This window comes from Bradyrhizobium sp. IC3123, from assembly GCF_020193625.1.
GTDB classification, from domain to species: Bacteria; Pseudomonadota; Alphaproteobacteria; order Rhizobiales; family Xanthobacteraceae; genus Bradyrhizobium; species Bradyrhizobium yuanmingense.
Window position 1 is genome coordinate 672,566 of the sequence record NZ_JADYVF010000001.1, and the last position, 227,834, is coordinate 900,399.

A 227,834-nucleotide genomic window follows, 5' to 3' on the forward strand; every position below is an offset into this window, starting at 1 on the left:
GGCGGCGACGGCGGTGCTGCAAGCGCTGGCGGCCGAGACCAAGGGGCTGCCGGGGGCGGGCGAGGCGGCCAGCTTCATCGGCAAGACGTTTCGGCGCGCCGACGGCGAGCGCGTCGCGCGGCTTGCGGTCGAGAAGCTGGCATTGCTGGCCGCGACGGCCGCGCTCAATGGCGTGTCGCCGCGCCAGGCCGAATTGTTTGCCGCGACCCGCCTCGCGACGAACCATGCCGGTATGTACGGCGCGGTCGAGCTCGACAGCGCCGCCGTGCGCGCGCTGCTGGAGCGGGCGCTGCCGTGAATCTCCAAAACGAAAGCCAGCTGATGGACTCCCTCAATCCCGATCATCCGACGCTGACCGCGACGCCGGCGGCGCCGCGTGTCTGGAAGTTCTGGGGCACGGCGGTGTGGGGCCTCTTCATCTTCGTTGCGATGTTCGTCGGGCAGATCGGCGCCGTCCTTCTGCTGGCGGCGCAGCGTGGTCTACCCATGGACCTCGCTTCGCTGCAGGTCGTCGGCCGCGAGCCCCAGACGCTTGCGCTCTCGGTCATCATGGGCTTGCCGGCGACACTGGCCGCGGTCTGGCTCGCCATTCGCATCAAGAAAGCTTCGTTCATCGATTATCTCGCGCTGCATTGGCCGTCCTGGAAGCAGCTGCTGTTCGGCGCCGTCGGCCTCATCCTGATCGTGCTGCTCTGGGAGACGATGTCGCGCGCCCTCGGCCGCGAGGCGACGCCGGGCTTCATGACCGATCTGTTGAAAACGGGCCGCGACAAGGGCGCCGCGCTGCTGCTGCTGGCCGCATTCGCGGTGGCGGCGCCGATGTCGGAAGAGGTTCTGGCGCGAGGCTTCCTCTATCGTGGCTGGTCGGCGAGCTTCCTGCGCGCACCCGGCGCGATCCTGATGTCGTCGCTGGTGTGGACAATCGTCCATCTGCAGTACGACATGTACTTCCTCGCCGAAGTCTTTGCCATCGGCCTGTGGTTCGGCTACATGCGCTACCGCTCCGGCTCGCTGTGGCTCACCATCGTGCTGCACGCGCTGAACAATCTCACCGCGGTGGTGCTGACGATGTGGCTGGGGAGCTAGGCCGCAACTTCGTCATTGCGAGCGCAGCGAAGCAATCCAGAATCTCTCCGCCGCGGCAGTCTGGATTGCTTCGTCGCAAGAGCTCCTCGCAATGACGAGGTCAGAGAGGTGCGCTCGAATTGACGAGTGCTAGGCCGCCAGCCCGATCGCGATCGGCATTGTAATGGCTGCAAAGATCGTCTGCAGCGTGATGATCTGCGCCAGCAGCGGGGCGTCGCCGCCCATCTGGCGGGCGAGGACATAGGCGCTGGACGATGTCGGCACAGCCGAACAGATCGCCACGATCGCCAGGCTGTTGCCGGAAAGCCCGAACCAGAGACCGAGCCCCATCGCGAGCGCGGGCATCAGCAAGAGCTTGAACACGACGCCGACAGCTGCGCCGAGGCTTGGACGGAAGAGCCCTTCGAGATGCAATCCCGCGCCTGTGACGAGCAGGCCGATGGCGAGGGAGGAACTGCCGAGCGCGTCTGCAACCTCATGCCAGAGCCTTGGCAACGGCACGTGGGTGACATTGACAGTAAGGCCGATGACGCAGGCCCAGATCAAGGGATTGCGCACCAACGTCATGAAGATGGCGCGGCCGGATTGCTTTTCCGGCGATGCGTAACGAGCGAGCACCGACACGCTGAACACGTTGACGAGCGGGATGATCGCCACCATCGCAACGGAGGCGAGCGCCAGCCCGACATCGCCGAACAGATTGGCGGCGATCGACAGCGCAACGAAGGTCTGCCAGCGCGTCGCCCCCTGGAAGATCGAGGTGAAGGCGGGGCCGTCGATGCCGAGCCGCGACAGGGCGGGGCGCAGCGCGAGGCACAACAGCGACATCGCCAGTGCTGACAGCAGCAGCGCGCCGCCGACGCCGGCGACCGGCACCTTGGAGAGGTCGGCTTTTACCAGGGTCTGGATCAGCAGCATCGGAAACAACACGAAATAGGTCAGCTGCTCCAACCCGTGCCATTGCGTGTCGAGTCGCATCAGGCTGCGCTTCAGCACGATGCCGAGCACGATCAGGATGAAGACCGGCAGCAGCGCCGCGATGACGACGGCCATGGATCAGTCCGGTCCCGGGCTCGTGCGAAGATTGGCAAGGCGATCGAGTGCGCCTTGCAGGATGAAGATCGCGGCGTGCTCGTCGATCACCTCGGCCCGCTTGGCGCGGCTGACGTCCATGCCAATCAGCTCGCGCTCGACCGCCGCGGTCGAAAGACGTTCGTCCCAGAGACCGATGGGCAGCGCGGTCAATCCGGCCAGATTGCGCGCGAAGGCGCGGGTCGATTGCGCGCGCGGCCCTTCGCTGCCGTCCATGTTGATGGGCAGGCCCAGCACGAAGCCGACCACCTTGCGCTCGGTGGCGATGGCCAGCAGCCTGGCGGCATCCTGCTTGAACTGCTTGCGCTGGATCGTCTCGACTCCGGTCGCCAGCCGCCGGTCCGGGTCGGATACGGCAACACCGATGGTCTTGGTGCCCAAATCGAGTCCGACCAGCGCGCCGCGCGCGGGCCAGTGGGTTGCAGCATCGATGAGAGGCAGGATAGGAGCCGGCATGGCTTTAGCGCATATCATGCGTCGCGCTGCGGGGTGAACTGATAACCATGGATGCACTGACACTATTCGGCCTGTTTGCCGTGACGGCGATGCTGGTCTGCTATGCCCTGGAGGATCGCAGCCACTGGTTCGTGCTGCTGTTCGCGGCGTCCTGCGCGCTGGGGTCGGCCTATGGCTTCCTGCAAGGCGCCTGGCCGCTCGGCCTGGTCGAGGCGATCTGGGCCATCGTGGCATTGCGGCGGTGGCAGGTGAGGCCGCGGTGACGGAGGGGTGGGCGAGGGGCCTGCCGCGCGGCAAGCGGCTCCTCGCCCGGTTTTCAGCTCAGCGGATCGCGATCGGGTTGATCATGGCCTGCACGGCGCCGGTCCAGCGCGGCTGGCCCAGCACGAACAGGAATTCGTAGCCCTTGTCCCGGGCGAGCGCGGCGGTGTCCATGTTCTCGAGGATATAGGTCCCGTTCATCGCGAGCAGAATCTGGTGGACCTCGAACACGGTCTTGCCTTCGAACGGCAACACCTCGAGCCCCCAGGTGTCGGCGCCGACCGCGACGACGCCCTTGCCGGCGAGGTACTTCGCGCCTTCGACGCCGAGGCCGGGCTCGCCGGCCGAGTAGCGCTTGTCGTCCTTGCCGATCAGGCTGAGCCAGCCGGTGTGGAAGATGACGACATCGCCCTGGCGGATCTCGACGTTCTGCTGCTTGGCGGCTTCCTCGATCTCCTTGACGTTGAAGGCGGTGCCTTCCTTCACCACGTCGGTCTTGAAATAGGCGGCCATGTCGAGCAGCACGCCGCGGGCGACCATCGGCGGCACCTTCTCGATGCCGAGCTTCTTCAAGCCATTGGGATCGGCGAAATCGGCCAGCTTGTTGCCGTTGTAGTAGACGTGCTCGACGCCGAGATGGCCGAGCCCGTCGAGCTGGCTGCCGATGCCGACCCAGCTGTCGAGGATGTCGTCGTTGTAAGTGGCCTTGTTCGGACCGAGACCCGGGGTGCCGGCCTGTCCGGGCTGCACAATGGTGAGCTTGAAGGTGCGCGGCGGGTAGGCGGGCGTCTGCGGCGTGACGGGGATGCCGAGGGCGTAGGTCTTGCCGGTCTTCACCAGCGATGCCGCCTTCACCACGAGCTCGGGCGTCATGTAGTTGGCGGCGCCGATCTCGTCGTTCGGCCCCCATTTCGATTTGGTCCAGTCCTGTGCGCTTGAAGTTCCTGAAATCGCCGACAACGCGGCGACGCAGCACAACACGAGCGTATTGCGCATCAATAGTCCTCCCGATGTTTTCTGCCGATGTTTTGGCTTCGTTTATGGTTTCGCGCTGGCCAGTCACTTATCCTAACGTAGAAGAAGCGCGGGCTTCAAAGCTTTTCGAAGTGCTGCGCTGCGATGGCAGCACGCAGCGCGGATCGATTCAAACGCGATGGATTTGTGACGAATTTCGTGGCGTGGAACGTTGGCGCTCCGTCATGCCGCGATGACGTCCTCGTCCTTCTTCAGGCAATCGGCAAAACCGCTCAGCGCGCTGTATTGATGTCCGGCGCGGCGCTGGATGAAGAGTGTTTCGACACGTGCATGTGACGGGCTCAGCGTGTGGACGGCGACGGCGCCGTTCATCGCGCTGCGTTCCACGACGGCGCGCGGCAGCAGGGTCACGCCCATGTCGGCGGCGACGCAGCCGATCATGCCGTCGAGCGTGCCGAGCTCGAAGCGCGCCGCCGATGGCCAGCCGAATTCGACGAAGATCTGTTCGAGCCGCTGGCGATAGGTGCAGCCGGTGCGGAACACCAGCGCGGTCGGACCCGACTCCGGCGTGCCGGCGCGCAGCTCGGCGAGCGAGGCCCAGCGGCGCGCGCTGACCAGCACCAGCTCTTCGCGGAACGCGCTCGTCGCGGTGAGGTCGTCATGCGTGATGGGTCCAGCGACGAAGGCGCCGTCAAGCGTGCCGTCGAGCACGAGGGCGACGAGGTCGGCGGTCGGCGCGGTGCGCAAGGAAAGACGCACGGCCGGGAAGCGGCGGTGGAAATCGGCGAGCAGCGGCGGCAATCGCACGGCTGCCGTGGTCTCCATCGAGCCGATCGCGAGCGGTCCTTTCGGCTCGCCATCGTCGCGCGCGGCGAGCAAGGCTTCGCGCGACAGCGCCGCCATCTTTTGCGCATAGGGGAGGAGGCGCTTGCCGGCACCGGTCAGCGTCATGCCGCGCGAGTGCCGCTCGAACAGCGGCGTGCCGATCTCCGCCTCCAGCGCCTTCACGCGCTGGGTGACGTTCGACTGCACGGTGTTGAGCTCCTCGGCGGCGCGGGTGATGCCGCCGGTGCGGGCGACCGCGGCGAAGGTCTTGATATCGCTGAGTTCCATGGTGTCGTTTTGCTTTTGAGATGGCAGCGTTCGCAACAATTCAATTTTCGAGAATGCTAGTCGCGCCTAGTCTCGCTGTCCAGATCGGGGAGGAGCCGTATGCCGATGACGACGTCGCTGACCACGCTGCTGGGGATCGAGCATCCGATCCTGCTGGCGCCGATGGATGTCATTGCCGGCAGCCGCCTGGTCGCGGCGGTGAGCCGCGCCGGCGGGTTCGGCATTCTTGGCGGCGGCTATGGCGAACGGATCTGGCTGGAGCAGGAGACGGCGAAGCTCGCCGACCTCAGTGCACCGTTCGGGATCGGCTTCATCACCTGGAGCCTCGCCAAGCGGCCCGAGCTTCTCGATGTCGCGCTCGCTGCAAAACCAGTTGCGATCATGTTGTCGTTCGGCGATCCCGCGCCGTTCGCGCCCAAGATCAAGTCCGCCGGCGCGCGCCTGATTTGCCAGGTGCAGGACGAAGCGATGGCGCGGCAGGCGCTCGATGCCGGTGCTGACATCCTGATTGCGCAAGGCACGGAGGCGGGCGGTCATGGCGCTTCGCGCACCACTGTCGATCTCGTGCCCGCCATCGTCGATCTCGTCGCGGGGCGCGTTCCAGTGGTAGCGGCTGGCGGCATCGCGGATGGGCGCGGCCTCGCGGCCATGATGATGCTGGGCGCGAGCGGCGTGCTGCTCGGCACGCGCTTCTATGCCAGCCAGGAGGCCGACGGTGCGGAGGAGGCCAAGCGCCGCATCTGCGCGGCGAACTCCGGTTCGACCGTGCGCGGCATCCTCTTCGATCTCTCCCGCAACAATGTCTGGCCGGCGCCGTTTACCGGGCGGTGCCTGGTCAACGATCATGCCAAGCGCTGGATCGGCCGCGAGGTCGAGCTGATGCAGAATGTTGCCGCAGTCGCTTCCGAGTATGCGGCAGCAAGGGCGGCGGGCAATTTCGATGTCGCGGCCGTGATCGCCGGCGAGGCGGTTGGGTTGATTCATGATATCCCACCGGCGGCGGAGATCGTCGAGCGGATTGCGGCGGAGGCGGAGCAGTTGCTGGCAGGACGCCGGAATTCAGCGAGAGGTGTTCTTCCTTCTCCCCTTGTGGGAGAAGGTGGCGCGCAGCGCCGGATGAGGGGTTCTTTCCGCGGAGAGTGAAGTCAAATCTGAGAGGTCTGCTTCCGCGGATGCAAACCCCTCACCCGTCTCGCCGCTATCGCGGCGATCCACCCTCTCCCACAAGGGGAGAGGGAAGAGCGAATGCGAGGCAAGCATCATGTGGCCTGACCGTCGACTGATCGATCTTTTCAAGACCGAATTTCCGATCGTGCTGGCGCCGATGGCTGGCGTGATGGATGCGGACCTGGTGATTGCGGCTGCGCAGGGCGGGGCGCTGGGGTCGCTGCCGTGTGCGATGATCTCGCCGGAGAAGGCGCGCGAGCAGGTTGGTCTCATCCGCCAGCGCGTCAAGGCGCCGGTCAACATGAACTTCTTCTGCCACACGCCGGTCGAGTTGACGCGCGAAGCCGAGGCGCGGTGGAAGCAGCGGCTCGCGGGGTACTATTCCGAGCACAGTCTCGATCCCTCCGCGCCGATCGCGGCTGCGAACCGCGCGCCGTTCGATGCAGCGTTCTGCGAAGTGGTCGAGGAGCTGAAGCCGGAGGTCGTCAGCTTCCATTTCGGCCTGCCGGAGCAAGCGCTGCTGCGGCGCGTCAAGGCGGCGGGTTGCCTCGTCATCTCGTCCGCGACGACGGTGAAGGAGGCGGTCTGGCTGGAAGAACACGGCGTCGATGCCGTGATTGCGCAAGGTGCCGAGGCGGGCGGCCATCGCGGCATGTTCCTGACCGACAAGATCGCCGAGCAGCCCGGCACCTTCGCGCTGGTGCCGCAGGTCGTCGATGCCGTGAAGGTGCCGGTGATCGCGGCGGGCGGCATCGCCGACGGACGCGGCATTGCCGCGGCCTTCGCGCTCGGTGCCGCCGGCGTGCAGATCGGCAGCGCCTATCTGCGCTGCCCGGAATCCAAGCTCAGCGCGGGCGGCCGCAAGGCGCTGGCCGAGGCGCGGGACGATTCCACCGTCATCACCAATGTCATGACCGGCCGGCCTGCGCGCGGGGTGCAGAACCGGCTGATGCGCGAGGCCGGTCCGATCTCGCCGGATGCGCCGCCGTTTCCCCACGCCGCGACGGCGCTGGGGCCGCTGAAAGCGGCTGCCGAAAAGCAGGGCAGGGTGGATTTCACCAATCTCTGGGCAGGGCAGGCCGTTGCGCTGGGCCGCGAGCTTCCCGCCGCCGAATTGACCCGGGATCTCGCCAAATCGGCGCTGGGGCGCATGAAGACCCTCGCCGGATAGGGGGAAGCGCCGGTTGCGGCGCAAAACCGGCCTCTGCTATACGGCACATAGGTTTTGCCGTAAGAGGCCTTATATAATGTCCGTCGACGCCGCTACCGTCCGCCGCATCGCGCATCTGGCGCGCATTGCGGTTTCCGAGGACGAGGTTCCGCATCTGCAGGGCGAGCTCAACGCCATGCTCGCTTTCGTCGAGCAGCTCTCGGAGGTCAATGTCGAGGGCGTGGAGCCGATGACCTCGGTCACCCCGATGCAGATGAAGAAGCGGCAGGACGTGGTCGACGACGGCGGGATCGCCGACGATATCGTTGCCAACGCGCCCGCGACCGAAGGTCACTTCTTCCTGGTGCCGAAGGTCGTTGAATAACAGGTTAGGTCCGATGTGCCTGCTTTGCGACGATGAGAAGGCCTATCAGGCCTACATGAACTACCTCGACAAGATGGAGCGGCAGGGCAAGGCTGCCGACCCCAATGTCGCCGTCAATGCCGTGCTCGACGAGATCGAGGCGGCGGCGAAAGCCGCCGCCAAAAAGGACGACCCGGCCAACGACAAGACCCTGTCTCCGTTCTTCTGCAGCCCGATCAATAAATGACCGATTTGACATCGCTGACGCTCGCCGAGGCCCGCAAGGGCCTCGCGGCAAAAAATTTCACGTCGCTCGAGCTGACCGATGCGCATCTTTCCGCGATCGAGAAAGCGCGCGTGCTCAACGCCTTCGTGATAGAGACGCCGGACCAGGCGCGCGCCATGGCGCGCGAGGCGGACAGCAAGATCGCCAAGGGCGATGCGGGCCCGCTCGCCGGCATCCCGCTCGGCATCAAGGACCTGTTCGCGACCAGGGGCGTGCGCACCACGGCGTGCTCGAAGATCCTCGGCAATTTCGTGCCGACCTACGAGTCCACCGTCACCTCGCAGCTCTGGCGCGACGGCGCGGTGATGCTCGGCAAGCTCAACAATGACGAGTTCGCGATGGGCTCGGCGAACGAGACCTCGTGCTTCGGCCCCGTCGGCAATCCCTGGCGGCGCGAGGGCAGCAACACCACGCTGGTGCCGGGCGGCTCGTCCGGCGGCTCGGCCTCGGCCGTGGCGGCGCTGCTCTGCATGGGCGCGACCGCGACTGATACCGGCGGCTCGATCCGCCAGCCGGCCGCGTTCACCGCGACCGTCGGCATCAAGCCGACCTATGGCCGCTGCTCGCGTTGGGGCATCGTCGCCTTTGCCTCCTCGCTCGACCAGGCGGGCCCTATCGCGCGCAGCGTACGCGATGCCGCGATGCTGCTGCGCTCGATGGCCGGCCACGATCCCAAGGACACGACGTCGGTCGATATCCCCGTGCCGGACTACGAGGCGGCGATCGGCAAGTCCGTGAAGGGCATGAAGATCGGCATCCCCCGGGAGTATCGCCTCGACGGCATGCCGGCCGAGATCGAGAAACTGTGGAGTGAGGGCGCGGCGTGGCTGAAGGCGGCCGGTGCCGAGCTGGTCGAGGTGTCGCTGCCGCACACCAAATACGCGCTGCCGGCCTATTACATCGTGGCGCCGGCAGAGGCCTCGTCCAACCTGGCGCGCTATGACGGCGTGCGCTACGGCCTGCGCGAGCAGGGTAAGAACATCATCGAGCTCTACGAGAACACCCGTGCGGAGGGATTTGGCGCCGAGGTGCGCCGCCGCGTCATGATCGGCACTTACGTGCTCTCGGCCGGCTATTACGATGCCTATTACCTGCGCGCGCAGAAGGTGCGCACGCTGATCAAGAAGGATTTTGAGGACTGCTTCGCCAAAGGCGTCGACGCCATCCTCACCCCGGCGACGCCGTCGGCGGCCTTCGGCATCGGCGAGAAGGGCGGCGCCGACCCGGTCGAGATGTATCTCAACGACATCTTCACGGTGACCGTGAACATGGCGGGCCTGCCCGGCATCGCGGTGCCCGCCGGCAAGGACGTGCAGGGCCTGCCGCTCGGGCTGCAATTGATCGGCCGTCCGTTCGATGAGGAGACGCTGTTCTCGCTCGGCGAGGTGATCGAGCAGGCCGCCGGCCGCTTCACGCCCGCGAGGTGGTGGTGAATGTCGCCGATTTCATCGCGAGCATCAGTGGCGCGGCGCCCGCGCCGGACCTGAACGCGCCGCTCGCCGGCCTGTGGTGGGCGGCGAAGGGCGACTGGGACCGCGCGCACACGATCGTTCAGGACGAGAGCAGCCGCGAGGCCGCCTGGGTGCATGCCTATTTGCACCGCGTCGAAGGCGATCTCGGCAATGCCGGCTATTGGTACCGCCAGGCCGGCCAGCCGGCGGCAAAGGATTCATTGGAAGCGGAGTGGGAGCGGATCGCTGCCACGCTGCTCGGGAGCAGGACATGAGCACGGCCACGCACAAGCTTCTCAAGGGCTCAACGGGTGACTGGGAGATGGTCATCGGCATGGAGATCCATGCCCAGGTGACCTCGAACGCCAAACTGTTCTCGGGCGCGTCTACCGCTTTCGGCGGCGAGCCGAACAGCCACGTCTCGCTGGTCGACGTCGCGATGCCGGGCATGCTGCCGGTCATCAACGAGGAATGCGTCAGACAGGCTGTCCGGACCGGGCTCGGCCTCAACGCGCAGATCAACCTGCGCTCGGTGTTCGACCGCAAAAACTATTTCTATCCGGACCTGCCGCAGGGCTACCAGATCAGCCAGTACAAATCGCCCATCGTGGGCGAGGGTGAGGTGATCATCGATCTCGACGGCGGCAAGACGGCCACCATTGGTATCGAGCGGCTGCATCTGGAGCAGGATCCCGGCAAGATGCTGCACGACCGGTCGCCTTCGCTGTCCTACATCGATTTCAACCGCTCTGGCGTGGCGCTGATGGAGATCGTCTCGAAGCCTGATATCCGCGACGCCGAGCAGGCCAAGGCCTATGTGACCAAGCTGCGCTCGATCATGCGCTACCTCGGCACCTGCGACGGTGACATGGAGAAGGGATCCCTGCGCGCCGACGTCAACGTCTCCGTGCGCAGGCCCGGCGCGCCGCTCGGCACCCGCTGCGAGATCAAGAACATGAACTCGATCGCCTTCATCGGCCAGGCGATCGAGTATGAAGCGCGGCGCCAGATTGAGATCCTGGAGGACGGGGGCGAGATCGAGCAGGAGACGCGCCGGTTCGATCCCAACAAGGGTGAGACGCGCTCGATGCGGTCGAAGGAGGAGGCGCACGACTATCGCTACTTCCCCGACCCCGACCTGTTGCCGCTGGAGTTCAGCCAGGACTTCGTCGACGCGCTGAAGGCGAAGCTGCCGGAGCTGCCGGACCAGAAGAAGGCGCGCTTCGTCGCCGATTTCGGCCTCTCGGCCTATGATGCGAGCGTGCTGGTCGCCGAGCGCGAGAGCGCGCTGTTCTACGAGACGGTGCTCGACAAGCTCGCCAACCGCGCCCGCGACGGCAAGATGGCGGCGAACTGGGTGATCAACGAGCTGTTCGGCCGTCTCAACAAAGAAGGCCGGGATATTACGGCCTCGCCCGTCAATGCCGGGCAACTGGCTGCGATCATCGACCTGATCGGCGAGGGTACGATCTCGGGCAAGATCGCCAAGGATCTGTTCGAAATCGTCTGGCAGGAGGGTGGCGATCCCCGCGCGCTGGTCGAAAGCCGTGGCATGAAGCAGGTCACGGATCTCTCTGCGATCGAAAAGGTGGTCGACGACATCATCGCGGCCAATCCCGACAAGGCGGCGCAGGTGAAGGACAAGCCGCAATCGCTCGGCTGGTTCGTCGGCCAGGTCATGAAGGCATCCGGCGGCAAGGCCAACCCGCAGAGCGTCAACGACCTGCTCAAGTCCAAGCTCGGCGTCTAAGCCTGACGCATTCGAACGAGGTGACGGACGCGTTTCGTCACCTCGCTTTTGGTTCTCGCTGCGACGCTCGCGCGCATCCTCGACGGCAAACTTCATCCTGATCGACGGCGATGCGGCGGCCGAATCGCCGCCGCGCGATTCGCCCGAAACGGCGGCTTGAACGCGCTCCGGCGAGCGCCCGCGCCGTTAAGCATGAAAATATTTTCGTTGCCAAAAATCGCGACTCAGAGTCCGCGAAACGCCTTTGCGAGGCGACCGCACGATTGTCGATGCGCATCGCTGCGTTGGTCGCGCGCGATACGCGCGTGCGAAAAAATACTTGCTGCATAGTGTTTTCGTGCAATCGCATCGTTCGCGAACGTCGGCGATGCGAGCGCTCTGCATGATCGCAAGTGCACGTCGTACGAAGCGCCTGCGTCGCGCCCGCCAAGCGCAGGCGCCTTGCTGCGTCAACACTTCTTTAAGCGAGAAGCTGTTTTTTTCTTCGTGTTGGTGTATTCGGGATGAAGTGCATTCGATCCCCGAGTGCACGCAGCGATTAAAGCCATCTCACACATCGGAGGGCAACATGGCCAAGAAAGCGAAGAAGGCGAAGAAGGCGAAGAGCGCAGTGAAGAAGACTGCGAAGAAGACCCGCAAGGTCGCGAAGAAGAAGAAGTAACTTCGCTTCTGAAGTTGCCGGCTCCAGATAGCCGGCACGTCATCAGCGCCTCCTAGAGGTTCTGGTCGACGATAGAGGGTGTCGGCGAGACATCAGGTCAACGGTCGGACCGTTCTCTTTCGCGGTCCGGCAGAAGAAACGAGTTTTCTTCGTTCGGTGCGGTTCTCCTCAAACGGGCTCCGCAATTTCACGAAAGGCCTTCGGGCCAAAGTGGAATCTGGTCCTGACGTGTTCGCCGACGCCCTCGTTCCCTTGAAGCCGGGGCATTGCCGGCATTCCTCTCCCTCACATCGTTGATTTGACCGCGTCGCGTCCGAGCGCGCTTCTGTCATGCCGGCTTGATCGCTTGGCTTGGAGAGGCAAGGCGGCCCGTGGCGTGATCGCGCGCCGTTTCGCCCGGCGGTGTCGCCGCCCGGCTCCGACGGGCCGATCCAGCACGCGCGGCTTGTCGTGGAACGATTGCGGCCGCTGGAATACTGGGTCACCCGCTTGCCACCTTCGCCGCTTCGGCGGCCCAAGACCGCATGCCGCGGAAGCCTTGGCGCAGCGGGGCGCCGGTGACGCCAGTTGAAGGAAAGCAGTCACATGACCTGCGCCACTGCGCGCGATGGTTATTGATGTCCTGAAATCCCAGGGTAAACCGAATCTGACGAATGACAGAGGCGCCTGCGAATCAAGGGCTTCTTGAATCCTCGGCAGAGGAGGCGCGCGCCCGCGTTTACCTCTGCTTCATCGCGATGCTTAAACTGCCATTCAAATTTGCCCGCCATCATCGCCTCCAACAAGCCGGCAAACGGCGATGGGGAAGAGTTGAACAGTGCACGATCCCGGGACGGGTCATGCACGTCAGAGGTTGGACGGGAGCCGCGCTCGGGGGACGAGGCGGCATAAGAACAAAGGGGATGCGTGATGTTTCAGGGTACTTTCGATCTGGAGGCGGCGACGCCGGTCGATGCGAGCGCGCTGTCGGACGTGCTGTTCGAGCGCGGGATCTATTGGGCGAGCGGCCGCTCCGGCATCGTCGATCTCGTCGCCGCGCACAAATGGTTCAATCTCGCCGCGCTGAAGGGCCGCAAGGACGCCGTAGCGCTGCGCCAGGAAGTCGCCGGGCAGATGTCGGATGTCGAGATCTCCGCCGCGCAGCGTGAGGCGAGAGCCTGGGTCTGTGCGCACTGAGCGGTCACTCCGCTTGGGAACCGGACCTTGACCGCGCGGCACCATCGCGCCGGGGCGGCCTCAGGTCGAGGTTTGCACGGCAAACGAGGCCGGCGCTTCGCCGGCGCAATGCCTGCGCCAGATTTCGTCGAATGCCTTTTCGATATCCCGCGTCATGCGGACAGTATCGAAAAGCGGCCAAGTGGTCCGGCGCGCCGCCAGCTTGCTCCTGAGCGCGACGCGAAGTTCGGAATCGTGCGCGATTCGAAGTGCCAAAGCCTCATATTCCTCCAGCGATCGCGTCACCAGCTCGGGAAGGCCTACGGCGTTCAGGAGACTGGCTGCAACGCGTCCGGCAAAAGTGGTCCCAAGGCACGTCAGGACCGGCAAGCCGGCCCAGAGGGCGTCGCTGGCCCCGGTGTGGGCGTTGTAGGGCAATGTGTCCAGGAACAGATCGGCGACCTGGTGGCGCGCCAAATGCTCCTCAGCAGGGACGCGCGGAGCGAACACGATTCTCTCGGCGACAATCCCCCGCGCAACGGCTTCGCGCTTGAGATTCTCCGTGGCGACCGGGTCACCATCTAGCAGCCAAAGGACGCTTCCGGGGGTCTTGTCGAGCAGCCGCATCCAGACGCCGAACAGCGGGGGCGTGATCTTGGGGCTTCTGTTGAACGCGCAGTAGACGAACGCATCGTCCGCCAGTCCGAGCTGGCTCCGGCTCGGTGGATTTGACGGGAGCGGTCGCTTCGCGTCGGTCGCCTGGTAGCTATTGGGAAGATAGATCACCTTCTCGGCGTAATAAGTCTGCTCTGCTTCGGGGATGACGATCCGGTCGGCCATGAGATAGTCGAAATAGGGGGCGCCCATCGTGCCGGGAAAGCCGAGATAGCTGACCTGGATAGGAGCCGGCCGGCGCGCAATGATTTTCGGCCGTGCACCGGCGGTGAAGCCGCCGAGATCGACGAGAACCTCGATCTCGAGCTGGCCGATCAGCTTGACGACGTCCTCGTCGGTAAGATCGCTGACATCTTCAAAACGTTCGAATGCGGCCCTCAGGCGGTTGCGCATCTGGCTGTCGTCGTCGGGCCCGTAGGAGATGGCGGTGACGTCGAAGCGCTCGCGGTCGTGCGCCTCGAAGATTCCGGCCATCAAATACGCGGTGGCATGACTGCGAAAATCGGCCGACATGTACGCGACCCGGAGCCGGGACGCCGGTCTCGGCGTTCCGGGCCTGGCGGCACCCCCGTCGGGGGTCACCTTGGCGACATAGGCCTTCGCGCAGGTCAATTGGCGTGCAGGCGATGAGGAGACATGAAAGAAGGTGAAGGGGTCGACCGGCACGCCTGCCTCGGCAGCGTCTTCCATGGTGGCCTGTTCACGTTCGAAGCTGCTCCAGTCCGCGCGCTTCCGCTTGCAAGCAACGAGGTTGCTCAGCGCAAACGGGAACGTCTTATCAAGTGCGACCGTTCGTTCCAGAGCCACGATCGCTTCGTCGTCTCGCCCCAGCTGGCCAAGAACCTCAGACAACGCGAAATGGTTCTGTGGGTCGGCCGGTGCAAGCTCGATGGCGCGGGCGTAGCTGTCACGCGCTTCCTCGAGTCGACCAAGCTGCTGCAACGCGCTGCCTCGGTTGGCGAACGCGGCGCTCGACGGTGCGATCGCAATGGCGCGATCAAACTCGGCTATGGCGTCGCGAAGCTGCTGCCGTGCAATGAGGATCGCTCCGCGATTGAGATGCGCGTCCGCGAAGTTCGGAGCCAGGGCGATTACTTTCGCAAGCCAGACGAGCGCATCGTCCGGCTTGTCCAGCGCGCGCAGCACGTTGGCATAGTTGAAAAGAACGTCGGGATTGCCGGGGTCGACGCGTGCAGCCTTCTTCAGCAAAGGCTCGGCATCCGCAAAATGGCCGCGCTGGGCGTGCAACAGCCCCAGCATATGGAGCGCGACGGCATGCGTTCTGCTTCCCTTCAGAATGGTCGTGTAGGCCCGTTCCGCTTCCGACAGATTGCCCGAACGGTGCGCCGCAATGGCCTGGTCCAGAATAGCTGACGGATGGAGTGAGGAGGGGGCCGAGGCTCCCTTGTTGCGGCCTTGTTGCGACATGCAATGGGTTCTCGACCCGACGTAGGGGGGTCTGTGCTCGGGCGAAATGGTGCAAAAACTCTAGTCACCTTTGCCGGCGAGAACAACGGCCGCGCCGCCTGCGCTCATTCGCAGGGGCGGACGCGCTTGCGCTGGAGCAAGTTTCTTCTTCATGGCGTCGCCTAGAATCCGACGGCATGAGCAACCAGGCTACGAATGGACGATGGCTGCCGATTCAGATCGCTCCCGACGAGTGCGACCTGGAACTCGGGCGTCTGCACAAAACAGGTATTGTGCCATGGTCCTTTCCATGCCGGCGTAAGGGCGGCATCTGGTTCAATGTTTGGGCCGATGAGGCCGTGCTGATAGCGCCCTCGCATTGGCGGGTCTGGCGATCCGGCATTTAGGTGGGGGCTCACATATATAAGGAGCGCGCGAATCGCGCGGGCTCGCCGCCCTCATCCTTGTGCGGAACTTTCGTACCGGCGTCGCCCATCGCCTTCCGCTGGACGCGCGCAGCGACCTTGATTCTGCTTCCGGGATTCTGGGGTGGCGGAGAGGGAGGGATTCGAACCCTCGATACAGCTTGAGACCGTATGACGCTTTAGCAAAGCGTTGCCTTCAGCCACTCGGCCACCTCTCCGGTGCGAGCCTTATGCATCTATTTGCTCGGGCTGGTCAATTTGGAAGCGCGTGTTTTCGCTCGAATATTCCCAGTGATTTGCGAAACGAGACGGGTTTGCGCTCGGATCAGGGCGTGGCGCTGAATTTTCGAGGAAATTCAAAGGTGCAAAGAAGGACTAGCACCTCTGCGTCCTCGCTCGCCGAGCTGTCCGGCCCCGATTATCCCGCCAGCGTGACTTCCATATAGAGAGTGACGGCGAGCCCCGGACGCGGAGGTATTTGCAGGATGCCTGCGTCAGATTGCGCGGCGGGGAGGCGGTCGATGCCTGCCCATTGAGTCTCTTCTGATTCCACGATTCGAGCGCCTCAAAGCTGGCTCAAGCCGAGCTCTCGCGCGCGGCGCCTCATGTGCGGAACTTTGATGGCATTTGGAACCGCTCCGAAAACATCAATGTAAACAATATGTTGCGAGGGCGGTTTGATCACATCTGCGTGTTATTTGTGCAACACCCGTTGGAAAACACGCTGCACCGGCCCGTTTCGGAGCGTTCTCTTGTTGTGTGTGCAAGGACGTTCGGTAATTGTGACTGAGCGACGGAGGGGGGCATCCCGAGGTCGTCCCGTTTAGGTCATTCGCTTAAGTCCCTCGCGTTCATGCGGGTGTGTCCGAAGACGCGAAGGGGCCGAAAGCGGTGATTTAGAGGGGGTTGGGGAATTGGCCGTCCGGTCAGTGACCTTCCCTGAAGAGCAACTTGGAGGTTTAACATGAAGTTGGTTAAGAGCCTTTTGCTCGGCTCAGCGGCGGGTCTGATCGCCGTGGGCGGAGCTCAGGCAGCCGATCTCCCCGTGAAGGCCAAGGCGGTCGAGTACGTGAAGATCTGCTCCCTGTACGGTGCTGGATTCTACTACATCCCGGGCACCGACACCTGCATCAAGTTCGGCGGCTACCTGCGTGCCGACTTGCTGTTCAACACGAACAGCGACTACGGCATTGGCCAGGGCACTCCCGGCGGTGCCAACAACCGTCTGGACAACTACTACCACACCCGCGCTCGTTTGGACTTCACCATCGATACCCGCACGGCGACCGAGTACGGCGTGGTCCGCACCTACGCTGATACGGTCTTCAGCTGGGATACGCAGAGCGTCACCGGCAGCAACCCGTCGACCCTCATTGGCACGCCCAACACTTCGGCGACGCTCGGTCTGTACCACGCGTTCATCCAGTTCGCTGGTTTCACCTTCGGCCGCACGGTCTCGATCTTCGACGCACCGTGGCAGAGCTACCCGGCTGGCGGTCCCGACTTCCTTCCGGGCGGCAGCAACAACGTCACCGGTGTGAACCAGGTTGCCTACACGGCTGATTTCGGCCAGGGCATCACGGGTTCGGTCGCGTTGCAGGATATGACCACCGCTGCTGGTGGCCAGACGAACCTCTGGAACGTGTCGTCGGGTACGGCCGCTGGCTTCATCACCGGCGTCTACGGTGCCAACGATTGGGGTGGCACGCGTTCGCCCGACATCGTCGGTCAGGTTCGTGTCGACCAGGCTTGGGGTCTGTTCCAGATCTCGGCGGCGGCGCACAACATGCACACGGCCTACTACGGCGCGACGGAGCTGACCGGACATCCCGACGACAAGTGGGGCTGGGCCGTGCAGGGCGCCTTGTCGATCAAGAACATCCCGACCGGCGCGGGTGACTCGATCAACTTGCAGGCGGTCTACACCGACGGCGCCTCGCGCTATAACTTCCAGAGCCTGTTCCCGCAGACCATCTTCATCTACGGCGGCAGCGGCATCGCCTATCAGAGCATCGGCTTTGCCGGTATCGCTGATGGCGTGTTCGGGCTTGGCACCGGCATCGAGTCGGTCAAGACCTGGGGCTTCCGTGGTGGTTATACCCACAACTGGTCCCCGAACTGGTCGTCGGGCATCTACGGTGCTTATGCATCGCTCCGCTACGGCAACACGGGTAAGGCTCTGATCTGCGCGAACTTCGTGGCTGGTCTTGCTCCGTCGGCTGGCGCTGCAGGCTGTAACCCCGACTTCAACCTCGCGGTTATCGGCGGTAACGTGGTCTGGACTCCGGTCAAGGGTCTCGCCTTCACTGCTGACGTGAGCTACGTCTGGCTCGACCAGAAGTACTCGGGCACGATCGTGGCTCCGGCGAACCTCGCTGTTGCCAAGCCCGCAACCACGTACGAGCTGAAGGATCAGGGCAACCTCCAGATGCTCCTGCGCGCTCAGCGCAACTTCTAAGCTCAGTCCTGAACTGACGCCAAAGGACCCCCAGCGATTTCGCTGGGGGTCTATTTTTTGCTTGTTACGTTGCTATCCTGCCGCGCGAAAAAATCGAAAGCCACGCGAATTGGCATTGCGCGCGAATCGGCAGACGCAGGTCATTTCGTGCCTTGCAGCGAGGCGGCGCAGCCGTTGTTCTCTCCAGCAAAGGCGCCTAGAGTTTTTCACCAGTTCACGAAAAGGCCGGGCCTCGTCGGGGTGCAGAACCCAATCCTATGTCGCAGCAAAGCCAAAATAGCGTCCACTTGGCCTCTGTTCGACACTGTCGGCATGACGCGACCTTGGGAAAGACCTTTGTTGAGAAGTGGCGCCGGCATTGCGCCGGCAAAGCGCCGACCTCGTTTGCCGTTTAGACATTTCGTTATGAGGCCGCCTTGGCGCGACACCTCATGTCATTCCATCCATGGTCTTCACTACATATGACTGACAACGAACCGGACCTTCTGAACAATCTTCTCCAGCCGGCACGGCTGACGTCGGTGATCGATGTCGGGGCCAATCCGATCGACGGCGAGCCGCCTTACCGGGCGATGCTGCAACGAAGACTTTGCACGGTCGTTGGCTTTGAACCGCAGGAGGAGGCTCTCGTAGAGCTCAACGCCCGCAAGAGCGACCTCGAGAGCTATTATCACTATGTCATCGGAAATGGGCACAAGGCAAAGCTGCGTCTCTGCCGGCTGCCAGGAATGACAAGCTTGCTGCTCCCGGATCAAAATGCGCTGTCGCATTTCGCGAAATTTTCCGAATGGGGCAGTGTGGTCAGCGAACATCCGGTCCACACCCGCCGGCTCGACGATATTGCCGAAATCGGGCATCTGGATTTTCTAAAAATCGACGTTCAAGGATCGGAACTCGCTGTGTTCGGAGGCGCACGGCAAAAGCTGAAGCAGGCAGTCGTCATCGAAACGGAGGTTTCGTTTCTTTGCCTCTACAAAGATCAGCCGACGTTCGGAGACATCGATGCCGAATTGCGCAAGCAGGGGTTCGTTCCCCACGCCTTTACCGCAGTCAAGCAGCGCATGATCGCTCCATTGAGCGACCCGTCCAATCCTCATGCAGCTATGAACCAGCTACTCGAGGCCGATATCGTCTATGTACGAAATTTCATGCGGCCGGCTGACATGACTGTCGAGCAACTCAAGCATCTGGCAATGATCTCTCATCATTGCTACCGCTCATTCGATCTTGCTGCGAACTGTATTCACCACCTGATTGCGCGCAAGTCGATCCCTGATCAGTCGATCCACGACTACATGGCGTCCATCCGGTTTCCGCAACGCTGACCTGAGCTGGTCGTTCGCGGTTCGAGGCTTTCGGACACGAACGCTGCTCCGGCCGTCGCTATCGCTGCCAAGCCGCTGCGGTGCATGGGCCAGAGGGGACTCTACTCCACGCTCCCGGCGCCGCGGCGCAGATCGGCTTCGATCTGCAAGCGGGTGCCGCCGCCGAAACGGGCGCGGTAGACTTGAAGGTTTTCCATGATCCGCTGCACATAGTTGCGCGTCTCGGAGAACGGAATCAGCTCGACCCAGTCGACCGCGTCGACCTTGGGGTCGCGCGGATCGCCGTAACGCTCGACCCACTTCTTCACGCTGCCGCGGCCGGCATTGTAGGCGGCGAACGTCATGATGTAGGAGCCGCGATAATCCTCGAGCAGTCCGCCGAGCTCGGCCGAGCCGAGCGTGGCGTTGTAGACGGAGTCGTTCTTCAGCCGCCCCAGGTCGTAGGTTGCGCCGTGGCGCTTGCAGACGTAGCGGGCGGCATCCGGCGTCACCTGCATCAGCCCGTAGGCCTGCGCCGGCGAGACCACCGACGGGTTGAACGCGCTCTCCTGCCGCGCAATCGCATAGATGATGCTGCGTTCGACCTCGGGGCCGATCGGCGTGAACTGAGGGATGCCGTTGACGGGGTAGGCGTAGAAGTCGAACGGGAGGCCGCGGTTGAGCGCGGCCTTGCCGAGCAGCAGCATGCCGCGCGCGTCGCTGTAGCGCTGGGTGAGCTCGCCGAGGCCCGCGAGCGCCTCGGGATCGCCGTTCTCGCCCATGTCGGCGAGCAGCGGTATCGCGAACTCGCGCTCGTCCAGCTCGTAGAGCAGTTGCGCGGCGCGCACGATCTCGAGCCGCTCGGCGCCGCGACCGCGCGGCTGGCTGTTGAGCTCGATCTGCGGCAGGCCGAGCTTTGCGCGCGCGAGCTGGCCGTAATAGCTGGTCGATTGCTCGGCCGCCCGCGCATAGGCATTGCGTGCCTCCTGCTGGCGGCCCATCGCCTCGGCAGCGCGGCCCTGCCAATAGCCGGCACGCGCCAGCGCGGTGGGATTGACGCTGCCGACGCCGATGCGAGCAAAATGCTGGGCGGCGGTCGCGGGATCGTTGAGGAAGCGCAGCGCGATCCAGCCGGCGGTGAACTCCTGCTCGGTCTTGTAGATGTCGCGCGAGGGCAGGGCGGCGTCGCGCGCGATCAGATAGGCGCTGCGGAATTCCTCGGTGTCGATCATCTTGCGGGCCAGGAGGCGCCGCTCGATCCACCATTCATCGAGATTGTGGAGGCGACCCGGATCCTTCGGCGCCGACAGCATCAGCTGGGCGGCTTCAGTGAACTTCTCCTCGCGGCGCAGCAGCTGGATCTTGCTGAAGATGAAGCCGGGATCGCCGTGCAGCTCGCGCGGCACGGCATCGAGCAGCGCCCGCGCGTTCGGCGCTTTCTTGACCGCGGCGATGCGGGCCTTGGCGAGCGCGACATAGCCGGCGCCGAGACGCTTGGCGGCGCGTAGCGCCGCCTCGTTCTCGCTGCCGTAGAGCAGGTTGTCCATCCGCGCTTTCTGGTCGCCTGGCGTGAGCAGGGCGCCGAACTGGTCGAGCGCGTTGTTCTCGGTGTCCTCCGACATCGGATCGGCGCGCCAGGCGTCGCGCACCAGCCGCTCGGCATTGGCGCGGTCGCCGCGCGCCAGCATCGCCCTGGCCAGCGTGAAGCGTCCCTTGGCGGAGATCGGCGATTCGTTCTCGAACCACGACCACGCGACCGACTCGTCGCGCCTGTCGTCCCACATCGCGGCCTCGAGGCGCCGGCGCAGGAAGGTCTGCGATGGCCAGCTCGGATTGGCTGAGAGGAAGGCGCGATAGCGTTCCACGGTCGCGCCGTTGTCCTCGCTGCGCAGGATGATCCATTCGGCGAGCTTTCGCGCGACCGGATCGGAGATGCCGGCCGCGGCATTGGTGGCGTCGCCGGCCTTGCGCTTGCGCACGAGCTCGATGACGCTCTCCAGGGTGTCCTTGTCAGCCTGCGACGTCGACGACGTCGCAGCCACGGCGGCCGGGATGACCGGCTTGCGCGGCGCTGCATGCTGGCGCGTTGCAGGCGCCAGTATGGGAGCTGCGGCCGGTCTGGCCGGGGCCGGCGCAGTCGGTTTGACGGTGGCAGTCACGGCCGGGGCGGGGGCTGCCTTGGGCGGCGAGCCGCTCGCAGTCGGCGCAGCCTTAGGTGCAGCTGCAGGGGTCGTGGCAGCAGGAGCGGTAGCCGCAGGCTTGGATTTGTCTTTGGGCTTGTCCTTCGCCGGTTCCTTGCTGGCGTTCTTGCCGGCATCCGGCTTCTTCGCGGCGTCCTTGGCGGGGGTGCCGAGCGTACCCTTTGCGGCCTTCGCGGCGTCCTTGCCGGTTCCCTTGGCTGTATCCTTCGCCGTTTCCTTGGTTGATCCTTTGGCCGGGCCATTCGAGGCGTCCTTGGCTGCTGGCTTGGCGGGATCCTTGGTCTCCGCGGCCGTCTCGTTGGACTTGGCGAACGCGGCGCAGTCCATCGACAGCCCGGCCATCAGGCACAATGCCATACTCAGGGATCGCCACGCGGCAGATGCAAAGGAGGTCACGGCGTTTCGTCGCCCCGAATCAGTGAAGTGGCTCAAGACCTAGCTGAATTTGCTTGAATATGCGGAGAAAATACCAACAGCCGCTTACCTCGGGCCGATTTGCACCAGCACCGCGGCAAAATCGCGGCCTAAACCCAGCCTGGCACCGACCCCGGGTCTTTTACCGGCCGGATAGACCCGATATGAAGGGGGCTTGCTCAAGAGATCGCCGCGTACGGAGGAAGTCCATGGCAGCCAAGACGAAATTCCGAGGGTCGTTCACCGCCTTGGTCACCCCGTTCAAGAACGGCTCGCTCGACGAGGCGGCATTCCGCTCCCTGGTCAATTGGCAGATCTCCGAGGGCACCAATGGCCTCGTTCCGGTCGGCACCACCGGCGAGAGCCCGACGCTCAGCCATGACGAGCACAAGAAGGTCGTGGAATGGTGCATCGCTGAAGCCAAGGGCCGCGTGCCCGTCATCGCCGGCGCCGGCTCCAACTCGACCAAGGAGGCGATCGAGCTCTCCCAGCACGCCGAAAAGGCGGGCGCGGACGCCGTGCTGATCGTCACGCCCTATTACAACAAGCCGACGCAAGAAGGCATGTACCAGCACTTCAAGGCGATCAACGATGCGATCGGCATTCCGATCATCATCTACAACATCCCACCGCGCTCGGTGATCGACATGTCGGTCGACACCATGAAGCGGCTGTGGGAGCTGAAGAACATCGCCGGGGTCAAGGACGCCACCGCCAGCATGGTCCGCGTGTCGCAGCAGCGCGCGGCGATGGGCGAGGACTTCAACCAGCTCTCGGGCGAGGACGCCACCATCATCGGCTACATGGCCCATGGCGGCCATGGCTGCATCTCGGTGACCTCGAACGTCGCGCCGCGCCTGTGCTCGGAGTTCCACGCCGCCTGGCAGAAGGGCGACACCAAGGCGGCGCTCGCGATCCACGACAAGCTGATGCCGCTGCACAACAACCTCTTCATCGAGAGCAATCCGGCGCCGATCAAGTACGCGATGTCGCTGCTCGGCAAGCTGGACGAGACGCTGCGGCTGCCGATGGTTCCGGTGTCCGAGCCGACGCGGGTTGCCGTGCGCAGCGCGATGGTTCACGCCGGTCTGGTCAACTGACGCATTAGCCGTTCGGGGGAGCCTTTCATGAGCGTGGAGGAAAAGGGCGCGCGGATGCTCAAGGAGTTCCGCGAGTTCGCCATGAAGGGCAACGTCGTCGATCTCGCGGTCGGCGTCATCATCGGCGCGGCCTTCGGCGGCATCGTCACCTCGCTGGTCGGTGACGTCATCATGCCGATCATCGGCGCGGTCACCGGTGGCCTCGACTTCTCGAACTACTTCATCCCCTTGTCGAAGGCGGTCACCGCCACCAACTTGGCGGATGCCAAAAAGCAAGGCGCCGTCCTTGCTTACGGCAGCTTCCTGACGCTGACGATCAACTTCATCATCGTCGCCTTCGTGCTGTTCCTGGTGATCCGCGCCATGAACACGCTGAAGCGCAGGGAGGAGGCGGCACCCGCTGCTCCGCCCAAGCCGACGGCCGAGGTCGAGTTGCTGACCGAGATCCGCGATCTCCTGAAGAAGTGACGCGCCCACTTCATCCGAACTGTTAGAATCCAAGCGCATCTCGATCAGGTTTGCCCGTCATGGCCGATAAGAACGAACGTCCGATCAAGGTGATGGCGGAAAATCGCAAGGCGCGTTTCAACTACGCCATCGAGGACACGATCGAGGCGGGCATTGCGCTGACCGGCACCGAGGTCAAGTCGATCCGCAACGGCAAGAGCACGATCGCGGAATCATATGCCGATTCGAAGAACGGCGAGATCTGGCTGATCAACGCCACCATTCCCGAATACCTGCAAGGCAACCGCTTCAACCACGAGCCCAAGCGGCCGCGAAAGCTGCTGCTCCACCGCCGCCAGATCAACAAGCTGATCGGCGCGGTCGACCGCGAGGGCATGACGCTGATCCCGCTCAAGCTTTACTTCAACGAGCGCGGCCGGGCCAAGCTGCAGCTGGCGGTTGCGAAGGGCAAGAAGCTGCACGACAAGCGCGAGTCCGAGAAGAAGCGCGACTGGAGCCGGGAGAAGGGCCGGCTGCTGCGGGCGAGGGGATGACGAGATGAATCAACGGAACCTGCTCGAGGTCGACTGGAGCCAGATTCCCGCGCCTTCCGACGATGGCGCCGCCGCGCATCTCGAAGGCATGACGTTGCCGCCGATTGGCCTGCTCGCGACCGACGACACATCGGTCACCCTGTCGGCTTTGCGCGGCCGCACCGTGGTGTTCGCCTATCCCCGCACCGGCGAGCCCGGCAAGATCGCGCTGGTCGACGATTGGGACATGATCCCCGGAGCGCGCGGCTGCACGCCCCAGACCTGCGCCTTTCGCGATCTCTACGCCGAGCTGAAGGCCGCCGGCGCCGCGCATGTGTTCGGCCTCTCGACCCAGAGCAACGACTATCAGATCGAGATGGCGTCGCGCCTGCATCTGCCGTTCCCGGTGCTTTCGGACGAGAAGCTGGCGCTGACGCGCGCCTTGAACTTGCCGACCATGGAGGTCGCGGGCCTGTCGCTGATCAAGCGCCTCGCGCTTGTTATCGACGACGCCAGGATCACGCACGTGTTCTATCCGGTGTTTCCGCCCGACCGGAACGCCGGCGACGTGCTGGCCTGGCTCAAGGCAAATCCCGTCAATAAAGCGCGATGCGATTAGGATGAATCGTCATCGCGCTTTAGCTTATTGTTTGAGCATGATCTTTTCGGAAAACCGCTACGCACTTTTCCGGATCATGCTCTAGCTAATCGAGATCCGCCTTCACCTTCGCGAACACGGATCTGAACATGTCTGGCGTCAGCACGCCGGTGTTCGTGTTGTAGCGGGAGCAGTGATAGCTGTCGTAGAGCCTGAACGCGCCGGCCTGATGCACCGCGCCGTGGCCGAAGGGGGCTTGCGAGGCCTTCAAATTCAGCGGCTTGAGCACGCTGTCGTGCGCAATTCGCCCGAGCGCGACGATAGCGCGCAGCTTCGGCATCGTCGCCAGATTGGCCACGAGAAACTGGCGGCAGGTGTTGATCTCGATCGGCAGCGGCTTGTTCTGCGGCGGCACGCAATGCACGGCATTGGCGATCCGGCAGTCGACGAGTTTCAGGCCGTCGTCGGGACGCGCCTGATAGGTGCCCCTCGCAAAGCCGTATTCGATCAGCGTGGCATAGAGCAGGTCGCCGGCATAATCGCCCGTGAACGGCCGCCCCGTGCGGTTGGCGCCCTGCATTCCCGGGGCGAGGCCCACGATCAGGAGGCGGGCCTTGATGTCGCCGAAGGGCGCAACCGGCGCATTGTGCCACGAGGGCTCGCGCGCGCGGTTCGCCTCGCGGAAGGCGACCAGGCGCGGGCAGAGCGGGCAGTCACGGTCGGGAACGATTGTGAGAGGCTGGCGGCTTGACCGGGCCGCCTCACTCCTCGAAGTCGTCATCGCCCCTCGGCGCCGTCGTGGTCGCGCGCTGGAGGAATTGCGGGGCGTGGTGGCGTTCACCACGCTCGCCGCGGTCACGCGGGGCGGGGCGCTCGGACGGATCGCGGCCGAGCTTGGATTGCAGCTCGACGAGGTCGGTGAAGACGTCGGCCTGGCGGCGCAGCTCGTCGGCGATCATCGGCGGCTGGCTGGCGATGGTGGAGACCACCGTGACCCGCACGCCGCGGCGCTGGACGGCCTCGACCAGGGAGCGGAAGTCGCCGTCACCCGAGAACAGCACCATCTGGTCGATGTGCTCGGCGAGCTCCATGGCGTCGACGGCGAGCTCGATGTCCATGTTGCCCTTCACCTTGCGGCGCCCGGAGGCGTCGATGAATTCCTTGGTCGCCTTGGTGACGACCGTGTAGCCGTTGTAGTCCAGCCAGTCGATCAGCGGGCGGATCGAGGAGTATTCCTGGTCCTCGATGATGGCGGTGTAATAGAACGCCCGCAATAACGTCCCGCGGCTCTGAAACTCCTTCAGTAGGCGCTTGTAGTCGATGTCGAAGCCGAGGGTTTTCGCCGTCGCGTAGAGATTGGCCCCGTCGATGAAGAGCGCGATCTTGTTGGTAGGAGAAGGTGACATTCAGTTTGCTCGCGTAGCGTTCGTGATTGATCGTTTTTTGTTGGCGCGGCGACAACAGGCCGCGCAGTTCTAGAGTGCCGCAGAAACCCGTCGAAACCGCAAATCCGGAGAAGTCGGGGCAATCAAGGTATAGTTATGGCGGACTTGCATACACCCCGGGGCCGCCCCCAACGGCAGCCCGGAAAACCACCCGTCCCAGCCCCAATGTGGGGGTAGCAGAGCGGTTTGGCGAGGCCAAATCACAAAATGGTCTTGCGAAACCGTCCCGGCCCCTATAACTAGCCCCAATCATCCACATATTTCGTCCCACCCACAACGGAGCGACAGTCCATGGCTCGCGTCACCGTAGAAGATTGTATCGACAAGGTCGACAACCGGTTTGACTTGGTCCTGCTGGCCGCCCACCGTGCCCGCATGATTTCATCCGGTTCACAACTAACGGTTGACCGCGATAACGACAAGAACCCTGTTGTGTCTTTGCGTGAAATTGCCGAGACGACGATCTCGCCGGAGGACCTCCGCGAGGAGCTGGTCCACTCGTTGCAGAAGTTCGTCGAGGTGGACGAGCCCGAGCCGGATACAGTGCCGCTGATCGGTTCCGCGGGGGCAAGCGTCGATGCCGACGACACCGAGGTCGCCGTGGAGCGCATGACCGAGGAGGAGCTGCTGAAGGGCCTGGAAGGCCTCGCGCCTCCCGAGGAGCAGCCCGAGGAAGACGAGTAATTCCTCCATCGCGATCATCTTCTTCTTGTGATCATATCAAAGGCCCGAACGATCGTTCGGGCCTTTGCTTTTGTTGGCCTTTTCGTGGTTACCATAGCGCTGCGGTCGGTGCTTGGCCCTGTCACTGAATTGATCGGACACGAGCGCGATCGGAGTTAGGATGTATGCAGCGGGCCGGCTCAAGCCCGTTTGAAGGCAGGACGGCATGGTATATCGGCGCCGCAGATCCACGCAGATGCAGGCCGCAACCGAATCGGTTGCCGTGGCCCCGACTGCGCCGGTCGCGCGCCCCGCCAGGCCTCGCGCCCGGATGATGCGTCAATATGACCTCGTCGAGCGCGTCAGGTCCTACAATCCCAACACCAACGAAGACCTGCTGAACCGTGCCTACGTCTACGCCATGAAGGCCCACGGCTCGCAGACCCGCGCCTCGGGCGATCCGTATTTCTCGCATCCGCTCGAGGTGGCTGCGATTCTCACCGACCTCAAGCTCGACGACGCCACCATCGTGGCCGCGCTGCTGCACGACACGATCGAGGACACCGAGGCAACGCGGGCCGAGATCGATCAGATCTTCGGCTCGGAGATCGGCGCGCTGGTCGATGGCCTGACCAAGCTGAAGCGGCTGGAGCTGGTGTCGCGGGAGGCTAAGCAGGCCGAGAATCTGCGCAAATTGTTGCTGGCCATTGCCGACGATGTCCGCGTGCTTTTGGTCAAGCTCGCCGACCGTCTGCACAACATGCGCACGCTGGACTTCGTCCCGACGGAATCGCGCCGGCGCATCGCCGAGGAGACGCTCGACATCTATGCGCCGCTGGCGGGGCGCATGGGCATGCAGGAAATGCGCGAGGAGCTGGAGGATCTGTCCTTCCGCACCCTCGATCCCGAAGCCTATTCGGTGGTGATGCAGCGGCTCGACGCGCTGGCTGAGCGCAATCGCAACCTGATCGGCGAGATCGAGGACCAGCTCTCCAACAATCTGCGCCACCGGGGCTTGGGGGCGCGGGTCTATGGCCGGCGCAAGAAGCCGTTCTCGATCTGGACCAAGATGGAGCGCAAGTCGGTCGGCTTCGAGCAATTGTCCGACATCTTCGGCTTCCGCCTCGTCGTCAGCGACGTCGAGGCCTGCTATCGCGCGCTCGGGATCGTCCACACCACCTGGCCGGTCGTGCCCGGACGTTTCAAGGACTATATCTCGACGCCGAAGCAGAACGACTACCGCTCGATCCACACCACGGTGATCGGCCCCGGCAACCAGCGCGTCGAGCTGCAGATCCGCACCGAGGCGATGGACCAGATCGCCGAGCGCGGCATCGCCGCGCACGTTTTCTACAAGGAGGGCGTGGGTTCGCCGACCGAATTCCTCAAGCGCGAGTCCAACGCGTTCGCCTGGCTGCGCCACACCATCGGCATCCTCTCGGAAAGCGCGAACCCGGAGGAATTCCTCGAGCACACCAAGCTCGAGCTGTTCCACGACCAGGTGTTCTGCTTCACCCCGAAGGGCAAGCTGATCGCGCTGCCGCGCCATGCCAACGTGATCGACTTCGCCTATGCGGTGCATACCGACGTCGGCAACAGCGCGGTGGGCTGCAAGATCAACGGCAAATTCGCGCCGCTGTCCTCGGAGCTTCAGAACGGCGACGAGGTCGAGGTGCTGACCTCGGAGGCGCAGTCCGCGCCGCCCTCGGCCTGGGAAACGCTCGCCGTCACCGGCAAGGCGCGTGCCGCGATCCGCCGCGCCACGCGCACCGCGGTGCGCGACCAATATGTCGGGCTCGGCCGGCGCATCGTCGAGCGCCTGTTCGAGCGCGCCAAGATTGAATACGCCGACGACAAGCTCAAGGGCGCGCTGCCGCGGCTCGCGCGCACATCGATCGAGGACGTCATGGCGGCGGTCGGGCGCGGCGAGATCAAGGCCTCCCATGTCGCGCGTGCGATGTACCCGGATTACAAGGAGGAGCGCATCGCGCGCTACGGCGTCAAGAAGGGCCTTGCCGCCAAGCTCAAGGAGAAGGGGGTCTCCGAACAGTCGCGCAGCCCGGTCGCGATCCCGATCCGCGGCATCAATTCCGACCTTCCGGTGAAGTTCGCGCCGAACGGCGGCGCCGTCCCCGGCGATCGCATTGTCGGCATCGTCACGCCGGGCGAGGGCATCACGATCTATCCGATCCAGGCGCCGGCCCTGAAGGATTTCGAGGAGGAGCCGGAGCGCTGGCTCGACGTCCGCTGGGACATCGAGGATTCCGCGCCGCAGCGCTTCCCGGCCCGCATCAAGGTCGAGAACGTCAATGAGCCCGGCGCGCTGGCGCAGATCGCGACCGTGATCGCCGAGCACGACGGCAACATCGACAACATCAGCATGCAGCGCCGCTCGCCCGATTTCACGGAGACGACGATCGATCTCGAAGTCTACGACTTGAAGCACCTCAGCGCGATCCTGGCCCAGCTGCGCGCGAAGGCGGTCGTCGCCAAAGTCGAACGTGTTAATGGATAGGCGCATCTCGCATGCGCCGTTCCCTCTGATTTCGCGAGTTCTGAAATGCCCGCACCTCCGCTCCGCCTCGGCGTCAATATCGATCACGTCGCAACCGTGCGTAACGCGCGCGGCGGCCGCCATCCCGATCCGGTGCGCGCCGCGCTGCTCGCGATCGAGGCCGGCGCCGACGGCATCACCGCACATTTGCGCGAGGACCGCCGGCACATCCGCGACGAGGACATGGCGCGCCTGAAGGCGGAGATCTCCAAGCCGCTCAATTTCGAGATGGCCGCGACGGACGACATGATGCGGATCTCGCTCGCCACCAAGCCGCACGCGGTGTGCCTGGTGCCGGAGCGGCGCCAGGAGGTAACGACCGAAGGCGGGTTGGACGTGGTCGGCCAGCGCAGCGCGCTCGCGCCCTATATCGCGCGGCTGAGCGAGGCCGGCATCCGCGTCTCGCTGTTCATTGCGGCCGATCCCGCCCAGATCGAGATGGCGGCACGGCTGCGCGCCCCTGTGATCGAGATCCACACCGGTGCCTGGTGCGATGTCGTCGTCGATGGCCACACCGACAAGGCCGAGGCTGAATGGCAGCGGATCGTGGCCGGGGTGAAGCTGGCGAAGGACGCGGGACTCGAGGTTCACGCCGGCCACGGGCTGGACTATGCGACGGCGGAGAAGATCGCGAGCTTGCCCGAAATCATGGAGCTGAACATCGGCTATTACATGATCGGCGAGGCGCTGTTCGTGGGGCTGGCCGAGACCGTGCGCAGCATGCGCGCGGCGATGGATCGTGGCCGGAGCCGGGCATGATCATCGGCATCGGCTCCGACCTGATCGACATCACCCGCGTCGCCAAGGTGATCGAGCGCCACGGCGAGCGTTTTCTCGACCGCATCTTCACCGCGGCCGAGCGGGCCAAGGCGGAACGGCGCGCCAAGAACGAGAAGATGGTGGTGGCGACCTACGCCAAGCGCTTCGCCGCCAAGGAGGCCTGCTCCAAGGCACTCGGCACCGGCATCAGGCGCGGCGTCTGGTGGCGCGACATGGGGGTGGTCAACCTGCCGGGCGGGCGGCCGACCATGCAGCTGACCGGCGGCGCGCTGGCCCGGCTCCAGGCCCTGACACCGGAGGGGTTCGAGGCGCGGATCGACCTTTCGATCACCGACGACTGGCCGCTGGCGCAGGCTTTTGTCGTCATTTCCGCCGTCCCGCTGCCGAAACCTTGATCGCGGCTCGGGCGTTTTGTGATTTTCTTTATAAATCAATATCTTAATCAGTTTTGATGCGATCCTTGATTGCGTGGCCTCCGACAACCGTCTAAAAGTCCGCGAACGCAAATCAGCCTGGGCGAATTCGGCTTTACGCCGGAATTGGCCCTCACTATCAGAATCAGGACAATCTCCTTGCGCCGCGAACCGGTGGGCCGTTCGCGGGAGGAGGGCGCTCTATGATCGCCGGCCGGAATTGAGAGAGCAATGAGCGTGACTTCGGGAACGAAAACTGAGAGCGGCGTCGGCGAAACGATCCGAGTCGTCATTCATGCTCTCCTGATCGCGCTCGTGATCCGCACCTTCCTGTTTCAGCCCTTCAACATCCCGTCCGGCTCGATGAAGGCGACGCTGCTGGTCGGCGACTATCTGTTCGTCTCGAAATATTCCTACGGCTACAGCCATTACTCGATTCCATTCTCGCCGCCGCTGTTCTCGGGACGGATCTGGGGCTCGGACCCCGCTCGTGGCGACATCGTCGTGTTTCGCCTGCCGAAGGACGATTCCACCGACTACATCAAGCGCGTGATCGGCCTTCCCGGCGACCGTGTCCAGATGCGGGACGGGCTGCTCTACATCAACGATACGCCCGTCGAGCGGCAGCGCATGAGCGAATATGTCGGCGAGGACCCTTGCGGCTCGGAAGGCGGCGGCATCTCCCGGGTGAAGCGCTGGAAGGAGACGCTGCCGAACGGCGTGTCCTATGAGACGCTGGACTGCGCCGACAACGGCTACATGGACAACACCAACGTCTACACCGTCCCGGCCGGCCACTTCTTCATGATGGGTGACAACCGCGACAACTCCACCGATAGCCGCTTTCTCGGCCAGGTCGGCTACGTCCCGCAGGAGCACTTGATCGGCCGCGCCCAGATGATCTTCTTCTCCATCGCTGAAGGCGAGCACGCCTGGATGCTCTGGCGCTGGCCGTGGGCGGTGCGCTGGAATCGGTTCTTCAAAATCGTCCGATGAAAGACGAAGCCAAGGACATCGCGATCCAACCGACCGAGGTGCAAGCCGCTCCCGAGGGCGATGCTGCGGCGAAGGCGCCTGCCAAGAAGAAACGGCCGCGGAGCAGCAAGGCCAAGGGCACGAATGCCAACGCGGCGCTCGAGGCGCGGATCGGCCACAGCTTCGCCGATCCAAATATGCTGATGCAGGCGATCACGCATGTCTCGGCCCTGAAGTCGGGGCGCAAGCGAGGCGACAGCTATCAGCGGCTGGAATTCCTCGGCGACCACGTGCTCGGGCTCGTCGTCTCCGACATGCTCTATCACGCCTTCCCGAACGCCGATGAGGGCGAGCTGTCCAAGCGGCTTGCCGAGCTCGTGCGCAAGGAGAGCTGCGCGGACGTCGCCAAGTCGCTCGGTCTCGTCGACGACATCAAGCTGGGCTCGGTCGGCTCCAGTGCCGATGCCCGCCTGCGCAAATCCATCCTCGGCGACATCTGCGAGGCCGTGATCGGCGCCATCTACCTCGACGGCGGCCATGCGGCGGCAGCCGAATTCGTCAAGCGCAACTGGACCGAGCGGATGCACAAGCCGCGCCGGCCCTTGCGCGATCCCAAGACCGTGCTGCAGGAATGGGCGCAAGGCAAGGGACTGCCGACGCCTGTCTATCGCGAGGTCGAGCGCACCGGCCCGCATCACGATCCGCAGTTCCGTGTCGCCGTCGATCTGCCGGGCCTGGCCCCGGCCGAGGGTATCGGCGGCAGCAAGCGCGCGGCAGAGAAAGTGGCAGCGTCAGTGATGATCGAACGCGAAGGCGTCGGCGGCAGCAATGACGGTTGAAGCAAGCGGCGGGGCACCCGGCGCGACGCGCTGCGGCTTCGTCGCGCTGATCGGCGCGCCGAATGTCGGCAAGTCGACGCTGGTCAACGCGCTGGTCGGCGCCAAGGTCACGATCGTCTCGCGCAAGGTGCAAACCACGCGCGCGCTGATCCGCGGTATCGTCATCGAGAACAGCGCGCAAATTATCCTTGTCGACACGCCCGGCATCTTCTCGCCCAAGCGCCGGCTCGACCGCGCCATGGTCTCGACCGCCTGGAGCGGGGCGCATGATGCCGATCTGGTCTGCGTGCTGCTCGATGCCAAAACGGGCATCGACGAGGAGGCGGAGGCGATCCTCGCCAAGGCCGCCAGCGTCAATCACGACAAGATCCTCGTCATCAACAAGGTCGACCTGGTCCAACGCGAGAAGCTGCTGGCGCTGGCGCAGGCGGCCAACGAGCGCATGACTTTCGTGCGGACGTTCATGATTTCGGCGATCTCGGGCGATGGCGTCGACGACATCCGCAAGACGCTCGCGGACATGGTGCCGCCGGGTCCGTTCCTCTACCCCGAGGACCAGATGTCGGACGCGCCGATGCGGCAGCTGGCGGCCGAGATCACCCGCGAGAAGATCTATCAGAAGCTGCACCAGGAATTGCCCTACCAGTCCACGGTCGAGACCGACAAGTGGGAGGAACGCAAGGACAAGTCTGTGCGGATCGAGCAGACGATCTACGTCGAGCGCGAAAGCCAGCGCAAGATCGTGCTCGGCAAGGGCGGCGCCACCATCAAGTCGATCGGCGCCGACTCGCGGAAAGAGCTGATGCAGATTCTGGACGTCCCGGTGCACCTGTTCCTGTTCGTCAAGGTGCGCGAGAACTGGGGCGACGATCCCGATCGCTATCGCGAGATGGGCCTGGACTTCCCAAAAGAATAACGAAGAAAAGATCGGCATTCGATGAGCCTACCCACCAACGTCCAGCGCTTCGAAGCGCTGCTCTATGCATCGTTGATGCTGGACGCCGTCTCGATCGCCGTGCAGGACCGCACGCCCAATGCCGCGGTGACCGAGCAGATGATCATGACCGGGACGCTGCTCGCCGGCGGCATGATCCTCCTGCTGCTCTATTTCGTCCGGCTGGCCGCGCATCATCGCAAGAACTGGCCACGCTGGGTGCTGGCGGCGGCCCTCGTGTTGTCGGTGATCTCGCTCGGCCAGATCATCGGCGAGAAGGGCCTGGAGCTCGACAGCGCCATCGAGATCGTCTCCTGCGCGCTGACGACGATGGGCCTGTATTTCTCCTTCAGCGGCGACGCGCGGGACTGGTTCAACGCGTGAGGCGCCGTAGGGTGGATTAGCGAAGCGTAATCCACCTTTGACGTGCACGGGCGATTCGCGGGTTACGCCTTCGGCTAATCCGCCCTACGATTGAACGCCGGAATCCGCTACACTTCCCCTATGGAATGGTCCGACGAAGGCATCGTGCTGGGGGTGCGGCGGCATGGCGAGTCCAGCGCCATTGTCGAGCTGTTGACGCGCGCGCATGGCCGGCATCTCGGGCTCGTCCGCGGTGGCGCCGGCTCGCGGATGCGGCCGCTGCTGCAGCCGGGGAACAGCGTCAGTGCGGTGTGGCGGGCGCGGCTCGACGAGCATCTGGGCACCTACGCAATCGAGGGATTGAAGCTGCGCGCGGCAACGCTGCTGGCATCGTCCCACGGCGTCTATGGCGTCACCCATCTCGCCTCCGTCGCGCGGCTGCTGCCGGAGCGCGATCCGCACGAAGAGATCTTTGCGCTGCTCGAGCATTCGCTCGACGATTTCGACGACATCGGCAGCGCGGCCGTGCACCTGATCCATTTCGAGCTGGCGATGCTCGCCGAGCTGGGTTTTGGCCTGGCGCTGGACAATTGTGCCGTGACCGGCGAGACCACGGACCTGATCTATGTCTCGCCGAAATCAGGCGGCGCGGTATCGCGCGGCGCGGGCGAGCCGTGGCGCGACCGGCTGTTGCGGCTGCCGCCGTTCCTGCGCCACGGCGAAACCGCGGGCGATCTCACCGAGCAGGATCTCCAGGACGGTTTTCGGCTCACCGGCCTGTTCCTGCTCCGCCACGTGCTGGAGCCGCGCGGCCAAGGCCATTCCGATGCGCGGGCCGGCTTCATCAACGCCCTGATGCGGCAGCAGGCGAGGGGGGCGATCCCGGCGCCATGACGTAATAGCTGCCCAGCCTTGCCCAGCAGCATGCAGTTCCCTGGAACGAAATCGGCCCGCGCGGACTTGGGGCTTGAGGTTCCACACCGGGGGACGGCCCAAATGTTGATCAGGGGATTCGCCTTGTCCGCGACGCTGCTTGCGTTCGCGCCCGACGCCATGGCTGGCGAGCCGCAGCCCGGGGCGTTTCGCCGGGCCTCGTGCACGGTGGTGCGGTACTATGTGGCGAAATATTCCGCTGCCGCTGCAGAGACATGGGCGCGGTCGCGGGGCGCGACCGACGCCGAGATCGAGGCCGCCCGCCGTTGCCTGACCAATGCGCCGGCGCCTGCGCAAACACCTGGTCCAGCCCCAACCCAGACCGTCACAGCCGGCTGGGCAGGTTAGTACGTCGCCCACAGGGAACCATTCGATCCTTGCCCGATTCGCTTCCACGGTTTAACCGGGCGGCATGGGAAAACGAATCGTTCCGCCGGAAGAACCGGCTGAAATCCACGAGGTGCCGCTGCGTGAGGCGCTGGAAGAGCGCTATCTCGCTTATGCCCTCTCCACCATCATGCACCGTGCGCTGCCGGACGCGCGCGACGGCCTGAAGCCGGTGCACCGGCGCATCCTCTACGGCATGCGCCTGCTCAGGCTCGACCCCGGCACGGCCTTCAAGAAGTCGGCCAAGATCGTCGGCGACGTGATGGGCTCGTTCCATCCGCACGGCGACCAGGCGATCTACGACGCCATGGTCCGCCTCGCGCAGGATTTCTCCTCGCGATATCCGCTGGTCGACGGCCAAGGCAATTTCGGCAATATCGACGGCGATAACCCCGCCGCCTACCGCTACACCGAAGCGCGCATGACCGACGTCGCGCGGCTTCTGCTCGAGGGCATCGACGAGGACGGGGTCGAATTCCGCGCCAACTACGACGGCCAATCGAAAGAGCCCATCGTGCTGCCGGGCGGCTTCCCGAACCTGCTCGCCAACGGCGCGCAGGGCATCGCGGTCGGCATGGCGACCTCGATCCCGCCGCACAACGCCGCCGAGCTGTGCGATGCCGCGCTGCACCTGATCGAGAAGCCCGACGCAAAGTCGAAGGCACTGCTCAAGTGGGTCAAGGGCCCGGATTTCCCGACCGGCGGCATCATCGTCGATTCCAAGCAGGCGATTGCGGAAGCCTACACCACCGGCCGCGGCTCGTTCCGCGTCCGAGCGCGGTGGACGCAGGAGGAGGGCGCACGCGGCACCTGGGCCGTCGTCGTCACAGAGATTCCGTTCCTGGTGCAGAAGTCGCGTCTGATCGAGAAGGTCGCCGAGCTGCTGGACCAGAAGAAGCTGCCGCTGGTCGGCGACATCAGGGACGAGTCGGCCGAAGACGTCCGCATCGTGATCGAGCCGAAGTCGAAGAACGTCGATCCGGCGCTGATGATGGAGTCGCTGTTCCGCCTCACCGAGCTCGAAAACAAGATTCCGCTGAACCTCAACGTCCTGATCAAGGGGCGCATCCCCAAGGTCGTGGGGCTCGCGGAGTGCTTGCGCGAATGGCTCGACCATCTGCGCGACGTGCTGATCCGCCGCAGCAACTACCGCAAGGCGCAGATCGAGCACCGGCTGGAAGTGCTCGGCGGCTTCCTGATCGCATACCTGAACATCGACAAGGTGATCAGGATCATCCGCACCGAGGACGAGCCGAAGCCTGAGCTGATGAAGGCGTTCAAGCTCACCGAGGTGCAGGCGGAAGCCATCCTCAACATGCGCCTGCGCTCCTTGCGCAAGCTCGAGGAGATGGAGATCCGCACCGAGGACAAGAACCTCCGCGCCGAGCTCAAGGGCATCAATGCGGTGCTCGCCTCCGAAGCCGAGCAGTGGAAGAAGGTCGGCGAGCAGGTCGGCAAGGTCCGCGACATGTTCGGACCGAAGACACCGCTCGGCAAGCGTCGCACCACCTTCGCGGATGCGCCCGAGCACGACCTCGCCGCGATCGAGGAGGCCTTCGTCGAGCGCGAGCCGGTGACGGTTGTCGTCTCCGACAAGGGCTGGATCCGCACCATGAAGGGGCATGTCGAGGATCTCTCCGGCCTCGCCTTCAAGCAGGACGACAAGCTCGGCTTCGCCTTCTTCGCCGAGACGACCTCGAAGCTGCTGCTGTTCGCCACCAACGGCAAGTTCTACTCGCTCGACGTCGCCAAGCTGCCGGGCGGCCGCGGCCATGGCGAGCCGATCCGATTGTTCATCGACCTCGAGCAGGAGGCCGCGCCCGTCGCGCTGTTCGTCAACAAGGGCGGCCGCAAATTCCTGGTCGCCAGCCACGAGGGCCAGGGTTTTGTGGTCAACGAGGACGATTGCGTTGGCACCACCAAGAAGGGCAAGCAGGTCCTCAACGTGGACATGCCGAACGAGGCCCGCGCGATCACCGAGGTGACGGGCGACACCGTCGCCGTCATCGGCGAGAACCGCAAGATGCTGGTCTTCCCGCTCGACCAGGTGCCGGAAATGGCCCGCGGCCGCGGCGTGCGCCTGCAGAAATACAAGGACGGCGGCCTGTCCGACGTTGCGGTGTTCGACGCCAAGGCGGGCCTGACCTGGAAGGATTCCGCAGGACGCGAATTCTCCGCGACCATGAAGGAGCTGGCGGAATGGCAGGGCACCCGCGCCGACGCCGGCCGCCTGCCGCCGAAGGGTTTCCCGAAGTCGAACAAGTTCGGTCGGGTGATCGGGTAGGGCACTGGCCCCAACTGTCGCCACAACGACGCTGTCATCCCCCGCCTAGTGCGCAATTGCGCACGGGGGCGGGGCATCCAGTACGCCGCGGCTTCTCCGTATCCATCAGCTGTCTCTGGAATACTGGGTCGCCCGGTCAAGCCGGGCGGCGACAGCGCGTGTTGTGCTCTCTGCTCCACCGTCATTGCGAGCGCAGCGAAGCAATCCAGAATCCCACCGCGGAAAGACTCTGGATTGCTTCGCTGCGCTCGCACTGACGAGCTGCGCCAGCCTCGCTCTCCAACTCTAAGTATGTGCATCCTGCAAACGCGTGGCAGCTAGCTATGAGCGCATACGTATGGGCACGAACATTGCTTTTTCCTGCTGAACGCAAACGGCTGGTCAAAAGGCAAAAACACCCCAATGCTCAAACTGAAGACTTTCATTCCCGCGCTGTTCGGCCTTGCGCTGGCGGCGGCGCCCGCGCATGCGGCGGGCAATCTCGTCGCGGTGCTCGAGGCGGAGATTGTCACGCTCGATCCGCATTTCTCCACGGCCTATATTTCGCGCACGTTCGGCTACATGGTGTTCGACACGCTGTTTGCGAAGGATGCCAAGGGCGACATCAAGCCGCAAATGGTGCAGGACTGGAAAGTCTCGCCCGATGGCTTGACCTATACGTTCACGCTGCGCGACGGCCTGAAATGGCACGACGGCCAGCCCGTCACGGCAGCCGATTGCGTGGCCTCGCTGCGTCGCTGGGGCACCCGCAGCGCACTCGGCCGCCGCATTTTCGCGATCACGGCTTCGCTCGAGCCGGTCGATGCGAAAACCTTCGTGCTGACGCTGAAGGAGCCGTCCGGCCTCGTCATCGACGCGCTCGGCAATCCCGTCAGCCCGGTCGCTTTCATGATGCCCGAGCGCATCGCGAAGACGCCCGGCGACCAGCGCATCACCGAGATCGTCGGCTCCGGCCCGTTCGTCTACAGCAAGGCCGACCACCGCACCGGCGACCGCATGATCCTGAAGAAGTTCGGCGACTATGTGCCGCGTCCCGAGCCCGCGGACTTCCTGGCCGGCGGCAAGCGCGTCAATGTCGACACGCTCGAGGTCCGCGTCATTCCCGATGGTGCGACTGCCGCCTCTGCGCTGCAGGCCGGCGAAATCGATTTCATGCAGTACGCGCCGTTCGATCTGCTGCCGCAGCTGGAGAAGAACACGCGCGTCAAGCTCGTCAACTTCACCGGCGGCAACATGTTCGCCGGCGCCTACCGTCTCAACGCGGCCTCGAAGCCGTTCGATGATCCAGAAATCCGCCGCGTGCTGTGGAAGCTGGTCGACCAGCGCGAAGTGCTGGATGCGCTCGGGCTCGACGCCAAATACGCCACCCCTTGCGCGACCTACTTCACCTGCGGCACCACATACGAGAGCAAGGCCGGCACGGAAGCCGCCGCAAAGCCTTCGATCGAAGCGGCGAAGGCTGCACTGAAGGCGACCAAATATGCCGGCGAGCCCGTCATCGTGATGCAGGCCAACGATCTCGAAGCCCCGCGCGTTTCGGCGCAGGTGCTCGCCGAGCGGCTGAAGGCGGCCGGCTTCAATGTCGATCTGCAGGTGATGGACTGGGCGAGCGTGCTGGCGCGCCGCGCCAAGAGGGAGGGCTGGAGCGTCTATGGCGTTCACGCCGGCGGCTTTGATCTCGGCTCGCCGCTGACCAATGTCATGGTCGCCTTCAACTGTGCCGACTTCACCGGCTGGCAATGCGATGCGCGTATCACCCCTCTGATGGAAGCCTTCGCCAAGGCGCCGGCCGAGGCGGACCGGAAGAAGATCGCGGGCGAGATCCAGGCGGTCATGTACGATCAGGCGCCCGGAATCCCGTGGGGCCAGTTCGCGCAGCCGGCCGCCTATCGCGCGACTTTGCGCGGTCTGATACCGTCCGCCATCCCGGTGTTCTGGAACGTTGAGAAGTAGCGCGATGCACGATGTCATTGTTGTCGGCGGCGGCTCCGCCGGCGCCGCAGTAGCCGCACGGCTCTCCGAAGATCCCGCACGGCGGGTCCTGCTGCTCGAAGCGGGGCTCGATTGGCGCGCCGACGAGGCGCCCTGGGAGGTGAGGACGCCGAATCCAATCCCGATCATCCACAAGCGCGAGTACCAGGAGAAATGGCAATGGCCCGATCTTCTGACGCGCCGCGTCGCTGGGCAGGAGCCGCGCTTCTACTGGCGCGGCAAGGGGCTCGGCGGCTCGTCGATGATGAACGGCCAGATCGCGATCCGCGGCGTTGCCGATGCGTTCGACGAATGGGCGGCCAATGGCTGCACCGGCTGGTCGGCGAAAGAGGTGATGCCGCTGTTTTCGGTGATCGAGGACGATCTGGAATTCGGCGATGTCGAGGACCACGGCCGCGGCGGGCCACTGCCGGTCTACCGCGCGCCTTTGCAAAAGTGGGGTCCGATCGACCGCGGCTTGCGCGATGCGGCACTTGCGAGCGGCTATCCCTGGTGCGCCGACGTCAATGGTCCGGACGGCGAGGGCGTTGCGTGCTACCCCATCAACAGCCGCGACTTGCGCCGCATCACCACCAATGAGGGCTATCTCGAGCCCGCACGCGGGCGCGCCAACCTGGAGATCCGCGGGCATGCGCTGGTCGATCGCGTGCTGATCAGCGACGGACGGGCGACCGGTGTCCGCGTTCATGTCGAGGGGCAGGGCACCCAGGAGATCAGCGCCCGCCAGATCGTGCTGTGCGCCGGCGCCATCCACAGTCCGGCGATCCTGCTGCGCTCGGGCATCGGGCCGGCCGAGGAGTTGAAGGCAATGGGGATTGCTGTCACGCGCGATCTGCCGGTCGGCCGCCATTTCTTCGACCATCCGCTGTTTCGCGCCACGATCCAGCTCCGGGACGAGCTTCGTCCCACCGATCCGGATACGCGCCACACCAATTGCTGCGTGACCTATTCCTCCGGCCTCGCCAATGGCGGCAAGCGCGACATGATCCTGATCGCCTTCAATCATCGCGGCATCGGGAACCCCGGAGCGATCGGCGCGGGGCTGTTCAACGCCTATTCGCGCGGGACGCTCAAGCTGGCCTCGACCGATCCTGCAATCGATCCGGTCGTCGAGGAGAACATGCTGGCCGATCCGCGCGACATGCTGCGCATGATCGATGCGGTGAAACGCCTCGCGGTCATCACGTCGCAGCCGGCGCTGTCAGGCATCGCCGACTGGATCAGGCTCGCTGACACGGATTTGACGCTGCCGCAGGCCGCCAGCCTGCCCGATCACGAGCTCGACGCGGTGCTGCGCCGCGAGACCGGCGACATCCAGCATGCCGCCGGCAGCTGCCGCATGAGCGGCGGGAACGACCCCGATGGCGTGGTCAACCCCGATGGTACCGTGAAAGGGATCAGCGGCCTTCGCGTCGCCGACGCCTCGATCATGCCGTCCGATTGCCGCGCCAACACGCACTTCACGACGGTGGTGATCGGGGAAGCGATCGCGCGGATGATGATGCGATAGCCAGCGGCCAGGATCTGCCATGTGATGAGTCGTGCGCGCTACGCGGAAGGGTACGTCGAGTGGCCGCGGGACTGGAATCAATTGAACGTTGCGCAACATCGTTCCTAGCGATGTTGAAGGCCTCCGACGAATATCATCAGGAACGTTTGCGCGCGGCTTCGATTGGCATGTCATCGTCAATCGGAGTTTGAACCATGCGAAAGACAATCTTCTCAGTAGCCATGTGTGCGTTGCTTGCCGGCGCCTCGATCGGGTTCGCCCATGCGCAGGCGGGCGGAGGTGCCGGAGGCGGGGCCGGCGCAGGCGGAGCGGGCGGCGCGGGTGCGGGCGCTAGCGCCGGGGCCGGAGGAACCAGCGGCGGAACGAGCGGCGCGGCGGGTGGAACGGGAGCGGGCGATGCAGGTACCGGCAGTTCGACGGGATCCAGCGTAGGCGCCGGCGGCGGCAGTGGCGCGGGTTCCGGCCAGGGCGGTCCTCAGACCATCCGTCCGGGCGGCACAAACGATCCAACCCGACGCTAACAAAGGTCGGCGCTTATTGACGTGAATAAGGGAAGGCTGCGGGATTCAACTCAGCAGCTTTCACACGCCCTCGCCGCGACAGCGCAAGGCCTAGGGGTGGCACGGGCCCTACGGACTGAACAAACTGCGAAGAAACCGCTCCTTTTCGCCGGGCGCATAACCTTGAGAAGCGCCGAAATAAGGTTCAGTGGCGCCAGGATAAGCTGAGGTTTCCGGCGGCGGCGCGTAGGCGAAGCCCGAAGCTGGACCGGACGGGGCCATACCCTGACCGGAATGGACAATCGCGTGCCGCCGGTGTGGATGACGCGCCTGTGCGGCGTCGGCAGCGCCGACCAAGGTGATCAGAAAACTGAAAACCAGAAGGAAACGCATCGCTGTTTCTCCAAACGCCCCCTGCCTAGGTGGCGTTCGGCCGCGGCGTTCCAACTCATCCTGGACTCACGATTAGTCACGTCCCTGGCATCAGATCACCCCGGCCATCCGCAACGCCACGCCCGCCGCGGAGCTGCCCGCCAGCACCGTCAGCATGCCGAGCTTGAACCGGAAGATCGCGGTGGCCGCCGCGATCGCCAGCACCAGCGCCGGCACGTCGACGCTCCTCAGCACCGGCATGTCGAAGTTCAGCGGAAACGCATGCACCGGCACGGTCTCGCGGAACAGGATGTGCAGCGCGAACCAAATCGACAGGTTGAGGATCACGCCGACCACGGCGGCGGTGATCGCGCTGAGCGCGCCGGCGAGGCCCGCGTTGCCGCGCAGCCGCTCGATGTAGGGCGCGCCGACGAAGATCCAGAGGAAGCAGGGCGTGAAGGTGACCCAGGTCGCGAGCAGGCCGCCGAGCGTGGCCGCGAGCATCGGCGACAGGCCGCTAGGGTCGCGATAGGCCGCCATGAAGCCCACGAATTGCAGCACCATGATCAGCGGGCCCGGCGTGGTCTCGGCCATGCCGAGACCGTCGAGCATCTCATGCGGCTTGAGCCAATGATAATGCTCGACCGCCTGCTGGGCGACATAGGCCAGCACCGCATAGGCGCCGCCGAACGTAACCAGCGCCATCTTCGAGAAGAACAGCGCGATCTGGCTGAACACATTGGCCTGACCCAGGGCCATCAGCAGTGCGATCACCGGCACCAGCCAAAGCGCCAGCCACAGTGCACCGACGCGGATCGCGCGCGCCGTGTTGGGCCGGACGTGATCGGGCACGGCCTCGCCGAGCATGCTGTCGATCGCGGCGCCGCCGCCATGGGCGTGACCGGCCGGCGCGAATTCCGGACGGCCGCTTCGGGCGCCGGCATAACCGATGAGGCCGGCGGCGATGATGATGATCGGGAAGGGGACCGCGAAGAAGAAGATCGCGACGAAGGCCGCGGCCGCGAGCGCGATCATGATGCGGTTCTTCAGCGCGCGCTTGCCGACGCGCACTACCGCCTCGACGACGATGGCGAGCACGGCCGCCTTGAGCCCGAAGAACAGCGCCTCGACGAAGCTGACATTGCCGAAGGCGGCATAGATGTAGCTGAGGCCCATGATGGCGATGATGCCGGGCAGGATGAACAGCCCGCCCGCCATCAGCCCGCCGGCGGTGCGATGCATAAGCCAGCCGACATAGGTCGCGAGCTGCTGCGCCTCAGGTCCCGGCAGCAGCATGCAATAGTTCAGTGCGTGCAGGAAACGGCCTTCGGAGATCCACTTCTTCTCCTCGACCAGGATGCGGTGCATCACCGCGATCTGGCCCGCGGGCCCGCCAAAGCTCAGGCAGGCGACACGGAGCCAGACGCGGAAAGCTTCGTTGAAGCTGATGCCGTGACCGGCACCAGCTCCCGCTTGATCGGCGCGAACGTCCATTACGCCTTCACCTTGTTGGTCGGCCAGTTGTGAGTCTCGGTGGTGGCGTCGCGGCACCAGCGGTAGAAGGCATCATAGAGCAGCATGCCGGCCTCGAGCTGCTCGAGGTCGTCGTCATACATGCGCGACAGCCCGAGCGAGGCCGCGAGCAGGCCGGGCGCCTCCGGCGCGAGGTCGGGTCGCGCGGTGTCGGCGCCGCGCACCAGCGTCGCGAGGCGCAGCAGGGGCGGAGTCGCGATGCCGAACTCCTCGATCATCACGTCGAAGGTGCAGAGCTCGCCGCGGTGGCTCCAGAACACGTTCTCGATGTCGAAGGGCGCTGCGCCGAACCGCTCGCCGACGGCGACCACCTCGGACGGCGCGACATAGAGGAACACTGCGCCCGGATCGACGAAGCGGCGGATCAGCCACGGGCAGGCGATGCGGTCGACCTTCGGCCGCGCCCGCGTCACCCAGACGGTGCGACCCTTGGCATCGCGCGGCGGCAGCTTGCGGGCGTCGACCAGCGGCAGCTGGGCCGCCTTCCAGCCCTCGAAGCCGCCCTCCAGCGTTTCGGCCTGCGCGCCGAGCTGGCGTAACCAGGCCGCGGTGCCTTGCGCGAGCTTCTCGCCGCGGAGGCAGGAGACTACGGCGCGGCGGCCGGCGAAGGCGCCGCCCCAGTCCGCCACGTTGTCGTGGCCGAGCTTGATGGAGCCGGGAATCAGCCGCCGGTCGGCGGCGAAATCCTGCTCGGTGCGCACATCGATCAGAACAGGCGCATTCGCCGTGCCGATCAGCCGTGCCATTTTGTCGGATGAGATGGTCGTGAATGTAGACATGATGCGTCCTCGAGAACCAAACGGGACGCGATGCTTGGGCCTGTCGCCTCGTGGGGAGATCGCTCAAATCCCCATGGCGCAGATTACAGCGAAACTAAGAAGCACTGTCAATCCGCGGGACGATTGGTCCTTAGAAAATTGGTGCCTGCCGTCTATATTGGAGGCCAACAGAGCTGAATCTTCTGGAGAATTCGATGCATTCCCATTCCATCGAACAATGGACCCATGACCACGCCTTCCTGGGCGAGAAGCACGACGACAACGAGCGCCGCACCTGGTTCGTGGTCGTGCTGACGCTGGTCATGATGGTCGGCGAGATCGTCGCCGGCTCGCTGTTCGGTTCGATGGCGCTGCTCGCCGACGGCTGGCACATGGGCACCCATGCGGCGGCGCTCGGCATTGCCGCCTTCGCCTATCGCTTCGCGCGGCGGCATCTGGGGAATGCGCATTTCACCTTCGGCACCGGCAAGTTCGGCGATCTTGCCGCCTTCGCCAGCGCGATCATCCTCGGCCTGATCGCGGTCGAGATCGCCTATGAGAGCGTGCTGCGCTTGATCAATCCGGTGCCGATCGTCTACGGCGAGGCCATGGCCGTGGCTGCTCTCGGCTTGGGCGTCAATCTCGCCAGCGTGTGGCTGCTGCGCGACAGCCACGATCATCACCACGGCCATGGCCATGCGCATGATGACCACGCCGAGCATGACCACGAGCGCGATCGTCACCACCATCAGCACGACAACAACCTCCGCGCGGCCTATGTCCATGTCATGACCGATGCCGCAACCTCGGTGCTGGCGATCGCAGCGCTCGGCCTTGCCATGTATTCCGGCTGGGTCTGGGCCGACCCGGCGGTGGGTCTGATCGGCAGCGCCGTGATCGCGAGCTGGGCATTCGGCCTGATCAAATCATCGGGTGCGGTGCTGCTCGACGTGCGCGCCGACGAGAAGCTGGAGCGGGTGATCCGCGCCCGCATGGAGGTCGGTGAGGATCGCGTCACCGACCTGCATCTCTGGCAGGTCGGCCCCGGCCATTGTGCCGTGCTGCTCTCGGTGGTGTCGGACAAGCCGAAGCAGCCGGCCGTCTACAAGCGGCGGCTCGCCGGGCTGAAGGGCCTCAGCCACGTCACGGTCGAGGTCGAGACCTGCCCGCATTAGCGGTGAGTGAACGTGACTTCGCGCATGACGAGAAGAAGTTTGCGTTTTCATTTTGAGTTGTCGCGATTGCGACCCACCCGGGCGTTTCGCAAATCGTGATCTGGTTCATAACCGAGCGGCCAGCTGCGCAGTATGGATTGACGTGCGCTCGATGAGGACGTGCGTGCGCTGAGTTCGCAACTGCCGGGCAAGGTCCGGTCAACATCAAGGTAGTGAAGCAGTACCGGCCTTAAGGGCCATTCACCTGAGAGCCCGGTCAGCGGAGGCCGGGCTTCGGAGAGACGAGCAATGGGCCTCGTGCAGCAGGACACCGTGGTCCTCTTGGTCGACCTCGTCGAGTCCGTGCGTCTGATGCGGGAGCATGAGGCGTCCGCGGTGCGTCGATGGACCGACTTCGTCCAACTTGCCACCGGCCAAATTCTGCCGCGTTATCGCGGCGGCCTCGTGAAGAGCCTCGGAGACGGGCTCATGGCCCGCTTCGAATCCGTGCGTGATGCCGTCAATGCCGCCGCCGAAATGCACCGGAGTATCGCCGTTCAGAACACCGGGCGGCCTGAAGATCAACACTTCCAGCTTCGTGCGGGGATCAACTCCTCCACCGCCTGGAGTGACGGCACTGACATCTATGGCACCGGCATCAACCTCGCAGCCCGGCTCGCAACTCTTGCCGGTCCCGGTGAAACCATCGCCAGCGAGGCCGCGCATGAGCAACTGGCGACAGCTCTTGCCAGCCTGGCCAGTCCGGGGGAGACGATTGGCAGCGCTGCGGCGCGCGACGAGCTGACGCACGGAGTGGATGCGCTGTGCGAAGATTTGGGCGACTGTATCCTCAAGCACTTTGACAAGCCGGTTCGCGCCTACCGCGTTGGTCCGGCCAGTCCACACCCAAGCCTCGCAGCTCGGCGAGACTATGGAACTCCCATGGAGCCGACGATCGCCGTCATCCCCTTCGACGCGCGCAAGGACGCGGAGGAGCATCTCGACGTTGGTAACCTGATCGCGGACAGCGTGATCTGGTGCCTCTCCAGATCGGCGAACCTCAAGGTGATCTCGCGTCTGTCGACCAACATATTTCGCGGCAGGGTCAGCGATGTGGCGGAAGTATCGGCGCATCTCGGTGCCACCTACATTCTCAGCGGCAGCTATGTGGTCGATGCGGACCGGATTCTGGTGACGGCGGAGCTGTCCGCGGCGCGAACCAATCAAGTCGTCTGGACCGACCGCCTGAGCGGCAATATCGGCGATCTGCTGCAGCCGGAGAGCGAACTGGCTCACCGCATCGCCGCTGCAGTGCATCTGTCGGTCTTCGATGCCGAGGTCGAGCATATCCTGACCCAGCCGTTACCGACGCTAGAAAGCTACTCGCTGCTGCTTGGCAGCATCCGCCTGATGCACCGGTCGAGCAGGGAGGAGTTTCTCCAGACCCGGACGGTGCTGGAGGAACTGATCAATCGCCACGGCCGAATAGCTGCCCCGCGCGCCTGGCTCGCCAACTGGTACATCCTGCGCATGACGCGCGGCTGGTCCGAGGACCGCAAACGCGAGGCCGCCGAGGCCTTGAGCGCCACTCGCGCGGCGCTCGACCGTGACCCGTCCGACGCGCTTGCGCTTGCGACCGAAGGCTTCGTCTATTGTCACATGTTGAAGGACCTGGACGCTGCCCGAAAGCGGTGCGAGCAGGCCGTCGATGCCAACCCCAGCCACGCGTTGGGCTGGCTCTACCGGGGCACCGTCGACGCCTTCAAAGGCGACGGCGAGGCAGCCGTGGACGCAACGCGGCGCGCTCTGAAACTCTCCCCGCTCGATCCGCAGCGGTATTATTTCGAGTCCCTGGGCGCCACGGCGCTTCTATCGGCGCATCGATACGACGAGGCGGAAGAGCTCGCGCGCTCATCTCTCATTCTCAATCGCATGCATCCGTCTACGTGGCGGGTCCTCGCTATCGCACTCGTTTCGCAAGGACGGGTCGCGGAGGCCCGCGAAGCCTTGGGCAAGATGCGCGAGCTCGAGCCGCATTTGACCCTAGATCGATACATCGGGCGCCTCCCCAATGCGAATCTCGAAACAGGCAGGCACTGGGCTCGCTGCCTCGAAGTGGCAGGACTACCGACGACAGGCTGACTAACCTCATACCGACTTGTTTTCATAAGGAGGCAGGCAATGGCTCAACTAGGCGGGGCGGGAGGAGCAGGCGGTGCAGGTGGTGCTGGCGGAGCCGGCGGCGCAGGGGGGGCAGGAGGTGCAGGCGGAGCGGGCGGCGCTGGAGGGGCCGGTGGGGCGATAATTGGCACGCTCGGCGACGTCTGGGCCAATCCCATCATGGTGGATGCACTCATCCACGCTCGCGAAGGGACAATCGTTGTTCCGGAGCGACCGACCTCTCCGTATTTTTACTACTACGCGCCGGCCTTGCCGGCGATCGAAGACCCAGCCCAATTGGATCGCTGGGAGCCGTGGGTGCGCGCCTACACAGCGGTCGGGGAGATGCTGCAGGGCATCACCCTTCAGGTGTCGGGCGTCGATCCGAACGCATTCCTGGTTCGCTCGCCCGCATACGTGATTGCGGAGTTAGGGCGTCCGGTCCAATCGACGTTTCAAGACCAGATTGAGATGGTCGTGAGCTGGGCCGAGCTGCGCAACGAACGCGCCACAGAAATCATGGCGCAGATCGATCCCCAGTATGCCTTCTGGTCCTCGATCGTCTACCTGCATCCCGAGAGGACCAGGCGGACATTCGAGCTCATCAACATGGTCCTGCAATTCTGCGTTTACGTGGAAATGCGCTTCAAGCATGCGCTGGGGTGCTCGCGTCCCGTGGAATACAACGCCCAGGTTCAGCCGATGATCACGACGCCGGGACACGGAAGTTTCCCGAGCGGACATGCGACGCAGGCTTACGCGGTAGCCTACGTGCTGAAACGGCTATTGAGCCTGCACAAGACGACATCCGGATTCCCGGAGATCGTCGAGCAGCTCGACCGGCAGGCCGCACGAATCGCAACCAATCGGGTCGTGGCCGGAGTCCATTTTCCAGTCGACAGCATGGCAGGGCGGATGCTGGGTATCGCCTTGGGCGAGTACTTCGTCGGCCGTTGTCTCGGGAGCACGGCAACCAAGAGCCGCAAATTCAACGCCAGCCACGCCGACAGTAACTCTCGCACGGATTTCAATCCCTTCCATGCTGACCAGGCGCTCAATGCCAACAAGTTCTATTCGGAAACCACAGGAGGGACTGTTACGCAGTCCCTCCTGATGAAGGAACTATGGGACAAGGCCTACTACGAAGTTTCGACAAGATTTCCGTAGGAAACACGTCCCTGCAACCGAAGTGGAGAGCATTCCATGGCCGAGGAATTGCCGAGATGCTTCGACCCGTACCTCCGGTACGCAATCGCGAGCGAATTTAAGAACTTCGATTTTTTCGACAAGCAGGAGTCCAAGCTATTCCTGTTCGTGGAGCTTAAGCACGCCGGGCTGGCCGATAATTTTGTGAGAGCCATGAGTCCTAGTGACTTCGGCGCCGAATTCGGGCTGACCAGCCCGAACTCGCGATATCTGACCATGCGGGCTTACATAAGGGCTGTCGAGAAGGACAGTTTCCGGGCGTGGGACGACAACGTATCCCGGGTCGAGCTGTCCCTCCCGTTGAAGCCGACGGCCATACAAAAGGGTGCGCAGCGCAACAGGTCCGCGAGCGAACAACCACCGACACCTCTCCTCATCGGTGTGATCGACGATGGCTGTCCGTTCGCGGCCGCTCAGTTTGTCAAAAGGATCGCGGGTGTCGCATCCGGGACACGCGTGCGCGGTGTCTGGGATCAGAACGAGCACGCAGGCCGAGTCCCGATCCCGGTAGGTGCCGACGTCTTTGGCGAGAAGCCGTTCGATTTCAACTACGGCCTCGAGTTCCTTCGAGACTCCATATCCGGCGTGGTTGGGCTCAACGACTGGATCCAGTTGCACAAGAGGGCAAACACGATCGACGAGGATGGCTGCTACGCGCGTGGAGGTTTCAAGACCCTCAACCATCAGGCCTCGCATGGTGCACATGTAATGGATGTCCTCGCCGGACGCATTCCGCTCTCGGCACGCATCGCGCGCCGCGATCCGCCAAGTTGGCAGCCCGGAGATCCCCTGACCGATCCCGCTTGCGAAGCAGATATCGTGTTCGTGCAGTTTCCCGAGAGCTGCCTTCGTGACGCGACCGGCGTCTGGCTGAAGGGTTACGTCGCCGATGCAGTCGATTACATCATGTCATTTGTCGATTCTGGCACAACGAACGTGGTGATCAATGTCAGCTACGGGCCGACAACCGGACCTCACAACGGCACGTCGGAGCTCGAGGGCAAGCTGAGGGAGCTTGTCACCCACTATGACGGCGTTTCCGTAAGTCCAAAGCTCGACGTCTTCCTGCCTGCCGGCAACAACTATCTGAGCGATGGGCACATCCATTTCGTCAGGCAAACCATGGCAGAGCCCGACCATGTCGAATGGACGTGGCGCCTTCCCCCCGACAATACCGTGCTCTGCTTTGCCGAAGTCTGGATGAAGAAGAACTGCACGGACAATGTCATTGTTACGCTCACCTCGCCCGGCGGTCGTAGCTCCTCGTCGACTGCCGGTCCAGCGCCTCCCGGTCCCCCACCCCCGCCGCCCGCTGCACCGGCGCTTCCGCCCTATACCGGTGCGTATGCCCCCGTTGACTGGGGTGACAATAGGGTGTGGCTGATTGCGGTCGAGCCCACCATCGCGGGAGCCGGCATGGTGCCCGAGCATGGGAATTGGAAGATCAAGGTGGAGGGCATCGAGTTGGGGAGCGAGGTTCATGCCTATGTGGCACGTACCGATCCGAACATGAACATGCGCACGGGTGCGAAGCGTTCGTACTTCATCGACGCCGGATGGGAGGCGGGCCGCGCGGCCGAGGCCGGCTGCACGTATGCCGGTGGGGAATTTGACAAGACCGGCTCGCTTGTTTCTCGCCTGGGCACCCTCAACGGGATCGGTACGGACAGCGTCGCGGGTGTGCAGGTGGCCGGCGGCTACATTCTGTCGGCGCCGAAACGCAAGTCGCCTTATTCGTCGGCGGGCCCCGCACGAACCGGGCCGCTCCCACGGCGAGTTGGTCCCGACTATGCGCTGTTCTGCGACGAGTCAGATGCTCTGCAGGGTGTACGTGCCGGGGGCAATCGAAGCGGCGTGGTGTTTCGGCTCATCGGTACCAGTGCCGCCGCGCCGCAGCTGGCGCGATTGGTTGCGGATCGGCGACCGTTGACGGTGCACGATGCTCCAGCCAGTCCTCCGGACGAGAAGCGAGGTGATGGCGATCTCCATCCGCCGTGATGTGGGCGAAGAGCGCGCCAGCTGGAAGGGCATCCGATCGGGGCAAGCGTCAATCCGGCCGCCGCCGGCCTCGATGCAGAAGATCGCCGACAGGCTCGCCGTCGTGCTGGTGCTGGCGGGGTTGGTGAAGGGCAGCTTTGCAGCGCTCGAGCGCTTCACGGCGGCGCAATGGATTGCCGGCGTTTATCTCGGCATCGGCGGCGGCGCGCTCGCCTTCATCCTCTGGGTCATGGCGCTGGCGGGCGACGCCGACCAGGGTCGCCAATACGATGACGGTCAATCCGATCGCCGCCGCTCTGTTGGCGGCGCTGCTGATCGGCGAGCCGATCACGCCCAATCTTCTGGCCGGGCTGGTCGCAGTGTTCGCCGGCATCGGGATTGCGACCAGCGAGTCGAAGGTGGCTTAGCCCTTCGGCGCAGTTGCTGTCGGCGGGCTCGCCTCCGGCGTCTTCTTCGGTTTCAGCGTGCCGGCATAGAACGAGATCAGCCAGACCAGGAGAATCGCGAGCAGATAAACGCCCCAGGCCTGCGGCGGCCTGGTCGCCCAGCGCAGGAGGCCGTTAAACGTGCGGGGCGGGCTGTCGTCGTCGCTCATGGCCCGCTTGTGCGCGAAAGCTCAGGTCTGGTCAATCCGGCCGCCGGCCGGCGCGGATCAGGAACAGCGCGGCCAGCGCCGAGAGGCTGAGCGCGGATGAGACGATCAGCACCTTGGCGCCCATGAGGTCGATGAGCAGGCCAAAGGCGAGCGGCGCCACCGCCTGCGCCATCCGTGCCGGCGCGCCGATGATGCCGAGGCGATAGCCGAAATCCTTCGGGCCGAAGATCGACAGCGGCAGGGTGCCGCGGGCGATCGTCAGGATGCCGTTGCCGGAGCCGTGGAACAACGCGAACGCGCTCGCCGCAGCGCCGCCGAAGATCGCGACGATCACGGCGCCGATCGGGTGGGTGAGGCTGGCGAGGCGCGTCGACCACAGCGGATGGAAGCGGCTGAGGAAGCCGGCCTCCAGCATGCGGGCACCGACTTGCGCCGGGCCGATCAATGCGCCGGCCGCGATCGCCTCGGCGGGCGTTGCCCCCATCGCCTCCAGGATGCGCGGAAAATGCGCGGCCATCGCGCCGGTGACAGTCCAGACCGCAGCGAAGATGAAGGCCAGCAAGATCATGGTGCGGTCGAGCGGCACATGCGGCTTCGCGGCCGCGGCCGCCGCCTGCTTGGCGCCCTTGATGACCGGCAGCATGAAGAAATTGAGCGGCAGGCCGATCAGGATATTGGCAGCGGTCCAGGCAAAACAGGTTTCGCGCCAGCCGATATGCGACAGGCCCCAGGCGGTGAGCGGCCAGCCGACGGTGGAGGCGAAGCCCGCCATGAGCGTGATGCCGGTGATCGGCCTGCGCGCCTCCGTGCCGTAGATGCGCCCCAAAGCGGCGAAGGCGGCATCGTAGAGCCCCATTGCCATGCCGATGCCGAGCACCAGCCAGGCGATCGCCATCACCATCACCGACTGCGAGATGCCAAGCAGCACGAGGCCGGCGGCAATGGTCACGTTGGACGCCGACAGCACCTGACGGCCGCCGACGAGATCGATCTGCCGTCCAATGCGCGGGCCCAGCATTGCAGAGATCACCAGCGCGGCCGAAAACGCACCGAAGATCCAGTTGGAGGAGACACCGAGCTCGCGTCCCATGGGATCGGCGAGCAGCGCCGGCAGATAATAGCTGGAGGCCCAGGCGAGGGTCTGCGTGGTGCCGAGCGCCAGGATGATCGGAAGCTGGCGCTGGGTCATGTCCTCGTATTTCTGATCGGCCGTGTCATCGGCGCATTTGCAGCTCGCGGCGAGAGCGCGTCAACCGCGTCTGCGGCATATTCGACCTGCTGCCGGCGGGGAGCCTTTGGGTTGTATGCAGATACCCCGCTTCCGCTCGTCACGAATGCACGCCATAATGGCGCATGCAATTGACCTCGCGCCTTACGCTGATGAACTGGCTGACCGGCCAGGGGCTCACGGGCCTGCCTGAAATTGAACTGCTCCGCGGCTTCTGCGAGCGTTGCTGCGCCGAGGGGCTGGAACTGTCGCGTGGCCTCGTCGTCATCGACACGCTGCATCCGATCTATGAAGGCCGCGGCTTCCGCTGGAGCGATCGTCCCAGCAACGAGAGCGATGCCTTCGAATACGGCTCGACCGCCGACGGCGACGCCGCCAAGAGCTGGCGCCGCTCGGTGTTCTTCCACATGCTCGAGAATGGCCACGACGAGATGGTGATCGATCTCGCCGATGCGCCGTCGATGGATTTCTCGCAGATCGGCGAACTCGCCGAGAAGGGCCACAAGCACTATCTCGCATTCGTCCACCGCTTCGGCGAGAACGGGGCGCTCGGCCTGATGGATTGCCTCTATTCCTGCTGGACCACCCGCCGCGCGAGCGGGTTCTCCGGACTGGAGCTGGAAGCGCTGCGCGATCTGGTTCCGGTGTTGGGGCTCGCAATCAAGTCGGCGCAGCAGGTCGACATCGCGCGCACGCTCGGCCGGGTCTATCTCGGCCGCGACGCCTCCGAGCAGGTGCTGCGCGGGCGCATCTCGCGCGGCGTCACCGAGCGCATCAATGCCGTGCTTTGGTATTCGGACCTGCGCGGCTCGACCGGCATCAGCGAGAGCATCGGTCCCGACGAGATCATCCCGTTCCTCAACGACTATGCGCAGGCCGTGATCGATCCGATCCACGAAGCCGGGGGCGACGTACTGAAGCTGATCGGCGACGGCGTGCTCGCGATGTTCTGGGGCGAGGACATGGCGGATGCGCGGCGGGCCGCGCTCCGCGCCGAGCACCTGTTCCGCAAGAATGTCGCTGCGCTGAACGAACGGCGGGCGGCGGAGGGCCGTCCGACCACGTCAGCCTATATCGGCCTGCATGTCGGCGAGGTCTTCTACGGCAATATCGGCAGCGAGGACCGGCTTGATTTCACCGTGGTCGGCCCGACAGTCAACGAGGTCAGCCGCATTGCCTCGATGAGCCGCTCGGTGGATCGCGAGCTCTTGGCCTCGTCCGAATTCTACAAGGGCCTAGATGCCGCCGGCCGCCGCTATCTCGTCTCCACCGGCCGCTACGCGCTGCGCGGCATCGGCCGCGCGCAGGATCTCTACACGCTCGATCCGGAAGTCGATGCGAGCGAGCCGGTCAGGGGCAGCTACGAGCGCTATCTGGCGGGTTAGTCTCCGCGGCCTCAACAGGCGCCGTCATTGCGAACGCAGCGAAGCAATCGAGGGTCCCTCAACGAAGGGACCTTGGATTGCGTCGTCGCTACGCTCCTCGCAATGCACTTGTGGTCAGCACCGCGCCGCCACCTCATCTCCCACCATGTCCGGCTGCCGGTCCAGTCCCACTGCCGGTGACAGCAGGATCACCAGCGCCTGCACGCCGAATAACGCCGCGGCGAGATAGAGGCATGCCTCCGCGCTCCAGAGGCCGCCGACGAGCGCGCCCAGCACTGAACCGAGCGGGCGGGCGCCGTAGCTCATGATGTTGATGGCGGAGACGCGGCCGAGCAGGCGCGGCGGCGTCACGGACTGGCGCAGCGTCGTGGTCGAGATCACCCATAGGATCGGGCCGACGCCGAGCAGGAAGAAGCTCAAGCCCGCGAGCCAGGGCGAGGGGACCAGCACCGTCAGCGCCATCACCAAGGCGGCGACAAAGCCGGTGACGGGGCCGAGCCCCACCACGGTGCCAAAGGCGATGCGCTTCATCACGCGCGTGGCGAGGAGCGCGCCGATCACCATGCCGACGCCGTACATCGTCAGCACCGTGCCGACACCGGCGGCGCTCAGACCGAGATGGCGCACGGCGTAGGGCACGAACACCGCGATCTGCAGGAACCAGCCGGTGTTGAAGATGAGCTGGGTGATGAAGACCGGCCGCAGCAGCGGATGGTGAAACACGAAGGCCGCGCCCTCGCGGATCTCTTGGAGCGGATGCCGCCGGGGCGCCGGCGCACGTGCGGGCTCGTAGATGCCGGAGAGCAGCACGACCGCGATGGCCGAGAGCGCCGCGGCAAAGCCGAACGCCGGGCTCGCGCCCCACCACCCAACCAGCGCACCGCCGAGTGCAGGCCCGCTGGCGAAGGCGATGGTGCGCGCCAGCTCGATGCGCGCATTCGCCGCCGGCAACAGGTTGGAGCTCACCAGCGAGGGCACCAGCGCCGGTGCTGCCACGCTGTAAACGACGGTGCCGCACACGGCGGCGAAGCCGAGCAGGGCCAGCAGCGGCAGGTTGAGGGCTCCCAGCGTGAGCAGCAGCACGACGGCCGCGAGCGCCACCGCCCGCAGTGCCTCGGCGCTCGCCATCAGCCTGCGGCGGGAAATTCGGTCTGCAAACACGCCGGCGGGGATGGCGAACAGGACGAAGGGCAGGGTGAGCGCGGTCTGCAGCAGGCCGGTCTGGCCTTCGGCCACCCCCAGCGTCAGCACGGCGACGATGGGCGCTGCCGCGAGCGCGATCTGCTCGGCCGACTGCGCTGCGAGATTGGACCAGGCGAGGCGGTTGAAAGTGTCAGGAAGGCGAGGCGGCGTTGACATGGCGCATATCCCGTAGAGGCGAATTTGCGCCAATGTTGGCCCCCGATGACCACCAAACCCACCCGCTTCCCGACAAGAGGCGATTTCCGCGATCGGCGGCGGGAATGCCCGCCGCTAGATGCAGTTGCAAATGAGTTGCAATAAGAATGAACTTGGGTATTCTGCCGATATGGATGCCCGATCACCCCACATAACTCCCGACCTCGCCGGCTGGCGCGCTGATGCGCCCACCACCAAAAGCCTCGCTGAGGTTAATTCCACCGTTGCCATTCCCGCCGCGGGCCGCTGGTGGCGCCGGCTGCTGGCCTTCGTCGGGCCGGGCTACCTCGTCTCGGTCGGCTATATGGACCCCGGCAATTGGGCGACCGATCTCGCCGGCGGGTCGAAGTTCGGCTACACGCTGCTCTCCGTCATCCTGATCTCGAACTTGATGGCGATCCTGCTCCAGTCGCTGGCGGCTCGGCTCGGCATCGTCACCGACCGCGATCTCGCGCAGGCCTGCCGCGCCTCCTATCCCCGGGTGGTGAACTTCCTGCTCTGGCTCGCCTGCGAGGCGGCCATCATCGCCTGCGATCTCGCCGAGGTGATCGGCACGGCGATCGCGCTGAAGCTGCTGTTCGGCATTCCCCTGATTGGCGGCGCATTGATTGCAGCCCTCGACGCCTTCCTGCTGCTGCTGCTGATGAACCGGGGCTTCCGCTTCCTGGAGGCTTTCGTCATCGCGCTGCTGGTGGTGATCGCCGTTTGCTTCGCGGTGCAGATCGCGGCGGCGGCTCCGCCGGTGGCAGAGGTCTTGCGGGGCTTCGTGCCCAAGAGCGAGATCTTCACCAATTCCGACATGCTCTACATCGCGATCGGCATCATCGGCGCCACCGTGATGCCGCACAATCTCTACCTGCACTCCTCGATCGTGCAGACGCGCGCTTATGAACGCAACGACACCGGCCGGCGCGAAGCGATCAAATGGGCGACGACGGACTCGACCATCGCGCTGATGCTGGCGCTGTTCATCAACGCCGCGATCCTCGTCGTCGCTGCTGCGACCTTCCACAAGAGCGGCCATTCCGACGTGGCCGGGATTGAGCAGGCGTTCGAGCTGCTGTCGCCGCTGCTCGGTCTCGGCATCGCCTCGACGCTGTTCGCGGTGGCGCTGCTCGCCTCGGGCCTCAACTCGACGGTCACTGCGACGCTCGCCGGCCAGATCGTGATGGAGGGCTTTCTCGATCTGCGCCTGCCCAGCTGGGCGCGCCGCCTCTTGACCCGCGGCATCGCCATCATTCCCGTGATCATCGTCACCGCGATCTACGGCGAGCGCGGCACTGCGGATTTGCTGGTGTTCAGCCAGGTCGTGCTGTCGATGCAGCTGCCTTTCGCGGTGATTCCGCTGGTCCGCTTCGTCTCCGACCGCCGCAAGATGGGCAAGTTCGCGATCCCGATGTCGGTTGCCGCGGTCGCCTGGATCGTCGCGGGCATCATCGTGATTTTGAATCTGAAGTTGCTGGCAGATACGTTCTTTGGGTGAGTGGCGAATGGCGAGTAGCGAGTGGGGGCGTTCTCCTATTCGCTACTCGCCATTCACTAATCCTGCGGCTCGGACGCCGTGTCGCCCTGCGCGTCGATGCGCAGCCAGCCTGAGGGGGCGAGGCGCTGCTGCGGCAGGAAGCGGGCCTTGTAGTCCATCTTCTTGGAGCCTTCGATCCAGTAGCCGAGATAGACGTAAGGCAGCCCTTGCCGTCGCGCACGGGCGATATGGTCGAGGATCATGAAGGTGCCCATCGAGCGGCTGACCTGGCCAGGCTCGAAGAACGAATAGACCATCGACAGGCCGTCGCTGAGAACGTCGGTGAGCGCCACTGCGATCAGCTCCTCGCCGCGGCCGGTGATGCCGCTGTCGGGGCCGCGCTTGCGGTATTCGATGATGCGGGTCTCGACGTGGCTGTCCTCGACCATCATAGCGTAGTCGAGCACGGTCATGTCGGCCATCCCGCCGTGGCGGTGGCGGGCGTCGAGATAGGCGCGGAACACCGAATATTGCTCGGAGGTCGGCACCGCGCTGCGCTGCTCGCCGATGATGTCGGCGTTACGGGCCATCACCTTGCGGAAGTTGCGCGAGGGGCGGAACTCGTTGGCGATGACCCGGACCGAGACGCAGGCCCGGCACTGGTCGCAGGCGGGACGGTAGGCGATCGACTGGCTGCGGCGGAAACCGCCATGGGTGAGCAGGTCGTTGAGGTCACCGGCGCGGTCCCCGACCAGATGCGTGAACACCTTGCGCTCATGTCGGCCCGGCAAATACGGGCAGGGTGAGGGCGCCGTGAGGTAAAACTGGGGGGTGTCGCGCGAGTGCTGGGTCAAGGGACGTCGTGGGCCTCCGAAACAGGCATCAGCATCGCGCTCCAAAAGCCCCCGGTCAATCGATTAGCTCACCACGTCCGCGCCGCCTGCGGAGTGGGTATGCGAACCGAATTGTTGATCACGACCGTTCCCAGCACGAAATCGTGCAGCAGGCGACGGCGGCCGTTGAACAGGCCGACCAGCACCACGAACGGCGACAGGAACGAGACCGTCACCCAGAACAGCACGGCATGGGTGGCGCCGAGCACGAAGTAGCCGGGCGCGCCGTACCAGGTGCGCAGCTCCAGGTCCATCAGGCGCATGCCGACCGTGGCGGAGGACGCACCGCCGATGCTGGCGCCGTAATAGACGATAGCCCAGATCACGGAGGCCGGCCAGGCGATCCAGAACAGCGCCCAGCCGATGCCGAGGGTGACCACGCCGAACAAGGCGATGAAGATGTAGCCGAGGATCACCGGCACCGAGATCACGACCATGTCGATCAGGAAGGCGAACACCCGCCGCGTCGCGACGCCCCGGAACAGTTCCGGATGCAGGTCAGGGTCGTAGGCATGCGGTTGCATGGCGCCGTCATTGCGCCAGCCGCCTGAATTGCCCGAGTTGTACGACATGGTCCGTTCTCCCAGCGAAGCTCCCCTCGCAGGACATGGGAACAGGCCATGCCCGTGCCAAGGGCGCGCGGGCGGCAGCAAGCCGAAATATTCCGGCGATTCGGGGGCGGTGGATCGGGCGGTCCTCTAGGGTGGGCCAAGGCGCGCTTGCGCCGTGCCCACCATTGCCCGCCGACTTACACGATGGATGGAATCGGTGGGCCCGCTTCGCTTGGCCCACCCTACGACAGCTTACGTCTGGCCCCGCAGCTTCTCCGCTGCCTTCGGCGCAAAATAGCTCAGCACACCGTCGGCGCCGGCGCGTTTGAAGGCGAGCAGGCTTTCCATCATGGCACGGTCGCCGTCGAGCCAGCCGTTGTTCGCGGCTGCGGCGATCATCGCGTATTCGCCGGAGACCTGATAGGCGAAGGTCGGCATCGCAAACGTGTCCTTCACGCGGCGGACCACGTCGAGATAGGGCATGCCGGGCTTCACCATCACCATGTCGGCGCCCTCGGCGATGTCGAGCTCGACCTCGCGCAGCGCTTCATCGGTGTTGGCGCTATCCATCTGATAGGTGCGCTTGTCGCCGGTGAGCGTCTTGGCCGAGCCGATGGCGTCGCGGAACGGGCCATAGAAGGCGGAGGCGTATTTCGCGGCATAGGCCATGATCTGCACGTCGAGCAGGCCGGCGCGGTCCAGCCCCTCGCGGATCGCGGCGACGCGGCCGTCCATCATGTCGGAGGGCGCGATGATGTCGCAGCCGGCTTCGGCCTGCACCAAGGCCTGACGCACCAGCACGGCGACCGTCTCGTCATTCAGGATCTTGCCGTCGGAGATCAGGCCGTCATGGCCGTGGCTGGTGAAGGGATCGAGCGCGACGTCGCAGAGGATACCGATCTCCGGAAACTCCTTCTTGATCGCGCGCACGGCCTGGCAGACCAGGTTGTTCGGGTTGGTGGCTTCCGAGCCTTCCTCGTCGCGCAGGGACGGATCGGTGTAGGGAAACAGCGCGATGCAGGGGATGGTCAGCTTCATCGCGCGCTCGGCCTCGCGCACGGCCTGGTCGACGCTGAGGCGGTCGACGCCGGGCATCGAGGCGACCTGCTCGCGCTTGTTCGTGCCGTCGATCAGGAACAGCGGCCAGATCAGGTCGTCGGTGGTGAGGACGTTCTCGCGCACCATGCGCCGGGCCCACTCGGCCTTGCGGTTGCGGCGCGGACGGACGGTCAGATCGAGGGCATGCGGCACTGCCGTGCTGTCCCGGCGCGAAACGTCGCGCAATTCGATCGGACGTCCGTATTTGATCGCCATCACTCTTCCTCCGGCTGGAATTATTCTTATACCAGCTCGCATGGTTCCCGTCACCGCGGCTTGACCTGCCGCAAGGCAGATCTGAACCTGACTTGGGCAGCCGATTGATTTTGCGGGCCGAAGCAGCCAGAAGGGGCCATGTCCGAGATCTCCACCCGCGATGCGGCCCAAGGCGGCGCCAATGCCAGGGACGCTGCCCGTGACACTGCCCGAGAGAGCGCGCTCTCAGTGGCGGCGATCTCCTCGGAGCGCTCGGAGTCCGACGACAATGTCTGGACCCGACGGCTGGTGCTGTTCCTGCGGGTGATGGCGCTGCTCTCGATCCTGAAAGGCCTCTATCACTGGGCGCAGGTCACGGGCTTCGTCGGCGGCGAGGACGAGGCGTTCGAGAACCAGTCGATGGCCTGGCAGGCCGCGACGGTCTACTTCGCGGTGATCGAGCTCGTCGCCGCCGTCGGCCTCTGGCTGGCGACGCCCTGGGGCGCGGTGGTGTGGCTGACGACCGTGGTGTCGATGGCCGTGATCGAGCTGATGTTCCCGGGAATCTACGGCGGCAGCCTCGTCGTGGTCGGCGTCGAGGTCTTCATGCTGGCCGCTTATCTTGCGCTCGCCTGGATGGCCGCGCGCGAGCGGCCGCCGTAGCGCGCAGAGATTCACGCTCACGCTCTCGTGCCCCGGACGCAATGCAGCACGCCGAAGTTTGCGGCGTGATGCGTTGCAGAGCCGGGGCCCATCTTTCCGATATCTCGCTTTTGGCTTCTGGGATCCCGGGTCGGCGCGCCGCTTGCTGCGCTTGTCCGGGACAGGAGAATGTTGCGTTTGGTTGACCGCTGGTTGCCTAAAATTCGCGGTAAGTTTTCATTGACCAGCCGGTTCCGCCACAGCTCTTACGCGTGCGTTTCGAAACGGGGCGGGGCTGTTCTGGAATGCGACAACAGCGGCGGACGGAGGGTGAACAGGACCTTGCGAAGGTCAACAGAGGCTTTCAAAAAGTACTTGTGGCACAGGCTTAATGCGCAATTCACTGTCTTAAATTCATGATCTCTTTATTCTCTTATTTAAGCCGATCTTCAAACGCCCCTCTTAAGTTGCACCTATCAGACGGGACACAAGTTTCGTCGAATAAGTGTCGATAAAAACGACAACAGGGGAAGTGTCATGATGAAAGCCGTCGCAACTGCGGCAGATACCGCAGAGCGCGTCTCCGGCCAGCAGGGTTCGGTGCAGTCGCTCTATCTGGAAGCTTTGACTCTGGTGGAGCGGCTGCATCGCCGGCTCCTCGACGTGATCAAGGACGAATTCGATCGCCGCGGCCGCGCGGACATCAACTCGGTCCAGGCGCTCTTGCTCTACAACATCGGCGACAAGGAGCTGACCGCGGGCGAATTGCGCACGCGCGGTTACTATCTCGGCTCCAACGTCTCCTACAATCTGAAGAAGCTCGTCGAGCTCGGCTTCCTCGATCATCAGCGCTCGCGCGTCGATCGCCGCTCGGTGCGCATCCGCCTGACCCCGCAGGGCCAGGAAGTCCGCCGCATCGTCGATGCGCTCTACCAGAAGCACGTCAAGACGGTGGAGCAGGTCGGCGGCATCTCCGGCGACGAGTTTGCGACCCTCAACAAGTCGCTGCACCGCCTGGAGCGGTTCTGGACCGACCAGATCCTCTATCGCCTCTGAGTTCTAAAGGGATCTGGGCGAAGCCGGCCCGCAACAAGACCGGCAGCCCTCCCGAACGTGCCTGACTTCCCCAAGCGCGCTGGTCCGGAGTTGCCCCGGACCGGTGCGTTGATATTTTTTTGCACCTGCGAAAAAATCCCCCCGGCAGCCAGGAACCAGTTCCGGGCTCGGCGCTTATCTTCTTCGGATCGGAGAAACGGCGATGCTGGTCGAGCGCGGGCTTCGGGTGATGAACGTGGAACTCGTCAGCGAGGCCTACGCCATCGCCGCGAACTACCTTCGCCGCTCCGGCGCAATCCCGGACACTCTCGTCACCGACGACCGCCTGCTTCACCTGATCGTCAAGCTGCTCCAGCAGGGCGAATTCAACAAGATCAGGCTGGCCAACAGGGCGATCGCCCGGTTCCAGGCGCAGACCGAGGCCAGAGCGGTTGCCTGATCAAAACCCCCAAGATCCCGACCAACCAGAGGATGCCATGGAAGCTGCCATCGACCGCATCATGCAGACCTACGACCTGCTCGCCAACCGCACCGCGGCGGCCAGCGCCGAGGCGCGTGAAAAGGTCACGAACTACCTCAACATCCTGATGGAAGCCGGCGAGACCGACACCCATAGGTTGACGGTCTGCGGCCTGACCTATCTGCGCCAGCTCGACGGCAGCGTCGACCCCGTGAAAGCGGGGTATACCGGGCTGTAAAACGACGCCGGCTGCCCCGGCGGCAGCTGGCAAGAAATAAGGCCCAAAGCCGCCCCACCGCGATATTGACGGGGAGCGGATCTCGCAAGACCGCTCCCGGGCTGAAAACCTCCAATCCCACCATATCTTGCATAAATATCAGGCCCGACCCGCAAATGCTTGGCCGCGGTCGGCCGATGTGGTAGATCGCGCGTGCTTCCGACCGCCACACCAGACCCGCCCGTAGCCCGCCAAAAGGCTGCGGCGGTGGAGATATTCGCAAGATGACCGCACCCAAGTCCGCCTCCGCGCCCGATTCGTTTTTCACCGCCTCGCTCGAGCAGGCCGATCCGGAAATCGCTGCCGCCATCAAGGGCGAGCTCGGTCGGCAGCGCCACGAGGTCGAGCTGATCGCCTCCGAGAACATCGTCAGCCGGGCCGTGCTGGAAGCGCAGGGTTCGGTCATGACCAACAAATACGCGGAAGGTTATCCGGGCGCGCGCTATTACGGCGGTTGTGAGTGGGTCGACGTCGCCGAGAACCTTGCGATCGATCGTGCCAAGAAGCTGTTCGGCGCCAGTTTTGCCAACGTGCAGCCGAACTCCGGCAGCCAAATGAACCAGGCGGTGTTCCTGGCGCTGCTGCAGCCGGGCGACACCTTCATGGGTCTCGATCTCGCCGCCGGCGGCCATCTCACCCATGGCTCGCCCGTGAACATGAGCGGCAAGTGGTTCAAGGCCGCGCATTACACCGTCCGCCGCGAGGACCAGATCATCGACATGGATGCCGTGGCCAAGCAGGCCGAAGAGGTCAAGCCGAAGCTGATCATCGCCGGCGGCTCGGCCTATTCGCGCGCCTGGGACTTCAAGCGTTTCCGCGAGATCGCCGACAGCGTCGGCGCTTACCTGCTGGTCGACATGGCGCATTTCGCTGGGCTCGTCGCCGGCGGCGTGCATGCTTCCCCGGTGCCGTATGCGCACGTCACCACCACCACGACGCACAAGTCGCTGCGTGGTCCGCGCGGCGGCCTGATGCTGTGGAATGACGAGACGCTGACCAAGAAGCTCAACTCGGCGATCTTCCCGGGCCTGCAGGGCGGTCCTTTGATGCACGTGATTGCAGCCAAGGCGGTCGCCTTCGGCGAGGCGCTGCGTCCGGATTTCAAGGTCTACGCCAAGAACATCGTCGAGAACGCCAAGGCCTTGGCCGAGACGTTGAAGGGCCATGGTCTCGATATCGTCTCCGGCGGCACCGACAATCATCTGATGCTGGTCGATCTCCGGCCGAAGGGCCTGAAGGGCAACGTCTCGGAGAAGGCGCTGGTTCGCGCCGCCATCACCTGCAACAAGAACGGCATTCCGTTCGACCCGGAATCGCCCTTTGTGACCTCGGGCATTCGGCTCGGCACGCCGGCTGCGACCAGCCGCGGCTTCGGCGTGGCCGAATTCCAGCAGGTCGGCGGCATGATCGCCGAGGTCCTCAATGCGATCGCGCAATCCTCCGACGGCAAGGCGCCGCTGGTGGAGGCTGCGATCAAGGAACGGGTCAAGGCGCTCACCGACCGGTTCCCGATCTACCAGTAAGGCGCCGCATGATCCGGAAAAGTGGGTACCGGTTTTCCGAAGAGATCATGCGAAAGTAAAGGTCACACGGATGCGCTGCCCGAACTGCAACAGTCTCGATACGCAGGTAAAGGACTCGCGTCCGACCGAGGACTCGTCCGTAATCCGCAGGCGGCGCGTGTGCGTCGCCTGCAATTTCCGCTTCACCACCTTCGAGCGCGTGCAGCTGCGCGAGCTCACGGTGATCAAACGCAACGGCCGCCGCGTGCCGTTCGATCGCGACAAGCTGATGCGCTCGGTGCAGATCTCACTTCGCAAGCGGCAGGTCGAGCCGGAGCGCGTCGAGAAGATGGTCTCCACCATCGTGCGCGAGCTTGAGACCGGAGGCGAGGCCGAGATCTCCTCGGAGGTGATCGGCGAGACCGTGATGGAGCATCTGCGCACGCTCGACGACGTCGCCTATGTGCGCTTTGCCTCGGTCTACCGCAATTTCCGCGAGGCCAAAGATTTCGCCGACGTGCTCGGCGAGCTCTCCGGCGAGGAGGAAGCGCGGCTCGCCGCGATCCGCAAATGATCTTCCGCATCCTGGAAGACCAGTTCGCGCAGAAGGCCCGCGAGGCCAAGGATGCTGATCGCCGTTTCATGGAGCTGGCGCTTGCGCTCGGTCGGCGCGGGCAGGGCCGGACCTGGCCCAATCCGGCCGTGGGCGCCGTCATCGTCAAGGACGGCGTCATCGTCGGCCGCGGCTGGACGCAAGCAGGCGGACGTCCGCACGGTGAGCCCGAGGCGTTGCGGCGGGCGGGCGAAGCAGCGCGGGGCGCCACGCTCTACGTCACGCTGGAGCCGTGCTCGCATTTCGGCAAGTCGCCGCCTTGCGCCGATGCTGTGATCGCCGCCGGCATCAAGCGCGTGGTGGCGGCGATCGAGGACCCCAATCCGGAAGTTGCGGGCCAGGGCCATGCGCGCCTGCGCGCCGCCGGCATCAATGTGGACGTCGGTCTGTGCGCGGCGGAGGCCGCGTTCGACCATGCCGGCCATTTCCGCCGCATCCGTGACCAGCGTCCTCATGTGATCCTGAAGCTCGCGGTCTCGCCTGACGGCAAGATCGGTGCGGCCGGCGGCAAGCCGCTTGCGATCACGGGGGAGGCGGCACGCAACCGCGTGCATCTGCTCCGCGCGCAAAGCGATGCCATCCTGGTCGGCATCGGCACGGTGCTGGCGGATGATCCGCAGCTCAACTGCCGCCTGCCGGGCATGGCGGCGCGCTCGCCGGTGCGTGTGGTGCTCGACCGGAGCCTGCGCATTCCCGCATCGAGCCAGCTGGTTCGGTCCGCGCGCGAGACGCCGCTTTGGGTGATCGCGTCCGAGCTTGCGGAAGCGGCCGCCGCGACGCGCCTTGGCGCGGCCGGTGCGCAAATCATGCGCATGCCTCCGGGGAGTGCATCCGGGCTCGATCTTTCGGCCGTGCTGCATGCGCTGGCGGACAAGGGCATCACACGGCTGATGGTCGAGGGCGGCAGCCGCGTTGCGGCATCGTTCGTCGCGGCCGATCTCGTCGACGAGGTCTGGCTGTTCCGCGGAGCGGAAGCGGTCGGCGAAGGCGGCGTCGATGCGCTCGATGCATTGCCCCTGTCGAAAATCACGCAGTCGCCGGCCTACAAGGTTCATGCTAGCGAGACCTGCGGCAAGGATAACCTCACCATCTACGAGCGCGCGTAATGTTCACCGGCATTGTCACCGATATCGGCGAGATCGTCAGCTTCACGCCAACGGCGCCGGGGCAGCTGCACCGGCTGCGGATCGCCTGCCGCTACGATCAGAGCACGATTGCGGACGGCGCCTCGATCGCCTGCAACGGTGTGTGCCTGACCGTGGTTGCCTCGGGCGTTGCGGATGGCAGGGACTCCAAGCAAAGGACCTGGTTCGACGTTGACACCGCGGCCGAGACGCTGGCGCTGACGACGGCCAAGCACTGGAAGGTCGGCACCAGGCTCAACCTCGAGCGCGCGCTGAAGATCGGCGATGAGCTCGGCGGCCATATCGTCGCCGGCCACGCCGATGGCATTGCAACCATCGTCAGCCGGGAGGACTTGCCGGATATGGCGCGGTTCGTGCTCTCGACGACGCGGGAGCTGGCACGGTTCATCGCCACCAAGGGCTCGATCACGCTCGACGGCGTCTCGCTGACGATCAATACGGTTGCAGACGTGACCTTTTCGGTGCTGATCATTCCGCACACGCTCGATGTCACGACGATCGGCAGCTGGAAGGCCGGGGATGAGGTTAATATCGAGGTCGACCTGATGGCCCGCTACGCGGCGCGGCTGACGGAAATGACGGTCTCTTAGAACTTGGCTTACCTGCTTCCGGCGACTACATAGCGCCGACCCCTTTCGAAACGGATTGAACGATGGCAGACGCGCGGCGCGCACCCCTGAAGGACCAGACCGACATTTCCGGCGCGCGCGCGCTGATTGTCGAGGCGCGGTTCTATGACGATCTCCAGGATGCGCTGCTGGACGGCGCGGTGGCCGAGTTGAAGGCGGCCGGCCTGACCCACGACGTCATTACGGTTCCCGGTGCGCTGGAGATCCCCGCGGCAGTCGCCATCGCGGTCGATGCCGCGGCGGCGAACGGCAGGCCCTATGATGCGGTGATCGCGCTCGGCTGCGTGATCCGCGGCGACACCATTCATTTCGAGATCGTCTCGCAGGAATCCTCGCGCGCGCTGATGGACCTCGCCGTGGCGCGGAAGCTGCCGCTCGGCAACGGCATCCTCACCGTCAACACCGAGGCGCAGGCCTGGGCGCGGGCGCGTGCCAGCGAGCTCAACAAGGGCGGCGATGCCGCGCGCGCCGCGCTTGCGATGCTGCGCATTAAACGCCGCCTGGCGCAGGCCTGAAGCCATGGCCGATAACACCAAGAAGCCGACAGGCGTTGTCGAGAAGAAGGCGAACCGGCGCGGTGCGGCACGGCTCGCAGCCGTGCAGGCACTGTACCAGATGGACATCGCCGGTGCGGGCATCAACGACATCTTTGCCGAATTCGAAAGCCATTGGCTCGGCAACGAGGTCGAGGGCGAGACGTATCTGCCGGCGGAAGCCGCCTTTTTCCGCGACGTCGTCTCCGGCGTCGTGCGCGACCAGAAGAAGCTCGATCCACTGATCGACGAGGCGCTGTCGAAGGGCTGGCCGCTCAAGCGGATCGAGGCGATCCTGCGGGCAGTGCTGCGGGCAGGAGCCTATGAGCTCCAGCATCGCAAGGACGTGCCGGGCCGGGTGGTGGTCTCCGAATATGTCGACGTCGCCAATGCTTTCGTCGACCGCGAGGAGACCGGCATGGTCAACGCCGTGCTCGACCAGATCGGCCGGCAGTTTCGCGGCGACGAGTTCGGGCGGGGGTAGTTTCCCGCGAGGGCGGTGAAGTGATGCGAGACGACTGCCCCATTCTCCGTCGTCATCACCCGCGAAGGCGGGTGATCCAGTACGCCGCGGCCTATCGGGCTAACACGACTGTCTCTCGAATACTGGATCGCCCGGTCAAGCCGGGCGATGACAGCGGTGGATGGGGCTGACGCCGATGGAAACCACACAAAATCCCTCCGGCGAAGACTCCCTCATCGCGCGCTATTTCAAACCGCTGGCGACCGATCCCGGCGCGTTCGGGTTGGTCGACGACGCGGCGGTGCTGTCCTCGTCCGGCGAGGACATCGTCGTCACCACCGACGCGGTGGTGGAGGGCGTGCATTATCTTGCCGGCGATCCGCCTGACAACATCGCGCGCAAGGCGCTGCGGGTGAACCTGTCCGATCTCGCGGCGAAAGGAGCGACGCCGGCAGGCTTCGTGCTGACGCTGGCGCTGCGCAGCAAGGAGGATGCCTGGCTGCGTCCCTTTGCGGACGCGCTGGGCGAGGATGCGAAGACCTTCGCTTGTCCTCTGCTCGGTGGCGACACGGTGTCGACGCCGGGCCCGCAGATGATCTCGATCACCGCCTTCGGCCGTGTGCCTCAGGGGCGGATGATCGGCCGCACCGGCGCAAGGCCGGGCGACCGCGTCCTGGTCACGGGCACGATCGGCGATGCCGCGCTCGGCCTCGACGTGCTCAAAGGCGGGGCTGCCGCCAGCGCGCTGACCTCCGATCCCGCGGCACGGGATTTTCTGGTCTCGCGCTATCGGGTGCCGCAGCCACGCAACGTGCTGGCGCCGGCCCTGCGCGATCATGCCACCGCGGCGATGGACGTCTCCGACGGGCTCGCCGGCGATCTGACCAAGCTCTGCGCCGCCTCCGGGGTCTCGGCCTCGGTCGACGTGACGAGCCTGCCACTCTCTGCCGCGGCAGCCGGCCTTCGCGCCCGCAACGTCGCGTCTGTCGAGACGCTGCTTGCCGGGGGCGACGACTACGAGGTGCTCTGCACCGTTCCGCCGGCACAATGCGAGACGCTGATTGCCGCGGGGCAGTCCCTCGGCGTTGCCGTGACTGCAATCGGTACCATCACGGAGGGGCAGAAGCCGCTGCGCTTCCTGGACGGGCAGGGCCAGGATCTGCTTTTGACGCGGCTGTCCTACAGCCACTTCTAGGAATTGCTCCAAACCGGCATCTGAGTTCTCAGCGCTTGGTCCTAAATACCTGCCAAGATCGGCCTTTTCGGGCTGATCCGGCGTTGCACCCTCAATGTGATTTTGGCAAGCTCGCGGCCGACTGGAGCCGTCCCTTAAGGGCAAGGGGGCGGCTTTGTTCAAAATCAAGGCGCTGCACCGCACGACGGACAACAAAAGGCGCCGGGGGTACATCAAGGATCTGAGGCAAACATCACATGACAGCATTATGGTTGATAGTGCTCTGCGGAGCGCTTTCCGTCGCCTACGCGATTTGGGCGACGTCTTCGGTCTTGGGCGCGGATGCGGGGTCGCCGCGCATGCAGGAGATCGCAGGGGCGGTGCGCGAAGGCGCACAAGCCTATCTCCGGCGGCAATACACCACGATCGGTATCGTCGGCATCGTCATCTTCGTGCTGCTTGCCTATTTCCTCGGGCTCTATGTCGCGATCGGTTTCGCCATCGGCGCGATCCTGTCCGGCGCTGCGGGCTTCATCGGCATGAACGTCTCGGTCCGCGCCAATGTGCGCACCGCCCAGGCCGCGACGACGTCGCTGGCCGGCGGCCTGGAGCTCGCCTTCAAGGCGGGCGCCATCACCGGCCTTCTGGTGGCGGGTCTGGCGCTGCTCGGCGTGACGCTCTATTTCGGCTTCCTGGTCCATTCGCTGAAGCTCGCGCCGGATAGCCGCGTCGTCGTCGATGCCCTGGTGGCGCTCGGCTTCGGCGCCTCGCTGATCTCGATCTTCGCCCGTCTCGGCGGCGGCATCTTCACCAAGGGTGCGGACGTCGGCGGCGACCTCGTCGGCAAGGTCGAGGCCGGCATTCCCGAGGATGACCCGCGCAACCCTGCGACCATCGCCGACAACGTCGGCGACAACGTCGGCGACTGCGCCGGCATGGCCGCCGACCTGTTCGAGACCTATGCGGTGACCGCGGTCGCCACCATGGTCCTGGCGGCGATCTTCTTCGCCAAGACGCCGATCCTCGCCAACATGATGACGCTGCCGCTCGCGATCGGCGGCATCTGCATCATCACCTCGATCATCGGCACCTTCTTCGTCAAGCTCGGGCCGAGCCAGTCGATCATGGGCGCGCTTTACAAGGGCCTGATCGCAACGGGCATCCTGTCGCTGATCGGCATCGCCCTGGTGATCTACTACCTGATCGGCTTCGGCAAGCTCGAGGGCGTCAACTACACCGGCCTGGCGCTGTTCGAGTGCGGCGTGGTCGGTCTCATCGTCACCGCCCTGATCATCTGGATCACCGAATACTACACCGGGACCGACTATCGTCCGGTGAAGTCGATCGCCCAGTCCTCGGTCACCGGCCACGGCACCAACGTGATCCAGGGCCTCGCCATCTCGATGGAAGCGACCGCGTTGCCTGCGATCGTCATCATCGCCGGCATCCTGGTCACCTACAGCCTCGCCGGGCTGTTCGGCATCGCGATCGCGACCGCCACCATGCTGGCGCTGGCCGGCATGATCGTCGCCCTCGACGCCTTCGGCCCCGTCACCGACAATGCCGGCGGCATTGCCGAAATGGCGGGACTGCCGAAGGAGGTGCGCAAGTCGACCGACGCGCTCGACGCGGTCGGCAACACCACCAAGGCGGTCACCAAAGGCTACGCGATCGGCTCCGCTGGTCTCGGCGCCCTGGTGCTGTTCGCGGCCTACAACGAGGACCTCAAGTTCTTCGTGGCCCGCTCCGCGCAGCATCCCTACTTCGCCGGCGTCAATCCGGACTTCTCACTGAACAATCCCTACGTCGTGGTGGGCCTGCTGTTCGGTGGTCTGTTGCCGTACCTGTTCGGCGCGATGGGCATGACCGCGGTCGGCCGTGCGGCCGGTGCGATCGTCGAGGAGGTCCGTCGCCAATTCCGCGAGAAGCCGGGCATCATGCAGGGCACCGACAAGCCTGATTACGGCAAGGCGGTGGACTTGCTCACGCGCGCGGCAATCAAGGAGATGATCATCCCCTCGCTGCTGCCGGTGCTGTCGCCGATCGTCGTCTACTTCCTGATCTATGCGATCGCGGGCGGCGGCGCGGCGGGCAAGTCGGCGGCATTCTCGGCCGTCGGCGCCATGCTGCTCGGCGTCATCGTGACGGGCCTGTTCGTCGCGATCTCCATGACCTCAGGCGGCGGCGCCTGGGACAACGCCAAGAAGTACATCGAGGACGGTCATTTCGGCGGCAAGGGCTCTGATGCCCACAAGTCCGCGGTGACCGGCGATACCGTCGGCGATCCCTACAAGGACACGGCGGGACCTGCGGTGAACCCGATGATCAAGATCACCAATATCGTGGCCCTGCTGCTGCTCGCGATCCTGGCGCACTGAGCGGCGCTGACGCGACAAGAGAAAACCCCGCGGCGTGAGCCGCGGGGTTTTTGATTTGGCGATCCGACGCTCTCCCGACGTCATTGCGAGGAGCTCTTGCGACGAAGCAATCCAGCATCGTTCCGCAGAGACAGCCTGGATTGCTTCGCTTCTCTCGCAATGACGTGAGAGAGACCTACTGCACGTCCATCTGCAGGCCTTCCTTCTGGATGATGCCGGCGAACTTCTTCGTCTCGGCGTCCACGAAGGCGGCGAACTGCTCGGGCGTGCCGTAGTCGGCGCGGGCGCCCATGGCGGCGATCTGCTTCTTGACGTCCTCGCGCTCCAGCATCGCCTTGACCTGGAGATTGAGCGCGCCCAGCACCTCGGGCGAAGCGCCCTTCGGCAGGAAGACCGCGAACCAGGAGGACACGTCGAAATTCGCCAGCTCCGGCGCGCTCTCGCGCATGGTCGGCAGGTCTTTGGCGAGGTCGCTGCGCTCGGGCGTGGTGACGCAGAGACCGTTGAGCGTGCCGCTCTGCACCTGAGGCAGGGTCGGATAGAGATTGTCGAACAGGATCTGTATGTCGCCGGCAAGGGCGGCCTGGAGCGCGGGGCCGGCGCCGCGGAACGGGATGTGCGTCATCTTCAGGCCGGTGAGCTGGAGAAACCAGGCGCCGGTGAGGTGGGGGCTCTGGCCGACGCCGGAGGAGGCGTAGCTGAGCTTGTCCGGATTGGCCTTCAGATACGCGATCAGCTCGGGAATCGTTTTGATGCCGGTCTTCGGATGCGCCGAGACGATGTTCGGAATCCGGATCATGTTCGAGACCGGCTGAAGCTGGTCCGGCTTGTAGCTGAGGTTCTTGAAGATGCTGTAGGCGATCGCGTTCGGGCCGGGGTTGCCGACCAGGATGGTGTGACCATCCGGCTTGGCGCGCACGGCCTCGGCGGTGCCGATCGTGCCGCCGCCGCCGGAGCGGTTTTCCACCACAGTCGACTGACCCCAGGCGGTTTGCAGATGCGCGGCCAGGAGGCGGCCCATCACGTCCGTCGAGCCGCCGGCCGCGGCCGGCACGATGAGACGAACGTTTTCAGTGGGCTTCCAGTCGGCAAGGCTCGATCGCGGTAGAATCGCTGCGGCCGAAAGGCCGGCAGCACCGGCGAGCACACGACGGCGGGACAACAAAGGCTTATGCACGAATCCACTCCTGCTTTTTGCTTTGCGGGAACCGTAGGGAACGGCACGTGCGACCGCAAGTCGCGCGCGACGACAAGTGCCGCGCAGAGAGCGGCACGACGACGCAGGCGTAAGCCCATATACCTTGCGATGGAATTAAGCGGCTTCAGGAGCCTCGTTCGACGCGCATTTTCGACGCGAAGCGACAAGCCGCTTCGATCGAATCCTTCGACGGCCTCAGTTGAAGCTGAGCAGCTTGAACAGCGGGGTAAGGTAGCTCATCTCCTGACCCGACGTCGGCGTGGTGCGGCTGATGAAGTCGAAGATCTTGCCGTCCTGGAGACCGTAATTCGCAAGCCGGCGCACGCGCCGGGTCTTGTCGAAATAGACTGCGATGACACGCTGATCGACCACCTTCTGGTTCATGAAGGCGACCGGGCGCTCCGAGCGCTGCGAGATGTAGTAGAACACTTCACCGTCGAGGGTCGCGACCGTCGAAGGCGTGCCCATCACGATCAGCACCTGATCCTGGCTCGCGCCGATCGGAATCTGCTCGAGCGCGCCGGGCGGCAGGATGTAGCCTTTCTGGAACTGCTCGCCGGTGCAAGCTGCAAGGGCCACGCCGATCACGGCGGTGGCCGCGAGCATGCGCAGGCCGCGCCAACAGGCATGAAGGCCGCGCCGCATGTCCGCGCGCAGGCTGATCTGGTTCGTTGTCGTCATAGCGGAACTGATTCCGTCCCCTTGCGTCGCGCGAGGCGCTGAAGTACCGGGCTGGGCGTCTGAATGCAACTCGCGCGCGCCCGCTTGCGGAAACCACAATGCTTTGGCCGTTCAATCACTTCAGGAAACCCCGGCGAACCCCGCCTGGCACCATTGAGGCCATCTATGGCATGATCGTGACGCAGGCGCGAGAACCCCTGTTTTACCGGGTCTTGGGTGTGCCCGATACGGTTAACGGGCGTTTCGACCTGTTGCTGCTGCATCTCTGGCTGCTGCTGCGCCGTCTGCGCGCGGTTCAGGGCGCCGCGGAGCTGTCGCAGGCGCTGTTCGACCGCTTCTGCGAGGACATGGACGACAATCTGCGCGAGATGGGGGTGGGCGACCAGACCGTGCCGAAGCGGATGCGGGCCTTCGGCGAGGCATTCTACGGCCGCGTCCAGGCCTACGACCAGGCGATGGAAGCCGGCGGCGAGGCGCTGGCAGCGGCGATCTGCAAGAATATCTTGAATGGGACCGGCTTCGACCAGGCGGAGCGGCTCGCGGCCTATGCGAGGGCCAGCGAGGCCGATCTTGGCCGGACCGACGAGGCCGCGCTGCTGCGCGCGTCCTTCAAGTTTCCCCGGGCGCTGTCACAGGATGTCACGCCATGAGCCGACCAGATACCGAGCGCGATCCCTGGCGGGCGCCCGTCATCGTTGCGCAAATCCCGGACGGCGGGTTGCATCGCGAGCTCGAGGCCTCAGTGGCCGAGCGGCAGGCGATGGCGGAGGTCGCGGGCTTGCGCGAGATCCTGTCCGCCCATGCCAGCTTCGATGTCGTGCCGAAAAGCGGCGGGCGGGTCCAGGTCACGGGCCTGGTTCGAGGCCGGATCGGCCAGACCTGCGTCGTCACGCTGGATCCGATCGAGAGCGAGATCGAGGAGGAGGTGGACCTGATGTTCGCCCCCGAGGCCGAGGCGCGCCGCCTGGCCGATCTGATCGAGGAGGGGCAGGACGACGAGGCGCCGCCCGAGGTTGCCGACCCGCCCGAGCCGATCACGGGCGGCATCATCGACCTCGGCCGGCTCGCCACCGACGTCCTGTTCCTGGCGATCGATCCCTATCCACGCAAGGAGGGGGCCGTGTTCGAGGCGGAGGTCACCGCTCCCGACCCCGAAGACCATCCCTTCGCCGTGCTGAAGGCATTGCAGGACAAGAAGAAGGGCCAATGAGGGGCATTTTGGCTCGCGGGCTGCCTTGCCAGGGGACGCGAGCCATTTGCCCTGATGGTTTGAGACAGCTGTTTATCTCTCTGATTTCAATGGATTTCTCGCGAAATCCGCGCCCGGCGGCCGGATTGCCCCGAATGCAAAAGGCTGGGGGCAAGAGGTTGTTTCGGGGGTACAAAACGCTATTGTCGCGCCCCGGTCCGGGTGCGGCGTGGCGCTTGGCCGGCCGCCGTACCGGTGGCGAACCCATTTTGCGGCCCCGCTGATCCCAAGACCGCACCAGACCAGGTTTCCAGGACTTACATGCCAAGCAAGGTTCGCATCGCGCTGGACGCCATGGGGGGCGATGTCGGCCCCGCCGTGGTCATTCCGGGCGCCGCCATCTCGCTTGGCCGGCATCGCGACACCGAGTTCCTGCTGGTCGGCGACCGCGCCAGGATCGAGCCCGAGCTCGACCAGCACCCGAAGCTGAAGGCCGCCTCCAAGATCATCCATACCGACGTCGCCGTCAGCATGAAGGACAAGCCGAGCCAGGCGCTGCGGCGCGGCCGCAAGACCTCCTCGATGTGGCTCGCGATCGACGCGGTCAAGAAGGGCGAGGCGGACGTCGCGATCTCCGCCGGCAATACCGGCGCGCTGATGGCGATGGCGCGCTTCCATCTGCGCACCCTGCCGGGGATCGACCGGCCGGCGATCTCGGCGATCTGGCCGACCCTGCGCGGGGAGTCCGTCGTGCTCGACCTCGGCGCCACCCTCGGCGGCGATGCCCACCATCTGGTGTCGATGGCGGTGATGGGCGCGGCCAAGGCGAGCGTGCTGTTCAACAAGACCCGGCCCACAGTCGGGCTGCTCAATATCGGCGCCGAGGAGATCAAGGGGCACGAGGAGATCCGCGAGGCCAGCGAGATCCTGCGGGCGCGGAACCTGCCGGAGCTCGACTATATCGGCTTCGTCGAGGGCGACGGCATCGGCAAGGGGCTCGCCGACGTGATCGTCACCGAAGGCTTTAGCGGCAACATAGCGCTGAAGGCGGCCGAGGGAACCGCACGGCAGATGGCGGAATTGCTTCGTCACGAGATGCAGCGGAGCTGGATGTCCAAGCTCGGCTACCTCTTCGCGCGCAGCGCCTTCCAGGCCCTGCGCGACAAAATGGACCCCAACAAGTCCAATGGTGGCGTGCTGCTGGGACTGAACGGGGTGGTGGTCAAGAGCCACGGCGGAACCAACGCCGAAGGCTTTGCCTATGCGATCGATGTTGGCTATGAGATGGCTCACTACGATCTCCTGAACAAGATCAATCAGATGCTCAACCGCGAGGGTGGTGCACTCAAATTCGTGCAGCCCGCGCCGGAGGATGTTTCGTGACTCAGATTCGTTCGGTCGTGCTGGGCTGCGGCTCTTATCTGCCGGAGCAGGTGGTGACCAACGCCCAATTGGCGGCGCGCATCGATACCTCCGACGAGTGGATCGTGCAGCGCACCGGCATTCGCGAGCGGCACATCGCGGCCGAGGGCGAGTTCACCTCGCACCTCGCCATCAAGGCGGCACAGGCGGCGCTCCGCGATGCCGGCGTTGACGCGCAATCGATCGAGCTGATCGTGCTGGCGACCTCGACGCCCGACAACACCTTCCCCGCGACCGCCGTCGCCGTGCAGCACGGCCTCGGCATCAATCATGGCGCGGCCTTCGATCTGCAGGCAGTGTGCTCGGGCTTCGTGTTCGCGCTCGCCACCGCCGACAATTTCCTGCGCACCGGGGCCTACAAGCGCGCGCTGGTGATCGGCGCGGAGACCTTCTCGCGCATCCTCGACTGGAACGATCGCGGCACCTGCGTGCTGTTCGGCGACGGCGCCGGCGCCGTGGTGCTGGAGGCGCAGGAGCAACCCGGCAATACCGCGACCGACCGCGGCATCGTGACCACGCATCTGCGCTCCGACGGCCGCCACAAGGCAAAGCTGTTCGTGGACGGCGGGCCGTCCTCGACCCAGACCGTCGGCCATCTGCGCATGGAGGGCCGCGAGGTCTTCAAGCACGCGGTCGGCATGATCACCGACGTCATCGTCGATGCCTTTGCGGCGACAGGGCTCAATGCCGACGGCATCGACTGGTTCGTGCCGCACCAGGCCAACAAGCGAATCATCGACGCTTCCGCGCACAAGCTGCACATCGCGCCGGAGAAGGTGGTGCTGACGGTGGACCGTCACGGCAACACCTCGGCGGCCTCGATCCCGCTGGCGCTCTCGGTGGCGCGCAAGGACGGCCGCATCAAGAAGGGCGACATGGTCCTGCTGGAGGCCATGGGTGGCGGCTTTACCTGGGGCTCGGCGCTGGTGCGCTGGTAAGCCACACCGATAAAATTTTGCCGGAATCCGCGCCGATTATCGCTACGTCTGCATTGATGTGCGGTGTTGACCGCCGTATCGTAAGCTCATAATTTCAGACAAGAATTGTTCGCCGTGAGGTGGGGCAGGGCGATGAGCGAGACCAGCAAAACCGTAACGCGTGTCGATCTGTGCGAAGCCGTCTACCAGAAGGTGGGCCTATCGCGCACGGAATCGTCTGCCTTCGTGGAACTCGTGCTGAAGGAGATCACCGACTGCCTGGAGAAGGGCGAGACGGTGAAATTGTCCTCGTTCGGCTCCTTCATGGTGCGCAAGAAGGGCCAGCGCATCGGCCGCAACCCGAAGACCGGCACCGAGGTGCCGATCTCGCCGCGCCGCGTCATGGTGTTCAAGCCGTCGGCGATCCTGAAGCAGCGGATCAACGCCCAGCACCGCACCAACGGCGACGCCACCCAGGCTCAAGAAGAGGCGTAACCGCCTTTCGGAAAGGACTGGCCTTTGGACAAGGCGCCGGATGCGTTCCGAACCATCAGCGAAGTAGCGCAGGAACTCGACATTCCGCAGCACGTGCTGCGGTTCTGGGAGACCCGCTTCTCCCAGATCAAGCCGATGAAGCGCAGCGGCGGCCGCCGCTATTATCGCCCCGACGACGTCGACCTGCTCAAAGGCATCCGCCGGCTGCTCTACGGCGAAGGCTATACCATCCGCGGTGTGCAGCGGATCCTGAAAGAGCACGGCGTCAAATCGGTGCAGGGCCTCGCCGACAGCGCGGCCGCGGTCTCCTTTGGCGCCATCGAGGACGCGATCGGCGCGAGCCTGATGGAGCCCGAGGACGAGGCCCCCATCAAGGGCATCACCGACACCGACGATGACGACTATCAGGGCGATGAAGAGGAAGGCATCGACTTCCGCTTCACCGAGGTCGACGACGAGGAGATCCTCACTACCTTCCGCAAAGGCGGCGCCGCCGTGCCCGCCGGCCCCAGCGCGCTCGACCGCGAGCGGCTGGAGCGGGTCCTCGGCGACCTCGTCGCCTGTCGCGAGATGCTGGATCAGGCCCTGAAGGAGGGCTAGGGCGGTCCCCGGCTTTGCGGGGCAGTTCCGGCCCCGCTTGGGCGGATACACCAAAATGCTGCGGCCTCGCCTTGCGCAAAGCGGCGATCCTAGCTAATGGAACGGCATTCGGAGCGTGGCGCAGCCCGGTTAGCGCACTAGTCTGGGAGACTAGGGGTCGGAGGTTCAAATCCTCTCGCTCCGACCATTTTTTCAACCTCTGTCGGGTGACCGTCGGCGTGGAGCGTGCTCCGGCCGCGACGATGCCTGTGGCCAGAAGCGGGGCCTGCGGTGGGCGGTACATCGAAACGACGAAAACAACCCCATGCACAGTAGCGATGTCATTGAGTCATATTGTTTTTCCGAATCGCCGCGTCGGACAGTGGTAGGAGCTGATCGTCCAGAGGACAATCACGGTCGAGCGGTCGGCTAGAGCCTCAACTCTTCACCATCCTCCTCGCAACTCCGAAACTGTTCGGGTCCGATAAGAGTTTCGATTCGCGGCATCAGGACGCTTCCATTCAGGCGAGGACAACATGTTTCAGTTATCGTGGAGCGAGATCTTCGTCCCGACGCATTCCATCATGGAAATGATCGTGCGGGGCACCATCATGTATCTCGGCATCTTCACCCTGATGCGGTTCATTTTGAAGCGACAAACCGGCGGACTCAGCATTCCCGATTTGCTTCTCGTCGTCCTGTTGGCGGACGCGGCGCAGAATGGCATGGCGGGCGAATACCACTCGATCACAGAAGGTATCGTGCTCGTTGCCACCATCATTTTCTGGAATCTAGCCATCGACTGGGTCGGGTATCACGTGCCTTTCGTGGAGCGGCTTGCTCGGCCGGCGCCGCTCCTGCTCATCAAAAACGGGCAGGTCCTTCGCCGCCACATGCGGCAGGAGCTGGTGACGATGGATGAGTTGATGAGCAAGCTTCGCGAGGAGGGGATAGCGAGTCCCTCGGACGTCGTAGAGGCATATATCGAGGGCGACGGAAATATCAGCGTGAAGAAGAAGCAAGCCTGACGACCTTCGTCTGCCCGCCGACATGATCGGCGTTGCGGGACTACTTGTTATTCTGCGAGGCTTCCGCCGGCTTCCCCAAAAGGCACAAGCGCTGATACCTCAAATACCCCATCGCCATCCCGTTGAAGGCGGTGAGTACTCGAGGTCATATCCACAAACGCGTCGGGTTTTCAATGTCACGGCCGTTCAAAAGCCGCCCGCTACAACACCTCGGCACGAACCTGAGCTACGCCGCGATTCGTAATCCCCAAGCTGCGCGCGGCAGCGAGCGAGAGATCGAGGACGCGGCCACGAATGAACGGGCCTCTGTCGTTGATGGTGACGATGACGCTGCTTCCTCCATGGGTCACGCGGACCTTGGTGCCGAACGGCAGGCTGCGATGCGCCGCCGTGAGGTGATTCCGATTGAATGTCGAACCGCTCGCTGTCTTGCCTTTGGAATATGAATAATAGGAGGCCTTTCCCGAAAAGACTCGATTGAAAGATCGCATGCCCGAGCGATCAGCCGATGGCTCTTGTGCGGTTGGAGGTGGCGCCTCAATCTGATCCTTCTTCGGCTGTTCGGGTCCAGCAGGCGCCGGCTCTGCCTGAGCCTTCGGAATGATGGACCACCGGTCATGGAAATCCTGTGCTGCAGCGCCGTTCGCGTTCAATCCGATCCAAGCAGGGACTGTCGCAATCGCCGCCATTCTGACGAGAAGATGCATTGTCGACCTCGTGAACGATTGAAGATCAAGCCGACAATGCAAGCTCAGAGGTCGCGTTCCTCAAGACGCGCAAAACGGTGATGACATACCGACATCGCGGAGCAAGAGCGTGCCTGACTGAGATTGACCACGCTCCGGTTCTGCCCGGCCTCAAATAATAATGATTTAATTTGTCAAAATTAAATATGCATAAATATTTAAATTGGCGAGGCGAGTTACCGCGCGACGACTGACGCGGTCGCGTCCCGGCGGAGGATGAGTCGCGCAAATACGATCAGCTTTGGACGCGGGCAGTGCGATCGTCATCAGGCCAGATGCGAAGCTCAAGAAGCATCGTGCGGAGCTAGATCGCAAGTGCCCTGGCTTGTCGCCCACCCAGCTCAAATACCCCACCACCATCCTTGTCGTCTCGTCCACCAGCACCTTCACCATTTTCTCCGACAGCATCTCGGCTGCGTTCAGCGCCGTGTTGTGCGCGATGGCTTCGATCGTGCTCACGCACATGAACGCTGCGAGCGCGGGGTCGAGCTTGCGCATCTCCTTCCGGTGACGTTCGAGATAGGCGCGCACGAGGGCGTGGATTTCGTGGCTGTAGGCCTCGACCTCGGCGAGGTGGCCGGAGCGGGGGATCTGCTCGGCGAGGACGCGGTGCAGATTCGGGTCGATGGAATGGGCCTCGATCGCGATCTTGACGGCCGGCGCGGTTGTCAAACTTCCCTTAACGGCTGCTGCTGCGTACCCGTCCCGCAAGCGACCTGCGGCACCGTTCCGGCGGCGCGCACTACAAGATGCTCGAGGGGGCCGGTGCTTTCCGGCGCCCTCTTTCCATCCACCGGACTCTCATGTGAAGGTTTCTCTACTCGCTTTGACCAGGATCTGTAGTAGGCAACCGCCGTCATGATCGCGATTCCCGCAGCTCCGACGAGCAGTTGAGCGAGGATGCCGTTCCCTGCCAACTGCAGGATGAAGTACCCGATGAAGGCCAGGAGAATGCCCACACAGAACACTTCGAGGGACTGCTGGCCGCACTTTACCAGGGGTCGCAAGATGGTGGCTTGTAGCCCGCGCGCATCGATCGGTATGAACCGGGCACCAAGGATAATCAGTACCATCAAATGAAGATAGCGGTAGGGCGCCAGATTGGTCTTGTCGTTGGGATTGAAAAGCTCGAACAAGGCAGGCGCAAACAAGGCCCGGAGCTGAGGCTGGTGAGCAGCTAACGTCATGATCGCCGCAAAAATCAAATAGGCAACCGCAACAACCAGCACGAACCTGGACCGCAGCAAGAAATGCAGACGCCCCGCACCGGTCAACGCGAGCCATGCGCCCGTAACAAACAGAAGCTGCCACGCCAGCGGATTGAAGTACCAGCTTCCCGACGGATAGGAAGGCAGGTTCCAATGGAATTGCCGCGCAGCCAGATATAACAGCACCGACCCGATCATGGCGGCGTCGGGAAATCTCAACATCAACCAGAGGATCGGAGGAAACAGGCCCATCAAGACGACGTACAGCGGCAGCACGTCCAAATTCAGAGGCTTGTATCGCAGCAAAAGCCCCTGCGTCATCATCTCGATCGGCGCGCTGGTGACCGGTCCGGCGTTGAACAGATCGATCAGATCAGGCGCGTTGAACCTCTCCGACAGGAAATGGATGAAAGCCAGGTAGATCATGAATAGCACGATATGGGCGGTGTAGATTTGCCATACGCGCCTGAAGAGCCTGCTCGTTCCGAACACAAAGCCTCGCTCCATTTTTCGGGTATAAACGAGCGCCGAGGTGTAGCCGGAGATGAACACGAACAGGTCGGCCCCGTCGCTGAATCCATAATTTCGGAACGAACACCACACCAGCACTGTGCCGGGCACATGGCCGAGAAACATCGCCCAGTTGGCGAGGCCGCGAAACAGGTCGAGACGCAAATCACGTTGCGGTGGTGGCAGCGCAAGCGCGAGCTTCATTCTGCTTTCCGTCGTGTCACGATTCACGATCGATGTCCGCGCCCCGGCACTCCGCCGGGATCGCTCACGCTAGATGGCAGGCAATACAACACCCATACGACAATGTTGGCGCGCTGAGGCCGGCGGGATATTGACCTGAGTCAAGCGGCCCGCCGAGAGCCCCGGTACTATGCATGGTAACTTGGTCCCGAACAAACGCGGTGCGCTTTGTGTCATCGGGCCTGGCGAAGTGGGCGCTTCCTCGATCCGTCGTGTTCGGACATTACGGTGACAGTGCTGGACTGCATTCTGGCGCGCCTCTCAGGGCGCAGGACGCTGCCTCATCCAAATGGGCGCGCTGTCGCCGATTTCCGTAATCTCAGGCTCCGCTACCTCAAATACCCCACCACCATCCGCGTCGTCTCGTCCACCAGCACCTTCACCATCTTCTCCGACAGCATCTCTCCGTTCAGCACGGTGTTGTGCGCGATGGCTTCGATCGCGCTCACGCACATGAATGCTGCGAGCGCGGGATCGATCTTGCGCATCTCCTTGCGGTGGCGTTCGAGATAGGTGCGCACGAGGGCGTGGATTTCGTGGCTGTAGGCTTCGACTTCCGCGAGGTGACCGGAGCGGGGGATCTGCTCGGCGAGGACGCGATGCAGGTTCGGGTCGATGTGATGGGCCTCGATCGCGACGGTGACGAGGCGGTGCACGGCCATCTCGATCGGCAGGTCGGCGACCTCCGCGAAGGCGGCGCGGACGACATTCATGATCGCATCATTGTGGCGATCGATCACGGCGGCGACGAGGGCCTCCTTGCTGGGAAAATATTGGTAGAGCGAGCCGACGCTGACGCCGGCGATCTCGGCGATGCGGTTGGTACTGGCCTTCTCGAAGCCTTCCTTGACCAGAATGCGAGCAGTTGCCTCGACCAGCGCGTCGACGGTGGCACGGGATCGCTCCTGCGAGGCATTTTTCCGGGGTGTTGTGGACGGTTTGCGGGCCACGGACTTGTGATCTGAATGCGAGTAGGAAAAGCGAGTGAATGCTCGCATTATATCGACCAATGGCGGCGGGTCGGCAACCCTCTTCGTCGCCGGGTCGAAACAGCCGGATGGGGATGTGGCGATGAGCGTTGCGAGACTTGTATCGGCCTTCCAATTCTGTCCGGGCGGCTGCGTATTCGGCGCGCGGGCGCCGCGCGATCCAGCACCAAGCCTGCAAAGCCGGGCCCTCAACCTGCTGCTGCGGCAGCTTCCCTACAAGCAGCAGCTTGCATCCGCCGAGGCGGTGCTGGCGCGTGTGCAGAAGCTGGCGCTGGCGCCGGCCTCTCACGAGCCGGTCGGGGTCGGCAACGTCGAGGTGACGCTGACCAAGATGGGCGGCTGGCCGGTCTACTACACCGAGCCGGCGTCAGGCCACGAGGGCTGCAACTACGTCATGTTCCTGCATGGCGGCGGCTACATCAACGAGATCGCGCCGGCGCATTGGCGCTTCATCGGTGAGATGACGCGCAAGGCGCGAATCTGCTGCGTCGTGCCGATCTACCCGCTGGCGCCGCGGGCGACCGCCAAGGACGTCGTGCCGGCGACGGCCGAGCTGCTGCGCATGCTGCTGGAAGACGCGGGCGATGCAAAGGTGACGGTCGTCGGCAATTCGGCCGGCGCTGGCCTTGCGCTCGCCGCCTGCCAATGGCTGCGCGATCGCGGTCATCGGCAGCCGAGCCGGATGCTGCTGATCTCGCCCGCGGCCGATGCCTCGGTCGGCCGTCCGGAGCAGGTTGCGATCGCGGCGCGCGATCCGATCCAGGATATTCCGGGCATCGTCGAGGCGGCGCGGCTCTATGCCGGCGAGCTTGAGGTCGGCCATCCCTTCGTCAGCCCGCTCAACGGCGGCTTCCACGCGCTCGCACCGATGACGATCTTTTCGGGCACCCGCGATCTTCTCTATCCCGACAGCGTCGATCTTGCCGCAAGGGCGAGGGCGGTGGGCGTGCCGGTCGAGCTGCATCTATTGCGCGAGCAGCCGCACAACTTCGCGCTGATGCCGACGCCGGAAGGACGGCGGGCACGCGCGATCATCTTGCGTGAAGTGGCTTAGAGGGAGGGCGTGATCATTGTCACAGAGCGCTGCCGTGATCGGTCTGGCGCTGTGTCCGCGCGGAGGGAATAAGCGGCCCCCGGGCGTTTCCTCTTGGATTGAACGTTCTGGTATCCGTGGTCTCGGTACCAGTGGTTTTGCGGGGCCTTAGGCGTGGCCCTTGATCTCATAGTGACCCGGCACGCATTTGTAGCGCTCGAGGCGCCAGTTCGCGTGATAGATCGGATGCTCACCCATCCACTTCGCGAGAGGCGCTTGTGCGCCGATCGCGCACTGCATCAGCGAAATTTCGGGTGTCATGTTGCTGTCGGTCACGATTTCCTCGACGCAACTGCCTGAGCTGGCTGCGCCCAGCCGGCAAAGCACGGCAACGACGGTCACGAACATTCCTATCACCTCGTTGGTTGTTTCTGACCACGAAGAGGATGCAAGCGGAGTGCCAGAGCCTGTGACACGCAAACAACACGCTGGCCTGGCCGACTCAATCCAGCGTCCACCCCCATTTGGCGATTCGGATTGTAGAAAAATTGCCATTAACCCGAAGCCGGACAAATACGGGGAACCCGCTGGAAAACACCTGGGAATGATCGATTATCCGGGCCGTGTCGCCTATGAGCCACTTCACAAGGCCCGCGCGCAACATCGCGCGTAGTCCGCCCGCCGAAATTACCGAAGGCGAAGAGGGCAGCGCACGGCTTTTACCCGCGGATGTCGCGCTGCTACAGTTTTGCGCGCGCCGCGGTCAGCGGCGCCGTGACCAAGAAACACACCGACAAGGGGAGGGACCGAAGTCCCATGAAGGATTTTGCTGGAAAGATCGCAGTCATCACCGGCGGCGGCACGGGCATGGGGCGCGAGCTCGCGCGGCAGCTCGTGGCCGAGGGCTGCAACGTCGCCATGTGCGACGTCTCGGAGGCCGCGATGGCCGAGACCAAGCGGCTGTGCGAGGCCGAGAAGCTGCCGCAGGGGCTGCGCGTCACGACGCACGTCGCCGACGTCGCGATCGAGGACCATCTGAAGCGTTTTCGCGATGAGCTCGCCGAGCAGCAGCAGACCGACAGGATCCATCTGTTGTTCAACAATGCCGGCATTGGCGGCGGCGGCAGCCTGTTCACCAACACCCGCGAGCAATGGGAGCGCACCTTCAACATCTGCTGGGGCGGCGTCTATCTCGGCGTGCGCACCTTCCTGCCGATGCTGGTGGCCGCGGACGAAGCCCACATCGTCAACACCGCCAGCGTCAACGGCTTCTGGGCCTCGATCGGCATGAACCAGGCGCACACCGCCTACAGTGCGGCCAAATTCGCAGTGAAGGGATTCACCGAAGCGCTGATCAACGATTTGCGCCTGCATGCGCCGCACGTCAAATGCTCGGTGGTGATGCCCGGCCATATCGGCACCTCGATCGTCTCCAACTCGCGCAAGGTGCAGAGCGCCGACGGCTCGGAGCGGCTCAATGCCGATGAGGTCGCGCTGACCCGCAAGCGCATGGTCGCGGCCGGCGTGCCGGATGCCGACGGGATGTCGGACGAGGACATCCAGGCGGCGTTCGCCGAGCGCGCCCGCAGCTTCCTGGAGGATGCGCCGACGACGGCGGCAGAAGCCGCCAAGATCATCCTCGACGGGGTCAAGGCGGAGCGGTGGCGCATTCTGGTCGGCGAGGACGCCAAGCTTCTCGACGAGCGCGTGCGCGCCGCGCCGGAGCAGGCCTATGACCGCGCCTTCTTCGAAAGTTTTACGCAGGAGGTCGGCTGGCGGCTTGGTTGAGGCCGCTGCCGGGGCGCCCACCCATCGCACCCGAGGAGGCACGTCAGCGCCGTCTCGAAGGAGAGGCGTGCGCGCACGCCGCCGCCAGGGGTCATATTCGTTAGCGCGCCAACGAGGCGCGCTAATATGGCTATGATGGTCGTCATGGCAAGAGATGCTCGGACAATTCTATGTGTCAGCTGCTGCCAATGTTCGTCGCGCACTATGAGCTGTTGGAATGTCACCCATCCGTCATGACGATGTTCAAGCGATGTTGATCTCACATGCCTGTAATGACACGCGCGCCGGCTTGGTCGGCGACTTAAAATGGTTTAGTCAATCGGGGTAACGCGACGATTAGAGCGTAGCTCCCAATGATGCCCGCCTGCCTCTCCGACGACTGGACCTTTTGCCCGGAGCGAGAGGACATTTCAGCTGAGTTCACGCGGCTGCTCGCGGCGGCCCAGGAGGGCGGCGCCACGATCGCGGAATGCCTGATGATCGCGCGGCAGCTGAAGCGCGGCGACGACCGCTCCTGGCACCGCGAGTGGAAGAAGCTGGCGCAGACCAATCGGCAGCGCGCGGAGACCGCGTTCGCGGAGGGCCACCGCGCCAGTGCGCAGCGCAATTGGCTGCGCGCCATGAACTATTATGGTGCCGCAGCGATGCCGCTCGATCCCGCCGACGAGCGCCGCTGGGTCGCCGTGCTGGCCATGCAGGAATGCGCGCGCCGCTATCTCGCCGCGCGCAGCCCGGCCGGCGAGGTGGTGACGATACCCTGGCTCGACGGGCACTCGCTGCAGGGATACTTCCTACCTGCGCCATCGGGGAAGGAGCCGGCGCCGACCGTGATCTGCATCGGCGAGCCCGGCCACCGCAAGGAAGAATTTCTGTTCAAGCTCGTGCCGCACGCGCGCGAGCGTGGCTTCTCGATGCTGGCGCTCGACCTGTTCGGCGACCAGCGCGACGATTTTCTCGAGGCGCTATTGCGGCGCCAGGATCTCGAGAGTGCGATCCCCGGCGTCATGGATTATCTGGAGATGCGGCAGGACGTCGATTTCGCGCGGGTCGGGATCATCGCCGATGGCTGGGGCTCGTCCTTCGTGGCGCGCGCGGTGCTGCAGGAGCCGCGGCTTGCCGCCGCCGTCTGCGACGGCGGCCTGTGGGATCTGCACGAGCGGGCCTTTTTCGCCAGCCGATTCGCGATGAGCGACGTCAGCATCGTCCCTGTGCCGCATGCGCCGCTGATGGCCTCCAGCGCCGACTGCCCGGTGCTGATCACGCTCGGGGAGGACGGCTGGCTCAAGGCCGACCGGGCGCGTCAGCTCGTCCGGAATTCCCGGCTCGGCAGCTCGGATGTCACGCTGAAAGTGTTCACCGCGGCGGAGACCGGCGCCGCGCAGGCCCATGCCGACAATCCGAGCCTTGCCAACGAATATATATTCGACTGGCTGGAATCGCGGCTCCGTGGCGCGGGGCGGATCTAGCGGCGAGCCGTCAGAGGTCCAGGCTGAGGCGGACGCAGGCCTTTTCCAGCCGGGTCTTCAGCGTCGCGAGCTTGGTGGTGAATTCGGCGAGCTCGGCCTCGTCGAACTCCTGGAAGACGAATTCCTTGATGGTCTTGTACTGCTCGTTGAGGCTCGCCAGGTGCTTCTGCGTTTTCTCGGTCAGGGATAGCCGGACCACGCGCGCGTCGGTCGGCGAGGGGCGGCGGCGCAAAAGGCCCTTCTTCTCCAGCAGCTTGGACTGGGTGGTGACGAAGGACGGATCGACGTGGAGGAGCTTGGACACGACGTTGACCGGAATGCCGTCGTCCTTGTCGAGGTCCGAGATGGCCATCAGGATCAGCCATTGCGGTCCGCTGATGCCGAGCGTCCTCGCCCAGAACTGACGCAGCTCCTCGAGATACATGTTGATCGACGATATCTCCCAGGTGAATCGCCTGATGATATCCAGGTTGCCGATGGTGCGCAGGCGCGCGCCTTCCTTCCTCGTCGCGGACACAGCGTCACTCCCGCAAGCTGATTCTCTTTCCGGCTCATTTTCGGCGGGCATAGTCCACGCAACTCTGCTCTGACGCAAGTGCAGAGCAGGGTAATGGTGTCACGAAAACTACAAATATGACCCGATCAGGCTTTTTGGCTCAACACCGGTGTTGCGTTGCGGCCACAGGGTTAGTGAAACCACAAAGCTGATCTAATAAACTATTTTGATTAACGGAACGGCGCGGGCATATTGATCCCGACGGTGGGGGGTTCTCGATCGTCCCGTTGCAGGTGGTTCGCTCACGTCCCTCGCGAATGCAGGTACGTCCGAAAACGCGAAGCGGCCGAGCGGATTTGATGAAGAGACGGGGATCTGGGGGGCCTCACGGTCCGGTCTCCGTGAAATGAGCAACTTGGAGGTTTTAAATGAAAGTGGTGAAGAGCCTTTTGCTCGGCACTGCGGCGGGACTGATCGCCGTTGGTGGAGCTCAGGCGGCTGATCTTCCGGTCAAGGCCAAGGCAGTCGAATACGTGAAGATCTGCTCGCTTTACGGCGCGGGTTTCTACTACATGCCGGGCACCGATACCTGCATCAAGTTTGGTGGTTACATCCGCGCTGACATGCTTCTCGGCGGCGGCGGCGACTATGGCTTCAGGAACAGCTCGAGCAGTGTGAACGGCGGGTCCAACAACCGTCTGACCAACTACTACTACAGCCGCGCTCGTCTGGACTTCAACGTCGATACCCGCACGGCGACCGAATACGGCGTTGTTCGCACCTACGCCGACCTGGTCGTCAGCTACGACACCACGAACGTCACCGGCAGCAACCCGTCGGCGTTCTCGACCAGTTCGGCCTCGCTCGGTCTCTACCATGCGTTCATCCAGTTCGCGGGCTTCACCTTCGGCCGCACGGTCTCGATCTTCGACGCTCCCTGGCAGAGCTATCCGGCCGGCGGCCCCGATACCCTTCCGGGCGGCTCCAACCACGTCAACGGCGTGAACCAGGTTGCCTACACGGCTGACTTCGGCCAGGGCATCACTGCTTCGTTCGCGCTGCAGGACGAGACCTCGGCGAACAATGGTCAGTCGAACCTCTGGAACGTGTCGTCGGGTACGGCGGCGCAGTTCGTGACCGGCGTCTATGGCGCCAGCGCCTGGGGCGGCACGCGCATGCCCGAGGTGATCGGTCAGGTTCGTGTCGACCAGGCCTGGGGTCTGGCGCAGATCTCGGTCGCGGCCCATGAGCTGCATTCAGCCTATTACGGCGCGACTGAAGTCACCGGTCATCCCTCCGACAAGTGGGGCTGGGCCGTGCAGGGCGCCTTGTCGATCAAGAACATCCCGACCGGCGCGGGTGACGTCATCAACCTGCAGGCCGTCTACACCGACGGTGCGACCCGCTACAACTTCCAGAGCCTGTTCCCGCAGAGCTTCTTCATGTTCAGCGGCAGCGGCAACGGCGCGTATCAGAGCACCGGGTTCGCCGGTCTCGCCGACGGCGTGTTCGGAACCGGTACCGGCATCGATACCGTCAAGACCTGGGGCTTCCGTGGCGGCTATACCCACAACTGGAGCCCGAACTGGGCCAGCGCCATCTACGGTGGATACGCCCAGCTGAAGTACGGCAACACGGGCAAGGCCCTGATCTGCACCAACTTCGCCGCAATCGGGTTGGCCGGTTCGACCTGTAATCCGGACTTCAACTTCGCGGTGGTCGGTGTGAACACCGTGTGGACCCCGGTCAAGGGCCTGGCGTTCACTGCCGACTTGAGCTGGTCGCGTCTGGACCAGAAGTACTCCGGCTTCATCGCGAGCCCGGGCATTGCCAGCGCTGCGAAGCCGGCGGCCGTGTACGAGCTGAAGGACCAGGACTCGGTGAGCATGCTGCTGCGCGCTCAGCGCAACTTCTGATCCTCGATCCCGCAAATCGATCGGAGACCCCCGGCGGGAAACCGCCGGGGTTTTTCATGGGCAAGAGTTTCGGAAAATCGAATGCCGTTGCGGAACACGAAGGCGAGCCATGCGATTCCGTCGCGTCAAACTTATTTACTTACTTGAGCTACTAAGCTATATCACTGCCAGCCAGATACGAAAGTTGCGGCTCTTAGCTTCATGCTAAGCCTCCAGAAACCTCCGGCGATGCCCCGCCGGAGGTTTTTTGTTGTCCAGATGCCCGCAACGTCAGCCGCGTATCACGCGGGTGCGCGCCGGCGGCCGGTAGGCGAGGCGGCTGTGGCCGGCGCAATAGGGCTGGCCGTCCGGCGCCGTGTTGCCGCAGAAGCAGAAATCGGCTGCGCCCGGCGTCGAGATCGGCCAGCGGCAGCGATTCTCCGACAGCTCCAGCAACGAGCAGCGGTTGGCCTCGTCGATTGGGCCGGCAAACACCGGCGCATCGGTCTCGCCATAGATCGTGGCGAGCATCTCGTATTGCAGCCGCGGCACGGCCTTGCGCATCCGCGCCGGCGCCAGGCCTTTGTCCTGGACCTTTCGGTCGTCGACCGTCCGGCCGCGCGTCAGATTGAGCCGCGACAATTTGCCGATCACCGCGTTGCGGCTGACGCCGATGTCGGCGGCGATCTCGCGACAGGAGAGGCCGGCCTCGAAGTGCTGCTTCAGGAGTTCGATTCGTTCGTCGGTCCAGGTCGGTGAGAGAACAGGCATTTGTCGGCGATCCCAGGTTGCAGATGTCGGCCATCCGCGGTCTCGAGATCCGTCCGCCTCACGTACCGAGCGCGCTCACGTCCTGCCATTGTCGCGGATCGACAGAAGACCGTCTTTGATGGCGAGACGGATGCCTTCCTCGATCAATGTCCGTGCGACGCCGGGAACGCTGGTGCCGTGGGTGCCCTGTCTCACCAGCTTCTCCAGATACGCGATGGTCGAGAGCGCCAAGGTTACGGGAATGCGGTCAGTCTCGGCTTTTTCGGTGGCCATGGCCCGAACGCTAGCCTCTTACTCGGGTACATAAAAGTAACGATTAAGACTCTATTTAGGTTCGGGGGTGGAAGTCAAATCAGCGCTGGGGCGGAAGCTCACGTGATTGGAATCGCTTGAGAATCGGACACATCACGACGCGCCGCCGGGAAGACCGGGCGGCGGCGTGATGTCGGCAGGTCAGGAAAGGGCGCTGCGGCTCAGCCGTGCACGATCGCCTTTTCGATCATGCAATGGATGCCTTTGGCGCCGTTGACGGTCTGGGTCACCCGGAGATCGGCGGCGAGGCTGCACAGCGTGTAGGCATCCTCGCGCGACAGATTTCGCGTTTCGCCGAGCAGCGCGATCATGTCGCGGAGCGCGCGCACCACGCATTGGTCGAGATCGGGGTCCATCGCCATGGTCATGTAGTGCGTCGGCGTCTCGGCGCGGGGGTAGTCGAGCTTCAGGTCCTTGCGGAGCGTCAGGCGGAAGCGGCCCTGCAGCGCGGTCTCGATCGCGGTGACGCAGACCTCGCCGTCGCCCTGCACGCCATGGCCGTCGCCGCAGGAGAACATTGCCCCCGGCACGAACACCGGCAGATACAGCGTCGCACCTGCGCCGAGCTCCTTGTTGTCGAGATTGCCGCCAATCGCGCGCGGGATCAGCGAGGAGATGCGGCCCCAGGCTGGCGGCGGCGATACGCCCATCACGCCGAAGAACGGCTTCAGCGGCAGGTCGAGGCCCCACGGCATGCGGCCGACCATCCTGGTACGGTCGAGCGGAATGTTCAGGATCCGCGTCTCGTGGAAATCGTCGGGTAGGGTGCCGGACAGCGGCTTGATCATGTTCCAGCCCCAATCCTGCCGGAGCTGCACGTCGAGGATCTCGACCGCGAGCACGTCGCCGGGCTCGGCCCCTTCGATCGCGATCGGACCGGTGAGGATGTGGCCCGGCAGCATGCGCTCGTTTTTGGCATGAACCTGGTGCATCTCGGGCGGAATGTGAAACCTGTCGCGATCAGGCAGCATGTCGGGGCCGCCGCTGATGGTATCGACCGTCACCTCGTCGCCGCTGCCTACGGTGAGGACGGGCTCGAGTGCGGCTTCGAAGAAGCCCCAATGGCAGGTTTCGGGGCTGCAATGCAGGTGATGATGGGTCATTTGCCGCGTCCGGTTGGTTTGATCGGTCCGGGCTTGACCCGGCGATCGATCCTCTTTCAAGAAGGATTTCCGAACAAGGCCGTGCCGGCCAAGTCCGCGCATGGCAGGCACGATCATTCCAGCGAGGCTCCTCTGTTTTTCGCTCTCTCCAAGACCATCGGCGTCGCGCTGCTGCCGATCAATCTTCTGGTCGAGCTCGGAATTGTGTCTGTCGTGCTGATGGCGACGCGCTTTGCCGCGTTTGGCCGCCGGCTTGCCGTGACCACGCTGGTGCTGCTGGCGCTCGCGGCGTTCTCGCCGCTCGGCAATCTCTTGATCTACCCGCTGGAGTCGCGCTTCCCGGCGTGGGACGCCTCGCGCGGCGCGCCCGACGGCATCATCGTGCTCGGCGGCTCGGTCGACACCGATCTGTCGGCGGCGCATCGCACGCCGGTCGTCGCGCACGCGGCCGATCGTCTGTTTGCGCCGGCCGAGCTTGCGCGCCGCTACCCCAATGCGCGCATCGTCTTCACCGGCGGCTCCGCGAACCTGGTGTCGAGCGAGGCCAGGGAGGCCGACTATTCCGCGCCGATCCTGGAGAATCTCGGCATCGCGAAGGACCGCCTGATCCTCGAGCGTAACTCCCGCAACACCTGGGAGAATGCGATCTTCACCAAGCAATTGGTATCGCCAAAGCCCGGCGAGCGCTGGCTCCTGGTGACGTCGGCCTTCCATATGCCGCGCTCGATGGGGATCTTCCGCAAGGCCGGATTTGACGTCGAGGCCTATCCGGTGGACTGGCGGATGGGAGGACGTGAGGATCTATTCTCCTTCACCAACATGGGCGCGGACGGCTTGAGACGAACCGAAGTTGCGGTGCGCGAGTGGATCGGTCTTACCGCTTACCGTCTGATGGGCAGGATCTCCGAGTTGCTTCCGGGACCGGGCAGGGACTAGAACAAAGCCGCAAAACAAGAATACGCGGCGCACCATCGCCGGCGCGGAGGAAGCCATGCAACAGCAGAGTACGGGCAGGATCGACCTTGCCGGCCTCGTCGCCGATCTCAACAGCCTGCTGCGGCTGAAGACGAACGTGATCGGCATGAAGCTGTTCGCGAGCGTCGCAGAAATGGAGGCGATCCCGAAGATCCGCCGCCCGAACGCAATTCACACCACCGATCAGATTGTCAGCATGGCCGCGCGCCTGGGCTGGACCGTCGGCATCACCGCCGACGATCTCGTAGGCGCCCAATGCCGCGCGGTGATCGGTCTTGCGCCGCAGGACGAGAAATGGCTCGCCGGCGAAAACTATGTCGGGGTCTGGCACGGCACGGCGGAGGACGCGCGCAAGCGCCAGGCGGCGCTGGACGTGGTTCCGTTCGGGCACTATCAGGCGCTCGCCGTCAGCCCACTCGCGAGCGGCCGGCTCGATCCTCCCGATATCTGCCTCGTCTATGCGACGCCGGGGCAGATGATCATCCTGATCAACGGGCTGCAATATACCGGCTACAAGAAGTTCGAATGGGGCGTGGTCGGCGAGACCGCCTGCGCGGATTCCTGGGGGCGGGCGCTCAAGACCGGGGAGCCCAGCCTGTCCTTGCCATGCTATGCCGAACGGCGCTATGGCGGCGTGCCGGACGAGGAGATGCTGATGGCATTGAAGCCCTCGCATCTCGCCAAGGCAATCGAGGGCATGAAGGCGCTGGCGAAGAACGGCCTGCGCTACCCGATCCCGCCCTATGGCATTCAAAGCGACGTCCGTGCCGGCATGGGCGTGAGCTACGCGAAGAAGTAAAGGCCGATCATGAGCTCTGCGAAATTCGACATCGTCGTCTACGGCGCGACCGGCTTCACCGGCCAGCTCGTCGCCGAATATCTGGCGGCGCATTACAAGGACGACAAGGCGCTGAAATGGGCGATGGCGGGCCGCAGCCTCGACAAGCTGAAATCGGTGCGCGATGCGATCGGCGCGCCGGCCGACACGCCGCTGATCGTGGCGGATGCGTCGGATGCGGCGTCGCTGAAGGCGATGGTGGCGCAAACCAAATCGGTGATCACGACGGTCGGCCCCTACCAGTTCTACGGCGAGGACCTGTTAGCTGCCTGCGTCGCTGCGGGTGTGGATTATTTCGATCTCTGCGGCGAGCCGGTCTGGATGCGGCAGATGATCGACAAGTACGAGGCGGCGGCCAAGGCGAGCGGCGCGCGCATCGTGTTCTCCTGCGGCTATGATTCCGTGCCGTTCGAGCTCGGCACCTTCTTCGTGCAGGAGGAAGCCAGGCGCGTGTTCGGCGCGCCGGCACCGCGCGTGAAGGGCCGCGTGCGCGACATGCGCGGCACGTTGTCAGGCGGCACGGCGGCGAGCGCGAAGGCGACCTTCGACGCCGTCGCCAAGGATCTCAGCCTCGTCGCCATCCTCAACGACCACTTCGCGCTGACGCCTGATTTCACCGGCCCGAAGCAGCCCAAGGGCAACAGGGCGGTCTTCGAGGAGGACCTGCAATCCTGGGCCGCGCCGTTCATGATGGCGCTGATCAACACCCGCAACGTCCATCGCTCCAACATGCTGATGGGCTTTCCCTACGGGAAGGACTTCGTCTACGACGAGATGGTGCTGACTGGCCCCGGCGAGAAGGGTGAGGCCAACGCCAAGCGCGTGATGGCGGCCAATGCCGAGAAGACCGGCCCGAACGCGCCGAAGCCGGGCGAGGGGCCGTCGAAGGAGGAGCGGGAGAACGGCCTGTTCAACCTGCTCTATGTCGCGATCGCCCCCGACGGCCGCATGGTCCGCGCCGGCGTCACCGGCGACCGCGATCCCGGCTACGGCTCGACCTCGAAGATGATCTCCGAATGCGCCATCTGCCTGCTGCGCGATGCGAGCGACGTTCCCGCCGGCTTCTGGACGCCGGGCGCAGCGATGCAGCACAAGCTGATCAAGCGGCTGCAGGACAATGCCGGGCTGACGTTCAAAGTGGAGAGCTAGGTTGGCTCTCGTAGGGTGGGCAAAGGCGCAACGCCCCGTGCCCACCATCTCTCGGTGGTGGGCACGCTGCGCTTTGCCCACCCTACGGCATCGTCTCTGTCACGCCGCCCGCGCATCGTACGCGTACATGAAGTCCATGCCCTTGGCGCCCAGCGGCAGCAGCCATTTCAGCATCTGATTGCGCATCCAGGCGCCGGTGGCGCTGAACTCGCGCTTGTTGTTGCCGTTGCGGCGGGCGATCGCGACGATCTTCTCGGTGCGCGGGCGGCGCTCGGCCTCGAAGGCCTGGAAAGTGGCGCCGAGCTCCTGGCCCTCCTGCATCAGCCGAGCAAATCGCATCGCGTCCTCCAGCGCCAGCGAGGCGCCCTGGCCGGCGTGAGGGCTGGTCGCGTGCGCGGCATCGCCGATCAGAAGCGAACGCTTGCGCGACCAGGTCGGCAGGGTCGCGACGTCGAGCGTGTCGGTGACCACGATGTTCTCGGCCGTTTCGATGATGGCGGGGATCGGATCATGCCAGCCGTGATGGAAGCTGTGCAGATGCTGCTTCAGCGTCGCATGGTCGAGCGCGCGGAACGTCGCCGCGTCCATGCCGTGCGCCGGCTGCGTGCTCCACCACATCACGCCGTCTTTCGGATCGGAGCTGCAATAGGCGTAGCCGAAGAAGCCGCTCTGGCCGAAGGTCGTTTCGACGTGCTGGCCGCTGGATCTGCCGTCGAGCACGGCATGCGGCACGAAGCCGCCGAAGCCGATCAGGCCGGTGTCGAACGGCTGCGGGCCGTCAGGCACCACCTGGCGGCGCACGACCGAGTGCACGCCGTCGGCGCCGATCAGGAAGTCGCCTTCGGCGGTGGTGCCGTCGGCGAAGTAGGCGATAATCGGCTGGTCGCCGCGATCCTCGATCTTGATCAGGCGTTTCTCGAAATAGAGCGAGACAGAGGCGCACCAGGCCTTGTCGATCAGGATCTCGTTCAGCGTGGCGCGCGCGATGTTGACGGCCGGCTGGCCGAAGCGCCGCGCCAGGTCGCGGTTGATCGAGCCGAGCTTCTCGCCGCCCTGCGAATAGAAGTTGAAGGCTTCCGCGACCGAGCCGCGGTCGATCAGCTGCTTCGCCAGCCCGATCTCGTCCAGGACATGCATGCCGTTCGGTGCGATCTGCAGGCCGCCGCCGGTCCCTTTCGAATAGGGCCAGGCCTCGTAGATCGCGGATTCGATGCCGGCGCGGCGCAGCAGGATCGCGGCGACGGGGCCGGCGATGCCGGCGCCGATGATCAGCGCCTTGCGGGGACGGTGGGCCATGGCTTGCTCCCGACGTTTCCGTGGTGCTAGGAGAAATTACGGTCACTAATTATCTTAGTGACTAAGATATATATTGCCTAAGAGATGAGGTGGGCCTTGTCAAGGACGAAGGCGCGCGCTGCGCTGCTGCAGGAACTCGAGGACGCCATGCGCAGGTCCTCCGCGCAGGGCGTGCTCTACGGACAGACCGTTGCCAACGTTGCCGGAATTGCCAATTCCGATCTCGAATGCATGGACATCCTGTATCTCGAAGGCCGCGTCACGGCAGGGCGGCTCGCCGAGGTCACCGGCCTGACCACCGGTGCCATCACCGGTGTTGTCGACCGGCTCGAAAAGGCGGGCCTGGTGCGGCGCGAAAGAGACGAGAAGGATCGTCGCAAGGTCTTCATCGCGGTCGTGCCGGAGGCGATCGCCGGCCTCGGCCAGTATTACGTGCCGATGCAGCAGGCGATGGAGAACGTCTGCAACGGCTATTCCGACGAGGAATTGCGGCTGCTGCTTCGCTTCTCCAATGAAGCATACAAGGGCACGCTCGCGGCGACCGAGGCACTGAAAGGTCTGCTCGACACGCCGCCGGAAAAGCGGCCGGATCTCAAGCTGAAGAAGCGTCCTCGCCGGACCTGAGCTTGTAGACCTGCGCGGCCGCGATCATGCCCCACACAGCGCCCAGCATCATCCAGAAGTGCCGCCAGTGGTCGGTGTCGATCACCAGGCTTTCGCCGACGGTGCCGAGAAAGGCGGAAAAAATCGCGAGATAGGCGCGCTGCCACGGCACACGGACGAAGACGTGGCGGAAACCCATGATGACGGTGGTGAAGACCAGCGCGGGATAGCACACGCCGGAGAGCCAGCCGCCGGACATGAAGGCGTTGAGGTAGGAGTTGTGGGTATCCTCGGGGAAGTAGCGGTTGAATTGCAGTGGACCGATGCCGAACGGCAGGTCGAGCGCCATCTCCGCCCCCAGGATGTGCCGGCCGAACCGGCCGAAGCGGCCTTCGTCATAGCTCTGGTCGAAGCTCGCGCGCTGCTTGAACATCTCGGCCGTGGAATCGAACGACAGCAGCACGGCGATCAGCGCGAGGCCAAGCACCGCGGCAACGATTGCCATGATGACGATGCGCGAGCGCTGTGCGTTGGTGCGGCTGGTCAGCACCATCAGCGCCAGCATGAAGGCGGAGGTCAGCACCAGGCCGCCCCAGGCCGCACGCGAGAAGGCGAGCAGGATCGCCAGCGACATGATGCCGAAGGCGATGACGTTGCGGAATGCCTTGGCCAGTTTATCGGAGACCACGCTCTGAAGCGCGAACAGCGCCGGCAGGATCAGGTAGGCGCCGAGCACGTTCGGGTCCTTGAAGGTGCCGCGCGCGCGGCCGTAGAGCGTCAAGAGCTCGTTGCCGCCGGGAACCAGGTGGAAGTAGCCGGCGATCGCCAGCAGCGAGGCAATCATCGCGCCGACCACGAGGCCGCGGCGCAGCATGTCGAGCCGGGCCTCGGTGTCCTCGGAGATGACCATGGCGAAGAACAATACGGTCACCGCCATGTACCAGGAGGTCGCGATCCAGCTCACCACCTCCGTCCGCTCGTACAGCGGAATCGCGCTGATGGTGTAGCCGACATTGAGCAGGATCAGCATCAACAGCAGCGGCATCAGCACGAGACGCAGGCGCAGGCCGGTGGCGAAAAAGGTGACGGTCGCGAGCAGCGTCGCGATCTCGTAAGGGCTCGGCTCGATGAAGACGATGGCGCCAGAGGCGCCGACCAGCCACACCAGCGCGCGCTGCAACGCCAGCACGCCGGGCGCGGCCGTTGCGGCTGCGTTCACTCCACCGGCTGTCGCCGCATACGCCATCACACGCTCATACGCTTACGCAACTCATGCGCCACAACACAGCCGTCATCGCCCGGCTTGACCGGGCGATCCAGTACTCCGCGGCGCCTATCGTGGAAACCACTGGCGCTACGGAGTACTGGATGCCCCGCCTACGCGGGGCATGACAGAGAAACTCAATACGCGTTCTCGTTCTTGGTCAGCAGCGAGACCGGCGTCTTCAGGAGAATGACGAAGTCGAACAGCACCGACCAGTTCTCGATGTAATAGAGGTCGAACTCGACGCGCTTCTGGATCTTCTCTTCGTTGTCGATCTCGCCGCGCCAGCCGTTGATCTGGGCCCAACCGGTGATGCCCGGCTTGACGCGGTGGCGGGCGAAATAGCCGTCCACGGCTTCGTCGAACAGCCGGCTCTGCAGCTTGCCCTGCACCGCATGCGGGCGCGGGCCGACCAGCGACAGATTGCCTGAAAACACCACGTTGAAGAGCTGCGGCAGTTCGTCCAGGCTGGTCTTGCGGATGAAGCGGCCGACGCGGGTAACGCGCGGATCGTTCTTGGTCACCACCTTCGAGGCGGTCGGGTCGGCCTGATGGTGGTTCATCGAGCGGAACTTGTAGACGTCGATGCGCTCGTTGTTGAAGCCGAACCGCTTCTGTCGGAACAGCACCGGGCCGGGGCTGTCGAGCTTCACCGCGAGCGCAACCAACGCCATCACCGGCAGGGCTGCGAGCAGCGCAAGGCTGCCGACAATACGGTCGAACAGCCATTTCATCACCAGGTCCCAATCGGTGATCGGCGCCTCGAACACGTCGAGCGTCGGCACCTCGCCGAGATAGGAATAGGAGCGGGGCCGGAAGCGCAGCTTGTTGGTGTGCGCGGAGAGGCGGATATCGACCGGCAGCACCCAGAGCTTCTTCAGCATCTCCAGGATGCGGGTCTCCGCCGAGATCGGCAGCGCGAACAGCACGAGGTCGACGCGGGTGCGGCGGGCGAACTCGACGATGTCGTCGACCTTGCCGAGCTTGCGCGCGCCGGCGCAGGTGTCGAGCGCGCGGCTGTCGTTGCGATCGTCGAACACGCCGAGCACGTGGATGTCGGAATCCTCCTGCGCCTTCAGCGCCTCGACCAGCTGCTCGCCGTTGCTGTCGGAGCCGACGATGATGGTGCGGCGGTCGAGCCGGCCCTGGCGCGCCCAGGCGCGGACCAGCGCGCGCAGCACCAGGCGCTCGGCAACCAACGCGGCGAGTCCGAGGAAGTAGAAGGCGGCGAGCCACAGCCGCGAGATTTCGCTGCCGAACTTGGCGAAGAAGGAGATGCCGATGAAGAGCAGGAAGACGAACGACCAGGACGAGATCATCCGCGTCATCTGCCGGAGCTGACCACGGAACAGCTGCACCTGGTAGATGTCGGCAGCCTGGAAGCAGACCACGGCGGCGATGGCGACGGCGATGACCTCGGCTGGATAGATCCAGCTGAACGCCCCCGCGAGCGGCATGACGTAGCCGAGATAGATTGCGATGCCGACGAGGCTCAGCAGCGCGAAATCGGCAAGGCGCACGAAGCCGGCGATCACGATCGGCGAATAGGCGCGGGCGACCTTCTGGTTGACGACGTCGAGCGCGGCAGGCGAGAGCCGGCGACGGCGCTCCACGAAGGGCTGGTCAGCAGGCTTTGCCGCAGCGCTGGCCGCGGCATCGAGCATCGAGCGTGCGTTGAGCGGTTCCACGGGCGTTCACGTCCATTCCAGAACCCGCGGCACGGCATTGCGCGCCCGGGCAAGCATACCCTGGCGCTTCGATTATCGAACAAATCGGAAGATTCTCTAAAGCTGGACTTAAGGATGGTTAATGATTGGCAAATGCGTCGCGATAGCCGGCGAGCACGCCCTCGACCATCGCGGCTTGCGAGAAGTGCGCCGAGATGCGCTCGCGCAAGGAAAGTGCGCGTTGCGCGGTGGTTTGCGGATCGTCCAGCGCTGAGGCGATCGCCTCCGCCATGGCCTCGGGATCGCTCGGGCCGAACAGTGCGGGGCTGTCGACGCCCAGGATCTCGGGAATGCCGCCGATCTTGGATGCGATCATCGGAATGCCCGCGGCCCCGGCCTCGATCACGACATAAGGCATGGAATCGCCGCGCGAGGGGACGACGAGCAGCCGCCCCTTGGAGAAGCCGTAGCGCGCCTTGACGTGACCGATGAAGCGGATGGCGTTCGCCAGGCCGAGCCGCTCGACCTGCGCCTTCAGCGCGGCCGTCTCCTCGCCGTCGCCGCCGAGCGTGAGCGTGACCTTCTTGCCGCCCTCGTGCAGGCGCGCCACGGCATCGACCAGCAGGTCGGCGCCCTTGATGTGCCTGAACTCGCCGACATAGCACAGGTCGGTCGCATCCTCGGCGGTGATGACCGGCTCGAATTCCTCCGGCGTCACGCCGTTGAAGACGCAATGCACCACGCCCTTGGGCGTGCCGACGATACGCTGATAGGTGTCGCGCGCAAAGGCACTCTCGAACAGGAACAGGTCCGTGGAGTCCATCAGCGCGCGTTCGAGCCGCGCGTAGAACTCGCCTTTGAAGGTGTTGAGCGGATAATGCAGCGAGCCGCCATGCGGGGTGTAGATCCGGATCGTGTCGTCAGAGCGCCGCCGCATGCGGATGAAGGCACCGGCCTTGGCGCCGTGGCCGTGCAGCACGTCGGGCTTGAGCGTGGCGATGAGCCGCCGCATTCGGAGCCATACCAGGACGTCATCGGGCGACGGCTCGCGGCGGATCGCCATGCGGTGGACGCCGAGCTTCAGGCGCGGCGCAAGCTCGGTCAGCGCCTTGTCGGCGCGCTCGCCGCCGGTGAGGCTGTCGGCGAGGATGCCGACATGATGGCCGCGGTCGACCTGGCCGTTGGCGACGTCGAGGATGTGGCGGAAGATGCCGCCGACCGGAGCGCGCACGGCGTGAAGGATGCGAAGCGGCCGGTCGGGAGAGGGGGGCATGATCAAAACCAGCTCGACGGCGACTTGCCGAACAATTCTCGTGAAAAATCGAGATGGATTAAGGGGCCTCGTGGTTAACAAACGGTGACGGGTCGACGTGCACAAGGCGCGGGTCGTCACGATTAACCCAGCGGCAACCTTAATGGAGTGTAATCGCCCCGGTTGAGGTAGAGTCGCAGCATTGCCCTGCGGGAGTGTTCGATGCGTTTAGCGTTCTGGCGTGCCGGCAAGGACAAGGCTGTGATCGCGCGGGCCGTCGCGAAGTCCAAAGGCGAAGCTGCGCCCAAGAGCGAAGCGAAGGCTGAAAAGCGCGAAGCGGAAGCCGAAAAGATCGAAGCCAAGGTTGAGGCCAAGATCGAAGCGAAGCCCGAAGCGAAGCCCGCGCCCGTCATCGCCAAGCCTGGGCAGGTCGAATCCGGCGACATCGACCTGCACGCGCTCGGTGCGGCCCTGGCGCGCAAGCGCGGCTGGGTCATCGTGCCGACGGTGCTGGCGCTCGTTGCCTCGCTCGCCATCGTCAATCTCGTCACGCCGCGCTACAAATCTGAAACCCGGATTCTGATCGACGGCCGCGAGAACGTGTTCCTGCGTCCGAACAGCGACCGCACCGAGGAGCGGCAGGCGCTCGATGCCGAGGCCGTCACCAGCCAGGTGCAACTGGTGCTGTCGCGCGATCTGGCGCGCGAGATCATCAAGAAGAACAAGCTCGCCGAGCGCCCCGAATTCGACCCGGTGCTGCAGGGCATCTCGCCGCTGAAGTCGCTTGCCGCGCTCGTCGGTATCGTCCGCGATCCGTTCGCGATGACGCCGGAAGAGCGCGTGCTCGATTCCTATTACGAGCGACTTTCGGCCTACGCCGTCGACAAGTCGCGCGTGATCGTGGTCGAATTCCAGTCCGCCGATCCCGAGCTCGCCGCGCGCGTCGCCAACTCGATCGCCGACGGCTATCTCGTGCTGCAGCAGGCCGCGCGCCAGGAGCAGGCCAAGAACGCCAGCCAATGGCTGGCCGGCGAGATCGAGAGTTTGCGCAAGAAGGTCTCGGACGCCGAGGCGCGGGTCGAGGACTTCCGTTCCAAGTCCAGCCTGTTCGTCGGAACCAACAACACCACGCTGTCGAACCAGCAGATGGGCGAGGTCAATACCCAGCTCAACAATGCGCGCTCGATGAAGGCGGATGCGGAATCCAAGGCACGGCTGATCAAGGAGATGCTCCAGAGCGGCAAGCCGATCGAGGCGTCCGAGGTCGTGAACTCCGAATTGATGCGCCGGCTGTCGGAGCAGAGGGTGACGCTGCGGGCGCAGCTCGCCGAGCAATCGTCGACGCTGCTCGGCAATCATCCCCGCATCAAGGAGCTGAAGGCTCAGCTCGGCGACCTCGATAATCAGATCCGCGATGAAGCCGCCAAGATCTCACGCTCGCTCGAGAACGACGCCCGCATCGCCAGCGGCCGGGTCGATGGCCTCACCGTGAGCCTCGAGCAGCTCAAGAAGCAGGCGGCCTCCACCAACGGCCAGGACGTCCAGCTCCGCGCGCTGGAGCGCGAGGCCAAGGCGCAGCGTGATCTGCTCGAGACCTATCTTGCCAAGTACCGCGAGGCCAACACCCGCGAGACCATCGACACCGCGCCGACTGACGGCCGCATCATCTCGCGCGCCATCGTCTCGAACACGCCGGCCTATCCGAAGAAGCTGCCGATCGTGCTGATCGCAACGATCGCAACGCTGCTGCTCTCGTCCGGCGTCGTCGTCACCGGCGAGTTGCTGCGCCAGACCGCGCCGGGCGCGGCAATGGGCTCCGCGCAGACGCCGGTGCGCCAGGAGCCGCTGGTCGTTCAGCGGGCCATCGAGCCCGTGGTCGAAAGGGGCGGCGAACCAATGCTCGATCCGGTGTTGGCGGAGCCCGCGCCGCTGCAGCCGGAGATGGCGGCCGATTTGGATACGAGTGAATTCGCCGAGATCGAGCGTCTGGCCGACGATCTGCGTGCCGCGGGCGCTGCGGCCAAGAAGGTTACGGTGCTCGGCACGGCGCCGGGCGACGCCATCACGCTGTCGACGCTGACGCTGGCGCGGAACCTGGCGCGCGATGCACGCGTCGTCGTGGTCGATCTCGCCGCCTCCTCGCCGACCATTGCCGCAGTCTCCGCCGATGCGCAGGCTCCCGGCCTTGCCGAGCTGATGCAGGGCGAGGCCTCGTTCGCGCAAGTCATCACCCGGGACAAGCTGTCGCGGCTGCATCTGGTGATGGCCGGCCGTCCCGGCTTCGACCGCAGCCTGCTGCAGTCGCCGCGCGTCGCACTCGCGATCGACGCGCTGCTGCGGGCTTACGATCACGTGCTGATCGACGCCGGCAGCGCCTCGGACCTGCCGGCCGACCTGTTGACGGCCCATGCCCGCGCCGTCGTGGTGCCCGATGCGTCGATGGCGGCGGATGCGCGCGCGCAGATGTGCGAGCAGCTTAGAGCCGTCGGCTTCAGCGCGGTGGCGATGCTGAGCAAGCCGGTGCAGCCGTCCGATGCCGCCGAGACGCCGCGCGTGGTGGCGGCGTAGGCTTTCTTACCCTCTCCCCTTGTGGGAGAGGGTGGCTCGCCGCGTTAGCGGCGAGACGGGTGAGGGGTATCTCTCCGCGAGTTCACCTTTCCATTCGAGCTCGCGGAGGCATACCCCTCATCCGGCGCTTCGCGCCACCTTCTCCCACAAGGGGAGAAGGGAAGACAGCCGTGCAAGTGGAAAGAGCTACCCGAACGCCTGCCGTAGCCGGCGGGCCATGTCGAACAGCATCTGGTTCTGCTTCACCAGCCGCTTGCCGTGGCTGAGCGAGGACATCGCCATGGCCGCGAGCTTGCCGCGCGAGGTCAGGGGGACGAAGCTGTCGAAGATCGCCTCGTCGTCCTTGCAGAACATCCGCTTGTAATCGTCCGAGCCGATGCCGAGGTCGAGCGAGCGGTAGCCGCGTTCGCCGTAGCGGTCGATGATGTAGCGCATCAGGATCAGGCCGGGGCTGTAGCGGGCGTGCTCGGACATCGTGTAGGTGTTGAACATCATCGAGAAGCGCTCGCCGTCGGCGACGCCGGCGAAGATCGCGATCACCTCCTCGTCGCATTCCAGCGCATGGATGTCGATGACATGACCTTCGCCGCGCGGCGCGAGGCAGGCGCTGCGGACGAACTGCTCGACGCCGGGTTCGGCGAAGACGTTCGGCAGCTTCTGCTCCGCCATCCGCGCCGGCTTGACACGGAAGAACCAGTCGAGCAGGCGGATGATGTCTGCGTCCGACGTCGCCAGGTGATAGCGGTAGCCGGCGAGGGACTGAAGCTTCTTCTCCTTGCTCTTGAGGCGGCGGCGGAGGGAATTGCTGATCCGCGAGGCCGGCGGGCCGCCCGGCTCCATCACCAGTCGCGGGCAACCGTTGATCGGGCGCTGCCGCGGCAGGGCTGCAAACGGGTTTTGCTGGTCGTGCCAGCGCTCGGGCTGCTGTGTCAGTGCGAGCACGTCGGCGTGCTCGCCGAGCGGCGCAAGCAGTGCATCGAGATCGGCGCTGGCGGCCTCGGCTGCGAACTCGGCGTTCCACAGGCCCATGTTGAAGGTGGTGTGCTTGCCGCCCATGAAGCCGGCGGTGCGCACGCCGTGGCCCTGCCGCAGCGAGAGCGGCAGCAGCAGGAGCGGGCGCCGATCGGCGTCGCGGGCGATCACAATGAACGGCCGGGCACCTTCACGGGCGCCGACCAGCCGCTGCCATGGATCGAGCAGGTCGAAGCGCTGGTAGGGCGTGAAGAGATGGCCGCTCGCCTCGAAGCCGCGCCAGACCGCCTCGGCCTCGGCGAGATCCGTGACGATCTCCACTCGCGCGATACGGCTCGCTCTCGACCGCGCTGGCGCTTCTGCCGTCCGGCTTTGCATCGCCGCAGCCATGGTCATTCGCGAAACCTGTCGAGAAATCGAAAATACGTATTTCGGCCCGTGGCCGACCTTTGCAAACAAAGGTCAACAAAGGGTAATGACTGGGGCGAGGGAACTGACCGCCGGCGCGCGCGAAGGGTGGGATTTTGGCTTCCGACGACAGACGGTTGGAACGGCTGCGCCTCGAGCTGGCCTGGTTCACCGGCCAGGCCATGCTGCGCAGTCGCGGTGCCGGCGCCATCCTGCGTTTCCGCTACGTGCGGCCTCGGCGGCGCGGATTTCAGCCGCTGCGCGAGCACGAGATTACGCCGCAATTCCTCGATCGCGCCATCCGCGCGCTGAAGCGGTGGAACTACGATTTTCTCGGCATGGACGAGGTCTGCCGGCGCGCGGTGATGCTGCCGGAGAAGCGTCGCTTCGTGGCGCTGACCTTCGATGGCGCCGGCAAGGATCTCATCACCTTCGCCTATCCAGTGCTGGCGCGTCACGCCGTGCCTTTTACGATCTATGTGCCGACCGCTTTTCCCGACGGCGTCGGCGAGGCTTGGTGGCTCGCCCTGGAGCAGGTGATCGCGCGCGAGAGCCGCATCGACCTGATGATGGGCGACAAGGAGCAGCGCTTCACGGTCGCCGACAAGGCCGGGAAGCAGGCGCTGTTCTCGCATCTGGAGAGCTGGCTGCGCTCGCTGCCGCCGGCGGATCTGTCGGCCGCGATCGCCGATCTCTGTACGCGCTACCGGATCGACCTCGCCGCGCTCTCGCGCGAGGCGTCGATGGATTGGGAGGACCTCGCCAGGCTCGCCGGCGATCCGCTCGTGACGATCGGCAGCGCAACGGTGAACTATCCGATGCTGGCCAACATGAAGGCCGCGGCCGCACTGCGCGAGATGACGATGGGCAAGGCCGTGGCGGAATCGGCTTTCAACCGCGAGATCAGGCATTTCGCCTATCCGTTCGGCGACCGCGCTTCGTTCCGGCGCAGCCACGTCGTGATGGCGGAGCAGGCGGGCTTCGCCAGCGCGGCCTCGACGATCCCGGGCATCGTGGAGGCGGAGGGACGGACGAACTTGCGCGCGCTGCCGCGGATCTCCTGGGACGGGCGGGTGCGCTCGCTGCGGATGCTGCGCGTGCTGGTGTCGGGCGCCGCTTTTGCGCCGGTGCGGCCGACCGGGAGCGCTACGAGCCAGACCTGAGGCGATCGGGCCGCTGCATCCAGCTCACGATCGGCATCGCCGGCAGCACCCAGCCCATGCCGACCACGACGTAGTAGATCGCCTGCCGCCAGCCGGATTCGGCGATCCACGGCATCTGCGCCGCCGCCATGCCGAGCAGGGCCCAAACGGTGGCCAGCACCAGGAGCAGGATGGCGCCGAGGAACTTGCGGGTGCGGATCGTCATGGCGGGAACTTTAAGGCTGTCGCGTTACTTGCGCTGCGGGAGCGGGGGACTATAAGGGGCACTCAACCGGGTTCAAGTCTCTTCGCCACAGGCTTGGTTTTGTCCTTGAAATGACGACGAATTCCGCCCCATCCGAGCCGCATCGCGCCGTGCGCTGGTGGCTGATCTGTGTGGCCGCGCTGATCGCACTGATGGTGCTGGTTGGCGGTGCGACACGGCTGACGGAATCGGGCCTATCGATCGTCGAATGGAAGCCGGTCGCGGGCAGTGTTCCGCCGCTGTCGGAAGCGGCATGGGCCGAGGCGTTCGAGGCCTACAAGAAGATCCCGCAATATCGCGAGCTGAATTCAGGCATGAGCCTGTCCGAGTTCAAGACGATCTTCTGGTGGGAGTGGAGCCACCGGCTGCTCGGCCGCTTCATCGGCGTCGCCTATCTGCTGCCGTTCCTGTTCTTCCTCTGGCGCGGCGGACTGTCGGGTGAGCTGAAGCGCAGGCTGTGGCTGCTGTTTGCGCTCGGCGGCCTCCAGGGGGCGGTCGGCTGGTGGATGGTGGCCTCGGGCCTGACGGAACGCACCGAGGTGTCGCAATATCGGCTGGCGACGCATCTTTCGCTCGCGCTCCTGATTTTCGCGGGGATCGTCTGGACGGTGCGGCGGCTCGAGCAGCGGCGGCAGATCGCGGCGCCGGCTCGGCTGCGGTTCACGAGCGCGGTGCTGCTCGCGGTGACCTTCGTGCAGATCTATTTCGGTGCGCTGGTCGCGGGCTTGCGTGCCGGGCGGGCCTACAACACCTGGCCTGAGATCGATGGGGCGCTCATCCCCTCGGCGGAACGGCTGTGGTTCGAGACGCCGTGGTGGCGCAACATGTTCGACAATGTGCTGACGGTGCAGTTCGAGCACCGCATGACCGCCTACGTGTTGATCGTGCTGGCGCTGCTGCATGCGATCGACGCGGTGCGCTCGCGTGCAGGTGCGGCCGCGAGCGGCGCGTTGTGGCTGTTCGCGGCGGTGAGCGTGCAGGCGGTGCTCGGCATCCTCACGCTGCTCAACCAGGTGCCGATCGATCTCGCGCTGACCCACCAGGCGGTTGCGATCGTGGTGTTGACGCTGGCAGTGATGCAGGTGGAGCGGCTGGCGTCACGGCAGTCTGTGCAGGCGCAGCCGCGCGCGGTCCCCGTGGGGCAGCCCGGCTGATCACCATCAGCCCGGCTGATCAGCAATAGCCGTAGACGCCGCACGCATAGGGCAGGCGCCAGAAATAATCGACCTGTTTCCCGCCGTAATAGGCGCCCTGATAATCGTAGCTCCAGGGGCGGCCGTAATAGCCAGGCAAGGTGTGGGAGCCCGGCAGCAGCGGCGTGCCCGGCAGGTTGCGGATGTAGCTGCCGATGCCGTAGGCCGGCGAGATCAGCGCATCCGGATCGGTTTCGACATAGACCTGAGGTGGGTCCTGCGGCGGCCCGGCCGCGCGCCGCTTCGGCGTCGCCGGCAGATCGGCGGCAATGGCCGCCGAGGCCGTTAGCATCACAGCCAGAGCGGGCACCATCCAGCGCAGCATCGTCGGCTCCGAATCAAAGGGGCGATCCAAGCACGATGTATGAGGCAGATATGGTTAATGAGGATTAACCGACGGCGGCCAAAACGGCCGCCGTCGTTCCCAGGCGCTACGCCCCCAGCGCCTGTTCCAGATCCGCGATCAGGTCTTCCTTGTCCTCGATACCGACCGAGATCCGGACCACGTTCGGGCCGGCGCCGGACTTGATCTTGGCGGCGTCGTCGAGCTGGCTGTGCGTGGTCGAGGCCGGATGGATCACCAGCGAGCGGGTGTCGCCGACATTGGCGAGGTGCGAGAACAGCTGCAGCTTCGACACCAGGCTGACTCCGGCGTCATAGCCGCCCTTCAGGCTGAAGGTGAACACCGCGCCGGCGCCCTTTGGTGCGTATTTGCGCGCGAGCTGATTGTACTTGTCGCTCGGCAGCCCGGCATAGCTCACCGAGGCCACCGCCGGATGTCCCGCGAGGTATTCGGCAACGGCTTTGGCATTGTCGCAGTGCTTCTGCATGCGCAGCGGCAGAGTCTCGATGCCGGTCAGGATCATGAAGGCGTTGAACGGCGACAACGCCGGGCCGAGGTCGCGCAGGCCGAGCACGCGGCAGGCGATCGCGAAGGCGAAATTGCCGAAGGTCTCCTGCAGCCGGATGCCGTGATATTCCGGGCGCGGCTCCGAGAGCATGGGGTACTTGCCGCCCGTGGACCAGTCGAAGGTGCCGGCATCGACGATGATGCCGCCGAGCGAGTTGCCGTGGCCGCCCAGGAATTTCGTCAGCGAGTGCACGACGATGTCAGCGCCGTGGTCGATCGGACGGATCAGATAGGGCGAGGCTAGCGTGTTGTCGACAATCAGCGGCACGCCCGCCTTGCGCGCCACGGTCGAGATCGCCTCGATGTCGGTGATGCTGCCGGCGGGGTTGGCGATGGACTCGATGAAGATCGCTTTCGTGCGCGGCGTCACCGCACGCTCGAAGCTCGCGATATCGTCGGGATCGGCCCACACCACGTTCCAGCCAAAGCTCTTGAAGGCGTGCGTGAACTGGTTGATCGAGCCGCCATAGAGCTTTCGCGCGGCGATGAATTCGTCGCCGGGCTGAAGCAGCTGCTGCAGCACCACGACCTGCGCGGCATGGCCGGAAGCGACCGCGAGCGCGGCCGTGCCGCCTTCGAGTGCGGCGACGCGCTCTTCCAGCACCGCATTGGTGGGATTGCCGATGCGGGTATAGATATTGCCGAACGCCTGCAGGCCGAACAGCGAGGCGGCGTGATCGGCATCGTTGAAGACGAAAGAGGTCGTTTGATAAATCGGAGTCGCGCGCGCGCCGGTGGTGGGGTCGGGCTGTGCACCGGCATGCACGGCGAGCGTTGAAAATCCCGGAAGGCGATCGCTCATTTGGGCGTCCTGTTCTTGTGGCCTGAAATTCGTGCGGCATGCTGATCGGCGCCGTGCCCGCCGTCAAGGCGCGGCGTCACATCGGAATCATTTTGGGAACGATCGTGCTGCGCATTGTCGCGTTTGCGAAACGAAGCCTTCGCAATCGCGTCAGCTTTGCTCGCTCTTGTTCTTCGCAGCGCGATCCGATGCGGCGGTGTCGCCACCGCCGACACTCATCCGATTGAGGGACAGCCTCATGCCCTGCGTCGGCGCCGGCGCGCGCTTGGAGCTGAGCGTGCGCGAATTCACGCCCATCCAGGAGATTTCTGACGACAGGCGGCCATATTCGATCTTGGGGCAGCGGTTCATGACCACCTTGATCCCGACTGATTCCGCTTTCGCGGCTGCCGCATCGTCGCGCGCGCCGAGCTGCATCCAGATCACCTTCGGCAGCGGGTCGAGCGTGAGCGCCTCCTCGACGACGGGCATGATGTGGCTGGAGTTGCGGAAGATGTCGACCATGTCGACGGGGCGGCCGATATCCGACAGTGATGCGACGAACGGCTTTCCGAGCAGCTCCTTGCCGACATGGCCGGGATTGACCGGGATCATGTCGTAGCCGCGCTGCATCAGGTATTTGAACGCGAAATAGCTCGGCCGCACATTGACCGGTGATGCCCCGACCATCGCGATCGATTTCACGCTGTTGAGGATGCCGCGGATGTAATTGTCGGGATAGGCGTCGTGGTTCATCACTTATCTTTTCTTGTTGGCGGGGGTCATTCATCCCGCCATGTCGGCGTGCGCTTCTCGATGAAGGCGCCGATGCCTTCCTCGGCGTCGCGCGCCATCATGTTCTCGGTCATCACCTCTGCGGCATAGCGATAGGCGTCTGCAAGGCTCATCTCGGCCTGGCGGTAGAAGGCCTCCTTGCCGAGCTTGATCGTGTAGGCGGATTTCAACGCGACCTGTTGCGCGAGCTCGATCGCGGCGCCGAGTTCGGTGCCGGCGGGAACGACGCGGTTGACGAGCCCGATGTCGCGGGCGCGCTCGGCCGTGACAGGCTCGCCCGTCAGCAGCATCTCCATGGCCTGTTTGCGCGGCACGTTGCGCGACAGCGCCACCATCGGGGTCGAGCAGAACAGGCCGATATCGACGCCGGGTGTGGCGAACTTCGCCTCGTGCGATGCGATCGCAAGATCGCAGCTGGCGACGAGCTGGCAGCCGGCGGCGGTTGCGATGCCCTGGACGGCCGCGACCACGGGCTTCGGCAGATGCACGACCGCCTGCATCATCGCGCTGCAGGCCGTCATGATCTGCGCAAAATAAGCCCGACCCCGATCCGGATCGGTGCGGCGCGCGGTCAGTTCCTTTATGTCGTGGCCGGCGGAAAAAGCGGGGCCGTTGGCCGCGATGACGGCCGCGCGGATGTGCTTGTCTTCCGCGATTGCGTTTAGGCTCGCATGCAGCTGTCCGATCATCGCCTCGGAAAGGCTGTTGCGCGCGGCTGGTCGGTTCAGCGTGAGCACGGCGACGCTGCCGACGATCTCGCGCAGCAGGATCGGCGGTTGCGGGGTGGGGGCGCGGGCGGCCTGAACGGACATCGAAGCGTTTCCGTTGGATTATTGCATTTGAATGACGCAGCTAACTTAATGTAACAGGGCAGGTGAAGCGAGGGTGGGAACAGCATGGCGGCAGCGAAAATGAGCGTGGCGGAGCTCGAGCAGTTCCTCCGCCACGAGTTTCCCCAGGCCTTCAGCGGCGACGACATCACGATCGAAAGCGCGGACGGACAGACCTGCCTTCTGCGGCAGCGCTACAGCGAAAAGATGCTGCGACCGGGCGGAACCGTGTCCGGGCCGACGCTGATGGCGCTCGCGGATTTCGCCATGTACGTGGTGCTGCTGTCTGCCATCGGGCCGATCGGACTCGCCGTGACCACCAATCTCAACATCAACTTCCTGCGCAAGGGCCAGCCCGGCCAGGACGTGCTGGCGGAGGCGCGACTGCTCAAGCTCGGCAAACGGTTGGCGGTCGGGGAGGTGAAGCTGCTGTCCGGCACCTCGCCGGATCCGATCGCTCATGTCACCTCGACCTATTCCATTCCAAATGTTTGAGGTTTTCGCAGGTATTGTCGTACCTTATTTTTAAGCCATTGATTTTACGTAATTAATTTCATCTCTGAGGCATTGACCGTTGCGCCGCTCTTCTCTAGAACCGCGCGCAGTCTGGTGCGGTGTTCGCGCCGATATCTCCCGTCCACGGAAACTCCGACATGAAAACCTTTTCGGCAAAGCCGGCTGAGGTGACGAAGAAGTGGGTGCTGATCGACGCCAAGGGTCTGGTCGTCGGCCGCCTCGCCACCATCGTCGCCATGCGCCTGCGCGGCAAGCACCTCCCGACCTACACCCCGCACGTCGATTGCGGCGACAACGTCATCATCATCAACGCGCAGCATGCGGTCCTCACCGGTCGCAAGCGCGAGCAGAAGACCTACTACAAGCACACCGGCTATGTCGGCCACGTCAAGGAGCGCACCGCGCGCCAGATCCTCGAAGGCCGTCATCCCGAGCGCGTGCTCGAGAAGGCCGTCGAGCGCATGATCCCGCGTGGTCCGCTCGGCCGCGTGCAGATGGGTAACCTCCGTGTCTACGGCGGCGCCGATCATCCGCACGAGGCGCAGCAGCCCGAGAAGATCGATATCGCCAAGTTGAACCGCAAGAACACGAGGGCCGCATAACATGGCCGAATCCATTCAGTCGCTCGACCAGCTCTCGCAGCTCAAGACGGCGGCCGCGCCCGAGGCGCCCAAGCACGAGAAGAAGGTCGACAAGTTCAACCGCGCTTACGCCACCGGCAAGCGCAAGGACGCGGTCGCCCGCGTCTGGATCAAGCCGGGCGCCGGCAAGGTCACCGTCAACTCGCGCGAGGTCGAGGTCTATTTCGCCCGTCCCGTGCTGCGCATGATGATCGAGCAGCCGTTCTCCGTGGCCCAGCGTTCGGGCCAGTACGACGTGATCTGCACCGTCGCCGGCGGCGGCCTGTCCGGCCAGGCCGGCGCGGTCCGTCACGGCATCTCCAAGGCGCTCACCTATTTCGAGCCGGAGCTGCGCTCCGTGCTCAAGAAGGGCGGCTTCCTCACCCGCGACTCGCGCGTGGTCGAGCGCAAGAAGTACGGCAAGGCCAAGGCCCGCCGGTCCTTCCAGTTCTCGAAGCGTTAATCGCTTTTATCGCATTCGCCGCGAAAGCGGCTTCAATGAGATGCAAAAGGGCGCTGATTTCAGCGCCCTTTTTGTTGTTCGTTTGTATGCAAATTGATGGCGTGTTTCCCGAAAACTTAGGGACCGGCGAAAACCTGAATGGAACCCGCGAGACCTAGCGTCGCCTTCGGAAGGGCGCGCAAATCGGCTGGGCCGATCGCGTAACTGCTATGTTCTAGAGGGGGCCGACATGATGTCGCTCGATAGCATCACGCTCTATTTGGTCGCCACCATGGTCGCCGCACTGCTCGGCGCCATGATGGTATTTTTCGGCAAGCAGGAGAACAGCCCGGCGCTGAAATGGTGGGGCACCGCCTATCTGCTCGGTGCCGCCTCCGTCGCACTATGGACCGCGGCGGGCGACAGGCTGGGGCCGCACATTTACCTTGCATTGAACGCGGTCGGTTTCGTCGCCTGCGGCATGGTCTGGAACGCGGCGCGCGTCTTCCACGGCCGCAACCCGAACTGGCCGGGGCTCGTGCTCGGCGCGCTCGCCTGGGTCGCTGCTGCGACGCTGCTCGATCCCACGGCATCGATGCTGCGCATGCTCGTCGGTGCTGGCATCGTCTCGGTGTACGCGGCGTTGACTGCGAGCGAGCTCTGGACCGAACGGCGCAAGAGCGTGCAACGGCGCTGGCCCGCCTTCGTGATGCCGGTGATGCACGGCTGCGTGTTGATGCTGCCGATCCTGATCGGCAGCTTCCTGCGCCCGCATGATGCCGGCTTCTCCTCGAGCATCTGGGTCACCGTGTTCGCGGTCGAGCTCATTCTCTACGCCGTCGGTACCGTGTTCGTGATCTTCATGCTGGTGTCGGAACGCACCGTCACCGCGCACCGGACGGCGGCGTCGACCGATCCCTTGACCGGCATGCTCAACCGGCGCGGCTTCTCGGAGGCCTGTGCGCGCGTGATCGAGCGCGAGGCCAAGGCCGGGCGGCCGGTGACCGTGATGATCTTCGACATCGACCATTTCAAATCGATCAACGACCGCTTCGGCCATCCCGCCGGCGACGAGATGCTGAAGCTGTTCTCCACCGTCGTGGTCAGCAATTTGCGCATCTCCGACCTGTCGGGCCGCATCGGCGGCGAGGAGTTCGCCGCGCTGTTGCCGTGCTCGCTGGAGGAGGGCGTGCTGGTCGCCGAGCGCGTGCGCGAGGCGTTCGAGACCTCCGGCGTCGTCGTCGACGAAGGCCCCGTCGATACCACCGTCAGCATCGGCGTTGCCGGAGGTCCGGCCGGCACCGAGCTCGAGGTGCTGCTGGCCTCGGCGGACACCGCGCTCTACCAGGCCAAGCGCGGCGGCCGCAACCGCGTCGAAGCGGCCGAGGAGCTGCCGCTGTCGCTGGAGAACTGGCGCCGCCAGAGCGCGGCGCGCACCGGCACACCGCAGGCGCGCCCGGCCACCGCGTGAGAATGCAGGCGGGCTTGCGGTAAATCTCTGTTTACCATTCGATCCCTACCATCGTGGTCATGGAATCGATCCGTCGACGGAATCCGCAAGCCGCCCTGATGTCGCTCGAAGCCGAAGCTGCCTCGGCCCGCGGTGGTTTCGCCTGTCTGTTCTCCACTGCGGACGAATACGAGAGCGCGCTGATCACCGAGCGTCGTGCGCAAGGCCGCTACACGCAGCAACGCAGCTACTGGCCGTTCGTGTTGTTCGCGGGTTGTGCGCTGATCGTCGCGGGCACGGTCCTGCTGTTCGCCTGACAGGCCTGCATTTCCAGACCGGGCAGGGCGCCGCTTCAGCGCCTTTTTCTTTGTCGCCATCTGCGGTAGACACGGCCATCAACAAAAAGGGTGGAAAGCCGATGATCACCGAGATCGCGCAAATTGACGTCAAGCCGGGCAGCGAGAAGGATTTTGAGGCCGCCGTTGCCAAGGCCAAGGCCGCTTTCGGCCGCTCCAAGGGCTTTCACGGCTTCGAGCTGCACAAGTCGATCGAGAAGCCGCAGCGTTACCGGCTGATGGTGAAATGGGCGACGCTGGAGAACCACACTGTGGACTTCCGCGGCTCAGAGAATTTCACGGAATGGCGCAGCCTGGTCGGCCAGTATTTTGCCGCGCCTCCCGAGGTCGAGCACACCGAGACCGTGCTGACGACCTGAGGCTTTATCTCGGGAGCATGATCTTATCGGAAACCGCTCCACACTTTGCGCTAACGCGGTCCTCCGGGTCCGGATCATGCTCTAGGCCGCCTCCGCGAGAGGCGACGCCTCGTAGGTCTTGACATGGTCGATCATGACCTTGGCGATCGCGACCAGCGGGAGCGCCAGCGCCAGGCCCCAGATGCCGAACACGACGCCCAGCAGGATCTGGAACGCGAACAGCGTGGCCGGCGGGATGTCGAGTGCCTGGCGCTGCAGGATCGGCGTCAGCACGTAGCTTTCCATGGCGTGCACGCCCATGAACAGCAGAAATGCCGACAAAGCGGGGATCCAGCCGGAGGCGAGGCTCGCCAACACCACGATGACGCCGGCGATGATGGCTCCCACCGTGGGGACGAAGGCGAGCAGGCCCGCCTGGATTCCTAGGATGAACGCGCCGGGGATGCCGATGACGGCAAGTCCGATCCAGGTTACGACACCGACCGCGATCATGACGATGATCTGGGCGATCAGCCAGCGCTCGAGCGTTTCAGCGATACGGTCGATGACCAGGGCGACACGGGTACGGTGCCGCGCCGGTGCCAGGAACAGCAGGCCGTCATGATAGACGCTGGGCTGGGCGGCGAAGGCCAGGCCCAGGAACAGCACGATGAAGATGTTGCCGACGCCGTGGATGGTGCCGAGCAGCAGTTTGAATGTCTGGCTCACGATCGCACCGCCGCTGGAGGCGAGCGTGCCGGCACTGGGCAGCGGAGCGCGCGAAGGCGTTGCCGGCGCGGGCGTTGCCTCCGAGGACGCGTTGGCGGCGGGGTCCGAGGCAGCGTTGCCGAGGTCGAAGAAGCTGGTGTCGATGCCGTGGCTTTCGAGCAGCGACCTGACATTGGTGATCTGCGACTTGATGGTCTTGCTCAGCAGCGAGGCCTGTTCGGCAATGGTGGCGCCGCCGAGATAGGCGACGCCCGCGAGCAGCAAAGCGAGCGCAACGCAGACGATTGCAAGCCGGATCGTGTGAGGCAGCTGGACCCGGCGGCCGAGCGCATTGACCAGAGCGTTGAGACCGAGGCCGAGCAGCATGCCGGTGAAGATCAGCAGCAGGGTGGCGGCAAAATACCAGGTGAAGGCGAGCAGCGCGGTGAACAGCACGACGCCGATGCCTCCGGCCGCGACCGCCCAGGCCTGATCCAGCGCGAGGTCGGCACGGGAGCGGGATCGTTCATCTGCGGGAAAGGTCACATCGTATCCTGTCTTTGGTGGCTGCAATGGGGGCACTCTTTCGACAATCACGCTTCCGATCAAGAGCAGGGCTATCGCAGATCACTTTTGGCGGCGGCCTGCGCGCACGCCTCGTCCTTCGAGACGGCGCTTACGCGCCTCCTCAGGATGAGGCTAATCTGGATCAGTGCCTGTTGAAACTGTAGCCACGCACTCCGCCCTCATCCTGAGGAGCCCGCCTAAAGCGGGCGTCTCGAAGGATGACTGCAGGGAAAAGCCCCGATAGCCCCGCGATCAAGAGCGGCAACGCGCCGGTTTGACGCTGCCGCGCGAACGGTGCAGAGCGGTGGCGAAAAGGAAGTGAGGAGCGCTTGGGCGTTATCAGCAAGTGGGCCGGTCTGCTCGGGCTGTTGGCTTTGCTCGTCGGCGGCGACCAGATCCGGATCAACCGGCCGGACCACAAATACCGCCTAACGGTCGAGGTGACGACGCCCGCCGGGATCAAGACCGGGTCGGCCATTCTCGCTGTCGTGCCCGATCGCAACTATAACCGCAGCGGCCGCACCACGACGCGCGGGGAGGCCGTGTTCGTCGATCTCGGCCAAGGCAAGAACATCGTGGTCTTGCTGGCGCACCAGCAGGGCGCCAAGCTCGACCTCGACGACATCAACTATGTGGCGCTCCGCGCCTATGGCGCCGCGCGCGGCAACCGGGTGTCGTTCAAGGACATGAGCCGGCAGTCCGGCGTTGTCCCGGTGCAAGGGGAGCTCACCCCCGTGCTCGTGAGCTTTGGCGATCTCGGGGATCCCAACACCGCGCGCCTTGTCGCCAGCGACAAGGCAGAGGCAATCCTGGGCGAGGGCTATGCGATCCGCGGCTTCTCCGCCGAGGTGGTGCCCAACGGGTTCTGGCCGATCGACTTCGGAGGCGTGCTCGGGGAGCCCGTGACGCGCGGAATCGAGGCCAAGCTTCCCTGGCTGACCGCGCCGGGCGAGACAGCGGCAATTGCGCTGAGGGCCGCGGGTCTGCCCGTGGAGGGCGGGTTGGACGCCCGGGAGGCATTTGCGCGAAAATAGCATTGCCGTCCCGCGATCCCCTCTGTTGAATTTGTTCCATCGGAGGGGCATCTTTGGGGAATCTTCTTATCGGGAGGCGCGGAACGACAGATGAGAAAGCCGGTCGTCGGCGTGATCGGGAATTCCTATCGCGTCGAGAATCGATTTCAGGTCCAGATGGTTGGCGAGCGAAACCTGCGCGCCGTGGCCGAAGTCTCCGGCGGCTTGCCGTTGATGTTCGCTGGAGCCCCCGACATCACGGATATCCCGGCGCTGCTCGATACCGTCGACGGCATCATCCTCACAGGGGCCCGGGCCAACGTTCACCCGACCCGCTTCAACGTCGATCCCTGCGAGAAGCACGAGCCCTACGACATCCACCGCGACGAGGTCGCGCTGGCCCTTTCGGTCGCCTGCGTCGCCCGCGGCATTCCGCTGTTCGGCATTTGCCGCGGCCTGCAGGAGATGAACGTCGCCTTCGGCGGCTCGCTGCATCCCGAGATCCGCGAGATCCCCGGCCGCATGAACCACCGCATGCCCCGGCTCGAGAACGGCGAGATCCATCCCGATCCGACCGTGGTGTTCGCCGACCGTCACGACGTCGAGCTGACGCCCGGCGGCGCCTTCGCCACGATCCTCGGCTGCGAGAAGATCCGGGTCAATTCGCTGCATGGACAGGGCATCCTCGATCCCGGCAAGCGCGTGCTGATCGAAGGCATCGCCGAGGACGGCACCATCGAGGCGATCCGCATCGCGGAAGCCCCGAGCTTTGCCCTCGGCGTGCAATGGCACGCGGAGTACGACCCGCAGCACAATCCGATCAACCGCAAGCTGTTCGAGGCCTTTGGCGAGGCGCTGGTGACAAGGCAGAAGGCGGAGGCGTAGCCGCGGTCGTGTCCCGGACCAGCTGCAACGCGGAGCGTTGCGGCGCAGAGCCGGGAATCCAGCTTCTGCCACGTTGCGCACTCGGCTTGGACTGAGTAGGGCGGATTAGCCGAAGGCGTAATCCGCCATCTTTAGTTCATGGGGCAGCTGCAATGCCGCCGTGCATTTATTCCAGGTGGCTGCTGGTTCTTCACGGTCAATCTTCATGATCGTAGGCAGCGGCTGCTCGTCGAGCACATCGCAGCGCTGCGCGCGGCCGTTGCAGCGACCCGTCGGGACTATTCGTTCACTATCGATGCGTTTGTCGTGCTTCCGGACCACCTTCATGCGGTCTGGACGCTTTCCCGCGGCGATGCCGACTTTTCGATGCGGTGGAGATTGATCAAAATGCGCTTCGCGAAGTCCCTGCCGAAGACAGAGCCGTTAACCGCTGTACAGATCGCAAGACGGGAGCGTGGCGTATGGCAGAACCGGTTCTGGGAGCACCTCATCCGCGACGAAACCGACTATGCACGCCATATCGAGTATTGCTACATCAAACCAGTCAAGCACGGATATGTGACCCGCGTGTTGGATTGGCCGCATTCGTCATTTCACCGAGATGTCGAGGCCGGACTGTTTCCGGCGGATTGGGCAGGAGATAGCAACGCGGATGGTAACTTTGGCGAACGTGCGTGAGCGTCGCACGCAGTAGGTGGATTACGCCTTCGGCTAATCCGCCCTACGAGGACTGTTTATCCAAGGTGCATCCCGAATTTCCGACGGAGTAAACCAATCAGTAGGAATTGCTCCGTCCTGGTTTTTGCGGCTCTGATTTGTTCTTTGAGAACGAATTGGAGTCAGATGCAGAACGAAAGCTGATGGCCGCTCCGTGGCGCAAAATTTCTCTACCGTGTTGAATCGTAGATGCGCTCAGGCTGTGCCCAGCGAGAGCGCCGCGACCGGACTGCGTCCATCGGTCATGCCAACGGCACCAGCCTCACACCGCCCGCTCCATCCGTCGCGCACGATAGGATTGCGTGACATCAGTGTCAGCTTGCGGAAGCTGCTCTCATCCTCATAGCCGGCAGCGCGCGCGATCGTCTTGATCGGCTGCGTCGTCGATTCCAGCAGGGTGCGCGCGTGCTCGACACGGCTGCGCATGATGAAGGATTGCGGCGGCTCGTGCGTGAGTCCTGGAATTTTCGGTTCAACGTACGCTCGCCGAGGCCGAGCGCATCGGCAATCCTGCATGGGCATTCCCATTGCGTTGCACAATCGCAACGTTGATCTCCACGCGCAGCATTGAGGTTCATGAGAAGAATTACCATATGCTCTGCAAGGGAGCCCGTGCCGTGCAGACCATGAAGGCGGCCCTCGTTGCGGCGATCACCGTCGTGGCTTTGATCTGCTGCCTCCTTCCCAGCTCAGCGGAGGAGAGCAAGCGCGTAGCCCTTGTTGTTTCGATCGACGGGGCGATTGGCCCGGCGTCAGCCAGCTACGTCCGGGAGGCTTTGGCCACGGCGAGCGAACGGCGCGCCGAGGTCGTGCTTCTGAGGATGAACACGCCCGGCGGGCTCAATTCCAGCATGCGCGAGATCATCGCGGATGTGCTCGCCTCGCACGTCCCGGTCATTGGCTACGTCGCTCCCTCCGGGGCCCACGCGGCGAGTGCGGGGACCTATATCCTTTACGCGACCCACATCGCGGCGATGGCACCAGGTACCAACATCGGTGCGGCGACGCCGGTCCAGATTGGCGGACCGCTGCCGGGCCTGCCGAGCGGCACACCCGACAAGGATGGCAAAGACAAGAAGGATGAGCCGAAGGACGCGATGACGGCGAAGGCCACGAACGATGCCGTCGCCTTCATCCGAAGCCTCGCCGAGCTGCGCAACCGCAATGCGGAGTGGGCGGAGAGGGCGGTCCGCGAGGCCGCAACACTCTCCGCCAACGGCGCGCTGGAGGCACATGCCATCGATCTCGTCGCGCGCGATCAGGCTGAATTGCTGCGGCAGGTTGATGGCCGTGTGGTGGAGCTCGCAGGCGGCAAGACGCAACGCCTCGCAACAAAGGATGCTGTCGTCGAAGCCATCGAGCCCGGACAGATATCCCGGTTCCTGGCGGTCATCACCAACCCGAACGTGGCGTTCATTCTCCTGATGGTCGGCATCTACGGCCTGATCTTCGAGTTCATGTCTCCCGGAGCCGTCGCCCCCGGAGTTATCGGCGCGATCTGCCTGCTGATCGGCCTCTACGCGCTCAATTTGCTGCCGATCAACTATGCCGGCCTCGCCCTGATGCTGGTGGGACTTGTGCTTCTCACCGTCGAAGTCTTCAACCCGACCTTGGTGGTCGGGTTCGGCGGGATCATCGCTTTCGTGCTGGGAGCAATGATGCTCTTCAGGAGCGAGGCGCCTGGGTACCAACTGTCGTGGTGGGTGATCGGCACCACTGCGGTCGTGTTCAGCGGCTTTGTTCTGATCGTGCTTGGCTCACTTCGGCGCGTCCGCAAAGCTCCTGCGCTGCTCGGCGCACAGGCCATGCGCGGCTTGCCCGCCGAGGTTCTCGACTGGAACGGGAACGAAGGTCATGTCTTCGCCCATGGTGAGCGCTGGCAGGCGCGCGGCGCCGAAACCTTCAAGCCCGGAGAGACGGTAGAGGTCGCCAATGTCGTCGACCTGACGCTGCTGATACGCCGCACACCCGCCCGGACAGGCGAGGGAGGTACATCATGACGCTGGAATATCTGACGTATGCGGCGCTTGCGCTGCTTGTCATCGTGTTTCTATCCCAGGCCATTCGAATCCTGCGCGAATACGAGCGCGGCGTCGTCTTCACGCTCGGCCGCTTTACCGGTGTGAAGGGCCCGGGCCTGATACTCCTCATCCCGATCGTGCAGCAACTCGTCAAGGTCGATCTGCGGGTGATGGTGCAGGTGGTGCCGCCGCAGGACGTGATTTCGCGGGACAACGTCTCCGTCAAGGTCAACGCCGTCCTGTACTTCCGCATCGTCGACCCCGAGCGCGCCATCATCAAGGTCGGCGACTACATGGCGGCGACCAGCCAGCTCGCCCAGACCACGTTGCGTTCGGTGCTCGGCAAGCATGAGCTCGACGAGATGCTTGCCGAGCGCGACAGGTTGAACGCCGATATCCAGGAGATCCTCGACAAGCAGACTGACGTCTGGGGCATCAAGGTCACCGGCATAGAGATCAAGGACGTCGATATCAACGAAACCATGGTTCGCGCGATCGCCAAACAGGCCGAGGCGGAGCGCTTGCGGCGAGCCAAGGTGATCAATGCGATGGGCGAGCAGCAGGCCGCCGAAAAGCTCGTCGAAGCCGGCCGGATCCTGGCGCAAGAGCCTCAGGCAATGCAGTTGCGTTACTTCGCAGCTCTGCACGACATCGCCGGTGAACGCTCGTCGACCGTGGTGTTTCCGCTCCCCACCGGCCTGCTCGACCATTTGATGCCGCGACCTGACAACCCGTAACAGAAAGCGGCGAGGTGCTGATCGCGAGCGGGCGCCACGGCTCCGACCGAGCTGCAGCGGGCGTTCACGGCGACGTGGTAGCTGTCGAGCCTCCTCAAACGAAAAGGCGCCTCCTTCCGGAAGCGCCTTTTGCTTGTCGCGGATAGTTCGGACCGCTTAGCCCGAATAGTACATGTCGAACTCGACCGGGTGTGGGGTCATCTCGAAGCGCTCGACCTCGGTCATCTTCAGCTCGATATAGGCGTCGATGAAGTCGTCGTCGAACACGCCGCCGGCCTTGAGGAAGGCGCGGTCCTTGTCGAGGTTTTCGAGCGCCTCGCGAAGCGAGCCGCACACGGTCGGGATCTGCTTCAGCTCTTCCTTCGGCAAATCGTAGAGGTCCTTGTCCATCGCCGGACCCGGATCCATCTTGTTCTTGATGCCGTCGAGGCCGGCCATCAGCATCGCGGCGAAGCCGAGATAGGGATTGGCGAGCGGATCGGGGAAGCGCACCTCGACGCGCTTGGCCTTCGGCGACGCGGTGTAGGGGATGCGGCACGACGCCGAGCGGTTGCGCGCGGAATAGGCGAGCAGCACGGGGGCCTCATAGCCCGGGACCAGACGCTTGTAGGAGTTGGTCGACGGGTTGGTGAAGGCGTTGATCGCCTTGGCGTGCTTGATGATGCCGCCGATATAGTGGAGGCAGGTCTCCGACAGGTCGGCGTACTTGTTGCCGGCAAACACCGGCTTGCCGTCCTTCCAGATCGACTGGTGCACGTGCATGCCCGAGCCGTTGTCGCCGTAGACCGGCTTCGGCATGAAGGTGGCGGTCTTGCCGTAGATGTGCGCGACCTGGTGGATGCAGTACTTGTAGATCTGGATGTGGTCGGCCATCAGCGTCAGCGTGTCGAACTTCATGCCGAGCTCGTGCTGGGCGGAAGCGACCTCGTGGTGATGCTTCTCGACCTTGACGCCCATCTTGGCCATGGCGCCGAGCATCTCCGAGCGCATGTCCTGCACCGAGTCCTGCGGCGGCACCGGGAAATAGCCGCCCTTGGTGCGGACGCGGTGGCCGAGATTGCCGCCTTCATATTCGGTGTCGGAGTTGGTCGGCAGCTCCGAGGAGTCGAGGCGGAAACCGGTGTTGTAGGGGGTGGAGGAGAAGCGCACGTCGTCGAACACGAAGAACTCGGCTTCGGGGCCGACGAACACGGCGTCGCCCACGCCCATCGACTTCACCATCGCCTCGGCCTTCTTGGCGATGCCGCGGGGGTCGCGGTTATAGGGCTCGCCGGTGGTCGGCTCGAGCACGTCGCAGGTAATGACCATGGTGGTCTCGGCGAAGAACGGGTCGATCGTCGCGGTCACCGGATCGGGCATCAGGCACATGTCGGACTCGTTGATCGCCTTCCAGCCGGCAATCGAGGAGCCGTCGAACATCGTCCCTTCGGCGAAGATGTCTTCATCGATCATGCTGACGTCGAACGTGACGTGCTGCCACTTGCCGCGCGGATCGGTGAAGCGCAGGTCGACGTACTTCACGTCGTTGTCCTTGATCGATTTCAGGACGTCTTTGGCGGTCTTCATGCATACCCCTTATGGCTCTGCGGGTCGGTTTCCAGGTGAGCAAGATTGTTCTCGCTTTTGGCGAGTTCGCGCGCGACCGCACAAACGAAATCAGGCCGCCGAAGCAGCCTTATTTCTTGTCAGAGTGTCGCAAAATGCGGGATAGCACCCGGTTCAGATAGCGTCCAGCCCGGATTCGCCGGTTCGGATGCGGATCGCCTCTTCGATGTTGGAGACGAAAATCTTGCCGTCGCCGATGCGGCCGGTCTGCGCGGCGCGGCGGATCGCGTCGATGGCGCGCTCGACCAGATCGTCGCCGATCACGATCTCGATTTTGACCTTCGGCAGGAAGTCGACGATGTATTCTGCGCCGCGGTAAAGTTCGGCGTGACCCTTCTGCCGGCCAAAGCCCTTGGCCTCGGTGACGGTGATGCCCTGCAGACCGACTTCTTGAAGCGCTTCCTTCACCTCGTCGAGCTTGAATGGCTTGATGATGGCTTCGATTTTCTTCACTGCGCGACTCCCGGCCTTTCGATCCAATAGCAACGTCTTCGTCAGGACGCGCATTTCTCAACGCACGATCTTGTCTTCTCTGTGCCGGGATCCCTGACCCGTCCGGCAACAACGGCCGGCCACGCCCTTCAAGATGTCAGTGAGCACGACGAACCGAAGCGGCTTCCTCGAAAGCAGGGTCTATGCCAAGTTGCAAATGCCCTGATTATCGGAGCGTTATCAGCCTTTTAACGAGCATCTCTGAGTGATGGTGCCGACCTGCACAAAATACCGAAGACCGCAAAATAGGCAAACGGTTCAATATATGTGCATTTCGACGTTCCCACCGCCGGATCGGCGCAAAAGATGCCTGTTCAAGAGGCGTTTGTACTAGGAAGTGGCATGGAAGTTCTGACCAACGCCGAAATGCAGCGAGCCGACCAGCTTGCCATCGCGGCCGGCACGCCCGGTTTCAAGCTGATGCTCAGCGCCGGCCAGGCGGTCGCCGAGGCCGCCCATGCGCTGGTGGAGGAGGGGCCGATCCTGATCGTCGCCGGCCCCGGCAACAATGGCGGGGACGGTTTCGTGGCCGCGGCCGAGCTCGCCGCGCAGGGGCGCGAGGTTTCGGTGATCCTGATGTGCGAGCGGGACCAGCTCCAGGGCGATGCCGCCTCGGCCGCGCGCGGCTGGAAGCACCCGGTGCTGCCGTTCAACCCGCAGGCGATCGGCAGGCCTGCGCTGATCATCGATGCGCTGTTCGGCGCCGGCCTCAGCCGCACCGTGGATGGCGAAGCGCGCGCCATGATCGAGGCGATCAACGCCAACGGTGCCCCGGTGCTGGCGGTCGACCTGCCGAGCGGCATCAACGGCACCAGCGCGGCCGTGATGGGCGTGGCGGTGAACGCCACCGAGACCGTCACCTTCTTCCGAAAGAAGCCGGCGCATCTGCTGTTGCCCGGGCGCATGCATTGCGGCCGCGTGCGCGTTGCCGACATCGGCATCGATGCGCAGGTGCTGGAGGAGATCGCGCCGCAGACCTTCGAGAACGATCCGGATCTCTGGGGCGCGGCGTTTCCGGTGCCGCGCATCGATGGCCACAAATATGCGCGCGGTCACGTGCTCGCGGTCTCGGGCGATGCAGCCGCGACCGGCGCGGCACGGCTCGCCGCGCGCGGCGCGCTGCGCGCCGGCGCGGGCCTCGTGACGCTGGCGAGCCCGCGCGATGCGCTCGCAATCAATGCTGCCGCGCTCACCGCGGTGATGGTTCGCCCCGTCGACAGCGCGATCGAGTTCGGCGAGCTGCTCGGCGACAAACGCTACAACACCTGTATCATCGGCCCCGGTGCGGGCATCGGTGAGCGCACCTGCGATCTCATCCACACCGCGCTTACCGCGCACCGGCATCTGGTGCTCGATGCGGATGCGCTGACCAGCTTTGCCGCAACCCCCGAGCGCCTGTTTGAATCAATCAAGTCCTCGCAGGACAATGCGGTGGTGCTGACCCCGCACGAAGGCGAGTTTCCGCGCCTGTTCTCCGATCTCAGCAACAAGCATCCCGGCCGCTCCAAGCTCGAGCGCGTCCGCGCCGCCGCCGAGCGCTGCGGCGCCGTCGTGCTGCTGAAGGGCCCGGACACCACAATCGCCGCCCCCGACGGCCGCGCCACCATCGCCGCCAATGCGCCGCCCTGGCTCGCCACGGCCGGCGCCGGCGACGTGCTGTCCGGGATCATCGCCGGGCTCCTGGCGCAAGGCGTGCCGGCGTTCGAGGCCGCCAGCATCGGCGTCTGGATGCATGGCGAGGCGGGAAGCGAAGCTGGGCCGGGCCTGATCGCGGAGGATCTGACCGAGACGCTGCCGGCCGTGCACCGGCGGATCTATGACGCGCTGGGCATCGAATACTGAACGTTCACTCCACCCCGTACCAGCGCACCAGCCGCGGCGCGGCCCAGTCGGTCACGACGGATTCGATCAGCCAGCGTCCGGCCGAGGTCGCGGCGAACGCGATGCGCTGGGTCTGGCCAGGCTCGATCGCGAGCGTGTCGAGCCAATAGGGCTTCCAGCCGTCGTCGAGCTTGTCGAGCAGCCGGAAATGGTGGCCGTGCAGGTGAAACACGGTGGTGACCGGGGCGGGGTTCTGCAGCGCCAGCACCACGGTGCGGCCGGTCTTGGCGCGGAAGGCAGGGGCGGAGGCGGTGGAGAAGGTCGCGGGCCGTGCCCAGCCGGCATCGGCCGTACCGAGCGCGACATCGAACCGCAGGGCGGCTCGTAGATCGAGCTTCTCGGGCAGATCATTCGGCGGGAGCGGCTGCGGCGGCGGCAGCGGAGCGCGCTCCAGCTTCCCGGAGACAGTCAGGTGTCCGACCTGGCGCACCGCCTTGCCGTCATGCAGCATAAACGGGGCCGAACTGGCCGCATCCACGAAAGCGTCGGTCCGCGCACCCGGGGCCAGCACCAACGCGCCGTTGCGCGCGGGGAACGGCTCGGCCGGCTGGCCGTCGAGGGCCATCACACGGACTTCGTGGTTTTCCAATTTGATTGCGAGAACAGAGCGTTGCGAGCCGTTGATGAAGCGTAGCCGCAGCCGCTCGCCCGCCGAAGCTGAGAGTTCGAATGAAGTCTTGCCGTTGAGTGTGTAAAGCGGCGTCGTGTCCTTCGGGTCCTGGCCCGGCGGGACCGCGGTGCCATCCGGCCGCAGGCGCCATTCCTGGATCAGCAGGAGCTCATCACGATCGACGGCGACCGGGCCGGTTTCGGCCACGATGATCGGAAGCGCGCGTGCGGGCTGCTGCAGGCGGTGCTCGAAGAGGCGGAAGTCGGCCAGCAGGGTGCCTGCATTAGGCACTGAAATAATTGATGTTTCTGTCGCATCCGGCGCTGCCGGGGCGCGGCCGCGGAGCGGGTCGGCGGCCATCGGCGCGTGGAGGCTGTACCAGACTGGCGCAATCGGCACAGGGAGGTTGTTGCTGAAGACCACCTGGCAGCGGTCGAAACGCTTGAGGCGCACGTCTCTGAGGTGGCTTACGGTGGCCAGCTCCCAGATTGGTGTAGCCGGCTGACCCGGTCTCAAAGCCAGCGTTGCCGGTCTCGCCTGCAGCGCGAGCTGGGCCGTGACGGATGGGCCTGCACCGCCCACGATCAGCCCGGCTGCCGAGGCCCCTAAGCCGGCCAAAACCTCGCGCCGATGGGGAGCATGGATCCGCGTTGTCATGGCACGATCCGGACCACGCCGTGCTGGATAAGTCCAGCCGCAGTGCCTACTTGAAGCTTGCCTCCATCAGGCCATTTTTTTGCTGCGAACAGTCAGGCACATGCTATAAGCCCGGCCGCCCGCGGCATCGCGGCCGGTCTTGATGCGAATTCACGCGGGCGTGGCGGAACTGGTAGACGCGCTGGATTTAGGTTCCAGTGACGAAAGTTGTGGGGGTTCGAGTCCCTCCGCCCGCACCAAGCGCTTATCGCGTTTGCACGGATTACGAGGCCTGCTTCCGCGCGGATGATCATCCGTCAGGAAGCGGGTCCGATGAACCACCGGTGTGGAGGCGTTTGCCTCGCGCCGGATCGATTAATGACAGCGTCCCGACGCGCGACGTGCCGGGGCCGAACGAAAAGAAGATTGGACGCCATGCAGGTCACAGAAACCCTCTCGGAAGGTTTGAAGCACGAGTTCAAGATCAGCGTTCCCGCGTCTGATCTCGACGCCAAGGCCGGCGCCAAGCTCGTCGACCTCAAGGACAAGGTCCGTATCAACGGCTTCCGTCCGGGCAAGGTGCCGGTCTCGCATCTGAAGAAGGTCTATGGTCGCTCGGTCATGGCCGAGACCATCGACCAGACCATCCGCGACACCAACACGCAGCTGTTCTCCGAGCGCGGCTTTCGCCTCGCCACCGAGCCGAAGATCACCATGCCGAGCGAGCAGGCCGAGGTCGAGGAGCTGCTGAGCGGCAAGACGGATTTGACCTACACGGTCGCCATCGAAGTGGTGCCGGCGATCGCGCTCGCCGACTTCAAGAGCTTCCAGGTCGAGAAGCCAGTTGCTGATGTCACCGACGCCGATGTCGACGAGGCGATCAAGCGCATCGCCGATTCCAACCGCACCTATGCCGCCAAGGGCGAGGGCACCAAGGCTGAGTCGGGCGACCGCGTTACCATCAACTTCACGGGCCGCATCAACGGCGAAATCTTCGAAGGCGGCACCGGCGAGGGCATCCAGGTCCTGATCGGCTCCAACACCTTCATTCCGGGCTTCGAGGAGCAGCTCATCGGCATCGGCGCGGGCGAGACGCGCACGCTGAAGGTGTCGTTCCCGAAGAACTACATGAACGACAAGCTCGCCGGGCAGCCGGCCGAGTTCGAGACCACCGCGACGCTGATCGAGGCGCCGCAGGACCTTGCGATCGACGACGAGTTCGCCAAGTCGCTCGGCCTGGAATCGCTGGACAAGCTCAAGGAAGCCGCGCGCGAGCGCCTGACCGCCGAGTTCGCCACCGCCACGCGCCAGCGCGTCAAGCGCGCGCTGCTCGACCGCCTCGACGAGGCACATCGCTTCGAGGCGCCGCCCTCGCTGGTGGACGAGGAGTTCAGCCTGATGTGGAACTCGGTCAAGGCCGAGATGGACTCCGCCGGCAAGACCTTTGCCGACGAGGACACCACCGAGGACAAGGCGAAGGAGGAGTACCGCAAGATCGCCGATCGCCGCGTGCGGCTCGGCCTGGTGCTCTCCGAGATCGGCGAGAAGAACAAGATCACGGTGACCGACGACGAGGTCGGCCGCGCCGTGATCGAGCGCGCGCGCTCGATGCCCGGCCGCGAAAAGGAGGTCTGGGACTTCTACCGCAACAACGCCCAGGCGTTGGCCCAGCTTCGTGCACCGATCTACGAGGACAAGGTGGTCGACTTCATCCTCGAGCTCGCCAACGTGACCGAGAAGAAGGTTTCGCGCGAGGACCTCTACAAGGACGACGACGCGGAAAAGACCGCGGCCTGAAGGGTTTGAGATAGCCCGCTATTAAGGATGATGAGCGAAGAGGCCCAGCTAGCCAGGTGGCCGGCTGGGCCTCTTTGTGCGAATCAGCTTCAACTGCCGCCACGGATTAAGCCTTAATGCGCTGCGCACTTGTCAGAAGCGAAATGGGCTATATCTGTCGCTACGCCTTTCTACTTCTTACCCAAGTTCCTGCATCACAGGACGTCCATTCGCCTTCCGGCAAATCCAGCCAAGCTGGCAAGCCTGCCCGGCGATGTCCGTCTCCGAAACCCTAGGTGACTCATGCGCGATCCGGTTGAAACCTACATGAACCTCGTGCCCATGGTGGTCGAGCAGACCAACCGTGGCGAGCGCGCCTACGACATTTTCTCGCGCCTCTTGAAGGAGCGCATCATCTTCGTGACCGGCCCGGTCGAGGACGGCATGTCGACGCTGATCGTCGCGCAGCTCCTGTTCCTCGAGGCGGAAAATCCGAAGAAGGAAATCTCGATGTACATCAACTCGCCGGGCGGCGTGGTGACGTCGGGCCTTGCGATCTACGACACCATGCAGTTCATCCGCCCGCCGGTCTCGACCCTGTGCACCGGTCAGGCGGCTTCGATGGGCTCGCTGCTGCTTTGCGCCGGCGAGAAGGACATGCGCTTCTCGCTGCCGAACGCGCGCATCATGGTGCACCAGCCCTCCGGCGGCTTCCAGGGCCAGGCAACCGACATCATGCTGCACGCCCAGGAGATCCTGAACCTGAAGAAGCGGCTCAACGAGATCTACGTCAAGCACACCGGCCAGACCTACAAGTCGATCGAGGATGCGTTGGAACGCGACAAGTTCCTCACTGCGAACGACGCCAAGGAGTTCGGCCTGGTCGACAAGGTGATCGACAAGCGCGCCGAGGAGCCGGCGCCGGCGAAGGCCCCGTAGCACTACTGAGGCGTCACGACGAGCCCTCGGTTTGCCGTGGACCCGTCAGGGCAGCGTTCACGTTAGGTGCGCGTGCGCACGGCGCAAAACGCGGTTTTGCGCCCTGCGACAAGCAGAAAGTTCCGCTTTCGTGCTTGTTTTTCGTGGCAATCCAGCAACGCCGGGGTGTTTTCCATCACTTCGCCCGTGCCAAGACCGGAAATCACGGTATTGTCACGGGTAGCCGGCGACCCCCGATTAGCGAATTCTTGATAGTCGGGTGACAGCATGGTTGGCTACGATTGATCGGCTATGATCGCGGGAGAATCGAACCACCGTGATTCGCACGGAATGTAGTAAAGCGTAGGGTCTTTTTTGGTACGGAATTTGCTCTACTTAAGCTTCATGCCGACCATCGTGTCGGAATGGAGCGATCGAGCGGAACGGGATCGAACCGCGGACGGAGACATGAATGAGTAAGGTCGGCACGAGCGACTCCAAGAACACGCTATATTGCTCGTTCTGCGGCAAGAGCCAGCACGAAGTCCGCAAACTGATCGCGGGTCCCACGGTCTTCATCTGCGACGAGTGCGTCGAGCTCTGCATGGACATCATCCGCGAGGAGAACAAATCCTCGCTGGTCAAGTCGCGCGACGGTATTCCGACGCCGAAGGAAATCTGCAAGGTGCTGGACGATTACGTCATCGGCCAGAGCCATGCGAAGAAGGTCCTGTCGGTCGCGGTGCACAACCACTACAAGCGCCTCAACCATCAGACCAAGCACAACGACGTCGAGCTCGCGAAGTCGAACATCCTGCTGATCGGTCCGACCGGCTCGGGCAAGACGCTGCTCGCGCAGACGCTCGCCCGCATCCTGGACGTGCCGTTCACGATGGCCGATGCGACGACGCTGACCGAAGCCGGCTATGTCGGCGAGGACGTCGAGAACATCATCCTGAAGCTGCTCCAGGCCGCCGACTACAACGTCGAGCGCGCCCAGCGCGGCATCGTCTACATCGACGAAATCGACAAGATCAGCCGCAAGTCCGACAACCCCTCGATCACGCGCGACGTGTCGGGTGAGGGCGTGCAGCAGGCGCTGCTCAAGATCATGGAAGGCACGGTGGCTTCGGTCCCGCCGCAGGGCGGCCGCAAGCATCCGCAGCAGGAGTTCCTGCAGGTGGATACCACCAACATCCTGTTCATCTGCGGCGGCGCCTTTGCCGGCCTCGAGAAGATCATCTCGGCGCGCGGTCGGTCGACCTCGATCGGCTTCGGCGCCCAGGTGCTCGCGCCGGAGGATCGCCGGACCGGCGAGATCTTCCGTCACGTCGAGCCTGAGGACCTCCTGAAGTACGGCCTCATCCCCGAGTTCGTCGGTCGTCTGCCGGTCGTGGCGACGCTCGAGGATCTCGACGAGACCTCGCTGAAGAAGATCCTGACGGAGCCGAAGAACGCGCTGGTGAAACAGTACCAGCGGCTGTTCGAGATGGAGAACATCGAGCTGACCTTCGCCGACGAGGCGCTTGGCGCGGTTGCCCGCAAGGCGATCGAGCGCAAGACCGGCGCGCGAGGCCTGCGTTCGATCCTCGAGGCGATCCTGCTCGAGACCATGTTCGACCTGCCGGGCCTGGAAGGTGTGGAAGAAGTCGTGATTTCCCGCGAGGTCGTGGAAGGCACGGCGCGTCCGCTCTACATCTATGCCGATCGGTCCGATCGTGCCGTCGAGAACGCCAGCGCCTGATCTGACGGCGCTGGAAAGCTCCAATCGTCTCCTTGAGTTGGCTGCGGAGCCGTGGTTCCGCAGCCGGTGTTGCGTCGCTTGCCGCGTTGCGTAAGCGCCTGATGGCGCGCGTTTTTCAATGACTTGACACCCCCCGGGTCGATAGCCACCTAATGTCGGCGGCGAGCGAAAATTCTCTTCAAGATTCGCCTCAGTTCCGTTCCGGCGAGCCGGTCCAACTTGTAGAGGACCGACCGGTTCTGCGGATCACCTCGGCACCTTGTGGCGGTTGCGCATGATCGCGGGCTGCGTGCAAGGGGGCAAAGCAAAAGGAAAAGGCCATGACCAATCCAAAACCCCGGCCAACAATCGTTCATGGCGAAGCACACGCCTATCCCGTGCTGCCGCTGCGCGACATCGTCGTCTTCCCGCACATGATCGTTCCGCTCTTCGTCGGTCGCGAGAAGTCGATCCGCGCACTCGAAGAGGTGATGAAGAACGACGCGCTGATCATGCTCGCGACGCAGAAGAACGCGTCCGACGATGATCCGGCGCCCGATGCGATTTACGAGACCGGTACGCTTGCCAGCGTGCTGCAGCTCCTGAAGCTTCCCGATGGCACCGTGAAGGTGCTGGTCGAAGGGCTCGAGCGTGCGCGCGTGGCGAAGTACACCGACCGCGCCGACTATTATGAGGCGACCGCCGTCGCGCTTGCGGACACCGACGCGAAATCGGTCGAGGCGGAAGCGTTGGCGCGCTCGGTCGTGTCCGACTTCGAGAGCTATGTGAAGCTCAACAAGAAGATCTCGGCCGAGGTCGTCGGCGTCGTGCAGGCGATCACCGATTTCGCCAAGCTCGCCGATACGGTCGCCTCGCATCTCGCGGTCAAGATCGCAGATCGCCAGGGCATACTGGAGACGCTGTCGGTCACCACGCGCCTGGAGAAGGTGCTGGGTCTGATGGAGAGCGAGATCTCGGTGCTGCAGGTCGAAAAGCGCATCCGGTCCCGCGTCAAGCGCCAGATGGAGAAGACCCAGCGCGAGTACTATCTCAACGAGCAGATGAAGGCGATCCAGAAGGAACTCGGCGACGACGACGGTCGCGACGAGCTCGCCGATCTCGAAGAGAAGATCTCGAAGACCAAGCTCTCCAAGGAAGCGCGCGAGAAGGCGCAGCATGAATTGAAGAAGCTGCGCCAGATGTCGCCGATGTCCGCGGAAGCGACCGTCGTGCGCAACTATCTGGATTGGCTGCTGTCGATCCCGTGGAACAAGAAGTCCAAGGTGAAGAAGGACCTGGAGCAGGCGCAAGCCATCCTGGACTCCGATCACTATGGGCTGGAGAAGGTCAAGGAGCGTATCGTCGAGTACCTCGCGGTGCAGTCGCGCGCCAACAAGCTGACGGGGCCGATCCTGTGCCTGGTCGGGCCTCCCGGCGTCGGCAAGACCTCGCTCGGCAAGTCGATCGCGAAGGCGACGGGGCGCGAGTTCGTGCGCGTCTCGCTCGGCGGCGTGCGCGACGAGGCCGAGATCCGCGGTCACCGCCGCACCTATATCGGCTCGATGCCTGGCAAGATCATCCAGTCGATGCGCAAGGCGAAGTCGTCCAATCCGCTGTTCCTCTTGGACGAGATCGACAAGATGGGCGCCGATTTCCGCGGCGATCCGTCCTCGGCGCTGCTCGAGGTACTCGACCCCGAGCAGAACGGGACCTTCAACGACCACTATCTCGAGGTCGACTACGATCTGTCCAACGTGATGTTCATCACCACCGCGAATACGCTCAATATTCCGGGGCCCCTGATGGACCGCATGGAGATCATCCGGATCGCGGGCTACACCGAGAATGAGAAGGTCGAGATCTCGCGCAAGCACCTGATCCCGAACGCGGTGTCCAAGCACGGCCTGGACTCCAAGGAGTTCTCGATCGACGACGAGGCGCTGCTGCTTCTGATCCGCCGCTACACCCGCGAAGCGGGCGTGCGTAACCTGGAGCGTGAGCTCTCTACACTGGCCCGCAAGGCGGTGAAGGAGCTGATGATCTCCAAGAAGAAGTCGGTCAAGGTCACCGAGAAGACTCTGGAAGAGTTGCTCGGCGTGCCGAAGTACCGCTTCGGCGAGATCGAGAGCGAGCCGCAGGTCGGTATCGTCACCGGCCTTGCCTGGACCGATGTCGGCGGCGAGCTGCTGACGATCGAAGGCGTCATGATGCCCGGCAAGGGCAAGATGACGGTCACGGGCAATCTGCGCGACGTCATGAAGGAGTCGATCTCCGCGGCGGCGTCCTACGTCCGCTCGCGCGCGATCAACTACGGCGTCGAGCCGCCGCTGTTCGACAAGCGGGACATCCACGTGCACGTGCCGGAAGGGGCGACGCCGAAGGATGGCCCGTCCGCAGGTGTTGCGATGGCCACCGCGATCATCTCGGTCATGACCGGCATCCCGGTCCGCCATGATGTCGCGATGACCGGCGAGATCACGCTGCGCGGCCGCGTGCTGCCGATCGGCGGCCTCAAGGAGAAGCTGCTGGCTGCGGCCCGCGGCGGCATCAAGACGGTGCTGATCCCCGAGGACAACGCCAAGGATCTCACGGAGATTTCCGATGCGATCAAGGGCGGCATGGAGATCATCCCGGTCTCGCGCCTCGATGACGTCGTCGCCAAGGCGCTGGTGAAGAAGCCTACGCCGATCGTCTGGGAAGAGGACACTAAGGTGACGGTGAAGCCGGACGGCGATGAAGCCGCCGGCGGCCTGACCGCTCACTGAGATCGCAGCTCGAAAATGATGATAAAACGGCGCCTTCGGGCGCCGTTTTTGTTTGGGGAAGGGGAGGAGGCAATGCACGTCGATGGGCAATGCCATTGCGGGAAGGTCGCGTTCGAGGCCGAGGTCGATCCGGAGGCAGTCTCGGTCTGTCACTGCACCGATTGCCAGACGCTGACCGGCTCGCCGTTCCGCGTGACGGCCATCTGCACCAAGGCCGATGTCCGCCTGACCCGTGGCTCGCCCAAGATCTACGGCAAGCGCGGCGACAACGGCCGGATGCGCTTTCAGCATTTCTGTGCCGATTGCGGTTCCCCGCTGTTCACCAGCGGCGAGGGCGACCAGGCCGACGATTGGGGCATCCGTTGGGGCTCGATCCGCCAGCGGGATGCGCTGCGGCCGGTGAGGCAGATCTGGTGCCAATCGGCAGCGGTGTGGATCGATGCCGTGCCGCTGCTGCCGGGGCGGCCGCAGGATTGAAGTTGGCTGGCCGAGCCCGCCTTCGCCCGTTGGGCTTCGGCGCGGCAGCCTTCGATCGCTTCGCGCTTATGACCTTGCTGTGCTGGCCTGCCGAGCCGTAGCTCGCGATGCGAGCGAAGGCTGGTGGGCGGTCACGGATTCGAACCGCGGACCCTCTCGGTGTAAACGAGATGCTCTAACCAGCTGAGCTAACCGCCCAATGGCGCTTCTTTAGCGCCCCGGCGGGTGCCGAAGCAAGGGCCGAGCGCGCCCGACCCGGCTGCAATTGCCGGCCCGGCGAGAGCTTTTCATGCCGGACACGGCCAGCCCTGCAGCAGGTCCGCTGCAGGGCAATCTTTCTCGCAGCGCGATCTCGACGTAAGGCCGAGGAGCCAGCGATCATGCTGCGGGTGTCAAGCTGTCTTGGTGAACATGGTCAGGACACCGTCGACGATGTTGATCGCGACGACTTGTGCCGAGCTCAAGCCCTTGGCCTTGAGCACGGAAGCGGCCTGCGGTGTGGCGTCGATGGACTGCCGAAGCGACTGGATGTCCGTCTCGCTCGTATGCGCCACGAGTTCATCGACCTTCGCGCGCACGGCCGGCTGCAGTTCCTTGACGTCCACAACCTGTATGCTCCGGATCACAGTGCTGGATTGCGTGGACGATTGCTCCGTGTCGGATTGCGACGATGCGCCCTGTGCCTGCACCAGGGCAGGTGTTCCCAGCGAGAGAGCTGCAACGAGGACGGATGCCGTGAAGCTGCGCATGGTCATGCCTTTTCCAGTTTGAGGAAGCGCGAACCTAGCGCGGAAATCTGGTTGGCATCTGATTCCGATGTGGCCGTTCGGTGAAACAATGCGGCCGCAATGCGCGCGGATGAGACACTTGCGTCGGGTCCGGAGCCCAAAGCGCAACTCTGTTCCAGACTTTCATATTGACCGAATGCAGAAAGCAAAAGCCCCGGACGAACCGGAGCTTTGCCTTAGCGACGACCAGCAGTGGGGTGATCAGTACTTCGCCACGACGGGGCCTCCGCCCCAGTTGAAGCGATAGACCAGCTGGCTGCGAACGGCGTGAACCCATTTCTCGGAATCGATCGACGCTCCAACGGACAGACCCGTTGCCGTGTCGCGGACGGCGTTCGTTGCGGTGTCGAATTCAGAGAACCGATATTCGGTCTTCCAGAACAAGCCCGGCACGATCTTCAGCGCGTGTTCTTCGCCGGCGCCGATGAACCAGCCCCTGTAGGTACGCTTGTCCATGAACACGCCGCTTGGTCTTCCGAACGGCGCAGCGTTGAGGGTGAAATCGGTACGGTCAAAGCTGGCTTCGGTATAGCCGACTGAGAAATAGGTTAGGAGGCTCGGGGTCGCCAGCCAGCCGAGCCGGCCGCCGCCCGCCCAGGCCGAGCTCATCTTCTCTTCGCCCACGATCCCGAAGCGAGGCGGGCTGAGCTGGCCCTTGAGGCTGCCGATATCGTAGTCGCCGAATGCGCCGACGACGAAGGCCGCGCCCGCTGCCGCAAACTGGTAGTCGCAGCCGCCCTGCACAGTCCCGAAGAAGCCGCGGCCTCCCGTCGTCGCTGTATCGCTGAAGCGGGTTCTGGTGGGACCATCGATGTAGGTCGTGTTGTCCTGATTCCAGAGCCCATAGCCTCCGCCGCCGCCGACGTGGCAGCCGGTCCAATTCGTGAGCGGCGTGGGGGCCGGAGGCGCCTTCAGATAGGCAGGAGACGTCACATCGGCGGCGGGGCCGCTCGAATTGAAGCGGTAGACCAACTCGCTGCGGACAGTGTGGACGTACTTCTTCGAATCCTCGGAAAAGCCGATCGGCAATCCGCTCGCCGTATCCCGGATCGGATTTGTGCCGACATTGAAGTCGGAGAAGCGGTATTCCGTTTTCCAGAAGAGACCCGGCAGGAAGCCCAGCGCATATTCGGCGCCGGAGCCGATGAACCAGCCATCGTAGGTTCGCTTGTCCTGATAGAGGCCGGCCGCAACTCCGAAGGGCGGAAAGTTCAGATTGAAGTTCGTGCGGTCGAAAGTCGCTTCGGTGTAACCCGCCGAGACATAGGTCAGCAGGCTAGGCGTCGCCAGCCAGCCGAGCCGGCCGCCGACCGCCCAGGCCGAGCTCATTTTCTCGTCGCCAACCATCGAGAAGCCGGAGGGAGTGAGCCGCCCGGTTAGACTGGCGAAATCATAATCACCGAAGGCGCCGATCACGAAGCGCTCGCTGGCCGCCGCAAACTGATAGTCGCATCCCGCCTGTACCGTCCCGAAGTACCCGCGGCCACCGGTGGTGATCGTATCGGCATTCTGAAAGCGGGGCGGACCGTCGACAAAAGTCGAATTTTCCTGATTCCACATGCCGTAGCCGCCGCCGCCCGCGACATAGCAGCCGGTCCAGTTGACGAAAGCTGCGGCGACAGCCGGTGGCTTGGCGTATTTGCGCGGAAGGTCGGCTGCCAATGCTGATCCGGAAAACGTCACCAATGCCACGAGGGCGGGCGCAACCTGCTTCATTCCAAACATTCCCATTCCACCAGACCGCGGCCAAGGACCCCTCGCCAAGCCACAATCGACTCCTCGGGACAAACATACGAAGTTTGATTCAGAATGCTGTTGCAGGAAGGCTACAATCGCGGAAAGTGTGCGGCTCGCCTGTGCATATCCAGCCGCGAGCCGGGCTTTTCGCGACACAGCGTTTCTGGTGTCGGTCTCGTGGGAGCAGAGGGTGCGAGCCTTGGCCCTTCGAAGGGACCGGATGGCGTCCAGAAGAACCTCTTTGCTAGCAGAGGGTTCTGACGGTTCGACGCGTGCAGTCCAGTGCTGCGGACATCGACAGTTTTCCGAAAGTCAGTCTCTGATCGGACGCGGCCCGGACGGGCCGGTACGCGCCGACGCGGCAATCCGTCGCGCGACCTCCAAGGCGCTCTCACACGTGCCTGACGTTAGGGCGCCCGCTTTTCGACCGAACAGGCTTCTATGATAGAGCAAGAATAGATGATGGAGCCTTGAATGGAACGACCCGCCGGGCACGCAGAGAACGCCGACCAGATCGCCTATTGGAACGGGCCGAGCGGGCAGCGCTGGGCCGATCGCCACGCGGCGCAGGAGAAGCTGCTCGGCCCTATTGCCGACGTGTTGATCGACCGCGCCAAGCCGAAGCCGGGCGAGCGCGTTCTGGATGTCGGCTGCGGCTCCGGCGCGACGACGTTTGCCTTCGCAAAGGCGGTGGCGCCCGATGGCTTCGCGCTTGGCCTCGACGTCTCCGAGCCGATGCTGGCGCAGGCGCGGGCGCTCGCGCCGAAGGGCCTGCCGCTCGACTTCGTGCTGGCGGATGCGACCGTTTATCCGTTCGAACCGGCGAGCTTCGATCTGCTCGCTTCACGCTTCGGCGTGATGTTCTTTGCCGATCCGATCGCGTCCTTCGCCAATCTGCGTCGCGCGCTGAAGCCGGCCGGCCGGCTCGCCTTCGCCTGCTGGCGGGAGCCGAAGGAAAATCCGTGGGCGATGGCGCCGCTGATGGCGGTCTACAAGCACGTGCCCAAGATGCCGCCGGTTGGGCCGGAGGAGCCGGGCCCGTTCGCCTTTGCTTCGGAAGAGCGCGTCATGCGCATCCTGAAAGGCGCAGGATTCGCGGACGTCGCGATGGAGCCGCACAATCTGGCGATGGACATTGCTATCGGCGGCGGGCTCGAGGCCGCCGTCGACGGCTCGCTCCAGATCGGTCCCGCCAGCCGTGCACTCCAGGGCCATCCGCCCGAGACTTATGAAGCTGCCAAGGCTTCGATCCGCGAGGCGCTCGCGCCGTTCCTGAAGGAGCAGAGCGTGGCGCTCCAGGGCGCGATCTGGATCGTGACGGCGAAGGCGGGGTAGGGCGCAGCGCTCTCCACCGTCATTGCGAGCGAAGCGAAGCAATCCAGAATCCCTCCGCGGAGACAATCTAGATTGCTTCGTCGCAACGGCTCCTCGCAATGACGATGCGGAGGCAGAGTCGCCTCACACCACATCATCCGGCGCGAGCGCGCAGCCGTTGTCGGGATGCGTCTCGACCTGGAGCGTGGTGTGGCCGATGCGGAAGGATGTCTTGAGGAGCTCCGTCGTCTGCATCAGGAATGCGTCGTCGCTGCCTGCGGGCATAACGAGGTGGCAGGTCAGCGCCGTCTCGGTGGTCGAGATTGGCCAGACGTGGAGATCGTGAATCGCCGAGACGCCCGGTCGCGCCAGCAGGAACGCCCTGATTGCGGCGAGGTCGGTGCCCTTGGGCGCGGCTGCCATCGACATGTCGATGGAGCCGCGCAAGAGGCTGGTCGTGCTCCAGAGGATGGTGGCGCAGATGATGAGGCTGGTGATGGGATCGAGCCAGAGCCAGCCGGTCCAGATGATCAGCGCGGCCGAGACCACGACGCCGAGCGAGACCGCGGCGTCGGCGGCCATGTGCAGATACGCGCCTTCGATGTTGATGTCGTCCTTGCGTCCGCCAGCGAACAGCAGGGCGGTGAAACCGTTGATGAGGATGCCGATGCCGGCGACCACCATCACGGTGACGCCTGCGACCGGCTCCGGCTCGCGCAGGCGCAGGATCGCCTCCCAGCCGATCGCGCCGGTCGCGACCAGCAGGAACACCGCATTGGCCAGCGCCGCCAGGATGGTGGAGGCGCGAAAGCCGTAGGTAAAGCGGCCTTTGGGCGCGCGGCGGGCTGCGATCGAGGCGCCCCAGGCAATGACGAGGCCGAGCACGTCCGACAAATTATGGCCGGCATCGGCGAGCAGGGCGGTGGAGTTGCCGACATAGCCGTAAACCGCCTCGGCGACGACGAGCGCGATGTTGAGCGTAATGCCGAGCGCGAACGCCTTGCCGAAATTGGCGGGTGCATGGACATGGCCGTGTCCATGACCATGATCGTGTGTATGGCCATGCGCATGCGAGTGGCCCGCATGATCATGGTCGTGATGACCGTGGTGGTCGTGGCTGCCCAATTCTAGCGCTCCGCAGACGCCGCCAAATCAGGGGCCATTGTAGGCGTTTCATCTGCCACGTCACGGCGGAAGAGCACGTACAGCGCCGGCAGCACCAGCAGCGTCAGGACGGTCGAGGAGAGAATGCCGCCGATCACCACGGTTGCGAGCGGCCGCTGCACCTCGGCCCCGGCGCCGGTGGCGAGCGCCATCGGCACGAAGCCGAGCGAGGCGACGAGCGCCGTCATCAACACCGGGCGCAGCCGTGTCAGCGCGCCTTCGCGCACGGCCTCCGCGACCGAGCGTCCCTCGCTGCGCAGACGCTCGATGAAGGCGATGATGACGAGGCCATTGAGAACGGCAACGCCGGATAGCGCGATGAAGCCGACGCCGGCGCTGATGGATAGCGGAATGTCGCGCAGCAGCAGCGCCGCGACGCCGCCGGTCAGCGCCAGCGGCACGCCGGAGAACACCAGCGCCGCATCCGCCGCCGATCCCATGCCCATGAACAGGAGCAGGAACACCAGCAGCAGCGCCACCGGCACCACGATCGTCAGGCGCTTGGTGGCCGAGACCAGCTGCTCGAACTGGCCGCCCCAGCCGATCCAGTAACCCGGCGGTAGCTTGTTGACCTTCTCGGCCACCGCGGCCTCGGCCTCCGCGACGAAAGAGCCGAGGTCGCGCGCGCGGACATTGGCCGTGACGACGATGCGCCGCTTGCCGTTCTCGCGGCTGATCTGGTTCGGCCCCGGCGTCGCATCGACGGTGGCGACCGATGACAGCGGCACATAGCGCATCTGGGTGAGGGGCGAGCTGGCCAGCGCCGTTCGAACGGCGCTGCCGGTTACCGCCTCCTCGGCGGGCGGCAGCGGGATCGGGATCGCCCGGATCGCCTCGAGATTGCCGCGCAGGTGCTCCGGCAGGCGCACCACGATGTCGAAGCGGCGATCGCCTTCGAACAGCTTGCCGGCCGACTTGCCGCCGACCGCGATCTCGACGATGCCCTGCACCTCGGCGACGCTGAGGCCGTAGCGGGCAAGCGCCTGGCGATCGAGGCGCACGGTGAGGATCGGCAAGCCCGAGACCTGCTCGATCTTGACGTCGCTGGCGCCGCGGATGCCGCGGATCGCGGCCTCCACCTGCTTGGCGGCGCCTTGCAGGATGTCGAGATCGTCGCCGAAGATCTTGACGCCGACATCGGTGCGGACGCCGGAGATCAGCTCGTTGACGCGGAACTGGATCGGCTGGGAGATTTCGTAGGCGCTGCCGGGAATCTCGTCTGCAGCATGCTCGATGGCCTCGACCACCTCCGATTTCGACTTGCCCGGATCGGGCCATTCGGCGCGCGGCTTCAGCATGACGTAGCCATCGGTCTGCGCCGGCGACATCGGGTCGGTGGCGATCTCCGCGGTGCCGATGCGGGTGAAGAACTCCTTCACCTCCGGAATCTGCATGATGCGCTTTTCCAGCGCCTTCTGCAGGTCCAGCGACTGCGTGAGGCTGGTACCTGGAATCCGGATCGAGGCCAGCGCGACGTCGCCTTCGTCGAGACTCGGAATGAACTCGCCGCCCATGCGCGAGGCGGCGATGCCGCTCGCGGTCACGATGAGCACGGCGGACAGGGCGACGGCGAGCCGGTTATCGATGGCAAAGCGGAGCAGGGGGACGTAGGCGCGCTTCGCCGCGCGCATGAACAGGTTTTCGTGCTCGGACACCTTGCCGGTGACGAAGATGGCGACGGCCGCCGGCACGAAGGTGATGGAGAACAGCACGGCCGCGCCCAGCGCCATCAGCACCGTCAGCGCCATCGGCGTGAACATCTTGCCCTCGACGCCGGTCAGCGTCAGCACGGGCAAATAGACCACGGCGATGATCAGCGTTCCAAACAGGCTCGGCTTGATCACCTCGCTCGACCCGCGCAGGATCGCGCGCAGCCGTTCGGGCGTCGTCAGCAGCCCGCCTTTCTCGCGCTGAGCCACCGCCAGCATGCGCAGGCAGTTCTCGACGATGATCACGGCGCCGTCGACGATGATGCCGAAGTCGATCGCCCCCAAGCTCATCAGGTTGGCGCTGACCTTGGTCTCGACCATGCCGGTGATCGTCAACGCCATGGACAGCGGAATGACGCAGGCCGTGACCAGCGCGGCGCGGAAGTTGCCGAGGATCAGGAACAGCACGGCGACCACCAGCGCCGCGCCTTCCAGCAGGTTGTTCCTGACGGTGCGGATGGTGGCTTCGACGAGATCGGTGCGGTCGTAGACGGTCCGCGTCACGACGCCCTCGGGCAGCGATTTGGCGATGTCCTCCAGACGGGCTGCGACGCGGCGGGCCACGGTCCGGCTGTTCTCGCCGATCAGCAGCATGGCGGTGCCGAGCACGGTCTCCTCGCCGTTCCAGGTCGCAGCGCCCGTGCGCAAATCGCGCCCCTCGGTGACAGCAGCGACGTCCCTGATCCTGACCGGATTGCCGCCGCGCGAGCCGATGACGATGTCCTGGATTTCGCTGACAGTGCCGACCTGGCCCGGCGAGCGAACCAGATATTGCTCGCCGTTGCGCTCGATATAGCCGGCCCCGACATTGGCGTTGTTGGCGGCGAGCGCGGTCATCACGTCGCGGAAGCCGAGCCGGTAGGCCATCAGCTTGCCGGGATCCGGCAGCACGTGGAATTGCCGCTCGAAGCCGCCGATCGTGTTGACTTCGATCACGCCCGGCACGTTGCGAAGCTGCGGTCGGATGATCCAGTCCTGCGCGGTGCGCAAGTCGGTCAGCGAATAGTCGCGGTCGCCCTGCGTCTTCGCGCCCGCCTTGGCCTCGACGGTGTACATGAAGATTTCGCCGAGGCCGGTCGAGATGGGACTCATCGCGACCTCGACACCCGCCGGCAGCTGGTCTTTCACCTGCTGGATGCGCTCGCCGACGAGCTGCCGGGCGAAGTAGATGTCGGTGCCGTCCTTGAAGACGACCGTGACCTGGCTGAGGCCGTAGCGCGACAGCGAGCGGGTGTAGTCGAGCTTTGGCAAGCCGCCCATCGCAGTCTCGACCGGGAAGGTGATGCGTTGCTCGGTCTCGAGCGGCGAATAGCCGGGAGCGCGGGTGTTGATCTGGACCTGGACGTTGGTGATATCAGGCACGGCGTCGATCGGCAGGCGCTGGAAATTCCAGGCGCCAAAGGCGACGGCGCCGAGCGCGAGGACGAGGACCAGCCAGCGCTGCTGCAGCGAGACGGCGATGAGACGCTCAATCATGCTCGGCCTCACCCTTGCCCATCTCCGCCTTCACGACGAAGCTGTTCTCCGCGACGTAATGCTCGCCGGCCGAAAGCCCGGCCTTGATCTCGACATGGCGCGGATCGGAATCGCCTGTTTCGACCGGGCGCGCCTCGATCTTGTCGCCGTCCTCGCGCACGAACACGATGGTCTTGTTCTCCAGCGTCTGGATCGCGCTGCGGCGCACGGCAACCGCGACATTGCGCGCTGCGAGGATCAGCCGCGCCGTGACGAACAGGCCGGGCCGCAGCCGTCCGTCCGGATTTGGCAGCACCACGCGCGCCAGCGCGGTCTGGGTCTCGCTCGAGCCGATCGGTGCCATGTAGGAGATCGTGCCCTTGATCTCGCCGCGGCCGTCGTCGGGATCGATCAGGACCTCGTCGTTGAGGCGGACGCGGCGGAGGTCCTGCCGGTAGATCGACAGGTCGACCCAGATGGTGGAGAGGTCGGCGACCACGAAGGCCGGCTTCTGCTCGGAGGCGTATTCGCCGAGCGAGATCTGCCGCTCGATGATGGTGCCGGCAATCGGCGCCTTCAGCTCGTAGACGGTGAGGCTCTGGTTGCTCTCGATCGCGGCGAGCAGGTCGTCCTTGCCGACCTTGTCGCCGATCCGCTTCTGGATGGATTTGGCGAGGCCCGGAAAGCGCGGCGTCACCTGCACCACGGCTTCCTGGTTGGCGCGCAGGATGCCGTTGAAGGCGAGCGTGTCGGTCAACGTGGCGCTCGCGGCTTCCGCCAGCGTGACGCCCGCGGCCGCCAGCTTGACGTCGGAGATGCGGATGCGGTCGGCGCCGTGCTCGTCCTGCTCGACGCGATCGTTCGGCTTCTTATGTTCGGAATGCTCGGCGTGTTCGCCGTGCTCGGTGTGCGCGAGCTTGTCTGCTGCGAGCAGGGAATAGCCGTAAGCGCCTAGCGCGGCGGCGACGATGGCTACAAGGATGGTGGAGGACGTCTTCATCGCGCGCTCTCCCGGGCCAGCGTAAAGGGATTGCCGACAAGGCCTTCGATGATGGCCACGCCGGCGTGGAAATTCTGCAGCGCCTCCTGCTCGCGCAGCCGCGCCTGGGTGACGCTGGCCTGGGCGTCGAGCACTTCGAGCAGGGTGAAGCGGCCCTGGCCATAGCCTTGCGAAATCGCCTCGGACGCTTCGACGGCCTTGGGAATTGCGGTCTCGCGCAGCACCGCGAGCTCGCGCAGCGATCCCTGCAGCGAGTCATAGGCGCGGCCGGCGATCACGATCAGCGCGTTGCGGTTGGCCTCGCGCTCGGCTTTGGTCTTGGCGAGGCTTTCCTGGGCCGAGAGGATGTTACCCTGGTTCTGGTCGAAGACGGGGATCGGCACGGAGACGGTCAGCCGCGCCGCATCGTCGCCCGTTTCGTTGAAGTGGCGCCAGCCGGCCGCGATCCGCACGTCCGGATAGGGCCTGAGCCGCGCCAGTAGCAGCTCGGCATTACGCTGGGCGTAGACTGCGGTCCAGCGCACCAGCTGCGGATTGGCGTCGATGGCGGCAACCACGGCCTGGAACGCCGGCGGCCGCCCGGTGGTGTCGAGCCGACCGGACACCTCGCCGAATTTGGCGGCGGGATCGCCCATCAGCACCGCAAGCTCGCGCCGAGCGCTCGCCAGCGTCGCCTTGAAGCGCTCGCGGTCCGCCTTCACCAGGGCGGAGGCGACCTCGGCGCGGCCGGTCTCGGCCGGCGAGGAGGCACCGGCCTCGACACGGCGGCGCAGAAGCGGCGTCAGGCGGTCGATCGCGGCGATCTGCTCGTCGAGGATCTGGATGCGCCGCTGCGCGCCGAGCACGCTGAGAAAGGCGATCGCGGTCTCCGACAGCACCTCCAGCCTGATCGCCTTGCGCTGGATCGCGGCGACCTCGACGCCGGCTGCGCCTGCGGCAATCCGCGCCTCGCGCTTGCCGAACAGCTCGAAGGCCTGGCTGATCTGGAGCGTGGTCTCCGCCGAGCGCGTTCCGCGATATCTGCCGGAGCCGAATGAATCGTCCTGTTCGTAGGACAGTTCCGGATTGAGCAGGGCGCCCGCCTGGATATGCTGGCCGGTGGCGATGCCGACGTCGCGCTCGGCTGCCGTCAGGCGCGGGCTCGCCGCCAGCGCGCGCGACAGCGCGCTTCGCATCGTTAAAGTCTGGGCGTGAGCCGGTGCAAGCGCCGATGCTGCAATCAGCCACGCTGCCGCGCACGCGAGGCGCGCGGCCATTCCCCTGCAAAACATAAAATCGACCTGTGAAGGATGAACCTAATGGGCGCGCCGCGCCCGACCAATCCGTTCAGGCAATAGGTCTGGGAGGGGGAGAGTCGGTATCGGGCACAATTCCGGCGAGGCGGGGGGCCTGTTGCGGGCTCGGTGCCGACACGAGCGCGATCGCCGCGGTCGATGGTGCCGGCTGTGCCACGGTCAGCGAAAAGCAGCCGTGGCAATGATGTCCGCCGATGGTCTTGTGGTCGTCATGGCCGGTAGCGCCATCGAGGACCGCGGCGATCTCCGAACCGCCGCGGGGCGTGGTGACGTCGATGTCGTGCGCGCCGTGCAGAGCGCCCGCGAGCAGATAGACCGCCGCGATCAGCACGGACAGCAGCCCGCGCGGAAAACGCGAGCGGCGGGATCCTGAGGGCTGACGGTTTGCGAGCACGAGTTCACTCTGGTTGCAGTCTGTGCCCGGCCTAGCATGGGTGCGGGAACAGTGTCGACCCGCAACATTGTTACGTCCCTGGAACAATTGCCGCAGCAGTGCATGCACTGCCAGCGCCTCTCACTGGCGGATAATGACGTGCCGATGCGGCGCCATGGTTTCGAACGCGGGGGCCGGAGCGTCGCTGCCATCGTCACCTTCCATGGTGATGACCGCCCGAGAGCTCGCTTCCATCGCCCGTTCCAGCCATTTGATGGCTTCGTCGATCCATTGGTCGTGGTGCTCGGGGTCGGCGAGGGCCTTCTCCCGGAATGCATTCGCCTGATGCAGGCACGCCGTTCTGCGGTCCACGCGCCTCTCCTGATCCGGAGGTTCCGCCCCGATCGCATCATTGATGATACCGGATCCGGCGTCGTTAACATACGACAGGAGGAAACCTGCCGGCCGCAACGCGGAAAGGCCCCAGCCGGACGAGCCGGCTGAGGCCTCATGTGCTCACAATCTCTATCCCTAGGACTTGGACAGACAACCCGCATCCTCCAAGTTCGTTCCATACGATCTGTCCAATTTGGAACGTTCCTCATACCTCGCGATTAGCGAGAGAAGAAACTGAGGAGGACGGACAATGGACGGACTGATTTATCTGATCGGCTTGATCGTCGTCATCATGGCGATCCTGTCGTTCTTCGGCCTGCGCTGAGAGCGCCGCGATGACGGTCGAGACTCTGATGCGGGAAGAGGTCATGGAAGGCGGCTTGGCAGTTGAGGCGCCTCGAACCATCCAGTGGAGCTCGGTGTTCGCGGGCGCGCTTGCTGCGAGTGCAATGTCGTTCATCCTGATCGGTTTTGGTGTCGCGGTCGGCCTCGGTGTCAGTTCGGCCTCGCCGAGCTGGCGCGATGCGTCGGCGGCGCTGGCGCTACTCTCCGGGCTCTATCTGATCATCCAGGCGATCGTCAGTTTTGGATTTGGCGGTTACGTCGCCGGCCGGACCACCCGGTCCGAGCCCGCGCTCGCAACGATCGAGGATGACGGCGAGCGGCGGGACGGGCTTCACGGGTTGACCGCCTGGGCGCTGGCAGTCCTGGCCGGCGCCGCGCTGCTGGCCCTTCTCGGCGCTGCCGCGATCGACCGTTCCCCGATGCGCAGCTCGGCGAGCAACACCTCGGCCGCCGAGCCCCTGTTGAGCTATGAGCTCGACAAGCTGTTCCGCGCGCCGCGCCGCGCTCCGAACACCGACCTAAGGGAAGCGCGCGCCGAAGCCGGACGTATCCTGATGACGTCGTCCAGCCACAGCGGCGTCGCCGCCGATGACCGGACGTACCTCGTGCAGCAGGTCGCCGCGGTCACGGGACTGGCGGCCCCCGACGCCGAAAAGCGCGTTGACGCCCTGATCGCAGACGCGAAGACGGCGATCAACCGCGCGCGGCGCAACTCGATCATCGTGGCGTTCTCGGTCGCAGCCGCGACCCTGATCGGCGCCGCAGTGGCCTGGGCCGCGGCGGTTGCCGGCGGACGCCATCGCGATGGAGAGCCGTTGCCGAACTGGATGGCGAGCGCCAACCGCTTCCACCGCAACCCGCGCGCAATGCCGGTGCCGTAGGCCCCTCAACCAAATGGAAATGGCCGGGCGCAAGCCCGGCCATATTCGACGTCTTCAGGAAGCGTCAGGCCTTCTCTTCCCAGATCATCGCCAGATGTACGATGGTCTGCACCGCCTTCTCCATGTCCTGCCGGCTGACCCATTCGAGCCGCGAATGGAACGCGTGCTCGCCGGCAAAGATGTTGGGGCAGGGCAGGCCCATGAAGGACAGGCGCGAGCCGTCGGTGCCGCCGCGGATCGCGGTGCGCATCGGGCGCAGGCCGGCGCGGCGGATCGCCTCGATGGCGTATTCGAGCACGTGCGGGTGACGATCGATCACCTGCTTCATGTTGCGGTACTGCTCCTCGACCTCGAACGTGTAGGTCGAGCGCGGGTAGTCCTTCATCACGTCCTTGACGATGCCCTCGAGCAGCGCCTCCTTCTCCTTCAGCCCTTCCTCGGTGAAATCGCGGACGATGAAGGAGAGCGTCGCCTGTTCGAGCGCGCCGTCGATGCCGATCGGATGCAGAAAACCCTGCTTGCCCGAGGTGGTCTCGGGCGAGCAGCCCTCCTTCGGCAGACGCTCGACGATGGCCGCGGCGATCTTGATGGCGTGCTCCATTTTGCCCTTGGCGTAGCCGGGATGGGCGCTGACGCCGTTGATGGTGATGGTGGCGCCGTCGGCCGAGAAGGTCTCGTCCTCGACGCAGCCGGCGCTCTCGCCGTCCATGGTGTAGCCGAAATCGGCACCCAGCTTGTTCAGGTCGACATTGTCGACGCCGCGGCCGATCTCCTCGTCCGGCGTGAACAGGATCTTGATGGTGCCGTGCTTCACGTCGGGATTGTTGATGAAGAAATGCGCGGCATCCATGATCTCGGCGACGCCGGCCTTGTTGTCGGCGCCTAATAGCGTCGTGCCGTCGGTGGTGATGATGTCGTTGCCGATCTGGTTCTTCAGCGCAGGGTGCTCATTGAAGCGGATCACCTGGCTGGTGTCGCCGGGCAGGACGATGTCGCCGCCGCGATAGTTCTTCACGATTTGCGGCTTGACGTCCTTGCCGGTGACGTCGGGCGAGGTGTCCATGTGCGAGCAGAAGCAGATCACCGGCACCTTCTTGTCGGTGTTGGCCGGGATCGTTCCGTAGACGTAGCCGTAATCGTCGAGATGCGCGTCCACAACGCCCATGGCCTTCAGCTCGGCAGCGAGCACGCGGCCGAGATCCTTCTGCTTCTCGGTCGACGGCGAGCTGGGGGATGCCGGATCGGACTGGGTGTCGATGGTGACGTAGCGCAGGAAGCGCTCGGTCACGGTATGCGAAAAGGAGAGGGAGGACATTCTGGTCAAACCGCCGGGTGTTCTTGAAGCTGGCGGTATATCAGAAAAGCGGGCCGTGATGCGGCCGCAACGGGCTCGGGGGCGGGCTTTAGCGGCCTCAGATCGCTTCCTTCAGTTCCTTCACCGGGCGGAACGCGACCTTCCTGGTGGCCTTGATGTGGATCGCTTCGCCGGTGGAAGGATTACGGCCGGTGCGGGCGGCGCGCTTGCGGACCTGGAGGATGCCGAGGCCGACGATGCGGACCCGGTCGCCCTTCTTGAGGTGCTTGGTGATCAGATCGACCATGTCGGTCAGCACGGCCTCGGCATGCTTTTTGGAGACATCCTGGCGCTCGGCAATGTCGGCGGCGAGGTGCTTGAGCGTGATCGTGGCGGGCGCGGCCGCCTTCTTCGCCGAATCCTTCTTAGCCGGATCCTTCTTAGCCATGTCTGGCCTCCTCGATCTTGCAGGTCATCCAGAGGAGATGGCCCCTGACGCGCAAGTTCCCGGAGGCGTAGACGATTCGGGACCGGACTGACTACGCCGCCGGCGCTGCCGAGGGCCGCGTTCGTGTGTGCCAGCAGTGGAATCCGCTGGTTTGAGCTGTGGATGCAACATCCTTGACTTCACCAGATCGGGCCTTTAAGTCCCCCCTCGTTCCGCAGACATTGCGTGTCACGCGGGAGTAGCTCAGTTGGTTAGAGCGCCGGCCTGTCACGCCGGAGGTCGCGGGTTCGAGCCCCGTCTCTCGCGCCATTTTTGGCAAATAGATCAAATAGTTGCTGTATTTTGCGGCCAAAAGCGCCGCTTGGACTGCCGTTTCATCCCGATCGCTTCCTCCCCGCCAGAATACGTTTATTTCGGCTTGGACTCCTCGATATGCGCGAGGATGCGCCGTGCGTCTGTGCTGCCGGCCTGCGCCGCCTTGGCCAGGAGCCGCCTGGCCTCGGCAAGGTCCCGTCGGCCGCCGATTCCGTTGGCGTTGCACCGGGCGAGATTGACCAGGGCTTCGAGTCCGCCCATCGCGGCGCCCCTCTGGTACAGCGCCCGAGCCAATTTCAGGTCTCGCCTGGCTCCCAGTCCCTTCTCGGCAAGCTCCCCCATCCTGTTGATGGCCGTCGCATCGCCGAGCTCGGCGGCCCGCTGGTACAACGCATAGGCCTTTGCGGGATCGCTGGCCGCGCCGATTCCACGCTCCTGCTGTAGGCCGAGGCTGACGAGTGCTGGCGCAATCTTCTTCTCGGCGGCCATCTCATAGTAGAAGCGCGAGCGGGCGGGATCTTTCTCGACGCCGTTGCCGTTCTCATACATCAATCCGAGCTCGTAGAGCGCGCGTGCGTTGCCGAGCTCGGATGCCGCCTTGTAGCTCGCCACCGCTCCTCCGTAATCGCGCATGGCGAACAATGAACGCCCGAGCTGGTAGTGCAGGCGGTCCACCCCTGGAGACTGCTTGACCGCCTCCGCGCACGCCGCAACCGCGCCCGCCGCCTTTGTATCGTCGCGCGTCTCGCCTTGGTCGGCGCGTCCCCTCAAATCCGCGAGCCCGGCAACGGCGTTGTCGCAGTGCTGCATGACGGCGGTATCGTCCTGGACGACTTGCTTGACGGGATGGAGATAGATCTTGTCCTTGGAAAGCTGACCATACATGTAGGGCGTCTGCTTCCGGTGCGTTGCCTGCCGAACCTCGTCGCGAACGTTGCGAAACACAAAGTTGATCTCGAGGTCGGCCTGCCGGAGGTATTTCAGCAGCGCCGCAGCGAAAGGGCTGTTGCGGCCTTCGCCTTCTTCCGCGGTCCGCCCCGGCTCCGCTGGAAAGAACACGAGCGTGTTGCGGATCGGTGTGCTTCCGGCTGAGGTCAGGGAAGAGCTGCTGCTGCGGCCATTCGGTATCGCAGGGAACGGGTTCTCCCGCATGGCATCCAGGATCACCAGACCCAGCCTGCGAGCCCGCCCTGCGGCAGCGGTCACCGCAGCCAGGGGAACGGTCTCTGCGTTGGCCGACTCAGGTGTCGCAAGATGCGCATCCACGGGGATCAGGTAACTGCCGACACCGGCAGCTGCACTGTATCCGGCAAAATAGAAGACCGCGATGTCCGCAGCGGCGGACTTCTCGGTGAAGGCGACGAGCCTCGCGCGCAGATCGTCGAGGGTCGTGTTCTTGCGCAGATCGACGTCGAAGCCGAGGCCGGCGAGACCCGCGGCAATGTCCTCGGCATCATTGACGGGAGAGCCGAGCGGCGGCGCGTTCGCGTAGCTCGCGTTTCCAATGACCAAGGCGACACGGCGGTTGGAAGCTTCTGCTTCGGCGTCGAAGAGAAGCCCGATGGCAATGAACAGTGCCAGCCAGCGCAAGTTGGAGTCGCGTCCCTTAGTCGATGCCCGAACGGAGCTGCCGCCTCATCCAGTCGCGGTCGGTGAGAAAATCGAGGCCGAGCAGACCATAGTCGACGCGCAGAAACCCGTCCACTCCAGACGACACCGCCGCGGGAGTCTGCCGCGCGACCTCCTGCGCCATCACGCCGACATAGAACCTCGCATCGCCCTTGTATCGATAGCGATAGAGGCGGAGGCCAGTATCGGTCCAGCCGAGTGCCGTAATGTCCTCCTTGAGGCGGATGTCCGATGGAATGGTGACGCGGCTCGCGGCATTCGAAGCGGCAGTCGAGGCCGCTCTGCTGGCCGCGCTTGATGCAGCGCTCGAGGCTGATCGGCTGGCAGCGTTCGACGCTGCGGCTGATGCCGCCTGCGATGCCGCCCGGCTTGCTGCGCTCGACGCGGCATTGCTGACCGCAGTCGAAACGGCATTGCTGACCACGTTGCCGACGACGTTGCTGACGACGCCGCTGACCACATTGCCGACATTCTGGTTCACGCGTGCAACCACTCGCCGATATTCGCGATTGCGAACCTTTTCCTCTTCCGAGCGGGTGTAGGCGGAAACCAGCAGCCCGCGCCTGCGCGCCTCGGTCACCGCGTTGATCATGCATCCCTTGGGGTTGCCCTTGGTCCGGCAAAGCTGGAATTGAAGCTGGACGTAGTCGGGGTATTTTTTGATCGATCTGGCGCACGCCCCGGAATCGCCGTCGAAGCAGGCGTTCACGTCGCTATCGTGCGCTGATTGCAGCATCAGTTCGGTGGAATTGACCGGTCGCAGGGCAAGGTCGCTGCCCGGCGGCAGGCGGTTATGGCGCGAGCTCGGATAGCGCTCGGCAAACCGGCCAACCACGCTCTTGTCGCGTGATTCCTTCAGGACGTCCCATGCCTTCTCGACTGCCTCCGAATTGCCGGTGGTCGTCTCGGCCGAGGCGAGCTGATAGCTCGCCGGTGGCGGACCGGGCATGCCGATCTGCCCGGTGGCTTGGCCCGGCTTAGCCGACTTCTCGAGCGAAGCCAGCGCGACCCGGGCGCTCTCGACATGCTGGCCAAACGGATAGAGATCCAAATAGGCGCGGTAGGCCGCGAGCGACTTCTGTCGCTCGACGATCTTCCAGGCGTTCGTTTCAGCCGTCTGCAACTGCGCAATGCGCTGGTCGATCTCGGCCGTATGCGCGCTCGCCGGGAATTGCTGGGCGAAACGGCGCAAGGTCGCGATCTCGTTGGTCGAGCGGACGAACTCCCAGGCGAGCTGCTCGGCATCTGCTCCACCATCGCCGTTTGCGGCGGCAGCGTCGCCGTTGAGATAGATGTCGCCCTTCGGCAGCGTCCCGTAGATTGCCGGCTCTTGTGTCCCGGTCTCCTTCCAGACTTCGTCGTGCACGATCCGGAAGAGATAGTTGATCTCGAGTTGCGGCGTTTCGACATGGCGCAGGAGCGAGCCGGAGTAGGGGCTATTCCGCCCGGCCCCGTCGCTCGCCGTCGTGCCGGCAGCGGCCGCAAAGGCAACGAGCACGTTGTCGCTCACCTCGACAGGGGCAAGACCGCGCGTGTCGGCCGCGAAAGGCGTCGGGGAACGGGGTGTGCCGGACACTGGCGCGGCCGCCTTGGATGGCCGCGACGACAGCGCGCGTCCCGCGGCGGCGACCTTCGTCGTTTCGAACGGGTCGTTGCGGCAGGCGTCGAGAACCACGAGGCCGATGATCTTCGGCATCACGGAGATATCGATCAGGGTCTCGAGATTGATCGCCTCGGCATAGACATCGATCTCGGACTTGATTTCGGCATCGACCGGAATCAGCCAGTTCTTTCCGTCCATTTCGACGCCATGGCCTGCGAAGAAGATCACCGCCTTGTCGGCCGTCTTCGCCGCATTGCCGAATTCGATGAGGGCCTGCCGGAAATGATTGTAGTCGAGGTCGGCGAGGTGTCTGACGGAATATCCCAGACGACCCAGCGACGTCGCCATGTCGGCGGCGTCGTTGGCCGGGTTGATGAGTTTTGGGACCTTGCGATAGTTGCTGTTGCCGACAACGAGCGCGATCCTGTCTCCGGCGGTCGCCTGCAGTATTGTCGAAACGAGCATCGACAATGCTACGCAGCTGAGAACGGCGATCCGGCGTGCCAGATCCTGCAACATGAAGACGGGACGCGAGCTTGCGAGAACGAAAATCCCCAAATGGGCAGGCATCGGCAGAAACTCAGAAAATGAAAAATCGCAGAAACGGGCTAAGGCGGCTTGTTCGTGGATTCTACATCAAGGGATGCTGGATGACGACATCAAAGGCCTCCGTGTTCAGGATTTCGTGAACCGGGAGTGGCGATGCTTCGACCAAGAGGCTGCACATCGCGAGCGGTGAAACCAGTCGCGCTGCGCTGGTGTTGATGGCGCAGGCGGCCGAGGCCGGCGACATCTTCGGAGACTGCGGATGACCAGGACAGTCAAGTTCGCCCGTGCGCCGATTCTGGCCCTGCCGCTGCTCGTCGCTTTGTGCAGCGTGGCCCGCTGCAATGATCCGGCCGAGTCGTCACGCGACTCCATCATCCAGAACGTTCGAGAGGACGTGCGGCGGCACATCCGGGCACGGGAAGCAGGCAAGCCTAAGAAAAGTCCGGAGCTGAGCCAGACGGCAACGCAGCGTGGTGCCACGAAGAAGCGAAACCGCTCGACGGTGGAGTAGTGGGATATCGGCGCGCGCCCTGCGTTGGGTTGCTTCTCGTATCCGGGCGTGTTGCTCGGCGTGCAGCGCGGCCTGGGAAAGTGTTGCAAATGAGCATCAGCTGGGCGCGCTTGATGGAGCCGAACCCCCAATTCAGCCAATCAGGTGAAGACGCCGCGGGTGCTTTGCAAATAAATTCGGCGCCTGAAGCTTGCGGGAATTTACCTCCCGCCAAGGCTCGGGGCTGAACCAGCAGGGGGCTGATCGAATACTATGAGGGCAGGAATTTTCCGCCGCGGCTTTGTCGTGGCCGTACCTTTTTTGCTTAGTCTGTTTGCGACGCGACCGGTCTCCGCACAGGAGGTCAATGTTCCGCAGCAAGTCATCAACAACACCGTTCAGAACATCATCCAGAACGTCCGCGACCAGATTCAGCATCGCAGGGTCGTTACTCCTCCTGGAATGCTGCGCTTCAGCGGCGAGGAGTCGGATTTCGACCGTCGTGATCCGTTCGCCGCAAGGGGTGTCAGCAATCCGTTCGGTGCCCTGGCCTACGCCAAGGCTCCGGCACTTGCAGCGCCGCCCCCGGCGACCTGGCTTTACGGCGCGAACCTCGTCGGCAGTGGCGACAGTGCGCAATCGAGCGGGGTCCAGGTCAGCGTTGCGACGGTGACCGGCGCAGTCGATGTGACCAAGATCGGTATCTTCACTGCAACCGACGCGCTGACCTTCATCGGGACTGGCTCGCACTCGTGGGCGCACACCTTCACGAATGGCGGACTGACTACCGACGGTTCAATTCCATCGACTTCCGGCACCCTGTCGTATCTCAACGGCGGTTTCTCGACTGACTTCACCGCGCTCGCGAGCTGGACTCGCAGCACATCCAATCTTCCCCTTGCCGCGACCGCGGACGGCAGCGGCATCGCCTATACCTGGAACGGCCAATACCGGTTCGACTTCCCCTATACCGTGTGGTTCGAGCCGACGGTCGGCGTAACCTATTCGGAGGGCTATACCGCCAATTTCGGCAGCAAGACGGGCGATTCAACCGAATTTCACGGTGGCATGCGCGCCGGCTTCGAGACGGACTGGCTGGGCTTTAAGATCCAGCCGTCGATCTCGGGTCAGTACTACAGGATCGTCGACGCGAGCGGCGCCGGCGCCGTTGGAGGTGCGGTCCCCGTTGCGGCCGGCGTGATCGGTACCAATGGTCTTCGCGGTTCCGCAAAGGTCAACGTGCTCTGGACGCCGCAGCTGTCGTCCTACCTCGAAGTTCATGGCAGCAGCATCACCTTGCCGGACCCCCTGCTGCCTGGGGTTGGCGGATTCGGAACCTCGATCGCGGGTACTCAGGCCGGCCTTCGCTATACCTGGTAGAGTGATCTCGAAGACGGATGCCCGCCGTGCCCGGCGGGCATCTTCTTGCGCTCCTCTCGCGCCTGGCGGAGGCAACATCCCCCGCGGCGCCGTCGCATGGGTGAAACCGAACGAAAAGGCCGCCTGAAGGCGGCCGTTTGGTATCAAACCGGACCTTTTCGGTTGTTCAGCGAATCTCGGACGTGCCCGCGCTGGTCACCACCACCGGCTTGCCGGCCTTGATGACCTGGGTGGACTGGGCGGTCTGGCTGTAATCGGCATGGGTGCGGGCCGCAATCCCGAAGCCGGCCACGGCAATGCCGGCCACCAGCGCCACCACCACGATCTTCAGGTGGGTCGCACGATCAGCAGAATGAATTGAGTGGTTCATCTGAGCCTCCCGACGGGCTTTGCCGTCGTCTACGGGCTCATCTTCTAAGCGCCGTCTGTTTCCGGATGGTTTCGCGGGTTCCGCAAAATGGTTTCATCTCGCCCGGCCGGCAAGTTTCATTTGGACGGCCGCGCTGGGCTGGTCTGGGGCGCCGTTTGGCCGCCTGATCGTCTTTCGGTGATCGCCGCCGAAGCCCGCTGATGTTGCAGCAACATACGGAAATATTGGAGCATTTCTAAGAGTCTTTCTAAGAAGCATTCAATTAGGGAATTCCCGCGCCCTCACATAAGCGTCATCGCGAGCGCATGCCGTTCCGGGGACAGGCGGCATGACGCATCGAAACATGCAGCTTTGGGGTGGCGCGTTGAACAGTCTTGGAATGCTGCGGTCGGCCGTGTTGGCGACCGCATCCGCTTGGGTCTTGATGCCTCAGGCATCGCTTGCACAACCTTCCGCGCAGAGTGGCGCGCAGAACATTCCGCCGGTGACGGTCACGGCGCCGGAAGCGCGCCGCCGTACCGCGGCGACGCCTCAGCGCCGCGCGACGCGGATCGCGGTGCAGACCGCCGCTAGCAACAGGCCGCAGCCACGGCGTGACGTCGGCTTCGTCGAGACGCCGCGCGGGCCGGTGAACGGCTACGTCGCCGGCCGCAGCTCGTCGGGCACCAAGACCAACACGCCGATCATGGAGACGCCGCAGGCGGTGTCCGTCATCGGTGCCGAGCAGATCCGCGACCAGAAGCCGAACAAGCTCGACGAGGTTCTGCGCTACACCGCCGGCGTGCGGGCAGGGACTTTCGGTACGGACACGCGCAACGATTGGTGGCTGATCCGCGGCTTCAAGTCCGAGGACATTGGGCTGTTCCTCGACGGCATGCAGCTGTTCTACACGTCCTATGCGAGCTGGAAGCTGCAGACGCCCAACATGGAGCGTGTCGAGGTGCTGCGCGGTCCGTCGGCGGTGCTGTATGGCGGATCGAGCCCGAGCGGCATCGTCAACGTCATCAGCAAGATGCCGCCGGCCGAACCGATCCGTTACATCGAGACCGGCGTCAACAACTTCGGCAACGCCTATGTCAGCTTCGACATGGGCGGTCCGGTTGCGACCAGTCCTGATAACGGCAAGCTGTTCGCGCGCGTGGTCGGCCAGGTCCAGAACGGCGGTACGCAGGTCAACTTCACACCTGACAACAACTACTTCATCGCGCCGTCGGTCACGTGGAAGCCCGATGCCGACACGACCTTCACGGTGCTGGCGTCGGCCTCGAAGCAGGATACCCGCGGCATCAACTTCCTGCCCTATCAGGGCACGGTGACCAGCGCGCCGTTCGGCAAGATCCCGACCAGCTTCTTCGTCGGCGATCCCAGTGTCGATAAGTTCACGCGCGAGCAGGAGATGCTCGGCTACCAGTTCGAGCGTCATCTCACCGACGATGTGACGTTCCGTCAGAACGCGCGCTTTGCGCATGTCGACATCACCTATCGCGGCTATGTCGGCAACGGCTGGGACAACATCAACACGGCGACGATGGGCCGCTATAACTGGTATGCGAAAAACACCGCGAATCAGGCCAATCTCGACAACCAGCTGGAGTATCGTTTCAACACCGGCGCCGTCAGGCACACGATGCTGTTCGGTGTCGATCTGCGGGGCTATCAAATCGACGATTACCAGGCCTTCGGGTTCGGTGTGCCCTCGATCAACGTCTTCAATCCGGCCTACGGAGGAGCTGAGGTTCCGCTACCCGGCTCGCCGTTCCGCAACTTCCTCATCACGCAGAAACAGGCTGGTACTTACGTTCAGGACCAGATGAAGCTCGGCAATTTCACGCTGGTGCTGAGCGGCCGCAATGACTGGGTCGAGACGACGCAGGAAGCCCGGGACACCGGCGCCACCGTCGCCAGCCGCGACGACAGCAGGTTCAGCGGCCGCGCCGGGTTGATCTACAATTTCGACAACGGCATCTCGCCTTACGTCTCCTATTCAACGAGCTACAATCCAATCATCGGCCTTAATGCGTCGAACCAGCTTTTCCTGCCGGAGACCGGTAAGCAGGCCGAAATCGGCGTGAAGGTCGCGCCGGTCGGATTCGACGGCTATTTCACCGTTTCGGCGTTCGACCTTGTCCGTCAGAATGTCCCGACAACGGTGCCGGGCAGCGTTCCGCTCCTGCAGAACCAGACTGGCGAGGTGACCTCGCGCGGCATCGAGCTCGAGGCGGTGGCCAATGCCACGAAGGAGCTGAAGTTCATCGGTGCCTTCACGGCCTATAATCTCTTTGTGAGCAAGGATCTCGATCCGACGCTCGTCGGCAAGACGCCGACCAACACGCCCGAACTCCTGGTGTCCGGCTGGGCCGACTACACCTTCAAGGACGGACCGCTCGCGGGCTTCGGCTTCGGCGGCGGCGTACGTTACATCGGCTCGTCCTGGGCCGATACCGCCAACACGCTCGAGGTTCCCGCGGTCGTGCTCGGCGATCTCGCGCTCCACTATGAATGGCAGAACTGGCGGACGGCGCTGAACGTGATCAACCTGACCGACAAGATCTATGTCGCAAGCTGCGCGTCGTCCACGTCCTGCTTCTACGGCGACCGTCGGCGCGTCACCGCCAGCGTCTCCTACAAATGGTGAGGACAGGCGAGGGCAGGGCCGGAAGGCTCTGGGACGAAGCGCAACCGATCGTGACGTTCGCTCGGCTCCACCTGGGCGTCCGCTGATCTGCGGTTACGATGAGCTCGCGGGCCATGCCCCCCGGCCCAAAGCTCATCCGGGCGCGGCGCGAGCGACCGGCAGGTCGCCGCCGCGCCCGCGACCGGCTTGGAGCCAATCGCGGGCACATTCGCCGGACGAGCCCTGGTCCTGTGATGACGCATGGCTCCTCCGATTACTCTGAGCTGTGGACAGGTCTTTCCTGCACCTGAGGCGGCGGCACCAGCATTGTTGGTCCTGACCGCGCCGATCGGCAAATCTGTCGCCGCGACAACGGGGGAATTGCCCCTGCGGCGCTGCATCAAAGCCCGAGCATTTGGTCGGTCAGCGCGCAGCGAATAGCTGGCTCGGCCCGAGCGCCGCAATCTCAGAACGGCTGACCTGCGAGACCGTGGCAGCCCTTGCTGGGTGGGGCGATCTGCTCCATACCAGCCGCGGGGTGATTCCGGGATTTTCACCGTTCTGGGGGCGGCAAAGGGCCTGAAAAGAGCGTGTCTTGCGCCCATTGGTGCACTGCGCTAAGGCTCAGAATAATTCCAAATCGGACGAATCCGTGGCTGTCCCGAGGCTGCGGGAAAAGGGCTCGCCAATGAGCGGCATTCTGCAGAACTATCTTCCACTCGTCGTCTTTATAGGGGTAGCGGGCCTGATCGGCCTCGTGCTGCTGATCGCGCCGTTCATCGTGGCGTTCCAGCAGCCGGATCCCGAAAAGCTGTCGGCCTATGAGTGCGGCTTCAACGCCTTCGACGACGCCCGCATGAAGTTCGACGTCCGCTTCTATCTCGTCGCCATCCTCTTCATCATCTTCGATCTCGAGGTGGCGTTTCTGTTTCCCTGGGCGGTGGCGTTCGGCAAGCTTGGCGCGACCGGCTTCTGGTCCATGGTGGTGTTCCTCGCCGTGCTGACGGTCGGGTTCGCCTATGAATGGAAGAAAGGGGCCCTCGAATGGGATTGAACCCGGCTACACAGTCCGCAGGTCCGGTGATCGCACCGGCCCCGAAGGGCATTCTGGATCCTTCGACCGGCAAGCCGGTCGGGGCCAATGATCCGTTCTTCCTCGAGGTCAATTCCGAGCTGTCCGACAAGGGCTTCTTCGTGGCCGCGACCGACGACCTCATCACCTGGGCGCGTACCGGCTCTTTGATGTGGATGACCTTCGGTCTCGCCTGCTGCGCGGTCGAGATGATGCAGGTCTCGATGCCGCGCTACGACGTCGAGCGCTTCGGCTTCGCCCCGCGTGCCTCGCCGCGTCAGTCCGACGTGATGATCGTGGCGGGAACGCTGACCAACAAGATGGCGCCGGCGCTGCGCAAGGTCTACGACCAGATGCCCGAGCCGCGCTACGTCATCTCGATGGGCTCCTGCGCCAATGGCGGCGGCTATTATCACTATTCCTACTCGGTCGTGCGCGGCTGCGACCGCATCGTGCCGATCGACATCTACGTGCCGGGCTGCCCGCCCACGGCGGAGGCGCTGCTCTACGGCGTGCTGCTGCTGCAAAAGAAGATCCGGCGCACCGGCACCATCGAACGCTAAGGTTTTACGTCATGGACGACGCCAAGCTCGACGCCCTGGGGCAGACGATCGTTAGCGCGCTTCCGGGCGCCGCGACCGGTCACTCGGTGGCCTTCAACCAGCTCACCGTGGACGTCGAGGCCGCCAGGATCGTCGAGGTGGTCAAGTACCTCCGCGATGACCCGAACTGCCGGTTCGTCAACATCACCGACATCACGGCGGTGGACTATCCGGATCGCGAGAAGCGCTTCGACGTCATCTATCACTTCCTGTCGCCGACCTTGAACGCGCGCATCCGGCTCAAGGCGCAAGCCGACGAGACCACGCAGGTGCCCTCGCTGATCGACGTCTTCCCGGGCGCGGACTGGTTCGAGCGCGAAGCCTACGACCTCTACGGCGTGTTCTTCGTCGGCCATCCCGACATGCGCCGCATCCTCACGGACTACGGTTTCGAGGGCCATCCGCTGCGCAAGGATTTCCCGCTCACCGGCTTCGTCGAGGTCCGCTACGACGACCAGGAGAAGCGGGTGGTGTACGAGCCGGTCCGGCTCAACCAGGAATTCCGCAAGTTCGACTTTTTGTCTCCTTGGGAAGGTGCCGACTATCCGGTGCTTCCGGGCGATGAAAAAGCGGGGCCGAAGGTCTGATCATGAACGAGCAACCGCAGAATCTCCGTAACTTCACGATCAATTTCGGACCGCAGCACCCGGCGGCGCACGGCGTTTTGCGCCTCGTGCTCGAACTCGACGGCGAAGTGGTCGAGCGCGTCGATCCGCATATCGGCCTGCTTCACCGCGGCACCGAGAAGCTGATCGAGCAGAAGACTTATCTGCAGGCGATCCCTTATTTCGACCGGCTCGACTACGTCGCGCCGATGAACCAGGAGCATGCCTTCTGCCTCGCCGCCGAGAAGCTGCTCGGCATCGAGGTGCCGCGCCGCGGCCAGCTGATCCGCGTGCTCTATTGCGAGATCGGCCGCATCCTCTCGCATCTGCTCAACGTCACCACGCAGGCGATGGACGTCGGCGCGCTGACCCCGCCGCTGTGGGGCTTCGAAGAGCGCGAGAAGCTGATGGTGTTCTACGAGCGCGCCTCGGGCAGCCGCATGCATGCGGCCTATTTCCGTATCGGCGGCGTGCATCAGGACCTGCCGCAGAAGCTGGTCGACGACATCGAGGCCTGGTGCGATCCGTTCCTCAAGGTCGTCGACGATCTCGACCGTCTGCTCACCGCCAATCGCATCTTCAAGCAGCGCAACGTCGACATCGGCGTGGTGCCGCTCAAGGAAGCCTGGGAATGGGGTTTCTCGGGTGTGATGGTGCGCGGCTCGGGCGCGGCCTGGGACTTGCGCAAGTCGCAGCCCTACGAGTGCTACGCCGAGATGGATTTCGACATTCCGATCGGCAAGAACGGCGACTGCTACGACCGCTACCTGATCCGCATGGAAGAGATGCGCCAGTCCGTGCGCATCATGAAACAGTGCATCCAGAAGCTGAACGCGCCTGACGGTAAGGGCCCCGTTGTCGTCGAAGACAACAAGGTCGCGCCGCCGCGCCGTGGCGAGATGAAGCGCTCGATGGAAGCGCTGATCCACCACTTCAAGCTCTACACCGAAGGCGTCCACGTGCCGGCCGGCGAGGTCTATGCTGCGGTCGAGGCGCCCAAGGGCGAGTTCGGCGTCTATCTCGTCGCCGACGGCACCAACAAGCCCTACAAGTGCAAGATCCGCGCGCCGGGCTTTGCACATCTGCAGGCCATGGACCACATCTGCCGCGGCCATCTGCTGGCCGACGTGTCGGCGATCCTAGGATCGCTCGACATCGTGTTCGGAGAGGTCGATCGGTGATGGCGCAGGCGCCAATCCAGTTTGACCGTGCCTCGGGGGCCCTTGAAGGGGCCAACCTGTGGGAGCGGACGGCTGCCTTGGCGCTGGTGACGGGATCGAAGATCTCTTCGCACTTCTCGCATATGGGCTACATCGCCTGCGCGAATTTGCTGCGCAAGACGCTACCCGAGCGCAACATCGCGATCAGGCTCAATCCCGACGCGGTGTTCGAATTCCCTTACGGCGACGGCTATTGGAGCAAGCTGCTCAACCGCTCCTACATTTACGAGGACGAGCTCGAGCTCTTGTTCGCCGATTCCATCGACGTCGACTACACGCTGCTCGATTGCGGCGCCAATTACGGTTATTGGTCGGTGCTGGTCTCGAGCAAGCCGTTCGGCGCGCACAAGGCGATCGCGATCGAGCCGTCGGGCCAGAACTATTCGAAGCTCGCCAACAATGCCCGCATCAACGCTGGCCGCTTCGAGACCATGAAATGCGCCATCGGCGCGGCGCGCGGCACCGCGCGTCTGTCGGGCACCAAGCACGAAGCCTTCAGCATCGCCGGCGATCAGTCGGCGGGCGGCGAAGAGGTGCCGGTGATCGCGCTCGACAATTTGATCGAGGACGGGAAGGTCGCGGCCACCGGCAAGTACCTGATCAAGCTCGACGTCGAAGGCGTCGAGATCGAGGCGATCAAGGGCGGGGCACGGCTGCTTCAGGCCGACAGTGTCATCATGTGCGAGGAGCACGGCAGCGACCGCTCGCACGCCGTGTCGCGCTTCATCCTCGAACAGACCCCGCTGAAGCTGATCGTGTTCGATCCGCGCAGCAACCGCATGGAGACCGTGACCGAGCTGTCGATCCTCGACCGCATCAAGGTCTCGACCCACGTCGGCTACAACGTTTTCGGCACCGCAAGCGCATTCTGGCAGGACAGGATCGAGGCCATGAACGCCAAGAACCTGGATACCAAGACCGCGCGCCGCATGCAGTGAGAGATTGAAGAGATGTCCGTTCGCCGATTAGCACCGAAGGAAGTCCAACCCGCGAGCTTTGCGTTCACGGAGGAGAACCTCGCATTCGCCCGGCAGCAGATCGCGAAATATCCCGAAGGCCGTCAGGCCTCCGCCGTCATCGCCATCCTCTGGCGCGCGCAGGAGCAGAACGAGGGCTGGGTGTCGGAGGCCGCGATCCGCGTCATCGCCGACATGCTCGACATGCCCTATATCCGCGTGCTGGAGGTCGCGACCTTCTACACCATGTTCCAGCTCGCCCCCGTCGGCAAGAAGGCTCACGTCCAGGTCTGCGGCACCACCCCGTGCCGGCTGCGCGGCGCCGAGGATCTGATCCACGTCTGCGAGCACCGCATCCATCACGAGCCCTTCCATCTCTCCAAGGACGGCAATTTCAGCTGGGAGGAGGTGGAGTGCCTGGGCGCCTGCGTGAACGCGCCGATGGTGCTGATCGGCAAGGACACCTATGAGGACCTGACCAAGGAAAGCTTCGGCAAGGTGCTCGATGGCTTCGCTTCGGGCAATCCGCCCAAGCCCGGTCCGCAGAACGGCCGCCAATTCTCGGCGCCGATCACCGGACCGACCACGCTCAAGGAGATCACCTGATGCGTGATCTCGCCATAACCGGAGGGACCGCGGCCGTGAAGAAATGGGGCTTCGTCGCCATGCACGCCGCGATCGCGGCTGCCTTCATGTTCCTGCTGCAGCGTTACTTCATGAACGCCTCGCAGGAGACCAGTCTGCTCTGGGCGCTGTTCTTCGCCGTCAGCGCCGCCGGACTTGCCTACAAGCAGTCCATTCGTTGATCGGAAAGCACTGATATGCTCGAGGACAAGGACCGCATCTTCAAGAACCTCTACGGCCTCCATGATTGGGGGCTGGAGGGTGCGCGGCGTCGTGGCGCCTGGGACGGCACCAAGAACATCATCGACAAGGGCCGCGACTGGATCATCAACGAGATGAAGGCCTCAGGGCTCCGCGGCCGCGGCGGCGCAGGCTTCCCGACCGGTCTCAAATGGTCCTTCATGCCGAAGGAGTCCACCGACGGCCGTCCCAGCTATCTCGTCGTCAACGCCGACGAATCCGAGCCCGGCACCTGCAAGGACCGCGAGATCATGCGGCATGATCCGCATCTGTTGGTCGAGGGCTGCCTGATCGCGAGCTTCGCGATGAACGCGCATGCCTGCTACATCTATGTCCGCGGCGAGTTCATCCGCGAGCGCGAGCGCCTTCAGGCCGCGATCGACCAGGCCTATGAAGCCAAGCTGATCGGCAAGGACAATCTCAACGGCTGGCCGTTCGACCTCTACGTCGCCCACGGCGCCGGCGCCTATATCTGCGGCGAGGAGACCGCGCTGCTCGAAAGCCTCGAAGGCAAGAAGGGTCAGCCGCGGCTGAAGCCGCCGTTCCCGGCGAATGTCGGTCTGTTCGGCTGCCCGACCACCGTCAACAACGTCGAATCCATCGCCGTTGCGCCCGATATCCTGCGCCGCGGCGCGGCGTGGTTCGCCGGCATCGGCCGCCCGAACAATGTCGGCACCAAGCTGTTCTGCATCTCCGGCCATGTCGAGCGGCCCTGCAACGTCGAAGAGGCCATGGGCATCCCGTTCCGTGAGCTGATCGAGAAGCATTGCGGCGGCATTCGCGGCGGCTGGGACAACCTCAAGGCCGTGATCCCCGGCGGCTCGTCGGTGCGCATGGTGCCGGCCGAGCAGATCATCGACACGCCGATGGATTTCGATAGCCTGAGCAAGCTGCGCTCGGGCCTCGGCACCGCCGCGGTGATCGTGATGGACAAGTCGACCGACCTGATCCGTGCGATCGCCCGCATCTCCTATTTCTACAAGCACGAGAGCTGCGGCCAGTGCACGCCGTGCCGCGAGGGCACGGGCTGGATGTGGCGCGTCCTGACCCGCATGGCCGAAGGCCGTGCCCACAAGCGCGAGATCGACATGCTGCTCGAGGTCACCAAGCAGGTCGAGGGCCACACCATCTGCGCGCTCGGCGACGCCGCCGCCTGGCCGATCCAGGGCCTGATCACGCACTTCCGCCACGAGATCGAAGCGCGCATCGACCAATATTCGCACAAGGCCGATGTCGATGACATCGGGGTCCGCGATCCCGTGAACATGGTCGCGGCGGAGTAAGAGACATGACCAAGCTCATCATCGACGGCAAAGAGATCGATGTCCCCGCCGAGTACACGCTGCTTCAGGCGTGCGAGGCGGCCGGCGCCGAGATTCCGCGCTTCTGCTATCACGAGCGGCTGTCGATCGCCGGCAATTGCCGGATGTGTCTCGTCGAGGTGAAGGGCGGCCCGAAGCCGGTCGCGAGCTGCGCCTGGGGCGTGCGCGACTGCCGTCCGGGCCCCAAGGGCGAGCCGCCCGAGATTTCGACGCGTTCGCCGATGGTGAAGAAGGCACGCGAAGGCGTGATGGAATTCCTTCTGATCAACCATCCGCTGGATTGCCCGATCTGCGACCAGGGCGGCGAGTGCGACCTGCAGGACCAGGCGATGGGCTATGGTGTCGACACCAGCCGCTTCGCCGAGAACAAGCGCGCGGTCGAGGACAAATATCTCGGCGCGCTGGTCAAGACCTCCATGAACCGCTGCATCCAGTGCACGCGCTGCGTCCGCTTCTCGGCGGAAGTCGCCGGCGCGCCCGAGATGGGCGCCACCGGCCGCGGCGAGGACATGGAGATCACGACCTATCTGGAGCACGCGCTGACGTCCGAATTGCAGGGCAACCTCGTCGACATCTGCCCGGTCGGCGCGCTGACCTCGAAGCCCTATGCCTTCGCGGCGCGCCCGTGGGAGCTCGGCAAGACCCAGTCGATCGACGTCATGGACGGCGTCGGTTCTGCGATCCGCGTCGACACCCGCGGCCGCGAGGTGATGAGGATCCTGCCGCGCATCAACGAGGCCGTGAACGAGGAGTGGATCTCCGACAAGACCCGGCACGTGGTCGATGGCCTCCGCACCCAGCGTCTCGACCGGCCCTATATCCGCGAGGCCGGCAAGCTGCGCGCAGCGAGCTGGACCGAAGCCTTCGCTGCGATCGCCGCCAAGGCGGCGCGCACCGACGGCAAGCGCATCGGCGCGATCGCAGGCGATCTCGCCGGCGTTGAGGAGATGTTCGCGCTGAAGGACCTGCTCGGCAAATACGGTTCGAGCAATCTGGCGGTGCAGGGCGGCGACGCCTTCGATCCCGCGCTCGGCCGCGGCTCCTACATCTTCAATCCGACGCTCGCCGGCGTCGAGCAGGCGGACGCGCTGCTCATCATCGGCGCGAACCCGCGGAAAGAGGCGGCCGTGTTCAACGCCCGCATCCGCAAGCGTTGGCGCGCCGGCGGCTTCAAGGTCGGCGTGATCGGTGCCAAGGCCGACCTGACCTATGATTTCGACCACCTCGGTGCCGGTACCGAGACGCTGGCCGAGCTCGCGGCCGGCAAGCATTCCTTCATGGACGTGCTGAAGAACGCTGAGAATCCGATCATCCTGGTCGGTGCGGGCGCGGCCGCCCGTCACGACGGCGCCGCCATTCTCGCCGCCAGCGCCAAGCTCGCGCTCGATGTCGGCGCAGTCAAGGACGGCTGGAATGGTTTTGGCGTGCTGCACGAGACCGCCTCGCGCGTCGGCGCGCTGGATATCGGCTTTGCCGCAACCGGCGGCGGCCTCAACGCCGCGCAGATGACGACGTTCGGCACGCTCGACCTGCTATTCCTGCTCGGGGCCGACGAGATCAAGGCGCCGGACGGCACCTTCGTCGTCTATATCGGCACCCATGGCGATCGCGGCGCACATCGCGCCGACGTCATCCTGCCGGCGGCCGCCTACACCGAGAAGTCCGCGATCTACGTCAACACCGAAGGCCGCGTGCAGATGACGGGCCGCGCCGCGTTCCCGCCGGGCGAGGCCCGCGAGGACTGGGCGATCATCCGCGCACTGTCGGAAGCGCTCGGCAAGAAGCTCGGCTATGACTCGCTTCAAGCCCTGCGCCAGGCGGCGTTCAAGGCCGTGCCGCATCTGATCCGTCTCGACCAGATCGAGGCCGGCTCGGCCGACCAGATCAAGAAGCTGGCGGGGAAGGGCGGCTCGCCCGAGAAGGCGCCGTTCAAGCCTCTGGTCGAGGACTTCTATTTGACCAACCCAATCGCGCGTGCGTCCGCCGTGATGGCGGAATGCTCGCGCCTCGCCTCCGGGCAGATGCTGACCGCAGCGGAGTGAGCGTGATCTGATGGAATTCTTCGAAAGCGCATTCTGGACCGGGTTCCTCTGGCCGCTGATCATCATGGTCGCGCAGAGCGTCCTCGTGCTCGTCGTCCTGCTGGTCGCGATCGCCTACATCCTGCTCGCCGACCGCAAGATCTGGGCGGCGGTGCAGATCCGGCGCGGCCCGAACGTCGTCGGCCCGTGGGGCCTGCTGCAATCCTTCGCCGACCTGCTCAAGTTCGTGCTGAAGGAGCCGATCATCCCGGCCGGCGCCAACAAGGGCGTGTTTCTGCTGGCGCCGCTGGTATCGTGCGTGCTCGCACTCGCCGCCTGGGCCGTGATCCCGACCAATCTCGGCTGGGTGATCGCCGACATCAATGTCGGCGTCCTCTTCATCTTCGCGATCTCGTCGCTGTCGATCTACGGCATCATCATGGCCGGCTGGTCGTCGAACTCGAAGTATCCGTTCCTCGCCGCGCTGCGCTCGGCCGCGCAGATGGTGTCGTACGAAGTCTCGATCGGCTTCGTCATCATCACCGTGCTGCTCTGCGCCGGCACGCTGAACCTGACGGCGGTGGTCGAGGCCCAGCACGCGCGCGGTCTCGCCAGCCTGATCGGGCTGCCGCAGCTGACGATCCTGAATTGGTACGTCTGGCCGTTGTTCCCGATGTTCGTGGTGTTCTACGTCTCGGCGCTGGCGGAAACCAACCGTCCGCCCTTCGACCTCGTCGAAGCCGAATCCGAGCTCGTCGCCGGCTTCATGGTCGAGTACGGCTCGACGCCGTACCTCTTGTTCATGCTCGGTGAGTATGTCGCAATCGTCACGATGTGCGCGCTGGCGACGATCCTGTTCCTCGGAGGCTGGCTGCCGCCGGTGGACCTGCCGCCCTTCAACTGGGTGCCGGGGATCATCTGGTTCTCGCTGAAACTGTTCTTCATGTTCTTCCTGTTCGCGATGGCGAAGGCGATCGTGCCGCGCTACCGCTACGATCAATTGATGCGCCTCGGCTGGAAGGTGTTCCTGCCGCTGTCGCTGGCGATGGTGATCGTGGTGGCCGGCGTGCTGCATTTCGCCGGCATCGCGCCGAAGTGAGGGCCGTCATGGGTATCAACGTCAACGCCACTGCACGCTCGCTTCTGCTGTCGGAATTCGTCTCGGCGTTCTTCCTCGCCATGCGTTATTTCTTTCAGCCGAAGCCGACGCTGAACTATCCGTTCGAGAAGGGCCCGATCTCGCCCCGCTTCCGCGGCGAGCACGCGCTGCGCCGCTATCCGAACGGCGAAGAGCGCTGCATTGCCTGCAAGCTGTGCGAGGCGGTCTGCCCGGCGCAGGCCATCACCATCGAGGCCGGCCCGCGCCGCAACGACGGCACCCGCCGCACCGTGCGCTACGACATCGACATGGTGAAGTGCATCTATTGCGGCCTCTGCCAGGAGGCCTGTCCGGTCGATGCCATCGTTGAAGGCCCGAACTTCGAGTTCGCGACCGAGACCCGCGAGGAGCTCTATTATGACAAGGCCAAGCTGCTCGCCAACGGCGACCGCTGGGAACGCGAGATCGCCAAGGCGATCGAGCTCGACGCGCCGTACCGGTGAGGTGAGGGCATGATCCTTCCCGCACTGTTCTTTTATCTCTTCGCCGGCGTCTGCGTCGCCTCGGCCGTGATGGTGATTGTCTCGCGCAATCCCGTGCACTCCGTGCTGTACCTGATCCTGGCCTTCGTCAACGCCTCCGGCCTGTTCGTGCTGATGGGCGCCGAGTTCCTCGGCATGATGCTGATCGTCGTCTATGTCGGCGCGGTCGCGGTGCTGTTCCTGTTCGTGATCATGATGCTCGATGTCGACTTCCTCGAGCTGCGCGAGGGCTTCATCGAGTACCTGCCGGTCGGCCTCGTGATCGGCGGCATCTTCATGTTCGAGTTGCTGCTCACCGTCGGCTTCTGGGTCATCAATCCCGGCGTCTCCAAGACGATCACGGCAGCGATCCCGGCCAACGTCAGCAACACCGAGGCGCTCGGTCTCGTGCTCTATACGAAGTACATCCACTACTTCCAGCTCTCGGGCATGGTGCTCCTGGTCGCCATGATCGGCGCCATCGTGCTGACGCTGCGCCACAAGGAGAAGGTCAAGCGGCAGGACATCAACGTTCAGAACGCGCGCACGCCCGACATCGCGATGGCGGTGCGCAAGGTGGCGCCGGGGCAGGGGCTCTCGGACGCGGATGCGGCGGAGTGGGTGAAATGACGATCGGGCTCGGACACTATCTGGCGGTCGGCGCGATCCTGTTCACGCTCGGCATCCTCGGCATCTTCCTGAACCGCAAGAACATCATCGTCATCCTGATGTCGATCGAGCTGATCCTGCTCTCGGTCAACATCAACCTCGTGGCGTTCTCGAGCTTCCTCGGCGACATCGTCGGCCAGGTCTTCGCGCTGCTGGTGCTGACGGTCGCGGCTGCCGAAGCTGCGATCGGTCTCGCCATCCTGGTGGTCTATTTCCGCAATCGCGGCTCGATCGCGGTTGAGGACGTCAATCTGATGAAGGGCTGAGCGCATGATCCGGAAAAGTGGGTACCGGTTTTCCGACCAGATCATGCGGAAAGAGTAAGTCATGGTTCAGGCAATTGTCTTTCTGCCTCTGCTGGGCGCCATTCTGGCTGGCCTGATCGCGCTGTTCGGCGCGCATGCCCGCAACCCCTCGGGCGACGAGCTCGATCATCACGGCGGCCACGGCCATGGCGCGCATGCCCATGCGTCCGACAAGATCAACGAGGATGCCTCCGTCATCCACGAGAGCCATCACGACGACGCTCACGATGATCACGGCCATGGCCCGACCGAGCCGCCGGCGGCGGGCTCGCGCGCGGCCGAGCTGATCACCACCGGGCTGCTGTTCGTCTCGGCAGCCTTGTCCTGGATGACGCTGGTCGACGTCGGCTTCATGCATCACGACTACAGGATCCAGTTGCTGCCCTGGATCTTCTCCGGCGATCTCCAGGTCTGGTGGACGCTGCGCGTCGATACGCTCACCGCCGTAATGCTGGTGGTGGTGACGACCGTGTCCTCGCTCGTGCACCTCTATTCCATCGGCTACATGGACGAGGACCCGAACCGGCCGCGCTTCTTCGGGTATCTCTCGCTGTTCACCTTCGCCATGCTGATGCTGGTGACGGCCGACAATCTGGTGCAGCTGTTCTTCGGCTGGGAAGGCGTGGGTCTCGCCAGCTATCTGCTGATCGGCTTCTGGTACCAGAAGCCCTCGGCCAACGCTGCCGCCATCAAGGCCTTCGTGGTCAACCGCGTCGGCGACTTCGGCTTCGCGCTCGGTATCTTCGCGGTCTTCATGCTGGTCGGCTCGACCGATTTCGAGACCATCTTCCACGCCGCGCCCGGCCTCACCGGCAAGACAATCAACTTCCTCGGCTGGCATGCCGACGCGCTGACCCTGACCTGTCTGCTGCTGTTCATGGGCGCGATGGGCAAGTCGGCGCAGTTCCTGCTGCACACCTGGTTGCCGGACGCAATGGAAGGTCCGACCCCGGTCTCGGCGCTGATCCACGCCGCGACCATGGTCACTGCCGGCGTCTTCATGGTGGCGCGCCTGTCGCCGCTGTTCGAGCTCGCCCCGAACGCGCAGGCCGTCGTGATGTTCTTCGGCGCCACCACCGCGTTTTTCGCGGCGACCATCGGCCTCGTCCAGAACGACATCAAGCGCATCGTCGCCTATTCGACCTGTTCGCAGCTCGGCTACATGTTCGTGGCGATGGGAGCAGGCGCCTATTCGGTCGGCATGTTCCATTTGTTCACGCATGCCTTCTTCAAGGCGCTGCTGTTCTTGGGCTCCGGCTCGGTGATCTACGCGATGCACCACGAGCAGGACATCCGCAACATGGGCGGCCTCTGGAAGAAGATTCCCTACACCTATGCGGTGATGGTGGTCGGCACGCTGGCGCTGACCGGCTTCCCGCTCACCGCCGGCTACTTCTCCAAGGACGCGATCATCGAGTCCGCCTACGCCTCCCACAATCCGTTCGCCGTGTACGGCTTCCTGATGACGATCGTCGCCGCCGGCCTGACCTCGTTCTACTCCTGGCGCCTGATCTTCAAGACCTTCCACGGCGAGCCGCATGACGAGCATCATTACGAGGCCGCGCATGAGGCTCCGCTCTGGATCCTGATCCCGATCGGCGTGCTCGCGGTCGGCTCGTTCGTCGCGGGCCTGCCGTTCAAGGAGCTGTTCGCCGGCCACGGGGTCGAGGAGTTCTTCCGCGAGTCCGTGAAGATGAACCCGCACATCATCGAGGAGATGCACCACATCCCTCAGACCATCGCCTTCCTGCCGACGGTGATGATGGTGCTGGGCTTCCTCGTCTCGTACCTGTTCTACATCCGCCGGCCCTACCTGCCGGTCGAGCTCGCGAACACGCAGCCGATGCTGTACCAGTTCCTGCTCAACAAATGGTACTTCGACGAGCTGTACGACATCATCTTCGTCCGTCCGGCGAAGTGGATCGGCTACCAGCTCTGGAAGAAGGGCGACGGCTTCATCATCGACGGCTTCGGCCCCGACGGCGTCTCGGCCCGCGTGCTGGACGTCACCCGCAACGTCGTCAAGATCCAGACCGGCTATCTCTATCACTATGCATTCGCCATGCTGATCGGCGCTGCCGGCCTGATCACCTGGTTCATGTTCGGCTTTGGAGGCCAGTAAATGACAACCTGGCCCATTCTTTCGGTCACGACGTTCCTGCCCCTGGTCGGCGCGCTGATCGTCTATCTGAGCCGCGGTGACGACGAGGCGGCGCGGCGCAATTCGCGCTGGATCGCGCTCTGGACCACGCTGATCACCTTCGCGGTGTCGGTGATCCTGGTCATGCGCTTCGACCCCAGCAACCCCGACTTCCAGTTCGTCGAGAAGGCGAACTGGCTCGCCACCGGCATCACCTACCACATGGGCGTCGACGGCATCTCGCTGCCGCTCGTGATCCTCACCACCGCCGTGATGCCGTTCTGCATCGTCGCGAGCTGGAAGGCGATCACCAACCGCGTCCGCGAATACATGATGGCGTTCCTGATTCTGGAAACGCTCATGATCGGCACCTTCTCGGCGCTCGATCTCGTGCTGTTCTACCTGTTCTTCGAGGGCGGCCTGATCCCGATGTTCCTGATCATCGGCGTCTGGGGCGGTCCGCGCCGGGTCTATGCCTCGTTCAAGTTCTTCCTCTACACGCTGCTCGGCTCGGTCCTGATGCTGCTCGCCATCATGGCGCTGTATTGGAACGGCGGCACCACCGACATCCCGACCCTGATGCACACCGCCGTGCCGCGGTCGTTGCAGACCTGGGCGTGGCTCGCCTTCTTCGCCTCCTTTGCGGTGAAGATGCCGATGTGGCCGGTGCACACCTGGCTTCCGGACGCGCACGTCGAAGCGCCGACTGCGGGCTCCGTGGTCCTGGCCGCGATCCTCCTGAAGATGGGCGGCTACGGCTTCCTGCGCTTCTCGCTGCCGATGTTCCCGCTGGCCTCGCACGACTTCGCGCCGCTGGTGTTCACGCTCTCGGCCATCGCCATCATCTACACCTCGCTGGTGGCGCTGATGCAGGAGGACATGAAGAAGCTGATCGCGTACTCCTCGGTCGCGCATATGGGCTTCGTCACCATGGGCATCTTCGCCGGCACCATGCAGGGCGTCGCCGGCGGCGTGTTCCAGATGATCTCGCACGGCATCGTCTCCGGCGCGCTGTTCCTCTGCGTCGGCGTCGTCTACGACCGCCTGCACACCCGCGAGATCGCGGCCTATGGCGGCCTCGTCAACCGGATGCCGCTCTATGCGATGACCTTCATGGTGTTCACCATGGCCAATGTCGGTCTGCCCGGCACGAGCGGCTTCGTCGGCGAGTTCATGACGCTGCTCGGCACCTTCAAGGTCTCGATCCCGACCGCGTTCTTCGCCAGCTTCGGCGTGATCCTCTCGGCGGCCTATGCACTATGGCTCTATCGCAAGGTCGTGTTCGGAGCGCTGGTCAAGCCGCAGCTGGCAAGCATGAAGGATCTCACCTTGCGGGAGTGCGTCATTCTATTCCCGATGATCGCGCTGACGATCCTGTTCGGCGTCTATCCGAAGCCGGTGCTCGACATGTCGGCCGCCTCGGTCCAGCAACTCGTTAACAATTACAACACCGCCGTGACGGCCGTGAAGGCCGCCGCACTGCTCCAGTGATCGGGCAGGTCAGGATATCGCCATGAGCTTTTCGACTGCAGGTTATCAACTGGCGCCGGTGCTGCCCGAGCTCGTGCTCGCGGTCGGCGCTATGGCGCTTCTGATGCTCGGCGCCTATCGCGGGCAGGAGACGACTAGGACCGTGACGTCGCTGGCGGTGGTGCTTCTGATCGTGGTCGGTGCGCTCGTCTACATGCAGCCCGCCGGCAAGCAGGTGACGTTCGGCGGCAGCTTCATCGTCGACGACTTCGCCCGTTTCATGAAGATCCTGGCCCTGATCGGCTCGGCCGTGACGCTCGTCCTGTCGACCGAGTTCCTGTCCGACCCGTCGCGCCGGATTTTCGAATACGCCATCCTCGTGCTGCTCTCGACGCTCGGCATGATGGTGCTGATCTCGGCCGGCGACCTGATCTCGCTCTATCTCGGCCTCGAATTGATGTCGCTGGCGCTCTACGTCGTGGCAGCCTCGAACCGCGACAACGCCAAGTCGACCGAAGCCGGCCTGAAGTACTTCGTGCTCGGCGCGCTGTCCTCGGGCATGCTGCTGTACGGCGCCTCGCTGGTCTACGGCTTCACCGGCACGGTGAGCTTCACCGGCATCGCCGCGGCCGCGACGGTTTCGAATGTCGGCCTCGTGTTTGGCCTCGTCTTCCTGCTCGTCGGCCTCTGCTTCAAGGTCTCGGCCGTGCCGTTCCACATGTGGACGCCTGACGTCTACGAGGGCGCGCCGACCCCGGTCACCGCCTTCTTCGCGTCGGCGCCGAAGGTCGCCGCGCTCGCAGTCTTCACCCGCGTGACGCTCACCGCATTCCCCGGCATCGTCTCGCAATGGCAGCAGATCCTGGTGTTCGTGTCGATCGCCTCGATGGCGCTCGGCTCCTTCGCCGCGATCGGCCAGAGCAACATCAAGCGCCTGATGGCCTATTCCTCGATCGGCCACATGGGCTTTGCGCTGGTCGGCCTTGCCTCCGGCACGGTGGAAGGCGCGCAGGGCGTCCTGATGTACATCGTGATCTATGTCGCGATGACGCTGGGCTCGTTCTCCATCATCCTCGCGATGAAGCGCAACGGCCAGGCTGTGGAGCAGATCAGCGATTTCGCCGGCCTGTCGCGCACCAATCCGCTGCTCGCCTTCATGTTCGCGATGCTGCTGTTCTCGCTCGCCGGCATTCCGCCGCTCGCCGGCTTCTTCGCCAAATGGTACGTCTTCGTCGCCGCCATCAAGGCGAACCTGTTCACGCTCGCCGTCATCGGCGTGCTGACCAGCGTGGTCGGCGCCTACTATTATCTCGCCATCGTCAAGACGATGTATTTCGACGAGCCGGCCGGCCGGGTCGATCCGGTCCGCATCGAAGTGCGGACGGTGCTGGCGGTCGCTGGCCTGTTCAACCTGCTGTTTGCGCTGTTCGCGGGGCCCGTGGTGAGCGTCGCCTCGGCCGCGGCAAAGTCGTTGTTCTAGGATGGCCTTCGCGCTCGGTCCTCGCGCATCGGCTGCGGGCTACAGGCTCGCGGCGTTCGAACGGACCGGCTCGACCAATAGCGAGGCGATCGAACACGCCAGGGCCGGCGAGCGCGGCCCGATGTGGTTCGTCACGTCCGAGCAGACCGCCGGCCGCGGCCGGCGTCAGCGCGCCTGGATCGCGCCGCGCGGCAATCTCGCCGCCAGCATCCTCGAAGTCATGGACGTCGCCCCCGCCGTCGCCGCCACGCTCGGCTTTGCCGCAGGGCTGGCCGAGGAGGCGGCACTGGAGAAGGTGAGCCTCGAGGCCGCGCTCCGTCTCGGCGAAGGCCGGCCCCGCTACGCGCTGAAATGGCCGAATGACGTGCTCGCCAGCGGCAAGAAGCTGGTCGGCATTGGCCTTGAGGCCGAGGCCGTCGGTGGCGGCCTTGCCGTCGTGGTGGGCATCGGGACCAATGTGGTCGCCGCGCCCGAGGGCACCCCGACGCCCGCGGTGTCGCTGGCCGCCCTCGGCGTCCAGATCAGCGCCGAGGAGCTATTCATGGCGCTGTCGGATGCCTGGGTCGAGTTCCGCGGCATCTGGGACAATGGCCGCGGCTTTGCCGAGATCCGCAGGCTCTGGCTGGAGCGCGCCGCCGGCCTCGGCGAAAAGGTTGCCATCCACACGGGAACCATGACGCTGGAAGGTATTTTCGACACGATCGACGACACCGGCTGCCTGATCGTCCGCACCGCGGAGGGCCGCCTCGTTCCGGTGGCGGCCGGCGAGGTGTTCTTCGGGCCCGTCGCCTCGGTGGGAGCAGCGTGATGGCAAGGCCGGACGAATTGGTGTTTGCGCCGCTCGGCGGCGTCGGCGAGATCGGCATGAACCTGTCGATCTACGGCCTCGGCAACCGTCACCAGCGCGCCTGGCTTGCGGTCGATCTCGGCGTCTCCTTCGGCGATGAGGAGCATCTGCCCGGCATCGACCTGATCATGCCCGACATCTCCTTCCTGGAGAAGGAGCGCAAGAACCTGATGGGCCTCGTGCTGACCCACGCCCATGAGGATCATTTCGGCGCCATCATCGACCTCTGGCCGAAGCTGAAATGCCCGATCTACGCAACCAGGTTCAGCGCCGCGCTGTTCGAGGCCAAATGCGCCGCCGAGCGCAACGCGCCCGAGATTCCGGTCACCGTGGTGCCTTCAGGCGGCCGTGTCGATATCGGTCCGTTCAACGTCGAGTTCATTCCGGTCGCGCATTCGATTCCGGAAGCGCATGCGCTGGCGATCCACACCGACGCCGGCATCGTGCTGCACACCGGCGACTGGAAGATCGACCCGACCCCGACGCTTGGAGCCGCGACCGACGAGAAGCGGCTGCGGGAATTGGGCGAAGAGGGCGTGCTCGCCTTGATCGGCGATTCCACCAATGCCGTGCGGGACGGCCGTTCGCCCTCCGAGGCCGAGGTCGCCCGAACCATCATCGACCTCGTCAAATCCGCCAAGGGCCGCGTCGCGGTGACGACGTTCGCCTCCAACGTCGCCCGCGTCAAAGCGGTGGCTGACGCGGCGAGGGCCGCGGACCGCGAGGTCGTCGTGGTCGGCCGGGCCATGGAGCGCGTGGTGCAGGTTGCACGCGAGACCGGCTATCTCGAGGGCGTGCAGAACTTCCGCTCGCCCGAGGTCTATGGCCACCTGCCGCAGGACAAGGTGCTGGCGTTGTGCACGGGCAGCCAGGGCGAGCCGCGCGCCGCGCTGGCCCGCATCGCCAATGACGACCATCCTGAAATCACGCTGAACCGCGGCGACAGCGTCATCTTCTCCTCGCGCACCATTCCCGGCAACGAGAAGGCGGTCGGCTCGATCATCAACAATCTGGTGCTGCAGGGCGTCGAGGTCATCACCGACCGCGACGCGCTGGTCCACGTCTCCGGCCATCCCCGCCGTGACGAGCTGCGCGATATGATCTCCTGGGTGAAGCCGCAGATCCTGATCCCGGTCCACGGCGAGGCGCTGCACCTGCACGAGCACGCCAAGCTCGCTCGCGCCGCCGGCGTGCCGCGCGTGCTGGTCTGCCGCAATGGCGACCTCGTCAAGCTCGGCCCCGGCGATCCCGGCATCGTCGGCGAGGTGCCATCGGGGCGTCTCTACAAGGACGGCACGATCCTGGAAGACTCCAAGTCCCGTGCCGTCGTGGAGCGGCGCCGCATGGGCTTTTCCGGCTGCGCCTTCGTCGCCATCGCCATGACCGCGCAGGGTGAGCTCGCCGGTGATCCCGAGCTCGATCTGGTCGGCATCCCCGAGAAGAACAGGGCGGGCGAGGCCTTCGATGACATCGTCTTCGATGCCGTGATGTCGACCATCGAAGGCCTGCCGAGGGCGCGCCGGCGCGATCCGGACGCCTTGGCCGAGTCGGTGCGACGCGCTGTCCGGGCCGTGATCAACGAACATTGGGGCAAAAAGCCCCCCTGTCTGGTACATGTACTGACGGTATAGGGAGGGGAACATGTTGGGCCGGCTCAACCATGTCGCGATCGCGACCAAGGATGCGGTCAAGGCCGCGAAGATCTACGGTGCGGCCTTCGGCGCCCAGATTTCCGAGGCCGTGCCGCTGCCCGAGCACGGCGTCACCACCGTGTTCGCGACCCTGCCCAACACCAAGATCGAGTTCATCGAGCCGCTCGGCGAGGCCTCGCCGATCGCGAAGTTCATCGAGCGCAATCCCGACGGCGGCATCCATCACGTCTGCTACGAGGTCGTCGACATCATCGCCTCGCGCGACACGCTGGTGAAGGAGGGCGCGAGGGTGCTCGGCGACGGCGTGCCGAAGATCGGCGCCCACGGCAAGCCGGTGCTGTTCCTGCACCCGAAGGATTTTTCCGGCGCCCTCGTCGAGATCGAGCAGGCATAGGGCCGCGTCATGGCCATCCAGATTTCAACCTGGCTCGCGATCTATTTCGTGCTCTGGTGGGTCATGCTGTTCGTGACGCTGCCGTTCGGCGTGCGCAGCCAGCACGAGGACGGTGTTGGCGCGCCCGGCACCGATCCCGGTGCTCCCATCCTCACCCGCATGGGGCACAAGCTGATCTGGACCACGATCATCTCGGCAATCGTGTTCGGCATTGGCCTTGCGGCCTATCATGCCGGCTATCTCTCGATCGAGCGCCTGTCGAAGATGATGGGAATGCCGTTTTAAGTTTTGATTGGCGTTGTTATGGGGGTCACAAATGACATTTCAGCGTATCGTCATTGCGCTTCTGGTGCTGATCGTCGCAGGGCTCGGTGCCATCGGCTATTTCGAATGGCGGATGGCGGTGCAGGTGCGCACCCTGAAGGCGTTCGTCGAGGGCTATGTCTTCAACGAGGCCGTGCTGGCCTGCGAGCAGGCCAAAAGCTCGACGCCGTTCAAATGGAACGGCGGCAAGAGCACCTCGGTGATCGGCCTGAACTCGGTCAAGACGGACAAATACACGGTCAGCGCCAGCTACACGCTGGTCGCGGACAGCGTCTATTGCGACTACGATCCGATCAAGAGAAAGGCCGACATCGGCTCCAGCTTCCTGGAGCGGGAGACTTTCTAGCTAGATCGCGCGGCGCTGCCGGCCGGCGAAGAGACCGTAAACGAACAGCACGATGATCGCGCCGACCACGGCACCGATCAGGCCCGCACCCTCGCCAGGGCGATACCAGCCCAGCGCTTGCCCAAGATACGACGCGACGAAGGCGCCGACGATGCCGAGGATGGTCGTCAGGATGAACCCTGAAGGTTCGTTGTCGCCCGGCATGATGAACTTGGCGATCACGCCGGCGAGAAAGCCAATGATGATGGTCCAGAGAATGCTCATGAGTACACCTTTTCGAGTTGAGCCGCTGCTTCTATGCGTCGGGCAGGCGTCCATCTGGCGTGTATTTGTCGATTGCGGAAGGAAGCTCGCGGGTTAGCCGTGAGACGATCTCCTCCTGGGAAAGCCCGGTCTGCTGTGCGAGCTTTTCCAGGACATCGCTGCCGATGGCTTGCTTCAGCTCCGGCGGGGAGATCTCCTTGTTGGGGCCCGGCTTCACCCATGAATCGGCGATCTCGCCCTGCCCATTCTGGTTGAATCTCTCCAGGAGCTCGCCAATCCCGCCGTTCAGCAGGCCCCCGATTCCGCCAGCGCCGAGCATGCCGCCGAGATTGCCGAGCATGCCTCCGAGCGGTTGCTGGCCGCCGGTGGACGAGCCGGCGCCGGCGCCTTTCAGCAACTCCGCCAGCTTGTCGCGGTTCTGATATCCGGCGATGGCCAGCATCGCCAGCAGGGCAGTCATGGAAGGCATTCCGCGGCTCATCGCTAGCTCCTTTTAGAAGGTCAGAAACCCAAAACCGTCTCAGGCTGCTTGGGTTCCTCAATCGACCAATCGGAGCTCGCGACCAAGCGTCCCAGCTTGGCCGCCACCAAAGCACCGGGTGGCAGACAACGTACATTGTGGCTACGATCCGATGAAAAGAATGGCCGGATCGGCTCGAGCTTGCCAGCATCGGGAGTAGCGATCCGGCCCAGACATGGGATGGGATCGCAATGACCGGGGACCGGGCAGGGGACTATCGGATTTTGCACGAGGCGGACTTGCGGGACTATCTCGCGGGCTTGCCTGATATCGCCGCGCTCCTTGGCGGCGAGGCGTCCTCCTGGGCGATCACCGAGGTGGGCGACGGCAACCTCAACCTCGTCTTCATCGTCAAGGGCGCGCGCGGCGGCATCGCCGTGAAGCAGGCGCTGCCTTACGTCCGCCTCGTCGGCGAGAGCTGGCCCCTGCCGCTGTCGCGCGCCCATTACGAATATCTGGCGCTGTCGCGCCAGGCCCAGCTCGCGCCCGGCCTGGTGCCGGCCGTGCTGCATCACAACGAGGCGCTGGCGCTGACGGTGATGGAGCTGCTCGAGCCCCACATCATCATGCGAAAGGGCCTGGTCGCGGCAACGCGCTATCCGCGTTTCGTCGACGATATCACCACCTTCATGGCGCAGACGCTGTTCTTCACCTCCGACCTCGCGCTGTCAGCGGCCGAGAAGAAGGAGGCCATCGCGGCCTTTGCCTGCAACCATGCGCTCTGCAAGATCACCGAGGACCTGATCTTCACCGATCCCTACCGCATCGCCGAGCAGAACCGCTGGACCGCGCCCCATCTCGACGGCCTCGCCGCGAACCTGCGCGAGGACTTGGAGCTGCATGTCGCGGTCTCCCGGCTGAAGCTGAAATTCATGGCGAGCCCGGAAGCGCTGATCCATGGCGACCTCCACACCGGCTCGATCATGGTCACGGACGGCCAGACCCGGGTGATCGATCCGGAATTCGCATTCTATGGTCCGATGGGCTTCGACATCGGCGCCGTGCTGGCCAATCTCCTGATGGCCTATTTCGCTTCCGCCGGCCACGAGCGCGCGCCGGGCGAACGGGCGGCATTCGAGGCCTGGGTGCTGGAGACGGTCGAGCAGGTCTGGACCGAGTTCGCCCGAAAGTTCCTCGATCTCTGGCGGGCGGGAGGCACCGGCGATGCCTATCCGGTCTCGCTTTTCGCCGGCGAGCAGGGTGCCGTGCGGCTGGAAGCCGAGCGAAAAAGTTACGTGCAACGCCTGTTCGCCGACGCTGTCGGCTTCGCAGCCGCAAAAATCATCCGCCGCATCTTCGGCCTCGCCCACAACATCGATTTCGAGCTGATCGAGGACCCGCGCACGCGGGCGGTCAGCGAAGCCCGTGCCGTGCGGCTGGCGAGGGCGATGATGGTGGAGACGGCGTCGTTCCGGACCATCGCGGATGTGACGAATGCCGCGCGAAAACTGCGGGACTGGATGCCGGAATTGTCGGGCTGAACCGGCCTCATGAGGAGCCCGCCCACGCTCCGTGATTGCGAGATGAGAGATCGTCCCCGGAACGTTAGTAAAGCCGCATCGGCAGCAGGACGCCGTCCGCGCCGGCCAGCAAACCCCAGGTCTCGTTGGCCGCGACCTCGAACTCCCGGCTCGCTGCCGCTCCGCCGTCCACCTTGAGGGTGACCTTGTACCTGCCGGGCGGCAGATCGAGCTTCTGGCTGTCCGGCAATTCGCCTGCGGCACCGTCAGAGTTCGCCAGTTCTTCGCCGGCGTGCGCCGCCAGATTGACGGCCTGGTCGGCGACGGTGATCACCGCCGCTTCATCCGTCTTGTTGCCGAGCATCAGCCTCACTTGCCCGGGCTTCGGCAGGAGGCCGACGGTCGCCGAGGCGAGCTTGCGCCTCGACAGCTCGGCAATTGTCTTGTCGTCCTGACGTGAGAGCCGGAGCAGGACCGGTCCCTCTCTCGTCAGGAACGTGATCACGGCCCGGTCCGGCTCTTCGACGGCACCTTCTTTCTCCGTCCAGCCACGCTTGCCGAGTGCGTCGCGATAGAAGCCGAGCACAGAAGCGAAATCGCGCGGCGTCTCGGCGTAGATCGACTGGATCTGCGGCGAATCTTTCGCCGTCGCGAGGGCCCAGCCTTCGGGCAGCGGCAGGCCGGTATGCTCGGAGAGCTTGGCTTCGAAACGCGCTCCCGCACCGCGCGCCATCATCCCGACGGGAATGCTGAGCAGTCGTTCGACGAAATTGTGCAGAGTGTCATGGCTCCGGACCGCCCACCAGGTCTGGTCGACATTGTCGTTCGCGCCGGAGGTGCGACTCCAGCCGAACTGGATAGCGTCTGTCACGCTCTCTCCACCCAGGCTGGCCGCGACCGGGCGCGCCAGCACGGCCGTCGCGGCGACCAGACCGGCCGCGAGCAGGGCAGCTAGCGTTCGGCGATTCATTTTTTCCAGATCCCTTGGGGCTCAGATAATGATCCTGAGCTTGGTCGCGTTGATCAGGAAAAATGTTCATCGATCCTGGTCGTCGATGACGCACCGCGTCAATGCCCCGCCGAAAGACTGCCTCAGGAACCGGCATCATTTGCCGTCAAAACGAAGCTTGCTTTCGGCAGGCGACGAATGATCAAATCACTTATCGGAATACGCCTGCGTCGGGGGGACACATGATGTTCAAGACCATCGCGATCGTTGCCGGTTTGGGACTGGCGCTCGCCGCCACAGCGGAGGCGCAGACTCCGCGCAAGGGCGGAACCATCCGCATGACGGCGCCCTACGGCTCGAGCTTCACCAGCCTCGACATTCACACCACGCAGCGCGCCCAGGACGAGATCTACGCCAAGGCCCTGCACCGTTCGCTCTACATCTGGAATTCGGCGGAGGGCAAGCCGGTGCTGGAGCTCGCCAAGGAGAGCGTGGTCTCGGGCGGAGGCCTCGTTCACACCTTCAAGCTGCGCGACGACGCCTATTTCCACAGCGGCCGCAAGATGACCGCCGACGACATCATCTGGTCCTACAACCGCATCATGGACGGCAGCAAGGCCTATCCCGGCGCGCGTTACGTCCGTGTCATCGAGGGCGCAGCCGCAGTCGAGAAGGGCCAGGCCAAGGAGATCTCCGGCCTGAAGAAGATCGACGACTTCACCATCGAGATGAAGCTGACCGAGAAGGTTGATCCCGGCTTCTACTTCTTCACCGCGCTGACCTCGATCTATCCCGCCGACGAGGCCGCCAAGGAAAGCTTCATCCAGAAGCCGATCGGTCTCGGTCCGTTCAAGTTCGTGGAGCACGTGCCGGGATCGCGCATCGTCCTGGAGCGCTGGGACCGGTTCTACAAGCCCGGCAAGCCCTATGCCGACAAGATCGTGGTGTCGGTCATGGGGGAGGCCGCGGCGCGCGACGTCGCGTTCCGCAACAAGGAGATCGACACCTCGGTGCTGGGACCTGCGCAGTACGTCGCCTACCAATCCGACGCTGACCTCAAGGGCACCATCGTCGAGGTCGCCGAGGTGTTCACGCGCTACATGGGCATGAATCCCGCGGTCAAGCCGTTCTCCGACAAGCGCGTGAGGCAGGCGATCAATTACGCCATCGATACCGATTTGATCATCAACAAGCTGGTCAAGGGCAAGGCCTACCGCGCCACCAGCTGGCTGCCGCTGACCTCGCCGGCCTACGACAAGGCGATGAAGCCTTACCCCTTCGATCCCGCCAAGGCCAAGCAATTGCTTACCGAGGCCGGCTACGCATCCGGCTTCGAGTTCGAATGGACCACCAGCCAGAATGAAAGCTGGGGTCTGCCGATCGTCTCGGCCGTCATTCCGATGCTGGACAAGGTCGGCATCAAGGCCAAGGTCAAGCAGGTCGAGACCGCGGTGCTGGCCGAGGTGGTTCGCACCGGCGACTATCAGGCCTTCATCTATTCCCAGGCGAGCGGCCCCGATCCTCAGGCCGCGCTCAAATGCTTCCATTCGGCGACGCCGCAGGCGGCCTGTAACTACACGACCTACAAAAATCCCGACTTCGACAAGATCCTCGATGAAGCCGGACAGGCCGACGATCCCACAAAGCGCATCCAGTTGCTGCAGAAGGCCAATGCGCTGCTCTACGAGGAGGCGCCGGTCTGGTTCTTCAACTACAACAAGGCGGTCATGGCGGTGCAGCCCTGGCTGAAGGGAATTCAGCTCAACGCGACCGAGCTGACCCACCAGAACGTCGAGGACCTCTGGGTCGACGAGACCTCGCCCGCGAAGTGACACGCGCGCTCCCGCCTAGCGCGACGGGCGAGGGAGGGAGCGGGGAAAAGTTGAGATGCTCGCGTTCCTGATCCGCCGCGTCCTGCAGACCATCCCGACCGTGCTCGCCGTGGTGCTGCTGGTGTTTGTGCTGTTCAGCGTCGTTCCCGGCAGCATCGTCTCGAGCATGAGCGACGACAGTGATCCGCAGGTCGAGCTGCGCATGAAGAAGCAGCTCGGCCTCGATCAGCCCGTCTATATGCGTTTCGGCACCTACATCGCCGGGCTCGCGACCGGCGATTTCGGAACATCGTTCCGGACCCGTGAGCCTGTCACGACCATGATCGCCAAGCGGGCATGGCCGACGCTGCAGCTGATCTTCGCATCCATGGCGTTTGCGATTCTGCTCGGCGTGCCGCTCGGCTTCGTCGCCGCCTTGCGGCCGGGCAGCCTCGTCGACACCGTCTCGATGATGCTGGCAGTGTCCGGCCTGTCATTGGCCAAGTTCTGGCTCGGGCTGCTCTTGATGTACCTGTTCGCGCTCAAGCTCGGCTGGCTGCCGAGTTTCGGCTACGGTGACGGCAGCCTCAAATACCTGATCCTGCCCGCCGTGACGCTTGGCGTCTCGCCGATGGCGCTGCTGGCGCGGACGACGCGCGCCGCGGTGCTCGAGATCATGACCGCGGATTTCGTCCGCACCGCGCGCTCGAAGGGCATGAGCGAGACCAGGGTCGTCAAGTGGCACGTGATGCGCAACGCGCTCGTACTCATCCTCACGACCATGGGCCTGCAATTCGGCGCGCTGATGGGGCAGGCGGTGGTGGTCGAGAAACTGTTCTCCTGGCCGGGCATCGGCTCGCTGCTGGTCGACAGCGTGCTCCAGCGCGACATTCCCGCCGTCCAGGGCTCCATCCTCGTCGTGGTGATGTTCTTTCTCGCGATCAATCTGTTGATCGACATGCTCTACGGCGTGATCGATCCCAGGATCAGATACGCATGAAGCTGCGCGCCAATCTCGTCATCGGGGGAGCGTTGTTCGCGCTGGCGATCGTGGTCGGTCTGCTCGCGCCATGGCTGGCGCACACCGATCCCGTCATGGACGCCAACCTCATGAATGCGGAGGAGCCGCCGAGCTGGACCTGGTGGTTCGGCACCGACGCGCAGGGCCGCGACATCTATTCCCGTGTCCTCTACGGCGCGCGCGTCTCGCTGACGGTCGGCATCGTCTCCCAGCTCATTAACAGCGTCATCGGCGTGGCGCTCGGCCTCAGCGCCGGCTATTTCGGCGGCTGGTGGGACGATGTCGTCAACGCCCTGACCAATCTCATGCTCGCGATCCCCTCGCTGATCTTCGCGCTCGCCATCATGGCGGTGCTCGGTCCCGGCCTGACCAGCCTCTTGATCGCGCTCGGGCTGACCAACTGGTCGTTCACTTGCCGCCTGGCACGGGCTTCGGCGCTGTCGCTGCGGAGCCAGGGCTATGTGCAGGCGGCCACCGTGCTCGGCTACGGTGATATCCGCATCATGATCACGCAGCTCCTGCCGAACATGCTGGGGCCGATCGTCGTCATCGGCACGCTGGGCATGGGCAGCGCGGTCCTGTCCGAAGCCGCATTGTCGTTCCTGGGCCTCGGCGTCCGCCCGCCCTTTCCGAGCTGGGGCAGCATGCTGTCGGAAGCGCGCGAGCAGATCACGACGGCGCCGTGGCTTTCGATTTTCCCGGGCCTTGCCATCTTCCTCACCGTGCTCGGCCTCAATCTGCTCGGCGATGGCCTGCGCGACATCCTCGATCCGCAATCGCGGAGCCGGCGCACATGACCGGCGCGCCGCTGCTCGAGGTCGAGGATCTCCGCATCGATCTCGATGACGGATTAAGGCGCGTTGCTGCGGCCGAAGGCGTTTCATTCCGCATCGATGGCGGCGAGACGTTCGGCCTCGTCGGCGAGTCCGGTTGCGGCAAGAGCATCACGGCGCTCGCTTTGATCGGCCTGCTGCGGCCACCCTTGTCGATCGGCGGCGGCGTCATCCGGTTCCAGGGCCAGGAGATCCAGCACCTGTCCGCTGCGAGGCAACGGCAACTGCGCGGCAATCGCATCGCCATGATCTTCCAGGAGCCGATGACGGCGCTGAACCCGGTCTCGCCGGTGGGGCGGCAGATCGCCGAAATGTTCGTGCTGCATAAGGGCAAGAGCTGGCGGGAGGCCAACCAGCTGGCGGTCGAGGCGCTCGCGAGCGTTCGCGTCCCCGCGCCGGAGCGGCGCGTGAAGGACTATCCGCATCAGCTGTCGGGCGGGATGCGCCAGCGCGTGATGATCGCGATTGCGCTGGCCTGCGGTCCGGACCTCTTGATCGCCGACGAGCCGACCACCGCGCTCGACGTCACCGTGCAGGCGGAGATCATCGAGCTGATGCGCAATCTGTGCGCCGAGCGCGGAACGGCGATCCTGATGATCAGCCACGATCTCGGCCTTGTTGCCAATGTCTGCCGCCGCGTCGCCGTCATGTATGCCGGCCGCATCGTCGAGGAGCGCGGCTCGGCCGACATCTTCCGAGCGCCCTCCCATCCCTATACGCAGGGCCTCGTCGACTCCCTGCCGCGTCTCGGCAGCCGTGCTGCGCTCGGCCGCAGCAGGCTGAAGGAGATCGCGGGCGTCGTGCCGGCGATCACGCGCTTCCCCGATGGCTGCCGGTTCAATCCGCGTTGCGCGCAGGCGACGGATATTTGCCGAACCACCGCGCCTCAGACGGAAGGGCTGGAGGCGGGCGGTTTCGTCCGGTGTCACCACCATGCATGAGCCAAAGGGGAGAGCGGATGACGATGTGATCCTCAGCGTGGAGGATCTCGCCGTTCATTTTCCGCTTGGAGGCGGCCTGCTGGGCCGCGGCCGTCGGCTGCTCCGCGCCGTCGACGGCGTCGACCTCAAGCTGAAGCGCGGCGAATGCCTCGGCCTCGTTGGCGAATCCGGCTCCGGCAAGTCGACGGTCGCATTGTCCATTCTGGGCCTGCTGACGCCGACGCGCGGCCGCATCGTGCTGGACGGGCAGGTCGTCACGAACCGGCAATCCGGAGACCGGAAAGCGCTCGCCCGCATCGTGCAGATCGTGTTCCAGGATCCCTACGCCTCGCTCAATCCGCGCCAGACCGTGCGCCGCACGCTCGAAGATCCCCTGCGCGTGCACGGCGTGACCGCGAAAAGCGAGATCGAGGACCGCCTCGCGACGATGCTCAGGCACGTCGGCCTGCGCCCCGAGCAGGCCGACCGCTATCCGCATGAGTTCTCCGGCGGCCAGCGCCAGCGCATAGGGATCGCCCGCGCCCTGATCCTCAACCCGAAGATCGTCATCTGCGACGAGCCCGTCTCGGCGCTCGACGTCTCGATCCGCGCCCAGATCATCAACCTGCTGCTGGAGCTGAAGGAGACGCTCGGCCTGTCCTACATCATGATCAGCCATGACCTCGGCGTCGTCGAGCACATGAGCGACCGCGTCGCCGTGATGTATCTCGGCCGCATCGTCGAGAACGGCCATTGGCGCGAGATTTTCGAGCGCCCCGCGCACCCCTACACGCAGGCCCTGATCGCGGCCATCCCCGATCCGCTGCGCCATGCTCCGCTGGCAACGACCGGCGGCGACCTGCCGAACCCGCTCAACCCGCCGAACGGCTGCGCCTTCAGCCCGCGCTGCCGTTACGCCGAGGCGGTGTGCCGGAGCGAGCCGGGACCGGCGCTGGGGACGCGGGCGGATGGGCATGCGGTGCGGTGCTGGCGGAGTGAGGAGATTGCGGGGCGGATGGCGTTAGTCTCGACCGAGGGCTGATGCGCCGAAGGCGCGTCTGGGCACACGCAAGGTAGCCAATCCGATCATAACAGAACAGAATGCCGGACCTCATCGGATGATGGACGAGACCGTGATGGATTCGCCGCAAGCAGGACCCTTTGCGCCGTTCGAATGGATGCTCGCTGCACGCTATCTACGTGCCCGTCGCAAAGAGGGGTTTGTCTCAGTCATCGCGGGGTTTTCGTTTCTGGGAATCTTGCTCGGGGTCGCCACGCTGATCATCGTCATGGCGGTGATGAACGGTTTTCGCACCGAACTTTTGGGCAAGATCCTCGGGTTCAACGGGCATATTGTGGCGCAGCCACTGGAGACCCCTCTGACGGACTGGAAAGATGTCGCCGAACGCATCGGCCAGGTGCAGGGTGTTCGGTTGGTGGTACCGGTTGTTGACGGCCCGGCACTGGCATCGTCGTCAAACGCTTCCGGCGTTTTGGTGCGCGGCATTCGGGCGGCGGATCTCGTTCAGCTTCCCTCGATAGCCAATGACATCAAGGAGGGCTCACTTGAACATTTTGACGAGAGCCAGGGCGTCGCCATCGGCCAGGGTCTTGCCGATCAACTCTCGGTCCATGCCGGTGACCATATCACGCTCGTTGCGCAACGCGGCGCAGTCACGCCCATGGGCATGATGCCGCGCGTCAAGAAATATCGAGTCGCGGCTGTCTTCGAGATTGGGATGTCCGAATACGACGCGGGCGTCATCTTCAGGCCGCTCGCAGAAGCGCAGGCCTTTTTCAACCGCAATCAGGACGTGACCGCGATCGAGGTTTTCACGGCCAATCCCGATCGGATCGACCTGTTTCGCAAGACGGTAGCGGAAGCGGCTGGTCGACCAATCTTCCTCGTTGACTGGTGACAGCGCAATACGACGTTCTTCAACGCGCTCGAGGTCCAACGAAATGTGATGTTCCTCATCCTCAGCCTGATCGTTTTGGTGGCCGCGCTGAACATCGTGTCCGGTCTGATCATGCTGGTGACGGACAAGGGCAGCGACATCGCGATCCTCAGGACCATGGGCGCCTCACGGGGCGCGATCATGCGGACGTTCATGATCACCGGCGCTTCGATCGGCGTGGCCGGAACGCTGGTCGGCTTCGGCGTCGGGCTTCTCGTCTGCAGGAATATCGAAGCGGTCCGGCAATTGATGTCCTGGCTGACGCGTACCGAGTTGTTCCCGCCAAAGCTTTATTTTCTGTCAGAACTGCCGGCGGAGATCGATCCCGTGGAATCCGCAGCGGTCGTGATCATGGCGCTGACCCTGTCATTCCTCGCAACGCTCTATCCATCGTGGCGAGCTGCGCGGCTCGACCCCGTCGAGGCTCTGCGACAGCGGGGCTAGTCACGGCAACGACGCGCGGAGGCTATACTAGTGACTGCGAGAGCCCCGAGCGAGTTCCTTACTTCCCCTCTAGGACGCTCCGAAGGGCCTTGAGGAGATAATCGGGCCTCCACGATTTTCCGACATTGACGGCGTCGCGCAATACTGGAGCGCGTTGGAGATCGGCGGCAACGTAGCCGCTGGCAAGAATGAACGGTACGGACATCGCCTGGAGCGCTTGCGCGACGGGGGTGACCCATTCGCCAGCGAGGTTGACGTCGAGGATGGCCGCGTCGGGCCGGTCAGCCTTGAGCAGCTTCAAAGCGCCATCAATGTCTGGGACGGGACCGATCACCTGGTATCCGGCAGCCCTCAACTGGGTGTCGAGCTCCAATGCGATGAGGTACTCATCTTCGACGACCAAGATTCGGGGAGCATCGTGCACAATGTGTCCCCGGGGGTTCAAGACTCCACAGGCGCGGTGATGTGAACCCTTAAACCGGTTGGCTCATACTTCAGTTCCACGGCGCCGCGTAAGCCCTGCACGGCGCTGAGCTCGATCAGCCTGGAGCCGAATCCGGAGCGAGTTGGCGAAGTAGCGGGTGGGCCGTTTTCCTCTCGCCAGTCGATGTGCAGGAAGGTCTTGCCCTGCTCTTCCGACGTGCGCCAGCTCAGGTGGACGAGCCCTCCAGAGTTGGAGAACGCTCCATATTTCAAAGCATTGGTGGCGAGTTCATGCAGAATGAGGCTCATCGGCACGACTTGCCGTGGGCTGAGGCGAACTGCTGGCCCGGCGATCAGCCGGTATCGCTCCGGACCGGCGGCCTTCAACGACTGCTCCACCAGAACACCCAGATCGGCTTCGGCGCTGCCGGCCAGGGCGAGGGTCTCGGCTTCGGCCACAGCTTGGAGCCGCCCCAAGAAGGCATCGCGGTACTCCTTGGCTGACCGGCCTTCCACATCGGTCTGATTGGCAAGAGAGCGAATGATCCCGAGGAGGTTCTTCATCCGATGGCGCGTTTCGGCGAGAAGAATGTCTTTTTGCGCCTCGCTTTGGCGCCTGTCGGTCACGTCCTCGAACAGGATCAAGATGCTGGTGCTGTTATTGTCGGGGTGAACGAGGCGACGCGCACTGACCAGCATTGTGCGCGGACCGATGGTCGGGAAGTCGGCTTTTACCTCGTATCCGACGACGGCGGTAGAACGGGGGATGATCTCGCCAACAAGGCGCCTGAGTTCGGGTATGTCCCACTGACCGTCGCCAAGGTTGAACAGGCTGCGCCCGACTGTGTCATCCCGAGCCACCCTGAAGGTTTCGTAGAACCCGCGATTGGCCGTAAGGACACAACCGCCCTGGTCAAGCACCAGCAACGGCTCCTCCAGGGTATCAACGATCCCTTGCGCCTGGACATGCTCGCTGCGCAGAAGCCGGTACAAGTCTTCGAGGTTCATTTCGGCCCTCACCCGAGGAGGTTTCGACTAGGCTAATATGGCGTGCGGTCGTTCACAACGGAATTGGGTTGGTCTGCTGGTGCCAGATGCTAATCTAAGGCACCCACCGAGTTCCCGCCGTTGCGGGGCGGGTTTATGAGTACGCGCCCTAGACGGTCATCGCGATTTTTCTCTTTACGGGTAGGGCGTTGAGTTGAACGGAAGTCCCGGGCCTCGGCACGCAACCTTCGGCTCCGTCAACTCCCGACGCCGCCGACCAGACGCGGGCGGTGATTTGCGAGCGGTTTCGCCGCGGGCAGGGCGCGTAGCCACACGCGAAAACTGACCACCTCCGGACAATCTGCCGTGCCTTCTGGCGCAACCAGCCAATCACCCGCGCCTGATCCCTCATCGATCCGTTCACAGCGATAGCCGGGATGGTGGCTCACGCCGCGGGCGATCAAGAGGTCCACCTTTCCCTCGACGAGCTCATGCAGGCCGGCGGGCTGCAGCACGCTCAAGCCGATCTCCGCATGTGCGCTGCGAAACGCCGCAAGCTCGAGGCGGCGCAGGTCGTAGCTGCCGTGGACCCCCACTTGCAGCAGCACCGTGCCTGCCGGCTTCAGCTGCGAGGTCGCCTCGGCAATGTGGCGGAAGCCTTCGGAGATCCCGGGCAGATAGGCCCGGCCGGCCTCGGTGAGGATGAGCTGCTTATGCAGCCGCTCGAACAGCTGCACGCCGAGGCGCGCCTCCAGCGCTTTCACCTGCTGTCCCACGGCCGCGGGCGTAACGTGCAGTTCGTGCGCGGCCAGCTTGAAGCTGAGATGGCGCGCGGCGGCCTCGAAGGCGCGGAGCGCGTTGAGCGGGGGAAGGGCGTAGGTCATCGCAACTGCACTTTGACACCGATAGGCCGCGTCCTTGCAATAGATTTTCTTGCGCTGAACCGCAGCAATGATGCTTTGCGTGGCCCTGATGCCGCCGGATACGCTTGACGCGCAAAATCTGGAGAAACGCCATGCCGCCAGCTCACATCGTCAGCCACAATCCCGCAACGGTTCACCCGCCCGCCGGCGGCTACTGCATGGGCCTGGAGCTGAAGCAGCATAACCGCCTGCTGTTCATCAGCGGCCAGGTGCCTCAAAATTCCGACGGCTCCGTGCCTGACGGCTTCGAGGCGCAATGCGAGCAGGCTTGGCGCAACGTCAGGGAAGTGCTCGCCGCGGCGGGCCTTGGCATTGAGCACCTGGTCAAGGTCACCACGTTCCTGACCGATCGCAGCCAAGTCGTCACCAACCGCGTCATTCGCCGCGCGGTGCTCGGGGAGCACCAGCCGGCACTGACGGTCGTGGTGGTCGAGACCGTCGACAGCAAATGGTTGCTGGAGATCGAGGCGATCGCCGCGGAATGAGGCAGCGTCGTGCTGTTGCAATGAGTCAATCATATCAGGTGTCCAATGGCTGAGATTCATCCGTTCTACCAGACGCATCGCCGCGCGATGGAGGCCGCCATGCGCGAGCGGATAGACCTTGCCGAACCGATGCTCCGCGAGCGCGCGCATCTCTCCGACATCGACGCAATCAGGCAGGAGGTGATGGACGAATTTCAGATCGTCCTCACCCAGATGCCCTATGTCGGCGGCGCGGCAAGCCGCATGAGCGATTTCTTCATGCGTCTGACCGGATTCATGGCGATCAGCCGGGTGCTGCGGCGCCACGGCGTGCCGGTGCCCGTGATCGGCGAGATCGAGCGCGAAACCTACAAGGCGCAGCTGCTGACGACGCCAGAAGCCGAGCGTCTCGCCGCGGGGCGCCAGTTCATGTCACGGGAGAACCAGGCCTTGATGCGCGAACAGGCGGCAAGAAGCGTTACACAAGCTCACCAAGCGGAGTTTCCGGAAGATTTCGTCTACGATTTCGTCGAGCCGGGTCCGCAGGACACTTTCGAATTCGGCATCGACTACAAGGCCTGCGGCTTCTGCAAGCTTGCGGCCTGCCATGGCGACAAGGAAATCCTGCCGAACATCTGCGGCCTCGACTTCGTCGCCTATGCCGCGCGAGGCATCCGCCTGGAACGGACCCAGACGCTGGCGGGCGGCGCAACCCACTGCAATTTCCGCTTCTCGCGATTAGACCGCACCCGCTGACCCGCGATATAGCTGATCCCGATTCCGCGTCGTCATTGCGAGCGCAGCGAAGCAATCCAGAAATGCATCCGCGGAGAGAGTCTGGGTTGCTTCGCTGCGCTCGCAATGACGGGGATGAACCAGCCTTCGAAGCCCGCTGCCGATGATGACATAATACCCCTGTTTTGCCCGACGGAGCAAATCGGCTTCGCAAAATCCGCAAGTTTACGACGCCCGCCGGCAAGTCATTGATTCCACTCGCACCGGCTACTGTGCATGGGGTTGTTTTCGCACTTTTGTCTTGCAGGCCGTCTATTCCGCCGCTTTCTCCCTCAAGCGCTGCGCATAGACGTTGATGACCAGCGCCGCCAGCAGGATCAGGCCGCGGATCAGGATCTTCAGGAAGCTGTCGATGTTGACGTGGTCGAGGCCGTTGTTGAGCACGCCGAGCACGAAGAGGCCGACGATGGTGTTGCCGATGCCGCCGCGGCCGCCGAACAGGCTGGTGCCGCCGACCACGACGGCGGCGATGGAATCGAGCAGGTAGGTGTCGAACTCGTTCTGCTGCGCACTGCCGAAATGGGCGACGCCGAGCATGCCGCCGAGGCCCGAGCACACCGCCGAGATCACCATCACCGCACCGAGGATCAGCTTGACGTTGAGGCCCGAATATTCGGCCGCCTCGCGATTGCCCCCGACCATGTAGACGTAGCGGCCGAAGCGCGTGTAGGTCAGCACCAGATGGCCGCCGAGCAGCATGATGGCGGCGACGATGACGATCCAGGGGATGCCGCCGATCGAGCCGGAGCCGAGCGTCGTGATCAGGCTCGGCACCTTGTAGGCGATCTGGCCGCGCACCAGCAGCGCGGAGATGCCGGCGGCGATCTGCATCATCGCCAGCGTCATGATGAAGGAGGGGATGCCGATCACGGTCAGCCCCACCGCGTTGACGAGACCGAGCAGGGCGCAGAGCAGGAGCGACAGGATGATCGCGACGGCGCCGGGCAGGGGGATGTTGGCGATGTTGACGTAGGATTCCTGCAGCGTGAAGTAGGCGACCGCAATGCCCGTGACGTTGGCGATGCTGGCGACCGACAGGTCGATTTCGGCGCAGAGGATCACGAAGGTGAGGCCGACGGCGATGATGCCCGTCACCGACACCTGGGTCAGGATGTTGCCGAGATTGTCGAGCGTCGCGAAGGAGGGGCTGGCGAAGGCGAAGAAGGCGGTGAGGAAGATCAGCGTCAGGAACGGGGCGATGTTGCGCATCTGCGAGCGCAGGAAGGGCGCAAGGCCCCGTGCCCGTTGTCCTGTCGCCAAAGCCGTCTCGCTGCTCATGTGCTTCTCCGTCACGCCGCTTCCAGCAGGCGGTCCTTGCTGACCGGCTCGTTCTTGAATTCACGCACCAATGCGCCGCGCTTGAGCACGAGGATGCGGTCGGCCAGCGACAGCACCGTTTCCGGCTCGGTCGACAGCACGATGATCGCGAGCCCCTTCGTTCTGAGGTCGCGCACGATGTTGATGACGTCGTTCTTGGCGCCGACATCCATGCCGCGGGTCGGCTCGCACAGCACCAGCAGCTTGGGCGGATAGGTCAGCCATTTCGCCAGCGCGACCTTCTGCTGGTTGCCGCCCGAGAGCATGCCGAGATCGAGACCGACCACTGGCGGCCTGATCTGCAGCTGCTCGACCTGGCGCTTGGCGATGTCGCGCTCCTGCGCTGGCTTGAGCAGCAGCGAGGAGATGCGGTCGAGAATGCTGATCGAGATGTTCTTGTAGACCGGCTCCTGGTGGAACAGCATGTCGCGCCGGCTCTCCGGCACCAGCGCCACGCCGGCGCGGCGCGCCGCCGCCGTGCTGGCGAACGTTTTCGTCACGCCTTCGACTGCAAGCGTCCCGCCGTCCGGCTTCAGCTTGCCGAACAGGACGCGCGACAGCTCCTGCTGGCCGCAACCCATGAAGCCATAGATGCCGAGCACCTCGCCGGCGCGGGCCTCGAACGAGACGTCCTGAAGGCTGCGGGACAGCGACAGCTGATCGACCCTAAGAATCACCTTGCTGTCGCTCGGTTGCGGCAGCATCAGGTCGTCGGTGTAGCTGTGCTCGAGCGCCTCGCCGCCGCGGCCGATCATGGCCTCGATCAGCGCGCACTTGCTGGTCGCGGCGCTCGCCGTCTCCGCAACCTTGCGGCCGTTGCGGAACACGGTCACCGTGTCGGACACCAGCAGGATGTCCTCGATGAAATGCGAGATGAAGACGATCGCAGTACCTTGCTCGCGCAGCCGCCGGAGCGCTTTGAACAGGCGCTCGACCTCGGGCGGGGAGAGGGCGGAGGTCGGCTCGTCCAGGATGACGATGCGCGCGCCGGAGAACAGCACGCGCGCGATCTCGATCAACTGCTGCAGCCCGATCGGAAGGTCGCCGAGCCGCGCCATCGGATCGACGTCGATGCCGAAGCGGGCGAGCTGCTCGCCCGCCTCGCGCGCCATCCGCCGCCATTGCACGAGGCCGAGGGCGTTGGTCGGCTGGTTGCCGAGAAAGACGTTCTCCGCGACCGTCAGGTCGGGCGCGACGCTGAGCTCCTGGTGCACCATGGCGATGCCGGCGGCATGCGCATCGCGCGCCGAGCGAAAATGCATCTCCTGGCCGTCGACCAGGAAGCGGCCGGAGAACTCGGTGTGCACGCCGGCGATGATCTTCATCAGCGTGCTCTTGCCGGCGCCGTTCTCGCCGACGAGACCGTGGATCTCGCCGGGATAAAGCGCAAAGTCGACACCACGAAGCGCTTCGACGCCGCCGAAGCTCTTCGTGATGCCCTGCAGTTCCAGGATGGGCTGTTGTCCCACGCTCATGAAAGATCTGGACGCTCAGATCAGGAAGTGATCCTGCATCCACTGCATCCCGGCCGCGTTCGCCTTGGTCACGACCGGACCGTCGGTGACGACGTTCTTCGGGATGCCCTGTCCGCTCTTCTCGCCGCCGACCACGGCGGAGACGCCCGCGACGATCGCGCCGCCATGGATGCGGCAGGACGGATTGCGGACGGTCGCGAACATGCGGCCTTCGCTGACCGCCTGGATCGCCGGCGGCATGGCGTCGACCCCGCCGATCAGGATGTTGGTGCGATTGCGCGCCTTCATGATGTTGGCGGCGGCCAGCGCCATGTCGTCATTGTGGAAGAAGGCCGCATCGATCTGCGGGTATTTGGTCAGATAGGTCTCCCAGAGACGGGCGGTCTTCGAGACGTCCCAATCGGCCGGCTGGGTGTCCAGCACTTCGATGCCCGGGAATTGCTTGACGACCGAGTTGAAGCCCTTGGCGCGGCCCTGCGCACCGGTGTGGCCGAGCGCGCCCTGCGTCATGATGATCTTGCCCTTGCCGCCCATGGCGTTGCACAGCGCCTGTGTCACCGAAGCGCCCATGAACTCGTTGTCGGGAGCGAGGAAGGAATGGACGTTGATCTGATCGAGCGGCGCGATCAGCGTGTCCATGTCGATCACAGGCGTGCCGGCATCGATCATCTTCTGCACCGGCTGGGTGAGGGTGCCGATGCCGAAGGCCTGGATCGCGACGAAGTCCCATTTCTGCGAGGCCATGTTGTCGATCGCCGCGCGCTGCTTCACCGCATCGAGCTGCCCGTCGAACCAGGTCACCTCGACATTGAACAGCTTGCCCCAGAATTCCGCCGCCTGCTTGCCTTGCGCGCACCAGGTGGCCTGGAGGCCGGCGTTGGAGAACGCCGCCTTCAACGGCTTCTCGCTGCGTCCGACTGCGGCCAGTGCGGGGTTTATGCCCATGCTGCCGAGGATGGCAGCTCCGGCGCCGGCGGCCGCAGCCGCCTGAAGAAGATCGCGCCTGGTCGTCGAGAAATCTTTCGTCCCGGACATCGCTCGCTCCCATATATTTTGTCGTCGGCGCGTCATTGGTAGCGCTACCGATCTCCGAAAGTCTCTCACAAGAGTTGTTCGCACTCAATCTGCATTCAGCCGCAGTGTCGTCGCAGCCCGCGCGTTGGTGCAGCGCAAAGCGTCAGGTGGCCGCGGCGGCGAATGCGTCGATCTCGGCGAGCAATGTATCCCAGGCCTGCGCGATCTCGGGCGTCCATTCATCGCCGAGCAGATCGCGGAGCGCATCCCTGATGACGGCGAAGAACGCGTTGAACAGCTCGCGCGGCGTGCCATAGGCGTCGTGCGAGGCGACCTCGCACGCGATCAGCCGGAAATGCCCGCGGCGCTCGCCGGCGAAGTCGAGAATCGCCTCGATCGTCAGCGCCAGCATCGACCCCTTCACGAGGTCACCGCCGTCCGTGCGGAACATCGCCTGCGTTTCCGGATGGAGATCGAACAGACGTCGATAGACGAACGGCGTGAGGTCGGCGCAGCGCGAGGCCGCACGTTCGAAGCTGTCGTGGATGGGATGAAAGGCCGCGTTCATCGACGGTTCAGCGCCGCGGGCAAAAAAAGAGCGGGGCCCTGGCCCCGCTCAAAAATTGTGTCGACCCTATTATCCCCGATCTTAAGATTTGATCTTGATTGACGGGGCGACGCTGCGTTTTGCGCGCCAGGGGCTCCTCCCGAGACTTGGACCACCAGGCCTCGACCTCGCGGTCAGCGCCTGAGCAAGAGGGATGCTAGATCAACTTTTCTCACTTGTCATCATTTTCGGCAACGAATGTTCAAAATAGGAGCAACTGACGAAACGATCGGGCTCCCGGCCCCCTAAATATATGACAGGTATAAGAAATTTGTGAATGGCCGGGCGGGTTTCCCTGCCTCAGATGCCGGCCCGCCGGAGGGTGGGGTCGTCCGACCACAATTTATCGAGCAGTTTGCGCAGGGCCCAACAGGCGGTGGAACTGGCCTCGACTCGGCCGCGTCCGAGTGATTAGTTAGCGCACGAACGAATGGTCCGGCGGATGCGCGCACGTCTGCAAAAATTCCTGCCTCTGGTCCTGCTCGCCCTGGTGATGCAGGTGCTGGCGCCGATCGCCGCCTGTCTCGCGGCCGGCCAGGCTGCGGCCGATCCGTTCTCTGCAGGCGTCATCTGCCACAGCGCAAGTGAGCAGGGCGGCCCGGTCGACGAGACCGGGACACCGGCCGCAAAAGCTGGCGCATGTGCGCTTTGTTGCCTCGCGCACGCTGACGCTTCGCTTGACGCGCCGCCCCATGCGGCGTTCTCAACTCCCGTCCGCCCCATCGCCCGCATCGTCTGGCACGTGGCGAACGCGCCCGTCCTCGCCGCCATCGACGGTTCGAGCGCTTGGGCGCGCGCTCCCCCTCGCATTTCCTGATCCGCGAAACCTTCAGCTCCGCGCCGGCTTCGGCCGTGCCGGGATCGCTATGCACCGGCTCTCTGCCGGCATCAGGAATGACCTCATGCCTCGTACAGGCTTCTTTCGACTGCTTTCCGCACGCAAAATTCTGCTTGCCTCAGCTTCTGCCCTCGTTGTGCCATCCAACGCAATCGCGGAGGAAAACCGACGCGAGCTTCCTCCCGTCACAGTCGACGCGCCGCGGGAGAAACGGGCCTCTCCAGCCCGCGCACAGCGAACCGCCGCGCGATCAACGCGGGCCCGCTCACCCGCAACTGCGCGTCCGCAACCGACGGCAGCTTCCGAAGGGACCCCTGGCCCTGGTGCCCTGGCGGTTCTCACCGCCCAGCAGGCGCTGAGCGAGATCAACCAGACGCCGGGCGGCGTAGCGCTGGTCGCAGCGGAGGCCTACCGGAATTCGACTCCCGCCAGCACGATCAAGGACGTCCTGGACTACGTGCCCGGCGTATTTGCGCAACCGAAATGGGGCGACGACACCCGGCTTTCGATCCGCGGATCCGGCCTGTCGCGCAATTTCCATCTGCGCGGCGTGCAGCTTTACATGGACGGCATCCCGATCAATACGGCGGACGGCTACGGCGATTTCCAGGAGATCGACCCGACCGCCTACAAATACGTCGAGGTGTACAAGGGCGCGAACGCGCTGCAGTTCGGAGCCAATTCGCTGGGAGGCGCCGTCAACTTCGTGACGCCATCGGGACGCGACCGATTTCCGAATGGAGTCTCGCTCGACGTGGGAGCCTTCGGCTTCAGGCGACTGCAGGCCAATGCAGGAGGCGCCAACGGGCCGTGGGATGGTTTCGTCACCGCATCAACGCAGGCCACGGACGGCTTCCGCGATCACAGCTTCGGCTCGGGCAACCGCGTGAGCGGCAATGTTGGCTACCAGTTCTCGCCGGATTTCGAGACGCGATTCTATCTCAACGCCAACGAGGTGCGGCAGCGCATTCCAGGAACCGTCACCAAGGCGTCTGCCTTGACCAATCCGGAGGCCGCGGCTCCGGCGAACGTTGCGCTGGACCAGCAGCGCAACATCGACACGATCAGGCTGGCAAACAAGACGACGATCCGATTCGACGACACCAGGTTGGAGTTCGGCGCTTTCGGCGTCGACCGGCACCTCATGCATCCGATCTTCCAGTGGCTCGATTATCGCTACAAGGATTATGGCGGCTTCGCGAAGGTTACGGACGATCGCATCATCGGCGGTTACCGCAACAGGCTGGTTGCGGGCGTCAACCTGTTGAACGGCAGCATCGACAACCAGCAGTTCGCCAACATTGCCGGACAGAAGGGGGCATTGCTGTCGTCGTCGATCGATCGCTCGGAGAACACCTCGGTTTACGTGGAGGACAGCTTCTACTTTCTGCCGAATGTCGCCGCCATCGCCGGCACGCAATTCCTGCATGCGACCCGCAATCGGCAGGACCGGTTTCTCAGCGACGGCGACCAGTCGGGAGCAACCCGCTTTGATCTTTGGTCGCCGAAGGCGGGCCTGCTGTGGCAGATCGACCCGACGTGGCAGGCCTTCGCCAATGTTTCGCGGAGCGCCGAAGTGCCGAGCTTCGGCGAGAGCGCGCGCGGTCCTGGCATTCCGACGATTCCGTTCACCAGCATCCGCCCGCAGATTGCGACGACCTACGAGATCGGGACCCGCATGCGACGGCCCGACTATTCGTGGGAGTTGACCGCCTATCGCGCCGATATCCGCGATGAGCTGCTGTGCCTGTACAGCGCGTTCGGCAATTGCAACGTGACCAATGCCGACCGAACCTTCCACCAGGGCGTCGAGGCTGGGGCAGGGGCAGCAATCTTCCGCCACCTCTTCGTGACAGGAGGCGCGCCCGACAAGGTGTGGCTCAACCTCGCCTATACTTACAACGATTTTCGCTTCGACAGCGATACGGAGTTCGGCAACAACCAGCTGCCCGGCGCGCCGCGTCACTATTTGCGCGCCGAGTTGCTCTACAAGCATCCGACCGGGTTCTATGCTGGTCCGAACGTCGAATGGGTGCCGCAGGCCTATTTCGTCGACAGTATGAACACGTTGACGACGGAGCCGTATGCACTGCTCGGATTGAAAGCGGGCTTCGACAATGGCGGACCGTTCTCCGCCTATATCGAGGGTCGAAACCTCACCAACAGGACCTACATTGCCAGCGCCAGTATCATCGATCGCGCCACGGCGACGTCGGCGTTGTTCGAGCCAGGCGCCGGCCGGGCGGTCTACACCGGAATGAGATATCGATGGTAAGCGCACTGGGGCTGCCGAGACCACCACGACCGATCCAATCAGATCAAAACCGAGGGAACCAAATGAACAGGATCAAGCTATCACTTCTGGCGGCCGCCATGCTGCTCGGCACCAGCGCGGCAGTCGCAGCCGACGACGTCAAGGCCGGCGATCTCGTCATCTCGCAGGCCTGGAGCCGGGCGACGCCGGGCGGCGCCAAGGTCGCCGGCGGCTATCTGACCATCGAAAACAAGGGGAGCGCCGCCGACAGGCTGGTCAGCGTGTCCGCCGATATCGCAGGCAAGGCCGAGATTCACGAGATGGCCATGGACAACGGCGTGATGAAGATGCGCGCGCTCGACAAGGGATTGGCGATCGAGCCCGGCAAGACCGTGAAGCTCGCCCCCGGCGGCAATCATTTGATGCTTCAGGAGCTGAAGGGGCCGTTCAAGCAGGGCGACAAGGTGCCGGTGACGCTTCAGTTCGAGAAGGCCGGCAAGATCACTGTTGCCCTCGACGTCCAGGGCGTCGGCGCGCAAGCACCGGGCGGCGGGGGGCACTCGGGTCACATGGACATGAAGAAAATGCCGGATCATTCGGGAATGAAGATGAAATGAGACTGTTCTGGACTCTCGGGAGACCGAATATGTCGAAGCGATCCTGCCTGATTCTGATTGCCGCGGTCGCCGCATCACCAGTGGCGGCGCATGTCTCTCTCGAGACCAAGCAAGCCACAATCGGCGCGTCCTACAAGGCGGTGTTCACCGTGCCGCATGGCTGCGCGGGCTCGCCGACGGTGAAGCTCCGCGTGCAGATTCCGGAAGGGGTCATCGCGGTGAAGCCGATGCCGAAGGCCGGCTGGACCATCGACGTCGTCGAGGGCAAATATGCGGGGGAATACGACTATCACGGCAACAAGCTCTCGTCCGGCGTCAAGGAGGTGGCGTGGTCCGGCGGCAAGCTGCCGGACAAGAACTATGACGAGTTCATCATGCAGACGGTGCTGACCGACAAGCTCAAGGCGAACACGACCTTGTACTTCCCAGTGGTTCAAGAATGCGAGACCGGCGTCAGACGCTGGATCGAGATCCCAACCGAGGGGTCAAGCCATTCGCATGAGGGCAAGTCGCCGGCGCCTGGCGTCAAGCTCCTGCCGAAACCCTGATGCGCCTCCTCGCCGCGCTCGCGACGCTGCTCTTCGCTGCGGGCTTCGCGAGCGGTGCGCTCGCGCATGCGGCGCTGATCTCGGTCGAGCCGGCGAATGGCAGCACGCTCGCGACCGCGCCCAAGATGGTCGAGCTGCGGTTCAACGAACCGGTAACGCCGGGCGCGATCCGGCTGATCGACGGGACGGGCAGGGCGCGGGACGAGACGCGCGTCAGCGCGTCCGGCGACACGATTTCGATCCAGATGCCGGCGGATCTGCCTGAGGGGACCGCGGTCGTCAGCTATCGCGTGGTCTCGCAGGATGGCCATCCGATCGTGGGATCGGTGATGTTTTCAGTCGGCATGCCGTCGGAGACGAAGCCGTCCGCGAGTACTGACCATTGGTTGGCCGCGCTGATCTGGCTGGCGCGCGTTGGCCTCTATCTCGGTCTGTTCGTAGGCGTCGGCGGTGTGTGGTTTGCGCGCTGGATATCATGGTCTCTGGCCGGCATGACCGTGCCGCGCATGGCGCTCGCGGTCGGCCTTTCCAGCGCGGTGGTGTCGCTCGGTGCGCTGGGTCTCGATCTCCTCGGCCTGCCGCCGGCGGCGCTCGCGACGGCCGCGCCTTGGAAGGTCGCGGTGGCAACCAGTGCCGGCCGCGCGTTTCTAGTTGCTGCCGCCGCGATGCTGTTCGCCTTGCTGGCGCTCCGCAGCGCATGGTCTTCGCGGGCTCTTGCGATCATTGCCATGGTCGGCGTGGGCCTGTCGCTCGCCATGAGCGGGCATGCCGCAACGGCGCCGCCTCGAATGATGATGCGCCCGGCGATGTTTCTTCACGGCCTGTGCGTTGCGCTATGGATCGGCGCTCTTGCTCCGCTCGCGGCTTTGCTGTCGAAGCCGACGCCGGCAACACTCGCCGTCGTGAAGCGCTTCTCGGGCATCGCCATGCCGGCGGTCGGCGTGCTGGCATTGACGGGCCTCGCCCTTGCGATTGTTCAGCTCGAAAAAGTTTCGGCGTTGGTCGAGACCCGCTATGGCCTCATCCTCTCGATCAAGCTCGGCCTGGTTCTCATGCTGCTCGCACTTGCGGCGCTCAACCGCTTCCGCCTCACTCCGGCACTCGCCCGCGATCGTGGAGCCCAGACCATCCTCAAGCGCTCGATCCTCCTCGAATGCGTGATCGCCCTCGCCATCTTTGCCGTCGTCGCCGGCTGGCGCTTCACGCCGCCGCCGCGAACGATCATTCCGGAGACGCCGTTGGCGATCCACATCCACGGCGACAAGGCGATGTTCCAGGTGCTGGTGTCACCTGGAAAGGTCGGCAAGGACGATTTCGTGCTCCAGCTCATGACCGGCGAGGGGACGCCCCTGGCGGCCAAAGAGGTGACGTTGACCCTCAGTCTGCCTGAGCGTGGCATCGAGCCGATGGAACGGGTCGCCTTGCTCGGGCCGGATGGCTACTGGCACGTGCGCAGGGTCGAACTGCCCTTCGCCGGCCGCTGGCGTGTGCGGATCGAGGCGCTTGTGAGCGATTTCGAGAAGATCACGCTGGCGGATGAACTCGAGGTGCCGCCGCCCTAGGCTCACCGGCTTTGCTGAGCACGGTGCTCCTGAAGTCAAACCTGAAGGCAACGGAAAAATGACAGCTATTTCGCCGCGTTAGCGGCTTTTCCTCATTCCCGTCTTGTGTTTTCGCTCCCAATCCGGTTTCACTGCAGGCGATCACTGATTCCCAGAGTATTACCATGCGGTTGTCGCGGTTCTTTCTGCCCATCCTGAAGGAAAATCCGAAAGAGGCGGAGATCGTCTCGCATCGGCTGATGCTGCGTGCCGGCATGATCCGGCAGGAGGCGGCGGGCATCTATGCCTGGCTGCCGCTCGGCTTTCGCGTGCTGAAGAAGATCGAGCAGATTGTGCGCGAGGAGCAGAATCGCTCCGGCGCGATCGAGGTCTTGATGCCGACGCTCCAGCTCGCCGACCTCTGGCGCGAGAGCGGCCGCTACGACGCCTACGGCCCGGAGATGCTGCGCATCGCCGACCGCCACAAGCGCGAGCTGCTGTACGGACCGACCAACGAGGAAATGATCACCGAGATCTTCCGCGCCTATGTGAAGTCCTACAAGAACCTGCCGCTCAATCTCTATCATATCCAATGGAAATTCCGCGACGAGCAGCGTCCGCGCTTCGGCGTGATGCGCGGCCGCGAGTTCCTGATGAAGGACGCCTATTCCTTCGACCTCAACGAGGCCGCGGCGCGTGTCGCCTACAACAAGATGTTCGTCGCATACTTGCGCACCTTCGCGCGGATGGGGCTGAAGGCGATCCCGATGCGCGCCGAGACCGGCCCGATCGGCGGCGATCTCAGCCACGAGTTCATCGTGCTCGCCGAGACCGGCGAATCCGGCGTGTTCATCAATCGCGACGTGCTGGACCTGCCGGTGCCGGGCGAGGACGTGGATTATGAGAGCGACCTGACGCCGATCATCAAGCAATGGACTTCGCTCTATGCGGCGACCGAAGACGTCCACGATGCCGCGCGGTTCGAGCAGGAGGTGCCCGTGGACAAGCGGGTGAACACCCGCGGCATCGAGGTCGGCCAGATCTTCTATTTCGGCACCAAATATTCCGAGCCGATGAAGGCGCTCGTGGCGGGGCCTGATGGTGTCGACGTGCCGATCCATGGCGGCTCGTACGGTGTCGGCGTCTCGCGCCTGCTGGGTGCCATCATCGAGGCTTGCCATGACGATGCCGGCATCAAATGGCCGGAAGCGGTGGCACCGTTCCGCGTCTCGATCCTCAACCTGAAGCAGGGCGATGCGGCCGTCGATGCGGCCTGCGAGAAGCTCTATGCCGAGCTCACGGCCAAGGGCGTCGACGTGCTCTATGACGACACCGATCAACGCGCCGGTGCCAAATTCGCCGCCGCCGACCTGATCGGCATCCCCTGGCAGATCATGATCGGGCCGAAGGGGCTCGCCGACGGCAAGGTCGAGATCAAGCGGCGCAGCGACGGCGCGCGCGAGACCATGTCGCCTGCCGACGCGGTCGCAAGACTTGTGGGCTGAGAAGGCTGATCGGCTGAATATTGTTCATCGCGCGATATCGCGGCCGCCAATCCGGCCACAATTGACCCCGAATCATGGGATTATCGAGCGATGGATGAGACCATGACCGAAACCGTGCAAACCGCGCCTTTCGCGCCCTTCGAGTGGATGCTGTCGGCGCGCTATTTGCGGGCGCGCCGGAAGGAAGGATTCATCTCGGTCATCGCCGGGTTCTCCTTTCTCGGCATCATGCTCGGCGTTGCGACGCTGATCATCGTCATGGCCGTGATGAACGGCTTCCGCAAGGAGCTGCTCGACAAGATCCTGGGCCTCAACGGCCACATCCTGGTCCAGCCCCTGGAATCGCCGCTGACCGACTGGAAGGACGTTGCCGACCGCCTCAGCCAGGTCGAGGGCATCCGGCTCGCGGCGCCGGTGGTTGACGGTCAGGCGCTGGCGTCATCGCCTTGGAACGCCTCGGGCGTCCTGGTGCGCGGCATCCGCTCCGACGATCTCAACAACCTCACCTCGATCGCCAAGAACATCAAGCAAGGCTCGCTCGAGGGGTTTGACGAAGGGCAGGGCGTTGCGATCGGCCGCCGCCTCGCCGACCAGCTTTCGTTGCATGCCGGCGACAGCATCACGCTGGTGGCGCCGAAGGGCGCAGTCACGCCCATGGGCACGACGCCGCGGATAAAACCGTACAAGATCGTCGCGGTGTTCGAGATCGGTATGTCCGAATACGACCTCGGCTTCGTGTTCATGCCGCTTGCCGAAGCGCAGGCCTATTTCAACCGCAGCAACGACGTCACCTCGATCGAGGTGTTCACGACCAACCCCGACAGGATCGATGCCTTCCGCAAGGCGGTGACCGAGGCGGCGGGCCGGCCGATCTTCCTGGTGGATTGGCGGCAGCGCAACTCGACCTTCTTCAACGCGCTCCAGGTTGAACGCAACGTGATGTTCCTGATCCTGACCATGATCGTGCTGGTCGCCGCGCTCAACATCGTCTCCGGCCTGATCATGCTGGTGAAGGACAAGGGCAGCGACATCGCGATCCTGCGCACCATGGGCGCCTCGCAAGGCTCGATCATGCGGATATTCCTGATCACGGGCGCTTCGATCGGCGTGGTCGGCACGCTGGTCGGCTTCTGCGTCGGCCTCGTGATCTGCGTCAACATCGAATCGATCCGGCAATTCCTCTCCTGGCTGACCTCGACCGAGCTGTTCTCGCCGGAGCTCTACTTCCTGTCGAAACTGCCCGCCGAGATCGACGTCGGCGAGACCACGGCCGTCGTCATCATGGCGCTGACGCTGTCGTTCCTGGCGACGCTCTATCCGTCGTGGCGCGCCGCGCGCCTCGATCCCGTCGAAGCGCTCCGGTACGAGTGAGGGACTGATGGAGCAGCAGCAGGGGGCAGAAGATGTACCGGTCATTTATCTCCACGAGATAAAGCGGCAGTACTTGCAGGGCGAGGTGCCGCTGACGATCCTCGACGGCGCCAAGCTGGCGCTGTGGGCCGGTCAGTCGGTCGCGCTGGTGGCGCCGTCGGGCTCGGGCAAGTCGACGCTGCTGCACATCGCTGGGCTGCTGGAAGCCCCCGATTCCGGCGAGGTCTATGTCTCGGGCGCGCCGACCTCGCAACTGCCCGACATCGAGCGCACGCAGCTGCGCCGCACCGATATCGGCTTCGTCTACCAGTCGCACCGGCTGCTGCCGGAGTTCTCGGCGCTCGAGAACGTCATGCTGCCGCAGATGATCCGCGGCCTGAAGAAGTCCGAGACCGTCAAGCGTGCCAAGGAGATCCTGGGTTATCTCGGCCTCGGCGACCGCATCACCCATCGCCCCGCCGAGCTGTCGGGCGGCGAGCAGCAGCGTGTCGCCATCGCCCGTGCGGTCGCCAACGCGCCGCGCGTGCTGTTTGCGGACGAGCCGACCGGCAATCTCGACCCCGGCACCGCCGAGCACGTGTTCCAGGCCCTGATGCAACTGGTCAAGGCGACGCACGTGTCGATGCTGATCGCCACCCACAACATGGAGCTCGCCGGCCGTATGGACCGGCGCGTCTCGCTGTCGAACGGCCAAGTGGTCGAACTCGACTAAAGAGCTCGAAAACAACCCCATGCACAGTAGCCAAGTGCTTGGTGAGACTTCCGAAAAAAATCGAAGACGGCGGTCCGTCGCCGCCTCACAATTCAGGGCCTGATCACCGTCAATTTGAACGGTCCGCCATTGGCGGCAGCATGCGCCACGGCTTCGTTGGCGTGGTCGAGATCGAAGGTCTCTGTCTCGTACTCTTCCAGCCGCAGCAGCCCGGCACGCACCAGTGCGATCAGGCGGCTGGCCGCATCGGGCGGATACATCCAGACGCCGTGGATGCTGATGCAGTTGCGCATGATCCAGGGGTAGGGCAGCTCGAGGCCCGGCCCGCCCGCCATGCCGACGCCACCCATCAGCACGACGCGTCCGTAAGCGCGGACCGTCATGACTGCCGCGCGCACGACAGTCGGGCTCACCGAGGGCGGCATGATGTCGAAGACGCAGTCGATCGGCCCCGGTGCGGCGCGCTTCATCGTCTCACGGTCGTCGTCCTCGTCACCCGAGAGCTTGACCGGCTTCACCCGCGCCCCGAAGCGGCGGACGAGGTCGGCGAGGATCCGTTCGTTGCGGCCCGGCGCGACCACGCAGGCTGCGCCCATCGCCAGCGCGACGGAGACGGCGGCGCTGCCGAAATTGCCGGTGGCGCCGCTCACCAGCACGGTCTCGCCCGGGCGAAGGTTTGCCGCAAGGAAGCCGCCATAGGGCACCAGCAGCGTGCCCAGCGCGCACCATTGTGTCGCCTGCTCGGACGTGATCGGGCCTAGGGGTTTGACGTTCTCGGTCGGCACCCGCATCTGCTCGGCGAAAGAGCCGTGGCGAAAGTGCCGTTGCAGGCGCATGCCGCCAGGTCCCGCGGCGGTCAGGCCCTGCAGGGCGATATCGGGCGCCACGGCATCGTCGCGCGAGCGCACTGTCGGATCGCAGAACACCCAGTCGCCGACGGCAAGCCTGGTCGCGTCCGCACCGATCGCGCGCACGCGGCCGATGCCGCCGGGGCCGGGGACGATGGGCAGGTCGAGCGCATAATTGCGCGTCCCGTCGAAGACCTCGTTCATGTAGGACAGCACGCGCGTCGCAACGACGTCGATGATGACCTCGCCGGTGCCGAGCACCGGTTCGGGGACAGTCTCGATCGCCAGCGGCGAGCCGAAGGATTTGAGTACGGCAGCTTTCATGATGTTCACCTCGATGTCGGGTGAGGTCCGTATGCGCTGCCCTGGCGGAAGTCAGGAAGGCCTGGTATTATCCTAGTATTTCATAGGCCCTCCATCGCCGGGACACCCGCCATGGTCGATCCACGCCGCGTTGAATTCGGGGATTTCCTGAGGTCCCGCCGCGAAAAGCTGTCGCCGAAGGCGGTCGGGCTTCCGGTGGGCCGGCGCCGGCGCACCGCGGGGCTGCGCCGCGAAGAAGTCGCGCAGCTCGCCGGCATCGGCGTCGACTGGTACATCCGCCTCGAGCAGGGCCGCACGGTGAGCCCGTCCGTCACCACGGTGGATGCGTTGGCCCGGGCCCTCCGCCTCAGCAAGGCCGAGCACGCCCACCTCAAGGCGCTGGCGCGCGAGCCCGCAAGGAGCCCCTTCACCCGCGAGATCGTGCCTCCGCCCATTCGTCGCATGATCGAGAGCCTGCATCAGCCGGCCTACATCACCGGCCGGCGCTGGGACGTGCTGGCCTGGAACGATGCGGCCGAGGAGGTGTTCGGGTTCGGGCGATTGCCGGAGCAGGATCGCAACACGCTGCTTCTTATGTTGACGAACAAGCAGACGCGAAAATCCTACGGCGCCGGCTGGACCGACGTAGCCAAGGCGATGGTGGCGATGTTTCGCGCCAATCACGACGTCTGGGCCGGCGATCCCGCCTTCACGGAGCTGCTGACGCGGCTGCGCGAGAGCAGTCCGGAATTCGTCGAATGGTGGGAGGCGCACGACATCCGCAGCACCATCTCGGGCCGCAAGACCATGAACCATCCGACCAAGGGCGTGCTGCACTTCGAGCACACCAGCTTCCAGGCCAACGACGATCCCGCGCTGAAGCTCGTGATCTATACGCCGGTCTAAGCCGCCTTTGAGAGCGCGCTTCCGCCGCATCACGCCACGTCGGCTAAGCAGCATCCGGAGCACCCCCCTTGCGCCGGGAACCTAAGGGCAATCCTACGGTTACCGTTTCATCGGTGTGCAGGTGGAGCGAGGGACGTGTTCGGGGTTGACCGATGACGACAACGACCGGGATGCCCTCGGCCGACCGCAACGCCGTCTTAGCCGCCCTCGGCGACCATATTCGGGAAATCGGTGACCCCGACGATCTCGCCTATGCGGCGGCGGAGCTGCTGGGCCGCAGCCTCAATGTCAGCCGGGCAGGTTACGGCACCGTCGATACCTCCGCAGAGACCATCACGATAGCGCGCGACTGGAATGCGCCTGGGATCTCGAGCCTGGCCGGCGTGCTGCGCTTTCGCGACTATGGCAGCTATATCGAAGACTTGAAGCGGGGCGAGACGGTCGTCTGCGCCGATGCTGAAAAGGACGCTCGCGTCGGCGACCGCGCCCGAGCTCTCGAGGCGATCTCGGCGCGCGCATTCGTCAACATGCCGATTTCCGAGCCCGATGGGGTCGTGGCGCTGCTCTACCTCAACAATGCCACGCCGCGCGAATGGACCCCGGCGGAGCTCGAGCTCATCCGCGAGGTTGCCGAACGCACCCGCACCGCCGTTGAACGTCGCCGCGCCGAGAGCGCGGTGCGCGAGAACGAAGCGCGACTCCTCTTCCTGGACGCTCTCAACAAGGAAACGGCGAAGACGCGCGATGCCGACGGCGTCATGGCAGTGACGACGCGAATGGTCGGTGAGTATCTCGGCGTCTCCAACTGCGCCTATGCCGACATGGATCCCGATCAGGACGGCTTCACCATCCGCGGGGATTGGGCTGCCCCCGGTGCGATGCACATAGTGGGGCACTACAGCCTTGCCGACTTCGGCGAGAAGGCGGTGCGAGAGCTGGGCGCCGGCCGCCCCCTCATCATCAACGACAATCTGAAGGAGATCGCCCCCGAGGAAGCCGCCACCTTCCAGCGCATCGGCATCGGTTCGACGATCTGCATGCCCTTGGTGAAGGAGGGGCGCCTGACCGCCTTGATGGCCATTCATCACCGCGGCTCGCATCTGTGGACGCCGCGCGAACTTGCCTTGCTGACCGAGGTGACGGAGCGATCATGGGCGCACATCGAGCGCGTCCGATCCGAGCAGGCGGCGCGCGAAGCTGCCGAACGGCTGGTCCTCGCCAACAAGGCCGCCGGAATCGGCACCTGGGACTACGATCCGATCAACGATGTCCTTCGATGGGATAGCCGCTGCAAGGAGGTGTTCGGTCTCTCACCGAATGCCGAGGTCAGCTATGAGGGCTCATTCCTGAAAGGCATTCATCCCGACGACAGGCAGCGCGCTCATGAGGCCGTCTCGACCGCGTTACAGCCCAATTCTCCGGGAAGCTACAACATCGAATACCGGACCGTCGGTATCGAGGATGGCGTCGAGCGTTGGATCGCCGCAACGGGCCACACGATCTTTTCCAATGGTCAGGCCACGCGATTCATCGGGACTGTGCTGGATATATCCGCGCAAAAGAAGACCGAGCGTCATCTGAGGATCCTCAACGACACGGGGGCATCAGTTGCCCGCGAACGCGATCTCGAGAGGATCGTGCAGATCGTGACGGATGCCGGCGTCGAGCTGACGGGCGCCCAGTTCGGAGCCTTCTTCTACAACGTCCTGGCCGCGGACGGCGGCAGCTACATGCTGTATTCGCTGTCCGGCGTGCCGCGATCCGCTTTCGAAAACTTCCCGATGCCGCGCGCCACCGCCGTGTTCGAGCCGACCTTCAAGGGCACGGGCGTGGTGAGGTCGGACGACATCCTGCAAGACCCGCGCTATGGCAAGAATGCGCCGCGGAAAGGCATGCCCGAGGGCCATCTTCCGGTCCGGTCCTATCTGGCGGTCCCCGTGATCTCGCGCAGCGGCGAGGTGCTCGGTGGGCTTTTCTTCGGTCATGCGGAGGTCGGTCGATTCCACGAGGAGCACGAATCCGCATTGCTCGGCATTGCCGGCCATGCCGCGACGGCCATTGACAATGCCCAGCTGCTGACCAGGCTCGAAGCGCTCAATGCCGAGCTGGAGCAACGTGTCGCCGACGAGATCGCCGAGCGCATGAAGGCCGAGGAGCAATTGCGGCAATCGCAGAAGATGGAAGCCGTCGGGCAATTGACCGGGGGGATCGCCCACGACTTCAACAACATGCTGGCCGTCATCCTCGGCAGCTTGAATCTCGCCAAACGGCGGCTCGGCAAGGGCGAGCTCAACATTGACCGCTTCTTGGATAGTGCAACGGATGGTGCGAACCGTGCCGCCACGTTGACGCAAAGATTGTTGGCGTTCTCGCGGCAGCAGCCTCTTGCGCCCGAGGTCGTGGACATCAACAAGATGGTCGGTGAGATGAGTGAGCTGCTCGAGCGCTCGCTCGGCGAGCTCGTCCGTCTCGAGACGGTCCTCGCGGCTGGCCTTTGGCGCGTCAAGGCAGACCCTGCCCAGCTCGAAAGCGTTCTCGTCAATCTTGCTGTCAATGCACGCGATGCCATGCCGAAGGGTGGCAGGCTGACGATCGAAACCGCCAACGCCTCGATAGATTGGAAATATGCCCGCGAATACGCGCTGCAGCCCGGGCAGTACGTGCTCATTGCGGTGACGGACAACGGCACGGGCATTGCGGCGGACGTGCTGGGAAAGGTCTTCGATCCGTTCTTTACGACCAAGGTCGTCGGCAAGGGGACTGGGCTCGGCCTCAGCCAGGTCTACGGCTTCGTGCGGCAGTCGGGCGGCCATGTCAAAATCTATTCGGAGGTGGACGTCGGCACGACCGTGAAGATCTATCTTCCACGCTTCGCGGGCGAGGAGCCTGTCTCAACCCCGTCGCACGGCGTGCTGCATCCCGGTGCAAGTCCGCAGAGCGAGACCATCCTCGTCGTCGAGGACGACGAGCGGGTCCGCGGCATCTCGTCCGAAAGCCTGCGCGAGCTTGGCTATACCGTCGTCGAGGCCGCCAGCGCCCGGGAGGCGATCGGCAAAATCGAAGGCGGTTTCGTTCCGGATCTGCTGTTCACCGACGTCGTCATGCCCGACATGACCGGTGCCGAACTCGCGGCCGAGCTGTCGAGACGATACCCGGATCTGAAAGTGCTGTTCACCACCGGCTACACGCGCAACGCGATCGTCCATAATGGCGTGCTCGATGCCGGCAAGCATTTGCTGTCCAAGCCCTTTGCGATCGAAGACCTGGCCGCCAAGGTCCGCTCCCTGCTCGATGAGGGTTGAATGAATGTTGCGTGTTGAATCGCCCGCCCGGGGCGATGTCCGACGTGATTTCAAGGCGACGGAGCGGGCCGAGGGTTTGTGCTGACGGTCAGTTGGGGGGCGGGCGTCCAAGGGCTCTCGGGCCAATGAACTGCCTGCCAGGGAGCCGCTTTCCCAGGCGTCGTCGGCCAGGAGCTTGTCGGGCCCGGCGTCGGCAATGCGCAGGATGCCTTGAGCCGAGCCCATTGTGACGGCAGGCCCGCCAGGTCGAGCTCGAATGTCATGATGTCCGTCTTGTCGTCCGCGATCGGCGTGCTTTCGCGGACATGCAGGGAGCGGGAGGCCAGTATCGCCTTGACCATGTCGGGGTCGATGTTGCTGCGCCAGACCTCGTGCTTGCCGGTCCGCACCGGAGATCCTCCGGCCGTCTTCTCCTTGTCGGCATCCGCCGTGATCAGGATCGTGCTCTTGCCGGTGGCCGTTTCGTCGACCTCGGCCGCAAATGTCAGCGGTGCGCCCTTGCTGCTTTCGCAAGACAGGCGCAGCTCCATCGTTCGGAACGCGGAGCCGTTCGCCTTCTTGGCGGTCGCGATCTTGCGGATGAACGGCCGGGCCTCTTTCTCCAGCGACCAGTTTGTCTCAGCGAGCGGTCGCGTGTCGATGCCGAAACCGTGGAGCTCGGATCGCGTCAGCACGTGCAGGCTTTCGAATTTCACCGTCCGGATCAGCGAATCGAGCTCGCGACCAATTCCCATCGCGGCGATGAACGCGGCGCGATCGCGGTCGGCGGCAAGGAGCCGGCGGCGCCTGTATTCCGCGACTGCCGCCGGATCGGGCCGTCCGTCGAAGGCAAGCACCAGCTTGGAATTATGGACCGCTATTGCGGCGTCGGGGGCGACCTCGCGCGATGCCGCCCCCAGAAACAGGTATGCGCAGGCCGAGTTGCACATGGCGCGGGTCGTGGTGAGCTCGGCCTCGACCTCGCCGCTTGCGTTCTTGAGCTTCAGGCAGGCGGCATCCACCTGCGTGCCCGCGGCGCAGGCGGTCGCGATCGTCCGGCCGACCCTGGCAATCGCCTTGCGGCTGCGCAGCAACCGCGCGATCGCGTAAGACTGCTCGACGTTGCCGCCTGGCGAATGGAGATAGATCGGACGCTGCAGGTCCTTGACCGCGGCGAGGAAGCGGCGAATGCGCAGCGCAGCCTCCCGATCGATTTCGCCCTCGATGGCAATCCAGCGATCGCAGCCCGGGCCACATGCATCGGGTGGCCCCTTGGCGAGATAGATCGTCAGCCTGGAGGCGAAGCCGGCTTTCTCGACCGGCGTTGCTTCGGCACGCAAAGTGCCCGGAAGCAGAAGCAAGGCAAGGAGGAGCAGGATACGGACATGCATGCAGCAAGCGACCACGCACGGCGAGGAAGAGGTTCGACCCTATATGAGAAACGCCGTTATCACAACTTTTGATGGGCCGGCCGGTGCACGCTTATTTCGTTCACCGGCCACCGCCAGCAACGCATCCATGCGCGGCGTGCTATCGTCCGTCAGTCAAGATCACGTCAGACGATCGATGATTTGCAACAGTCGATCGCAGGACGCCTCAATTCGTTTGAGCGGAGACGTTGCCACGCCGAGCAAAAGTCCCGGGCGCACTGGTCCGTTCGACGCATACCAGAGCGACAGCGGCGTAGGCGCAAGTCCCATCCGTGCTGCTTCCCTGGCGATGGCCAGGTCGGGTGCTCCGTCCGCCAATTGCAGCACCGCCGCCAACCCGGCAAGCGCAATGTTCGCAGTGCGCGCGCGAAGGTACTTCAGCAATGCATCGCCTTGTGCAGCGTAAACCCGCTTCGTGCGCCGAAGATGCCGCAGATAATGGCCCTCGCGCATGAAGTCGGCCATCGCGCGCTGCACCGCCGGCCCAGGCGCGGGCGCAAGGCACGCAGCAGCTTCGGCAAATTGCGACGCCAGGGCGGCCGGTGCGACGACAAAGCCCAGCCGCAGGGCAGGCGTCACCGTCTTGCTGAAAGAGCCGATGTGAATGACGCGGCCGGCGCGGTCGAGCGATGCGAGCGCCGGCGTCGCCCGGCCCTTGAGCTGAAGCTCGCTGAGATAGTCATCCTCGATCACCCATGCCTTGCTTTGCGCTGCCCAGTCGAGCAGCCGTGAGCGCCGCACAAGCGACAATGTGGAGCCGAGCGGCGCCTGCTGGCCCGGTGTCACGACCACCAGTGCCGCATCAGGAGCATGTTTCATGCCGTAATCGACATCGATGCCGTCCGCATCAACGGGGATCGGCGCAACCGACAATCGCGCGAGCGCGAGACCCTGCCGGGTAAAGGGAAAGCCAGGGTCCTCCATCCAGGCCTTCTTCTGCTCGAGTCCGAGGACGCGGAGCGCCAAGCCAAGGCCGCCGCTGAAACCGGCAGTGACGATGATCTGGGACGGCGCGCATTCGATCCCGCGCGCCAGCGCGAGGTAGGCCGCGATCTCGCGCCGCAACGCCAGCTCGCCGCGTGGATCCGGGTAGATCGCCGGTGCGCTCACCTCCGCCCGAACTGCCTGCGCGCGCATCCGCGCCAGCAATGTCCCGGGAAGGGTCTCCTGCGCAGGCACGCCCATCTGGAAGATCGCGGGCCCCGCCGTCAGCTCCTGGTACATCTCCATGAACGAGCCGGGCGACGGGGCGCTGTCCCGCCTTACTGGGAACGGGGGCCTGTCGGCGACATGGGTTCCAGTCGCGCGGCTTGCGACGATCAGTTGGGCGGATGAGAGCTTTTCGTACGCCACCCGTACGGTGCCGCGGGCGACGCCGAGTTGGGCGGCGAGATCCTGCCAGGAGGGCAGGCGTGCGCCGGGGGCGAGAACGCCGCTTTCGATCGCGGTCCTGATCCCCTTGTGGATCTGCTCGGCCAGCGGCGTCTTTGCAGATCGATCGAGCTCCAGATGCAGCGGCCTCGTCATGCCTGCGTGGTACACGAGTTTTGTACGTTCTTGGTGCTTTTTTGTGGACCAGTGCAGGGGCACCTAAGGGGGCAAGAGGGAGGGTTCATCCCCCGATCATCAAGGAGCAGGCAGATGAGCGAACGGCTCAACTACAATCACGTCGCACCGGCAGGTATGAAGGCGCTGGGCGGTGTCTACGGCTACGTCATGCAGAGCGGACTTCCCGCGACGCTTGTCACCCTGGTCTATCTTCGCGTGTCGCAGATCAACAATTGCGCCTACTGCCTCGACATGCATACACGCGACCTGCTGAAGAGCGGCGTGAAAATCGAAAAGATCGCGCTGGTCCAGGCCTGGGCCGAGGCGGGCCATCTTTTCGACGAGCGCGAGCGTGCGGCTCTCGCATGGGCCGAGACGATCACCCGCGTCGCCGAGACCAACGTCCCGGATGAGGCCTATCAAGCCGTTCGCAAAGTCTTCAGCGAGCGCGAGCTGGTCGATCTCACGATCGCGATCAGCCTGATGAATGCGTACAATCGCATGTCGATCAGCTTTCGAAATACGCCGCAGGCCGCGCTCGAGGAGGCCGCCTGACCCGAAGGGAATCAGCCGAAACAGAAAGCAGGAACCTGAAAATGACGAGAGTGATCTCCGGCGTCAAAATTCCCGACAGCCAACTGGCTCGCGAGGCCGCCGAGCTGGTGCGCAGTTACGAAGACGAGATGTTGTTCAACCATTCCGTTCGCGTCTACGTCTTCGGCGCGATGACGGGATTGCGCCAGAAGCTGAAGTTTGATTCCGAGCTTCTCTATGTCGCGGCCCTGTTTCACGACCTCGGCCTCGTCGATCACTACCATACCGCGACCAAGCGGTTTGAAGTCGACGGTGCCGATGCAGCGCGCGAGTTTCTGCGGGCACGCGGCATCGCTGATTCCCAGGCCGATCTGGTGTGGGAGGCCATCGCCCTGCACACCACGCCCGGCATTCCGCAATATATGAGACCGGAAATCGCGCTCACCAACGCAGGCGTTCTGGTGGATGTGGTGGGCATCGGGTATGATCATTACACACCGGAGCAGCGCGAGCAGGTGATCTCGGCGTTCCCGCGCGGTGACTTCAAGAACGAGTTCGTGAAGGTACAGACCTGCTCGGCGCTGAAGAAACCGCAGACGACGTTCGGGACGGTCAACTTCGACTACATCGCAGATCACGATCCGAGCTTCCAAAGGCCGAACGCGTGCACGCGGATCCGCAATGCGCCCTGGCAAAGCTGAGCAGACGCAGCGCGCTCATCGCAGGGCTATGGCATTTGAGAGCTGTTCAGCCGTTCCTGCGACCATCCTTCGAGATGTCCGCTTCAGGCGGGCTTTTCAGGTGAAAGACGGTGTGTGAGGCTGCAGCTTCCAAAAGGCACTGTCGCTGATTGGCCTCATCACGCAGACGACTCTGATCGCGTATGGGGTGTCGCTTTGTCCGGCGAAGTACGCGCGGAGGCGAGCTAGCGATTGACGCGCCCACGAATGTGATGAAAGCGAGCGAAAAGATGGCGACAATTTGGATGAGGAACTTATTCGCATTCGCCTCTATCACGCGAATGTGCGCGCGACGATGTTGCGCGCGCATGCAGCTTGTCTCGCCTCGTCAACATTGAAACTGCTGCAAAACCCCTTGTTTGATAGGGTGTCCGCGATGCTCGATTAACATTCGTTAATGAGCAAAGTCCTTTCGATCACACTGTGGCGCCGCGGCTACAGCAATTCCGTCGATCGCTGTTATGACGACCCACGGCCGGGGGGCCCACTACTGAAGAAACTGGAACGGGAATCAAATGAAGAAGAATTTGTTGCTTGCAGCTGTCAGCCTGGTCGCGCTTGGTGCGACTGCGCCGGCACTTGCGGCTGATCTCGCGGCACGGCCCTACACCAAAGCACCGCCCGCGGCGATCGCTGCGGTGTATGACTGGAGCGGCTTCTACATCGGTATCAACGGCGGCGGCGGTTCGGCTGACACGTCGTGGGATCTGGTCGGCTTCGGTCCGGAAGGCTCCCACAATTCGACCGGCGGCACCGTCGGTGGCCAGATCGGTTACCGCTTTCAGTCCGGCCAGTTCGTGTTCGGTCTCGAGGGCCAGGGCAACTGGGCCGACTTCTCGGGTGACAACATCAGCGCAATCACCGGTTTGCGGAACCGGACGCGCGTCGATGCGTTCGGTCTGATCACAGGCCAGGTTGGCTATGCCTGGAACAACGTCCTGCTCTACGCGAAGGGCGGTGCGGCGGTCGTCAGCAACAAGTACGACGTCTACAGCGTCGTGACGGGTGCGAATCTCGACCGGGCCGACGAGACCCGCTGGGGTGCCACGGTTGGCGCGGGCCTGGAGTTTGGTTTTGCTCCGAACTGGACGGTCGGCGTCGAGTACAACCACATCTTCCTCGGCGACCACAACGTCACCTTCGCCAGTGGCGCTGTCGAACGCATCGGGCAGGACATCGACATGGGTCTCGTCCGCCTGAACTACAAGTTCGGCGGCCCGATGATCGGCCGTTACTGAGACTGACCGCTCCACGTGAGTGGCTGACGAAAGCCCCGGCCTCGGCCGGGGCTTTTTTGCTGTTTGTCTTCAGCGAGTTAACCATCTCCTTTCGGCGGCTTCCGGATCGCTTGACTCCATAGAACGAAATGAGAACAATGTTCTTCATACGTTCCAACAAGGGAGCCGGCCATGTTCAGGGTTTTCGTGGAAGAAGCCGCCGCACTGGCGTCCATCACGCTGTTCGTCGGGATGATCGCGATCTGGGCCCAGGTCATTCCGCAGCTGTAGGCCGGCTTTCTCCGACCTCTTGGGGAAAAGCGGGACGACGCGCCCAAGCGGCCGCTCCGGCGTGGACTCTCAAGCTGTGAGACCCCACCATTGAGAGGCGAGTCGGCCGCGAGTGCATGATGCCTTGAGGCGCCGGAGACCGCTCCATCTCATCTGCAAGAGGCCGTCACGCGACCATGCCGAGCGCCGGATTTGTTCACCTTCACGTTCACTCGGCCTATTCGCTGCTCAAGGGCTCGATCAAGATCGCCAAGCTCGCCGAGCTTGCCAAGAAGGACCACCAGCCGGCGCTGGCGCTGACCGACACCGACAATCTGTTCGGCGCGCTGGAGTTCTCCGACAAGATGGCGAGCTCCGGCATCCAGCCGATCGTCGGCTGCGAGCTCGCCATCGATTTCGGCGATCAGGATCCCAACGCGCGCAACGCGATGGGACCCTCGCGCGTGGTGTTGCTCGCCGCGCAGGAGCGCGGTTATCGCAGCCTGATGCGGCTGAACTCGCGCGCGTTTCTGGAATCGCCGGACAGCCATGCTCCGTTCATCAAGCTCGACTGGCTCGAGGGCGAGACCGAGGGCCTGATCGCGCTGACGGGCGGGCCGGACGGGCCGATCTCACTGGCGCTCGCCGGCGGCATGGCCGAGCTCGCCGGGGCGCGGTGCGAGCGTCTGGCTGCTCTGTTCGGCGACCGTCTCTACATCGAATTGCAGCGCCACAACGCCGAGAAGGAGCGGCGCGTCGAAGGCGGCCTGATCGACATCGCCTACGCCAAGGGGCTGCCGCTGGTTGCGACCAACGAGCCATATTTCGCGACCACCGACGATTACGAAGCGCATGATGCGCTGCTCTGCATCGCCGGCGGCCGGCTGATCGCCGAGACCGACCGTGTGCAGCTGACGCCGGATCATCGCTTCAAGACGCGCGCCGAGATGGCGGTGCTGTTCGCCGACATTCCGGAGGCGCTGGCCTCGACGGTGGAGATCGCCGAGCGCTGCTCGTTCCGGCCGATGACGCGCAAGCCGATCCTGCCGTTCTTCACCGTCGGCGCCGCGGCGAGCTCGGACGCAGCCGCGGTCGAGGCGGCCGAGCTGAAGCGGCAGGCGGAGGAGGGGCTCGCCAATCGTCTGCGCGTGCACGGCCTCTCTCAGGGCACGACGGAAGAAGACTATAACAAGCGCCTGGCGTTCGAGCTCGACGTCATCATGCGCATGAAGTACGCGGGCTACTTCCTGATCGTGTCCGACTTCATCAAATGGGCCAAGGCTCACGGCATTCCGGTCGGGCCGGGCCGCGGCTCCGGCGCAGGCTCGCTGGTGGCGTGGGCGCTCACGATCACCGACCTCGACCCGATCAAGTTCGGCCTGCTGTTCGAGCGCTTCCTCAATCCGGAACGCGTCTCGATGCCGGACTTCGACATCGACTTCTGCCAGGACCGCCGCGGCGAGGTGATCAGTTACGTGCAGCAGCGCTACGGCCGCGACCAGGTCGCGCAGATCATCACCTTCGGTACGCTGCAGGCGCGCGGCGTGCTGCGCGACGTCGGCCGCGTGCTGCAGATGCCCTACGGCCAGGTCGACAAGCTGACCAAGCTGGTGCCGCAGAATCCGGCGGCGCCGGTGACGCTGGCGGCCGCGATCGAGAGCGAGCCGAAGCTGCAGGCGTTCCGCGACGAAGATCCCGTGGTGGCGCGCGCCTTCGACATCGCCCAGCGTCTCGAAGGCCTGACCCGCCACGCCTCGACCCACGCGGCCGGCATCGTGATCGGCGATCGCCCCTTGAGCGAGCTCGTGCCGCTCTACCGCGATCCCAAATCCGACATGCCGGTGACCCAGTTCAACATGAAATGGGTCGAGCCGGCGGGCCTCGTGAAGTTTGACTTCCTCGGCCTGAAGACGCTCACCGTGCTCGACGCCGCCTGCAAGCTGCTCAAGCCGCGCGGCATCGATGTCGATCTCGCCACGCTGCCGATCGACGATGCCGAGAGCTATCAGATGCTGGCGCGCGGCGACGTGGTCGGTGTGTTCCAGGTTGAAAGCCAGGGCATGCGGCGGGCGCTGATCGACATGCGCCCCGACCGTTTCGAGGACATCATCGCGCTGGTCGCGCTCTATCGGCCGGGCCCGATGGCGAACATCCCGACCTATTGCGCGCGCAAGCACGGCGACGAGGAGCCGGAATATCTGCACCCCGTGCTGGAGCCGATCCTGAAGGAGACCTTCGGCGTCATCATCTACCAGGAGCAGGTGATGCAGATCGCGCAGGTGATGTCGGGCTATTCGCTCGGCGACGCCGACCTGCTCCGCCGCGCCATGGGCAAGAAGATCCGCGCCGAGATGGACAAGCAGCGCGACATCTTCGTCGCGGGGGCGGTGAAGAACGGCGTGCCGAAGGGGCAGGCCGAGACCATCTTCGAGCTGCTCGCGAAATTCGCCGACTACGGCTTCAACAAGAGCCACGCGGCGGCCTATGCGCTGGTGTCCTACCACACCGCATACATGAAGGCGCATTATCCGGTGGAGTTCATCGCCGCGTCCATGACGCTCGATCTGAACAACACCGACAAGCTCTCCGAATTCCGCTCCGAGGCGCAGCGCCTCGGCATCAAGGTCGAGCCGCCGAACATCAACCGGTCGGGCGCGACCTTCGAGGTCGGCGAGAACACGATCTACTACGCGCTCGCCGCGCTCAAGGGCGTCGGCATCCAGGCGATCGAGCAGATCATCGCGGAGCGCACCCGGGGCGGCCTGTTCACCTCGCTCGCCGATTTCGCCGCGCGCGTCTCGCCGCGCGCGATCAACAAGCGCATCATCGAAAGTCTCGCCGCCGCCGGCGCCTTCGACACGCTGGAGCCGAACCGGGCGCGCGTCTTTGCCGGTGCGGATGCGATCCTCGCCGCCTGCCAGCGCGCGCATGAAGCTGCGACCATCGGCCAGAACGACATGTTCGGCATGTCGGCGGATGCGCCGACCATCATGCTGCCGCAGGTCGAGCCATGGCTGCCGGCCGAGCGGCTGCGCCGCGAATACGACGCGATCGGCTTCTTCCTCTCGGGACATCCGCTCGACGATTACGCGACCGTGCTGAAGCGGCTGCGGGTGCAGAGCTGGGCCGAGTTCTCGCGCGCCGTGAAGACCGGCGCCACCGCCGGCAAGGTTGCCGCGACCGTGGTCTCGCGCATGGAGCGGCGTACCAAGACCGGCAACAAGATGGGCATCATGGGGCTGTCCGATCCCACCGGCCATTTCGAGGCGGTGCTGTTCTCGGAAGGCCTTGCGCAATATCGCGACGTGCTGGAGCCGGGCGCGGCCGTGCTGCTGCAACTCGGGGCCGAGCTTCAGGGCGAGGACGTCCGCGCCCGCGTGCTGCATGCCGAGCCGCTCGATGATGCTGCGGCGAAGACGCAGAAGGGGCTGCGCATCTTCCTGCGCGACACCAAGCCGCTGGACTCGATTGCCAAGCGTCTCGCCGGGCCCGAGATGGCGGCTTCCAACGGCGGCGCGCCGAAGGTCGGCAGTCCGGGCATCGCACCGCGCGGAAACGGCGACGGCGAGGTCTCGCTGGTGCTGATGCTTGACCTCGAGACCGAGGTGGAGATGAAGCTGCCCGGCCGCTTCAAGGTCTCGCCGCAGATCGCCGGCGCGATCAAGGCGGTGGCAGGCGTCGTCGACGTGCAGCAGCTTTAGCTTCTCCGCCACGCGTTCCGGTTTTTGCAAAGTCGTCATACTGCATCGGTTGCAACCCTGCGCTGATTCCGACTAGCATGTCCCCGGGGAATGGAATGGGGCGTGTGATGCTGCGACAGGTTGCGTTGTTGTTGGCCGTTTGTGCCATGCTGACGGGGTGCGTCAGCAATCAGGTTGGGACGGACTTTGCGTCGGTGTCGAAAAAGGTTGGTCCTCCGCGCGCGGGGCACGCGCGTGTGGTGTTCCTGCAGGACAAGAGGAGCGGCCTGAGCATGGCCATTTGCGCCTGCGAGGTGAAGCTCGACGGTGCGCCGCTCGGAAAAGTCGTGGCCGGGAAATATGCCTATGCCGACCGGCCTGCCGGGCGTCACGACGTGCTGCTCACCGAGCTGATGTTTCCGGGCGAGACCAAGCGCGAGATCGTCATGGAGGCGGGCCGGACGCATTTCTACCTGATCAAGAGCAGCCCCCGGCACGATGCGGCCATGGGCGGCGCCGTGCTCGGCGGTTTGGCCGGACTTGCGGTCGTGTCCGTCGCGACGGCGGGCGAGGCCAATCTCGGGCCGGGCGAACTCGTCGCGCTGGATGCGGCAACCGCGCGGACGAAGCTCGCGGAGCTGGAAGCCGTCGAGTAGGGCGCGCGGTACGACGACGTGCCTCTGATCGCGCTGGCGCAGGGGCTCTTTGGCGGGTTGATCTCGAATGCATGCAGGCGGACGCATGTTCGTGCAATCGTCGGGCGCGGAATGACCGGCCTTTCGGCTTGCAGCATAGCGCGCGGTGCAGCAATCATCGGTTGCATCAACTAACATTTGTTATTTCTTCATATCGGCGCACCTATCTTCGCGACGCTTCATTCGTCCACTGACCCGAGGAGACGTCACATGTGCGACAAGTGTTCTGACACTCTGCATCACCAATCTCTGCGCCAAGACTCTCTGCGCCAAGACATCGCGCCGTCGCGGCGATCGGCGATGCTGTTTGGCGCCGCCGCGTTCGGCATGACCTTCGCCGGTGGAGCTTTCGCCAGTGGCGCCTTGGCCAAGGACGCCAAGCAGCCGCCGAAGCCGCAGAACGTGCTGTCGCCCGACGCGTCGCTGAAGCGACTGATGGAAGGCAATGGGCGCTACGTCGCCGGCGTGTCGCGACGTCACGATTTCAAGCACGAGCGCGAGGCGCTGGCCGGCGGACAGAATCCGTTCGCGGCCGTGCTGAGCTGCGCCGACTCGCGCATTGCACCGGAATATGCGTTCGATGCGGGGCGCGGCGACCTCTTCGTCTGTCGCGTCGCCGGAAATTTTGCCGGCACCGAGACCATCGCAAGCATGGAATATGCGGTGGCGGTGCTGAACACACCGCTGATCCTCGTGCTCGGCCATGATGCCTGCGGCGCGGTCGACGCGACGCTGAAGGCGATCAAGGACAATACGTCGCCGCCGGGGCACATTCCCTCGTTGGTCGATGCGATCGCGCCCGCCGCAAAGGCGGCGATGCAGCAGGGCGGGGACGTGCTCAACAAGGCGATCCGGCAGAACGTGGTCGACAACATCGCCAAGCTGAAGACGGCTGCGCCGATCCTCAATGCGGCCGCGGAGCAGGGCAAGCTGAAGGTTGTCGGCGGCATCTACCGGCTAACCACGGGCACGGTCGATCTGATCGCCCAGGGCTGAACGGGCCGAGGAGCCTTGTGCCGCAGTGCGGTCGCGAGGCTTGCAGGCCTCACGTGGAGGTTCGAGGTTTGACGTGAGGTTTGGCGTGGAGGTTTGAGTTGGGCGGCGGCGCCATGCCGCCGCCTCAATCCGCGCTTTTCGTTCAAGTGCCATTCAGCTGGCCGCGCGCCTGATATGCGGTATATGCGGTGGCTACCTCAACGACAAAAGCAGGCACAAGCCATGCGTGGGACGCTCAAAGTCTTCCTCTGCCTTCTCCTGCCGATGGCGATCCTTGCCGCAGGCGCGCCGCATCAGGCGCGTGCCCAGCAGCAGGAAAAGCGTATCGCGCTCGTGGTCGGCAATGGCGCCTACGCCAAATCGCCGCTGGCGACCACCGCGAACGATGCCGGCCTGATCGCGCAGACGCTACAGGCGGCCGGCTTCGACGTGGTCGGCGCGCGCGATCTCGACGGCGACACGCTGCGCAAGAGCTTGCGCGATTTCATCCAGAAGGCCCAGGCGTCGGGCCCGGGCACCGTCGCGATGATCTATCTTGCCGGCTACGGCGTGCAGCTCGCCGGCGAGAACTATTTCATCCCGGTCGATTCCAACATCAGCCGCGACACCGACATACCGACCGAGGCCCTGCGCATCAGCGACTATGCGCGCCAGCTCGCCTCGATTCCGCTCAAGGCCAATATCGTCGTGCTCGACGCAGCCCGTGCGCAGCCCTTCATCGAGGGCGGTCAGCCGATCGCGAGCGGTCTGGCGCTGGTCGAGCCCGAGGCGAACATGCTGATCGCCTTCAATGCCGCGCCCGGCACGGTGGCGCCGGAGGAGCCGGGGCCCTACGGCATCTATGCGCAGTCGCTCGCCGAGATGATCCGCACCGGCGGCCTGCCGCTGCCCGAGGTGTTCGACCGCGTCCGCCTGCGCGTCAACGAGGCCTCCAAGGGCGCGCAGGTGCCCTGGAACGAGCAGAAGATCTCGGCGCCATTCTCGTTCTTCGAGCGCGCGCCCGATGCGCCGCCGCCGCAGGCTGCGCCCGACCAGGTCGCCGCGATCCGCGGCAAGCCGATCCGCGATCTCGGGGTGCAGGACGCCTATGCCGCCGCGCTCGAGCGCGACACGCTGGCGGCCTATGAAGAGTTTCTCGCGGCCTATCCGAACGATCCCCTCGCCAAGCGCGTGATGGCGATCGTTGCCGCGCGCCGCGAAGCCATCACCTGGCGGCGGACCTACCGGACCGACACGCCGGAGGCCTATTGGTCGTATCTGCGCCGCTATCCGCGCGGGCCGCATGCGGCGGATGCGCGGCGCCGCCTTGCGATCCTCACCGCGCCGCCCGAGCCGCCGCCGACCTTCGCGATGATCGACTACGACGTGCCACCACCGCCGCCGGAGGAGGTGGTCTATGTCGATCGCCCGGTGCTGTATTTCAGCGATCCCGATTTCGGCTTCGCGCCGCCACCGCCGCCGCCGGTCTATTATCTGCCGCCGCCGCCGCCGGATTTCGTCGTGCTGCCGCCGCCGCTGCCCGTGGTCGGCCTGTTCGTGCTGCCGCAGCCGGTGTTCGTGCCGATCCCGGTGTTCGTGAGGCCGCCGGTCTATGTCGCGCCGCCGCCGAACAACATCATCTACCAGAACATCCACAACACCACGGTCATCAACACCGTCATCAACCGCCCGCCGGCGCCGCCGCCGACCGCGGGGCCGGCGCTCGGATCTGGGATCGGACCTGGCAATCTGGCGCCGGCGGTTGCCGGCCGCGCCACGCCGGCAGGACCGGCCGTGCCGCAGGCGGTCGTTCAGCGCGCCGCCCTGATCCAGCAGGGCAAGGCGCCGATGCCGCCGAGCGCGACCATCCAGCCGACGGCGAGGCCAGGTATCCCGACACCAGCTCCGGCCAATGTCGCGCCTGGCACGACAGCGCCGCCGCCCGCCGGCGCCAAGCTGCCGCAGGCCAATATTGTGCCGCCGCCGGGAGCTCCCGGCAGCCCGCCAGCCGGAGCGGCGCCCGGAGCTGGGACGCCGGGAGGCACACCAAGTCCGACCGCAAACGCTCCCGCCGGCAGTGCCGCTACAACCCCGCAAGCGCTGGCTCCGACCAAGCCGCCGCCGGCCAATACGCTGCCGGTGCCGGGATCTCCGGGCAGCCCGCCGGCCGGAGCGCCGCCCGCGACGGGGACGCCCGGCGGCACGCCCAGTCCGAGCGCGAACGCTCCCGCCGGCAACGCCGCGGCAACCCCGCAAGCGCTGGCCCCGACCAAGCTGCCGCCGGCCAATACGCTGCCCGTGCCCGGCACCCCCGGCGGGCCGCCGCCGGCCAGGGCAGGGGCTGTGCCCGGGACCGTCCCACCCCCTGGCAAGCCCGCCGCGACCGCCACGGCGCCGAGCGGCAACGTTCCGCCGGCGCAGCCGAACGCGGCAACGACGCCCAATCCCCCGCCGGCTTCCGGAACCGCGGCGAGCCCGTCCGCGGCCCTGCCCAGGCCGCCGGGGACAACGACCCCGCCTGTGCCTGACCTGCGCGGCAGGCCGGGCGGGCCCCAGCCGGGCGCTTTGCCGCCGCCGAGCGCGGCCACCGGCAAGCCCGCGGCCCCGACTGCGGTCAAACCCGTGACACCTCCGCCGCCGCCTGTAGCGGCGCGGACACCGTCCGGAGTTCAGGGTCATCGGCCCGCGCCACCGCCGCCGCAGGCCGCCAGGCCCGCCGCTCCGCCGCCGCCTCCTCAGGCTCTGGCAAGGCCGACGCCGCCGCCTCCGCCGCGCGTTGCGCCACCTCCGCCGCCGCGAGCGGCGCCTCCGCCCGTGGCCGTGGCACGGCCGGCGCCGCCGCCACCTGTTGCCCGGCCGGCGCCGCCTCCGCCTCCGCCAGTAATGGCGCGGCCGGCACCACCTCCGCCGCCGGTTGCGCGGCCAGCGCCGCCGCCGCCGCCACCTCCGGTCGCCCGACCGGCGCCGCCGCCGATGGCCGCCGCGCCGCATGCGCCGCCGCGGCCGGCCGGACCGCCACCGAAGAGCTGCCCCCCGGGCCAGCCCAGGTGTTAGGAGGCGCGAGGGGCAGGGGATGCCGGGATGCGACAGCAGCCTAGAGGCGTCCCCAAAGGCCGTTATTTCCTTGCTTCTGGCCGAAATGGCGCTATATAGCGCGCCATCTCACACGGAAACATGGCTCACAAGGCCGTCCGGTGGCAACCGGGGCGTGAACGCTCCGTTTTGCTCACACGTTTCCGGAGGAACCAACCGGAGAATTAGAACGATGGCACTGCCCGATTTCACTATGCGTCAGCTGCTCGAAGCTGGCGTGCACTTTGGTCACCAGTCTCACCGCTGGAATCCGAAAATGGCTCCGTTCATTTTCGGCACCCGCAACAACATCCACATCGTCGACCTCGCCCAGACCGTGCCGATGCTGCACCAGGCCCTCCAGGCCGTCAGCGACACGGTGGCCAAGGGCGGCCGCATCCTGTTCGTCGGCACCAAGCGCCAAGCGCAGGACGGCGTTGCCGACGCGGCCAAGCGCTGCGCGCAGTATTTCGTCAATTCGCGCTGGCTCGGCGGCACGCTGACCAACTGGAAGACGATCTCGGCTTCCATCAAGCGCCTGCGTCACCTCGACGACGTGCTCTCGGGCGGCGAAGCCAATTCCTACACGAAGAAGGAGCGCCTGACGCTGCAGCGCGAGCGCGACAAGCTCGACCGCTCGCTCGGCGGCATCAAGGACATGGGCGGTCTGCCCGACCTGATCTTCGTGATCGACACCAACAAGGAAGACATCGCGATCCAGGAAGCCCAGCGGCTCAACATCCCGGTCGCCGCGATCGTCGACACCAATTCGGACCCGAAGGGCATCACCTATGTGGTGCCGGGCAATGACGACGCCGGCCGCGCCATCTCGCTGTACTGCGATCTCGTCGCGCGTGCGGCGATCGACGGCATCTCGCGCGCGCAGGGCGATTCGGGCATCGACGTCGGCGCCTCGGCCCAGCCGGTCGCCGAAGAGCTGCCGGCGGCGTCCTCGAGCGGCTTCCAGGGCCTTGCGGGTCCCCGCGGCACTGCCGACGACCTCAAGAAGCTCCCGGGCGTGTCGGGCGCGATCGAGAAGAAGTTCAACGACCTCGGCATCTTCCACTATTGGCAGCTCGCCGAGCTCGACCACGACACCGCGCACACGATCGGCGAAGAAGTCGGTCTGCCGAGCCGTGCGGATGCCTGGGTGGCCAAGGCCAAGGCGCTGACCGCGGAAGCGGAATAGTCAAAAAGAGCGATGGGTTGGCCGGATAGGATCCGGCCACCATTTCAGTTGACGCGAATTCCTGAGATGGACCGCGGCGGGGCGATTCGATGCCGCGCCGCGGCAAACCGGCAGGCACAAAGGATTTTCAACGATGGCAACGATCACAGCTGCGATGGTCAAGGACCTGCGCGAATCAACCGGCGCGGGCATGATGGACTGCAAGGCCGCGCTCACCGAAAACGACGGCAACATGGAAGCGGCGCAGGACTGGCTGCGCAAGAAGGGCCTGTCCAAGGCCGCCAAGAAGTCGGGCCGCGTCGCCGCCGAGGGCCTGATCGGCGCGCTCACCAAGGGCACCAAGGGCGTCGTGGTCGAGGTCAACTCCGAGACCGACTTCGTTGCGCGCAACGGCCAGTTCCAGGGCCTGGTCAAGATGATCGCCCAGGTCGCGTTCGACGTCGGAGCGGACGTCGAGAAGATCAAGGCCGCCAAGGTCGGCGACGTCACGATCGAAACCGCCATCAATGATGCGATCGCCACCATCGGCGAGAACATGACGCTCCGCCGCGCCGCCGCGCTCGAGGTGAGCCAGGGCGTTGTCTCGCACTACGTCCATGGTGCCGTCATCGACGGCGCCGGCAAGATGGGCGTGATCGTGGCGCTGGAATCGCCGGGCAAGGCCGATGAGCTCGCAGCGCTCGGCCGTCAGATCGCGATGCACATTGCGGCCGCCAACCCGCTGGCGCTCGATCCGTCCGGCCTCGATCCGGCCGTGGTCAAGCGCGAGAAGGACGTACTGGCCGACAAGTACCGTCAGCAGGGCAAGCCCGAGAACGTGATCGAGAAGATCGTCGAGTCCGGCCTCAAGACCTACTACAAGGAAGTCTGCCTGCTCGAGCAGGCCTTCATCCACGACACCGGCAAGTCGGTGGCGCAGGCGGTGAAGGAGGCCGAGGGCAAGGTCGGCGGGGCTGTGAAAATCGCGGGCTTTGTGCGCTATGCTCTCGGCGAGGGAATCGAGAAGCAGGAAAGCGACTTCGCGGCCGAGGTCGCCGCGGCCAGCGGCAAGAAGTAAGCGCCGGAAGTTCCTTCCGGCGTGCCGCCGGAAGCGGCGCCCGGACAAGGAAAGTGCTCATGACTGATCCGGTCTATCGTCGCGTCGTGATCAAGCTGTCCGGCGAGTATCTCGCGGGACGGCAAGGCTTTGGCATCGATCAGCCGACCGTCGACCGGGTTGCGGACGATCTGATCGCGGCCCGCCATCTCGGCACTGAGGTCGCGGTCGTGATCGGTGGCGGCAACATGGTCCGCGGCGTCGAGGTCTCATCCCGCGGGGTGTCGCGCACCACCGGCGACACCATGGGCATGCTCGCCACCATGATGAATTGCCTCGCGCTGGAAGCGGCGATCGAGCGCAAGGGAACGCCGGCCCGGACGCTGTCGGCCTTCGTCATGCCCGAGATTTCCGAGCTGTTTACCCGCACTGCGGCACACAAATACCTGGCCGAAGGCCGCATCGTGCTGCTCGGCGGCGGGACCGGCAACCCGTTCTTCACCACCGACACGACCGCGGTACTGCGGGCCGCCGAGATCGGCGCGCAGGCGGTCCTGAAGGCGACGAATGTCGACGGGGTCTACTCGGCCGATCCGAAGCAGGATCCGACCGCGACGCGGTTCGACCGCCTGACGCATTCGCAGGCGATCGAGGGCGGCTACAAGGTGATGGATGCGACCGCCTTCGCGCTTGCCCGCGAGACGTCGCTGCCTATCATCGTATTCTCGATCGCGGAGCCGGGCTCGATCGGCGCGATTCTGCGTGGCGTCGGCCACGGAACCATCGTCGCCGGCTGACGGCTCATCTGACGCGCCGAAAGGACGGTGCGGAGCGGTCGCCGGGATTTTGAAGGAGAAACGTGATGGCCACGGGTAATTTCGATCTCAACGAAGTGAAGCGCCGCATGCAGGGCGCCGTCGCCTCGCTCAAGCACGAGCTCGGCGGCCTGCGCACGGGACGCGCCTCCGCCTCGATGCTCGATCCGGTGCAGGTCGAGGCTTATGGCAGCCACATGCCGCTCAATCAGCTCGCCACCGTCAGCGTGCCGGAGCCGCGGCTGATCTCGGTGCAGGTCTGGGACAAGTCGATGGTCAAGGCCGTCGAGAAGGCGATCGTGGATTCCAATCTCGGCCTGTCGCCCGCGACCGAGGGCCAGGTGCTGCGCCTGCGCATTCCCGAGCTCAACGAGGAGCGCCGCAAGGAGCTGGTGAAGGTCGCGCACAAATATGCCGAAGCCGCCAAGGTCGCCGCGCGCCATGTCCGCCGCGACGGTCTCGACGTGCTCAAGAAGCTCGAGAAGAATCACGAGATGTCGGAGGACGACCAGAAGCGTCACGCCGACGAGGTGCAGAAGGCGACCGACGGCACCATCGCCGAGATCGACCAGTTGCTGGCCGCCAAGGAAAAAGAAATCCTCACCGTCTAAACCGCGATGAGTATCATCATCGCGCTCTAGACTATTGTTCGCGCATGATTTTGTCGGAAAACCGCTTCGCACTTTTCCGGATCATGCTTTAAGGCATCGCCTTCATGTCCAACGCCGCCGCGCCCGCAACGGAAGGACCCGACAGGTCCGAGGCGCCTGCGCATGTCGCCATCATCATGGACGGCAACGGGCGTTGGGCGGCCGCGCGCGGTCTGCCGCGTGCGGAAGGGCATCGCCGCGGCGTCGACGCGCTGCGCCGCGTGGTGCGCGCCTCGCACGAGCTCGGCATCCGCTATCTCACCATCTTCTCGTTCTCGTCGGAGAACTGGTCGCGCCCGGCAAGCGAGATCGGCGACCTGTTCGGCCTGCTGCGGCGCTTCATCCGCAACGACCTGGCGAGCCTGCATCGCGACGGCGTCAAGGTCCGCATCATCGGCGAGCGCGAGGGGCTCGAGAGCGACATCTGCGCCTTGCTGAACGAGGCCGAGGAGCTGACGCGCGACAACACGCGCCTGACGCTCGTCGTTGCCTTCAACTACGGCTCGCGGCAGGAGATCGCGAAGGCGGCGCAGAAGCTGGCCCGCGAGGTCGCGGAGGGCAGGCGGGATCCTGCCACGATCGACGCCGAGACGCTTGGCGCGCATCTCGACGCGCCCGACATCCCCGACCCCGATCTCATCATCCGCACCAGCGGCGAGCAGCGCCTGTCGAACTTCCTGATGTGGCAGGCCGCCTATAGTGAGCTCGTGTTCGTGCCGATCCATTGGCCCGACTTCGACAAGGCGGCGCTGGAAGGCGCGATCGCCGAATTTGCCAGGCGCGAGCGCCGTTTCGGCGGCCTGGTTGCGAAGACCGCCTCGTGAACGAACCCGATCCTGCATCGGCGGGCGCCAAGCCTGCCCCGAGCAATCTGGTGATGCGGGTCCTCGCAGCGCTGGTGCTGGCGCCGCTGGCCATCGCGATCGCCTATGCCGGCGGCTGGTTGTGGGCGCTTCTCGTCACCCTGGTCTCGATCGGGCTGTTCGCGGAATGGCTGATGGTGGTGGGCGCAGCGTCGGCCGCGCTGACCGGGGCAGGGACGGTCGTGATCGCCATGATGGGAGCCTCCGTCGCTTTCGGCGCGCTCAAGACCTCCGTCGTCACCGGCCTCATCGGCGGTGCCATCGTGACGCTGATCGCCCGGGGCAAGTTCTTGTGGGCGGCGAGCGGGTTTGCCTATGCGGCGGCGGCGCTGCTGGCCTCGATCCTGGTGCGCAAGGATCTCGTCAACGGCTTCTCCGCGCTGATGTTCGTGCTGCTCGTGGTGTGGGCGACCGACATCGGCGGCTATTTCGCCGGACGCAGCATCGGCGGCCCGAAATTATGGCCGCGCGTGAGCCCGAAAAAGACCTGGGCCGGCGCGCTCGGCGGCTTTGCGGCGAGCCTTGCGGTCGCGGCCGGCTTCGCCGCCTCCGGGATCGGAAAGCTGATTCCGCTGCTGCTCGTCGGCGCCGTCCTGTCGATGGTGTCGCAGCTCGGCGATCTCTTCGAATCCGCCGTGAAGCGGCGCTTCGGTGTCAAGGATTCCAGTCACTTAATTCCCGGCCATGGCGGGCTTATGGACCGCCTGGACGGATTTGTCGCCGCCATCCTGGCGGCCTGGTTTATCGGCTTTTTCCGCCATGGTGTGCATAGCGCCGGAAGCGGTCTTATGGTTTGGTGAGGATATGAGCGCCGTTCCCTTGCGTAACAACAGGCTTGCTGCGTCCGACATTCGCAGCGTCACGGTCCTCGGTGCCACCGGCTCGATCGGCGACAGCACGATGGATCTCTTGCGCGCCTCGCCCGAGCGCTACCGTGTCGAGGCGCTGACGGCGAACGGCAATG

Annotated in this window: 213 protein-coding genes, 5 tRNA genes and 1 pseudogene (2 of these 219 running past the window's edge); 146 read left to right on the top strand and 73 right to left on the bottom strand. The window is 64.6% G+C overall.

What is annotated here, in order from left to right:
* Together I6F20_RS03385 and I6F20_RS03390 are read left to right on the top strand one after the other, a co-directional pair.
* Positions 1–298 carry the 3' portion of an acyl-CoA dehydrogenase family protein gene (locus I6F20_RS03385; RefSeq protein ID WP_225125095.1) on the top strand. 1,346 nt of this gene lie to the left of the window's left edge, so the window shows 298 of its 1,644 coding nt (coding positions 1,347–1,644); its start codon lies beyond the left edge, outside the window; the stop codon is at positions 296–298.
* A gap of 23 nt (positions 299–321) precedes the next feature.
* On the top strand, positions 322–1,086 hold the full coding sequence (locus tag I6F20_RS03390; RefSeq protein ID WP_109143514.1) for a CPBP family intramembrane glutamic endopeptidase: 765 nt from the start codon (positions 322–324) through the stop codon (positions 1,084–1,086).
* Between the two features lie 129 nt (positions 1,087–1,215).
* Here the strand turns inward: I6F20_RS03390 and I6F20_RS03395 are convergent, their stop codons facing one another.
* Entirely contained in the window at positions 1,216–2,139 is a 924-nt protein-coding gene (locus I6F20_RS03395; protein ID WP_225125096.1) for an AEC family transporter, read from the bottom strand.
* Positions 2,140–2,142: 3 nt separating this feature from the next.
* Positions 2,143–2,634 (bottom strand): Holliday junction resolvase RuvX, encoded by a 492-nt coding sequence (ruvX, locus tag I6F20_RS03400; protein WP_036025537.1) that lies wholly within the window; start codon positions 2,632–2,634, stop codon positions 2,143–2,145.
* 47 nt (positions 2,635–2,681) lie between these two features.
* Here ruvX and I6F20_RS03405 point away from each other — a divergent pair, with 47 nt between their 5' ends.
* Positions 2,682–2,897 (top strand): hypothetical protein, encoded by a 216-nt coding sequence (locus I6F20_RS03405; RefSeq protein WP_225125097.1) that lies wholly within the window; start codon positions 2,682–2,684, stop codon positions 2,895–2,897.
* Positions 2,898–2,955: 58 nt separating this feature from the next.
* On the opposite strand, the gene I6F20_RS03410 is transcribed toward I6F20_RS03405, so the two are convergent.
* Together I6F20_RS03410 and I6F20_RS03415 are read right to left on the bottom strand one after the other, a co-directional pair.
* Complete coding sequence (locus I6F20_RS03410) at positions 2,956–3,891, bottom strand: cyclase family protein (protein WP_036015077.1); 936 nt, start codon at positions 3,889–3,891, stop codon at positions 2,956–2,958.
* A 201-nt stretch (positions 3,892–4,092) separates the two neighbouring features.
* The gene (locus tag I6F20_RS03415) at positions 4,093–4,983 is read right to left on the bottom strand and encodes a LysR family transcriptional regulator (protein ID WP_036025534.1); all 891 of its coding nucleotides are present in this window, start codon (positions 4,981–4,983) and stop codon (positions 4,093–4,095) included.
* 99 nt (positions 4,984–5,082) lie between these two features.
* On the opposite strand from I6F20_RS03415, the gene I6F20_RS03420 reads away from it, so the two are divergent.
* The 8 genes from I6F20_RS03420 to I6F20_RS03455 all read left to right on the top strand — a co-directional run bounded on the left by I6F20_RS03420 (position 5,083) and on the right by I6F20_RS03455 (position 12,988).
* The gene (locus I6F20_RS03420) at positions 5,083–6,126 is read left to right on the top strand and encodes an NAD(P)H-dependent flavin oxidoreductase (RefSeq protein WP_225125098.1); all 1,044 of its coding nucleotides are present in this window, start codon (positions 5,083–5,085) and stop codon (positions 6,124–6,126) included.
* Positions 6,127–6,244: 118 nt separating this feature from the next.
* Positions 6,245–7,321 (top strand): NAD(P)H-dependent flavin oxidoreductase, encoded by a 1,077-nt coding sequence (locus I6F20_RS03425; protein WP_225125099.1) that lies wholly within the window; start codon positions 6,245–6,247, stop codon positions 7,319–7,321.
* Between the two features lie 76 nt (positions 7,322–7,397).
* Positions 7,398–7,685 carry an Asp-tRNA(Asn)/Glu-tRNA(Gln) amidotransferase subunit GatC gene (gatC, locus tag I6F20_RS03430; RefSeq protein WP_025036738.1) on the top strand — a complete coding sequence of 96 codons (288 nt, stop codon included), beginning with the start codon at positions 7,398–7,400 and terminating at the stop codon, positions 7,683–7,685.
* A 13-nt stretch (positions 7,686–7,698) separates the two neighbouring features.
* Positions 7,699–7,911, top strand: a complete 213-nt coding sequence (locus tag I6F20_RS03435) for a hypothetical protein (protein ID WP_027547180.1) — start codon at positions 7,699–7,701, stop codon at positions 7,909–7,911.
* Positions 7,908–9,383 carry an Asp-tRNA(Asn)/Glu-tRNA(Gln) amidotransferase subunit GatA gene (gene gatA, locus I6F20_RS03440; RefSeq protein ID WP_036025529.1) on the top strand — a complete coding sequence of 492 codons (1,476 nt, stop codon included), beginning with the start codon at positions 7,908–7,910 and terminating at the stop codon, positions 9,381–9,383. Before I6F20_RS03435 ends, gatA begins: the two co-directional genes overlap by 4 nt.
* The gene (locus I6F20_RS03445) at positions 9,374–9,676 is read left to right on the top strand and encodes a hypothetical protein (protein WP_085969262.1); all 303 of its coding nucleotides are present in this window, start codon (positions 9,374–9,376) and stop codon (positions 9,674–9,676) included. Before gatA ends, I6F20_RS03445 begins: the two co-directional genes overlap by 10 nt.
* Positions 9,673–11,151, top strand: coding sequence for an Asp-tRNA(Asn)/Glu-tRNA(Gln) amidotransferase subunit GatB (gatB, locus tag I6F20_RS03450; RefSeq protein WP_128265294.1), 1,479 nt, complete (start codon positions 9,673–9,675; stop codon positions 11,149–11,151). Before I6F20_RS03445 ends, gatB begins: the two co-directional genes overlap by 4 nt.
* 1,570 nt (positions 11,152–12,721) lie before the next feature.
* Positions 12,722–12,988 carry a hypothetical protein gene (locus I6F20_RS03455; RefSeq protein WP_225125101.1) on the top strand — a complete coding sequence of 89 codons (267 nt, stop codon included), beginning with the start codon at positions 12,722–12,724 and terminating at the stop codon, positions 12,986–12,988.
* 60 nt (positions 12,989–13,048) lie between these two features.
* Here the strand turns inward: I6F20_RS03455 and I6F20_RS03460 are convergent, their stop codons facing one another.
* Both I6F20_RS03460 and I6F20_RS03465 read right to left on the bottom strand, forming a co-directional pair.
* On the bottom strand, positions 13,049–15,070 hold the full coding sequence (locus I6F20_RS03460) for an O-linked N-acetylglucosamine transferase, SPINDLY family protein (protein WP_225125103.1): 2,022 nt from the start codon (positions 15,068–15,070) through the stop codon (positions 13,049–13,051).
* A 529-nt stretch (positions 15,071–15,599) separates the two neighbouring features.
* Positions 15,600–15,692: transfer RNA gene (locus I6F20_RS03465), tRNA-Ser, on the bottom strand.
* A 746-nt stretch (positions 15,693–16,438) separates the two neighbouring features.
* On the opposite strand from I6F20_RS03465, the gene I6F20_RS03470 reads away from it, so the two are divergent.
* Complete coding sequence (locus I6F20_RS03470) at positions 16,439–17,932, top strand: porin (RefSeq protein WP_225125105.1); 1,494 nt, start codon at positions 16,439–16,441, stop codon at positions 17,930–17,932.
* 461 nt (positions 17,933–18,393) lie between these two features.
* The gene (locus I6F20_RS03475; protein WP_225125106.1) at positions 18,394–19,257 is read left to right on the top strand and encodes an FkbM family methyltransferase; all 864 of its coding nucleotides are present in this window, start codon (positions 18,394–18,396) and stop codon (positions 19,255–19,257) included.
* A 101-nt stretch (positions 19,258–19,358) separates the two neighbouring features.
* On the opposite strand, the gene I6F20_RS03480 is transcribed toward I6F20_RS03475, so the two are convergent.
* Complete coding sequence (locus I6F20_RS03480; RefSeq protein WP_225125330.1) at positions 19,359–21,779, bottom strand: lytic transglycosylase domain-containing protein; 2,421 nt, start codon at positions 21,777–21,779, stop codon at positions 19,359–19,361.
* 281 nt (positions 21,780–22,060) lie between these two features.
* Between I6F20_RS03480 and dapA the strand changes: the two genes are divergently transcribed.
* The 4 genes from dapA to I6F20_RS03500 are packed head-to-tail and all read left to right on the top strand — an operon-like array spanning position 22,061 to position 24,550.
* The gene (gene dapA, locus I6F20_RS03485) at positions 22,061–22,951 is read left to right on the top strand and encodes a 4-hydroxy-tetrahydrodipicolinate synthase (RefSeq protein WP_036015047.1); all 891 of its coding nucleotides are present in this window, start codon (positions 22,061–22,063) and stop codon (positions 22,949–22,951) included.
* Between the two features lie 54 nt (positions 22,952–23,005).
* Positions 23,006–23,419, top strand: a complete 414-nt coding sequence (gene mscL / locus I6F20_RS03490; protein ID WP_036015122.1) for a large conductance mechanosensitive channel protein MscL — start codon at positions 23,006–23,008, stop codon at positions 23,417–23,419.
* A gap of 59 nt (positions 23,420–23,478) precedes the next feature.
* On the top strand, positions 23,479–23,952 hold the full coding sequence (smpB, locus tag I6F20_RS03495) for an SsrA-binding protein SmpB (RefSeq protein WP_025036727.1): 474 nt from the start codon (positions 23,479–23,481) through the stop codon (positions 23,950–23,952).
* A 4-nt stretch (positions 23,953–23,956) separates the two neighbouring features.
* Positions 23,957–24,550, top strand: coding sequence for a peroxiredoxin (locus I6F20_RS03500; RefSeq protein WP_225125107.1), 594 nt, complete (start codon positions 23,957–23,959; stop codon positions 24,548–24,550).
* A gap of 85 nt (positions 24,551–24,635) precedes the next feature.
* Here I6F20_RS03500 and I6F20_RS03505 read toward each other — a convergent pair whose 3' ends face one another.
* Positions 24,636–25,310: a uracil-DNA glycosylase gene (locus tag I6F20_RS03505; RefSeq protein ID WP_036025518.1), complete on the bottom strand. Its 675-nt coding sequence runs from the start codon at positions 25,308–25,310 to the stop codon at positions 24,636–24,638.
* Positions 25,291–25,935 (bottom strand): LabA-like NYN domain-containing protein, encoded by a 645-nt coding sequence (locus I6F20_RS03510; RefSeq protein ID WP_036015038.1) that lies wholly within the window; start codon positions 25,933–25,935, stop codon positions 25,291–25,293. The genes I6F20_RS03505 and I6F20_RS03510 overlap by 20 nt, the downstream gene beginning before the upstream one ends.
* A 330-nt stretch (positions 25,936–26,265) precedes the next feature.
* Here I6F20_RS03510 and rpoZ point away from each other — a divergent pair, with 330 nt between their 5' ends.
* The 13 genes from rpoZ to I6F20_RS03575 all read left to right on the top strand — a co-directional run bounded on the left by rpoZ (position 26,266) and on the right by I6F20_RS03575 (position 40,601).
* Complete coding sequence (gene rpoZ / locus I6F20_RS03515) at positions 26,266–26,658, top strand: DNA-directed RNA polymerase subunit omega (RefSeq protein WP_007603391.1); 393 nt, start codon at positions 26,266–26,268, stop codon at positions 26,656–26,658.
* 205 nt (positions 26,659–26,863) lie between these two features.
* Positions 26,864–29,152: a RelA/SpoT family protein gene (locus I6F20_RS03520; protein WP_036015037.1), complete on the top strand. Its 2,289-nt coding sequence runs from the start codon at positions 26,864–26,866 to the stop codon at positions 29,150–29,152.
* 45 nt (positions 29,153–29,197) lie between these two features.
* Positions 29,198–29,950: a pyridoxine 5'-phosphate synthase gene (locus tag I6F20_RS03525; protein WP_225125108.1), complete on the top strand. Its 753-nt coding sequence runs from the start codon at positions 29,198–29,200 to the stop codon at positions 29,948–29,950.
* Entirely contained in the window at positions 29,947–30,366 is a 420-nt protein-coding gene (gene acpS, locus I6F20_RS03530) for a holo-ACP synthase (RefSeq protein WP_025036721.1), read from the top strand. The genes I6F20_RS03525 and acpS overlap by 4 nt, the downstream gene beginning before the upstream one ends.
* A 249-nt stretch (positions 30,367–30,615) precedes the next feature.
* Complete coding sequence (gene lepB, locus I6F20_RS03535) at positions 30,616–31,380, top strand: signal peptidase I (RefSeq protein ID WP_036015031.1); 765 nt, start codon at positions 30,616–30,618, stop codon at positions 31,378–31,380.
* Positions 31,377–32,198 carry a ribonuclease III gene (gene rnc / locus I6F20_RS03540; protein WP_109143526.1) on the top strand — a complete coding sequence of 274 codons (822 nt, stop codon included), beginning with the start codon at positions 31,377–31,379 and terminating at the stop codon, positions 32,196–32,198. Before lepB ends, rnc begins: the two co-directional genes overlap by 4 nt.
* Positions 32,188–33,114 (top strand): GTPase Era, encoded by a 927-nt coding sequence (era, locus tag I6F20_RS03545; protein WP_225125109.1) that lies wholly within the window; start codon positions 32,188–32,190, stop codon positions 33,112–33,114. Before rnc ends, era begins: the two co-directional genes overlap by 11 nt.
* A gap of 21 nt (positions 33,115–33,135) precedes the next feature.
* Positions 33,136–33,516, top strand: coding sequence for a hypothetical protein (locus tag I6F20_RS03550; RefSeq protein ID WP_036015023.1), 381 nt, complete (start codon positions 33,136–33,138; stop codon positions 33,514–33,516).
* Between the two features lie 120 nt (positions 33,517–33,636).
* Positions 33,637–34,389, top strand: a complete 753-nt coding sequence (gene recO / locus I6F20_RS03555) for a DNA repair protein RecO (RefSeq protein ID WP_225125110.1) — start codon at positions 33,637–33,639, stop codon at positions 34,387–34,389.
* Positions 34,390–34,491: 102 nt separating this feature from the next.
* Positions 34,492–34,776 carry a hypothetical protein gene (locus I6F20_RS03560; protein WP_036015015.1) on the top strand — a complete coding sequence of 95 codons (285 nt, stop codon included), beginning with the start codon at positions 34,492–34,494 and terminating at the stop codon, positions 34,774–34,776.
* A gap of 64 nt (positions 34,777–34,840) precedes the next feature.
* Positions 34,841–37,099 (top strand): DNA topoisomerase IV subunit A, encoded by a 2,259-nt coding sequence (parC, locus tag I6F20_RS03565; RefSeq protein ID WP_036015009.1) that lies wholly within the window; start codon positions 34,841–34,843, stop codon positions 37,097–37,099.
* A 402-nt stretch (positions 37,100–37,501) separates the two neighbouring features.
* Positions 37,502–39,052 (top strand): ABC transporter substrate-binding protein, encoded by a 1,551-nt coding sequence (locus I6F20_RS03570; protein ID WP_225125111.1) that lies wholly within the window; start codon positions 37,502–37,504, stop codon positions 39,050–39,052.
* A gap of 4 nt (positions 39,053–39,056) precedes the next feature.
* Entirely contained in the window at positions 39,057–40,601 is a 1,545-nt protein-coding gene (locus I6F20_RS03575; protein ID WP_225125112.1) for a GMC family oxidoreductase, read from the top strand.
* Between the two features lie 629 nt (positions 40,602–41,230).
* Here the strand turns inward: I6F20_RS03575 and I6F20_RS03580 are convergent.
* The 3 genes from I6F20_RS03580 to I6F20_RS03590 form a co-directional block, all read right to left on the bottom strand.
* Positions 41,231–41,494, bottom strand: a complete 264-nt coding sequence (locus I6F20_RS03580) for a hypothetical protein (protein WP_225125113.1) — start codon at positions 41,492–41,494, stop codon at positions 41,231–41,233.
* Between the two features lie 90 nt (positions 41,495–41,584).
* Positions 41,585–42,967 carry a chromate efflux transporter gene (chrA, locus tag I6F20_RS03585; RefSeq protein ID WP_225125114.1) on the bottom strand — a complete coding sequence of 461 codons (1,383 nt, stop codon included), beginning with the start codon at positions 42,965–42,967 and terminating at the stop codon, positions 41,585–41,587.
* Positions 42,967–43,785, bottom strand: coding sequence for a chromate resistance protein ChrB domain-containing protein (locus I6F20_RS03590; protein WP_225125115.1), 819 nt, complete (start codon positions 43,783–43,785; stop codon positions 42,967–42,969). The genes chrA and I6F20_RS03590 overlap by 1 nt, the downstream gene beginning before the upstream one ends.
* 194 nt (positions 43,786–43,979) lie before the next feature.
* Between I6F20_RS03590 and dmeF the strand changes: the two genes are divergently transcribed.
* From dmeF to I6F20_RS03610, 4 genes are all read left to right on the top strand, one after another.
* Entirely contained in the window at positions 43,980–44,939 is a 960-nt protein-coding gene (gene dmeF / locus I6F20_RS03595) for a CDF family Co(II)/Ni(II) efflux transporter DmeF (RefSeq protein WP_225125117.1), read from the top strand.
* 288 nt (positions 44,940–45,227) lie between these two features.
* The gene (locus I6F20_RS03600; RefSeq protein ID WP_225125120.1) at positions 45,228–47,060 is read left to right on the top strand and encodes an adenylate/guanylate cyclase domain-containing protein; all 1,833 of its coding nucleotides are present in this window, start codon (positions 45,228–45,230) and stop codon (positions 47,058–47,060) included.
* Between the two features lie 39 nt (positions 47,061–47,099).
* Positions 47,100–48,245, top strand: a complete 1,146-nt coding sequence (locus I6F20_RS03605; RefSeq protein ID WP_225125122.1) for a phosphatase PAP2 family protein — start codon at positions 47,100–47,102, stop codon at positions 48,243–48,245.
* Positions 48,246–48,281: 36 nt separating this feature from the next.
* Positions 48,282–50,282, top strand: coding sequence for a S8/S53 family peptidase (locus tag I6F20_RS03610; protein WP_225125124.1), 2,001 nt, complete (start codon positions 48,282–48,284; stop codon positions 50,280–50,282).
* 49 nt (positions 50,283–50,331) lie between these two features.
* Here I6F20_RS03610 and I6F20_RS03615 read toward each other — a convergent pair whose 3' ends face one another.
* The gene (locus tag I6F20_RS03615; protein WP_225125125.1) at positions 50,332–50,562 is read right to left on the bottom strand and encodes a hypothetical protein; all 231 of its coding nucleotides are present in this window, start codon (positions 50,560–50,562) and stop codon (positions 50,332–50,334) included.
* Between I6F20_RS03615 and I6F20_RS03620 the strand changes: the two genes are divergently transcribed.
* Positions 50,552–50,689: a hypothetical protein gene (locus I6F20_RS03620; RefSeq protein ID WP_225125126.1), complete on the top strand. Its 138-nt coding sequence runs from the start codon at positions 50,552–50,554 to the stop codon at positions 50,687–50,689. The genes I6F20_RS03615 and I6F20_RS03620 overlap by 11 nt on opposite strands.
* Here the strand turns inward: I6F20_RS03620 and I6F20_RS03625 are convergent.
* Together I6F20_RS03625 and I6F20_RS03630 are read right to left on the bottom strand one after the other, a co-directional pair.
* Entirely contained in the window at positions 50,686–50,877 is a 192-nt protein-coding gene (locus tag I6F20_RS03625) for a hypothetical protein (RefSeq protein WP_225113058.1), read from the bottom strand. The two genes, I6F20_RS03620 and I6F20_RS03625, sit on opposite strands and share 4 nt — an antisense overlap.
* 31 nt (positions 50,878–50,908) lie before the next feature.
* Entirely contained in the window at positions 50,909–52,066 is a 1,158-nt protein-coding gene (locus tag I6F20_RS03630; RefSeq protein WP_225125127.1) for an MFS transporter, read from the bottom strand.
* Between the two features lie 164 nt (positions 52,067–52,230).
* On the opposite strand from I6F20_RS03630, the gene I6F20_RS03635 reads away from it, so the two are divergent.
* A complete protein-coding gene (locus I6F20_RS03635; RefSeq protein ID WP_036014983.1) occupies positions 52,231–53,490 on the top strand; it encodes an adenylate/guanylate cyclase domain-containing protein in 1,260 nt (419 codons plus the stop codon).
* A 114-nt stretch (positions 53,491–53,604) separates the two neighbouring features.
* Here the strand turns inward: I6F20_RS03635 and I6F20_RS03640 are convergent, their stop codons facing one another.
* Positions 53,605–54,849: an MFS transporter gene (locus tag I6F20_RS03640; RefSeq protein ID WP_225125128.1), complete on the bottom strand. Its 1,245-nt coding sequence runs from the start codon at positions 54,847–54,849 to the stop codon at positions 53,605–53,607.
* Between the two features lie 169 nt (positions 54,850–55,018).
* Here I6F20_RS03640 and I6F20_RS03645 point away from each other — a divergent pair, with 169 nt between their 5' ends.
* Positions 55,019–56,371: an Nramp family divalent metal transporter gene (locus tag I6F20_RS03645; RefSeq protein WP_036014980.1), complete on the top strand. Its 1,353-nt coding sequence runs from the start codon at positions 55,019–55,021 to the stop codon at positions 56,369–56,371.
* 56 nt (positions 56,372–56,427) lie between these two features.
* Here I6F20_RS03645 and I6F20_RS03650 read toward each other — a convergent pair whose 3' ends face one another.
* From I6F20_RS03650 to hemB, 3 genes are all read right to left on the bottom strand, one after another.
* Positions 56,428–57,204 carry an arginyltransferase gene (locus I6F20_RS03650; protein WP_036014979.1) on the bottom strand — a complete coding sequence of 259 codons (777 nt, stop codon included), beginning with the start codon at positions 57,202–57,204 and terminating at the stop codon, positions 56,428–56,430.
* Positions 57,205–57,272: 68 nt separating this feature from the next.
* Positions 57,273–57,815 (bottom strand): RDD family protein, encoded by a 543-nt coding sequence (locus I6F20_RS03655; RefSeq protein ID WP_036014977.1) that lies wholly within the window; start codon positions 57,813–57,815, stop codon positions 57,273–57,275.
* Positions 57,816–58,046: 231 nt separating this feature from the next.
* Entirely contained in the window at positions 58,047–59,108 is a 1,062-nt protein-coding gene (gene hemB / locus I6F20_RS03660) for a porphobilinogen synthase (protein ID WP_036025484.1), read from the bottom strand.
* A gap of 138 nt (positions 59,109–59,246) precedes the next feature.
* Here hemB and I6F20_RS03665 point away from each other — a divergent pair, with 138 nt between their 5' ends.
* The 12 genes from I6F20_RS03665 to I6F20_RS03720 all read left to right on the top strand — a co-directional run bounded on the left by I6F20_RS03665 (position 59,247) and on the right by I6F20_RS03720 (position 69,959).
* Positions 59,247–59,750: a DUF6163 family protein gene (locus I6F20_RS03665; RefSeq protein WP_025036697.1), complete on the top strand. Its 504-nt coding sequence runs from the start codon at positions 59,247–59,249 to the stop codon at positions 59,748–59,750.
* Between the two features lie 516 nt (positions 59,751–60,266).
* The gene (gene ldtR / locus I6F20_RS03670; RefSeq protein WP_025036696.1) at positions 60,267–60,785 is read left to right on the top strand and encodes a transcriptional regulator LdtR; all 519 of its coding nucleotides are present in this window, start codon (positions 60,267–60,269) and stop codon (positions 60,783–60,785) included.
* Between the two features lie 202 nt (positions 60,786–60,987).
* Positions 60,988–61,224: a hypothetical protein gene (locus tag I6F20_RS03675; protein WP_036010478.1), complete on the top strand. Its 237-nt coding sequence runs from the start codon at positions 60,988–60,990 to the stop codon at positions 61,222–61,224.
* 37 nt (positions 61,225–61,261) lie between these two features.
* Entirely contained in the window at positions 61,262–61,483 is a 222-nt protein-coding gene (locus tag I6F20_RS03680) for a hypothetical protein (protein ID WP_025036694.1), read from the top strand.
* Between the two features lie 263 nt (positions 61,484–61,746).
* A complete protein-coding gene (gene glyA / locus I6F20_RS03685) occupies positions 61,747–63,045 on the top strand; it encodes a serine hydroxymethyltransferase (protein ID WP_036010474.1) in 1,299 nt (432 codons plus the stop codon).
* Positions 63,046–63,115: 70 nt separating this feature from the next.
* Positions 63,116–63,598, top strand: coding sequence for a transcriptional regulator NrdR (nrdR, locus tag I6F20_RS03690; protein ID WP_011087793.1), 483 nt, complete (start codon positions 63,116–63,118; stop codon positions 63,596–63,598).
* Positions 63,595–64,743, top strand: a complete 1,149-nt coding sequence (ribD, locus tag I6F20_RS03695; protein WP_036010471.1) for a bifunctional diaminohydroxyphosphoribosylaminopyrimidine deaminase/5-amino-6-(5-phosphoribosylamino)uracil reductase RibD — start codon at positions 63,595–63,597, stop codon at positions 64,741–64,743. The genes nrdR and ribD overlap by 4 nt, the downstream gene beginning before the upstream one ends.
* Positions 64,743–65,372, top strand: coding sequence for a riboflavin synthase (locus I6F20_RS03700; protein WP_057029743.1), 630 nt, complete (start codon positions 64,743–64,745; stop codon positions 65,370–65,372). Before ribD ends, I6F20_RS03700 begins: the two co-directional genes overlap by 1 nt.
* A gap of 62 nt (positions 65,373–65,434) precedes the next feature.
* Positions 65,435–65,926, top strand: a complete 492-nt coding sequence (gene ribH, locus I6F20_RS03705) for a 6,7-dimethyl-8-ribityllumazine synthase (RefSeq protein ID WP_057029742.1) — start codon at positions 65,435–65,437, stop codon at positions 65,924–65,926.
* Positions 65,927–65,930: 4 nt separating this feature from the next.
* A complete protein-coding gene (gene nusB, locus I6F20_RS03710; protein WP_036010453.1) occupies positions 65,931–66,428 on the top strand; it encodes a transcription antitermination factor NusB in 498 nt (165 codons plus the stop codon).
* Positions 66,429–66,603: 175 nt separating this feature from the next.
* The gene (gene thiL / locus I6F20_RS03715) at positions 66,604–67,602 is read left to right on the top strand and encodes a thiamine-phosphate kinase (protein ID WP_225125129.1); all 999 of its coding nucleotides are present in this window, start codon (positions 66,604–66,606) and stop codon (positions 67,600–67,602) included.
* Positions 67,603–67,838: 236 nt separating this feature from the next.
* Complete coding sequence (locus I6F20_RS03720) at positions 67,839–69,959, top strand: sodium-translocating pyrophosphatase (protein WP_036010450.1); 2,121 nt, start codon at positions 67,839–67,841, stop codon at positions 69,957–69,959.
* Between the two features lie 175 nt (positions 69,960–70,134).
* On the opposite strand, the gene I6F20_RS03725 is transcribed toward I6F20_RS03720, so the two are convergent.
* Both I6F20_RS03725 and I6F20_RS03730 read right to left on the bottom strand, forming a co-directional pair.
* Positions 70,135–71,136: a Bug family tripartite tricarboxylate transporter substrate binding protein gene (locus tag I6F20_RS03725; RefSeq protein WP_036010447.1), complete on the bottom strand. Its 1,002-nt coding sequence runs from the start codon at positions 71,134–71,136 to the stop codon at positions 70,135–70,137.
* Between the two features lie 216 nt (positions 71,137–71,352).
* Positions 71,353–71,838 (bottom strand): outer membrane protein assembly factor BamE, encoded by a 486-nt coding sequence (locus I6F20_RS03730; RefSeq protein ID WP_036010444.1) that lies wholly within the window; start codon positions 71,836–71,838, stop codon positions 71,353–71,355.
* A 98-nt stretch (positions 71,839–71,936) separates the two neighbouring features.
* Here I6F20_RS03730 and I6F20_RS03735 point away from each other — a divergent pair, with 98 nt between their 5' ends.
* The 8 genes from I6F20_RS03735 to I6F20_RS03770 all read left to right on the top strand — a co-directional run bounded on the left by I6F20_RS03735 (position 71,937) and on the right by I6F20_RS03770 (position 77,468).
* Positions 71,937–72,488 carry a ubiquinol-cytochrome C chaperone family protein gene (locus I6F20_RS03735; protein WP_109143544.1) on the top strand — a complete coding sequence of 184 codons (552 nt, stop codon included), beginning with the start codon at positions 71,937–71,939 and terminating at the stop codon, positions 72,486–72,488.
* Complete coding sequence (locus I6F20_RS03740) at positions 72,485–73,048, top strand: YceD family protein (protein ID WP_036025465.1); 564 nt, start codon at positions 72,485–72,487, stop codon at positions 73,046–73,048. Before I6F20_RS03735 ends, I6F20_RS03740 begins: the two co-directional genes overlap by 4 nt.
* A 300-nt stretch (positions 73,049–73,348) precedes the next feature.
* The gene (gene plsX, locus I6F20_RS03745; RefSeq protein WP_036010436.1) at positions 73,349–74,410 is read left to right on the top strand and encodes a phosphate acyltransferase PlsX; all 1,062 of its coding nucleotides are present in this window, start codon (positions 73,349–73,351) and stop codon (positions 74,408–74,410) included.
* Positions 74,407–75,387 (top strand): beta-ketoacyl-ACP synthase III, encoded by a 981-nt coding sequence (locus I6F20_RS03750; protein WP_225125130.1) that lies wholly within the window; start codon positions 74,407–74,409, stop codon positions 75,385–75,387. Before plsX ends, I6F20_RS03750 begins: the two co-directional genes overlap by 4 nt.
* Before the next feature lie 132 nt (positions 75,388–75,519).
* The gene (locus tag I6F20_RS03755; RefSeq protein WP_036010431.1) at positions 75,520–75,861 is read left to right on the top strand and encodes an integration host factor subunit alpha; all 342 of its coding nucleotides are present in this window, start codon (positions 75,520–75,522) and stop codon (positions 75,859–75,861) included.
* Between the two features lie 24 nt (positions 75,862–75,885).
* Positions 75,886–76,461, top strand: a complete 576-nt coding sequence (locus I6F20_RS03760) for a MerR family transcriptional regulator (RefSeq protein WP_057029740.1) — start codon at positions 75,886–75,888, stop codon at positions 76,459–76,461.
* Positions 76,462–76,570: 109 nt separating this feature from the next.
* Positions 76,571–76,648: transfer RNA gene (locus I6F20_RS03765), tRNA-Pro, on the top strand.
* Positions 76,649–76,976: 328 nt separating this feature from the next.
* On the top strand, positions 76,977–77,468 hold the full coding sequence (locus I6F20_RS03770) for a DUF421 domain-containing protein (protein ID WP_225125131.1): 492 nt from the start codon (positions 76,977–76,979) through the stop codon (positions 77,466–77,468).
* Between the two features lie 200 nt (positions 77,469–77,668).
* On the opposite strand, the gene I6F20_RS03775 is transcribed toward I6F20_RS03770, so the two are convergent.
* The 4 genes from I6F20_RS03775 to I6F20_RS03790 form a co-directional block, all read right to left on the bottom strand.
* Complete coding sequence (locus I6F20_RS03775) at positions 77,669–78,175, bottom strand: septal ring lytic transglycosylase RlpA family protein (RefSeq protein WP_036010404.1); 507 nt, start codon at positions 78,173–78,175, stop codon at positions 77,669–77,671.
* Positions 78,176–78,340: 165 nt separating this feature from the next.
* Positions 78,341–78,886, bottom strand: a complete 546-nt coding sequence (locus I6F20_RS03780) for a hypothetical protein (RefSeq protein ID WP_225125132.1) — start codon at positions 78,884–78,886, stop codon at positions 78,341–78,343.
* Positions 78,883–80,136 (bottom strand): OpgC domain-containing protein, encoded by a 1,254-nt coding sequence (locus tag I6F20_RS03785; protein WP_063822468.1) that lies wholly within the window; start codon positions 80,134–80,136, stop codon positions 78,883–78,885. The genes I6F20_RS03780 and I6F20_RS03785 overlap by 4 nt, the downstream gene beginning before the upstream one ends.
* A gap of 368 nt (positions 80,137–80,504) precedes the next feature.
* Entirely contained in the window at positions 80,505–81,125 is a 621-nt protein-coding gene (locus I6F20_RS03790; protein WP_036010401.1) for a TetR/AcrR family transcriptional regulator, read from the bottom strand.
* A 121-nt stretch (positions 81,126–81,246) separates the two neighbouring features.
* On the opposite strand from I6F20_RS03790, the gene I6F20_RS03795 reads away from it, so the two are divergent.
* The gene (locus I6F20_RS03795; RefSeq protein WP_225125133.1) at positions 81,247–82,218 is read left to right on the top strand and encodes an alpha/beta fold hydrolase; all 972 of its coding nucleotides are present in this window, start codon (positions 81,247–81,249) and stop codon (positions 82,216–82,218) included.
* 147 nt (positions 82,219–82,365) lie between these two features.
* Here the strand turns inward: I6F20_RS03795 and I6F20_RS03800 are convergent, their stop codons facing one another.
* Positions 82,366–82,605: a hypothetical protein gene (locus I6F20_RS03800; protein WP_025036674.1), complete on the bottom strand. Its 240-nt coding sequence runs from the start codon at positions 82,603–82,605 to the stop codon at positions 82,366–82,368.
* Positions 82,606–83,013: 408 nt separating this feature from the next.
* Here I6F20_RS03800 and I6F20_RS03805 point away from each other — a divergent pair, with 408 nt between their 5' ends.
* The gene (locus I6F20_RS03805) at positions 83,014–83,985 is read left to right on the top strand and encodes an SDR family NAD(P)-dependent oxidoreductase (protein ID WP_036010412.1); all 972 of its coding nucleotides are present in this window, start codon (positions 83,014–83,016) and stop codon (positions 83,983–83,985) included.
* A gap of 353 nt (positions 83,986–84,338) precedes the next feature.
* Positions 84,339–85,451, top strand: a complete 1,113-nt coding sequence (locus I6F20_RS03810) for an alpha/beta hydrolase family protein (protein WP_036010398.1) — start codon at positions 84,339–84,341, stop codon at positions 85,449–85,451.
* A 10-nt stretch (positions 85,452–85,461) separates the two neighbouring features.
* On the opposite strand, the gene I6F20_RS03815 is transcribed toward I6F20_RS03810, so the two are convergent.
* Positions 85,462–85,968: a MarR family winged helix-turn-helix transcriptional regulator gene (locus tag I6F20_RS03815; RefSeq protein WP_036010395.1), complete on the bottom strand. Its 507-nt coding sequence runs from the start codon at positions 85,966–85,968 to the stop codon at positions 85,462–85,464.
* Between the two features lie 407 nt (positions 85,969–86,375).
* Here I6F20_RS03815 and I6F20_RS03820 point away from each other — a divergent pair, with 407 nt between their 5' ends.
* On the top strand, positions 86,376–87,863 hold the full coding sequence (locus tag I6F20_RS03820) for a porin (RefSeq protein WP_225125134.1): 1,488 nt from the start codon (positions 86,376–86,378) through the stop codon (positions 87,861–87,863).
* Positions 87,864–88,133: 270 nt separating this feature from the next.
* On the opposite strand, the gene I6F20_RS03825 is transcribed toward I6F20_RS03820, so the two are convergent.
* From I6F20_RS03825 to I6F20_RS03835, 3 genes are all read right to left on the bottom strand, one after another.
* Complete coding sequence (locus tag I6F20_RS03825) at positions 88,134–88,613, bottom strand: GcrA family cell cycle regulator (protein ID WP_036010389.1); 480 nt, start codon at positions 88,611–88,613, stop codon at positions 88,134–88,136.
* Positions 88,614–88,688: 75 nt separating this feature from the next.
* Positions 88,689–88,886 (bottom strand): hypothetical protein, encoded by a 198-nt coding sequence (locus I6F20_RS03830; RefSeq protein ID WP_024341172.1) that lies wholly within the window; start codon positions 88,884–88,886, stop codon positions 88,689–88,691.
* Positions 88,887–89,086: 200 nt separating this feature from the next.
* Positions 89,087–90,028, bottom strand: coding sequence for an acetamidase/formamidase family protein (locus I6F20_RS03835; protein WP_225125135.1), 942 nt, complete (start codon positions 90,026–90,028; stop codon positions 89,087–89,089).
* Between the two features lie 168 nt (positions 90,029–90,196).
* Here I6F20_RS03835 and I6F20_RS03840 point away from each other — a divergent pair, with 168 nt between their 5' ends.
* From I6F20_RS03840 to I6F20_RS03850, 3 genes are read left to right on the top strand one after another with little or no spacing between them, the layout of a single operon-like run.
* The gene (locus I6F20_RS03840) at positions 90,197–90,964 is read left to right on the top strand and encodes a YdcF family protein (protein ID WP_036010382.1); all 768 of its coding nucleotides are present in this window, start codon (positions 90,197–90,199) and stop codon (positions 90,962–90,964) included.
* A 55-nt stretch (positions 90,965–91,019) separates the two neighbouring features.
* Positions 91,020–91,802 carry a DUF169 domain-containing protein gene (locus I6F20_RS03845; protein WP_225113075.1) on the top strand — a complete coding sequence of 261 codons (783 nt, stop codon included), beginning with the start codon at positions 91,020–91,022 and terminating at the stop codon, positions 91,800–91,802.
* A 9-nt stretch (positions 91,803–91,811) separates the two neighbouring features.
* Positions 91,812–92,990 carry a saccharopine dehydrogenase family protein gene (locus tag I6F20_RS03850; protein ID WP_225125136.1) on the top strand — a complete coding sequence of 393 codons (1,179 nt, stop codon included), beginning with the start codon at positions 91,812–91,814 and terminating at the stop codon, positions 92,988–92,990.
* A 99-nt stretch (positions 92,991–93,089) separates the two neighbouring features.
* Here the strand turns inward: I6F20_RS03850 and I6F20_RS03855 are convergent, their stop codons facing one another.
* Complete coding sequence (locus I6F20_RS03855) at positions 93,090–94,286, bottom strand: FAD-dependent monooxygenase (protein ID WP_225125137.1); 1,197 nt, start codon at positions 94,284–94,286, stop codon at positions 93,090–93,092.
* 147 nt (positions 94,287–94,433) lie between these two features.
* Here I6F20_RS03855 and I6F20_RS03860 point away from each other — a divergent pair, with 147 nt between their 5' ends.
* Positions 94,434–94,910 carry a MarR family winged helix-turn-helix transcriptional regulator gene (locus tag I6F20_RS03860; RefSeq protein WP_225125332.1) on the top strand — a complete coding sequence of 159 codons (477 nt, stop codon included), beginning with the start codon at positions 94,434–94,436 and terminating at the stop codon, positions 94,908–94,910.
* Here I6F20_RS03860 and I6F20_RS03865 read toward each other — a convergent pair.
* From I6F20_RS03865 to I6F20_RS03875, 3 genes are all read right to left on the bottom strand, one after another.
* Positions 94,879–96,135 carry an O-antigen ligase family protein gene (locus I6F20_RS03865; protein ID WP_225125138.1) on the bottom strand — a complete coding sequence of 419 codons (1,257 nt, stop codon included), beginning with the start codon at positions 96,133–96,135 and terminating at the stop codon, positions 94,879–94,881. The two genes, I6F20_RS03860 and I6F20_RS03865, sit on opposite strands and share 32 nt — an antisense overlap.
* Before the next feature lie 155 nt (positions 96,136–96,290).
* Positions 96,291–97,841: an undecaprenyl-phosphate glucose phosphotransferase gene (locus I6F20_RS03870; RefSeq protein WP_225125139.1), complete on the bottom strand. Its 1,551-nt coding sequence runs from the start codon at positions 97,839–97,841 to the stop codon at positions 96,291–96,293.
* A gap of 118 nt (positions 97,842–97,959) precedes the next feature.
* Positions 97,960–99,093 (bottom strand): glycosyltransferase family 4 protein, encoded by a 1,134-nt coding sequence (locus I6F20_RS03875; protein WP_036025444.1) that lies wholly within the window; start codon positions 99,091–99,093, stop codon positions 97,960–97,962.
* A 201-nt stretch (positions 99,094–99,294) separates the two neighbouring features.
* Between I6F20_RS03875 and I6F20_RS03880 the strand changes: the two genes are divergently transcribed.
* The gene (locus I6F20_RS03880) at positions 99,295–101,640 is read left to right on the top strand and encodes a GumC family protein (protein WP_225125140.1); all 2,346 of its coding nucleotides are present in this window, start codon (positions 99,295–99,297) and stop codon (positions 101,638–101,640) included.
* Between the two features lie 186 nt (positions 101,641–101,826).
* On the opposite strand, the gene I6F20_RS03885 is transcribed toward I6F20_RS03880, so the two are convergent.
* A complete protein-coding gene (locus I6F20_RS03885; protein WP_225125141.1) occupies positions 101,827–103,008 on the bottom strand; it encodes a GNAT family N-acetyltransferase in 1,182 nt (393 codons plus the stop codon).
* Between the two features lie 128 nt (positions 103,009–103,136).
* Here I6F20_RS03885 and I6F20_RS03890 point away from each other — a divergent pair, with 128 nt between their 5' ends.
* A complete protein-coding gene (locus I6F20_RS03890; protein WP_225125142.1) occupies positions 103,137–104,183 on the top strand; it encodes a polysaccharide deacetylase family protein in 1,047 nt (348 codons plus the stop codon).
* Here the strand turns inward: I6F20_RS03890 and I6F20_RS03895 are convergent.
* On the bottom strand, positions 104,167–104,388 hold the full coding sequence (locus I6F20_RS03895) for a DUF2842 domain-containing protein (protein WP_036010340.1): 222 nt from the start codon (positions 104,386–104,388) through the stop codon (positions 104,167–104,169). The two genes, I6F20_RS03890 and I6F20_RS03895, sit on opposite strands and share 17 nt — an antisense overlap.
* Before the next feature lie 110 nt (positions 104,389–104,498).
* Here I6F20_RS03895 and I6F20_RS03900 point away from each other — a divergent pair, with 110 nt between their 5' ends.
* Positions 104,499–105,581 (top strand): COX15/CtaA family protein, encoded by a 1,083-nt coding sequence (locus I6F20_RS03900; RefSeq protein ID WP_225125143.1) that lies wholly within the window; start codon positions 104,499–104,501, stop codon positions 105,579–105,581.
* Positions 105,582–105,600: 19 nt separating this feature from the next.
* On the opposite strand, the gene I6F20_RS03905 is transcribed toward I6F20_RS03900, so the two are convergent.
* From I6F20_RS03905 to I6F20_RS03920, 4 genes are all read right to left on the bottom strand, one after another.
* Positions 105,601–105,945 (bottom strand): hypothetical protein, encoded by a 345-nt coding sequence (locus I6F20_RS03905; RefSeq protein WP_036025406.1) that lies wholly within the window; start codon positions 105,943–105,945, stop codon positions 105,601–105,603.
* Between the two features lie 106 nt (positions 105,946–106,051).
* Positions 106,052–107,332: an O-acetylhomoserine aminocarboxypropyltransferase gene (locus tag I6F20_RS03910; protein ID WP_225125144.1), complete on the bottom strand. Its 1,281-nt coding sequence runs from the start codon at positions 107,330–107,332 to the stop codon at positions 106,052–106,054.
* A gap of 150 nt (positions 107,333–107,482) precedes the next feature.
* Complete coding sequence (locus I6F20_RS03915; RefSeq protein ID WP_036010322.1) at positions 107,483–108,067, bottom strand: CoA-binding protein; 585 nt, start codon at positions 108,065–108,067, stop codon at positions 107,483–107,485.
* 26 nt (positions 108,068–108,093) lie between these two features.
* On the bottom strand, positions 108,094–108,918 hold the full coding sequence (locus I6F20_RS03920) for an enoyl-CoA hydratase (protein ID WP_036010319.1): 825 nt from the start codon (positions 108,916–108,918) through the stop codon (positions 108,094–108,096).
* Between the two features lie 84 nt (positions 108,919–109,002).
* Here I6F20_RS03920 and I6F20_RS03925 point away from each other — a divergent pair, with 84 nt between their 5' ends.
* The 6 genes from I6F20_RS03925 (at position 109,003) to I6F20_RS03950 (ending at position 112,679) form a co-directional block, all read left to right on the top strand.
* Positions 109,003–109,431, top strand: a complete 429-nt coding sequence (locus I6F20_RS03925) for a PaaI family thioesterase (RefSeq protein WP_036010317.1) — start codon at positions 109,003–109,005, stop codon at positions 109,429–109,431.
* A 158-nt stretch (positions 109,432–109,589) separates the two neighbouring features.
* Positions 109,590–110,054, top strand: coding sequence for a 50S ribosomal protein L13 (gene rplM / locus I6F20_RS03930; RefSeq protein WP_018642440.1), 465 nt, complete (start codon positions 109,590–109,592; stop codon positions 110,052–110,054).
* Position 110,055: 1 nt separating this feature from the next.
* The gene (rpsI, locus tag I6F20_RS03935; protein WP_018642439.1) at positions 110,056–110,535 is read left to right on the top strand and encodes a 30S ribosomal protein S9; all 480 of its coding nucleotides are present in this window, start codon (positions 110,056–110,058) and stop codon (positions 110,533–110,535) included.
* Positions 110,536–110,764: 229 nt separating this feature from the next.
* Positions 110,765–111,985: a GGDEF domain-containing protein gene (locus I6F20_RS03940; RefSeq protein WP_225125145.1), complete on the top strand. Its 1,221-nt coding sequence runs from the start codon at positions 110,765–110,767 to the stop codon at positions 111,983–111,985.
* A 59-nt stretch (positions 111,986–112,044) separates the two neighbouring features.
* Positions 112,045–112,281: a hypothetical protein gene (locus I6F20_RS03945; RefSeq protein ID WP_036010312.1), complete on the top strand. Its 237-nt coding sequence runs from the start codon at positions 112,045–112,047 to the stop codon at positions 112,279–112,281.
* A 101-nt stretch (positions 112,282–112,382) separates the two neighbouring features.
* Positions 112,383–112,679: an antibiotic biosynthesis monooxygenase family protein gene (locus I6F20_RS03950; protein ID WP_225125146.1), complete on the top strand. Its 297-nt coding sequence runs from the start codon at positions 112,383–112,385 to the stop codon at positions 112,677–112,679.
* 81 nt (positions 112,680–112,760) lie between these two features.
* Here I6F20_RS03950 and I6F20_RS03955 read toward each other — a convergent pair whose 3' ends face one another.
* Positions 112,761–113,912 carry an AI-2E family transporter gene (locus I6F20_RS03955; RefSeq protein WP_225125147.1) on the bottom strand — a complete coding sequence of 384 codons (1,152 nt, stop codon included), beginning with the start codon at positions 113,910–113,912 and terminating at the stop codon, positions 112,761–112,763.
* 350 nt (positions 113,913–114,262) lie between these two features.
* On the opposite strand from I6F20_RS03955, the gene I6F20_RS03960 reads away from it, so the two are divergent.
* The 3 genes from I6F20_RS03960 (at position 114,263) to I6F20_RS03970 (ending at position 116,509) form a co-directional block, all read left to right on the top strand.
* Positions 114,263–114,967, top strand: coding sequence for a hypothetical protein (locus tag I6F20_RS03960; protein ID WP_225125148.1), 705 nt, complete (start codon positions 114,263–114,265; stop codon positions 114,965–114,967).
* Positions 114,968–115,057: 90 nt separating this feature from the next.
* On the top strand, positions 115,058–115,831 hold the full coding sequence (locus tag I6F20_RS03965) for a gamma-glutamyl-gamma-aminobutyrate hydrolase family protein (protein WP_036025392.1): 774 nt from the start codon (positions 115,058–115,060) through the stop codon (positions 115,829–115,831).
* Between the two features lie 138 nt (positions 115,832–115,969).
* Complete coding sequence (locus I6F20_RS03970) at positions 115,970–116,509, top strand: REP-associated tyrosine transposase (protein ID WP_225125149.1); 540 nt, start codon at positions 115,970–115,972, stop codon at positions 116,507–116,509.
* Between the two features lie 234 nt (positions 116,510–116,743).
* On the opposite strand, the gene I6F20_RS03975 is transcribed toward I6F20_RS03970, so the two are convergent.
* On the bottom strand, positions 116,744–116,974 hold the full coding sequence (locus I6F20_RS03975; protein WP_249786448.1) for a hypothetical protein: 231 nt from the start codon (positions 116,972–116,974) through the stop codon (positions 116,744–116,746).
* Positions 116,975–117,165: 191 nt separating this feature from the next.
* Here I6F20_RS03975 and I6F20_RS03980 point away from each other — a divergent pair, with 191 nt between their 5' ends.
* Together I6F20_RS03980 and I6F20_RS03985 are read left to right on the top strand one after the other, a co-directional pair.
* Positions 117,166–118,548, top strand: a complete 1,383-nt coding sequence (locus I6F20_RS03980; protein ID WP_225125150.1) for an NfeD family protein — start codon at positions 117,166–117,168, stop codon at positions 118,546–118,548.
* Positions 118,545–119,306 (top strand): slipin family protein, encoded by a 762-nt coding sequence (locus tag I6F20_RS03985; RefSeq protein WP_036010294.1) that lies wholly within the window; start codon positions 118,545–118,547, stop codon positions 119,304–119,306. Before I6F20_RS03980 ends, I6F20_RS03985 begins: the two co-directional genes overlap by 4 nt.
* Before the next feature lie 156 nt (positions 119,307–119,462).
* Here the strand turns inward: I6F20_RS03985 and glnA are convergent, their stop codons facing one another.
* Both glnA and I6F20_RS03995 read right to left on the bottom strand, forming a co-directional pair.
* Positions 119,463–120,872, bottom strand: coding sequence for a type I glutamate--ammonia ligase (gene glnA, locus I6F20_RS03990; protein WP_036010292.1), 1,410 nt, complete (start codon positions 120,870–120,872; stop codon positions 119,463–119,465).
* A gap of 153 nt (positions 120,873–121,025) precedes the next feature.
* Positions 121,026–121,364, bottom strand: a complete 339-nt coding sequence (locus tag I6F20_RS03995) for a P-II family nitrogen regulator (RefSeq protein ID WP_007603495.1) — start codon at positions 121,362–121,364, stop codon at positions 121,026–121,028.
* Between the two features lie 381 nt (positions 121,365–121,745).
* Between I6F20_RS03995 and I6F20_RS04000 the strand changes: the two genes are divergently transcribed.
* Positions 121,746–123,245 (top strand): NAD(P)H-hydrate dehydratase, encoded by a 1,500-nt coding sequence (locus I6F20_RS04000; protein ID WP_225125151.1) that lies wholly within the window; start codon positions 121,746–121,748, stop codon positions 123,243–123,245.
* A gap of 4 nt (positions 123,246–123,249) precedes the next feature.
* On the opposite strand, the gene I6F20_RS04005 is transcribed toward I6F20_RS04000, so the two are convergent.
* Positions 123,250–124,551 (bottom strand): multicopper oxidase family protein, encoded by a 1,302-nt coding sequence (locus tag I6F20_RS04005; protein WP_225125152.1) that lies wholly within the window; start codon positions 124,549–124,551, stop codon positions 123,250–123,252.
* A 154-nt stretch (positions 124,552–124,705) separates the two neighbouring features.
* Between I6F20_RS04005 and I6F20_RS04010 the strand changes: the two genes are divergently transcribed.
* The 3 genes from I6F20_RS04010 to I6F20_RS04020 all read left to right on the top strand — a co-directional run bounded on the left by I6F20_RS04010 (position 124,706) and on the right by I6F20_RS04020 (position 127,245).
* Positions 124,706–124,790, top strand: a tRNA-Leu gene (locus tag I6F20_RS04010).
* 175 nt (positions 124,791–124,965) lie between these two features.
* On the top strand, positions 124,966–126,327 hold the full coding sequence (gene tig / locus I6F20_RS04015) for a trigger factor (RefSeq protein ID WP_036010284.1): 1,362 nt from the start codon (positions 124,966–124,968) through the stop codon (positions 126,325–126,327).
* 282 nt (positions 126,328–126,609) lie between these two features.
* The gene (locus I6F20_RS04020) at positions 126,610–127,245 is read left to right on the top strand and encodes an ATP-dependent Clp protease proteolytic subunit (protein ID WP_025036638.1); all 636 of its coding nucleotides are present in this window, start codon (positions 126,610–126,612) and stop codon (positions 127,243–127,245) included.
* Between the two features lie 62 nt (positions 127,246–127,307).
* On the opposite strand, the gene I6F20_RS04025 is transcribed toward I6F20_RS04020, so the two are convergent.
* A complete protein-coding gene (locus tag I6F20_RS04025) occupies positions 127,308–127,514 on the bottom strand; it encodes a hypothetical protein (RefSeq protein ID WP_141697650.1) in 207 nt (68 codons plus the stop codon).
* 182 nt (positions 127,515–127,696) lie between these two features.
* On the opposite strand from I6F20_RS04025, the gene clpX reads away from it, so the two are divergent.
* From clpX to I6F20_RS04040, 3 genes are all read left to right on the top strand, one after another.
* Positions 127,697–128,968 carry an ATP-dependent Clp protease ATP-binding subunit ClpX gene (gene clpX, locus I6F20_RS04030; RefSeq protein WP_008547851.1) on the top strand — a complete coding sequence of 424 codons (1,272 nt, stop codon included), beginning with the start codon at positions 127,697–127,699 and terminating at the stop codon, positions 128,966–128,968.
* A 320-nt stretch (positions 128,969–129,288) separates the two neighbouring features.
* On the top strand, positions 129,289–131,712 hold the full coding sequence (gene lon, locus I6F20_RS04035; protein WP_036010279.1) for an endopeptidase La: 2,424 nt from the start codon (positions 129,289–129,291) through the stop codon (positions 131,710–131,712).
* Positions 131,713–131,784: 72 nt separating this feature from the next.
* The gene (locus I6F20_RS04040; protein WP_036025378.1) at positions 131,785–132,189 is read left to right on the top strand and encodes a GFA family protein; all 405 of its coding nucleotides are present in this window, start codon (positions 131,785–131,787) and stop codon (positions 132,187–132,189) included.
* A gap of 121 nt (positions 132,190–132,310) precedes the next feature.
* Here I6F20_RS04040 and I6F20_RS04045 read toward each other — a convergent pair.
* The 3 genes from I6F20_RS04045 to I6F20_RS04055 all read right to left on the bottom strand — a co-directional run bounded on the left by I6F20_RS04045 (position 132,311) and on the right by I6F20_RS04055 (position 134,693).
* A tRNA-Val gene (locus I6F20_RS04045) sits at positions 132,311–132,387 on the bottom strand.
* Positions 132,388–132,581: 194 nt separating this feature from the next.
* Entirely contained in the window at positions 132,582–132,944 is a 363-nt protein-coding gene (locus I6F20_RS04050) for a hypothetical protein (RefSeq protein WP_051057016.1), read from the bottom strand.
* A 234-nt stretch (positions 132,945–133,178) separates the two neighbouring features.
* A complete protein-coding gene (locus I6F20_RS04055) occupies positions 133,179–134,693 on the bottom strand; it encodes an outer membrane protein (RefSeq protein ID WP_225124049.1) in 1,515 nt (504 codons plus the stop codon).
* A 495-nt stretch (positions 134,694–135,188) separates the two neighbouring features.
* On the opposite strand from I6F20_RS04055, the gene I6F20_RS04060 reads away from it, so the two are divergent.
* Positions 135,189–136,049, top strand: a complete 861-nt coding sequence (locus I6F20_RS04060) for a class I SAM-dependent methyltransferase (RefSeq protein ID WP_225125153.1) — start codon at positions 135,189–135,191, stop codon at positions 136,047–136,049.
* Positions 136,050–136,172: 123 nt separating this feature from the next.
* On the opposite strand, the gene I6F20_RS04065 is transcribed toward I6F20_RS04060, so the two are convergent.
* The 6 genes from I6F20_RS04065 to I6F20_RS04090 form a co-directional block, all read right to left on the bottom strand.
* On the bottom strand, positions 136,173–137,153 hold the full coding sequence (locus I6F20_RS04065; RefSeq protein WP_036025360.1) for a cation diffusion facilitator family transporter: 981 nt from the start codon (positions 137,151–137,153) through the stop codon (positions 136,173–136,175).
* 2 nt (positions 137,154–137,155) lie between these two features.
* Positions 137,156–140,377, bottom strand: coding sequence for an efflux RND transporter permease subunit (locus tag I6F20_RS04070; RefSeq protein WP_225125154.1), 3,222 nt, complete (start codon positions 140,375–140,377; stop codon positions 137,156–137,158).
* Positions 140,370–141,356 (bottom strand): divalent metal ion exporter adaptor subunit IhpB, encoded by a 987-nt coding sequence (ihpB, locus tag I6F20_RS04075; RefSeq protein WP_225125155.1) that lies wholly within the window; start codon positions 141,354–141,356, stop codon positions 140,370–140,372. The genes I6F20_RS04070 and ihpB overlap by 8 nt, the downstream gene beginning before the upstream one ends.
* Positions 141,353–142,627, bottom strand: a complete 1,275-nt coding sequence (ihpA, locus tag I6F20_RS04080; RefSeq protein ID WP_225125156.1) for a divalent metal ion exporter subunit IhpA — start codon at positions 142,625–142,627, stop codon at positions 141,353–141,355. Before ihpA ends, ihpB begins: the two co-directional genes overlap by 4 nt.
* 55 nt (positions 142,628–142,682) lie before the next feature.
* A complete protein-coding gene (locus I6F20_RS04085) occupies positions 142,683–143,045 on the bottom strand; it encodes a hypothetical protein (RefSeq protein ID WP_225125157.1) in 363 nt (120 codons plus the stop codon).
* A 120-nt stretch (positions 143,046–143,165) separates the two neighbouring features.
* Positions 143,166–143,396, bottom strand: a complete 231-nt coding sequence (locus I6F20_RS04090) for a hypothetical protein (protein WP_225125158.1) — start codon at positions 143,394–143,396, stop codon at positions 143,166–143,168.
* A gap of 359 nt (positions 143,397–143,755) precedes the next feature.
* Between I6F20_RS04090 and I6F20_RS04095 the strand changes: the two genes are divergently transcribed.
* A complete protein-coding gene (locus tag I6F20_RS04095) occupies positions 143,756–144,646 on the top strand; it encodes a hypothetical protein (protein ID WP_036010217.1) in 891 nt (296 codons plus the stop codon).
* Between the two features lie 64 nt (positions 144,647–144,710).
* Here I6F20_RS04095 and pepT read toward each other — a convergent pair whose 3' ends face one another.
* Entirely contained in the window at positions 144,711–145,961 is a 1,251-nt protein-coding gene (gene pepT / locus I6F20_RS04100) for a peptidase T (protein ID WP_225125159.1), read from the bottom strand.
* Positions 145,962–146,058: 97 nt separating this feature from the next.
* Complete coding sequence (locus I6F20_RS04105; protein WP_036010212.1) at positions 146,059–146,388, bottom strand: HU family DNA-binding protein; 330 nt, start codon at positions 146,386–146,388, stop codon at positions 146,059–146,061.
* A 232-nt stretch (positions 146,389–146,620) separates the two neighbouring features.
* On the opposite strand from I6F20_RS04105, the gene I6F20_RS04110 reads away from it, so the two are divergent.
* Positions 146,621–146,697, top strand: a tRNA-Asp gene (locus I6F20_RS04110).
* Positions 146,698–146,796: 99 nt separating this feature from the next.
* Here the strand turns inward: I6F20_RS04110 and I6F20_RS04115 are convergent.
* Positions 146,797–148,293, bottom strand: coding sequence for a caspase family protein (locus I6F20_RS04115; RefSeq protein ID WP_225125160.1), 1,497 nt, complete (start codon positions 148,291–148,293; stop codon positions 146,797–146,799).
* A gap of 16 nt (positions 148,294–148,309) precedes the next feature.
* Positions 148,310–150,400 (bottom strand): caspase family protein, encoded by a 2,091-nt coding sequence (locus tag I6F20_RS04120; RefSeq protein WP_225125162.1) that lies wholly within the window; start codon positions 150,398–150,400, stop codon positions 148,310–148,312.
* A 343-nt stretch (positions 150,401–150,743) separates the two neighbouring features.
* Between I6F20_RS04120 and I6F20_RS04125 the strand changes: the two genes are divergently transcribed.
* On the top strand, positions 150,744–150,995 hold the full coding sequence (locus I6F20_RS04125; protein WP_225113098.1) for a hypothetical protein: 252 nt from the start codon (positions 150,744–150,746) through the stop codon (positions 150,993–150,995).
* Between the two features lie 252 nt (positions 150,996–151,247).
* Positions 151,248–152,354 (top strand): autotransporter domain-containing protein, encoded by a 1,107-nt coding sequence (locus tag I6F20_RS04130; RefSeq protein WP_141697649.1) that lies wholly within the window; start codon positions 151,248–151,250, stop codon positions 152,352–152,354.
* A 166-nt stretch (positions 152,355–152,520) separates the two neighbouring features.
* Here I6F20_RS04130 and I6F20_RS04135 read toward each other — a convergent pair whose 3' ends face one another.
* Positions 152,521–152,724, bottom strand: coding sequence for a hypothetical protein (locus tag I6F20_RS04135; RefSeq protein ID WP_036010204.1), 204 nt, complete (start codon positions 152,722–152,724; stop codon positions 152,521–152,523).
* A 379-nt stretch (positions 152,725–153,103) separates the two neighbouring features.
* Here I6F20_RS04135 and I6F20_RS04140 point away from each other — a divergent pair, with 379 nt between their 5' ends.
* The 22 genes from I6F20_RS04140 (at position 153,104) to I6F20_RS04245 (ending at position 175,247) form a co-directional block, all read left to right on the top strand.
* Complete coding sequence (locus tag I6F20_RS04140; protein WP_225125336.1) at positions 153,104–155,359, top strand: TonB-dependent siderophore receptor; 2,256 nt, start codon at positions 153,104–153,106, stop codon at positions 155,357–155,359.
* Between the two features lie 667 nt (positions 155,360–156,026).
* A complete protein-coding gene (locus I6F20_RS04145) occupies positions 156,027–156,392 on the top strand; it encodes an NADH-quinone oxidoreductase subunit A (RefSeq protein ID WP_008136158.1) in 366 nt (121 codons plus the stop codon).
* Positions 156,383–156,973 (top strand): NuoB/complex I 20 kDa subunit family protein, encoded by a 591-nt coding sequence (locus tag I6F20_RS04150; RefSeq protein WP_036025347.1) that lies wholly within the window; start codon positions 156,383–156,385, stop codon positions 156,971–156,973. Before I6F20_RS04145 ends, I6F20_RS04150 begins: the two co-directional genes overlap by 10 nt.
* 11 nt (positions 156,974–156,984) lie before the next feature.
* Complete coding sequence (locus tag I6F20_RS04155) at positions 156,985–157,599, top strand: NADH-quinone oxidoreductase subunit C (protein ID WP_036010195.1); 615 nt, start codon at positions 156,985–156,987, stop codon at positions 157,597–157,599.
* A gap of 2 nt (positions 157,600–157,601) precedes the next feature.
* Complete coding sequence (locus tag I6F20_RS04160; RefSeq protein ID WP_036010192.1) at positions 157,602–158,798, top strand: NADH-quinone oxidoreductase subunit D; 1,197 nt, start codon at positions 157,602–157,604, stop codon at positions 158,796–158,798.
* Positions 158,798–159,775, top strand: coding sequence for an FkbM family methyltransferase (locus I6F20_RS04165; RefSeq protein WP_036025345.1), 978 nt, complete (start codon positions 158,798–158,800; stop codon positions 159,773–159,775). The genes I6F20_RS04160 and I6F20_RS04165 overlap by 1 nt, the downstream gene beginning before the upstream one ends.
* Positions 159,776–159,787: 12 nt before the next feature.
* A complete protein-coding gene (gene nuoE, locus I6F20_RS04170) occupies positions 159,788–160,399 on the top strand; it encodes an NADH-quinone oxidoreductase subunit NuoE (RefSeq protein WP_225125163.1) in 612 nt (203 codons plus the stop codon).
* Positions 160,399–160,599: a hypothetical protein gene (locus tag I6F20_RS04175; RefSeq protein WP_225125164.1), complete on the top strand. Its 201-nt coding sequence runs from the start codon at positions 160,399–160,401 to the stop codon at positions 160,597–160,599. The genes nuoE and I6F20_RS04175 overlap by 1 nt, the downstream gene beginning before the upstream one ends.
* Before the next feature lie 15 nt (positions 160,600–160,614).
* Complete coding sequence (gene nuoF, locus I6F20_RS04180) at positions 160,615–161,940, top strand: NADH-quinone oxidoreductase subunit NuoF (RefSeq protein WP_036025343.1); 1,326 nt, start codon at positions 160,615–160,617, stop codon at positions 161,938–161,940.
* A 5-nt stretch (positions 161,941–161,945) separates the two neighbouring features.
* Entirely contained in the window at positions 161,946–164,021 is a 2,076-nt protein-coding gene (gene nuoG, locus I6F20_RS04185; protein WP_225125165.1) for an NADH-quinone oxidoreductase subunit NuoG, read from the top strand.
* A gap of 10 nt (positions 164,022–164,031) precedes the next feature.
* Positions 164,032–165,099, top strand: a complete 1,068-nt coding sequence (gene nuoH, locus I6F20_RS04190) for an NADH-quinone oxidoreductase subunit NuoH (protein ID WP_085969087.1) — start codon at positions 164,032–164,034, stop codon at positions 165,097–165,099.
* 8 nt (positions 165,100–165,107) lie between these two features.
* Positions 165,108–165,602: an NADH-quinone oxidoreductase subunit NuoI gene (nuoI, locus tag I6F20_RS04195; RefSeq protein ID WP_157283556.1), complete on the top strand. Its 495-nt coding sequence runs from the start codon at positions 165,108–165,110 to the stop codon at positions 165,600–165,602.
* Between the two features lie 9 nt (positions 165,603–165,611).
* Positions 165,612–166,250, top strand: a complete 639-nt coding sequence (locus tag I6F20_RS04200) for an NADH-quinone oxidoreductase subunit J (protein ID WP_036010173.1) — start codon at positions 165,612–165,614, stop codon at positions 166,248–166,250.
* Positions 166,247–166,555, top strand: coding sequence for an NADH-quinone oxidoreductase subunit NuoK (nuoK, locus tag I6F20_RS04205; RefSeq protein ID WP_036010170.1), 309 nt, complete (start codon positions 166,247–166,249; stop codon positions 166,553–166,555). The genes I6F20_RS04200 and nuoK overlap by 4 nt, the downstream gene beginning before the upstream one ends.
* 61 nt (positions 166,556–166,616) lie before the next feature.
* On the top strand, positions 166,617–168,716 hold the full coding sequence (gene nuoL, locus I6F20_RS04210) for an NADH-quinone oxidoreductase subunit L (RefSeq protein WP_225125166.1): 2,100 nt from the start codon (positions 166,617–166,619) through the stop codon (positions 168,714–168,716).
* Entirely contained in the window at positions 168,717–170,225 is a 1,509-nt protein-coding gene (locus I6F20_RS04215) for an NADH-quinone oxidoreductase subunit M (RefSeq protein WP_036025336.1), read from the top strand. It begins immediately after the preceding gene.
* A 22-nt stretch (positions 170,226–170,247) separates the two neighbouring features.
* Positions 170,248–171,684 carry an NADH-quinone oxidoreductase subunit NuoN gene (gene nuoN, locus I6F20_RS04220; protein WP_225113103.1) on the top strand — a complete coding sequence of 479 codons (1,437 nt, stop codon included), beginning with the start codon at positions 170,248–170,250 and terminating at the stop codon, positions 171,682–171,684.
* Position 171,685: 1 nt separating this feature from the next.
* Positions 171,686–172,492 carry a biotin--[acetyl-CoA-carboxylase] ligase gene (locus tag I6F20_RS04225; protein ID WP_225125167.1) on the top strand — a complete coding sequence of 269 codons (807 nt, stop codon included), beginning with the start codon at positions 171,686–171,688 and terminating at the stop codon, positions 172,490–172,492.
* Positions 172,492–174,162: a ribonuclease J gene (locus I6F20_RS04230; protein ID WP_157283559.1), complete on the top strand. Its 1,671-nt coding sequence runs from the start codon at positions 172,492–172,494 to the stop codon at positions 174,160–174,162. Before I6F20_RS04225 ends, I6F20_RS04230 begins: the two co-directional genes overlap by 1 nt.
* A gap of 10 nt (positions 174,163–174,172) precedes the next feature.
* Entirely contained in the window at positions 174,173–174,577 is a 405-nt protein-coding gene (gene mce, locus I6F20_RS04235) for a methylmalonyl-CoA epimerase (RefSeq protein ID WP_036010154.1), read from the top strand.
* Between the two features lie 9 nt (positions 174,578–174,586).
* Positions 174,587–174,862, top strand: a complete 276-nt coding sequence (locus I6F20_RS04240; protein ID WP_025036606.1) for a DUF1467 family protein — start codon at positions 174,587–174,589, stop codon at positions 174,860–174,862.
* A gap of 31 nt (positions 174,863–174,893) precedes the next feature.
* Positions 174,894–175,247 carry a hypothetical protein gene (locus I6F20_RS04245; RefSeq protein WP_036025327.1) on the top strand — a complete coding sequence of 118 codons (354 nt, stop codon included), beginning with the start codon at positions 174,894–174,896 and terminating at the stop codon, positions 175,245–175,247.
* Here the strand turns inward: I6F20_RS04245 and I6F20_RS04250 are convergent, their stop codons facing one another.
* Positions 175,248–175,511 carry a GlsB/YeaQ/YmgE family stress response membrane protein gene (locus I6F20_RS04250; RefSeq protein WP_024341246.1) on the bottom strand — a complete coding sequence of 88 codons (264 nt, stop codon included), beginning with the start codon at positions 175,509–175,511 and terminating at the stop codon, positions 175,248–175,250. It abuts the gene before it with no gap.
* Between the two features lie 31 nt (positions 175,512–175,542).
* Positions 175,543–175,992 (bottom strand): YidB family protein, encoded by a 450-nt coding sequence (locus tag I6F20_RS04255; RefSeq protein WP_036025325.1) that lies wholly within the window; start codon positions 175,990–175,992, stop codon positions 175,543–175,545.
* 230 nt (positions 175,993–176,222) lie between these two features.
* Between I6F20_RS04255 and mtnK the strand changes: the two genes are divergently transcribed.
* Positions 176,223–177,512, top strand: coding sequence for an S-methyl-5-thioribose kinase (mtnK, locus tag I6F20_RS04260; protein WP_225125168.1), 1,290 nt, complete (start codon positions 176,223–176,225; stop codon positions 177,510–177,512).
* Between the two features lie 64 nt (positions 177,513–177,576).
* On the opposite strand, the gene I6F20_RS04265 is transcribed toward mtnK, so the two are convergent.
* Positions 177,577–178,461, bottom strand: a complete 885-nt coding sequence (locus tag I6F20_RS04265) for a hypothetical protein (protein WP_225125169.1) — start codon at positions 178,459–178,461, stop codon at positions 177,577–177,579.
* A 221-nt stretch (positions 178,462–178,682) separates the two neighbouring features.
* Here I6F20_RS04265 and I6F20_RS04270 point away from each other — a divergent pair, with 221 nt between their 5' ends.
* The 6 genes and pseudogenes from I6F20_RS04270 to I6F20_RS04295 all read left to right on the top strand — a co-directional run bounded on the left by I6F20_RS04270 (position 178,683) and on the right by I6F20_RS04295 (position 185,427).
* A complete protein-coding gene (locus tag I6F20_RS04270) occupies positions 178,683–180,272 on the top strand; it encodes an ABC transporter substrate-binding protein (protein WP_518513044.1) in 1,590 nt (529 codons plus the stop codon).
* Positions 180,273–180,327: 55 nt separating this feature from the next.
* Positions 180,328–181,251: an ABC transporter permease gene (locus tag I6F20_RS04275; protein WP_128265629.1), complete on the top strand. Its 924-nt coding sequence runs from the start codon at positions 180,328–180,330 to the stop codon at positions 181,249–181,251.
* The gene (locus tag I6F20_RS04280; protein ID WP_128265630.1) at positions 181,248–182,069 is read left to right on the top strand and encodes an ABC transporter permease; all 822 of its coding nucleotides are present in this window, start codon (positions 181,248–181,250) and stop codon (positions 182,067–182,069) included. Before I6F20_RS04275 ends, I6F20_RS04280 begins: the two co-directional genes overlap by 4 nt.
* A complete protein-coding gene (locus tag I6F20_RS04285) occupies positions 182,066–183,046 on the top strand; it encodes an ABC transporter ATP-binding protein (protein ID WP_225113108.1) in 981 nt (326 codons plus the stop codon). The genes I6F20_RS04280 and I6F20_RS04285 overlap by 4 nt, the downstream gene beginning before the upstream one ends.
* Complete coding sequence (locus I6F20_RS04290) at positions 183,039–184,067, top strand: ABC transporter ATP-binding protein (protein WP_225125170.1); 1,029 nt, start codon at positions 183,039–183,041, stop codon at positions 184,065–184,067. Before I6F20_RS04285 ends, I6F20_RS04290 begins: the two co-directional genes overlap by 8 nt.
* Positions 184,068–184,146: 79 nt before the next feature.
* Positions 184,147–185,427 (top strand): annotated as a pseudogene (locus I6F20_RS04295) (lipoprotein-releasing ABC transporter permease subunit).
* 58 nt (positions 185,428–185,485) lie between these two features.
* Here I6F20_RS04295 and I6F20_RS04300 read toward each other — a convergent pair.
* The 3 genes from I6F20_RS04300 to I6F20_RS04310 all read right to left on the bottom strand — a co-directional run bounded on the left by I6F20_RS04300 (position 185,486) and on the right by I6F20_RS04310 (position 187,721).
* Complete coding sequence (locus tag I6F20_RS04300) at positions 185,486–185,830, bottom strand: response regulator (protein WP_249786997.1); 345 nt, start codon at positions 185,828–185,830, stop codon at positions 185,486–185,488.
* Between the two features lie 38 nt (positions 185,831–185,868).
* Positions 185,869–186,858 (bottom strand): sensor histidine kinase, encoded by a 990-nt coding sequence (locus tag I6F20_RS04305; protein ID WP_225125173.1) that lies wholly within the window; start codon positions 186,856–186,858, stop codon positions 185,869–185,871.
* 236 nt (positions 186,859–187,094) lie between these two features.
* On the bottom strand, positions 187,095–187,721 hold the full coding sequence (locus I6F20_RS04310; protein ID WP_225125175.1) for a LysR family transcriptional regulator: 627 nt from the start codon (positions 187,719–187,721) through the stop codon (positions 187,095–187,097).
* Positions 187,722–187,852: 131 nt separating this feature from the next.
* On the opposite strand from I6F20_RS04310, the gene I6F20_RS04315 reads away from it, so the two are divergent.
* Both I6F20_RS04315 and I6F20_RS04320 read left to right on the top strand, forming a co-directional pair.
* Entirely contained in the window at positions 187,853–188,245 is a 393-nt protein-coding gene (locus I6F20_RS04315; protein WP_225125177.1) for a RidA family protein, read from the top strand.
* Positions 188,246–188,290: 45 nt separating this feature from the next.
* Positions 188,291–188,980 (top strand): L-2-amino-thiazoline-4-carboxylic acid hydrolase, encoded by a 690-nt coding sequence (locus tag I6F20_RS04320; RefSeq protein ID WP_225125178.1) that lies wholly within the window; start codon positions 188,291–188,293, stop codon positions 188,978–188,980.
* Between the two features lie 291 nt (positions 188,981–189,271).
* On the opposite strand, the gene I6F20_RS04325 is transcribed toward I6F20_RS04320, so the two are convergent.
* From I6F20_RS04325 to I6F20_RS04340, 4 genes are all read right to left on the bottom strand, one after another.
* Positions 189,272–190,297 (bottom strand): ABC transporter permease, encoded by a 1,026-nt coding sequence (locus I6F20_RS04325; protein WP_225125179.1) that lies wholly within the window; start codon positions 190,295–190,297, stop codon positions 189,272–189,274.
* 11 nt (positions 190,298–190,308) lie between these two features.
* Positions 190,309–191,811 carry a sugar ABC transporter ATP-binding protein gene (locus I6F20_RS04330; protein WP_225125180.1) on the bottom strand — a complete coding sequence of 501 codons (1,503 nt, stop codon included), beginning with the start codon at positions 191,809–191,811 and terminating at the stop codon, positions 190,309–190,311.
* A gap of 15 nt (positions 191,812–191,826) precedes the next feature.
* Positions 191,827–192,846 carry a sugar ABC transporter substrate-binding protein gene (locus I6F20_RS04335; protein ID WP_036010114.1) on the bottom strand — a complete coding sequence of 340 codons (1,020 nt, stop codon included), beginning with the start codon at positions 192,844–192,846 and terminating at the stop codon, positions 191,827–191,829.
* A 142-nt stretch (positions 192,847–192,988) separates the two neighbouring features.
* Positions 192,989–193,393: a globin gene (locus I6F20_RS04340; RefSeq protein WP_036025300.1), complete on the bottom strand. Its 405-nt coding sequence runs from the start codon at positions 193,391–193,393 to the stop codon at positions 192,989–192,991.
* Positions 193,394–193,874: 481 nt separating this feature from the next.
* Here I6F20_RS04340 and I6F20_RS04345 point away from each other — a divergent pair, with 481 nt between their 5' ends.
* The 8 genes from I6F20_RS04345 to I6F20_RS04380 all read left to right on the top strand — a co-directional run bounded on the left by I6F20_RS04345 (position 193,875) and on the right by I6F20_RS04380 (position 202,818).
* Positions 193,875–194,249 carry a DUF2946 family protein gene (locus tag I6F20_RS04345; RefSeq protein ID WP_193374985.1) on the top strand — a complete coding sequence of 125 codons (375 nt, stop codon included), beginning with the start codon at positions 193,875–193,877 and terminating at the stop codon, positions 194,247–194,249.
* Positions 194,250–194,334: 85 nt separating this feature from the next.
* Positions 194,335–196,545 carry a TonB-dependent receptor family protein gene (locus I6F20_RS04350; protein ID WP_225125181.1) on the top strand — a complete coding sequence of 737 codons (2,211 nt, stop codon included), beginning with the start codon at positions 194,335–194,337 and terminating at the stop codon, positions 196,543–196,545.
* A 62-nt stretch (positions 196,546–196,607) separates the two neighbouring features.
* A complete protein-coding gene (locus I6F20_RS04355) occupies positions 196,608–197,141 on the top strand; it encodes a copper chaperone PCu(A)C (RefSeq protein ID WP_225125182.1) in 534 nt (177 codons plus the stop codon).
* Positions 197,142–197,170: 29 nt separating this feature from the next.
* On the top strand, positions 197,171–197,689 hold the full coding sequence (locus I6F20_RS04360; RefSeq protein WP_225113116.1) for a YcnI family protein: 519 nt from the start codon (positions 197,171–197,173) through the stop codon (positions 197,687–197,689).
* On the top strand, positions 197,689–199,251 hold the full coding sequence (locus I6F20_RS04365) for a copper resistance CopC/CopD family protein (protein WP_225125183.1): 1,563 nt from the start codon (positions 197,689–197,691) through the stop codon (positions 199,249–199,251). The genes I6F20_RS04360 and I6F20_RS04365 overlap by 1 nt, the downstream gene beginning before the upstream one ends.
* Positions 199,252–199,415: 164 nt before the next feature.
* Positions 199,416–200,735, top strand: a complete 1,320-nt coding sequence (proS, locus tag I6F20_RS04370; RefSeq protein WP_225113118.1) for a proline--tRNA ligase — start codon at positions 199,416–199,418, stop codon at positions 200,733–200,735.
* 90 nt (positions 200,736–200,825) lie between these two features.
* Positions 200,826–202,106, top strand: a complete 1,281-nt coding sequence (locus I6F20_RS04375; RefSeq protein ID WP_036010095.1) for a lipoprotein-releasing ABC transporter permease subunit — start codon at positions 200,826–200,828, stop codon at positions 202,104–202,106.
* 7 nt (positions 202,107–202,113) lie between these two features.
* A complete protein-coding gene (locus I6F20_RS04380; RefSeq protein WP_036010093.1) occupies positions 202,114–202,818 on the top strand; it encodes an ABC transporter ATP-binding protein in 705 nt (234 codons plus the stop codon).
* Positions 202,819–202,910: 92 nt separating this feature from the next.
* On the opposite strand, the gene I6F20_RS04385 is transcribed toward I6F20_RS04380, so the two are convergent.
* Positions 202,911–203,990 (bottom strand): zinc-binding dehydrogenase, encoded by a 1,080-nt coding sequence (locus I6F20_RS04385; RefSeq protein ID WP_225125184.1) that lies wholly within the window; start codon positions 203,988–203,990, stop codon positions 202,911–202,913.
* A gap of 111 nt (positions 203,991–204,101) precedes the next feature.
* Between I6F20_RS04385 and I6F20_RS04390 the strand changes: the two genes are divergently transcribed.
* Both I6F20_RS04390 and I6F20_RS04395 read left to right on the top strand, forming a co-directional pair.
* Positions 204,102–204,875, top strand: a complete 774-nt coding sequence (locus I6F20_RS04390) for a helix-turn-helix transcriptional regulator (protein ID WP_225125185.1) — start codon at positions 204,102–204,104, stop codon at positions 204,873–204,875.
* Positions 204,876–205,027: 152 nt separating this feature from the next.
* On the top strand, positions 205,028–208,177 hold the full coding sequence (locus I6F20_RS04395; RefSeq protein WP_225125186.1) for a GAF domain-containing protein: 3,150 nt from the start codon (positions 205,028–205,030) through the stop codon (positions 208,175–208,177).
* A 50-nt stretch (positions 208,178–208,227) separates the two neighbouring features.
* On the opposite strand, the gene I6F20_RS04400 is transcribed toward I6F20_RS04395, so the two are convergent.
* Complete coding sequence (locus I6F20_RS04400) at positions 208,228–209,547, bottom strand: hypothetical protein (protein WP_225125187.1); 1,320 nt, start codon at positions 209,545–209,547, stop codon at positions 208,228–208,230.
* A gap of 159 nt (positions 209,548–209,706) precedes the next feature.
* Positions 209,707–211,113, bottom strand: a complete 1,407-nt coding sequence (gene pdxR / locus I6F20_RS04405) for a MocR-like pyridoxine biosynthesis transcription factor PdxR (protein ID WP_225125339.1) — start codon at positions 211,111–211,113, stop codon at positions 209,707–209,709.
* A 114-nt stretch (positions 211,114–211,227) separates the two neighbouring features.
* Between pdxR and I6F20_RS04410 the strand changes: the two genes are divergently transcribed.
* The 14 genes from I6F20_RS04410 to dxr all read left to right on the top strand — a co-directional run.
* Entirely contained in the window at positions 211,228–211,689 is a 462-nt protein-coding gene (locus tag I6F20_RS04410) for a carboxymuconolactone decarboxylase family protein (protein WP_036025271.1), read from the top strand.
* Positions 211,690–211,730: 41 nt separating this feature from the next.
* Positions 211,731–212,369, top strand: a complete 639-nt coding sequence (locus tag I6F20_RS04415; protein WP_036025269.1) for an HD domain-containing protein — start codon at positions 211,731–211,733, stop codon at positions 212,367–212,369.
* 554 nt (positions 212,370–212,923) lie between these two features.
* Positions 212,924–213,646 carry an outer membrane protein gene (locus tag I6F20_RS04420; protein WP_225124086.1) on the top strand — a complete coding sequence of 241 codons (723 nt, stop codon included), beginning with the start codon at positions 212,924–212,926 and terminating at the stop codon, positions 213,644–213,646.
* A gap of 446 nt (positions 213,647–214,092) precedes the next feature.
* A complete protein-coding gene (dnaE, locus tag I6F20_RS04425) occupies positions 214,093–217,596 on the top strand; it encodes a DNA polymerase III subunit alpha (RefSeq protein ID WP_225125189.1) in 3,504 nt (1,167 codons plus the stop codon).
* 146 nt (positions 217,597–217,742) lie between these two features.
* On the top strand, positions 217,743–218,231 hold the full coding sequence (locus I6F20_RS04430; RefSeq protein ID WP_225125341.1) for a DUF2846 domain-containing protein: 489 nt from the start codon (positions 217,743–217,745) through the stop codon (positions 218,229–218,231).
* 249 nt (positions 218,232–218,480) lie between these two features.
* On the top strand, positions 218,481–219,266 hold the full coding sequence (locus tag I6F20_RS04435; RefSeq protein WP_036010065.1) for a carbonic anhydrase: 786 nt from the start codon (positions 218,481–218,483) through the stop codon (positions 219,264–219,266).
* A 222-nt stretch (positions 219,267–219,488) separates the two neighbouring features.
* Positions 219,489–222,299: a caspase family protein gene (locus I6F20_RS04440; RefSeq protein ID WP_225125191.1), complete on the top strand. Its 2,811-nt coding sequence runs from the start codon at positions 219,489–219,491 to the stop codon at positions 222,297–222,299.
* Positions 222,300–222,510: 211 nt separating this feature from the next.
* Complete coding sequence (locus I6F20_RS04445; protein WP_036010040.1) at positions 222,511–223,506, top strand: 30S ribosomal protein S2; 996 nt, start codon at positions 222,511–222,513, stop codon at positions 223,504–223,506.
* A gap of 133 nt (positions 223,507–223,639) precedes the next feature.
* Entirely contained in the window at positions 223,640–224,563 is a 924-nt protein-coding gene (tsf, locus tag I6F20_RS04450) for a translation elongation factor Ts (protein WP_225112543.1), read from the top strand.
* 59 nt (positions 224,564–224,622) lie between these two features.
* Complete coding sequence (gene pyrH / locus I6F20_RS04455; protein WP_036010035.1) at positions 224,623–225,339, top strand: UMP kinase; 717 nt, start codon at positions 224,623–224,625, stop codon at positions 225,337–225,339.
* 65 nt (positions 225,340–225,404) lie between these two features.
* Positions 225,405–225,968 carry a ribosome recycling factor gene (gene frr, locus I6F20_RS04460; RefSeq protein WP_025036556.1) on the top strand — a complete coding sequence of 188 codons (564 nt, stop codon included), beginning with the start codon at positions 225,405–225,407 and terminating at the stop codon, positions 225,966–225,968.
* Between the two features lie 104 nt (positions 225,969–226,072).
* Positions 226,073–226,831, top strand: a complete 759-nt coding sequence (locus tag I6F20_RS04465) for an isoprenyl transferase (RefSeq protein ID WP_225125193.1) — start codon at positions 226,073–226,075, stop codon at positions 226,829–226,831.
* Positions 226,828–227,670, top strand: coding sequence for a phosphatidate cytidylyltransferase (locus tag I6F20_RS04470; protein WP_036025246.1), 843 nt, complete (start codon positions 226,828–226,830; stop codon positions 227,668–227,670). The genes I6F20_RS04465 and I6F20_RS04470 overlap by 4 nt, the downstream gene beginning before the upstream one ends.
* A 4-nt stretch (positions 227,671–227,674) precedes the next feature.
* A protein-coding gene (gene dxr / locus I6F20_RS04475) for a 1-deoxy-D-xylulose-5-phosphate reductoisomerase (protein ID WP_225125195.1) crosses the window boundary here: on the top strand, positions 227,675–227,834 show its beginning. 1,064 nt of this gene lie beyond the right edge of the window; 160 of the gene's 1,224 nt are visible here — the first part of the coding sequence; the start codon lies at positions 227,675–227,677; the stop codon falls past the right edge of the window.

Coding starts and splice junctions, on each gene's coding strand:
- I6F20_RS04390 (WP_225125185.1), top strand. CDS start 204,102: ATGGTCGATCCACGCCGCGTTGAATTCGGGGATTTCCTGAGGTCCCGC.
- I6F20_RS04055 (WP_225124049.1), bottom strand. CDS start 134,693: ATGAAGCAGGTTGCGCCCGCCCTCGTGGCATTGGTGACGTTTTCCGGA.
- I6F20_RS04345 (WP_193374985.1), top strand. CDS start 193,875: ATGCGCGCACGTCTGCAAAAATTCCTGCCTCTGGTCCTGCTCGCCCTG.
- I6F20_RS03805 (WP_036010412.1), top strand. CDS start 83,014: ATGAAGGATTTTGCTGGAAAGATCGCAGTCATCACCGGCGGCGGCACG.
- ribH (WP_057029742.1), top strand. CDS start 65,435: ATGGCAGACGCGCGGCGCGCACCCCTGAAGGACCAGACCGACATTTCC.
- pyrH (WP_036010035.1), top strand. CDS start 224,623: ATGACTGATCCGGTCTATCGTCGCGTCGTGATCAAGCTGTCCGGCGAG.
- I6F20_RS04400 (WP_225125187.1), bottom strand. CDS start 209,547: ATGCATGTCCGTATCCTGCTCCTCCTTGCCTTGCTTCTGCTTCCGGGC.
- I6F20_RS04175 (WP_225125164.1), top strand. CDS start 160,399: ATGCGTGATCTCGCCATAACCGGAGGGACCGCGGCCGTGAAGAAATGG.
- hemB (WP_036025484.1), bottom strand. CDS start 59,108: ATGGCGATCAAATACGGACGTCCGATCGAATTGCGCGACGTTTCGCGC.
- I6F20_RS03510 (WP_036015038.1), bottom strand. CDS start 25,935: ATGTCACCTTCTCCTACCAACAAGATCGCGCTCTTCATCGACGGGGCC.
- I6F20_RS03720 (WP_036010450.1), top strand. CDS start 67,839: ATGACAGCATTATGGTTGATAGTGCTCTGCGGAGCGCTTTCCGTCGCC.
- I6F20_RS03845 (WP_225113075.1), top strand. CDS start 91,020: ATGCAACAGCAGAGTACGGGCAGGATCGACCTTGCCGGCCTCGTCGCC.
- I6F20_RS04315 (WP_225125177.1), top strand. CDS start 187,853: ATGCCGCCAGCTCACATCGTCAGCCACAATCCCGCAACGGTTCACCCG.
- I6F20_RS04340 (WP_036025300.1), bottom strand. CDS start 193,393: ATGAACGCGGCCTTTCATCCCATCCACGACAGCTTCGAACGTGCGGCC.
- I6F20_RS03560 (WP_036015015.1), top strand. CDS start 34,492: ATGTTGATCAGGGGATTCGCCTTGTCCGCGACGCTGCTTGCGTTCGCG.
- I6F20_RS03825 (WP_036010389.1), bottom strand. CDS start 88,613: ATGCCTGTTCTCTCACCGACCTGGACCGACGAACGAATCGAACTCCTG.
- I6F20_RS04275 (WP_128265629.1), top strand. CDS start 180,328: ATGCTCGCGTTCCTGATCCGCCGCGTCCTGCAGACCATCCCGACCGTG.
- I6F20_RS03775 (WP_036010404.1), bottom strand. CDS start 78,175: ATGCATCTTCTCGTCAGAATGGCGGCGATTGCGACAGTCCCTGCTTGG.
- I6F20_RS04155 (WP_036010195.1), top strand. CDS start 156,985: ATGGACGACGCCAAGCTCGACGCCCTGGGGCAGACGATCGTTAGCGCG.
- I6F20_RS04050 (WP_051057016.1), bottom strand. CDS start 132,944: ATGACCATGCGCAGCTTCACGGCATCCGTCCTCGTTGCAGCTCTCTCG.
- I6F20_RS03550 (WP_036015023.1), top strand. CDS start 33,136: ATGAGCCTACCCACCAACGTCCAGCGCTTCGAAGCGCTGCTCTATGCA.
- lon (WP_036010279.1), top strand. CDS start 129,289: ATGACCAATCCAAAACCCCGGCCAACAATCGTTCATGGCGAAGCACAC.
- I6F20_RS03665 (WP_025036697.1), top strand. CDS start 59,247: ATGTCCGAGATCTCCACCCGCGATGCGGCCCAAGGCGGCGCCAATGCC.
- mtnK (WP_225125168.1), top strand. CDS start 176,223: ATGACCGGGGACCGGGCAGGGGACTATCGGATTTTGCACGAGGCGGAC.
- I6F20_RS03900 (WP_225125143.1), top strand. CDS start 104,499: ATGACGACGAATTCCGCCCCATCCGAGCCGCATCGCGCCGTGCGCTGG.
- chrA (WP_225125114.1), bottom strand. CDS start 42,967: ATGGACGTTCGCGCCGATCAAGCGGGAGCTGGTGCCGGTCACGGCATC.
- I6F20_RS03730 (WP_036010444.1), bottom strand. CDS start 71,838: ATGACGACAACGAACCAGATCAGCCTGCGCGCGGACATGCGGCGCGGC.
- I6F20_RS03795 (WP_225125133.1), top strand. CDS start 81,247: ATGAGCGTTGCGAGACTTGTATCGGCCTTCCAATTCTGTCCGGGCGGC.
- I6F20_RS03855 (WP_225125137.1), bottom strand. CDS start 94,286: ATGGCCCACCGTCCCCGCAAGGCGCTGATCATCGGCGCCGGCATCGCC.
- I6F20_RS04305 (WP_225125173.1), bottom strand. CDS start 186,858: ATGAACCTCGAAGACTTGTACCGGCTTCTGCGCAGCGAGCATGTCCAG.
- I6F20_RS04430 (WP_225125341.1), top strand. CDS start 217,743: ATGCTGACGGGGTGCGTCAGCAATCAGGTTGGGACGGACTTTGCGTCG.
- I6F20_RS03645 (WP_036014980.1), top strand. CDS start 55,019: ATGGATGCCCGATCACCCCACATAACTCCCGACCTCGCCGGCTGGCGC.
- tsf (WP_225112543.1), top strand. CDS start 223,640: ATGGCAACGATCACAGCTGCGATGGTCAAGGACCTGCGCGAATCAACC.
- I6F20_RS03620 (WP_225125126.1), top strand. CDS start 50,552: ATGACGGTCAATCCGATCGCCGCCGCTCTGTTGGCGGCGCTGCTGATC.
- I6F20_RS03800 (WP_025036674.1), bottom strand. CDS start 82,605: ATGTTCGTGACCGTCGTTGCCGTGCTTTGCCGGCTGGGCGCAGCCAGC.
- dnaE (WP_225125189.1), top strand. CDS start 214,093: ATGCCGAGCGCCGGATTTGTTCACCTTCACGTTCACTCGGCCTATTCG.
- I6F20_RS04445 (WP_036010040.1), top strand. CDS start 222,511: ATGGCACTGCCCGATTTCACTATGCGTCAGCTGCTCGAAGCTGGCGTG.
- I6F20_RS04095 (WP_036010217.1), top strand. CDS start 143,756: ATGACGGTCGAGACTCTGATGCGGGAAGAGGTCATGGAAGGCGGCTTG.
- thiL (WP_225125129.1), top strand. CDS start 66,604: ATGGAAACCACACAAAATCCCTCCGGCGAAGACTCCCTCATCGCGCGC.
- glyA (WP_036010474.1), top strand. CDS start 61,747: ATGACCGCACCCAAGTCCGCCTCCGCGCCCGATTCGTTTTTCACCGCC.
- nuoK (WP_036010170.1), top strand. CDS start 166,247: ATGACGATCGGGCTCGGACACTATCTGGCGGTCGGCGCGATCCTGTTC.
- I6F20_RS03395 (WP_225125096.1), bottom strand. CDS start 2,139: ATGGCCGTCGTCATCGCGGCGCTGCTGCCGGTCTTCATCCTGATCGTG.
- I6F20_RS04160 (WP_036010192.1), top strand. CDS start 157,602: ATGAACGAGCAACCGCAGAATCTCCGTAACTTCACGATCAATTTCGGA.
- nuoL (WP_225125166.1), top strand. CDS start 166,617: ATGGTTCAGGCAATTGTCTTTCTGCCTCTGCTGGGCGCCATTCTGGCT.
- I6F20_RS04040 (WP_036025378.1), top strand. CDS start 131,785: ATGCACGTCGATGGGCAATGCCATTGCGGGAAGGTCGCGTTCGAGGCC.
- pdxR (WP_225125339.1), bottom strand. CDS start 211,113: ATGACGAGGCCGCTGCATCTGGAGCTCGATCGATCTGCAAAGACGCCG.
- I6F20_RS04265 (WP_225125169.1), bottom strand. CDS start 178,461: ATGAATCGCCGAACGCTAGCTGCCCTGCTCGCGGCCGGTCTGGTCGCC.
- gatC (WP_025036738.1), top strand. CDS start 7,398: ATGTCCGTCGACGCCGCTACCGTCCGCCGCATCGCGCATCTGGCGCGC.
- I6F20_RS03905 (WP_036025406.1), bottom strand. CDS start 105,945: ATGCTGCGCTGGATGGTGCCCGCTCTGGCTGTGATGCTAACGGCCTCG.
- I6F20_RS04435 (WP_036010065.1), top strand. CDS start 218,481: ATGTGCGACAAGTGTTCTGACACTCTGCATCACCAATCTCTGCGCCAA.
- lepB (WP_036015031.1), top strand. CDS start 30,616: ATGAGCGTGACTTCGGGAACGAAAACTGAGAGCGGCGTCGGCGAAACG.
- I6F20_RS03950 (WP_225125146.1), top strand. CDS start 112,383: ATGATCACCGAGATCGCGCAAATTGACGTCAAGCCGGGCAGCGAGAAG.
- I6F20_RS03435 (WP_027547180.1), top strand. CDS start 7,699: ATGTGCCTGCTTTGCGACGATGAGAAGGCCTATCAGGCCTACATGAAC.
- I6F20_RS03590 (WP_225125115.1), bottom strand. CDS start 43,785: ATGTCTACATTCACGACCATCTCATCCGACAAAATGGCACGGCTGATC.
- I6F20_RS03860 (WP_225125332.1), top strand. CDS start 94,434: ATGCGCAGGTCCTCCGCGCAGGGCGTGCTCTACGGACAGACCGTTGCC.
- I6F20_RS04385 (WP_225125184.1), bottom strand. CDS start 203,990: ATGAAAGCTGCCGTACTCAAATCCTTCGGCTCGCCGCTGGCGATCGAG.
- ruvX (WP_036025537.1), bottom strand. CDS start 2,634: ATGCCGGCTCCTATCCTGCCTCTCATCGATGCTGCAACCCACTGGCCC.
- I6F20_RS03630 (WP_225125127.1), bottom strand. CDS start 52,066: ATGACCCAGCGCCAGCTTCCGATCATCCTGGCGCTCGGCACCACGCAG.
- I6F20_RS03940 (WP_225125145.1), top strand. CDS start 110,765: ATGATGTCGCTCGATAGCATCACGCTCTATTTGGTCGCCACCATGGTC.
- clpX (WP_008547851.1), top strand. CDS start 127,697: ATGAGTAAGGTCGGCACGAGCGACTCCAAGAACACGCTATATTGCTCG.
- I6F20_RS03810 (WP_036010398.1), top strand. CDS start 84,339: ATGATGCCCGCCTGCCTCTCCGACGACTGGACCTTTTGCCCGGAGCGA.
- pepT (WP_225125159.1), bottom strand. CDS start 145,961: ATGTCCTCCCTCTCCTTTTCGCATACCGTGACCGAGCGCTTCCTGCGC.
- I6F20_RS04320 (WP_225125178.1), top strand. CDS start 188,291: ATGGCTGAGATTCATCCGTTCTACCAGACGCATCGCCGCGCGATGGAG.
- I6F20_RS04025 (WP_141697650.1), bottom strand. CDS start 127,514: ATGCTGTCACCCGACTATCAAGAATTCGCTAATCGGGGGTCGCCGGCT.
- mce (WP_036010154.1), top strand. CDS start 174,173: ATGTTGGGCCGGCTCAACCATGTCGCGATCGCGACCAAGGATGCGGTC.
- nuoH (WP_085969087.1), top strand. CDS start 164,032: ATGGAATTCTTCGAAAGCGCATTCTGGACCGGGTTCCTCTGGCCGCTG.
- I6F20_RS03865 (WP_225125138.1), bottom strand. CDS start 96,135: ATGGCGTATGCGGCGACAGCCGGTGGAGTGAACGCAGCCGCAACGGCC.
- I6F20_RS04150 (WP_036025347.1), top strand. CDS start 156,383: ATGGGATTGAACCCGGCTACACAGTCCGCAGGTCCGGTGATCGCACCG.
- I6F20_RS04120 (WP_225125162.1), bottom strand. CDS start 150,400: ATGCTCGTTTCGACAATACTGCAGGCGACCGCCGGAGACAGGATCGCG.
- I6F20_RS03480 (WP_225125330.1), bottom strand. CDS start 21,779: ATGGCCGGGCTGTCGATGGACTGCGCCGCGTTCGCCAAGTCCAACGAG.
- I6F20_RS03910 (WP_225125144.1), bottom strand. CDS start 107,332: ATGAGCGATCGCCTTCCGGGATTTTCAACGCTCGCCGTGCATGCCGGT.
- I6F20_RS03755 (WP_036010431.1), top strand. CDS start 75,520: ATGAGCGAGACCAGCAAAACCGTAACGCGTGTCGATCTGTGCGAAGCC.
- nuoG (WP_225125165.1), top strand. CDS start 161,946: ATGACCAAGCTCATCATCGACGGCAAAGAGATCGATGTCCCCGCCGAG.
- I6F20_RS03895 (WP_036010340.1), bottom strand. CDS start 104,388: ATGACGATCCGCACCCGCAAGTTCCTCGGCGCCATCCTGCTCCTGGTG.
- I6F20_RS04270 (WP_518513044.1), top strand. CDS start 178,683: ATGATGTTCAAGACCATCGCGATCGTTGCCGGTTTGGGACTGGCGCTC.
- I6F20_RS04245 (WP_036025327.1), top strand. CDS start 174,894: ATGACATTTCAGCGTATCGTCATTGCGCTTCTGGTGCTGATCGTCGCA.
- gatB (WP_128265294.1), top strand. CDS start 9,673: ATGAGCACGGCCACGCACAAGCTTCTCAAGGGCTCAACGGGTGACTGG.
- I6F20_RS04350 (WP_225125181.1), top strand. CDS start 194,335: ATGCCTCGTACAGGCTTCTTTCGACTGCTTTCCGCACGCAAAATTCTG.
- I6F20_RS03975 (WP_249786448.1), bottom strand. CDS start 116,974: ATGCGCAGCCGTGTCGAGCACGCGCGCACCCTGCTGGAATCGACGACG.
- I6F20_RS04165 (WP_036025345.1), top strand. CDS start 158,798: ATGGCGCAGGCGCCAATCCAGTTTGACCGTGCCTCGGGGGCCCTTGAA.
- I6F20_RS04310 (WP_225125175.1), bottom strand. CDS start 187,721: ATGACCTACGCCCTTCCCCCGCTCAACGCGCTCCGCGCCTTCGAGGCC.
- I6F20_RS03885 (WP_225125141.1), bottom strand. CDS start 103,008: ATGACCATGGCTGCGGCGATGCAAAGCCGGACGGCAGAAGCGCCAGCG.
- I6F20_RS03505 (WP_036025518.1), bottom strand. CDS start 25,310: ATGACGACTTCGAGGAGTGAGGCGGCCCGGTCAAGCCGCCAGCCTCTC.
- I6F20_RS04415 (WP_036025269.1), top strand. CDS start 211,731: ATGACGAGAGTGATCTCCGGCGTCAAAATTCCCGACAGCCAACTGGCT.
- I6F20_RS04335 (WP_036010114.1), bottom strand. CDS start 192,846: ATGTCCGGGACGAAAGATTTCTCGACGACCAGGCGCGATCTTCTTCAG.
- I6F20_RS04395 (WP_225125186.1), top strand. CDS start 205,028: ATGACGACAACGACCGGGATGCCCTCGGCCGACCGCAACGCCGTCTTA.
- I6F20_RS04000 (WP_225125151.1), top strand. CDS start 121,746: ATGGAAGTTCTGACCAACGCCGAAATGCAGCGAGCCGACCAGCTTGCC.
- I6F20_RS03880 (WP_225125140.1), top strand. CDS start 99,295: ATGCGTTTAGCGTTCTGGCGTGCCGGCAAGGACAAGGCTGTGATCGCG.
- I6F20_RS04130 (WP_141697649.1), top strand. CDS start 151,248: ATGAGGGCAGGAATTTTCCGCCGCGGCTTTGTCGTGGCCGTACCTTTT.
- I6F20_RS03410 (WP_036015077.1), bottom strand. CDS start 3,891: ATGCGCAATACGCTCGTGTTGTGCTGCGTCGCCGCGTTGTCGGCGATT.
- I6F20_RS03965 (WP_036025392.1), top strand. CDS start 115,058: ATGAGAAAGCCGGTCGTCGGCGTGATCGGGAATTCCTATCGCGTCGAG.
- I6F20_RS03915 (WP_036010322.1), bottom strand. CDS start 108,067: ATGAACCACGACGCCTATCCCGACAATTACATCCGCGGCATCCTCAAC.
- I6F20_RS04105 (WP_036010212.1), bottom strand. CDS start 146,388: ATGGCTAAGAAGGATCCGGCTAAGAAGGATTCGGCGAAGAAGGCGGCC.
- I6F20_RS04355 (WP_225125182.1), top strand. CDS start 196,608: ATGAACAGGATCAAGCTATCACTTCTGGCGGCCGCCATGCTGCTCGGC.
- I6F20_RS03455 (WP_225125101.1), top strand. CDS start 12,722: ATGTTTCAGGGTACTTTCGATCTGGAGGCGGCGACGCCGGTCGATGCG.
- I6F20_RS03390 (WP_109143514.1), top strand. CDS start 322: ATGGACTCCCTCAATCCCGATCATCCGACGCTGACCGCGACGCCGGCG.
- I6F20_RS03945 (WP_036010312.1), top strand. CDS start 112,045: ATGGAATCGATCCGTCGACGGAATCCGCAAGCCGCCCTGATGTCGCTC.
- gatA (WP_036025529.1), top strand. CDS start 7,908: ATGACCGATTTGACATCGCTGACGCTCGCCGAGGCCCGCAAGGGCCTC.
- I6F20_RS04230 (WP_157283559.1), top strand. CDS start 172,492: ATGGCAAGGCCGGACGAATTGGTGTTTGCGCCGCTCGGCGGCGTCGGC.
- I6F20_RS04145 (WP_008136158.1), top strand. CDS start 156,027: ATGAGCGGCATTCTGCAGAACTATCTTCCACTCGTCGTCTTTATAGGG.
- I6F20_RS04375 (WP_036010095.1), top strand. CDS start 200,826: ATGGATGAGACCATGACCGAAACCGTGCAAACCGCGCCTTTCGCGCCC.
- I6F20_RS03470 (WP_225125105.1), top strand. CDS start 16,439: ATGAAGTTGGTTAAGAGCCTTTTGCTCGGCTCAGCGGCGGGTCTGATC.
- I6F20_RS03770 (WP_225125131.1), top strand. CDS start 76,977: ATGTTTCAGTTATCGTGGAGCGAGATCTTCGTCCCGACGCATTCCATC.
- acpS (WP_025036721.1), top strand. CDS start 29,947: ATGATCATCGGCATCGGCTCCGACCTGATCGACATCACCCGCGTCGCC.
- I6F20_RS04360 (WP_225113116.1), top strand. CDS start 197,171: ATGTCGAAGCGATCCTGCCTGATTCTGATTGCCGCGGTCGCCGCATCA.
- I6F20_RS04215 (WP_036025336.1), top strand. CDS start 168,717: ATGACAACCTGGCCCATTCTTTCGGTCACGACGTTCCTGCCCCTGGTC.
- I6F20_RS03425 (WP_225125099.1), top strand. CDS start 6,245: ATGTGGCCTGACCGTCGACTGATCGATCTTTTCAAGACCGAATTTCCG.
- I6F20_RS03680 (WP_025036694.1), top strand. CDS start 61,262: ATGGAAGCTGCCATCGACCGCATCATGCAGACCTACGACCTGCTCGCC.
- rpsI (WP_018642439.1), top strand. CDS start 110,056: ATGGCCGAATCCATTCAGTCGCTCGACCAGCTCTCGCAGCTCAAGACG.
- I6F20_RS04465 (WP_225125193.1), top strand. CDS start 226,073: ATGTCCAACGCCGCCGCGCCCGCAACGGAAGGACCCGACAGGTCCGAG.
- I6F20_RS04060 (WP_225125153.1), top strand. CDS start 135,189: ATGGAACGACCCGCCGGGCACGCAGAGAACGCCGACCAGATCGCCTAT.
- nrdR (WP_011087793.1), top strand. CDS start 63,116: ATGCGCTGCCCGAACTGCAACAGTCTCGATACGCAGGTAAAGGACTCG.
- I6F20_RS04365 (WP_225125183.1), top strand. CDS start 197,689: ATGCGCCTCCTCGCCGCGCTCGCGACGCTGCTCTTCGCTGCGGGCTTC.
- I6F20_RS04250 (WP_024341246.1), bottom strand. CDS start 175,511: ATGAGCATTCTCTGGACCATCATCATTGGCTTTCTCGCCGGCGTGATC.
- I6F20_RS03520 (WP_036015037.1), top strand. CDS start 26,864: ATGGTATATCGGCGCCGCAGATCCACGCAGATGCAGGCCGCAACCGAA.
- I6F20_RS03575 (WP_225125112.1), top strand. CDS start 39,057: ATGCACGATGTCATTGTTGTCGGCGGCGGCTCCGCCGGCGCCGCAGTA.
- nuoE (WP_225125163.1), top strand. CDS start 159,788: ATGTCCGTTCGCCGATTAGCACCGAAGGAAGTCCAACCCGCGAGCTTT.
- ribD (WP_036010471.1), top strand. CDS start 63,595: ATGATCTTCCGCATCCTGGAAGACCAGTTCGCGCAGAAGGCCCGCGAG.
- I6F20_RS04135 (WP_036010204.1), bottom strand. CDS start 152,724: ATGAACCACTCAATTCATTCTGCTGATCGTGCGACCCACCTGAAGATC.
- I6F20_RS03740 (WP_036025465.1), top strand. CDS start 72,485: ATGAGCCGACCAGATACCGAGCGCGATCCCTGGCGGGCGCCCGTCATC.
- I6F20_RS03735 (WP_109143544.1), top strand. CDS start 71,937: ATGCTTTGGCCGTTCAATCACTTCAGGAAACCCCGGCGAACCCCGCCT.
- I6F20_RS04070 (WP_225125154.1), bottom strand. CDS start 140,377: ATGATTGAGCGTCTCATCGCCGTCTCGCTGCAGCAGCGCTGGCTGGTC.
- I6F20_RS04200 (WP_036010173.1), top strand. CDS start 165,612: ATGATCCTTCCCGCACTGTTCTTTTATCTCTTCGCCGGCGTCTGCGTC.
- I6F20_RS04420 (WP_225124086.1), top strand. CDS start 212,924: ATGAAGAAGAATTTGTTGCTTGCAGCTGTCAGCCTGGTCGCGCTTGGT.
- I6F20_RS03785 (WP_063822468.1), bottom strand. CDS start 80,136: ATGAAGCTCGCGCTTGCGCTGCCACCACCGCAACGTGATTTGCGTCTC.
- I6F20_RS03570 (WP_225125111.1), top strand. CDS start 37,502: ATGCTCAAACTGAAGACTTTCATTCCCGCGCTGTTCGGCCTTGCGCTG.
- rpoZ (WP_007603391.1), top strand. CDS start 26,266: ATGGCTCGCGTCACCGTAGAAGATTGTATCGACAAGGTCGACAACCGG.
- era (WP_225125109.1), top strand. CDS start 32,188: ATGACGGTTGAAGCAAGCGGCGGGGCACCCGGCGCGACGCGCTGCGGC.
- I6F20_RS03610 (WP_225125124.1), top strand. CDS start 48,282: ATGGCCGAGGAATTGCCGAGATGCTTCGACCCGTACCTCCGGTACGCA.
- I6F20_RS03925 (WP_036010317.1), top strand. CDS start 109,003: ATGGCGGCAGCGAAAATGAGCGTGGCGGAGCTCGAGCAGTTCCTCCGC.
- I6F20_RS04285 (WP_225113108.1), top strand. CDS start 182,066: ATGACCGGCGCGCCGCTGCTCGAGGTCGAGGATCTCCGCATCGATCTC.
- recO (WP_225125110.1), top strand. CDS start 33,637: ATGGAATGGTCCGACGAAGGCATCGTGCTGGGGGTGCGGCGGCATGGC.
- ihpA (WP_225125156.1), bottom strand. CDS start 142,627: ATGTTTTGCAGGGGAATGGCCGCGCGCCTCGCGTGCGCGGCAGCGTGG.
- ldtR (WP_025036696.1), top strand. CDS start 60,267: ATGATGAAAGCCGTCGCAACTGCGGCAGATACCGCAGAGCGCGTCTCC.
- tig (WP_036010284.1), top strand. CDS start 124,966: ATGCAGGTCACAGAAACCCTCTCGGAAGGTTTGAAGCACGAGTTCAAG.
- plsX (WP_036010436.1), top strand. CDS start 73,349: ATGCCAAGCAAGGTTCGCATCGCGCTGGACGCCATGGGGGGCGATGTC.
- I6F20_RS03475 (WP_225125106.1), top strand. CDS start 18,394: ATGACTGACAACGAACCGGACCTTCTGAACAATCTTCTCCAGCCGGCA.
- I6F20_RS03605 (WP_225125122.1), top strand. CDS start 47,100: ATGGCTCAACTAGGCGGGGCGGGAGGAGCAGGCGGTGCAGGTGGTGCT.
- I6F20_RS04020 (WP_025036638.1), top strand. CDS start 126,610: ATGCGCGATCCGGTTGAAACCTACATGAACCTCGTGCCCATGGTGGTC.
- I6F20_RS03415 (WP_036025534.1), bottom strand. CDS start 4,983: ATGGAACTCAGCGATATCAAGACCTTCGCCGCGGTCGCCCGCACCGGC.
- I6F20_RS03850 (WP_225125136.1), top strand. CDS start 91,812: ATGAGCTCTGCGAAATTCGACATCGTCGTCTACGGCGCGACCGGCTTC.
- nuoN (WP_225113103.1), top strand. CDS start 170,248: ATGAGCTTTTCGACTGCAGGTTATCAACTGGCGCCGGTGCTGCCCGAG.
- I6F20_RS04325 (WP_225125179.1), bottom strand. CDS start 190,297: ATGAGCAGCGAGACGGCTTTGGCGACAGGACAACGGGCACGGGGCCTT.
- I6F20_RS03405 (WP_225125097.1), top strand. CDS start 2,682: ATGGATGCACTGACACTATTCGGCCTGTTTGCCGTGACGGCGATGCTG.
- frr (WP_025036556.1), top strand. CDS start 225,405: ATGGCCACGGGTAATTTCGATCTCAACGAAGTGAAGCGCCGCATGCAG.
- I6F20_RS04330 (WP_225125180.1), bottom strand. CDS start 191,811: ATGAGCGTGGGACAACAGCCCATCCTGGAACTGCAGGGCATCACGAAG.
- mscL (WP_036015122.1), top strand. CDS start 23,006: ATGCTCAAGGAGTTCCGCGAGTTCGCCATGAAGGGCAACGTCGTCGAT.
- I6F20_RS03655 (WP_036014977.1), bottom strand. CDS start 57,815: ATGTCGTACAACTCGGGCAATTCAGGCGGCTGGCGCAATGACGGCGCC.
- nusB (WP_036010453.1), top strand. CDS start 65,931: ATGGCCGATAACACCAAGAAGCCGACAGGCGTTGTCGAGAAGAAGGCG.
- dmeF (WP_225125117.1), top strand. CDS start 43,980: ATGCATTCCCATTCCATCGAACAATGGACCCATGACCACGCCTTCCTG.
- I6F20_RS03835 (WP_225125135.1), bottom strand. CDS start 90,028: ATGACCCATCATCACCTGCATTGCAGCCCCGAAACCTGCCATTGGGGC.
- I6F20_RS04280 (WP_128265630.1), top strand. CDS start 181,248: ATGAAGCTGCGCGCCAATCTCGTCATCGGGGGAGCGTTGTTCGCGCTG.
- I6F20_RS04225 (WP_225125167.1), top strand. CDS start 171,686: ATGGCCTTCGCGCTCGGTCCTCGCGCATCGGCTGCGGGCTACAGGCTC.
- I6F20_RS03635 (WP_036014983.1), top strand. CDS start 52,231: ATGCAATTGACCTCGCGCCTTACGCTGATGAACTGGCTGACCGGCCAG.
- proS (WP_225113118.1), top strand. CDS start 199,416: ATGCGGTTGTCGCGGTTCTTTCTGCCCATCCTGAAGGAAAATCCGAAA.
- I6F20_RS03985 (WP_036010294.1), top strand. CDS start 118,545: ATGACGCTGGAATATCTGACGTATGCGGCGCTTGCGCTGCTTGTCATC.
- I6F20_RS04380 (WP_036010093.1), top strand. CDS start 202,114: ATGGAGCAGCAGCAGGGGGCAGAAGATGTACCGGTCATTTATCTCCAC.
- rnc (WP_109143526.1), top strand. CDS start 31,377: ATGAAAGACGAAGCCAAGGACATCGCGATCCAACCGACCGAGGTGCAA.
- rplM (WP_018642440.1), top strand. CDS start 109,590: ATGAAAACCTTTTCGGCAAAGCCGGCTGAGGTGACGAAGAAGTGGGTG.
- I6F20_RS03675 (WP_036010478.1), top strand. CDS start 60,988: ATGCTGGTCGAGCGCGGGCTTCGGGTGATGAACGTGGAACTCGTCAGC.
- ihpB (WP_225125155.1), bottom strand. CDS start 141,356: ATGAAGACGTCCTCCACCATCCTTGTAGCCATCGTCGCCGCCGCGCTA.
- I6F20_RS04255 (WP_036025325.1), bottom strand. CDS start 175,992: ATGAGCCGCGGAATGCCTTCCATGACTGCCCTGCTGGCGATGCTGGCC.
- parC (WP_036015009.1), top strand. CDS start 34,841: ATGGGAAAACGAATCGTTCCGCCGGAAGAACCGGCTGAAATCCACGAG.
- nuoI (WP_157283556.1), top strand. CDS start 165,108: ATGGGTATCAACGTCAACGCCACTGCACGCTCGCTTCTGCTGTCGGAA.
- nuoF (WP_036025343.1), top strand. CDS start 160,615: ATGCTCGAGGACAAGGACCGCATCTTCAAGAACCTCTACGGCCTCCAT.
- I6F20_RS03420 (WP_225125098.1), top strand. CDS start 5,083: ATGCCGATGACGACGTCGCTGACCACGCTGCTGGGGATCGAGCATCCG.
- glnA (WP_036010292.1), bottom strand. CDS start 120,872: ATGAAGACCGCCAAAGACGTCCTGAAATCGATCAAGGACAACGACGTG.
- I6F20_RS04410 (WP_036025271.1), top strand. CDS start 211,228: ATGAGCGAACGGCTCAACTACAATCACGTCGCACCGGCAGGTATGAAG.
- I6F20_RS04440 (WP_225125191.1), top strand. CDS start 219,489: ATGCGTGGGACGCTCAAAGTCTTCCTCTGCCTTCTCCTGCCGATGGCG.
- I6F20_RS03525 (WP_225125108.1), top strand. CDS start 29,198: ATGCCCGCACCTCCGCTCCGCCTCGGCGTCAATATCGATCACGTCGCA.
- I6F20_RS03500 (WP_225125107.1), top strand. CDS start 23,957: ATGAATCAACGGAACCTGCTCGAGGTCGACTGGAGCCAGATTCCCGCG.
- I6F20_RS03875 (WP_036025444.1), bottom strand. CDS start 99,093: ATGCCCCCCTCTCCCGACCGGCCGCTTCGCATCCTTCACGCCGTGCGC.
- I6F20_RS03640 (WP_225125128.1), bottom strand. CDS start 54,849: ATGTCAACGCCGCCTCGCCTTCCTGACACTTTCAACCGCCTCGCCTGG.
- I6F20_RS03820 (WP_225125134.1), top strand. CDS start 86,376: ATGAAAGTGGTGAAGAGCCTTTTGCTCGGCACTGCGGCGGGACTGATC.
- I6F20_RS03830 (WP_024341172.1), bottom strand. CDS start 88,886: ATGGCCACCGAAAAAGCCGAGACTGACCGCATTCCCGTAACCTTGGCG.
- I6F20_RS03580 (WP_225125113.1), bottom strand. CDS start 41,494: ATGCGTTTCCTTCTGGTTTTCAGTTTTCTGATCACCTTGGTCGGCGCT.
- I6F20_RS03970 (WP_225125149.1), top strand. CDS start 115,970: ATGGGGCAGCTGCAATGCCGCCGTGCATTTATTCCAGGTGGCTGCTGG.
- I6F20_RS03625 (WP_225113058.1), bottom strand. CDS start 50,877: ATGAGCGACGACGACAGCCCGCCCCGCACGTTTAACGGCCTCCTGCGC.
- I6F20_RS03920 (WP_036010319.1), bottom strand. CDS start 108,918: ATGTCCGTTCAGGCCGCCCGCGCCCCCACCCCGCAACCGCCGATCCTG.
- I6F20_RS04290 (WP_225125170.1), top strand. CDS start 183,039: ATGCATGAGCCAAAGGGGAGAGCGGATGACGATGTGATCCTCAGCGTG.
- smpB (WP_025036727.1), top strand. CDS start 23,479: ATGGCCGATAAGAACGAACGTCCGATCAAGGTGATGGCGGAAAATCGC.
- I6F20_RS03700 (WP_057029743.1), top strand. CDS start 64,743: ATGTTCACCGGCATTGTCACCGATATCGGCGAGATCGTCAGCTTCACG.
- I6F20_RS04005 (WP_225125152.1), bottom strand. CDS start 124,551: ATGACAACGCGGATCCATGCTCCCCATCGGCGCGAGGTTTTGGCCGGC.
- dapA (WP_036015047.1), top strand. CDS start 22,061: ATGGCAGCCAAGACGAAATTCCGAGGGTCGTTCACCGCCTTGGTCACC.
- I6F20_RS03460 (WP_225125103.1), bottom strand. CDS start 15,070: ATGTCGCAACAAGGCCGCAACAAGGGAGCCTCGGCCCCCTCCTCACTC.
- I6F20_RS04240 (WP_025036606.1), top strand. CDS start 174,587: ATGGCCATCCAGATTTCAACCTGGCTCGCGATCTATTTCGTGCTCTGG.
- I6F20_RS03600 (WP_225125120.1), top strand. CDS start 45,228: ATGGGCCTCGTGCAGCAGGACACCGTGGTCCTCTTGGTCGACCTCGTC.
- I6F20_RS04125 (WP_225113098.1), top strand. CDS start 150,744: ATGACCAGGACAGTCAAGTTCGCCCGTGCGCCGATTCTGGCCCTGCCG.
- I6F20_RS04140 (WP_225125336.1), top strand. CDS start 153,104: ATGCTGCGGTCGGCCGTGTTGGCGACCGCATCCGCTTGGGTCTTGATG.